Origin of the sequence: Pararhizobium sp. LjRoot238, from assembly GCF_964252955.1 — a bacterium.
Lineage (GTDB): Bacteria > Pseudomonadota > Alphaproteobacteria > Rhizobiales > Rhizobiaceae > Pararhizobium.
In genome coordinates this window covers 113,648-324,188 of record NZ_CAXUPP020000003.1, presented here as the reverse complement: position 1 = coordinate 324,188, position 210,541 = coordinate 113,648, and the positions used below count along the sequence as shown (strand labels likewise).

196 protein-coding genes and 11 pseudogenes (1 of these 207 only partly in view) are annotated in these 210,541 nt (G+C 58.7%); 91 read left to right on the top strand and 116 right to left on the bottom strand.

Annotated features, from left to right (window positions below; genetic code table 11):
* Window positions 1–40: 40 nt before the first annotated feature.
* From ACSQ3F_RS26240 to ACSQ3F_RS26205, 8 genes are all read right to left on the bottom strand, one after another.
* A complete protein-coding gene (locus tag ACSQ3F_RS26240; RefSeq protein WP_292582362.1) occupies window positions 41–214 on the bottom strand; it encodes a hypothetical protein in 174 nt (57 codons plus the stop codon).
* Window positions 215–484: 270 nt separating this feature from the next.
* Window positions 485–976 (bottom strand): hypothetical protein, encoded by a 492-nt coding sequence (locus tag ACSQ3F_RS26235; RefSeq protein WP_436102677.1) that lies wholly within the window; start codon window positions 974–976, stop codon window positions 485–487.
* Window positions 924–2,789 (bottom strand): integrase, encoded by a 1,866-nt coding sequence (locus ACSQ3F_RS26230; protein ID WP_436102676.1) that lies wholly within the window; start codon window positions 2,787–2,789, stop codon window positions 924–926. Before ACSQ3F_RS26230 ends, ACSQ3F_RS26235 begins: the two co-directional genes overlap by 53 nt.
* A gap of 5 nt (window positions 2,790–2,794) precedes the next feature.
* Window positions 2,795–4,642, bottom strand: a complete 1,848-nt coding sequence (locus ACSQ3F_RS26225) for a hypothetical protein (RefSeq protein ID WP_436102675.1) — start codon at window positions 4,640–4,642, stop codon at window positions 2,795–2,797.
* A complete protein-coding gene (locus ACSQ3F_RS26220; protein ID WP_436102674.1) occupies window positions 4,602–5,759 on the bottom strand; it encodes a tyrosine-type recombinase/integrase in 1,158 nt (385 codons plus the stop codon). Before ACSQ3F_RS26220 ends, ACSQ3F_RS26225 begins: the two co-directional genes overlap by 41 nt.
* 376 nt (window positions 5,760–6,135) lie before the next feature.
* On the bottom strand, window positions 6,136–6,447 hold the full coding sequence (locus ACSQ3F_RS26215) for a DUF736 domain-containing protein (RefSeq protein ID WP_436103115.1): 312 nt from the start codon (window positions 6,445–6,447) through the stop codon (window positions 6,136–6,138).
* 386 nt (window positions 6,448–6,833) lie between these two features.
* Complete coding sequence (locus ACSQ3F_RS26210) at window positions 6,834–7,889, bottom strand: Fic family protein (protein ID WP_436103114.1); 1,056 nt, start codon at window positions 7,887–7,889, stop codon at window positions 6,834–6,836.
* Window positions 7,890–8,027: 138 nt separating this feature from the next.
* Window positions 8,028–8,339: a DUF736 domain-containing protein gene (locus ACSQ3F_RS26205; RefSeq protein ID WP_436103113.1), complete on the bottom strand. Its 312-nt coding sequence runs from the start codon at window positions 8,337–8,339 to the stop codon at window positions 8,028–8,030.
* A gap of 456 nt (window positions 8,340–8,795) precedes the next feature.
* On the opposite strand from ACSQ3F_RS26205, the gene ACSQ3F_RS26200 reads away from it, so the two are divergent.
* The gene (locus ACSQ3F_RS26200; protein WP_436103112.1) at window positions 8,796–8,972 is read left to right on the top strand and encodes a hypothetical protein; all 177 of its coding nucleotides are present in this window, start codon (window positions 8,796–8,798) and stop codon (window positions 8,970–8,972) included.
* Window positions 8,973–8,978: 6 nt separating this feature from the next.
* On the opposite strand, the gene ACSQ3F_RS26195 is transcribed toward ACSQ3F_RS26200, so the two are convergent.
* The 13 genes from ACSQ3F_RS26195 to ACSQ3F_RS26135 all read right to left on the bottom strand — a co-directional run bounded on the left by ACSQ3F_RS26195 (window position 8,979) and on the right by ACSQ3F_RS26135 (window position 24,856).
* Window positions 8,979–9,905 carry an ArdC family protein gene (locus ACSQ3F_RS26195; protein ID WP_436103111.1) on the bottom strand — a complete coding sequence of 309 codons (927 nt, stop codon included), beginning with the start codon at window positions 9,903–9,905 and terminating at the stop codon, window positions 8,979–8,981.
* A 302-nt stretch (window positions 9,906–10,207) separates the two neighbouring features.
* Entirely contained in the window at window positions 10,208–10,792 is a 585-nt protein-coding gene (locus tag ACSQ3F_RS26190) for a hypothetical protein (protein ID WP_436103110.1), read from the bottom strand.
* A gap of 394 nt (window positions 10,793–11,186) precedes the next feature.
* Entirely contained in the window at window positions 11,187–11,459 is a 273-nt protein-coding gene (locus ACSQ3F_RS26185; protein ID WP_436103109.1) for a hypothetical protein, read from the bottom strand.
* A gap of 48 nt (window positions 11,460–11,507) precedes the next feature.
* Window positions 11,508–12,398: a DUF7007 domain-containing protein gene (locus tag ACSQ3F_RS26180; protein WP_436103108.1), complete on the bottom strand. Its 891-nt coding sequence runs from the start codon at window positions 12,396–12,398 to the stop codon at window positions 11,508–11,510.
* Entirely contained in the window at window positions 12,395–12,871 is a 477-nt protein-coding gene (locus ACSQ3F_RS26175) for a hypothetical protein (protein WP_436103107.1), read from the bottom strand. The genes ACSQ3F_RS26180 and ACSQ3F_RS26175 overlap by 4 nt, the downstream gene beginning before the upstream one ends.
* Before the next feature lie 93 nt (window positions 12,872–12,964).
* Window positions 12,965–14,788, bottom strand: a complete 1,824-nt coding sequence (locus ACSQ3F_RS26170) for a ParB N-terminal domain-containing protein (protein WP_436103106.1) — start codon at window positions 14,786–14,788, stop codon at window positions 12,965–12,967.
* Between the two features lie 503 nt (window positions 14,789–15,291).
* The gene (locus tag ACSQ3F_RS26165) at window positions 15,292–20,391 is read right to left on the bottom strand and encodes a DEAD/DEAH box helicase family protein (protein ID WP_436103105.1); all 5,100 of its coding nucleotides are present in this window, start codon (window positions 20,389–20,391) and stop codon (window positions 15,292–15,294) included.
* A gap of 120 nt (window positions 20,392–20,511) precedes the next feature.
* Window positions 20,512–20,913 (bottom strand): DUF3085 domain-containing protein, encoded by a 402-nt coding sequence (locus ACSQ3F_RS26160; RefSeq protein ID WP_436103031.1) that lies wholly within the window; start codon window positions 20,911–20,913, stop codon window positions 20,512–20,514.
* A gap of 10 nt (window positions 20,914–20,923) precedes the next feature.
* On the bottom strand, window positions 20,924–21,529 hold the full coding sequence (locus tag ACSQ3F_RS26155) for a DUF1419 domain-containing protein (RefSeq protein ID WP_436103030.1): 606 nt from the start codon (window positions 21,527–21,529) through the stop codon (window positions 20,924–20,926).
* 64 nt (window positions 21,530–21,593) lie between these two features.
* A complete protein-coding gene (locus ACSQ3F_RS26150) occupies window positions 21,594–22,622 on the bottom strand; it encodes a DUF3991 and toprim domain-containing protein (RefSeq protein WP_436103029.1) in 1,029 nt (342 codons plus the stop codon).
* A 199-nt stretch (window positions 22,623–22,821) separates the two neighbouring features.
* A complete protein-coding gene (locus tag ACSQ3F_RS26145; protein ID WP_436103104.1) occupies window positions 22,822–22,998 on the bottom strand; it encodes a hypothetical protein in 177 nt (58 codons plus the stop codon).
* 311 nt (window positions 22,999–23,309) lie between these two features.
* Window positions 23,310–23,510 carry a LuxR C-terminal-related transcriptional regulator gene (locus ACSQ3F_RS26140; RefSeq protein ID WP_436103103.1) on the bottom strand — a complete coding sequence of 67 codons (201 nt, stop codon included), beginning with the start codon at window positions 23,508–23,510 and terminating at the stop codon, window positions 23,310–23,312.
* A gap of 509 nt (window positions 23,511–24,019) precedes the next feature.
* Window positions 24,020–24,856, bottom strand: a complete 837-nt coding sequence (locus ACSQ3F_RS26135; RefSeq protein WP_436103102.1) for an enoyl-CoA hydratase/isomerase family protein — start codon at window positions 24,854–24,856, stop codon at window positions 24,020–24,022.
* 672 nt (window positions 24,857–25,528) lie between these two features.
* Here ACSQ3F_RS26135 and ACSQ3F_RS26130 point away from each other — a divergent pair.
* From ACSQ3F_RS26130 to ACSQ3F_RS26085, 10 genes are all read left to right on the top strand, one after another.
* Complete coding sequence (locus tag ACSQ3F_RS26130; RefSeq protein WP_436103101.1) at window positions 25,529–25,942, top strand: hypothetical protein; 414 nt, start codon at window positions 25,529–25,531, stop codon at window positions 25,940–25,942.
* Window positions 25,943–25,961: 19 nt separating this feature from the next.
* Window positions 25,962–26,402 (top strand): Lrp/AsnC family transcriptional regulator, encoded by a 441-nt coding sequence (locus ACSQ3F_RS26125; protein WP_436103100.1) that lies wholly within the window; start codon window positions 25,962–25,964, stop codon window positions 26,400–26,402.
* Between the two features lie 60 nt (window positions 26,403–26,462).
* Window positions 26,463–27,380, top strand: coding sequence for a LysR substrate-binding domain-containing protein (locus tag ACSQ3F_RS26120; RefSeq protein ID WP_436103099.1), 918 nt, complete (start codon window positions 26,463–26,465; stop codon window positions 27,378–27,380).
* Window positions 27,381–27,689: 309 nt separating this feature from the next.
* Complete coding sequence (locus ACSQ3F_RS26115; RefSeq protein WP_436103098.1) at window positions 27,690–28,457, top strand: ABC transporter ATP-binding protein; 768 nt, start codon at window positions 27,690–27,692, stop codon at window positions 28,455–28,457.
* A gap of 68 nt (window positions 28,458–28,525) precedes the next feature.
* Window positions 28,526–29,290: a transporter substrate-binding domain-containing protein gene (locus ACSQ3F_RS26110; protein ID WP_436103097.1), complete on the top strand. Its 765-nt coding sequence runs from the start codon at window positions 28,526–28,528 to the stop codon at window positions 29,288–29,290.
* Window positions 29,291–29,313: 23 nt separating this feature from the next.
* Complete coding sequence (locus ACSQ3F_RS26105; RefSeq protein WP_436103096.1) at window positions 29,314–29,985, top strand: ABC transporter permease; 672 nt, start codon at window positions 29,314–29,316, stop codon at window positions 29,983–29,985.
* The gene (locus ACSQ3F_RS26100) at window positions 29,982–30,674 is read left to right on the top strand and encodes an ABC transporter permease (protein ID WP_436103095.1); all 693 of its coding nucleotides are present in this window, start codon (window positions 29,982–29,984) and stop codon (window positions 30,672–30,674) included. Before ACSQ3F_RS26105 ends, ACSQ3F_RS26100 begins: the two co-directional genes overlap by 4 nt.
* A 55-nt stretch (window positions 30,675–30,729) precedes the next feature.
* Window positions 30,730–31,692, top strand: a complete 963-nt coding sequence (locus ACSQ3F_RS26095; protein ID WP_436103094.1) for an arginase family protein — start codon at window positions 30,730–30,732, stop codon at window positions 31,690–31,692.
* 27 nt (window positions 31,693–31,719) lie between these two features.
* Complete coding sequence (locus ACSQ3F_RS26090) at window positions 31,720–32,928, top strand: trans-sulfuration enzyme family protein (RefSeq protein WP_436103093.1); 1,209 nt, start codon at window positions 31,720–31,722, stop codon at window positions 32,926–32,928.
* 235 nt (window positions 32,929–33,163) lie between these two features.
* A complete protein-coding gene (locus ACSQ3F_RS26085) occupies window positions 33,164–33,844 on the top strand; it encodes an aquaporin (RefSeq protein ID WP_436103092.1) in 681 nt (226 codons plus the stop codon).
* A 49-nt stretch (window positions 33,845–33,893) separates the two neighbouring features.
* Here ACSQ3F_RS26085 and ACSQ3F_RS26080 read toward each other — a convergent pair whose 3' ends face one another.
* Window positions 33,894–34,829, bottom strand: a complete 936-nt coding sequence (locus tag ACSQ3F_RS26080; protein ID WP_436103091.1) for a LysR family transcriptional regulator — start codon at window positions 34,827–34,829, stop codon at window positions 33,894–33,896.
* Window positions 34,830–34,936: 107 nt separating this feature from the next.
* Between ACSQ3F_RS26080 and ACSQ3F_RS26075 the strand changes: the two genes are divergently transcribed.
* Window positions 34,937–35,353 carry a DoxX family protein gene (locus ACSQ3F_RS26075; RefSeq protein ID WP_436103090.1) on the top strand — a complete coding sequence of 139 codons (417 nt, stop codon included), beginning with the start codon at window positions 34,937–34,939 and terminating at the stop codon, window positions 35,351–35,353.
* Between the two features lie 534 nt (window positions 35,354–35,887).
* A pseudogene (locus ACSQ3F_RS26070) lies at window positions 35,888–36,482 on the top strand (IS630 family transposase); the annotation flags it as partial.
* Between the two features lie 112 nt (window positions 36,483–36,594).
* Here the strand turns inward: ACSQ3F_RS26070 and ACSQ3F_RS26065 are convergent.
* Window positions 36,595–37,071, bottom strand: a complete 477-nt coding sequence (locus ACSQ3F_RS26065) for an Lrp/AsnC family transcriptional regulator (protein ID WP_436103127.1) — start codon at window positions 37,069–37,071, stop codon at window positions 36,595–36,597.
* Between the two features lie 105 nt (window positions 37,072–37,176).
* Between ACSQ3F_RS26065 and ACSQ3F_RS26060 the strand changes: the two genes are divergently transcribed.
* The 5 genes from ACSQ3F_RS26060 to ACSQ3F_RS26040 all read left to right on the top strand — a co-directional run bounded on the left by ACSQ3F_RS26060 (window position 37,177) and on the right by ACSQ3F_RS26040 (window position 43,389).
* Window positions 37,177–38,370: a diaminopropionate ammonia-lyase gene (locus tag ACSQ3F_RS26060; protein ID WP_436103089.1), complete on the top strand. Its 1,194-nt coding sequence runs from the start codon at window positions 37,177–37,179 to the stop codon at window positions 38,368–38,370.
* A 46-nt stretch (window positions 38,371–38,416) separates the two neighbouring features.
* Window positions 38,417–39,589, top strand: coding sequence for a M24 family metallopeptidase (locus ACSQ3F_RS26055; protein WP_436103088.1), 1,173 nt, complete (start codon window positions 38,417–38,419; stop codon window positions 39,587–39,589).
* Between the two features lie 81 nt (window positions 39,590–39,670).
* Window positions 39,671–40,495, top strand: a complete 825-nt coding sequence (locus ACSQ3F_RS26050) for a transporter substrate-binding domain-containing protein (RefSeq protein ID WP_436103087.1) — start codon at window positions 39,671–39,673, stop codon at window positions 40,493–40,495.
* Window positions 40,496–40,555: 60 nt separating this feature from the next.
* Complete coding sequence (locus ACSQ3F_RS26045; protein ID WP_436103086.1) at window positions 40,556–42,064, top strand: amino acid ABC transporter permease/ATP-binding protein; 1,509 nt, start codon at window positions 40,556–40,558, stop codon at window positions 42,062–42,064.
* A 53-nt stretch (window positions 42,065–42,117) separates the two neighbouring features.
* Window positions 42,118–43,389 carry a Zn-dependent hydrolase gene (locus tag ACSQ3F_RS26040; RefSeq protein ID WP_436103085.1) on the top strand — a complete coding sequence of 424 codons (1,272 nt, stop codon included), beginning with the start codon at window positions 42,118–42,120 and terminating at the stop codon, window positions 43,387–43,389.
* 365 nt (window positions 43,390–43,754) lie between these two features.
* Here ACSQ3F_RS26040 and ACSQ3F_RS26035 read toward each other — a convergent pair.
* From ACSQ3F_RS26035 to ACSQ3F_RS25980, 12 genes and pseudogenes are all read right to left on the bottom strand, one after another.
* Window positions 43,755–43,922: pseudogene (locus tag ACSQ3F_RS26035) on the bottom strand (ATP-binding protein); the annotation flags it as partial.
* Between the two features lie 155 nt (window positions 43,923–44,077).
* On the bottom strand, window positions 44,078–45,154 hold the full coding sequence (locus tag ACSQ3F_RS26030; protein WP_436103084.1) for a GlxA family transcriptional regulator: 1,077 nt from the start codon (window positions 45,152–45,154) through the stop codon (window positions 44,078–44,080).
* A 5-nt stretch (window positions 45,155–45,159) separates the two neighbouring features.
* Entirely contained in the window at window positions 45,160–45,477 is a 318-nt protein-coding gene (locus tag ACSQ3F_RS26025) for a hypothetical protein (protein ID WP_436103083.1), read from the bottom strand.
* The gene (locus ACSQ3F_RS26020; RefSeq protein ID WP_436103126.1) at window positions 45,474–46,199 is read right to left on the bottom strand and encodes a CbtA family protein; all 726 of its coding nucleotides are present in this window, start codon (window positions 46,197–46,199) and stop codon (window positions 45,474–45,476) included. Before ACSQ3F_RS26020 ends, ACSQ3F_RS26025 begins: the two co-directional genes overlap by 4 nt.
* A gap of 10 nt (window positions 46,200–46,209) precedes the next feature.
* A complete protein-coding gene (locus ACSQ3F_RS26015) occupies window positions 46,210–46,398 on the bottom strand; it encodes a CbtB domain-containing protein (protein WP_018484460.1) in 189 nt (62 codons plus the stop codon).
* A 60-nt stretch (window positions 46,399–46,458) separates the two neighbouring features.
* Window positions 46,459–46,785: a nitrile hydratase accessory protein gene (locus ACSQ3F_RS26010; RefSeq protein WP_277704986.1), complete on the bottom strand. Its 327-nt coding sequence runs from the start codon at window positions 46,783–46,785 to the stop codon at window positions 46,459–46,461.
* Between the two features lie 11 nt (window positions 46,786–46,796).
* Complete coding sequence (gene nthA, locus ACSQ3F_RS26005; protein ID WP_018484462.1) at window positions 46,797–47,414, bottom strand: nitrile hydratase subunit alpha; 618 nt, start codon at window positions 47,412–47,414, stop codon at window positions 46,797–46,799.
* A gap of 28 nt (window positions 47,415–47,442) precedes the next feature.
* A complete protein-coding gene (nthB, locus tag ACSQ3F_RS26000) occupies window positions 47,443–48,186 on the bottom strand; it encodes a nitrile hydratase subunit beta (protein WP_436103082.1) in 744 nt (247 codons plus the stop codon).
* A 26-nt stretch (window positions 48,187–48,212) separates the two neighbouring features.
* The gene (locus tag ACSQ3F_RS25995; RefSeq protein WP_436103081.1) at window positions 48,213–48,713 is read right to left on the bottom strand and encodes a DUF1097 domain-containing protein; all 501 of its coding nucleotides are present in this window, start codon (window positions 48,711–48,713) and stop codon (window positions 48,213–48,215) included.
* Window positions 48,714–48,758: 45 nt separating this feature from the next.
* Window positions 48,759–49,733: a CobW family GTP-binding protein gene (locus ACSQ3F_RS25990; RefSeq protein ID WP_436103080.1), complete on the bottom strand. Its 975-nt coding sequence runs from the start codon at window positions 49,731–49,733 to the stop codon at window positions 48,759–48,761.
* A 644-nt stretch (window positions 49,734–50,377) separates the two neighbouring features.
* Entirely contained in the window at window positions 50,378–52,000 is a 1,623-nt protein-coding gene (locus tag ACSQ3F_RS25985) for an MFS transporter (protein WP_436103079.1), read from the bottom strand.
* Window positions 52,001–52,013: 13 nt separating this feature from the next.
* On the bottom strand, window positions 52,014–52,844 hold the full coding sequence (locus tag ACSQ3F_RS25980; RefSeq protein ID WP_436103078.1) for an alpha/beta fold hydrolase: 831 nt from the start codon (window positions 52,842–52,844) through the stop codon (window positions 52,014–52,016).
* A gap of 261 nt (window positions 52,845–53,105) precedes the next feature.
* Between ACSQ3F_RS25980 and ACSQ3F_RS25975 the strand changes: the two genes are divergently transcribed.
* A complete protein-coding gene (locus tag ACSQ3F_RS25975; protein WP_436103077.1) occupies window positions 53,106–54,458 on the top strand; it encodes a sigma-54 interaction domain-containing protein in 1,353 nt (450 codons plus the stop codon).
* A gap of 81 nt (window positions 54,459–54,539) precedes the next feature.
* On the opposite strand, the gene ACSQ3F_RS25970 is transcribed toward ACSQ3F_RS25975, so the two are convergent.
* Window positions 54,540–55,790, bottom strand: a complete 1,251-nt coding sequence (locus ACSQ3F_RS25970; RefSeq protein WP_436103076.1) for a trans-sulfuration enzyme family protein — start codon at window positions 55,788–55,790, stop codon at window positions 54,540–54,542.
* 149 nt (window positions 55,791–55,939) lie between these two features.
* Window positions 55,940–56,563 (bottom strand): helix-turn-helix domain-containing protein, encoded by a 624-nt coding sequence (locus ACSQ3F_RS25965; RefSeq protein WP_018484470.1) that lies wholly within the window; start codon window positions 56,561–56,563, stop codon window positions 55,940–55,942.
* Window positions 56,564–56,606: 43 nt separating this feature from the next.
* Here ACSQ3F_RS25965 and ACSQ3F_RS25960 point away from each other — a divergent pair, with 43 nt between their 5' ends.
* The 13 genes from ACSQ3F_RS25960 to ACSQ3F_RS25900 all read left to right on the top strand — a co-directional run bounded on the left by ACSQ3F_RS25960 (window position 56,607) and on the right by ACSQ3F_RS25900 (window position 68,428).
* A complete protein-coding gene (locus tag ACSQ3F_RS25960) occupies window positions 56,607–57,293 on the top strand; it encodes a B3/B4 domain-containing protein (protein ID WP_436103075.1) in 687 nt (228 codons plus the stop codon).
* 184 nt (window positions 57,294–57,477) lie between these two features.
* Window positions 57,478–58,260, top strand: a complete 783-nt coding sequence (locus ACSQ3F_RS25955) for an ABC transporter ATP-binding protein (protein ID WP_436103074.1) — start codon at window positions 57,478–57,480, stop codon at window positions 58,258–58,260.
* Between the two features lie 39 nt (window positions 58,261–58,299).
* Window positions 58,300–59,061 carry a transporter substrate-binding domain-containing protein gene (locus ACSQ3F_RS25950; protein WP_436103073.1) on the top strand — a complete coding sequence of 254 codons (762 nt, stop codon included), beginning with the start codon at window positions 58,300–58,302 and terminating at the stop codon, window positions 59,059–59,061.
* 72 nt (window positions 59,062–59,133) lie between these two features.
* Complete coding sequence (locus ACSQ3F_RS25945) at window positions 59,134–59,856, top strand: ABC transporter permease (RefSeq protein ID WP_018484474.1); 723 nt, start codon at window positions 59,134–59,136, stop codon at window positions 59,854–59,856.
* A 9-nt stretch (window positions 59,857–59,865) separates the two neighbouring features.
* Entirely contained in the window at window positions 59,866–60,555 is a 690-nt protein-coding gene (locus ACSQ3F_RS25940) for an ABC transporter permease (RefSeq protein ID WP_062942557.1), read from the top strand.
* A gap of 39 nt (window positions 60,556–60,594) precedes the next feature.
* Window positions 60,595–61,806, top strand: coding sequence for a trans-sulfuration enzyme family protein (locus tag ACSQ3F_RS25935; protein WP_436103072.1), 1,212 nt, complete (start codon window positions 60,595–60,597; stop codon window positions 61,804–61,806).
* Window positions 61,807–61,908: 102 nt separating this feature from the next.
* Window positions 61,909–62,226, top strand: a complete 318-nt coding sequence (locus ACSQ3F_RS25930) for a DMT family transporter (protein WP_436103071.1) — start codon at window positions 61,909–61,911, stop codon at window positions 62,224–62,226.
* Between the two features lie 115 nt (window positions 62,227–62,341).
* Window positions 62,342–63,403 carry a homoserine dehydrogenase gene (locus ACSQ3F_RS25925; RefSeq protein WP_436103070.1) on the top strand — a complete coding sequence of 354 codons (1,062 nt, stop codon included), beginning with the start codon at window positions 62,342–62,344 and terminating at the stop codon, window positions 63,401–63,403.
* Window positions 63,400–64,818 (top strand): aldehyde dehydrogenase family protein, encoded by a 1,419-nt coding sequence (locus ACSQ3F_RS25920; protein ID WP_436103069.1) that lies wholly within the window; start codon window positions 63,400–63,402, stop codon window positions 64,816–64,818. Before ACSQ3F_RS25925 ends, ACSQ3F_RS25920 begins: the two co-directional genes overlap by 4 nt.
* Before the next feature lie 42 nt (window positions 64,819–64,860).
* On the top strand, window positions 64,861–65,739 hold the full coding sequence (dapA, locus tag ACSQ3F_RS25915; protein ID WP_436103068.1) for a 4-hydroxy-tetrahydrodipicolinate synthase: 879 nt from the start codon (window positions 64,861–64,863) through the stop codon (window positions 65,737–65,739).
* A complete protein-coding gene (locus ACSQ3F_RS25910; RefSeq protein WP_436103067.1) occupies window positions 65,739–67,166 on the top strand; it encodes an aspartate ammonia-lyase in 1,428 nt (475 codons plus the stop codon). Before dapA ends, ACSQ3F_RS25910 begins: the two co-directional genes overlap by 1 nt.
* Before the next feature lie 12 nt (window positions 67,167–67,178).
* Window positions 67,179–67,988: a phosphotransferase gene (locus ACSQ3F_RS25905; RefSeq protein ID WP_436103066.1), complete on the top strand. Its 810-nt coding sequence runs from the start codon at window positions 67,179–67,181 to the stop codon at window positions 67,986–67,988.
* Window positions 67,985–68,428: an Lrp/AsnC family transcriptional regulator gene (locus tag ACSQ3F_RS25900; RefSeq protein WP_436103065.1), complete on the top strand. Its 444-nt coding sequence runs from the start codon at window positions 67,985–67,987 to the stop codon at window positions 68,426–68,428. The genes ACSQ3F_RS25905 and ACSQ3F_RS25900 overlap by 4 nt, the downstream gene beginning before the upstream one ends.
* A gap of 182 nt (window positions 68,429–68,610) precedes the next feature.
* Here the strand turns inward: ACSQ3F_RS25900 and ACSQ3F_RS25895 are convergent, their stop codons facing one another.
* From ACSQ3F_RS25895 to ACSQ3F_RS25885, 3 genes are all read right to left on the bottom strand, one after another.
* On the bottom strand, window positions 68,611–69,258 hold the full coding sequence (locus tag ACSQ3F_RS25895; protein ID WP_436103064.1) for an FMN-binding negative transcriptional regulator: 648 nt from the start codon (window positions 69,256–69,258) through the stop codon (window positions 68,611–68,613).
* 485 nt (window positions 69,259–69,743) lie between these two features.
* Entirely contained in the window at window positions 69,744–70,652 is a 909-nt protein-coding gene (locus ACSQ3F_RS25890) for a dihydrodipicolinate synthase family protein (RefSeq protein ID WP_436103063.1), read from the bottom strand.
* 61 nt (window positions 70,653–70,713) lie between these two features.
* Window positions 70,714–71,949: a trans-sulfuration enzyme family protein gene (locus tag ACSQ3F_RS25885; protein ID WP_436103062.1), complete on the bottom strand. Its 1,236-nt coding sequence runs from the start codon at window positions 71,947–71,949 to the stop codon at window positions 70,714–70,716.
* Between the two features lie 81 nt (window positions 71,950–72,030).
* Here ACSQ3F_RS25885 and ACSQ3F_RS25880 point away from each other — a divergent pair, with 81 nt between their 5' ends.
* The 6 genes from ACSQ3F_RS25880 to ACSQ3F_RS25855 all read left to right on the top strand — a co-directional run bounded on the left by ACSQ3F_RS25880 (window position 72,031) and on the right by ACSQ3F_RS25855 (window position 78,307).
* Complete coding sequence (locus ACSQ3F_RS25880; protein ID WP_436103061.1) at window positions 72,031–73,512, top strand: PLP-dependent aminotransferase family protein; 1,482 nt, start codon at window positions 72,031–72,033, stop codon at window positions 73,510–73,512.
* A 270-nt stretch (window positions 73,513–73,782) separates the two neighbouring features.
* The gene (locus ACSQ3F_RS25875; RefSeq protein ID WP_436103060.1) at window positions 73,783–74,274 is read left to right on the top strand and encodes an MOSC domain-containing protein; all 492 of its coding nucleotides are present in this window, start codon (window positions 73,783–73,785) and stop codon (window positions 74,272–74,274) included.
* A 5-nt stretch (window positions 74,275–74,279) separates the two neighbouring features.
* A complete protein-coding gene (locus tag ACSQ3F_RS25870) occupies window positions 74,280–75,230 on the top strand; it encodes a PDR/VanB family oxidoreductase (RefSeq protein WP_436103059.1) in 951 nt (316 codons plus the stop codon).
* Window positions 75,231–75,272: 42 nt separating this feature from the next.
* A complete protein-coding gene (locus ACSQ3F_RS25865) occupies window positions 75,273–77,669 on the top strand; it encodes a transketolase (RefSeq protein WP_436103058.1) in 2,397 nt (798 codons plus the stop codon).
* Between the two features lie 264 nt (window positions 77,670–77,933).
* Window positions 77,934–78,155 carry a hypothetical protein gene (locus ACSQ3F_RS25860; RefSeq protein WP_436103129.1) on the top strand — a complete coding sequence of 74 codons (222 nt, stop codon included), beginning with the start codon at window positions 77,934–77,936 and terminating at the stop codon, window positions 78,153–78,155.
* A complete protein-coding gene (locus tag ACSQ3F_RS25855; RefSeq protein WP_436103125.1) occupies window positions 78,083–78,307 on the top strand; it encodes a DoxX family protein in 225 nt (74 codons plus the stop codon). The genes ACSQ3F_RS25860 and ACSQ3F_RS25855 overlap by 73 nt, the downstream gene beginning before the upstream one ends.
* Before the next feature lie 56 nt (window positions 78,308–78,363).
* Here the strand turns inward: ACSQ3F_RS25855 and ACSQ3F_RS25850 are convergent, their stop codons facing one another.
* The 11 genes from ACSQ3F_RS25850 to ACSQ3F_RS25800 all read right to left on the bottom strand — a co-directional run bounded on the left by ACSQ3F_RS25850 (window position 78,364) and on the right by ACSQ3F_RS25800 (window position 89,087).
* A complete protein-coding gene (locus ACSQ3F_RS25850) occupies window positions 78,364–78,696 on the bottom strand; it encodes a hypothetical protein (protein WP_436103057.1) in 333 nt (110 codons plus the stop codon).
* 8 nt (window positions 78,697–78,704) lie between these two features.
* Window positions 78,705–79,544 (bottom strand): intradiol ring-cleavage dioxygenase, encoded by an 840-nt coding sequence (locus ACSQ3F_RS25845; protein ID WP_436103056.1) that lies wholly within the window; start codon window positions 79,542–79,544, stop codon window positions 78,705–78,707.
* Between the two features lie 87 nt (window positions 79,545–79,631).
* Window positions 79,632–80,693 carry a maleylacetate reductase gene (locus tag ACSQ3F_RS25840; protein WP_436103055.1) on the bottom strand — a complete coding sequence of 354 codons (1,062 nt, stop codon included), beginning with the start codon at window positions 80,691–80,693 and terminating at the stop codon, window positions 79,632–79,634.
* Between the two features lie 207 nt (window positions 80,694–80,900).
* The gene (purU, locus tag ACSQ3F_RS25835; RefSeq protein ID WP_436103054.1) at window positions 80,901–81,782 is read right to left on the bottom strand and encodes a formyltetrahydrofolate deformylase; all 882 of its coding nucleotides are present in this window, start codon (window positions 81,780–81,782) and stop codon (window positions 80,901–80,903) included.
* Window positions 81,783–81,874: 92 nt separating this feature from the next.
* Window positions 81,875–82,579 (bottom strand): ABC transporter ATP-binding protein, encoded by a 705-nt coding sequence (locus ACSQ3F_RS25830; RefSeq protein ID WP_436103053.1) that lies wholly within the window; start codon window positions 82,577–82,579, stop codon window positions 81,875–81,877.
* Window positions 82,572–83,321: an ABC transporter ATP-binding protein gene (locus tag ACSQ3F_RS25825; RefSeq protein ID WP_436103052.1), complete on the bottom strand. Its 750-nt coding sequence runs from the start codon at window positions 83,319–83,321 to the stop codon at window positions 82,572–82,574. The genes ACSQ3F_RS25830 and ACSQ3F_RS25825 overlap by 8 nt, the downstream gene beginning before the upstream one ends.
* Window positions 83,318–84,307 (bottom strand): branched-chain amino acid ABC transporter permease, encoded by a 990-nt coding sequence (locus ACSQ3F_RS25820; RefSeq protein ID WP_436103051.1) that lies wholly within the window; start codon window positions 84,305–84,307, stop codon window positions 83,318–83,320. The genes ACSQ3F_RS25825 and ACSQ3F_RS25820 overlap by 4 nt, the downstream gene beginning before the upstream one ends.
* The gene (locus tag ACSQ3F_RS25815) at window positions 84,304–85,167 is read right to left on the bottom strand and encodes a branched-chain amino acid ABC transporter permease (protein ID WP_436103050.1); all 864 of its coding nucleotides are present in this window, start codon (window positions 85,165–85,167) and stop codon (window positions 84,304–84,306) included. Before ACSQ3F_RS25815 ends, ACSQ3F_RS25820 begins: the two co-directional genes overlap by 4 nt.
* A 70-nt stretch (window positions 85,168–85,237) precedes the next feature.
* Entirely contained in the window at window positions 85,238–86,407 is a 1,170-nt protein-coding gene (locus ACSQ3F_RS25810) for an ABC transporter substrate-binding protein (RefSeq protein ID WP_436103049.1), read from the bottom strand.
* 238 nt (window positions 86,408–86,645) lie between these two features.
* Window positions 86,646–87,506 (bottom strand): methylenetetrahydrofolate reductase, encoded by an 861-nt coding sequence (locus ACSQ3F_RS25805; RefSeq protein WP_436103048.1) that lies wholly within the window; start codon window positions 87,504–87,506, stop codon window positions 86,646–86,648.
* Between the two features lie 165 nt (window positions 87,507–87,671).
* Window positions 87,672–89,087 carry an aminomethyl transferase family protein gene (locus ACSQ3F_RS25800; RefSeq protein ID WP_436103047.1) on the bottom strand — a complete coding sequence of 472 codons (1,416 nt, stop codon included), beginning with the start codon at window positions 89,085–89,087 and terminating at the stop codon, window positions 87,672–87,674.
* A 369-nt stretch (window positions 89,088–89,456) separates the two neighbouring features.
* Here ACSQ3F_RS25800 and ACSQ3F_RS25795 point away from each other — a divergent pair, with 369 nt between their 5' ends.
* Both ACSQ3F_RS25795 and ACSQ3F_RS25790 read left to right on the top strand, forming a co-directional pair.
* On the top strand, window positions 89,457–89,876 hold the full coding sequence (locus ACSQ3F_RS25795) for a MarR family winged helix-turn-helix transcriptional regulator (RefSeq protein WP_436103124.1): 420 nt from the start codon (window positions 89,457–89,459) through the stop codon (window positions 89,874–89,876).
* Between the two features lie 53 nt (window positions 89,877–89,929).
* Window positions 89,930–91,648, top strand: coding sequence for an FAD-dependent oxidoreductase (locus ACSQ3F_RS25790; RefSeq protein WP_436103046.1), 1,719 nt, complete (start codon window positions 89,930–89,932; stop codon window positions 91,646–91,648).
* 470 nt (window positions 91,649–92,118) lie between these two features.
* Here the strand turns inward: ACSQ3F_RS25790 and ACSQ3F_RS25785 are convergent, their stop codons facing one another.
* Together ACSQ3F_RS25785 and ACSQ3F_RS25780 are read right to left on the bottom strand one after the other, a co-directional pair.
* Window positions 92,119–93,324 carry an aminotransferase class V-fold PLP-dependent enzyme gene (locus ACSQ3F_RS25785; protein WP_436103045.1) on the bottom strand — a complete coding sequence of 402 codons (1,206 nt, stop codon included), beginning with the start codon at window positions 93,322–93,324 and terminating at the stop codon, window positions 92,119–92,121.
* A 161-nt stretch (window positions 93,325–93,485) separates the two neighbouring features.
* A complete protein-coding gene (locus ACSQ3F_RS25780; RefSeq protein WP_436103044.1) occupies window positions 93,486–94,406 on the bottom strand; it encodes a LysR family transcriptional regulator in 921 nt (306 codons plus the stop codon).
* A 105-nt stretch (window positions 94,407–94,511) separates the two neighbouring features.
* Between ACSQ3F_RS25780 and ACSQ3F_RS25775 the strand changes: the two genes are divergently transcribed.
* From ACSQ3F_RS25775 to ACSQ3F_RS25765, 3 genes and pseudogenes are all read left to right on the top strand, one after another.
* On the top strand, window positions 94,512–94,895 hold the full coding sequence (locus tag ACSQ3F_RS25775; RefSeq protein WP_436103043.1) for a RidA family protein: 384 nt from the start codon (window positions 94,512–94,514) through the stop codon (window positions 94,893–94,895).
* A 69-nt stretch (window positions 94,896–94,964) separates the two neighbouring features.
* Window positions 94,965–95,320, top strand: a pseudogene (locus ACSQ3F_RS25770) (carbon-nitrogen hydrolase family protein); the annotation flags it as partial.
* Entirely contained in the window at window positions 95,320–96,306 is a 987-nt protein-coding gene (locus tag ACSQ3F_RS25765; RefSeq protein ID WP_436103042.1) for a molybdopterin-dependent oxidoreductase, read from the top strand. The pseudogene ACSQ3F_RS25770 and the gene ACSQ3F_RS25765, both read left to right, overlap by 1 nt.
* A gap of 140 nt (window positions 96,307–96,446) precedes the next feature.
* Here ACSQ3F_RS25765 and ACSQ3F_RS25760 read toward each other — a convergent pair.
* The 6 genes and pseudogenes from ACSQ3F_RS25760 to ACSQ3F_RS25735 form a co-directional block, all read right to left on the bottom strand.
* Window positions 96,447–96,598: pseudogene (locus tag ACSQ3F_RS25760) on the bottom strand (SLC13 family permease); the annotation flags it as partial.
* Window positions 96,599–96,856: 258 nt separating this feature from the next.
* Window positions 96,857–97,639, bottom strand: a pseudogene (locus ACSQ3F_RS25755) (IS91 family transposase); the annotation flags it as partial.
* Window positions 97,640–97,846: 207 nt separating this feature from the next.
* Entirely contained in the window at window positions 97,847–98,512 is a 666-nt protein-coding gene (locus tag ACSQ3F_RS25750) for a GntR family transcriptional regulator (protein WP_436103041.1), read from the bottom strand.
* Between the two features lie 577 nt (window positions 98,513–99,089).
* Window positions 99,090–100,457, bottom strand: coding sequence for an NAD-dependent succinate-semialdehyde dehydrogenase (locus ACSQ3F_RS25745; protein ID WP_436103040.1), 1,368 nt, complete (start codon window positions 100,455–100,457; stop codon window positions 99,090–99,092).
* Between the two features lie 23 nt (window positions 100,458–100,480).
* The gene (locus ACSQ3F_RS25740; protein WP_436103039.1) at window positions 100,481–101,803 is read right to left on the bottom strand and encodes an aspartate aminotransferase family protein; all 1,323 of its coding nucleotides are present in this window, start codon (window positions 101,801–101,803) and stop codon (window positions 100,481–100,483) included.
* Window positions 101,804–101,807: 4 nt separating this feature from the next.
* Complete coding sequence (locus tag ACSQ3F_RS25735) at window positions 101,808–102,857, bottom strand: phosphotransferase (RefSeq protein ID WP_436103038.1); 1,050 nt, start codon at window positions 102,855–102,857, stop codon at window positions 101,808–101,810.
* Between the two features lie 1,267 nt (window positions 102,858–104,124).
* Between ACSQ3F_RS25735 and ACSQ3F_RS25730 the strand changes: the two genes are divergently transcribed.
* The 5 genes and pseudogenes from ACSQ3F_RS25730 to ACSQ3F_RS25710 form a co-directional block, all read left to right on the top strand.
* Window positions 104,125–105,186 (top strand): ABC transporter substrate-binding protein, encoded by a 1,062-nt coding sequence (locus ACSQ3F_RS25730; protein ID WP_436103037.1) that lies wholly within the window; start codon window positions 104,125–104,127, stop codon window positions 105,184–105,186.
* A gap of 155 nt (window positions 105,187–105,341) precedes the next feature.
* The gene (locus ACSQ3F_RS25725; RefSeq protein ID WP_436103123.1) at window positions 105,342–106,352 is read left to right on the top strand and encodes an ABC transporter ATP-binding protein; all 1,011 of its coding nucleotides are present in this window, start codon (window positions 105,342–105,344) and stop codon (window positions 106,350–106,352) included.
* Window positions 106,349–107,527: an ABC transporter permease gene (locus ACSQ3F_RS25720; protein WP_436103036.1), complete on the top strand. Its 1,179-nt coding sequence runs from the start codon at window positions 106,349–106,351 to the stop codon at window positions 107,525–107,527. The genes ACSQ3F_RS25725 and ACSQ3F_RS25720 overlap by 4 nt, the downstream gene beginning before the upstream one ends.
* A gap of 2 nt (window positions 107,528–107,529) precedes the next feature.
* The gene (locus tag ACSQ3F_RS25715) at window positions 107,530–108,318 is read left to right on the top strand and encodes an ABC transporter permease (protein WP_436103035.1); all 789 of its coding nucleotides are present in this window, start codon (window positions 107,530–107,532) and stop codon (window positions 108,316–108,318) included.
* 9 nt (window positions 108,319–108,327) lie between these two features.
* Window positions 108,328–108,458: pseudogene (locus ACSQ3F_RS25710) on the top strand (Lrp/AsnC ligand binding domain-containing protein); the annotation flags it as partial.
* Between the two features lie 368 nt (window positions 108,459–108,826).
* Here the strand turns inward: ACSQ3F_RS25710 and ACSQ3F_RS25705 are convergent.
* On the bottom strand, window positions 108,827–109,777 hold the full coding sequence (locus ACSQ3F_RS25705; RefSeq protein WP_436103034.1) for a PLP-dependent cysteine synthase family protein: 951 nt from the start codon (window positions 109,775–109,777) through the stop codon (window positions 108,827–108,829).
* 444 nt (window positions 109,778–110,221) lie between these two features.
* Window positions 110,222–110,440 (bottom strand): annotated as a pseudogene (locus ACSQ3F_RS25700) (4Fe-4S dicluster domain-containing protein); the annotation flags it as partial.
* 49 nt (window positions 110,441–110,489) lie between these two features.
* Between ACSQ3F_RS25700 and ACSQ3F_RS25695 the strand changes: the two are divergent.
* Together ACSQ3F_RS25695 and ACSQ3F_RS25690 are read left to right on the top strand one after the other, a co-directional pair.
* A complete protein-coding gene (locus ACSQ3F_RS25695) occupies window positions 110,490–110,735 on the top strand; it encodes a hypothetical protein (protein WP_436103033.1) in 246 nt (81 codons plus the stop codon).
* Window positions 110,736–110,774: 39 nt separating this feature from the next.
* A complete protein-coding gene (locus ACSQ3F_RS25690; protein ID WP_436103032.1) occupies window positions 110,775–111,389 on the top strand; it encodes a TetR/AcrR family transcriptional regulator in 615 nt (204 codons plus the stop codon).
* A 15-nt stretch (window positions 111,390–111,404) separates the two neighbouring features.
* On the opposite strand, the pseudogene ACSQ3F_RS25685 reads toward ACSQ3F_RS25690, so the two are convergent.
* From ACSQ3F_RS25685 to ACSQ3F_RS25655, 7 genes and pseudogenes are all read right to left on the bottom strand, one after another.
* A pseudogene (locus tag ACSQ3F_RS25685) lies at window positions 111,405–114,023 on the bottom strand (lactate dehydrogenase); the annotation flags it as partial.
* 120 nt (window positions 114,024–114,143) lie between these two features.
* Window positions 114,144–114,545: a DUF3085 domain-containing protein gene (locus ACSQ3F_RS25680; RefSeq protein WP_436103031.1), complete on the bottom strand. Its 402-nt coding sequence runs from the start codon at window positions 114,543–114,545 to the stop codon at window positions 114,144–114,146.
* Between the two features lie 10 nt (window positions 114,546–114,555).
* Window positions 114,556–115,161 carry a DUF1419 domain-containing protein gene (locus ACSQ3F_RS25675; protein WP_436103030.1) on the bottom strand — a complete coding sequence of 202 codons (606 nt, stop codon included), beginning with the start codon at window positions 115,159–115,161 and terminating at the stop codon, window positions 114,556–114,558.
* Window positions 115,162–115,225: 64 nt separating this feature from the next.
* Window positions 115,226–116,254, bottom strand: a complete 1,029-nt coding sequence (locus ACSQ3F_RS25670) for a DUF3991 and toprim domain-containing protein (protein WP_436103029.1) — start codon at window positions 116,252–116,254, stop codon at window positions 115,226–115,228.
* 202 nt (window positions 116,255–116,456) lie between these two features.
* Entirely contained in the window at window positions 116,457–116,633 is a 177-nt protein-coding gene (locus tag ACSQ3F_RS25665; protein WP_060501978.1) for a hypothetical protein, read from the bottom strand.
* Between the two features lie 541 nt (window positions 116,634–117,174).
* Window positions 117,175–118,566 (bottom strand): amidohydrolase, encoded by a 1,392-nt coding sequence (locus ACSQ3F_RS25660; protein WP_436103028.1) that lies wholly within the window; start codon window positions 118,564–118,566, stop codon window positions 117,175–117,177.
* Window positions 118,567–118,575: 9 nt separating this feature from the next.
* Entirely contained in the window at window positions 118,576–119,874 is a 1,299-nt protein-coding gene (locus tag ACSQ3F_RS25655) for an MFS transporter (protein ID WP_436103027.1), read from the bottom strand.
* Window positions 119,875–119,917: 43 nt separating this feature from the next.
* Here ACSQ3F_RS25655 and ACSQ3F_RS25650 point away from each other — a divergent pair, with 43 nt between their 5' ends.
* Complete coding sequence (locus tag ACSQ3F_RS25650; RefSeq protein ID WP_436103026.1) at window positions 119,918–121,837, top strand: GAF domain-containing protein; 1,920 nt, start codon at window positions 119,918–119,920, stop codon at window positions 121,835–121,837.
* 145 nt (window positions 121,838–121,982) lie between these two features.
* Here the strand turns inward: ACSQ3F_RS25650 and ACSQ3F_RS25645 are convergent, their stop codons facing one another.
* Window positions 121,983–122,171 carry a LuxR C-terminal-related transcriptional regulator gene (locus ACSQ3F_RS25645; RefSeq protein ID WP_436103025.1) on the bottom strand — a complete coding sequence of 63 codons (189 nt, stop codon included), beginning with the start codon at window positions 122,169–122,171 and terminating at the stop codon, window positions 121,983–121,985.
* A gap of 478 nt (window positions 122,172–122,649) precedes the next feature.
* Between ACSQ3F_RS25645 and ACSQ3F_RS25640 the strand changes: the two genes are divergently transcribed.
* The 4 genes from ACSQ3F_RS25640 to ACSQ3F_RS25625 all read left to right on the top strand — a co-directional run bounded on the left by ACSQ3F_RS25640 (window position 122,650) and on the right by ACSQ3F_RS25625 (window position 126,841).
* Complete coding sequence (locus tag ACSQ3F_RS25640) at window positions 122,650–123,918, top strand: SfnB family sulfur acquisition oxidoreductase (protein WP_436103024.1); 1,269 nt, start codon at window positions 122,650–122,652, stop codon at window positions 123,916–123,918.
* Between the two features lie 119 nt (window positions 123,919–124,037).
* On the top strand, window positions 124,038–125,081 hold the full coding sequence (gene mgrA, locus ACSQ3F_RS25635) for an L-glyceraldehyde 3-phosphate reductase (RefSeq protein WP_436103023.1): 1,044 nt from the start codon (window positions 124,038–124,040) through the stop codon (window positions 125,079–125,081).
* Window positions 125,082–125,083: 2 nt separating this feature from the next.
* A complete protein-coding gene (locus ACSQ3F_RS25630) occupies window positions 125,084–125,554 on the top strand; it encodes a RidA family protein (RefSeq protein WP_436103022.1) in 471 nt (156 codons plus the stop codon).
* Window positions 125,555–125,578: 24 nt separating this feature from the next.
* A complete protein-coding gene (locus tag ACSQ3F_RS25625) occupies window positions 125,579–126,841 on the top strand; it encodes an LVIVD repeat-containing protein (protein ID WP_436103021.1) in 1,263 nt (420 codons plus the stop codon).
* Window positions 126,842–126,884: 43 nt separating this feature from the next.
* Here the strand turns inward: ACSQ3F_RS25625 and ACSQ3F_RS25620 are convergent, their stop codons facing one another.
* The 7 genes from ACSQ3F_RS25620 to ACSQ3F_RS25590 form a co-directional block, all read right to left on the bottom strand.
* A complete protein-coding gene (locus ACSQ3F_RS25620) occupies window positions 126,885–127,928 on the bottom strand; it encodes an isopenicillin N synthase family dioxygenase (protein WP_436103020.1) in 1,044 nt (347 codons plus the stop codon).
* 113 nt (window positions 127,929–128,041) lie between these two features.
* Window positions 128,042–128,698: an RBBP9/YdeN family alpha/beta hydrolase gene (locus ACSQ3F_RS25615; RefSeq protein ID WP_436103019.1), complete on the bottom strand. Its 657-nt coding sequence runs from the start codon at window positions 128,696–128,698 to the stop codon at window positions 128,042–128,044.
* 75 nt (window positions 128,699–128,773) lie between these two features.
* Window positions 128,774–129,070: a hypothetical protein gene (locus tag ACSQ3F_RS25610; protein ID WP_436103018.1), complete on the bottom strand. Its 297-nt coding sequence runs from the start codon at window positions 129,068–129,070 to the stop codon at window positions 128,774–128,776.
* Window positions 129,060–129,851, bottom strand: coding sequence for an ABC transporter ATP-binding protein (locus ACSQ3F_RS25605; protein WP_436103017.1), 792 nt, complete (start codon window positions 129,849–129,851; stop codon window positions 129,060–129,062). The genes ACSQ3F_RS25610 and ACSQ3F_RS25605 overlap by 11 nt, the downstream gene beginning before the upstream one ends.
* Window positions 129,851–130,852, bottom strand: coding sequence for an ABC transporter permease (locus ACSQ3F_RS25600; RefSeq protein ID WP_436103016.1), 1,002 nt, complete (start codon window positions 130,850–130,852; stop codon window positions 129,851–129,853). The genes ACSQ3F_RS25605 and ACSQ3F_RS25600 overlap by 1 nt, the downstream gene beginning before the upstream one ends.
* Before the next feature lie 7 nt (window positions 130,853–130,859).
* Window positions 130,860–131,897 carry an ABC transporter substrate-binding protein gene (locus tag ACSQ3F_RS25595; RefSeq protein ID WP_436103015.1) on the bottom strand — a complete coding sequence of 346 codons (1,038 nt, stop codon included), beginning with the start codon at window positions 131,895–131,897 and terminating at the stop codon, window positions 130,860–130,862.
* Window positions 131,898–131,963: 66 nt separating this feature from the next.
* The gene (locus ACSQ3F_RS25590) at window positions 131,964–132,323 is read right to left on the bottom strand and encodes a hypothetical protein (RefSeq protein WP_436103014.1); all 360 of its coding nucleotides are present in this window, start codon (window positions 132,321–132,323) and stop codon (window positions 131,964–131,966) included.
* A gap of 213 nt (window positions 132,324–132,536) precedes the next feature.
* Between ACSQ3F_RS25590 and ACSQ3F_RS25585 the strand changes: the two genes are divergently transcribed.
* The 6 genes from ACSQ3F_RS25585 to ACSQ3F_RS25560 all read left to right on the top strand — a co-directional run bounded on the left by ACSQ3F_RS25585 (window position 132,537) and on the right by ACSQ3F_RS25560 (window position 138,302).
* Window positions 132,537–132,689: a hypothetical protein gene (locus tag ACSQ3F_RS25585; RefSeq protein WP_436103013.1), complete on the top strand. Its 153-nt coding sequence runs from the start codon at window positions 132,537–132,539 to the stop codon at window positions 132,687–132,689.
* Window positions 132,690–132,948: 259 nt separating this feature from the next.
* On the top strand, window positions 132,949–134,514 hold the full coding sequence (locus ACSQ3F_RS25580) for an ABC transporter substrate-binding protein (RefSeq protein WP_436103012.1): 1,566 nt from the start codon (window positions 132,949–132,951) through the stop codon (window positions 134,512–134,514).
* 38 nt (window positions 134,515–134,552) lie between these two features.
* Complete coding sequence (locus ACSQ3F_RS25575; protein WP_436103011.1) at window positions 134,553–135,533, top strand: ABC transporter permease; 981 nt, start codon at window positions 134,553–134,555, stop codon at window positions 135,531–135,533.
* Window positions 135,530–136,372, top strand: coding sequence for an ABC transporter permease (locus ACSQ3F_RS25570; RefSeq protein ID WP_436103010.1), 843 nt, complete (start codon window positions 135,530–135,532; stop codon window positions 136,370–136,372). The genes ACSQ3F_RS25575 and ACSQ3F_RS25570 overlap by 4 nt, the downstream gene beginning before the upstream one ends.
* Window positions 136,369–137,346 (top strand): ABC transporter ATP-binding protein, encoded by a 978-nt coding sequence (locus tag ACSQ3F_RS25565; protein ID WP_436103009.1) that lies wholly within the window; start codon window positions 136,369–136,371, stop codon window positions 137,344–137,346. The genes ACSQ3F_RS25570 and ACSQ3F_RS25565 overlap by 4 nt, the downstream gene beginning before the upstream one ends.
* The gene (locus tag ACSQ3F_RS25560) at window positions 137,343–138,302 is read left to right on the top strand and encodes an oligopeptide/dipeptide ABC transporter ATP-binding protein (RefSeq protein ID WP_436103008.1); all 960 of its coding nucleotides are present in this window, start codon (window positions 137,343–137,345) and stop codon (window positions 138,300–138,302) included. The genes ACSQ3F_RS25565 and ACSQ3F_RS25560 overlap by 4 nt, the downstream gene beginning before the upstream one ends.
* Here the strand turns inward: ACSQ3F_RS25560 and ACSQ3F_RS25555 are convergent.
* On the bottom strand, window positions 138,284–139,099 hold the full coding sequence (locus ACSQ3F_RS25555; protein ID WP_436103007.1) for a phosphate/phosphite/phosphonate ABC transporter substrate-binding protein: 816 nt from the start codon (window positions 139,097–139,099) through the stop codon (window positions 138,284–138,286). The two genes, ACSQ3F_RS25560 and ACSQ3F_RS25555, sit on opposite strands and share 19 nt — an antisense overlap.
* A gap of 102 nt (window positions 139,100–139,201) precedes the next feature.
* Between ACSQ3F_RS25555 and ACSQ3F_RS25550 the strand changes: the two genes are divergently transcribed.
* From ACSQ3F_RS25550 to ACSQ3F_RS25520, 7 genes are all read left to right on the top strand, one after another.
* Window positions 139,202–140,827, top strand: a complete 1,626-nt coding sequence (locus tag ACSQ3F_RS25550) for an FAD-dependent oxidoreductase (RefSeq protein WP_436103006.1) — start codon at window positions 139,202–139,204, stop codon at window positions 140,825–140,827.
* The gene (locus ACSQ3F_RS25545) at window positions 140,827–141,147 is read left to right on the top strand and encodes a 4Fe-4S binding protein (protein WP_436103005.1); all 321 of its coding nucleotides are present in this window, start codon (window positions 140,827–140,829) and stop codon (window positions 141,145–141,147) included. The genes ACSQ3F_RS25550 and ACSQ3F_RS25545 overlap by 1 nt, the downstream gene beginning before the upstream one ends.
* Before the next feature lie 436 nt (window positions 141,148–141,583).
* Window positions 141,584–142,627: an amino acid ABC transporter substrate-binding protein gene (locus ACSQ3F_RS25540; RefSeq protein WP_436103004.1), complete on the top strand. Its 1,044-nt coding sequence runs from the start codon at window positions 141,584–141,586 to the stop codon at window positions 142,625–142,627.
* Window positions 142,628–142,648: 21 nt separating this feature from the next.
* The gene (locus tag ACSQ3F_RS25535) at window positions 142,649–143,839 is read left to right on the top strand and encodes an amino acid ABC transporter permease (RefSeq protein WP_436103003.1); all 1,191 of its coding nucleotides are present in this window, start codon (window positions 142,649–142,651) and stop codon (window positions 143,837–143,839) included.
* Complete coding sequence (locus ACSQ3F_RS25530) at window positions 143,836–144,909, top strand: amino acid ABC transporter permease (protein ID WP_436103002.1); 1,074 nt, start codon at window positions 143,836–143,838, stop codon at window positions 144,907–144,909. Before ACSQ3F_RS25535 ends, ACSQ3F_RS25530 begins: the two co-directional genes overlap by 4 nt.
* A gap of 155 nt (window positions 144,910–145,064) precedes the next feature.
* Entirely contained in the window at window positions 145,065–145,250 is a 186-nt protein-coding gene (locus ACSQ3F_RS25525) for a hypothetical protein (protein ID WP_436103001.1), read from the top strand.
* Window positions 145,240–145,863: a helix-turn-helix domain-containing protein gene (locus ACSQ3F_RS25520; RefSeq protein WP_436103000.1), complete on the top strand. Its 624-nt coding sequence runs from the start codon at window positions 145,240–145,242 to the stop codon at window positions 145,861–145,863. The genes ACSQ3F_RS25525 and ACSQ3F_RS25520 overlap by 11 nt, the downstream gene beginning before the upstream one ends.
* A 73-nt stretch (window positions 145,864–145,936) precedes the next feature.
* Here ACSQ3F_RS25520 and ACSQ3F_RS25515 read toward each other — a convergent pair whose 3' ends face one another.
* The 18 genes from ACSQ3F_RS25515 to ACSQ3F_RS25430 all read right to left on the bottom strand — a co-directional run bounded on the left by ACSQ3F_RS25515 (window position 145,937) and on the right by ACSQ3F_RS25430 (window position 164,318).
* The gene (locus tag ACSQ3F_RS25515) at window positions 145,937–146,311 is read right to left on the bottom strand and encodes a hypothetical protein (RefSeq protein WP_436102999.1); all 375 of its coding nucleotides are present in this window, start codon (window positions 146,309–146,311) and stop codon (window positions 145,937–145,939) included.
* Window positions 146,312–146,670: 359 nt separating this feature from the next.
* The gene (locus ACSQ3F_RS25510; RefSeq protein ID WP_436102998.1) at window positions 146,671–147,612 is read right to left on the bottom strand and encodes a homocysteine S-methyltransferase family protein; all 942 of its coding nucleotides are present in this window, start codon (window positions 147,610–147,612) and stop codon (window positions 146,671–146,673) included.
* A gap of 10 nt (window positions 147,613–147,622) precedes the next feature.
* The gene (locus ACSQ3F_RS25505) at window positions 147,623–148,477 is read right to left on the bottom strand and encodes an amino acid ABC transporter permease (protein WP_436102997.1); all 855 of its coding nucleotides are present in this window, start codon (window positions 148,475–148,477) and stop codon (window positions 147,623–147,625) included.
* Window positions 148,467–149,294 (bottom strand): transporter substrate-binding domain-containing protein, encoded by an 828-nt coding sequence (locus ACSQ3F_RS25500; protein ID WP_436102996.1) that lies wholly within the window; start codon window positions 149,292–149,294, stop codon window positions 148,467–148,469. The genes ACSQ3F_RS25505 and ACSQ3F_RS25500 overlap by 11 nt, the downstream gene beginning before the upstream one ends.
* Before the next feature lie 194 nt (window positions 149,295–149,488).
* Complete coding sequence (locus ACSQ3F_RS25495) at window positions 149,489–150,754, bottom strand: SfnB family sulfur acquisition oxidoreductase (protein ID WP_436102995.1); 1,266 nt, start codon at window positions 150,752–150,754, stop codon at window positions 149,489–149,491.
* Window positions 150,755–150,842: 88 nt separating this feature from the next.
* A complete protein-coding gene (locus ACSQ3F_RS25490) occupies window positions 150,843–151,652 on the bottom strand; it encodes a MetQ/NlpA family ABC transporter substrate-binding protein (protein WP_436102994.1) in 810 nt (269 codons plus the stop codon).
* A gap of 18 nt (window positions 151,653–151,670) precedes the next feature.
* The gene (locus tag ACSQ3F_RS25485; RefSeq protein ID WP_436102993.1) at window positions 151,671–152,330 is read right to left on the bottom strand and encodes a methionine ABC transporter permease; all 660 of its coding nucleotides are present in this window, start codon (window positions 152,328–152,330) and stop codon (window positions 151,671–151,673) included.
* Entirely contained in the window at window positions 152,320–153,366 is a 1,047-nt protein-coding gene (locus ACSQ3F_RS25480; protein WP_436103122.1) for a methionine ABC transporter ATP-binding protein, read from the bottom strand. Before ACSQ3F_RS25480 ends, ACSQ3F_RS25485 begins: the two co-directional genes overlap by 11 nt.
* 33 nt (window positions 153,367–153,399) lie before the next feature.
* Entirely contained in the window at window positions 153,400–154,629 is a 1,230-nt protein-coding gene (locus tag ACSQ3F_RS25475; protein ID WP_436102992.1) for an acyl-CoA dehydrogenase family protein, read from the bottom strand.
* A gap of 62 nt (window positions 154,630–154,691) precedes the next feature.
* A complete protein-coding gene (locus ACSQ3F_RS25470) occupies window positions 154,692–155,459 on the bottom strand; it encodes an ABC transporter ATP-binding protein (RefSeq protein ID WP_436102991.1) in 768 nt (255 codons plus the stop codon).
* Between the two features lie 70 nt (window positions 155,460–155,529).
* Window positions 155,530–156,870 carry an ABC transporter substrate-binding protein gene (locus ACSQ3F_RS25465; protein ID WP_436102990.1) on the bottom strand — a complete coding sequence of 447 codons (1,341 nt, stop codon included), beginning with the start codon at window positions 156,868–156,870 and terminating at the stop codon, window positions 155,530–155,532.
* A 103-nt stretch (window positions 156,871–156,973) separates the two neighbouring features.
* Window positions 156,974–158,050: a branched-chain amino acid ABC transporter permease gene (locus ACSQ3F_RS25460; RefSeq protein WP_436102989.1), complete on the bottom strand. Its 1,077-nt coding sequence runs from the start codon at window positions 158,048–158,050 to the stop codon at window positions 156,974–156,976.
* Between the two features lie 3 nt (window positions 158,051–158,053).
* Window positions 158,054–158,935 carry a branched-chain amino acid ABC transporter permease gene (locus ACSQ3F_RS25455; RefSeq protein WP_436102988.1) on the bottom strand — a complete coding sequence of 294 codons (882 nt, stop codon included), beginning with the start codon at window positions 158,933–158,935 and terminating at the stop codon, window positions 158,054–158,056.
* A 10-nt stretch (window positions 158,936–158,945) separates the two neighbouring features.
* The gene (locus ACSQ3F_RS25450) at window positions 158,946–159,716 is read right to left on the bottom strand and encodes an ABC transporter ATP-binding protein (RefSeq protein ID WP_436102987.1); all 771 of its coding nucleotides are present in this window, start codon (window positions 159,714–159,716) and stop codon (window positions 158,946–158,948) included.
* The gene (locus ACSQ3F_RS25445; RefSeq protein ID WP_436102986.1) at window positions 159,713–161,137 is read right to left on the bottom strand and encodes an LLM class flavin-dependent oxidoreductase; all 1,425 of its coding nucleotides are present in this window, start codon (window positions 161,135–161,137) and stop codon (window positions 159,713–159,715) included. Before ACSQ3F_RS25445 ends, ACSQ3F_RS25450 begins: the two co-directional genes overlap by 4 nt.
* Before the next feature lie 186 nt (window positions 161,138–161,323).
* Complete coding sequence (locus ACSQ3F_RS25440; protein WP_436102985.1) at window positions 161,324–162,250, bottom strand: fatty acid desaturase; 927 nt, start codon at window positions 162,248–162,250, stop codon at window positions 161,324–161,326.
* Between the two features lie 61 nt (window positions 162,251–162,311).
* Window positions 162,312–163,634, bottom strand: coding sequence for an O-acetylhomoserine aminocarboxypropyltransferase/cysteine synthase family protein (locus ACSQ3F_RS25435; protein ID WP_436102984.1), 1,323 nt, complete (start codon window positions 163,632–163,634; stop codon window positions 162,312–162,314).
* Between the two features lie 33 nt (window positions 163,635–163,667).
* On the bottom strand, window positions 163,668–164,318 hold the full coding sequence (locus ACSQ3F_RS25430; RefSeq protein ID WP_436102983.1) for a peroxiredoxin-like family protein: 651 nt from the start codon (window positions 164,316–164,318) through the stop codon (window positions 163,668–163,670).
* A gap of 439 nt (window positions 164,319–164,757) precedes the next feature.
* On the opposite strand from ACSQ3F_RS25430, the gene ACSQ3F_RS25425 reads away from it, so the two are divergent.
* From ACSQ3F_RS25425 to cysE, 3 genes are all read left to right on the top strand, one after another.
* On the top strand, window positions 164,758–165,357 hold the full coding sequence (locus ACSQ3F_RS25425) for a beta-class carbonic anhydrase (protein ID WP_436102982.1): 600 nt from the start codon (window positions 164,758–164,760) through the stop codon (window positions 165,355–165,357).
* A 142-nt stretch (window positions 165,358–165,499) separates the two neighbouring features.
* Window positions 165,500–166,843, top strand: coding sequence for an LLM class flavin-dependent oxidoreductase (locus ACSQ3F_RS25420; protein ID WP_436102981.1), 1,344 nt, complete (start codon window positions 165,500–165,502; stop codon window positions 166,841–166,843).
* 173 nt (window positions 166,844–167,016) lie between these two features.
* Window positions 167,017–167,865 carry a serine O-acetyltransferase gene (gene cysE, locus ACSQ3F_RS25415; protein ID WP_436102980.1) on the top strand — a complete coding sequence of 283 codons (849 nt, stop codon included), beginning with the start codon at window positions 167,017–167,019 and terminating at the stop codon, window positions 167,863–167,865.
* Between the two features lie 44 nt (window positions 167,866–167,909).
* Here the strand turns inward: cysE and ACSQ3F_RS25410 are convergent, their stop codons facing one another.
* On the bottom strand, window positions 167,910–169,280 hold the full coding sequence (locus ACSQ3F_RS25410) for an FAD/NAD(P)-binding protein (RefSeq protein ID WP_436102979.1): 1,371 nt from the start codon (window positions 169,278–169,280) through the stop codon (window positions 167,910–167,912).
* A 102-nt stretch (window positions 169,281–169,382) separates the two neighbouring features.
* Window positions 169,383–170,714 carry an FAD/NAD(P)-binding protein gene (locus ACSQ3F_RS25405; protein WP_436102978.1) on the bottom strand — a complete coding sequence of 444 codons (1,332 nt, stop codon included), beginning with the start codon at window positions 170,712–170,714 and terminating at the stop codon, window positions 169,383–169,385.
* A gap of 260 nt (window positions 170,715–170,974) precedes the next feature.
* On the opposite strand from ACSQ3F_RS25405, the gene ACSQ3F_RS25400 reads away from it, so the two are divergent.
* Window positions 170,975–171,634 (top strand): peroxiredoxin, encoded by a 660-nt coding sequence (locus ACSQ3F_RS25400; RefSeq protein ID WP_436102977.1) that lies wholly within the window; start codon window positions 170,975–170,977, stop codon window positions 171,632–171,634.
* Between the two features lie 90 nt (window positions 171,635–171,724).
* Here ACSQ3F_RS25400 and ACSQ3F_RS25395 read toward each other — a convergent pair whose 3' ends face one another.
* The 12 genes from ACSQ3F_RS25395 to ACSQ3F_RS25340 form a co-directional block, all read right to left on the bottom strand.
* Complete coding sequence (locus tag ACSQ3F_RS25395) at window positions 171,725–172,432, bottom strand: esterase family protein (protein ID WP_436102976.1); 708 nt, start codon at window positions 172,430–172,432, stop codon at window positions 171,725–171,727.
* Window positions 172,433–172,483: 51 nt separating this feature from the next.
* Window positions 172,484–173,653: an ATP-grasp domain-containing protein gene (locus ACSQ3F_RS25390; protein ID WP_436102975.1), complete on the bottom strand. Its 1,170-nt coding sequence runs from the start codon at window positions 173,651–173,653 to the stop codon at window positions 172,484–172,486.
* Between the two features lie 290 nt (window positions 173,654–173,943).
* Window positions 173,944–175,134 (bottom strand): cystathionine beta-lyase, encoded by a 1,191-nt coding sequence (locus ACSQ3F_RS25385; RefSeq protein WP_436102974.1) that lies wholly within the window; start codon window positions 175,132–175,134, stop codon window positions 173,944–173,946.
* Window positions 175,135–175,201: 67 nt separating this feature from the next.
* Window positions 175,202–175,798: a 2-hydroxychromene-2-carboxylate isomerase gene (locus ACSQ3F_RS25380; RefSeq protein WP_436102973.1), complete on the bottom strand. Its 597-nt coding sequence runs from the start codon at window positions 175,796–175,798 to the stop codon at window positions 175,202–175,204.
* Between the two features lie 45 nt (window positions 175,799–175,843).
* On the bottom strand, window positions 175,844–176,878 hold the full coding sequence (locus tag ACSQ3F_RS25375) for an LLM class flavin-dependent oxidoreductase (protein WP_436102972.1): 1,035 nt from the start codon (window positions 176,876–176,878) through the stop codon (window positions 175,844–175,846).
* Between the two features lie 14 nt (window positions 176,879–176,892).
* Window positions 176,893–177,843: an ABC transporter substrate-binding protein gene (locus tag ACSQ3F_RS25370; protein ID WP_436102971.1), complete on the bottom strand. Its 951-nt coding sequence runs from the start codon at window positions 177,841–177,843 to the stop codon at window positions 176,893–176,895.
* Window positions 177,844–177,910: 67 nt separating this feature from the next.
* Window positions 177,911–178,855 (bottom strand): ABC transporter substrate-binding protein, encoded by a 945-nt coding sequence (locus ACSQ3F_RS25365; protein WP_436102970.1) that lies wholly within the window; start codon window positions 178,853–178,855, stop codon window positions 177,911–177,913.
* A gap of 78 nt (window positions 178,856–178,933) precedes the next feature.
* Window positions 178,934–180,718, bottom strand: a complete 1,785-nt coding sequence (locus ACSQ3F_RS25360) for an amino acid ABC transporter permease/ATP-binding protein (protein WP_436102969.1) — start codon at window positions 180,716–180,718, stop codon at window positions 178,934–178,936.
* A 30-nt stretch (window positions 180,719–180,748) separates the two neighbouring features.
* Window positions 180,749–181,303: a GNAT family N-acetyltransferase gene (locus ACSQ3F_RS25355; protein WP_436102968.1), complete on the bottom strand. Its 555-nt coding sequence runs from the start codon at window positions 181,301–181,303 to the stop codon at window positions 180,749–180,751.
* Window positions 181,304–181,326: 23 nt separating this feature from the next.
* Window positions 181,327–182,514, bottom strand: coding sequence for a M20 aminoacylase family protein (locus ACSQ3F_RS25350; RefSeq protein ID WP_436102967.1), 1,188 nt, complete (start codon window positions 182,512–182,514; stop codon window positions 181,327–181,329).
* A 16-nt stretch (window positions 182,515–182,530) separates the two neighbouring features.
* A complete protein-coding gene (locus ACSQ3F_RS25345) occupies window positions 182,531–183,880 on the bottom strand; it encodes an LLM class flavin-dependent oxidoreductase (protein ID WP_436102966.1) in 1,350 nt (449 codons plus the stop codon).
* Between the two features lie 22 nt (window positions 183,881–183,902).
* Window positions 183,903–184,895: an MsnO8 family LLM class oxidoreductase gene (locus ACSQ3F_RS25340; protein ID WP_436102965.1), complete on the bottom strand. Its 993-nt coding sequence runs from the start codon at window positions 184,893–184,895 to the stop codon at window positions 183,903–183,905.
* A 176-nt stretch (window positions 184,896–185,071) separates the two neighbouring features.
* On the opposite strand from ACSQ3F_RS25340, the gene ACSQ3F_RS25335 reads away from it, so the two are divergent.
* From ACSQ3F_RS25335 to ACSQ3F_RS25300, 8 genes are all read left to right on the top strand, one after another.
* Window positions 185,072–186,100 (top strand): NADP-dependent oxidoreductase, encoded by a 1,029-nt coding sequence (locus tag ACSQ3F_RS25335; RefSeq protein WP_436102964.1) that lies wholly within the window; start codon window positions 185,072–185,074, stop codon window positions 186,098–186,100.
* 358 nt (window positions 186,101–186,458) lie between these two features.
* Complete coding sequence (locus ACSQ3F_RS25330) at window positions 186,459–186,611, top strand: hypothetical protein (protein ID WP_436102963.1); 153 nt, start codon at window positions 186,459–186,461, stop codon at window positions 186,609–186,611.
* Window positions 186,612–186,875: 264 nt separating this feature from the next.
* The gene (locus tag ACSQ3F_RS25325) at window positions 186,876–187,712 is read left to right on the top strand and encodes a transporter substrate-binding domain-containing protein (protein WP_436102962.1); all 837 of its coding nucleotides are present in this window, start codon (window positions 186,876–186,878) and stop codon (window positions 187,710–187,712) included.
* A 22-nt stretch (window positions 187,713–187,734) separates the two neighbouring features.
* Window positions 187,735–188,481 carry an amino acid ABC transporter permease gene (locus ACSQ3F_RS25320; protein WP_436102961.1) on the top strand — a complete coding sequence of 249 codons (747 nt, stop codon included), beginning with the start codon at window positions 187,735–187,737 and terminating at the stop codon, window positions 188,479–188,481.
* Window positions 188,478–189,260 (top strand): amino acid ABC transporter permease, encoded by a 783-nt coding sequence (locus ACSQ3F_RS25315; RefSeq protein ID WP_436102960.1) that lies wholly within the window; start codon window positions 188,478–188,480, stop codon window positions 189,258–189,260. Before ACSQ3F_RS25320 ends, ACSQ3F_RS25315 begins: the two co-directional genes overlap by 4 nt.
* Window positions 189,261–189,273: 13 nt before the next feature.
* A complete protein-coding gene (locus tag ACSQ3F_RS25310; RefSeq protein WP_436102959.1) occupies window positions 189,274–190,062 on the top strand; it encodes an amino acid ABC transporter ATP-binding protein in 789 nt (262 codons plus the stop codon).
* 10 nt (window positions 190,063–190,072) lie between these two features.
* A complete protein-coding gene (locus ACSQ3F_RS25305) occupies window positions 190,073–191,419 on the top strand; it encodes an MmgE/PrpD family protein (RefSeq protein WP_436102958.1) in 1,347 nt (448 codons plus the stop codon).
* 25 nt (window positions 191,420–191,444) lie between these two features.
* On the top strand, window positions 191,445–192,782 hold the full coding sequence (locus tag ACSQ3F_RS25300) for an LLM class flavin-dependent oxidoreductase (protein WP_436102957.1): 1,338 nt from the start codon (window positions 191,445–191,447) through the stop codon (window positions 192,780–192,782).
* 170 nt (window positions 192,783–192,952) lie between these two features.
* On the opposite strand, the gene ACSQ3F_RS25295 is transcribed toward ACSQ3F_RS25300, so the two are convergent.
* From ACSQ3F_RS25295 to ACSQ3F_RS25265, 7 genes and pseudogenes are all read right to left on the bottom strand, one after another.
* A complete protein-coding gene (locus tag ACSQ3F_RS25295; protein ID WP_436102956.1) occupies window positions 192,953–193,336 on the bottom strand; it encodes a hypothetical protein in 384 nt (127 codons plus the stop codon).
* A 273-nt stretch (window positions 193,337–193,609) separates the two neighbouring features.
* Window positions 193,610–194,680 carry an IS110 family transposase gene (locus ACSQ3F_RS25290; protein WP_436102955.1) on the bottom strand — a complete coding sequence of 357 codons (1,071 nt, stop codon included), beginning with the start codon at window positions 194,678–194,680 and terminating at the stop codon, window positions 193,610–193,612.
* A gap of 1,074 nt (window positions 194,681–195,754) precedes the next feature.
* A pseudogene (locus tag ACSQ3F_RS25285) lies at window positions 195,755–196,457 on the bottom strand (gamma-glutamylcyclotransferase).
* A gap of 41 nt (window positions 196,458–196,498) precedes the next feature.
* Window positions 196,499–196,807, bottom strand: a complete 309-nt coding sequence (locus tag ACSQ3F_RS25280) for a hypothetical protein (RefSeq protein ID WP_436102954.1) — start codon at window positions 196,805–196,807, stop codon at window positions 196,499–196,501.
* Between the two features lie 87 nt (window positions 196,808–196,894).
* Window positions 196,895–197,038, bottom strand: a complete 144-nt coding sequence (locus ACSQ3F_RS25275) for a hypothetical protein (protein WP_436102953.1) — start codon at window positions 197,036–197,038, stop codon at window positions 196,895–196,897.
* A 457-nt stretch (window positions 197,039–197,495) separates the two neighbouring features.
* Window positions 197,496–198,056, bottom strand: coding sequence for an FMN reductase (gene msuE, locus ACSQ3F_RS25270; RefSeq protein ID WP_436102952.1), 561 nt, complete (start codon window positions 198,054–198,056; stop codon window positions 197,496–197,498).
* Between the two features lie 405 nt (window positions 198,057–198,461).
* A pseudogene (locus tag ACSQ3F_RS25265) lies at window positions 198,462–198,808 on the bottom strand (LLM class flavin-dependent oxidoreductase); the annotation flags it as partial.
* Window positions 198,809–199,105: 297 nt separating this feature from the next.
* Here ACSQ3F_RS25265 and ACSQ3F_RS25260 point away from each other — a divergent pair.
* The 11 genes and pseudogenes from ACSQ3F_RS25260 to ACSQ3F_RS25210 form a co-directional block, all read left to right on the top strand.
* Window positions 199,106–200,098: a sulfate ABC transporter substrate-binding protein gene (locus tag ACSQ3F_RS25260; RefSeq protein ID WP_436103121.1), complete on the top strand. Its 993-nt coding sequence runs from the start codon at window positions 199,106–199,108 to the stop codon at window positions 200,096–200,098.
* Between the two features lie 91 nt (window positions 200,099–200,189).
* Window positions 200,190–200,360: a hypothetical protein gene (locus ACSQ3F_RS25255; RefSeq protein WP_436103128.1), complete on the top strand. Its 171-nt coding sequence runs from the start codon at window positions 200,190–200,192 to the stop codon at window positions 200,358–200,360.
* Window positions 200,351–200,881: pseudogene (locus ACSQ3F_RS25250) on the top strand (ABC transporter permease subunit); the annotation flags it as partial. The gene ACSQ3F_RS25255 and the pseudogene ACSQ3F_RS25250, both read left to right, overlap by 10 nt.
* Window positions 200,882–201,445: 564 nt before the next feature.
* Window positions 201,446–202,024, top strand: coding sequence for a TetR/AcrR family transcriptional regulator (locus ACSQ3F_RS25245; protein ID WP_436102951.1), 579 nt, complete (start codon window positions 201,446–201,448; stop codon window positions 202,022–202,024).
* Between the two features lie 2 nt (window positions 202,025–202,026).
* Window positions 202,027–202,629 carry a 2-hydroxychromene-2-carboxylate isomerase gene (locus ACSQ3F_RS25240; protein ID WP_436102950.1) on the top strand — a complete coding sequence of 201 codons (603 nt, stop codon included), beginning with the start codon at window positions 202,027–202,029 and terminating at the stop codon, window positions 202,627–202,629.
* 79 nt (window positions 202,630–202,708) lie between these two features.
* Window positions 202,709–203,587, top strand: a complete 879-nt coding sequence (gene sseA / locus ACSQ3F_RS25235; protein WP_436102949.1) for a 3-mercaptopyruvate sulfurtransferase — start codon at window positions 202,709–202,711, stop codon at window positions 203,585–203,587.
* Window positions 203,584–204,960: an FAD-binding oxidoreductase gene (locus tag ACSQ3F_RS25230; RefSeq protein ID WP_436102948.1), complete on the top strand. Its 1,377-nt coding sequence runs from the start codon at window positions 203,584–203,586 to the stop codon at window positions 204,958–204,960. The genes sseA and ACSQ3F_RS25230 overlap by 4 nt, the downstream gene beginning before the upstream one ends.
* A gap of 49 nt (window positions 204,961–205,009) precedes the next feature.
* Entirely contained in the window at window positions 205,010–207,343 is a 2,334-nt protein-coding gene (locus ACSQ3F_RS25225) for a molybdopterin guanine dinucleotide-containing S/N-oxide reductase (protein ID WP_436102947.1), read from the top strand.
* Between the two features lie 306 nt (window positions 207,344–207,649).
* On the top strand, window positions 207,650–209,308 hold the full coding sequence (locus tag ACSQ3F_RS25220; protein WP_436102946.1) for an ABC transporter substrate-binding protein: 1,659 nt from the start codon (window positions 207,650–207,652) through the stop codon (window positions 209,306–209,308).
* 35 nt (window positions 209,309–209,343) lie between these two features.
* The gene (locus ACSQ3F_RS25215; RefSeq protein ID WP_436102945.1) at window positions 209,344–210,354 is read left to right on the top strand and encodes an ABC transporter permease; all 1,011 of its coding nucleotides are present in this window, start codon (window positions 209,344–209,346) and stop codon (window positions 210,352–210,354) included.
* Window positions 210,351–210,541, top strand: the start of a protein-coding gene (locus tag ACSQ3F_RS25210) for an ABC transporter permease (protein ID WP_436102944.1). It continues 658 nt past the right edge of the window; 191 of the gene's 849 nt are visible here — the first part of the coding sequence; the start codon lies at window positions 210,351–210,353; the stop codon falls past the right edge of the window. The genes ACSQ3F_RS25215 and ACSQ3F_RS25210 overlap by 4 nt, the downstream gene beginning before the upstream one ends.

Here is a 210,541-nt window from a genome sequence, read left to right as displayed (position 1 = left end):
CTTAGGTCTTAGTCAAGCGTCCTGTTTGGAGAAGGCGCCGTCATTCTGGCGGCTCCTCGTCTGCCATGATGGCGTCGAATGCGCTGTCGAGCGATGCCTGTTCAGCGAGGAGCTTTGCGAGTTCAGCCTCACTTGCCGCGCGCTCGGCAGGCGTAAGGATGCAGGCGGCAAGCTCGACGCGCAGCTGCTGGATTTCGTCGTAGATGGTAAGCATGTGTCTCTCCTCTGTTTGAAGACGAGAGACGTGCACGATGACGGAGCAGTTCGGGTCGAGGATCGCCGCAGGCGACCGGCGGAGCCGGCGAGTGGGGGAGCCAAAATGCGCAGCATTTTGGGGGTACCGCTCGTGCTCGAGGCGAGCTGATCCGGCATGGTAGGATGGGATATCTGAAGTAACGGACTTTGGGTTCCACGGACTCGGACCCAAAAAAATCAACCACTCGCTCATCGGATCATGGACGGGTGGATGCTTCAACGCGATCAGTCATGTCGAGCTAAGCCGCCGCACCCTGCTGATCTCCTGAACCAGCTTGGCGTTCTGCTTTTCCAATCGAGCAACGGCCTTCTCGGCATCCAGCACACGCTTCAGCAGGCTGGCATTCTCGGTCGCGAGCAGCCGCCTTTGCGCTTGGAGTTCATGCATCGAAGCTCGAAGTGCCGACATGTCAGATTTGGGAGGCGGTCGCTGAGTTCCGGGGCGCGGTGGATTTGCGGATGCCAATTCTTCGAGGAAACTGCTGTGTTCGGCATAGATCGTGTTTCGGCTGACCTGAGCTTCTCGCGCCAGTGCAGCCACTGTGACCCGGGTAGTCCGCCCTTCCAACGAAGCCTGTGCAACAAGCCGATCCATCGCCTGCCGAATGCGGCGCTCGGTATTTCGATGACGCGTTTCATGAGATTTCAGCTTCGCGGGCTGCTCTGCACTATTCGTCATCGTTTTCGCGACCTTGCTGAAGTTCGCCCAGAATGCGGTCACATTCATCGATCCTGGCCCTTGCCAACGCACGGCTGTCGTCGTCGAGCATCGGATGCGCCAGAAGCCGTGCATTTTGCTTGCGGCGCTCCTCCCATACCGGCCGATGCTTTTCCGTTACCGCAAAATTGCTGCAGGTGGCGCAGATGCTCTGTGTTCTGATGACCGGGTTCGGGCCTCGATCATCACCCAGGCACGATGCGCTTTCGCGGCGGTAGACGCAGTAGCCCCAATCGCAATGACCGAGGCGCATGTCGGTTTCTCTCAGGATGAAGTCTACATAGTCCGCAGCATCTCCGTCTCGTATACGTCCGCGGAAGCGACTGTGCGCAGAGATCACTCGTCCGGCACTGCCGGCCGCCGTTGCCGTAGTCAGCAAATCCTCAAGCGCCGTCCTTGTGTCGTTCGAGATCTCTCCATCGATCAGATCGGTCAGATCGAAGTCCGTCCCGACATAGCCTTTGTCGGTCATTGCTCTGGTCACGTGGCCGAAGTGCGAGGCAAGGGCGTCAAGGCCGGTACGGTCGCGTCGACCGACAAAGCGCGCAAAGGTCTTTCGTCCCTGATGGGTCGTCAGATGCCACGGCCGTTCGTTATAAAGAGGCAGATCTATAAAGGATGTAAACGGTCCGTTGAGCCGGTCAGCCAGCCCGGATGATCGCGGGATGGCCATCCCGCCGCGCCCAGCCATCGCCGACAACCATAATTCCTCCCGCCCCATCCGCTGGCGGATGGGAGCAGATAAGCGTTCCAAAACAGTCACGGCCCGCACAACAGGGTCCGGCGCCACCCATCGATGCGGCGTTCCGCCGATGCCAACGGCTGTTTTGTAGATCTGGCCACTCAGATAAGCGAAGGTTTCGGTGCCATCGGCAGCAGCATGCCGCTCGATGCATCCAGCCCGCAGGCCCAAGATTTCCGAGGCTCGCGCACCGACAAGATAGGCGATGACGACAAAGCAGGCGTCGTAAATCCGGGTGACCAGGAATTGCACCAACTTCATGGTCAGCACGGGCTCCGTCCTCCAAGGAGGAGCTTCCCCGGGCACCGTCGCGAAGCGGAAGCTATCAAGGCAAGCGCGCATGTGACTCTGTCGCGCCTTATATCCAAATCCGCTCGAAAGGGCTTGCCCGTGGGCGTCCTCGGCTTGTTCCCGCAGCGCGATTATGTCGTCGGCTGGCGTGCCGATGAGACGTAATGCTGCAGAGATAAGAGGAACGGCAATAGCATCCGGCGTATAGGGCATAGACTTGGACAGTTGCCCGGGTCTCAATGATCGGGAGCCGGTTATCGGGTCCACCAAAGGTTCAGCCGGCGCGTCAGGAAGCCAATCTCGCTGTAAATAGAGAAGGTCCAGAATCCGGATATAACCGACCGGGGTCACGGTCTCCGATAAAAAGCGCCCTCCGCGACCCGGTCGCTGGTAAACGACGCCGAGAAAGCGGTGAGCTGCATCACGGTCGAGGTCGGCAAAGCATCGATAGCCTTCGGCGACCATCCACCGGATGAGAACGCGCAGGGTCTGGAATCTTCTGACAAGAGTCGTTCCCCTTGCACGGCGACGACCCGGAGGCGGCGTCACGCGCAGCGACCAGAGAAAGCGCCGCGCAGCCTCGCGCCACGCTACCCATTCCTCATCGGTAAATCGGCTTCCATCCACAAAGGCTATGCCCCAATCGATCACGAGATCGGCGGGTGTCGTTCCCGGCACGTCGACATCCAGTTGCCAAATGCGATCCGACCACATCGATATCGTCGAGATACGGATTTCCTGATTTCGGATCCGCTGCTCCGCATTTGCAGGTTGAGCCACCATTGACGTCACTCCGGGTCCGGCAGGGGTGGAAGTGTCTCGATCAAGCACTCCGCCGCCTCATACAATCCGGAAGGAAAGTCCGGCAGGATCTCTTCACTGAGAATGCGATAGCTGGGGGCGTAAATTGATCGCCAACGCTCTGCATCGAGCCGATCGCGGGCGATTTCCAACTTGCGCATCACTTGCAGAATTCGGGCCAGGTGTCGGCTGTCTATCGGAATAACGAGGCCGGGACAGCTGAGACAGCTCATAAAACCTGGGCACAGGCGCCCCTGGGTGGATCCAGGAGCCTTGCCGGCCACCGGATTGATGCAGATGTGGCTGAAGGCTTCGGCTGAACCCTCATTGCTGTTCCCGATCTGACCATCGATATTTCGCTCAACACCATGGGCCTCTTGGCGCATTGCGATCCAGCCGATCATCCGATGCTGGAGGCTCGCGATTGTCTTCTCATACATGCGTTGTGTTTCGGGCCCGCGAACATAGAGGTCTGTCGTGCTGGCTCGAGAGTGATTGAGCAATGCTTGCGCAACGCGGATATCACCGCCGGCCGCATGGTAATGTTCGATGGCCACGCTGCCACGGAACAGGACAGGGGCGAAGGTTCGCATCGGGCAACGAAGTTGCTCAGGGTGAGCGGCATTCCAGATGGCAATTCCTTCATTGGAACGAGCAATAAACCTGCGGATACCGGCATCCAGCGTCTGAGCGCCAATTACGCCCACTCCCTTCGGGCGGTTACCTCTGATCAAAAAGAGGCGGTCGCGTTCACCAGGTGAAGCATGGGCAACGAGCGGCGCGCTCATCGCCAACACTTTTTCGACAAGATTAGGGACGGAATATCGCCGTCGCTTGTCAAAGGTCCGGCGCTGCGCACGGCGCACGGCGTTCCCCGCCCGCGGCTTGGCCCAATCAACGATGATCCGATGAGGGTCGAGGGGATGCGAAGCCAAGCAATCGCGTCCTATGTTTCGAAGGGAATCCGGATTGGCCGCCGTTTGAATGGCGATAGCCAAAAAGAATGGGACCAGAGTATCGACCGTCAGATGCAGGTGTTGCGCCAGCATCCGAGTGCCACCATGGCGCCTCGTCCGCCGATGTGACCGCCGCCCCGGGGCACGATCGTACCATGGCATTATTCCGCCACCCGCACGACCCGTTGCGACCAACAGCGTCTCCAGATCCCGACGATCATCCATTACGCCATCACGGTCTGTTTCGAGGATTGCGCGCCCTTCCTCGAAGCGAGCCCATGCGACGTCGATTTCGGCATAGCAGGCTCGTAGGATTGCCTTCAGCTCATGCGCTGGAAGTCGGCGCGGGACTGGTGTCCGGTGACGACCCGGGAAAGGATTGGCCGGGAACTGCAATTGTTCTGGCATGAGATGGGCGCGATTTCGCATCGCCCACTCAAGTATGATCTTTATAGGCAAATAGCGGCCGTGCCGGGTTGATACTCCCCAAGGTTGGCCCGTCCGCGATCTCTGGCGATCAAGCCATACGAGATAATGACCGACAGCCTCGGTCGTGAGATCCGCAACTTCAACGATCGTGCCTGCTTCCGCGACGAAGCGAGCAAACGTGCGAAGCGCTTTCCAGTATCCTTTCCGTGTCGCCGTGGCGGCACTGGCGAATGATGCGCGGAAAGCGTCAGCAAAGAGAATCGTAAGATCGACCGATAAGCCAAGCCTATTGAGGTCGAACATCTGTGCGACGACACCCCACTCGTCACGGAAAGTGATCACGATACCGCTTGAGATCGGCTTATCGAGAGCTGGAGCCACAGCAAGGCGCCGGTCGATATGTGGCCGCTCAGACCGCATCAGGAATGACCTCGCCATAAAGATATTCAATGCTCTCGGCGATTTCTCGATGATGCAGATCGACACAGCGCAGGTAGATGGACGTCGTCTGGATCGAGCTGTGACCGAGGAGGATCTGCAGCACTTTGAGTGGGTTGATCTCCGGCTTTTCAGCGGCGATCCGTTGAAGGCGGGCGAGCATTGTCGTGGCGAACGTATGGCGAAGCCAGTGCAAACTGCCATCAATTTTTGCGGCTTCGAAGCCGGCGGCAAAAACTGCGCTAAGGTGCGCTCGTGTCACGGTACCTCCATGCCTGTTCAGGAACAGGAACTCACGCGGATCATAAACCGGAGACTTGCGCTGGCGAGCTCGAACCAGAGCGGCTCTCTCCTCACCGACATACCAGTTCGTGCGATCGACAAGACGGATCGGTGGATAAATTGTCCGGGGTCGACCGCCCTTCGTTATCGCAAGGGGTACGCCGATCAGCGGATGATCAGCTGCATCGACCCCCCTGCTTTCGGGCAATTGCGCAACCGTCAAGGCGCACAGCTCCATCCGCCGCATGCCGGTACAGACTGCCCATTCAGCCATCAGCCTATAGGGCATGGAAAGGTGACCGAACAATCGCGCGAGCTGATCGGCTCGAAGCGCACGCGGCAACTTTTCGAATTCAGCTACAGTCAGAATATTCGCAGCGACCACCGCTGACCGGGTATTGGTATGGGCCAGGAGAGACTGCTTGCGCCCGGAAGTAATCCGTACATCGATCATACGGAATGGTAAGTGCGTCACCCAACCGCGTTGATGCGCCCAATTATAGAACCGGCAAATGGAGCGAATACGATCATTGATCGTGGAGCGCGCATAGGGCCTGCCAGTATGGGGACTGGGCTGTTCCAGCATACGATTGCGGTAGGCGGCAATCATTTCCTCATCGGCCAGCCTCCAATCCAGATCGGACTGTTCCAGACTGTCGAACCAATCGTATAAGTGTTCCGCGTAGGTCCGCACCGTGTCTGAAGAATGCGAACGGCCTGGAATGGTAGCCAACTCCAGAAGGTAGGCGAAGGCTGCCTCGATAATTTCCATGCGGCCGGACATCAGGATGGGAAACCCGGCAGGAATACCGGTCTGCCCCTTCGTCGCAGGAATAATCATCGCCATGGTCTTTATCCCTATGTGCGGCCGGCCTACCGTGCCCGCGTTGACCACAGGTACCTCCCGCGCATCGCTGCGTCGGACTCGTGTGGTCACTCCGCGATGCGCGGGGCCCTCCTGTGGACACCGTGCAAGCTCAGCAAACATGGCGGCATCCTGCATGACTATTGCTAAGGTAAAGAGACAATCAGGACAGTTCTGGAGATGCATTCTAACCACTCGTCCTTGACGCCGTCATTCCGTCCCGTCATCCTTGACCGATCTGAGCAGCTATCCCCCGTTCCCGTATGCCACCAAAAAGCCGAAGGCGGGCTCGACGCCCGTCTCCGGCTTCACAATCTGGAGGGAGAAGGCCCCGCCCGATGGGCGGAGCCTCGATGTCTCAGTCGCGGTTCTGGCGGGACCAGATCAGCTGGTAGCCATCCTCGCCTTCGACTTCCGTGAGGGTTGCGTAGATCGGAGCCGGGAAGCTCGGGTCGTCCAGCTTGACCGAGAGATAGTCGCGTTCGGTTTGCTCGGAGCGCTTCTGCCAAGCTGCGCCGAGCTCGACGGCGCCGGCATAGATGCGGAACTGCGGGCCCTTGTCGGAGGGGTTCTCGACGCGGGCGATGCGGGCCTTGACGTTGAGGGCGAGGGTGCGGATGGAGCCTGTGAAGCCGGTTTCGGTGGAGGTGAAAGTGCCGATGGTCGCCATGGTGATGTTCCTTTTGCTGTGTCTCGGGCTGCGCCATTGCGGCCTCGATGGCAGTCGCAAAGACCGGGGACGATCGGACCGCACCCGCCGGGGTCCACGTCGCGCCTTACGCGATGGGGTGGCATAGGGCCGCAATGCAATGAAGGGCGGCCGGGAGAAACTTTGTTGTGCGCGAGGAATGCGAATGCAGTTCGCAGGGGAAGAAAGTTGCGGACGGTCGTTGCGGGAAAACGATCGAGGCGCAGCCACTCTCCGGTCAGACATGCCCCATCGAGCCCGCACATGGAGCGCCGGAAACAGGGGATGAACGGATATCGCCATGGTGGTCTCGCACGGTTGAACGACCGCTTCGATACCGGTGCACCGGCCGTCCCTTAACTCCGGTTTTAGTTCAGGCCGTACCATGTTCCGCGGCCTGCTCCGTGCAGGGTGAGGTGTCCCTCATCGGTCAATGCGCGCAGATGATCCTTGACGGTATTCCGGCTTGCGCCCGTAGCCTTGGCCGCGTCCATCACGGTCACGCGCCCACGCTCGCGCGCCAGTTCGAGGATCGAGACCGACAACTCCGGCAGATCGCCGAGCAGGATGCGCTCACGCTCCATCTTCCGCTCGAGGCGCTGTTTTTGACGCTGCAGACTTCGCAGGAAAAACTCGACCCAGGGGTTCCAATCCTGCCGATCCGTGCGGATCGTGCCTTGTGTGCGACGAAGTGCCAGGTAATAGGCCTCCTTGTTCTGCTCGACGATGCTTTCGAGCGAACTGTAAGGCACATAGGCATAGCCGGCTCGAAGGAGCAGCAATGTGGTCAGCGCCCGCGACAGGCGGCCATTGCCATCCTGGAACGGATGGATTTCCAGAAAGACCACGACGAAGACGGCGACGATCAGCAGGGGGTGGAACGTCCCATCCTTCTCCTGGGCCTGCTGCCAGGCCACCAGCTCCGCCATGCGACCCGGCGTGTCGAACGGCGAGGCTGTCGCAAAGACGACGCCAAGGCTCACACCGTTCTCGTCGAACGCCTCGACATTGTTGGAAAGGGTCTTCCAGTCACCGCGGTGCCGCTCATCCTTGGTCGAGTGCGCCAGCAGATCCCGGTGAAGCTGGCGGATGTGATTTTCGTTGAGGGGGATCGCGTCGAAGGCCGAGAAGATCGTCTCCATCACTTCGGCATAGCCGGCGACTTCCTGTTCGTCGCGGCTGGAGAAAGAGCCGATGCGGAGGTTTACGAGCAGCCGCTCGACCTCGCGGTCACTCAGCTTGGCGCCCTCGATGCGGGTCGACGATCCGATGCTCTCGATCGTGGCGACCCGGCGCAGGCTGGACAGGCGATCGGGCGCGATGCGGCCGAGTGCGCGCCATGCGCCTTTGAACTCGTCGATCTCCGCGATCAGCGACAGGATCTCGGGCGTTATCCGCAAAGTCGAAAGATCGAGAGCAGGCATCCAATGTCCCATCCGTTTCCATCCGAAACGGTATGACACAGTGGCGTCCATTGTTCCATCCATTTTCATCCGATAGTGGGATGTGGATGAACCGAAGGCATGGAGAAGGCCCCGCCCGATGGGCGGAGCCTCGATGTCTCAGTCGCGGTTCTGGCGAGACCAGATCAGCTGGTAGCCGTCCTCGCCTTCGACCTCCGTGAGCGTTGCATAGATCGGGGCCGGGAAGCTCGGGTCGTCCAGCTTGACCGAGAGGTAGTCGCGGTCGCTCTCGTTGGAGCGCTTCTGCCAGGCCGCACCCAGCTCGACATTGCCGGCGTAGATGCGGAAGTGCGGACCCTTGTCGGAGGGGTTGTCGACGCGGGCGATGCGGGCCTTGACGTTGAGTGCGAGGGTGCGGATCGAGCCGGTGAAGCCGTTTTCGGTGGAGGTGAAGGTGCCGATGGTAGCCATGTCGAAGTTCCTTTCGGTTGTTTCGGGCCGCGCCCTTCGCGGCCTCGATGGCTGTCGCAAGGATCGGCGACGATCGGACCGCACCCCGAAGGGGCCGAAACGAAGTGGAGGGCGGCCGGGAGCGGCTTTCTTGTTTCGCGAGGAATGGGCGCGCAGCGCTCAGGGGAAGAAAGTCGCGGACGGCCGTTGCGGGAGAACGATCGAGGCGAAGCCGGTCTCCGATCAGACATGCCTCATCGAGCCCGCGGAGGACGTGGCCTATGACAGCGGTGGGAGGAACTTGGACATGCCGGCCCTAGTCAGCACGCTGCCGTGCCGGACCGTCGCAGCCGCGAACCCGCTGCTCTGTCTCCGCGTCAGGCGTCGGCTTCGGATGCGACAAACTCGGCTGCCGGGCAGCTGCCTCCTCTCATCAACGCGATATTGTCGGGCCGCGATTCGTCGCCTGGAGGATCTATGCGTCAGCAGACAAAACCGTTTACCGTCGAAATCAAGCACTCCCGGAAGCTGAAAGCCACCGATCGGAAACCATCGATCTGGGGCAAGCTGGACCTCAAGTCCGATCAGCACACGCCGGCGGAGAAAGAGCCGAGGGAGCTGTCGGCCGTTGCGGGTGACAACGACCGACCTTGACGCCTCCTACGCAGCCACTCTCTCGTCGGCCTGAATGGGCTGGAGACCGTGCAGGAAGCTGACAGCACGCTGGGCATGGGCTGCCGCCTGAAAGATCGCCCGCTTGTCATCGGAGATGACCTTCAGCCAGGAGGCAAGGTAAGACGCATGGTCCGGCCGTGGCTCCAACTCCGGCACGATCCCGAGATCGGCGCACAGGAAGCAGCTTCCAAGCTCGGCGACCAGCTCCTCGCGGGCGCGCTCGCTCTTGTCTTTGGCATATCGACTGAGGTCGCGACCGACACGATCGGGGCGCGCCGTCCAATGGCAACTTTCGTGACTCAGCGTTGCCACGTAAGACGCGGCGTCGCGGAACGTCTCGAACGGCGGCATCTGGATGTGATCCGTGACAGGCGAGTAGTAAGCCTGCGAGCCGCCATGCCGAATGACGGCGGCCGTGTTGCGGAAGAAGCGATCGGCGTGCTCGACCCGCTCGACCGGGTCGAGCACCGGACCTGGTCGGTGATGGTAGTATTCCGGCAGGCCGTCGATTTGCTCGATGTTGAAGACCGTGTATGCCTTCAGAAACGGGATCTCCCGGTCGACTTCTCCGCCATTGCCGTCCGCCTCGGACTTGGTGAAGCGGCTGGCGAAGACCACCGTCGAACCGGTCTCGCCCTTGCGCACCGCCGCTCCGAGCTCGAGCGCCTGCTTGAACGTCATCCACATGGGTGAGGTGAAGCCGCGCGCCATTCCCTCCGACCATAACAAGAGAATATTCATGCCCGAATAGGGCTGACCGTTGTGGCGCAGCGGCCGGGTAATCCGGCCATCCGTGTTGGCCGCGTGCCAGGGTTTCATCCAGGGCTTCACACCCTTTTCGAGATCGGCGACGATCCTGTCCGTGATCCGCGCATAGATGTCGGCGCGTTCGCCTTCGGCTTTCCTGCTCATGTCCATTCCCTCCATTTTGGAGGCCGCGCTCATCGCGGCCCCGTCGCGGAGGTCCGAAGGCAGGAGCGATCGAGCGGGCGGGCGCACCGGAACGGCCGCAACGGAGTGAAGGACGGCGAAGCCGTTGCGGCAGGCCGCCGGCTCCTGCAGGACCGCCGACCGGGACGGGGTCGCGTGGCGAGCGGGGTCCTTATTCTTCCCTCTCTCTTCCTTCTGATGACATGGAAAAAGGCCGGTCCCAAAGGAACCGGCCGAGGATTAAGAGTGGGGAAGGGCGGAGCAGAAGCTCCGCCCGAAACGCCTCAACCGAGAGCCGCCATCTGCGCCTCGGCCGCCTTGCGGTCGAGCGACTGGCCCGGGTTTTCGACCGGGCGGTCGAAAGGCTTCCAGGCTTCGCCGATGACGTGGCTGTAGGCTGCGACGGCACCTTCAGCCGCCATCCGCAGCGCGTGGGACTGTATGCCCATGTCGGCGGCGAATTCGCGTTTGCGCTGGGCGGCACTGTCGTAACCGACCGGGCCATCGAGGTCCTCGTCGCGGGCATCGTTTGCCGATTTGGCGGTGGCGTCACGCGCCTCCGATACCGCGCGGCTGTAGAACTGGCCGGCTCCGTGAGCCGAGCCGACATAGGCTCCGACGATACGCTGGAGATGGATCTGCATCGCCTTCTCGCCGAGACCCTCCGAGAGGCTGTCGGCGGTTTCGATGATCAGGCGCTCGTGGAGTTGACGGATGCCGTCGCTGTCGACCACCGCGGTTCCAAAGCTCTCGGCGATCAGCATTGCCTGTGCGGTGTCCGGGCATGTGAGCCTGACCATTTCGAGGGTGGCGCCCTTGCGGAGCGACACGACGCGGGGGGAGGGTCGATTGGTTGCGGGCTTGGCCATGGGATCGTCCTTTCGTGGTTTGCTTGCGAAGCGGCTCCGGCCCCTGCCGGGTCTGCCCTTCGATGCGGTCGACAGGAACCGGCTGAGGACGGGCGCTTTCACAGGTCCGGAGCGGCAGAGCGAGCGAAACGGGTTTGCAGTCAAGCGGGGTAAAGCCCTGCGAAGGACGCGAACCCGTTTTGCGAGGGAGGCTGCGCCGGCCGCTCCGCGGCGCGCCAGCGGCCTTGAAACGATCGGCCGCCGGTTCAGACCGCAGCGAAAACGAAGGGCAGACCGGCGGGGGCCGGGCGATGACCCGGGAACCCCGGAGGAGAGAACCCCTTACGACCGACAGCCCGCATCCTTTCCTCCAGCGTATCAGCCCGGCACGAAAAGCGCCGCCTCCCGGTCGAGCTCACGCCGCCGCATTACCCGCATCGTCGCCGAGTGTCCGACGCATGCCGGTGATCACCCACTCCTGACGCTGGAGCTTGCGAGCCAGGACAGCGATTTCCGTTCGTCGCTCGAAGGCTAGCCGCTCGACGTGATCCTGAAATAGCTGTTCGTCGGAGCGCGTCCACCGCGACCCGCCCCGGCGGTGCGAACGGGCCTTGGCCTTCTCGGTGACCGCTAGGCGTTCGGCCCGTGATCTGCCGGTGAATGCGATCGAGATGGTGGCGCGTCTCACGACGCGCCGCCTCCATGCGGGACAGAAGAACGCGGGGACTGACCGGATTCATGGATTGATCACCCGCGCCTGCCAGTTGATGAAAGACGACGGTCCGTTATAGGCAGCGTGGCGCGCCGGATCGATGACGAAGCCAAATCGGCCAACCGCGTACTCGTCGCTTGGTACGAGAAAGCGGCGCTCTTCCGCACGGCTGGCCCGCACGCCGCCAATCGTGGCGATGACTTCGGTCATACCGGCATGCTGCTCCGAGCGTAGCGCGGAGATGACGATCCAGTCGCCGGCATGCTCCAGCTCGAAGGTGCGGCGATCCTTTTCATGGGATTCACCGGGCGCAAGCAGACGGCCGAAGATCGATTCCCAGGCATTGGGCCACGAATCCCGGATCGTCCGATCGGCACACTTACGCTCGTATGCGGTAAAGAGGTTCGGATAGGCGAGGGCCACTGCAGCCCACGCGGCATCTTCTTCGTACCAGCCGCCGGCGCAACGAAGCATCGGATGAATTTTGACATTGCGCTCCTTGGACAGCTTGAATCCGCCATGCCCGGCAGTGGTGTGAGCGACGATACCCGCCGCGTAGACGGTGGCGCCCTGCGACGGTCCCCATGGTGTCGAGCAGTTTATCCGAACCGTTGGCCGGGCGAGCGCCCGGAGCTCGCCGCTGTGCTCGGCCTGTTCGAATATCCGCGCCCCAAATTCCGCCTCATCCGCAACGGAGCCATGATGCGAGTAGAAATCGTCACGTTTGAGCTCGGAAAGCGGCCGTGACACGCGCCAGGCGCTGGCGAGAAAATGCTGGCCATCGCGTCCCGGCACCATGGCGAAGACGAGATCGCCGACACGGGCGACGGGCAGGTCATCGGCGCTGCGACCGAACTCCACCCCTGAACAGTCAGGGGTGGCAGCTTCTGGAGCTTGGAGAGCGGGCGGGTTCATGCCGCAGCCCTCCCTTCGACGTGATCGGCTGCCACTTCATCGGCAGTGACCTCTTCCAGCACGGCATTGGGATAGCCATGTCGGGTCAACCATTCCTCCGCCGCTTGGCGATTGGCGGCGAGGTGGACGAGCTCGGCGTTGTCGCCGGCGCGGTCGAAGACCCTGATGTGGCCGAGCTGCGGGCGCTCGATCACCTTGAATATGAGGTTGCTGTCGAGCGAGAACGTCCGGTGGATGCGGATCGTGATGACGCCATTGGCGCCGAAATCGCCCTCATGCAGGGTAAATTCGGGCGACAGGCAGACATTGCCGATGCCAGCCTTGCCCTGCTTGTGGATCAGGCGACCCTTGCTGTTGCGGTTTTCCCAGGCGGCGAGCTTCTTCCTGTGGCGCTCGGGCGGGCGGGGCGTGCCGTCGGCCCAGGCGACAATCGAGCCGATGGGGGCGCGTTCGTAAATCAGAAACGCAAACATGCGCTTTCTCCTGTTGGATTGTGGATGCTGGAAAAAGCCGCCGCCGGTGATGGCCGGCGGCGGTATCGATCAGTATGACGTTGTGGGGCAGGGTTACTCGGCCGCAATTCCGTAAGCGGTATCGGGACCCTCAGTGCCGGTGTCAGCGTCGGCTTCATCCAGCTCTTCGAGCTCGGCGTCGGCTGCGTTGCCGCCGTCCTCGGCTTCCGAAACATGCGGTTTGTCCACCGCATCGTCCTCGACCGACGGCTCAGCCTCATCACCGGCGCCGTCCTCAATGCCGCCGATCGGCCCGTCGGCGGGGGCATCGTCGTCCTCGCCGCCCTGCTCCATGTTCTTGGCCAGCCACTCGGTCAGCTTCGCGTCATCGGGCGCGAAGAAGGCTGCCGGATGCACGAAGCGTTCTTCCTTGAAGTGCTCGACAAGGGCAGCGCGGGTGTCCCTGACGCGCGGGCGGGGGGCGACACTCGTGCCGCCGCAGGACGCTTCCAGCGCCGGGCGGGAGAGGCACGCGAGGAACTCCTCCGTGCCCATGTTCGGAAGATAGGCGTCGGCGCCGATGGCATCACCGGCAATCCGGACAACGATGCCGCTGTCCGAGCGATTGGTCCGCGCCGACAGGGCGTCGATCAGGGTCAACCTGGCCACGACACGAAGCGTATCCATGTCGAACTCCAGCTTGCCGCTTTCACCAATCAGCCGGACGGCCTGCCGGGCGAAACGTCTGGAGCCGTAGAGATGGCCGGAGACTTCGGAGCCGGAGTCGACCGAGACGTTCTGCCCGGCAAACGCAAGCACCAGCATTGCCATGAGGGTATCGTCCTCGATCGGAGCTCGAGCCAGCGCCTCATGCAGCGCGTTGGTGCGGAAATCGCCGATCATGTCGAGGCCGATTCGCGTGACGTCCGGCCGGGTCTTCGCTGCAACGTCGATACCTTCGTTTTCGTCCTCGCCGCCGGGGGCGGTCGGATCGCCCTTGCCTTTCGTTTTCCTGATCTCCGGCAACCGGAAATAGGCGGACTGCACCTTGCCCTCACGATCGAGATACATGGCGGTGCAATCGCCTTTGCCGGGCTTGCCGTAGACACGCTCCGCCTTCGGCGGCAAGTGCGGTTGGCCCCAATTGTTGAGCTCGACGATGGAACCCTTCTTGGGAAGATTGCTGCTCATCCATTCCTGCTGCGCACCGAGGAATGCTTCGACGTTCGTCGTGAAGCGATTGTCCTCGTCAGCAGGTCCGAACAGGTCTTCCGCCCATTCGATGCCATAGGCCTGGCGGAGATCGTCGCCAAAACTCGCATCGCGCGCAAACATGCGGGTCTTGGTGAGGCCGTTGGCGATCGCCCACCAGGATGCCGTGTCACCCTTCTTCGGCTTGTGAGCCTTCCAGACTTCCTTCTGCTCATCGAGCGACGCTGCGGAAATCGTGCGAAGCTGCTGCTCGTTCGGCATGTCGCCCTTGGCCATGTGGTCGAGCATCGTGGGCAACACATTGGCGAGCAGTCGAAGCTTGCGGATCTGTCTGACCGGCAGGGCCAGCGCAATCGCAATCGCTTCCTCGGTCCAACCGAGTGCAACGAGGCGCTCGATGCCACGCCATTGGTCGACCGGATTGAGCGGCTCGCGCGCGATGTTTTCGATCATCGAACGCATCGCGCCATTATCGTGGGCCGCCTCGACGACGATAACATCGATTTCCTCGATGCCGGCGGCGATGGCCATGCGGGTGCGCCGGTGACCGGCTTCGATGACATAACCGTTGCCGCCGGCTTCGGCGAAAATGACGGGCGGCTGGATGACGCCGACGGCCTTGATGGTCGCAAGCAGCAACGCGTCGGCCTGGGGCGTCGACTTCGACTGGCGCGTATTGTCGGGATTGTCCTTCAGCGCACGCGGATCGACCTTCATGAGTTGCATGGGAGTGTTCCTTTCCGGGGATGCGGACGCGGCCTTCTGCCGGTCCTTCCTGTCTTCATTTCCTGAAGACATCTTCCGGACCGCAAAGCGGCCCGACCGGCGCAACTGCGGGCGAGCGGCCCTGCCGCGAAGGACAAGCGGGGCTAACAGCCTTGCGAAGGACGAGTGGCCGGGATGCGTAGGCTGCGGTTGAGCGCCAGCGGCGATGGGAGGACCGATCTGCGACCGGTTTTCTTTCACCCTCTTTTCCTGTTTTTTCAGACGGGCGATCCCATGCGAAGGTCAGAATTCGGGTTGAGCGGGAACAAAAAAATGGGCCTTCGGAAGAACCGAGGCCCATGAAGTGTGAAGGTTATTTAACCTCCAGAGGGGAACAGCTGTTGCGGCGGCACTGGGAGGAGACCGCCATGTGCATCAGCTGTGTGCACTATGATGATATTTTGATCATATGGAAAACATTTATTGTGCAATGCACCCATGCGCATGCTGCACTGCTTCCAAAATCAGGCTGCCTCCCTGGTAGAGGCCCCTGTCTCGCGCGTTTCGGCCGCGAGCTCCGCCTCAACCTCCCGGAGCTGGCGACGCTTTTCGGCCAATTCCCCCGCAAAGGCAAATTCGCCACCGTGACGTGACTGGTAGGAGGCGAGGCGGCGACGCGCCTCTTCCAGCCACTGGCGATAGCGTTTCCGCTCGCCGTCGAAATCGCCCAGCGCGTGCTCGAGGCGGGAGACGGCGCCGAGCGGCGTCACAGTGACGGCGAGATCGATCTCGTAGTCCGCGCCCGTGCGCTGAAGCATGGTGGTGTAGCGATAACCCTCAGACTTGCCGAAGCGCTCGCCATTGTAGACGAGATCGAAGCCACCAATGGAGGCGATGACGATCTCACCCTCCTGTTGAAGCTGGACGAGGGTGAGGATTTCCTTCATCAGCGCGCGGCCGGCGTCCTTTCGCTCGTCATAAGAAATGCCCGTGACGGTCATCGTGAAGGCATCTCCCGCAGTCGGAACCAGCCGTTGGATATCCTTCCCGATGTCGCCGATGCGCCGGGTCGATACCTCGATGTCGCGTTCGGCGTCCCGGACCTGCCGTCGCACCGCGAACAGGTCGTCATCATGGGCGGCGCGCAACCGCTCGAGACGCGCGATATCGGCTTCGAGACCGGCCTTTTGCATCAGGCGCTCGTCGCCCGAGGCAATCGCCTTGGCCATGGCAAACTGGTTGGCCGGGCCTTCGCCGAGATCGTCCAGCCTGCGGATCGATGTATCGCCGGAAAGAGCCGCGGCGATGAAGCGGGCCTTGCGCTCATTGTTCTGCCACATGGAGGCATCAAGTGACCCTTGCGTGGCGTAGGCGAAGATGTCGACGACATCGTGCTGATTGCCCTGCCGGACGATGCGGCCCTCGCGCTGCTCGATCTGTGACGGCAGCCACGGCACATCAAGGTGATGCAGCGCCTTCAATCTGAGCTGGGCGTTGACGCCGGTGCCCATCATTTCCGAGGAGCCGATCAGGAAGCGAACCTTGCCCGAACGGACGTCACCGAACAGTCGCTGCTTTGCCTCGGTCTTCTTGAAGTCTTGTATATAGGCGATTTGCGACGCGGGTACGCCCAGTCGGATCAATTCGTCACGGATCCAGCGGTAAGCAGAGAAACCGCGTGTCTTCTCGACATTGATGGTGCCGAGATCGGAGAAGATCATCTGCGCGGCACCAGGAAGGTCATAAGTCTTGCCGTCCCGACGGACATAGGTGTTTTCGCTCGTTTCCGTCCAGATGCGAAAGGCGTTCTCGATGAGGAGATTGAGCTTGTTGTCTGGCTCATTATCGTTTGCCGGAATGACCAGGCGCAGATCGATCGCCGCGTGTCGGCCGTCGGTGATGACGGACAGCAAAATATCGTCGCCCGGTTGGGCCGGCCCCTCGCGCATCTCGATCGCCTTGATGCGGCTGTCGAGGATCTGCTGATAGAGTTTGAAGGCCGGCGTCGGCTGCGCCGTGAGGATCTGCCTCCGGCCGGTCGAGAGTGCCGGAACCTTCACATATTGCTTCAGGTCCTCCGGCATCACCACATCGGCGAAACTGCGGAACATCGCGATCAGCTCCGGCACGTTGACGAAACTGGCGAACCGGCTCACCGGCTTGTATTTGCCGGACGGCTGGATCTCGAGTTCGGTCGTCGTGTCGCCGAAGGTCGAGGCCCAGGCGTCGAATTCGTGAAGGCCGCGTTCGCGGAGCGCCTCGTGGCCGAGCAAGCGCTGAATCGAGAACATTTCGCCAAGCGTGTTGGTGATCGGCGTGCCGGAGGCCAAGACCAGTGCGCGGCTGGGGTTCTTCGTTTCGATGTAGCGGGATTTGACGTACAGGTCCCACGCCCGCTGCGACCCGTTCGGATCGATGCCCTTCAGCGTGCTCATGTTGGTTGCGAAGGACAGCTTGCGGAATTCCTGCGCCTCGTCGACGATGATCTGATCGACGCCGATTTCCGAGATCGTGAGAAGGTCGTCCTTGCGGGTCGAAAGGCTCTCCAACCGCTCCTGCAAACCCTCCTTCAGACGCTCAAGCCGCTTGCGCGACACGCGGTCGTCGCTGTCGACCTTGGTCAGCAGTTCCTCGTAGAGCTCCAGCTCGTCATGGATCATTTGGCTCTCGAATGCCGACGGCACGGCGATGAACCTGAAGGCAGAATGGGTGATGATGATCGCATCCCAGGTTGCCGTGGCGGCGCGGGACAGGAAACGCGCCCGCTTGTCCTTGGTGAAGTTTGTCTCGTCGGCGACGAGGATGCGGGCATTCGGATAGAGCGCCAGGAACTCGCGCGCCGCCTGTGCGAGGCAATGGGCTGGTACGACCAGCATCGCCTTGGCGATCAGGCCGAGCCGGCGTTGTTCCATGATGGCGGCGGCCATTGTCATCGTCTTACCGGCGCCGACGGCGTGCGCAAGATAGGTCGAGCCTGAAGAAATGATCCGCCAGATGCCGCGTTTCTGGTGCCCATAAAGAACAAAGGCGCAGCAAGCGCCTGGCAGTTTCAGGTGGGAGCCGTCGAATTTTCGCGGCGCGATGTTGTTGAACCGGTCATTATAGACGCGAGCCAATCTGTCGGTGCGGTCCGGGTCGGTCCAGACCCAATTCTGGAAAGCTTGCTTGATCTTCTGCAGCTTGTCGCGGGCGGCTTCGGTATCGACGACGTTCATGACACGGCGTTCACCCCCAATGTCCTTGAACACGTCGAATATCTGCGGAACCCGACTGTTCAGCGCATCGGCCAGCAGCTCGCCCGCATGGCGGCGGCTTGTGCCCCATTCGGAGGTTCCAGCGGCGTTGTAGCCAAACTGGCGTGCCTCGACGGTCCATGACCCGAGCTCCGGCATGTGGTGGATTCGGATGTCAGCATCCATCGTCTCCTTGACGAAGGCGACGACATCGGCAGCCGGGATCCATGGCGCGCCGAGACGGGCGGTGATGTCTGAGGGACGGAGGTCTGCGGGCTGGACATCCTGCAGCGCGCGGACATTGCGCTCATAGACTGGATCAAGCGACGCGGCTGCTTCGGCGACCATGAGCTTGGTGCGGACCGAACCGGAGAGATAGGCGTCGGACGTCAGCCATGACCCGTCGGCGGGATCGCGGAAGATGGCGTCACCGAGTTCGTCGATGACAGCGTCGGGGTCGCGATGCAGCAACTCGGCAATATGCTCGGGATCGACGCGGCCGCGTTCGTTGAGGACGACAGCCAGCGCATCGGCAGCACTGGTGATGACGGGTGGTGCCGGAGGAGAGATGACCCTTTCGGAGAAAATCGGACCGGGCTTCGCCGTATCGGTTTCGAGGTCGTAGTCCTCGATCGAGGCCACCAGCCAGCAATCGGGATCGTCCAGGAACGGCTGGAGATTGGACCGGCGATGGGTTTCGCGTACCTCGCCGCTTTCCTCATCCTCCGAGATCGAAACTGTCGTATGGTTGATCGGCCCGAAGTCGCGCACAAAACTCGACCAGGCGATACGCAGCCGAACCTGCAGATCCCGCCACGGCTGGTCGCGTTCCTGCGCTTTCAGCACCTCGCGCACGGCGTCGCGGATCGGAATCAGCTTCTTGATGATCCGGACGTGCTTTTCGGACAGGCCCTCGCCTGACCTGCCTTTCCGCACCGAAACCGCCAGCGGTGCACCGTCGATCATTTGCATGAGGCCGTGGCGGTTATTGAGAAAGAAGCTGCCCTCGCGGACCTTGTCGTTGGCGGGGCGGAGGTCGACGATCTCGCCCAGCTCCTCTTCCAGATCGATGTCGATCTGCGACGGCTCGCCGTCATACCGATCCTCAGGAAGAAGAGCGATCACGGCCTTCAGTGCCGTTTCGAGACCTTCACCGGCGCGTGGCCGGCACGTATAGGTCTCGCCGAACGGGCCAGACGTTAGGGCGTGCTCGCCGAGCACGAAATCCGGGTGCCGCGCGAACCAGCGGTTCACGCGGATCGCCCCGTCGTCGGATGTCGCAGGACGAACCTCTTCCAGATCGAGCCACGACAGATCACCCTCCGGCCCGCCGGCCTTGCGCTTGCGAAAGAACAGAATGTCCACGACCACATCCGTGCCGGCGTCGCGGCGGAAGCTTCCCTCGGGCAGACGCACTGCTGCCATCAGATCGGCGGACCTGGCGATATGCTCGCGAGCTGTGCTGTCCGCCTTGTCCATCGTGCCGCTGCTTGTCACGAACGCGGCGAGTGCTCCGGGTTTTAGGAGATCGATTGACCGGGCGATGAAGTAGTCGTGCAGCCGCAGACCGAGCGGACGGTACTGCCGGTCCGACCGAACCGTGCGATCGGAAAAGGGAGGATTGCCGATCGCGAGATCATAGATCGCGTTGAGCTCGGTGCGCGCGAAGTCGGCATTGATGATCCGCGCCTTCGGCTGAAGAAGCCGGACAATCCGCGCCGTCACCGGATCGAGTTCGATCCCGGTGACGTGGCTTGTATCCCTGAGCACCTTTGGCATCAGCGCCGGAAACAGGCCCGTGCCGATTCCCGGCTCCAGCACGCGGCCCCCGCGCCATCCGAGCCGCCGCAAGCCCGCCCAGATCGCGCGGACGATGAACTCGGGGGTGAAGTGAGCATATTGGGTGCAGCGCGCGAGCGAAGCATAGTCGGCATCGGTGACGGCGCTTTCCAGCGAACTGCCGAGGTCGTCCCAGCCTTCCCGGAAATCGACTTCGCCTGGACGCCGGAACATGCCGTTTGCGAGTTCCGATGCGCCAAAACCGGTGAAGCGGATCAGCCTCGCCTGCTCGTCACGGGTGGCGGGTCGATCCTGCTTTTCGATTTCGGTGGCAGTCAGGATGGCCACAAGATTTGCCTTCGCCCTTTGCTTCCAGTCGATCGCAAGTCCACGATCGCCATCGTCGAGATAGAAGTTGGCTCGCCCGGCTTGTCTCCGCGGCGCCGGCTGCTTCGCAACTGGTGGAGGCAATGCCGGCGTAGGGGAGGTCGGTGTCGGATCGGGATCGTCGTCGTTGGCGGCGAAACCGCCAAACGCGGTGACGCCCAGGCCAAGGCCGGACGACAATGCGCTGCTTCCGAACATATCGAGAGTGAAGGGATCGTGGGACATGGAAGCTCCTTTTCGAGGATGTGCGCCATCGCCCGCGGGACAGGTCCCGTGGCTGCGAAGGCGGATGAAAATGAGGTGTGGGAATTTGGACCTGGTTCGTCCGGCGGCAGCGATCGCGAGCTACGAGCGCGTGATTACGGAGAGCTGCATTGTTTCCGTCGCAAACTCCGCCCGCAGATGCGTGGCTTCCGGGTTTGTGGAAAGCATGGCTTCCAGGCTCGCAGCGTCGATGAAGACGATGCCGTCGTCTCCCCCGAAATACCGGCGCTTGTAGTGCCAGTAGTCCGGATTGGTCTTCGGATCGCACTCCTCGGCATAGACCGCGAGCGCTCTTTGACCCTCCGCCAATTTTCCGTTGGAAAGCACATAGACGCCTTCATCACCGACGATCCACAGGCCGGGCCGTTCGTCCTTACCCGGGAGAAGTCCATAGTGAGGATTGCGGAAACCGCCATTGGCTGCCGCGTCACTGCGTCCGCGCGCGATCACCGCACGGACGTCGACCACGCTAAATGTGAACATGGCTTCCTCCTCACGCGGCGATCGGGGAGGGAAGGTGGCGAAGATGCACCGGCAGCTTCGCAGCGATCTCCCCGTCGGTGAGTTCGTCGAGCAGCTTCAGGAAAGTGCCCTCGTTGCCGCCATAGAGCACGACGGTGCGCTTGCCGCGAGCGGACTGCGGCCACTTGTCTCCGGCATAGCCGCGGTAATCGTCGGCAGTCGTGCTCCAGATATGATCGAGCCGCTCTTGCCGCGTCATGGCCCGGACCGGACGGCTTTCGCGTTCGATGATGGCGACGCGCATCGTTTCGACGGATGCCTTGTCGGAAAGATCGCAATAGCCATGGAAATACCGGATGGCCGCGTCGATCCTGAGCGCAAAGAACACTGATGTCACCGAGCCGGTCATGAACTCCCGCATCGCAAACATGGACCCTCGGATCCACAACGGCGGCAGGATCTCGAACATGTCGTCATGTTCGGTCTCACCGATTTCGAACCATTCACCTGCGTAGAGTGGCGCGGCATCGCCATCCCGACGGTTCGGGCGCTGCGCATGGCGATCGAACATGCGGAACATCTGCTGGCGGCTTGCGACGCCCTGAAAAACCTTGGCTGTTGCGGGAGAGGGGATCATCTGTGGCTCCTTCGGAGGTTTTGGACCGAAGTGCGGCGCCGTCCTCTCGACCTCGCCATTTCATTCAGTCCTTCATGACCCCTCCCGAGCTGCCGGCATCGCGACCGGCCGGGTCAAGGGCCGGCTCAGCCGGGCGAAGCCTCCCTTGACGCGGGCGGCCCGAATGCGGCACGCCTCCTTCTCTTCGTTCCCTCATTTCCTTCTCCCTGATTTTCAGGGTCTCGTTCCAGTCCTCCTCGGGTGGGCGGAGCCGCGCCCAGTCGCAGCCGACGTCTTCAGCAAGCGCCCGCAACCGCTCGGCAAACAGATCGCCTTGAGAATTGGCGTCCGTCGCCGCGACCAGCCGGGCGTCAGGTCGGGAGGCCAATTCCCGCAGCGCGGCTTGCGTGGCCGGCGACCATCCACCGCCGGTGCTGAGATAGAGCGTGCCGTCGCGCAACCCCTCGATCGCCGCAAGGCTCATGGCGTCGATCGCAGCTTCCGTGACGGCCAGGCGCAACGCAGTATCCAACCCGATACGGAAGAGAACCTTCGTTCCGCCAGAGGCGAACCCCCGGTATTGTGGCCCCCGTGCCTCCCAGCCGGTCACCACGCCGGCATTGTCCGTATGAGCTGCCCACATGCTGCCATAGGGGCCTTCCCGAAGCAGGTCGGCGTTGATCGCTGCGCGGAGCAAAGGCGCCGGCAGCAAGCGCTCACTATTTAGGTAGCGCCATGTCGATGATCCGGGCCATGGGCTGCGGCGCGCCTGCCAACGCTTAGGTAGAGAGAGGTTGAATCCTCCACTACGCCTCGCAGGCTGCCACTCCGGTTCCGTGATCTCGAAACCGACGAGGTCCGCGACCCTTGCGGCGCCTTCGGGAAAACCGACATGATCGAGATGCTCGGCAAGCCCGAAGACATCGCCTTTCGCATCGCTGAGCGGATCGAACCATCCGCGCCCCTCATGCGTGACGATGATGATTTCACCGCCGCGGCGAAACTTGACCGCCCGCCGGGTGCTTTCCTTGATGTCGATGGCGAACCTCGCCCGTTCAAGAACGGCCGCGCAGCTCACCTGCTCACGCAGCGCCTCTATCTCTCTTCTCTTCATTTTGCTTCCGATCGCCGAGCGATCGGCCTCCATCGCCTTTCCTTGCCCGTCGTTTCGCGGGTTCCCTTCGTCCAGCCGCGAAGAGCAAAGGCTGCAAGGGCGCGGCTGGCAATTGTCGGATCATGCAATACTTGGCCGCGGCGAAGCCTCCCTTGCGGCCTGCAGCTCGCAAGCGGCACGCCAAAGGCAAAAGGCCGGCTCAATGCGTCGGCCAGGGGAAAAATTCATGCACGATCGCGAGATCGTCATCGGCGTCGATCTCGTCAGAGGGAAGGACGCCGTATTCGCCGTCGACCTTAAAGACGGTGACCGGGACCATCAGGTCACGGGAGAGCTGAAAGGCGTGGGACTGTGCAAGGGAAAGATCGTGCGACATTTGAGATGCTCCATCCGGAGCGGGCCAATTCCCGCTCGATGGCTCCTCAAAGGCCCGGCGACGGGCGCGATCACCGCGAGGCGAAGCCGAAGCGGCCGCAGCTTGCTAGCGGACCCTTTACGGGTTGATCGTGGAAGATCCGGCGCTGGGCCAGGACGCCATCACAGACAAGCGGGATTGGCATGCTTCGGCGTGTGACGCAGGTCTGCGCGCGGCTTCCGCGTTTGTGTCAGTTGCTCCCCTCGCACTCGGCAGCAAGGTCCGTTCCGTTTTCACGCCGGCGGCAAGAGCGCCTGTAGAAATCTGCCAAGTCAATCGGACTCACTGAGCTCCGCTTTCTGAAGCGCCTCCTTTATCGATTTTGCCTTCAATGCGACCAACGCACTTTGCAGGCGGCTCTCGATATCGGCAACGCTTTTGCCCTGAATCAAAGCGATTTCGGCAACGGTCCTGCCTCGAGCTATCCACCGAAGGCAGGTCTTTTCACGTGGCGCAAGCATCCGTTCCTTCATGACAAAAATCGCGTTCAGTTGGGCCGTGATCGGTGGCGGCTGTAGTGCCGAAGTCTCGTTTTGAAACCGAGGCAGCGATGCCCCCGAGAAAAGTGGCTGCCGCCGAGACCTGTGCGACGGCAGCCGAGGTGCCCCGGGAGGAGGCTGGGAGTTCGAAATCTCGTCTTCAGTATTCGCATGTTATGGTATAACATATCGCATAACCTAATTTGTGGAACTGAGTCGACTTTGCCTGTATCCAACTCGCCGGCGATGCTGAAATTGACGTCCTCTTGGGTTCAACTTCCTCAAGACTTCCAACACGTACCGAGTCTTATATTGCTACCGGTCGCAGCGATGTCGACGATTCGATCGTGGCTTGCCGCCTTGTCCAGCTTTCGAACTACCCATGAATTAACCTCCGGCCCCGATGCCGCGGCCGGTTATATCCTAGCGGGTTTGCTAGCGATCCAAGTTCAGGCGAACGTACGCCAAGTCTGCGGCCCTGCTCCAGGGGACCGCTGTTGGCGTCATCGGGCGTCGGCGCTGAGATTTCCGAGGTGATGACCAAGGCGCGCCTCGAAGTCAGGACCCACTTCGCCACGCCTTTGCGCGATTCGGGCTCCCCGCGCTTGGACAGTCGGCCAAGAGAACGCGTTGAGGAAAACGTCCTGCGTCTCCATCAGGTCCTCAGCGGAGGGCAGGGTTTTACGGTTGATCAGCCGCTTGGCCTCGGTGAGCGCAGGCTTGTCGAACGAGGCGATGCGCCGAGCGAAGTTGTCGACGAAGGCGTCGAGCTCATCATCGGGGAGTGCGCGGTTCACCCACCCGTATTTCGCTGCCGTTGCTGCGTCGAAATCGTCACTGCCGAGGACGATTTCGAGCGCCCTGGCCCGCCCGACGAGGAGTGGTAGGCGCTCGGTTGCGCCACCACCTGGGAAGACGCCTGCCCCGACTTCGATCTGAGCGAAGATCGCTCGCTCCAGGCTGGCAAAACGCATATCACACGCCAGAGCAATCTCAGAACCCCCGCCGCGAGTGCGACCCCGAATCGACGCGATGGTCACGACCGGGGAGGTGGTCAACCGTGTCGTGGCATCGATGAATGTCGGCAGACCACTCGGCCCCGGCGTAAGGGGAAAATCGCTAACCCGCGAGACGTCGTAGTGATTGACGAAGAAGTCCGGGTCAGCGCTATCGAACACAACCACCCGCAAGGTGTCATCGGACTCGATAAGACCGACGATCTGCTGCAGCTCCATTAGGGTCTCCGGATCGCACAAGTTAATCGGCGGGTTGTTGAAGGTCACCCGCCAGTATCCGGGCGCTGCCTCGGTGATCGTGAATTGGGTCAGTGGAGCACTCATTCAAAAGGTTCCTTCGTTTTAGGGCGTTGGGCACTGGAAGCGCCGGGCGCGCAGACCATCGGGTCGACATCAAAGAGGATGTCAGGCATCATCCTGAATGTCAACGACGCGATGGCATCGAGGCCCCCGGGCAACCGCTACGGCTGGTTGGAGAAGCGGAGCCGCTCAAACCAACTCGGCGTCTCGTTGACGTCGATAGAACCGTCGGTGGGAGGTGGGGGGGCGTTATGTTATAACATATCGCATAAGATAGCTTATGGAACTGGACGGTCATCTGGGAAGTGTTGCTTTTCTGAATGAGCCGAGCGCCTTCGAAGCCCGATTGTTCTTGCGCCTGTAGGGATCGGGCCGGAGCTAAAAAGCAACAAACAGCCTATTTTGACGCGTGCAACAGCCAATCTTACGAGCGAAGTCGCCATAGCATTGTCTTCCAAAGCAAATCTTTCACTCACTCACCCAGCTTCACTGCCGAAACGGCACTCTTTGGAACTGTCCGTTCCTTGATTAGCGAATCGACGCGGAAACTTTGGCGGATGCCCCAAGCCACACAGGACACTTGAAGGCTATGCAACCACCCGTGCAGCAGATCGGCTGGTCGCCGCCGTTAGTTTCCTGGCAGGATCGCCGGCAAAGGATATCAGTCCTGAACGGTCTGAGAGCCTTGGCAGGGTCATGGGCCAGATTCACACCACCCTTGCTCGCAAATCGAAGCGAAAAGCCGCATTATTACCCGCCGGTTCGATTCACGGCGCTCTCGATCACGACAATATCTTCTTTCTGGGGGATACGGTGTCCGCAGTTATCAATTTCAGGCTGCGTCACAACGACGTGCTTGTCTCGGAAATCGCTGATGTTCTGGTCGGGTGGGCACTGAATGCACAAGGCGAGATTGATCGCCAGCGCGCTCATGCGATTCTCAAGGGGTACCAGTCCGTCAGGGCATTGACCGGCGCTGAGAAAGCAGCTCTACCAGGCTTTGTACTTGCATCGGCTGCGCGGCATTATGCGGGGACCGGCCATAGGGAGCAACTGCCCGAGTTGGCCTCGTCAGCCTATAGGTCTATGACAGCGGATATAATCAATTAGACCCCGGTCCGTTTGCATCATGAAGTCCCTTGATCGTATCGATGAGCAATTATTAGCGGAGTTGAAGGCCAACTCTAAGATCTCACATGCGGATCTGTCGGCGAAGATCAATCTTTCGCGTAACGCCGTGCGGGTCCGGATCGAGCGGCTCGAACGGGACGGCTTCATCAAGGGTTATACGATTATCACAGGTGACGGCGACGCCAAGGACAACCTCACGACAGCATTGATGTTTGTCTACCGTCAAGACCGAATGCGTGGTGGGGACGTCATCAATTCACTTCGCAAGATACCTGAGGTTGTCGCCTGTGATGTCATGACAGGGGATTTTGACCTCCTCGTCCGTGTCGAGGCGGAAAAAGCCGATCGCATCAGGCAGATTTGGCAGCAGATTGCCGAAATGCCCGGCGTTCGCGATACATTGACTGCATTCGCCCTCTCTTCCATCATTCGAAAATAAGGCGTCTTGAGTCAGTCCCCTGTCGTGCTGACTTGCGATCGACGTCTGGCACGGTGACCCATGAAAAGCCCAAGACACCTTCCTCTTCCGACACTGCGGACTTTCGAAGCGTCCGCGCGCCACGGGAGCCTGACCAAAGCTGCCGATGAGCTTAGTTTGACGGACAGCGCCGTCAGCCATCAAATACGCCGGCTCGAAGACGCGCTTGGCTACGCGCTCTTCGTCAAGGCGGGACGTGGCCTTGTCCTGACCGATGCCGGTCGGGTTCTTGCGAGAACCGTCAACGAAGCACTTCAGGAAATATCCGACACTGCCTTGCGTCTTGCAGACTTGAAAGACGGTGGCGGCAAGTTGGAGATTGCATGTCCGCCAATGTTTGCAAACACGTGGCTGGCCAAAAATCTAGGGGACTTCTGCCGGGACTTTCCGTCCATCGAGTGCCACATCACGTTCATCGACAATAATCGCGTCCATGAAATCAAGGATACGGATGTCGGGATCGCATTCGGAAATGGAGGATGGCCAGATCGGTGGTCGGCGCCGTTGGACCAGGTCACTGTCGCACCTGTTTGTACGCCGCAACTGCTTGATGGAATTGGCGGACAGGGGGCCAAGCCGATCGACCTTTGCAAAACACTTCTATTGCATTGGGACGACGGCTCGGAATGGAGACGGTGGTTTGCAGAAGTCGACCTCCCCGGTTCAGACCAGAAAGCTCGCCACCTGTTCTGTAACGATCTCGGCATGGCGATTGGCCTGGCGGTGCACGGCGCCGGCGTGGCGCTGGTCAGCGACATGCTTGCCTCCCACGACCTTAAGCGAAATTCGCTCGTCAAACCCTTTCCCTTTGCCATCGACATATTCGGGGCCTGGCATGTCCTCTCCACTGACAGAAACCTCGCTCGACCAGCCGTGAGGTTATTTCTGCGCTGGCTTCTTCCACGCTTTGGCCGTGAGATTCTGCCTGAGACCGCGTAGTGCTGCGCCGACATTGACCTTAACCTTCAGCCGGAAAGACAGCTCTCGCCAGATACTTTTCCAAATTAGTCCGTTGTGTAATCCCTCGTGCAAGCTCGCGCGGCATCTCCACATGTCATTGATGACTTTGGATCACAGGTTTGCTTTCCAATAGCGTCATTCTTTGGAGAACTGACGGATGATTCATGACGTCATTTCATGTGACGGGTGAGGAATGGTCATTTGCGCGTTACAAAACTTTCAAACACTATGATCCCAATACAATAAAAAAAGTCCACGGAACATGAATACGCAAGGGAGGCGCAAGTCATGACACTTGCCGTCAAAGATATTCACAAATCATACGGGAAATTTGAAGTCCTGAAGGGCATTTCCCTCAAAGCAAACTCCGGCGACGTCATCAGTATCATTGGCGCCAGTGGATCGGGAAAGAGCACCTTCCTTCGCTGTATCAACTTTCTTGAGCGCCCGAATTCCGGCGAGATCACGGTTAGCGGGACGGCGCTCGAGACAAAGCTCGACCGTGACGGATATCTGCGGCCGACCAATCGCCGTCAGCTTCAGGCCATGCGCGCCAAGCTGGCCATGGTCTTCCAGAACTTCTGTCTCTGGTCGCACATGTCTGTGCTGTCGAATGTGATCGAAGCGCCAATGAGCGCGCTCGGTGTTTCGAGGTCCGAAGCCTGCGACCGCGCCAAGGAAAACCTCGCGAAGGTCGGTCTTGGCTTCGACGTTCTCGACAAATATCCAGCTCACCTCTCGGGTGGACAGCAGCAGCGCGTCGCAATCGCGAGGGCGCTCAGCGTTAACCCCGACGTCATGCTTTTCGACGAACCGACATCGGCCCTGGATCCCGAACTTGTTGGCGAGGTCCTGCGCGTCATGCAAGCTCTGGCGGAAGAGGGCCGTACGATGGTCGTCGTGACACATGAGATGGGCTTCGCGCGGCATGCCTCCAGCCGCGTCATGTATCTTCACCAGGGCCTCGTTGAAGAAGAAGGCACTCCGGAGGCGATCTTCAATTGCCCATCGAGCCCTCGGCTCCAACAGTTTCTGGCAGGTCGCCTGAAACACTGATCCATCTCTTGGGAGAGAGATGCGTCAGCGAAGTCCACAAAAACCCAACATCACCAGAGGTAAGAACAATGAGGATTCTCATCAATTCCGCATGCGCGCTCGTATTGGCCACGACCTTGCTCACGCCGGCGTTTGGCGCAGAGAAGGTTACGATTGCGACAGACGCAACCTTCCCGCCATTCGAATCCATTGACGCCGACGGCAAGCTGGTTGGCTTTGACATCGAATTGATGGAAGCGATCTGCAAAGAGGCTGAGCTCGACTGCAATATTATTGGAGCGGCCTGGGACGGAATGTTCCCTTCGCTCATCGAGGGCAAGTACGACGCGCTGATCTCACAGTTGACCGTCACCGAGAAGCGTCGGCAAGTTGTTGCCTTCAGCGAAATCTATGACCATCCGATCTTCCGCTTCGCTGCCCAAAAGGGAGCCGATATTACGATCACTCCCGAAGGTGTTTCTGGCAAGATCATTGCTGTCCAGACGGGAACGCCGATGGACGCCTATGTTACCGCCCACATGCCGGGCGCGACAATCAAGCGTTACGACTCCGGCAGCGCTCCGTTCCTCGATCTTGCGAACGGCCGAGCGGACCTGGTGCTCGGATACCAGGCACAGATCGTTCACAGCTTCCTTCAAAAACAAGATGGCAAGGATTTTGAACTGACTGGCCCGGAAATGACCGGCAAGGACGCCAAGGAGTTCGGCGAAGGCGTCGCGATCGCAATCGGCAAGAAAAACACCAAGCTTGTCGAAGGCGTCAACAAGGGGTTGGCAAAGGTCCGTGAAAACGGCACCCTGAAGACCTTGATGACCAAGTATTTCGGCGAGTAACAGCGATGATTACGGATTTTTCCGTGAGCATTCTGGTAGCAGGGTCGACGACCCTGCTGCTGGCGCTGTCCTCACTGGTGCTCGCGACGATCATTGGATTGGCTGCGGCCTTCGCCAAACTGTCCGACAACAGACTGCTCCGCCGGTCGGCAAACGTCTACACATTCGTCATCCGGGGTATCCCTGACCTCGTCTGGATGCTGCTTATATTTTACAGCCTCCCGTCTCTCCTCAATCAGGCCATGGCTTCACTTGGATGGGATGTTCATATTGAGTTTCCTCCGCTCGGTGCTGCGATCGGGACGCTTGGCCTCATCTTCGGCGCCTATATGACGGAGACTTTCCGCACCGCGCTCCTCAACATCCCAAAGGGGCAAATCGAGGCTGCAATGGCCTATGGTCTGCCAAGATCTCGCGTGTTCCTGGCCATCATACTTCCGCAGCTTACCCGTCTGGCCCTGCCCGGATTTACCAATAACTGGCTGGTTTTAGCCAAAGCCACCGCGCTCGCGTCCCTCATTGGACTGCATGACGTTATGTTCCGTGCCAAGGGCGCGGCAGAAGCGACGAGCATGCCGTTCACGTTCTTTCTCGTGGCGGCCGGGTTTTATCTGTCCCTGACCGTGTGCTCCATGCTCGTCCTGTCCGTCGTTGCGCGGCGGACCTCCGCTGGCGTGAAGGAGCTGACGTCATGAACTGGAACGTCATTGTCGAAAATGCCCCCCTCTATTTCGCCGGGATGAAGCTGACCCTGTTCCTTGCCTTCACGTCACTGGCGGTGTCCTTCCTCCTCGCCGTGCCAATGGCTTTCCTCGGGAACAGCAGTCGACGAGAAATTCGGTATGTGGTGAGCGCGTACACCCTGCTGTTTCGCGGCACGCCACTGCTTGTGCAGCTCTTTTTGATTTATTTCGGGTTGGCACAGTTCGGCGCGGTTCGACAGAGCTTCATCTGGCCCTGGCTCTCCAGTCCTCTTGTTTGCGTGCTTCTGGCTTTCATCATGAACACGACGGCCTATAGCACCGAGATTTTTGCTGGTGCCTTGAGAAGCATCCCGATCGGCGAGCTTGAGGCGGCGCGGGCCTTCGGATTGTCCAAGCGCAAACAAGCGATCCGTATTCTAGTCCCTGCCATGCTCACTCGATCGTTGCCCATATATGGCAATGAAATGATCATGATGCTGCACGCAACATCGCTGGCGAGCACAGTGACGCTGCTTGAAACCACCGGAGTAGCACGCCGGATTACACTCGACAACTACATCCAGTTCGAACCGTATGTCACCGCAGCCGGCATATACCTGACCATCACGTTCGTCATCATATCGGCGTTCCAAATCGTGCAACGGCGTTTCGCGGGCTACCTCGAACCCCGCAGCACCTAATTCCCAAGCCACGGATCAATCCCGCCGCCATAGCGGTCTAAGCAAGGAGATGAAAATGACTGAAAAGCCGAACCTCGGCGCTCTTTATGGCGCTGCATCCGAGGCCAAGACCTTCCTGGGCTTGGAAACGTGCACCTCGCTCAGCGAACTCAGTGCGCCGGTTGCAATTATCGGTGCGGCCGGCGCGACACCCTATGCATCGGTCGGCCCCTATTGCCGCAACGGACCGGACGCCCTGCGGCGCGCCACAAGTTCGCTGACTGCAAATGTTGATCGCCACGACTTCGATCATGGAGGAGCCGTCTTCCCTGCCAAGACAAACCGGCCAGTCGACTGTGGCAATCTTCCTTATGTCGATAATGACTCGGCCCAGAACAGAAAAGCGATTGGCGAGGCTATCGACACGATCCTCAGCCGTGGCGCGGTGCCCGTTCTTCTTGGTGGCGACGACTCCGTGCCAATCCCGATGTTGGAGGCACTCGGCCGCGATGGAAGCGGACGGAAATTCACCATCCTTCAGATCGATGCCCACATCGACTGGCGCGACGTCCATATGGGCGAAAGCTATGGTCTATCGTCGACCATGCGTCGCGCGTCGGAGATGTCTCACATTGAGCAAATTATTCAGGTCGGCGCACGTGGCATAGGCTCCGCCGCTACAACTGACTACGAAGACGCAGTGAAAAGCGGTGTGACCTTCGTAACGGCCTACGACTTTCACGAAAAGGGGGTTGGCGTTGTCACCGATCTCATTTCCGAGGGAAGTCATGTCGTGATCTGCATTGATGCCGACGCCTTCGACCCCTCCGTCGTCCCCGGCGTCATCGGACGATCGCCAGGCGGTCTCAGCTATTACCAGATGGTGGACCTCGTCAAAGGCGCAGCATCGAAGGGCAAGATCGCGGCCATGGATTTCGTCGAATACATGCCAGAGCGCGATGTCGACGACATCGGAGCTTTGAACGTTGCCCGCCTGATCACTACGGCACTTGGTGTCATCGTTCGCCAGACTGCCTGACCGGCTATCTCTTCTGAAGGAACCCAAATGTCCAGACCAGACAAGCACAAACTGTCATCGCTCGGATTCAACTCGCTCTCGGTCCATGCCGGCAATGAAGTCGACCAGACTTCAGGCGCGATACGAACCCCGATTGTCATGGCGAATTCATATGCTCTGCCCTACGATCCGTCGATGAAGGACTGGTCCGATACCACGAACCCTTCGTACACTCGAAATTCAGGCCATAACCAAATCTGCCTGCAGCGCAAGTTGGCCGCGATGGAGGGCGGCGAGGATGCAGCCGTATTTTCCACCGGCGTCGCTGCGTTACACGGGATTTTCTTCACGTTTCTCAAATCGGGCGATCATGTGATAGTCGGTGACGTGACCTACGAGGCCGTTTGGCGGCTGTTCGCAGAGCTTTTGCCCGAGCGGTACAATATCGAAGCCACGTTCGTAGACATGGGGGACATGGAGGCGGTCCGCGCCGCCGTTCGGTCCAACACCAAGCTGATCCACACGGAAACCATCGCAAACCCCACCACCAAGGTGGCGGATATCGCAACATTGGCCACAATCGCTAAGTCTGCCGGGGCGATGCTATCTGTCGACTCGACCTTCACTCCCCCACCCTTCTTCCGTCCGCTCGAACTGGGTGCAGACCTAGTCGTTCACTCCCTGACCAAATATATCAACGGTCACGGCGACGCGATGGGCGGCGTTGTGATCGGGGCGAAGGAGCTCGTGCATCACATCAAAGCGGATGCGCTCGTCGATCTCGGTGCAACGATTTCACCGTTCAACGCATGGCTGATCACTCGCGGTTCAGTAACGCTGCCGCTGCGACTGAAACAGCAGTTTTCGACAGCGGAGACTGTCGCGCATTACCTCAGCAAAGAGGATCGCCTCGCGTTCGTAACGTATCCAGGCCTTGAATCCCACAACCAGCACGAGCTTGCCAAAAGACAGTTTGGTGACAAAGGATACGGTGCGATGATGGCATTAGCCGTTCAAGGCGATCCCGAGACGCAAAATCGGTTCGTTGCCAATCTCACGCTTATCACTTCGGCAGTGTCACTCGGACATGATGAAACGCTGATAGTTCATGTCGGAGGGGGCGGTCGCGGTGGTTCGGAGAAATATCCAGAGAATTTCCGAAAATACGGCCATCTCCGGCTGTCGATCGGATTGGAAGATCCGGAAGACCTCATCGCGGACATCAAGAATGCTCTCGACCTCACGTTTCCGAGGTGAGGCCATGACGCGTCCACCTCTCCTTGTCCCTTTTTACTTTCCCGGCAGCCATAAAATTGAGACGGTTGCCGTGGAGTATACGCAGGTGCCGACTGCGCTCGAATGGGTGATCAGCGCCGTCAAGAAAATCTTTCATAGGTAGTTGAAAACGGGGCGCGACCGGTGGCTCTCAACTGGTCGTGACCCTCTGCACATTATTTAGATTTACTCAGTTTGCCATCGAGTGACCGTGCCAATGTCGTACAGAATCACCCATCGCCTGTTTGCCGAGGCCTTCGGGACTGCAACCCTCACTGCGGCGATCGTTGGCAGTGCTGTTATGGCTAGTCGGCTAACTGATAACCCTGCCGCGGCTCAGCTCTGCGTCGCCGTATCCTGCAGCGCGGTCCTATTCGTCATGCTTGAACTTCTGGCTCCCATCTCCGGGGGGCATTTCAATCCGGCAGTTAGTTTAGCGATGCTGATGCAAGGTGCCGTCCGGCGGCGCGAAGCGCTTGCCTACGTTTGTGCGCAGCTAGCTGGTGGCATATTGGGTATCGTTCTGGTCCATCTGATGTTCGAATTTCCGCCGATATCCATCGGCACACATGTCAGAAACGGCTACGCGCAGTGGCTTGCCGAGGCGGTTTCGACATTCGGCCTGGTATTTGCCATCCTGCAGGGCCTGAAGCTGCGCCCGCAGTCCGTGCCGGCCATTGTCGGTATATACGTTTTGTCTGTGACGTTGTTTGCTTCAACATCGTTTGCAAACCCCGCCACAACTGTCGCCAGAGCAATGACCGGCACACTTTCGGGCATACGCCCGGCCGACGTCCCGGCTTTCGTTGTTGCGCAACTTGGCGGGTGTCTTCTTGCTGTGGTTTTGATCCGATGGCTTACTTCGGAAACCCCCTCGGCCTCGCCTAACCGCGATTGATATCACAGGTCGATTGCGGCAGCCTGCCCTGCCACAACGTCAATCTCTGTTAGCCCGCGCTGGCGGCCGGAACGCTATGCGCTACGTTGTTTGAGGCACCACGAAATAATGGTTCGAGCCGTCGAAATTCCTGGGACACATAAGATGTGAACGCGCTGACACGCGCCGTCTTGCGGAGATCCTGATGAGTGACGACCCATAACCCGGTGGTCATACTGGCAAGTTCTGGGTGGTCCATCTTCAAGAGATTGCGAGCCGATGAACCGAGATAACAAGGAAGAACTGCGAAACCCTGTCCGCACTCTGCTGCCCTCTGCAATGATACGAGAGAATCAGCACGCAAAGAAATTGAGTTCTCCGGAATATTTTTATTCAACCAGCGTGAAATCCCCATGCCTGCAAGACTCATGTCAGGCACGATCCACCGATCGTACTCTGCCGGAGACTTTCCCGCGTTACGTTCGCTCAGTTCGCTTGTTCCGTAAATGGCAAAGTGCACATCCACCGCGCGTCGTCCGACCAGAGCATCGGGCGGGCTATCTCCGGTCCGCAAGGCAACGTCCGCGTCGCGCTGAGCGAGATCGGTCACGAAGCTGCCTGTGGTAAGAGCGACCTTTACGCCCGGATATAATTTACTGAACCCGGACAGAACCTGAGGTAGAACTGACCCCATCAAGGTGTCACATGTCGTTACCCGCAGCGTCCCTTCGAGTCGGTGATCCTTTCCTTTAAGCTTTCCCTCAAGTTGAGTGACGATATCCTGGATCTGCCGAGCAGATTGAAGGAGATCCTCGCCAGCTTCTGTGAGCGAGTGCCCATTCGCTATCCGCTCGAAGGCGCGAAAGCCGTTGGTTGATTCGAAAGACCCGATGCGGCGGAGCACTGTTGAGTGATTGACGCCCAGCGCCCGCGCTGCTCCCGCAATGGTGCGGTGTTCGGCGACTGCCAGAACATATTTCAGGTCATCCCAATTCCAATTGTGCATTTTTGCATTCCAAGAATGAATTTTTCAGGAGTTTTATCGCAAATACGCACGCCGTAAACAAACGTTTCCAGCTACGCACGGTGTGTAGCGTCTGAAATGGAGTTGACATGATTGACACCAAGCTTGCCCCATACGGCATTCTCTTGCTTCGCATACTCACGGGTGTGGCCTTGCTGGCGCACTCCCTTTATCTCAAGGTCTTCGTGCTTACGATGCCGGCGACCGTCGGGTTCTTTCAGTCGCTTGGCCTGCCCGGACCTCTGGCTTGGGCTATCCTGTTCATCGAGATCATCGCCGGAACGATGCTGATATTTGGCATCAAGCCCCGATTTGCCGCATTGGCTGGTGCGGTTGTCCTTCTCGGAGCCACCTGGGCCCACTCTGGCAACGGTTGGGAGTTCAGCAGCGCAGGCGGCGGATGGGAATATCCTTTCTTCTGGTGCCTCGCCCTTATCGCGATAGCTCTCATCGGAGACGGTGCGCACACGTTAGTACCTTCCTTCCGTCAGTCCTTGCCAAAGTAGTTCACATACGGCGCCCCTGACGGCGTGAGTATGATGCGACCATAGAGGAGCAGCGCCACCCGAGACGGGTCGTAGCGGCAATCCTAACAGGGCCGTAACCCCGTTGGCATTCACCAACCCCTGTAATAAACGACGGGCGCCGGGATCTCCTCGCCCGTCGGATCAAACCAGCGACTTCCACAACTTCCTGTGAAGCTCGTCGCAGTGTATGCGCTACGAATTCTCGATGAAATCTTCTAGGTCAAAAGTCCTTCCAAGCCGTTGGTGAGCTGCGAGATTAAAGCCTAGCGGGTATGGCACGGGCAGCCGATCGACCTGTCCGCCGCGTGAATTTGCGGATGAGGAGGACGGATTGGCACCGATCTTGAACTATCCGACGAGCCTGAAGATTGCGTCTGCCTCCGCGGCAAGGCCGTGGGCGCGACAGCGCCAAAAGCTAGTAGGTATCGTCAGCCGCTTTGCGCCTGAGCCAGGAGACATCGGTCGCGATCTTCATGGACCTTCTACGTCCGCCCACCTACAATCAGACGCGCAAAAAAGACTGGCCACGCGATAGAGCAAGCACGCCCAGACGTCTTGGAGCTCCGTCAGCGGTGGTTCTACGAGCAACTCGAGCTTGATCCGTCGCGGCTCGTGTTCATCGACAAAACATGGACCGCGACCAAGATGGCCCGCACTCATGGAAGATGCCCCAGGGGTGAACCGCTACGGATGGGTTTCCCGCATGTTCATCGCAAGACGACGACGCTTGTCGCCGGTCTGCGAAATACCGGAATGGTCGCGCCTTTGGTCATCGACGGCCCAATCAATGGCGAGTGGTTAGATGCCTATGTCGCTCAGGTCCTGGTCCCGACATTGAAACCCGGCGACGTCGTGATCCTCGACAATCTTTCCAGCCACAAACGGCCAGCAGCAAGAGCGTTGGTCGAAGCGGCGGGCGCAACGATGGTGTTCCTGCCGCCCTACAGTCCCGACTTCAACCCCATCGACCAAGCTCAAGACACATCTGAGGAAGGCGGCCGAGCTGACCGTGTCTGGTCTGTGGGACATGATTGGGAAGCTTGTCGATCTCGTCGCGCCAAACGAATGCAGAAACTACTTCAATTCATGCGGATACGATCCAACATGAAAGGGAAATGCTCTAATGACAAGGCTTTTGGCCGGATGGGGACCGACCGACCCACGCGCATCCCTTTCGTCTAGGCCCGACTGCTTGATCGCACACACCTTCAAAACAGAATTTAAAGCGGGATTGGTCCGTATGTTTTGACGTTTTCCATTGACACGCACGTCTGGAAGCTTCTGACGTTTCCACCATCGAAAAACAGCGTACGGGTCAGTTCGTTATATTCTGCCATGTCCTTCACATTGAGGAGCAGGATAAAATCCATTTCCCCTGTGACGTAGTAGCATTGCTGGACCTGGGGACAGCGCATGAAGCGATCCTTCATCGCATCGAGAAGGTCAAGCCGCTCGTTCTCGGTGGTTACGTGAACGATAATAGTTAAAGGCCGTCCAACCGCAGTCTCGTCCAGAACGGCAATTTCGCTCTTGATGACCCCGGTTTCACGCAACTGCTGTAGCCGTCGAGCCACCGCAGGCGGCGAAAGCCCTATCGCCTCGCCAATGACCCGCTGCGACACCTGATTGTCAGCTTGGACCATTCGCAGAATTTTCACGTCGAATTCATCGAGGTCGGCTGCAAGAGATCTAGCCATATCGACACCCTTTTGCGCAAGTTTCTTGCAACGAATACCCAAAATGAGAGCACAATGAAAGTTCATTCTGCAATATTCTGTCGGCTATCAATTAGTGAGGCCGTGATGATCCATTTTCATATTCCAACGCACGCGCAAATCCGGGATAACGACAAAGCACTACTTGGCGTTGCCGCTCCCAGCCGTGTGCGACCATACCTGACGTTGTGGAAAGATGAGCGCAGTACCCCGCTCTTGCCTTTGCCGGAGATTGCTATTGATACGCAGGTTGCGAGCATTGTCATAAAGGACGAAGGGCAGCGGTTGGGCCTCGGAAGCTTCAAGGCTCTCGGGGGCGCCTATGCGGTTATGACGCTTTTCAAAGGATTGCTCGAAACCCACCTCGGTGACGAAGTTTCCCCAGCTCAACTCTTATCCCCGACAGCGCGCGATTTTGCTGCGGGCATGACGTTTTGCTGTGCCACGGATGGAAACCACGGGAAGTCCGTCGCGGCCGGTGCACGTATCCTGGGCTGCCGCTCGGTCATCTTTGTCCACGAAGGCGTGACCGAGGCCCGATCCGACACCATCGGGGCTGACGAAGTGATCCGTGTCAAAGGAAACTACGACGTCTCAGTTGATGAAGCCGAGCGCGTGAGCAAAGAGCGCGGATGGCTTCTCGTTTCCGACACGTCCTGGGAAGGTTATGAGGAGATCCCGTCGCTGGTGGCACAGGGCTACACCATTCTAGCACAAGAGGCGCTCGAACAGATCAGCAAACTCAAAATCGACCCACCAACCCATGTCTTTCTCCAAGCTGGTGTGGGGGGCTTTGCAAGCAGTATTTCGCTTCACCTCAGCGAAACGCTCGGGCACGAAAACATCCGGACGATCATCGTTGAACCGGACCGCGCGGCCTGCCTGTTTGCGTCTGCGCAGGCCGGAACACTAACTTCCTTTAAGCCCACCGAGCCGACAATCATGGCTATGCTCGAATGCTACACGCCGTCGCTGGTCGCATGGCGAATACTGAACGCAAGCGCGAGCGCGTTTGTGACGGTAACTGAAGATCAGGCCAAGGACGCGATGCGAATGCTGGCATTTCGCGACCAACCTGTCGTCAGCGGAGAGAGCGGCGCTGCCGGACTTGCCGGCTACCTCGCAGTCGCCCGCGACCCTGACGCCCGTCAAAAGCTTGGCCTCGATCGTAACAGCCGAATTCTCGTCATCAACACCGAGGGGGCAACCGACCCCGCGACCTATGAGGCTATTGTCGGCCTGGCCCCGACTGCGGTTGTTCAACAAGCCGCCATCAACTGACGCGCCGTCGCGCGCAAAACGCAATGTGAAAAGAAGGGAACACAACATGAGCGCCATCAAGATCCCGCAGCGAGGCTTCACGTCAACCGAATTCGAGGCCCGTGTCGAACGCGCAAGGCAGATTATGCATCGCCACAAATTCGATGCCCTCCTCGTCTCCTCGCCGCCGAATGTTCGCTACTTCACCGGCTTCGATTCACAGTTCTGGGAAAGCCCGACCCGGCCGTGGTTCGTGGTTGTGCCGCTCGAGGGCAAGCCGGTGGCCGTCATTCCCGAAATCGGCGCGCCGGAAATGGCCCTGACCTGGATGACTGACATCCGGACGTGGCAAGCGCCGAATCCAAGCGACGACGGCATTTCACTTCTGAAATCGACGATCGAAAGCTTTCCGCGTCGTTATGGTCGTGTTGGCGCAGAACTCGGGCGCGAGATGGCTCTTCGCATGCCTGTCTCCGATTTTCTGCGGCTGCGCGATACGCTCGCACTCGAGATCGCTGATGGTGCTCCTTGTATTTGGGACATCCGCATGGTCAAGACAGCTGCGGAAATCGAGCACATCCATTACATTTGCCAGATCGCCAGCGATGCCTACGAAGCCTTGCCGGCAAGCATTTCGATCGGAGAGAGCGAACGCGAGGTTGCGCGCAAGCTAAGGATCGACATCGCGCGGCGCGGCGCGGATTCAACCCCGTTCATGCCGGCCATTTCCGGGCCTGGCGGCGTCGCGCAGATCGTTTGCGGCCCGCATGATCGCCTCATTCAAAACGGCGACGTACTCTTCATCGATACCGGCTCGACGTTCGATGGCTATTTCTGCGATTTCGACCGCAACTATGCGATCGGTACCATCTCCGATGACGCCAAGCGCGTTCATGATGCTCTGTGGCTGGCAACAGAGGCGGGTATTGCAGCTGCGGTTCCTGGCGCAAAGACCGACGATGTCTTCAGGGCAATGGCAAAGATCATCGAAGAGGCTGGCGCCATCGGCAACAACGTCGGGCGCCTCGGCCACGGTCTGGGCATGCAACTGACGGAGCCGCCATCCCATAGGCTCGGCGACGACACAATGATCCTCGAAAACATGGTGCTGACGATCGAACCCGGCATGGAATATGCACCGGGCAAGATGATTGTCCATGAAGAAAACATCGCCATCACCAGAGACGGTCCGCGTCTTTTGACCAAACGTGCGCCGCGGGAGATGCCGACAATTCGATAAGGGCTTGGGAGGAAAGCGGAGGAGACAACTCCAAATGCCGGATGGATGGTCTGCCCGGTCTTACAAAAAAGGGGAATAAAAATGCTAAAGAAAATCGTAACCGCCCTCGCCTTCACCGTCCTAACCATTCCAATGGTTGGTGTAACGACGGCCGCCGAACTCAAGACGATCAACGAAGGCACTTTGCTGGTCGGCTCGGACCAAGTCTACCCGCCATACGACTTCGTCGAGGGCGGTGTGACGAAAGGCTTTGATGCCGACGTGATGGCCGCAATCGGTCCCAAACTAGGGGTGGACGTTAAGTTCGTGGATACGCGCTTTGCAAGCCTCATTCCGGGATTGCAGGCCAACCGCTTCGACATGATCGCGTCGGCGCTTTATGTCACGCCAGCCAGGGCGCAGGTGGTCGATTACGTCGCCTATGCCAAGACTGGCGGCTCACTCATGGTGCGTGCAGACGACAGCTTCGCACCCAAAAAGCCTGAGGAGCTTTGCGGAAAACGGGTTGCCAACTTAAAAGGTGCAGCTTGGGTCCCAGAACTTCAAAAAGTGTCGCAGCAGACGTGCGGGGCCAATCCAATTGATGTGAAGGAGTTCGCGACATCCGCCGAGGCGGCACAGGCGCTGCTCTCGCGGGGCGCCGATGTCGTCTTTGATGATGCTGGCGTATCGAAAGCCGGTGTGGTCGCCTCCGGCGACCGCCTGAAGATCACGTCCACCGAGATCCTCTTTCCGGTCGTTATGGGCCTGGCAGTCAAAAAGGGCAACGACGCCCTCCTGACACAGCTAAAGCAGGCCTTCGAGCCATTGAAATCGAGCGAGGAGTACAAGGCGATCCTTGCCAGATACAACCTTGACCTCCCGTCCGATGCCGAAGTCGCCGCCGCGCTGACCCAAGCTCAGTAAACCCGCAATCCGTCCCGGGCCGCCGACACGGCTCGGGCGTTTTTTCACGGAACTGGATACATGGTTTTCGATTGGCCTTATATGATCGGGCTCCTATGGAGCCGCGACTTCTGGAACGCGACGCTTGTGGTCGTCGAGCTTAGTATAGCAACTTGGGTCCTGGCCGTTGTCCTCGGCTTCTTCGTCGCGCTTGCGCATGGCTCTGACCTGTGGGTTGTACGCCGTTCAGCAGCAATTTACGTCTGGTTCTTCAGGAGCCTGCCGCTCCTGGTTTTGCTGATTTTCGTCTATAATCTGCCCCAGGCTTTCCCTTCGACATCGGATCTCCTGTCGGTGCCATTCGTGGCAGGTCTCATAGCAATGGTGTTGAGCGAGACAGCCTATATTGCAGAAATCCATCGTGGCGCGCTCGTGGCTGTCGGCAAGGGGCAGTACGAGGCAGGCCGCGTGCTCGGTTTGTCGCGAGCAGGTATCCAGCGATTGATCGTCATTCCCCAGGCTTTGCGGATCGCCCTCCCCTCGCTTGGAAACGAGTTCGTTTCGATCGTCAAATTGACATCTCTGGTGTCCGCGATCTCTCTCGCCGAAATCCTGCTAGTCGGCCAGCGGTACTATACGCAGAATTTCAAAGTGATCGAGACAATGGTTGCGGTCGCATTTTACTATGTCTTGATCGTGACCGTCTTCGACACAGGCTTGAAAGCGCTGGAGCGTCGTCTGGACTTTTCGCGGCGCCTAGCGGAGCTGACCACCGAGGACGCGGAACCAAGTGGCGCAATCGCCAGAGCGATTGGAGATGATACGCCGGCGGCGTCCACCGAACCGGCAATTCGCCTCGACCGCGGTGGCAAGTCGTATGGCATTCACTCGGTGTTCGAGAACCTCAACTTTTCGGTCAAGCCAGGTGAGGTCGTTTCCATCATCGGGCCTTCCGGGTCCGGGAAGACTACACTTATCCGTTCGCTTAACGGGCTCGAAACGCTCGATAATGGCGTGGTCTATCTTGAGGAGCGGCCATTCCTCGCCGGCTCGAAGGAAAAACTTGCAAAGTCGCTTCGACATGACCGACGGGACGCCTTGCGGATCGGTATGGTGTTCCAGAACTTCAATCTATTTCCGCATCGCACGGCGCTCGAAAACGTCATGATGGGCCCCCTTTATCATGGCCGTGCTGATCTATCCCAGCTCCGCAAGGAAGCCCGTACGCTGCTCGACCAGGTCGGAATGCTGGTTCACGAAAACAAGTATCCGCACCAGCTGTCGGGTGGTCAGCAACAACGCATCGCCATCGCACGTGCTCTTGCGATGCATCCCTCGATCCTGCTGTTCGATGAACCGACCTCGGCTCTCGATCCTGAGACAGTCGGCGAAGTGCTGCGAATCATTGCTGCCTTGGCGCGGTCCGGAAGGACGATGGTTATTGTCACGCATGAAATGAAATTCGCCATGGACGTCTCAGATCGGGTCATCTTCATGGAAAAGGGCAGTATCGTGTTCGATGGCTCTCCCGCACAACTGAGAGAGCGGCGCAAGAATGACGTCCGTTTGGAAGAGTTTGTTCGCCTTTGACATGCGCAGTGGCGTCAAATCGTATCACGGACAGACAGCCTAAAGGAGGTGACATGACCGACAAATCGATCGACGGCGCTCGCTTGATTGCGCGCCTCGGCGAACTGGGGGGCATAGGACGAGACGGCAGGGGACAACTCAGCCGCCTTGCCGCCACGGATACCGATAAACTCGGGCGAGACTTGTTCGTCTCATGGCTTCACCAAGCCGGGCTCGAGGTCGCAATAGACCGTATCGGCAATATCTTTGGGATTTGGAAGCCGGTGGGATCGATCGATGACCGGCCACTGTTGCTCGGTTCCCACATCGATACTGTGATCAATGCGGGACAGCTGGACGGCTGCTACGGGGTCCTCGCGGCGCTTGAAGTGATCGAAATTTTGAAAGAGGATGGTTTCCAGCCGAACCGACCCATTGCGGTCGCAGCCTTTACCAATGAAGAAGGCGTGCGGTTTGCGCCGGATATGTTGGGATCTCTCGTCTTTGCCGGGGGATTTCGGTTGGACAACGCCCTCTTGATTGTTGGCGCCGACGGATCCGTTCTTGGTGAAGAGCTTGCCCGAATTGGATATGCTGGAAGCGAGGTCCCCGGCTTCATCGAGCCTGCGGCTTACGTGGAACTCCATATTGAACAGGGACCTGTTCTGGACCGGTCCGGAGTGAGCATCGGCGCGGTTGAAAACCTTCAAGGCATTTCCTGGCAAAGGATCGAGATTGAGGGTGTGGCTAATCACGCCGGGACGACACCGATGGATATGCGATCGGACGCAGGATATGGCGCAGCCAGAATCACGACCTATCTCAGGGATTTGGCACGAAATTGCGAAGGCTCAACCGTTGCGACCGTCGGCTGTTTAGAGCTGGTGCCAAACGCCATAAACGTCATCCCGTCGCGCGCTTCCCTGACCGTCGACCTGAGAAGCACCACGGAAGACCGCCTTTTGAGACATGAAGCCGCCCTTGGAGCCTTCCTTGAAACGCTGGCAGAGGACGAGCAACTGCAGATTTCCGTCGAGCGACTTGCCCGCACCACGCCGGTGAAATTCGATGAAGTCATCGTTAAAAAGATTGAAAATGCCGCTGAGAAACGCGGGCTTTCGGTTCGCCGCATGACGTCTGGCGCTGGGCATGACGCACAGATGATCGCGTCCATTGCACCGGCAGCGATGATCTTCGTTCCAAGCATCGGGGGTATCAGTCATAACCCCGCCGAACAGACAGCCGAAGTCGATTTGATCAGGGGTGCAAACGTTTTGCTGGATGTCGTTCAAAGCATTTCTCAACGCCATTCTACGAATGAGTACCCCGCGTCTTGTTCCCCCTGAGCCTGTGTTTCTAGAGTAATGCAATGGAGGATCTACCGAGAGGCCGCGACGGCCTAAGCCGCGTCACGACGATCCGGGTCGTCAATCCGGACCTGCACCTTCTTTCGGAGTCATCTGAAACGCCCCTTCGTCGGCGGTTCCGACTAGTCTCCTGAACAGTCAAAAGCTCGTGACATGTTCAGGTTGTTGGGATGCCAGACCCTTACCTGCGTCACCCCAGCGTGTAGGCCGCCACATACTTGCCCTGCTCGCGCGAACCGAAGGACGACGCCTTGCGGCCACTGTCATAGGCGGAGCAAAACCAGGCCGCACGCCGGAGTAATTGTCGGCCATTTGTGGCACACGCGGCGATTTTTGAGGGAGTTTCAGCCGGGCTTTCGGGCGCGCCTTTGGGCGAGCCCTTTAGCTTTCGCCGTTCATCTCGAGGATGTTAACATGGTGAGTGATGCGATCGAGCAGCACGCCGGTCAGACGCTCGGACCCCAAGGTTCCGTCCATTCGTCAAACGGAAGACTGCTGGTGCTCAGGGTGGCACAGCAATGCGCGATCACATCGAGCGCTCGGGAGAGCGTTTCATGCTGTTTTTCAATGGCGGGCAAGGCTAGGCGTTTCACGCCGACCGTGGATGGGACAGCTTTTTGTATCTGCGTTTCAAGCGCCTCAGGCATATGTTGGGAGAGGTTCAACCTCAGACCGATCGCGCCGCATCCCCGGCGAACCCTCCCGGATGGGCCGTAGCGAGCGCTATCTCCATCGCGAGGGTTTTTCGGGCGTGACCCTTCGCTTGGTTGGTCGGCACGGCATGCGTTGACTTCGACGATGTCTGGAAACGGCTCCTGTAGTCGTTCGGACTGACGCCTATAGTCTTGGTGAAGACCCTGCGCATGGCATTTACGTCCGCGAAGCCGCAAGTTGTAGCGATTTTCAACAGTGGCTGCGTCGTGTCTTGCAGCAGCCGTCTGGCGGCATCCGTGCGGGCGGCCGCAACGAATTCCGCCGGCGTGAAGCCGAGCTCCTTACGAAAGAGGCGAGCGAAGTTCCGGGTGCTCATGCCGACTTCATGGGCAAGGCTCTCGACGTTGAGGCCGCGGTTCAAATTCGACAAGATGTACTCCTGCGCCTTCTGGATGAGGGTCGTTTCCGACATCTGCCCGACAAGATACGCACTGAACTGCGACTGCCCTCCAGGTCTTTTTATGAACATGACCATGTAACGCGCGACGATCATCGCTGTGTCCTTACCGTGGTCTTCCTCAACGAGCGACAACGCAAGGTCGATACCTGCCGTGACGCCGGCCGCTGTTATCAAAGATCCGTCGCGCACGTAGATGGCGTCGGCATCCAGATCGATATCGGGATATTCGGCGCTGAACTTGGCGGCACATTCCCAATGCGTGGTAACTCTTTTTCCATTGAGAAGACCGGCAGCTGCGAGCAGGAACACTCCGGTACAAATAGACCCGAACCGCCTGGCCGTCGGTACGCGACGCTGGAGCCAGGCGATGACGGCGGGGTCGATTTCAAAGAAGGCCGGGTCCCCTGCTACGAGCAGGGTGTCGATATCCTCATCGTCATCGAAGATTGTCCGATCGGCCATGAACCGCAACTGGCCCGTTCCGGCTACGGAAGGCGCGCCAGTCGACATGATCTGGATATCGTAAGCGCCCATGTCTCCCAATCGCCGTGCCGCCTCCCAGAAGACCTCCGCAGGACCAACGATGTCGAGTGACTGTACGCCGGGTGGCGCGAGGATGACGATTCGCATGGGCTTTAGTCTCCTTGTTTGTCATTCACCAAATTGGTCATGCAAGATCGCTGCCAGTCCCCTCGTGTCAGGCTGCGTCGTATCTGCCTGCTGTTGAGGTGGAAATTGCATCCCTCATGGACATCTCCGTTGTCGACCTTCGCCTTGGCTGCCGCCTCAAACGCGACGCTGTTCTGTTCGTAGAACTCGATGCAGTCGTGCCGCTTTGGGGGTTTGAGCAACATTACGCGGAATGCTCGGCGATGCACGATGCAATTGCCACCATTTCCGGCGGCAAACTGCAGTGCATCGAGGTCGTCCCTCCAGATCATATCGTTGCTCACGTAGAGCGTTCGAAGCGGTTGAAGAGTGTCCCGCTCAACGAGCCCAGGAGCGCCCAGAACACGAGGCTGGTCATGACTGCCGCGGCAACGAATTGATGCTCGAGAGCTTCCGGTGCCAGCGCGGGCATTCCTTCCGGGGCCGCAGGCGCGCCGATCAGATGAGGCGCGCCGATCAGCGCGATAGCAACCAGGGCCGCCCACGGCTTACGCTGGAATGCAATCAGTCCGATACCTGCAGCAGTTGCCAGGGCGGTTCCGATCCACCAGAGTTGCCGGTCACCAAGCGGAGCGGAGGGTGTCCCTGGCAGCTCCGGCGGCAGACCCAGCATGGGAGCGATCATGACACATGCGAACCCTGCCAATCCCCAAAGCAGGCCTCCGCGCCACGTCACCGGTTTTCCGCGCATCGCGATAAGGCCACAAAGCACCAGCGCATATCCAATCGCGGTCAGCATATTGGCAGCCACCGTGAACGCCATTCGTTCAAACCCGTCTGCGGGTTCCCAGGCGCCTTCTTCGTGATCGCGACCAGCTTCATGGACGTGGGCATCCGCACGGGGAGAGACTGTGAACGCCTCTGACTCGGCTTCGCCCGCTTTTTCGTAGACCTCCGCCTTAGCGATCAACTGGCTTGTGCCGGCAAATTGAACCGCGCTTACGGACACACCAACGATGACGCCGGTAAGGGTAGCGGTAAAAACGATGGAGCGAAACAACGACATTTCAGAGACCTCAGTGGCAAGGAAACGCATTGGCATGACGGGTGTCATGTGCTGCGTTGTGAACGATCTCGATATGGGAAAACCCTACAAAGCCGACGATGATCGCGCCAAAGCACAAGGCCATCGCCGCCTGAAGAATTCTGGCTGCGGAGTTCGCTATGATGGGCGTCGAGATGGTTGATGTCGCGGATACTGACATTTTTCGTACCTTTCGAGACGGGCGGCGTGCCCTTTGCGAAGTATCTGTTGCTGTTTTTGATCAGGCCGCGAGCACGGCCCGGATCTCTTCGGGATCGATGATGCCAGCCTTTACGACTGCCTTCTCGAGCGCCGCCAGGAACTGGTCGTAGTAGTTCCATGTCGAGCGATCGACAGGATGGGCATCCTCCCAGGCCTTGATCGTCGAGATCAGTTCGTCGCGAAAATCATCCCATTCAAAAATGCCGTTCTTGGCGAGCGCCAGGGCTATTCCGAACGAGGACCGCTCCCACTGCGAACCGAAGCAGAGAGACCCGTTGGCGCGAGGAGGATTATCGGTCTTCCCCATCATCTCAGTGATTGCGAAGTGTTCGAACTGGGTTAGCATCGTCGACGGCCTCACGCGGCCTTGGCGATGGCGACGCCCATCATTGCCTCGGGAGTGACGAGCGCCTCGAGTTCCGCTTCCGTCATTCCTTCTGTGCCAACCGGACGTTCAGGAACGACGAACCAGCGGATCTGCGCACTGGAATCCCACACTTTGATTTCGATGGCTTCGGGGACCGGGAGTCCGAACTCGCCCAGAACAGCGCGTGGTTCTCGGGCGGCGCGGCTGCGAAAGGTGGGATCCTTGTACCAGTAGGGAGGCAGCCCCAGGACCGGCCAGGGATAGCAGGAGCAAAGTGTGCATATGATAAGGTTGTGCACATCCGGCGAGTTCGCGACGGCACGCATATGCTCGCCCTCGGCGCCTGCCATGCCCTCGGGCAGATTGAGTTCGGCGATCGCCGCCGGCGTGTCTGTCACGAGCCGATCTTTGAAGGACGGGTCAACCCAGGCTCGGGCGACGATCTTTGCACCGTTGAAGGGTCCCATCTTCGTTTCGAAGAAGTCGAGGACCGTATCGACGGTCTTGTCCGTTATAATGCCCTTTTTGATCAGCAGGGCTTCGAGAGCCTTGACCCGCGCGGCGCTGTAGGCTTCGCGATCCTCGCGATATTGAAAGCGGTCGATCATGTGATGTGTGCTCCTATTGGATGGCGGGTCAAGCCGCCTGTTTGGCAGATGCTGCCGCAGGCGCTTCGACGTAGTGCGAATACAGATCGGCGTAGAGACTGAAGTTTTTCTCAGTGTTGCCGGGCCAGAGGTCTTCCGGTTCGAACCGAATGCAGTAGACGGGCATTGCAGCGCCGATTCCGTCTGTCCCCGTATCGCAAAGGTAGACGTAGGCTCCGTCATAGACCGTCTCGACGGTACCGCTCTTGTCGCGAAGAAAGCCTGGAAGTCTGGTGTGCTCGATGGAGGGGACGTTCTTGATTGAAACCAAGTCGCCGACTGCGAAATCAAAAGACACATTGGAGTCGCGCTTCGGGCTGTCGCCTTCGACGAGATATTGCACGACCCGGTTGTCGATGGCCGCGTCGCCGGCGGCCGGGAACGGCTTCGACGGATCGCTATAATATTCTTCCGTCAACGCGTCGAGTTCTTCCGCGGTGATATATCCGTTGTCGATGAAGTAGCCGGAAATGCCGCCGAGCCATTTTTCGTAATAGCGGAATTTGAAATAATCGAACGGGTTCAGGGATTCGGCACCCTTTCGAAGGTCCGCCCACGTCCAAACAGTCGTGAATTTGGACGGTGTCGGGGGAAGTGGCAGTTGCGAGGAAAGCGCCATCATCGCCGTATGGATGCCGAAGATGCGGGTTTCCCAGGTCTCGACGAAAACGCGAGTTTCGGTGCTCACCGGGCCTAGACCCTCAAGCCCGCCTAGATAGTGTTGCAGTTTCATGACGTTGTCCTTTCTGCGTTACGGAATTAGGCGGTGATCGGCTTCTTGGCCGCCAGGAGATTGGTGCCCATTTCGGAGAGCAACCCGAAGACACCCCCAAGCAGCATGGCGGCCATCGCGACGAGTGTTGGATGATTGATGCCGGAGGTCACAACGGTCGTGTTGGTGGCGGCCGTCGTGCCAACGAAGGAGGCGAAGCCAAAGACGATCGCTGGTGTGAAGCTCAGGATCGGAATGGAGGAAGCAAGTACCATTGCCGACGTGCCGAGACCGACCAGGACGGCAGCGAAGATTGGATAGGCTGGTCCGAACTGGATGATTAGGAGCGTGATCGTAGCGATGATGATGCCCGTCCAGTTCGAAACAATGCTTTTGATCAGTCCGCGCTGGCCACCGCCACAAGCGAAGAAGGAAGCCCAGGCGATGAAGGTCACCCAGACGGGAACGGGAAATAGGCTCGCGGTAATGTAGGTATCGATCGCGCCCAGGACGCCAAGGCTGATCATTGCGGCAACGAGAGGGGGCATGTTCTGTCTCCTTGATGGACAAGTGGCATTTCCGGAATGAAGGGGTCAGGAAGCGAGCGCATGCGGATTGGCAAGGCAGCTTCTGAAACCCTCGCGTAAGCCGCGTTCGTCGAGATTGCGACCGATAAAGACCAAGTCGCTCAGGCGAGCCTCGGAGGGCTGCCAGATCTTGCCGGGGCGTCCTTCCAGGGTCATATGGACGCCATGGAAGACGTATCGCCGCGCCTCGCCTGCGAAGTTCAACACACCCTTCATGCGGAAAAGATCGTTGCCGATCTCCTGGACAAGTCGGGTGAGCCAACGATTGAGGGCGGCCGGGTCGAGAGCCTCGTAGTCGCGGATTGCGACGCAGCCGATCGTTTGGTCGTGCTCGTGGGCATGTTCGTCGAGAATGTTCGGATCGATCGCCAGAATGTTCTTGAGGTCGAAGGCGCCGATCCCCAGCACGTCCGCCAGTTCCACGTTGCAGGAACTTGTGCGGATGATCCGGGCCAGCGGGTTGCGCCTCGTCAGGTCCTGTTCGATTTCGATCAAACGATATTCGTCTTCAAGATCGATCTTGTTGAGCAAGAGGACGTCGGCGAAACTGATCTGCTCGACCGCCTCCTCCTGCGAGAGCTGGCGCGATATGTGACGCGCGTCGACGACGGTGACGATCGCATCGAGCTCAAGCCTTGCCGATAGAACCTCGTCGAGAATGAACGACTGTATGACCGGGGCGGGGTCGGCGAGCCCAGACGTCTCGATTATGAAACGGTCGATTGGTCGTCCAGATGCGAGCAGGCTGCGGATGGCGGCGATAAGATCGTCACGTACCGTGCAGCAAATGCAACCATTGTTGAGCTCGACGATTTCATCCTTGGTCTGAACGACGAGCTGTCCATCTATCCCGACCTCCCCATACTCGTTGACGATGACTGCGACACGCTCGGCGCTTCCCAAGCTCAAGATCCGGTTCAGCAGGGTTGTCTTTCCCGCGCCCAAAAACCCCGTCAGGATTGTCGTTTTCAACTTCGACATTGCCGCTTGCTCCGTGTTTGCATAGCTTCGCCGTCTCGCTTAAAGCGGGTTCGATCTCAGCCAATTCTCGATTTTCAGGTACTGTTACTGGCGAGCCGCTAGGCTTGCTTAAGCCGCATTACAGGTAAAACCGGCTAATTGCGCAATAGGGCCAAGGCATGCATTTCCGGCCAAAATAGCAGCAGAAACCGCCAAAATTCCGCACTTTACCGCGGCTGCTGCTTAAATAAACCGCATGCTCAAAACATAGGCAGCGCATGATTTTATTGTAGTCAATTTCAATGAGCTCCCGTTTTATCCAGGAATGGTCCCCAGATTTGCAAAATTCCATTTACCCGCTTTGGCAGACCGTTGGCGCAACAGGCGGGGGGCCTGGTGTGGCGCGTGCGGCCAAGCCTAAACGTGTGGCCCGATCATCGGCCCGTAGATCTCGGGCGCACTTGCGATGCACGGGGTCGATCCCAGCGGTTGAGCATGGCCTGGAGATGATAATCTGCAAGCTACAATTTCTTCGGGCTGTCATGCCCGTCCCGTGACAGAAAAGTCCGGACAAGTGCCCGGACTTTCGATGCGGTTTTCAAGGCAGTGGGGCGGGAGCCATATTCACCGAAGTCCCCTGCGCGGGGCGCCCCTAGTTGTAAAGATTATGTGTTCAGATCGCGCCCCCGCGTTTCCGGAAGGAGAAGTGCACCAATCACTGCCGTCAAACCGGCAAAGGCGACTGTGTACCAGAGACCGCCGAAGATGTTTCCTGTCGTGAGCACAACTGCCGTTGCCACGAAAGGCGCAAATCCACCGATCCATCCATTGCCGAGTTGCAGGGCAACCGAAACACCGCTGTACCGTATCCGAACGGGAAAGAGTTCGACCAGAAGCGCCCCGAGCGGTCCGTAGACCATTGTCGCCAGGAAAACCAAGGCAAAGAGGACCAAGACAACCATGGGACCATTCGGCTGGACCGGGACATTTGCCGCCGGCATCCCCACTTCCGTCAGGGCGGCAACGAGCTCGCCCTCATTCAGGGATTTCGCCTCACCCCCATTGATCTGGATTCGGAGAGGCTCGCCGTCAACCTTCACGGTGTAAGGAACGGCACGCCCAGTCAGCAACGCCTTCGTTTTTTGGCATTCCGTCGTTGCCTGCGGCCGGAACAATTGCCCGATAAAGGATTGATCGTGGTCGCAATCATTGCCCACCAGCACCAAGGAGGTTTTGGCGCGGAACTCCGTCAGCGCCGGATTGCCGTAGGTCGCCAGCGCTTGGAAAAGTGGCATGATCAGCAGAGCTGACAAGGCACATCCCGTCACGACAATCCACTTGCGTCCGATCCTGTCGGAAAGCCAACCGAAGAACAGGAAGAACGGCGTGCCGAGTGTGAGCGCCACGAGAAGATAGAAGTTCGCCTGATCATGAGTCATTTTGAGGATGGTCGTCATAAAATACAGGCTGTAGAAATGGCCCGTGTACCAAACGACCGCCTGGCCCGCGACGACGCCGAAGATCGCCACCAGCACGAGGCGCAGGTTCTTGCGGTCACCCAAGGTCTCGGCAATTGGGTTTTTAGAGCCTTTCCCTTGAGCTTTCATCTCCTGGAAGACAGGCGACTCATGCAACTTCAGGCGTATATAGAGCGACAGGATCAGAAGCAGGATTGAGCCGATAAAGGGGATACGCCATCCCCAGCTTGCAAAGTCTTCCGGCGACAACAGCGACCGGCAAAGAACGATCACGATCAGCGACAGGAATAGGCCAAGCGTTGCGGTGATCTGAATCCAGCTTGTCGTGAGGCCTCGCCGGTCCGGGTCGGAATGTTCTGCAACGTAGGTGACGGCACCACCGAACTCGCCGCCGACCGCCAGACCCTGTAGCAGGCGCAATCCCACAAGCAGGGCGGGAGCTGCCCATCCGATTGACTCGTAGGTGGGCAGCAGGCCAATTGCGGCGGTGGCGAGGCCCATGACCAGCATGGTCACGAGGAAGGTTTTCTTCCGGCCGACAAGATCACCGAGCCTGCCAAAGACGATTGCACCAAAGGGTCGAAGGACGAAGCCCGCGCCGAAGGTCGCAAGCGCGGCGAGCAAAGCCGCGGTTTCATTGCCCTTTGGGAAAAACAACGTGCTGAAGAAGGCGGCAAGGGATCCGTAGATAAAGAAGTCATACCATTCGAAAACGGTTCCGAGCGCGGCCGCAAAAACGGTCCGTTTCGTGTTGCGGTCGAGATCGTGCGCTTGTGACGTGACCTGTGAAGTCATCTCTTGAACAGACATGTGAACCTCCCACTCAAACGGTTTGGCGCGAGAGGCTTTCGCCACTCGACCGAGAAAAACGACTATCGCAGTCCTTAAGAAAGCTCTCGAGGACATGGTTGAAGACCTGAGGCTGCTCGAGCATCGGGAAATGACCCGCGTCCGCTATAACCTCTAGGCGGCTTTCGGGAATCCCTTCTGCGAGGATAACGGATTCGCCGGGCGGCGTGATGATGTCCTCACTCCCGACCACGACCAGCGTCGGCGCGCTGATATCATGAAGGCGGGCCCGGCTGTCCGAGGCATTGAGGGAGACAATTGCCTCCCGCGCCACGAAAGCCGGCGTCTGGGCAACCTGGACCTTGGCGAATTCGACGAGCGCGCGGCTTGCCATGCTGCCAAATGATCGCTCGATAACATTTTGGCTCGCCTGGACGACACCGAGTTCGTCGATTGCCTTGAGCACATTGTCCACGTTGACGTCCACTCCAAGTCCGTGGGGGGTGGCCCCGACAAGGACGAGCGCACGGACACGCTCGGGATGGGAAAGGGTGAAGCTTTGCGCCACCGTCCCCCCCATCGAGAGACCGACGAGAATGGCCTCGTCTATCTCGAATGCGTGATAAACCGCCAGGATGTCATTCGCAAACGCCGGGATCGTGTAGCTGCGTCCGTCTGGCCGTGGCGACACACCGTGTCCTGGAAGATTAATGCGGATGACCCTGTAACGGGACGAAAACGCCTCAACTTGCTCCCGCCAGAATTCGGAGGTGGTCGTGAACCCGTGCACGAACACGAGCGGTGAACCAGCGCCCGACATCTGGACAACCGTATCGCCGATTATCATGGTTTCAATATGCGTCATTTCTGCTCCCCTTTTAGGTTTTTACGCAGGGAACATCGCAAGGGCCGGGCCAGTTGGCGGTTTTCGAGGTATCCATTGCTCAACACCTTGGAGATATGTGCAAAATTCCAAGACCTCTTACCTCTCGGAAGGTGTTTGCATGTCAACCTCATTCGCGCACTGTCACTAAAGAGAGACACATATTGTCTCGCTTTAGAGACGATTAGTCGGTAGAGTGACAGTGACGCAATTTCATCGGGGTTCCAACCAGGTCAGGCTGAGATGACGCTTCCGGAGTGGTTCGCAGGTTCATCGGAAGAAGCCGGGTTTCTCCGTCTCGTGCTCGATCATGTCTCAGACTGCCTGGTCGCCGTCGATACAGCCGGGACAATCGTCCTGATCAATGAGCCCTACTGCCGGCTGCTCGGCGGTGAGGCCCATGACTTCCTCGGGCGCCACATAACCGATGTGGTAGGGCCACAGACCAAGCTTCATTTCGTTGCACGCGGGATCGGCACCCATGTCGGTTATCCGCTCGAGGTTCGTGGCCATAAACTGGTAACGAAGCAAGTTCCAGTGCACCGGGACGGCAAGATCATCGGTGCGGTCGGCCTTGCCCTCTTCTCTGACTATGATGCCTTAAAGAAGACCTACAGCCGGATATCGAAAGCGGAACTCGCCATTCCGCAACGTCCCAGAGCGTGGCAATCGAAGTTCAGCCTGAATGACATCATCGGCACGGGTGAGTTGATGGATTCCTATCGGGACGCCATTAAGGTGGCAGCTGCGTATGAGTTGCCTGTGATGATTTGTGGCGAGACCGGCGCGGGAAAGGAACTGGCCGCGCATGCCCTTCATGCACTGTCGGACAGGCGTACTGGACCCTTTGTGTGGGTCAACTGCGCGTCCATTCCCAGCGAGCTGATTGAAGCCGAGCTCTTTGGATACGAAGGCGGTGCTTTCACGGGCGCTCGCAGCCAGGGCAAACCGGGCAAGTTTGAGCTTGCCACAGGCGGCGTGCTTTTCCTGGACGAGATCGGCGACATGCCGCTCGCCCTTCAGGGCAGTTTGCTGCGCGTTCTGCAGATGAACGAAATCGTTCGTGTCGGCGGTACCAATCCGGTCAGTATCGACTCGAGTATCGTATGCGCGACCAATAAAGCTCTTCTTGACCTGGTGAAGGTGGGCCGCTTTCGCGAGGACCTGTATCACCGGCTGAATGTTTTGCCGATCAACGTCCCTCCCCTGCGGCATAGGAACGATATCCCACACCTTGCCGAGTGCTTGCTTGCGCGCATCGCAGGTCGGCTTGGTAAGCCCACACCAAACCTGACCGATCACGATCGCAATCTGTTGATCGGATACGCGTGGCCAGGAAACGTGCGCGAGCTCGAAAACGCGCTGACGCGAATGATCATTACCGGGACACTCGCTATTTCTGTCCAGGAGGTTTCCTCAACCCCGGCTAAGCCAGACGCGACGCCGCCACTCAAAGACAGGATCCGATCCCAAACGGACGCGGAGATCCGTGCCGCTCTCAAACAAACGCGCGGTAACAGGAGCCGCGCGGCTGAATTGCTCGGTATCAGCCGGGCCCACCTCTATCGCCTTCTCAAGGAGCCGGGCGCAAAATAGCTTGCCTTCAAGCAAGTCGCCCTGTTTCAGCCGCAAACATCTCCTCCCGCTTTGGCTCGCGTGGTCGGGCAAGACAAACGCTCAGCCGAAATCTAGAGCCTCCAGGATGTCTTCGATAAGATCCTCGGCATCCTCCAGGCCGACGGAGCAGCGGATGACGTCATCTCCAAGCGCGTCGCAAAGGCCGCTTCCTACAAGAGACAGGTGGCGGGCGCTGGTGAGGCAGGCTGAATGGCATATGAGGCTGCCGACCTCTGCCAGATTGACGCCCGACTGTATAAGCCGCAGTCTGCTGATCATCGCAGTGGCACCATCCCTGCCCGCACGAAGGCCGAAAGCCAACATTCCCGAGCCACCTGACATCTGCCTGCGAGCGGTGGAATGGTTCGGGTGAGATGGAAGAAAGGGATATCTCACCCACGCCACCGCCGGATGGGTTTCCAAGGTCAGTGCGATCGCTTGGGCGGCGGAACTGTGCCGGTCCATCCTGAGGGCAAGTGTTTTCACGCCACGAAGGATGAGGAACGAAGCCTGCGGTGAAATCACGGTCGCCTCAGGAAAACGAAGGCTGGTTTCCCGCAGCTTTTGAATGATTGCGGTGTCTCCCAGCAGGGCACCGCCGAGTGTGTCGCCATGACCGTTGATGTATTTGGTAAGCGATTGCAGGACAATATCGGCGCCGTGCTCAATCGGGCGCTGCAAGGCTGGCGAAGCGAATGTGCTGTCAACAACGATCTTGAGGCCGCGGGAGCGACCGCATTCTGCGATTGCAGCGATGTCGAGAATGTCGCCGAGAGGATTTGTCGGCGTATCAAAATAAATGAGACGCGTTCGAGGCGTCACCGCACGGCAGATGTTTGCCGGAAGCGACAGATCAACCGGGACCATCGTGATGCCGGCCCGCGTTAGCGTCTTCTCCATCAGAGCGGCCGTATCGGTACAGACTTGCCTGTGGACGATCATCTCGTCGCCTTCGGAAAGAAGCGCCAGTGCGAGCATATTGAAGGCGGCCAATCCTGATGAAAGCACCAAGCCGGCCTCGGCTCCTTCGAGGCGAGCCAACGTCTTCTCGAGCATGTCCGTCGCAGAGTGGGCGTGGTTGTCCGCACCGCTTCTTTTTCTGACCAATTGAGCGGGATGGTTCAATGACAGGTCGACTGGTTGGTGGATAGCACGCGTCGAGAATCCGAGTTCGTGGAACTCCGGATCGGCCGCATCTAACTCATCGCGATCTCGCATGAACTTGTACCTCATCGGTGGACTAGACCAATCGATCTCTGTTCCAAACGGTATTCGAATATCGGCTGCTGCGGCCATCCGGTCGGCGCGCATTGGGGTGCGCCAGTGGAGATGAGCGTAACCATCCGTGTGGCGTTAGGCACGGTGCTCGATTTCAGGAGACGGCCGGTGCATGCTGCAACGTTCTGTGCTCCGCCAACCAAAAAGTGCTTCGGTCCGACTGCAAGCAGCAGCGCCTGTGGCTACAGGCCCGTTCTCACGCGCGGACGCTGCAGCTCCGCGACAGTCATTACAAAGCGGAGCTCCTCCTTGCCACAATTCATGTAGGCATGTTTGTCTTCCGTCCGTGCCAAAACCGAAGAGCCCGCTTTAACGAGGTGCTCGCTGTCAGCCAGTTTCAAGGTAAGCGCACCGGTTTCCACATTCAGCAGTTCGAGTGTTCCGGCCGAATGGCCGGGCGATTCGAAAACCTCACCGGGAAACAGCGTCCAGCGCCAAAGCTCGATTTCATCCGGCCCGTGGGTTCCAACCAGAAGAGTGGCACTCCCGCCCTTCGGACCGCGCCAGAGGATCGAGGCATCCTCGGGTGGAACAATGCGCACAGGCACGTTGACTGCGACCCCGACGAAATCGGCGACAGAAACGCCCAATGCGGTCGCTGCCCGGCAGAGCGTCGCAATGCTCGGGTTTGCGCTGCCCTTTTCGATTTCGACCAGCATGCCTTTGCTGACGCCGGATTTGCGCGACAACTCATCGAGTGTCAGGCCATTCTGTTTCCTGAACAATTTGAGGTTCTGGGACACGGTTGCACTGACGCGTTCGACATCGGTGACCGCTTCGGTCGATATATTGACTTTCTTTTCCATGGTCAGTATTATAGACTAAATTGGTCAATGGGAGCTAGAGGGCATGTTGGAATTTCCGGTCATCGACAAAGAAATCGCAAACATCGCACCAGACTTTCGCGCGATCAGCGTCTTCGTTGATATCAAGGATGACACGCGCGGCACCATAGCCAGAAATGTGCTGGAAGAGGCTTGTGATTTTGTCCGAGCTGGAGGGCCAGCCTGGAGTGAAGCACATCTGGCAAGTTGGGCCGAGGCATATAGCCGGTTTGGAGCAAAACCGAATCGCACGCCCTGTTCTGCACAGGCGCTGAAGAAGCGGGTGAAGAAGGACGGCCGTATCCCTTCGATCAACCCGATCGTCGATCTCTACAACGCAGTCAGCTTGCGTTTTGCCATACCGGTCGGTGGAGAAAACTTAGACGCCTATGTCGGCAAGCCACGGTTGTCTGTTGCAGACGGAACCGAAGTGTTCGACACGGTGATGAACGGAGAGGCGGTCATCGAAAACCCTACCAAGGGTGAAGTCATCTGGCGCGACGATATCGGTGTCACGTGCCGGCGCTGGAACTGGCGGCAAGGTACCCGGACCCGACTGGAGACGCTGGGCGGACGGATGTGGTTCATCTTGGAAAGTTTGGCGACAATGCCTGAGGAGGCGCTAGAGGAGGCGGCCAACATGCTGGTGAACGGTTTAAGGCAACTGGCACCAGGCTGTGAGGTCTACAGACACAAGATTATAGCCGGCTAACGCGCCGGCGGTAAATCCGAGACAATGGCAGGGTGGGGAACGTGCGCCGTTTAGGCGGCGCGTGCGGACGTTCGCGTCCATTTTTTACACTCGCAACCACGAATGATGCCGCTGTCAGATACGGCGATGGCGAAGCTTTGCCCGCGGAGGAGTGGGCCAACGCTCGCAAGTCAATGGAGGTGAAATGTACATCGAAACAGTCAAGCCAGCTTTGCTGGTGAGCGACGTTCACAAGAGCTACGGCGCCCACAAGGTGCTGAAGGGGATCTCCCTTTCAGCGGAGAAGGGCGACGTGGTCTCGATCATCGGATCTTCGGGCTCAGGAAAGAGCACGTTCCTGCGCTGCATCAACTTCCTCGAAATTCCTGACCAAGGAACCTTCCAGATCAACGGCGAAGACGTGATCTTCCGCAAGGGCCGTGACGGCAAATGCCACCCCGCCAACTGGCGGCAGATCGAGAGGCTGAGAAGTGGCCTCGGCATGGTCTTCCAGAGCTTCAATCTCTGGCCGCACATGACCATTCTCCAGAACGTCATCGAGGCCCCGATCCACGTCCTGCGTATCGAGCGCAAAGCGGCGATCGAAAAGGCCGAGGCACTACTGGCCAAAGTCGGTCTCTACGACAAGAAGGACACCTACCCCGCCTTCCTTTCCGGCGGCCAGCAGCAACGTGCGTCGATTGCCCGCGCGCTCTGCGTCGATCCGGCAGTGATGCTGTTTGATGAACCGACCTCGGCACTCGATCCGGAACTCGTCGGCGAAGTGCTCAAGGTCATCCGTGGGCTGGCCGAGGAAGGCCGCACCATGGTGATGGTCACCCACGAGATGAAGTTCGCACGCGACGTTTCCACCCGCGTCATGTTTTTGCACCAGGGCCAGGTCGAGGAACTCGGCCCTCCGGCCCAGGTCTTTGGTGCACCCACCAGCGCACGCTGCAAGGAGTTTGTTGCAGCCGGTTCGCACTAACCACCACCACCATCCCAACAGAAAAAGGGGAACCCTAAGATGAAGCATTTGGGAAAAGCTCTAGCTGTCGCAGCATTCATGCTGGCGACGAGCGCCCAAGCGGAAATCCGCTTCGGCGTCGTCAATGAGGCCTATGCGCCCTACACTACGAAGGACGCTTCGGGAAAAGCAATTGGCTGGGAGATCGATCTGATGGATGCGATCTGCAAAGAGCTGAAGGAACAATGCACGATCGTCGACGTCTCCTGGGACGGCCTCATTCCGGCTCTGGAGAGCAAGAAGATCGACGTGATCTGGTCTTCGATGTCGATCACCGACGAGCGCAAGAAGCGCATCGATTTCACGGACAAATATTACTCGGCTCTCGCCGGCATGATTGGCGCCAGGGATGGCGTCATCGGCGCGACCGCCGAGCAGTTGAAAGGAAAGACCGTCGGCATCGCCGTCTCAACAACTCAGTCTGCCTACTTTAAAAAGCACTTCTCCGACATTGCGACGGAAAAAAGCTATGCGACCGTCGACGAATCCTTCCAGGACCTAGCATCCGGGCGCGTCGACTACATCTTTGCCGACACGGGACCGCTCAAGGAACTCCTGAAAACCGATCTCGGCAAGGAGTGCTGCGAATATAAAGGCAGTGTCGAAGCAGATGATGCAGTTCTTGGCGCTGGCGTCGGCGGTGGTGTCCGCAAAGGCGACGACGAGCTTCGCGAAAAGCTGAATGGCGCGATCAAAGCTGTCAGGGCGAACGGCACCTATGCCGAGTTCAGCAAGAAGTACTTCGACTACGACCCCTATTGAGTCCACGGGCGAGGCGGATTTGTCACCAGCCGTTGGTGGCAAATCTGCCGGTCCTGTTCTGGAAGGCTTCCCATGAGTTCCTCAAGTTCCATTCTGGACATGCTGTCGATTTCCCCTCCCGGCTGGGGCGGCGTATTGATCACCGGCGCGTTCGCGACCCTGTTTATCTCGTTTGGTGCCTATCTGTTTGGAATGGTGCTGGGCTTGTTCGGCGCACTCGGCAAGTTGAGTGGGTTTGCCCCACTGCAATATGCTCTCAATGTCTATACGACGATCGTCCGTGCCGTGCCGGAGCTCATCCTGATCGTCTCGCTCTACTATGCGGGAACGGATGGGCTGAATCGGATTCTTGCCATGGCGGACCTTGGCCCAGTCGAGGTCAATGGCCTGGTCGCGGCAATCGCGGTGCTGGGCTTTGTTCAGGGGGCCTACATGACCGAGGTTTTACGGGGCGCGATCCTCGCCATTCCTGTTGGACAGCTTGAAGCCGCCAAGGCCTTTGGGATGCGGCCAGGCTTACGCTTCCGCCGCATCGTCTTACCGGCTCTCATCCCCAATGCATTGCCCGGCTTTGCCAATCTGTGGATGTCCGTGATCAAGGACAGCGCCCTGATTGCCGTCGTTGGTTATCAGGAACTGGCTCTTGCTGCCCGCGTCGCCGCGAGCAACACCAAGCAGTACATGGTCTTCTTCCTGGCTGCGGCGGCACTTTATCTCGTCATCACGATTCTATCGAACCTGCTGTTCTCTGCGCTCGAAGCCTACTTTCGTCGCGGCCAACGACCAGTAGCGTAGGAGGCGGACATGGATTTCGGTTGGATATTCGAGTACCAGGACTTGCTGCTCTATGGCGCCTTCCTGACATGCCTGCTGCTGACGATTTCGGTCACGCTGGGATTTGCGCTCGCCATTCTCCTGGCGATTGCCCAGGTCGGCCGTGGTTCCATCGCCCGTTGGCTCTCCAAGTCGTACTGCACATTCTTTCGCGGAACGCCTTTGCTCATCCAGCTTTGGCTCATCTACTATGGTCTTGGCTCGTATCTGCCGCATATCCCTGGATTGCGGAGCAGCTTTCTTTGGCCGGTCTTGCGAGAGGGATTGTTCTTTGCGGCGTTGGCCCTGACGCTCAACTTCGCCGCTTACCAAGGGGAGATTCTTCGGGGAGCCATGCTGGCGGTCCCGAAAGGCGAACTTGAGGCTGCACGCGCCGTTGGCATGTCACCCTGGATGATCCTGCGCCGGATCTGGTTGCCGAGAGCGATCCGGATCGGACTTCCGACCTTCGCCGGCGAGGTCGTCCTGCAACTCAAGGCGACACCGATCGTATTTTCGGTGACCGTGATGGATCTCTACGGTGCTGCCTACAAAATCCGCCAGGATACGCTCCTCGTCTACGAGCCACTCCTCCTCGTCACCGTCTTCTACGTCAGCCTGACTTTCCTGATCACGCAAGGGTTCCAGAAACTGGAAAACGCCATCCCGGTCAGGCGCTGAGGCACTCCCCAACCACTCACTTCAACAAAGAGGTTAATTATGTCGAGACCAGACAAACACGATCTATCGACGCTCTCCTTCAATACGCTGTCGGTGCACGGCGGCAACGAAATCGACAAGACATCGGGCGCTATTCGCACACCGATCGTGATGGCGAATTCGTACGAACTTCCTTACGACCCTTCTACAATGGACTGGTCGGACACCGAGAGCCCCTCCTATACGCGCAATTCCGGCCACAATCAGATCGGCCTGCAGCGCAAGCTCGCGGCCATAGAGGGCGGCGAGGATGCAGCCGTCTTCGCAACGGGCGTTGCGGCGCTTCATGCCGTGTTCTTTACGTTTTTGAAGAGCGGCGACCACGTGATTGTCGGTGACGTCACCTATGAGGCCGTGTGGCGACTGTTTTCAGAGCTTTTGCCGCAGCGCTACAATATTGAAGCCACCTTCGTCGACATGGGCGACATGGATGCCGTCCGAGCCGCCGTGCGCCCGAATACCAAGCTGATCCATACAGAGACAATCGCCAATCCAACGACCAAGGTTGCCGATATCGCGACGCTGGCCTCAATCGCAAAACAAGCGGGCGCGCTCCTGTCGGTGGACTCGACCTTCACCCCTCCCCCGTTCTTCCGCCCGCTCGCAGTTGGTGCAGATCTCGTCATCCACTCGCTGACGAAATACATCAACGGTCATGGCGACGCGATGGGCGGGGTCGTCATCGGCTCGAAGACGCTCATCCATCACATCAAGGCAGACGCGCTCGTCGATCTCGGCGGCACGATTTCCCCGTTCAACGCCTGGCTGATCATGCGAGGCTCAGTGACTTTGCCGCTGCGCCTGAAGCAGCAGTTTTCATCCGCAGAGATCGTCGCCCGGTCCCTCGCAGCCGACAAGCGCGTCGCCTATGTCACCTATCCCGGTCTCGACAGCCATGACCAGCACGCGCTTGCCAGAACGCAGTTTGCTGGCAAGGGCTACGGCGCGGTCATGGCTTTTGCCGTCGATGGCGATCCCGATGCGCAGAACCGGTTCGTCGCACATCTCAGGGTCATCACGTCCGCCGTCTCGCTTGGTCACGACGAGAGCCTGATCGTCCATGTCGGTGGCAGTGGCCGCGGCGGCTCCGATCGTTACCCGCCGAACTTCCAGAAATACGGGCATCTGCGGCTTTCGATCGGTCTGGAAGACACCGAGGATCTGATTGCTGACATCAGTAACGCCCTCGACGAGACGTTCGGGCGAAGCTGAACACGAAGTCGAGTTGGACATGAATTGCCCCTCGCCGGGCAATTCATGTCGCCGTCAAAGCCTGATGCGCGGTAGACCCGGAGGTCCGCCAGGAAGGATATTATGTACTGGATAATCCTGTTCGTCGCCGGCCTGCTTGAGGTCGTCTGGGCGTTCTACATGAAGAGATCCGACGGTTTCACGCTGCTCATCCCGTCGGCAATCACCGTCATTGCGATGATTGCCAGCGGCGTGCTGCTGTCCCTTTCGATGAAGGTGCTGCCGCTCGGTACCGCCTACACGGTTTGGACAGGGATCGGTGCAGTTGGCTCCTTTCTGCTCGGAATGGCGATCCTTGGAGAGCCCGCGTCGCCCATGCGTTTGGCAGCGGGCGCCTTGATCGTGTCGGGGATTCTCATGATGAAGCTCGCCAGCACCTGACCTACGTCCGGCAGCAGATTGAGCAAAGTGCGCTGCTCTTTGGTCCGTTTGCCTGGTTCCTGCAGAGCAATCCGCATCCCATGCTTACCCTCATAGACTTCACTGGAGGATCGTTATGACAGTTTACAATATCGCACTTATTGGATTTGGCGGCGTCAATCGCGCCCTGGCCGAACTCATTGCCGCCAAGAACCAGCTCTGGGAGCGCGATCTTGGATTCCGCCTGAATATCGTCGCCGTGAGCGATCTCTATCTTGGTTCGGTGATTTCGCCGAACGGTCTTGATGCGAGGACCCTGGTCGAGGCGAAGTTCGAAAAGGGCGGCTTTGGACAGCTTTCCGGGGGAAGTGCCGAAGCCGACAACGAGACTATTATCAAGACCGCACCCGCAGATATTGTCGTCGAGGCCACGTTCACCAATCCGAAGGACGGCGAACCTGCTGTCTCGCATTGCCGCTGGGCGCTTGAGACCGGCAAACACGTGGTTACCACCAACAAGGGGCCGGTCGCCATTGAGGCCCAGGCGCTCAAGGCGCTGGCAAAGGTCAACGGTGTACGCTTTGAGTACGAGGGCGCCGTGATGAGCGGCACGCCGGTCATTCGCATGGCTGAGAAAACGCTTGCCGGCGCCGAACTGAAGGGCTTTGAAGGAATTTTGAACGGCACATCCAACTTCGTCCTCGGTCGCATGGAAGCGGGTTTGGATTTCGCATCCGCTGTGAAAGAAGCCCAAGAGCTCGGCTATGCCGAGGCCGATCCCACCGCCGATGTCGAAGGTTTCGACGTTCGTCTGAAAGTCGTCATCCTGGCAAACGAGCTGCTTGGCGCAAATCTCAAGCCTGAGGACGTAAGCTGCAAGGGTATCTCCGGTCTTTCACCTTCAGACATCGAGGATGCAGCAAAGGCAAACAGCCGCTGGAAGCTGATCGGAGCTGCGGTTCGCAATGACGATGGCAGCGTGACAGGCAGTGTTTCCCCCAAACGGCTTGACCTCGGCCATCCGCTGGCAGGCGTCAACGGTGCCACCAATGCAGTGTCGCTCGACACCGAACTGCTGGGCGCCGTGACGATCACCGGACCTGGCGCCGGCCGCATCGAAACCGCCTATGCGCTTCTTTCCGATATCGTCGCCATTCATTCCGCCGGCGCTTCGGCCATCGCTAAGGAGGCTGCATGATGCTCAACCTTGCACTCACACAAACGACCGCGTCTGAAGAAATTGCCGTCACCAGCCCATTCGACGGTACGCTGGTCGGAACGGTCGTGGAAACCTGTGCCGCAAGCGTGAACGTGGCTCTGGAGCGGGCAAGGCGCGGTGCGCAGATTGCCAGAACCCTGCCCCGTCACAAGCGGTCCGCGATCCTTGAAAAGGCCGCTGCGGCCATCGAAGCCGCGCGCGAGGACTTCGCGCTTCTCATCGTCAAGGAGGCGGGCAAGACGATTACGCAGGCTCGCAAAGAGACAACCCGGTGCGTCAATACGCTCAAGCTGTCTGCCGACGAGGCCAAACGCAATGCGGGCGAAGTCATCCCGTTCGATGCTTACGCAGGCTCGGAGTCTCGCCAAGGATGGTACACGAGAGAACCACTGGGCATCATTGCCGCCATCACGCCCTATAATGATCCGCTCAATCTCGTCGCCCACAAACTTGGCCCGGCAATTGCCGGCGGCAATGCCGTACTTTTGAAGCCGTCCGAACTTACCCCTCTCTCCGCCATCAAACTCGTTGAAGTCCTGGTCGAAAGCGGTCTGCCCGAGGAAATCATAACGGTGGCGATTGGCGGCGCTGAGCTTGGAAAAGCCCTTGTTGCGGCGAGAGACGTTCGCATGATCTCCTTCACCGGTGGCTTTGCCACTGGTGAAGCGATTGCCAAAACAGCAGGCCTCAAAAAGCTTGCCATGGACCTTGGCGGCAATGCTCCTGTCATCGTAATGGAGAATTGCAACTTCGATGCTGCCGTCGAGGCCTGCGTATCTGGAGCCTACTGGGCGGCCGGTCAAAACTGTATTGGCACGCAGCGAATTTTGATCCAGCGGCCGATCTATGAGCAATTCAAGGCGAAGTTCGTCGCAGAAACCAGGAAGCTCAAGACCGGCAATCCTTTGGAAGCCGACACTGATGTCGGCCCGATGATCTCACAAAAGGCGGTCGAAAGAGCGGCCGCAATGGTCGAACGGGCGCTCGCTGCCGGTGCGACATTGCTTTGGGGCCATAAGCCGACTGGCAACCTCTATCCGCCGACGGTCCTGGAGAATGTTCCAGCCTCCTGTGACGCCTGGGGCGAGGAAGTGTTCGCGCCAATCGTCATTCTTCAGCCCTTCGATGGGCTGGCGGATGCGATCGATCTGGCAAACAGCCCCGAATACAGCCTTCACGCCGGCATTTTTACAAACGACCTGGAAGGGGCGCTTGAGGCTGCAAGCAAGCTCGAGGCTGGAGGCGTCATGATCAACGACTCGTCCGACTACCGATTCGATGCAATGCCGTTTGGCGGCTTCAAATATGGAAGCATGGGCCGCGAGGGCGTCCGGTTTGCCTATGAGGACATGACCCAGCCGAAAGTCGTGTGCATCAACCGCCTGAAGACGTAACGCCAGGCCTGCTCAAATCCATCGGCAACTCAGGGAGTAAAAATGTTCAAGGGTTCTATTACCGCGCTTGTCACGCCTTTTGCTGATGGTCGCGTCGACGAGGCCGCCTTGCGCGACCTCGTCGAGTGGCAGATCGAAGAAGGATCCTTCGGTCTCGTTCCATGCGGGACAACGGGGGAAAGTCCGACGCTCAGCCATGCCGAGCATAAGCAGGTGGTCGAGATCACCATCGCGGCCGCCAAGGGCCGTGTGCCCGTCATCGCGGGCGCCGGATCAAACAGCACGGCGGAAGCAATCGACTTCGTCCGCCATGCGCAGGACGCCGGCGCCGACGGGGTTCTTATTGTCGCGCCCTATTACAACAAGCCGACCCAGGAGGGGATCTATCAGCACTTCAAGGCGATCGATGCCGCGGCCACTGTTCCGATCATCGTCTACAATATCCCCGGCCGCAGCGTCATCGATATCCAGGTCGAAACGCTGGCCCGCATTTTTGAGGACTGCGCGAATGTGAAAGGCGTCAAGGATGCAACCGGCAACCTGTTGCGCCCGTCCCTCGAGCGTATGGCCTGCGGGGAAAAGTTCAATCTTTTGACGGGTGAAGATGGCACGGCACTCGGCTACATGGCCCATGGTGGACATGGCTGCATTTCGGTGACGGCGAATGTCGCGCCGGGTCTCTGCGCTGACTTCCAGCAGGCTTGCCTAAACGGTGACTTTGCCTCGGCTTTGAAGCTGCAGGACCGCCTGATGCCACTACACCGGGCGCTTTTTCTTGAAACGAACCCTGCTGGACCGAAATATGCCTTGCAGCGTCTTGGTCGCATTCGCGGCGATCTGCGGCTGCCGCTCGTTTCGGTCAGCTCTTCCGTCCAGGAAGAGATTGACAGCGCCATGCGTCACGCGGGGATCCTGGTTTGATGGACAAGACAACGCTTGCTGAACGCATCGAATCAGATCTTATCGGGCCGCTGACCATTCCGCGACATGTACTCTACGGCGTCCATACACGGCGCGCTGAACAGAATTTTGACGTCTCCGGGCTGCGTTTGAGGGATTTTCCCGAGCTCATCCAGTCGATGGCGATGGTGAAAAAGGCATCTGCTCTCGCAAACATGGAGCTCGGGCTTCTTTCCCCCGAAAAGGCCGAAGCGATCTCTCAAGCGTCCGACGAAATCATCGCGCTCAATGATATCGATGAGAACTTTCCCGTCGACATGATGCAGGGAGGTGCCGGCACCTCGACGAACATGAACGTGAACGAGGTTCTTGCAAACCTCGCCCTTTTGAAAATGGGCGCTGACGTTGGCGATTATTCCAAGTTGCATCCCAACGACGACGTCAATCTGTCTCAATCGACAAACGACGTCTACCCCACGGCTATCCGGCTGACGATCTTACGGGCATGCGAAGGGCTTATCGCGGCTGAGGTCGCGCTTCGCGATGCATTTCGAGCCAAGGCCGTGCAATACTCGAGTGCTGTGAAAGTCGGCCGGACACAGTTGCAAGACGCTGTGCCGATGACCGCGGGGCAGGAATTCGAAGCCTTCGCTGAACTCATTGACGAGGATATCATTCAGGTCCAGTACGCCTCTAAGCTTCTTAAAGAGATAAACCTCGGCGGCTCGGCGATCGGCACGGCAATCAACGTACCCTCAGGCTTCGCGCAGTTGGCCTGCGGTCACCTGTCCCGAGTATCTGGCTATCCGTTAATCCCTGCCCGCAACTTCATCGAAGCGACATCGGACACAGGCGGGTTCGTGTCCTTTTCAGGCGTGCTCAAGCGAATTGCGGTTAAACTGAGCAAGATCTGCAATGACCTCCGGCTCCTGAGCAGTGGACCCCGCGGCGGTCTGGGTGAGATTCGCTTGCCGCCTGTTCAAGCCGGCTCGTCCATCATGCCTGGCAAGGTCAATCCCGTCATCCCGGAGATGATGAACCAGATCAGCTTTCAGGTCATCGGCAATGATCTGACGGTGACGCTCGCTGCAAGTGCCGGCCAGCTACAGCTGAATGCCATGGAACCCGTCATCGTTTTGAACATCCTTCAATCGATGCGCATGCTGACCAGAGGCATGGTGGTCTTGAAGGAACGCTGCATCGATGGCATCGAAGTCGACGTCGATCGTTGCAAGGCGTTGCTCGACCAATCTCTCGTTCTTGCCACGCCATTGGCGACGCTGATTGGATACAGCAAAGCGGCGTACCTCTCCAAGAAGGCGCTGGTCGAGAAGAGAAACTTGCGAGATGTCGTCGAAGAAGAAAGCGTTCTGACCGAAAGTCAGGCTCATCAGATTTTTGGAGACGCCGCGGAATTTGCCAATGTTTCGAAGATTATGCGCGGTTGAACGGAGGAAAGAATGGCCGTTTTCACGGAAATATCCGACGAGGACCGAAACTCGATCGCGGCGGCCTATGGCATGACCTCCCTGTCATCGGTGATCGGTATTGCCGACGGCGACAGGGAAACAACCTATCTTTTCCGGACGGCGGAGGGTGAGTTCATCGTCACACTGTTCGAAAACGGCGCCGAGCCGCTGGATCTCGAGCGGGCGTTCGCAACGATGGAGACGCTGAACAACAGCGGTATTCCCTGCCCGAAACCAACGCGCACGATTGATGGCGATGCGACCTTCCGGGCGGCCGGCCGTCTCGTTGCCGTCGTGAGTTTCGTATCAGGTTCGTCGACAAACGATCCAACGCCAGGAAAGTGTAAAAGCCTTGGCAGCCTCATGGCGCGGATCCACATGACCCTGCAAGGAGGCAAAAAGCGTTCTCTAAATCAGCTGCCGGCCGGTCCTCTGCATGGAGCCTTGATACCTTCCAACGTCTTCTTCCTTGGAGAAGACGTCAGTGGGGTTATCAACTTTCGGCTTCGGCACGATGATGTGCTGATTTCAGAGATTGCCGAGGTTCTCGTCGGCTGGGCGAGCCTGCTGACTGGAGAGCTGGACGAAGAGAAAGCCAGTGCCATTCGGGCCGGATATGAGAGTGTAAGGCTCCTGACTGAGGCAGAAGCAACGGCACTTCCCGCGTTTGTCCTCGCATCCGCCGCCAGACGTTACGCCGGTGAGAAGGACAAGACTCGCCTGCTTCAGGCTGCAGTTCGCGCCTTTGAATCGACAGGATTTGGAGCAGCAGCGCGGCAAGCGGAGTGCCGTCCTGCATGAAATATCTTCTCGACCGCATTGACGAACAGATCCTTGCCGCCTTGAAGTTGAACGCGCGCGCATCTCACGCTGAGCTGTCAGCTAAGGTGAACTTGTCGCGCAATGCTGTTCGGGTTCGCATCGAACGGCTAGAGCGCGAAGGCTTCATCAAGGGCTATACGATTGTCACCGGCGATGGCGGAAACGACAGTCACATCACTACTGCATTGATGTTCGTCTACCGCCAGGATCGCATGAGGGGCGGCGAGGTCATCCACGCTTTGCGAAAAATCCCGGAGGTCGTCGCCTGTGATGTGATGACAGGCGATTTTGACCTGCTGGTGAGGGTCGAGTCTCCTGAGGCGGATCGCATTCGCCAAATCTGGCAACTGATATCGGAGCTTCCCGGCGTGCGGGATACCCTCACGGCATTCGCTCTATCCTCGGTCATTCGGAAATAGGTGTCAGGACCCGAAACTGGACATTCGGATCCGCTGTTGACAGAATAATTGAACAGCCTTCGAAAGGGCGACGTTTTACCTGCTCGACCCGATGCCAATCTCCCTTGTCCCGGAAGCCCGTGGACGAGAATGCTGACTCTGTCGATGGTAGGACGCGGCCCGTATACACCTCTAGAGACGACTTACTCAGATCGAAGACTCAAGTTGGTGGCCGCAATCGCTATTGCGTCTGCCAGTTCGACTTCGCCCTTGGTCCGTAACCCCTCAGCCGCACCGCGCATGTCTGAAACACCGTCATCCTGACCGAGTTTTGCCTTTCCTTCGAACGAATGAATTTCGATCTCGATGCCGACTATCTGCTTCAAGAGTTCGTCTATATATTCTCTCGGGCCATCACTCATTTTCCAAGGCTGCGCGCTATTGGCCTCATGGGTCTTCGTAAGCTTCGCCACAACGGTCCGAACATATCGATCATCGTCTCGAATAATTGCTCGACCATGGGCATGCACCGTCCGGTAATTCCATGTTGGAACCTGTCGACCCGTTTCCTGTTTGCTTGGATACCAATTGGGGGAAACATACCCGCTGGGGCCACGAAAGATAACGAGGACTTCATCGTTCGTCGAAACATCCCTGAGCACTGGATTAGCGCGCGAAACGTGGCAATGGAGCCGGCCAGGACTTTCCTCAGCCACGTCAAGCAAGAAGGGGAGATGATTCGCATCTAGACCATTCTGACCATACGTGATGACGGTACCTAAGGGGTTGTTTCGGATGAGCTCGTGATGGCTGACTGCGGAGTTGTCGGCGAAATGAGCAGGCACATACATGTCGCTCTCCTCAATGAGATGGATATCTCAAAACCATGCCGGTGAATTGGCTCCCGGACGTCAATCCGGTCCCAGGATGGCTCGTTAAACTTATCCAACGGAATAAGGAATCAATCCGGGATGTGAAAGAGCCAGTTGCAAACGATACGACTAGGCCACTTTCGACGACCACGCCAGCGCGCGCTCGAACGACGCAGCCAGTGCCGGTGGAGATGAGAGCGGGTTCCTAACGCCTCGGCGACCTGAGTCCGACAAGAGCTCGGGAGAGCGATCGCGGTATCGCTCAGTTGGAAAGCGTTTGGCGCGGCGATTAAGGCAACCGCCAACGACACGATCAGTCTGATGAAACAGCGTTGAGTGTACTGATTCGCCCGTACGCCAGTTTGGCGATGACCACAAATGGGGGCAGCGCCCAAACAATAGTTGGCAATCTCTACAGGGGCAGCCCCCGGCTTCTCTCCCCCCAGGTGCTGGGTCGACCTGCTCTACCTCACCTCAGCTGGATCGTACCTGAGGAGCGAAAGGCAGTCGGCAACCTTGCGTTTGGCCGGCTCCAAGAGGGGCAAAATCGGCAGCGGCGGCTCCGCTTGGCAGAGCCCGAGCAAGTCAGCAAGCACATAGACCGACCGAAGGCTGGAGAACTGCTTGAAGAGGTTCCAGATCGGGGTCAGGGCGGCATCGAGCCGGCGAGCCTCTGCAATATCGCCGGTTTGAGCAGCCCTTACGATGCGCAGACATACGTCGGGCATGATCCCGGCAAGCACACTATACCAAGTGTCAGCGCCACAAATCATGGCTTCTGCGCAGTTCCAGTCGCCGCTATATCCGATTGAGAAATTGTTGGGCGTGGTTCCTCTCTGATCAACGAGATGTCCCCTGATCTCGTCACTATTTTCCGTCGGGTTCTTGATGGCCACGATGCCGGATACCTTGGCCAACCGCGAGACAAGTGCCGGCGTGAAGCGGAAATGTGTTGTACCGGGGTTGTCATAAATAACGATTGACAAGTTGCTCTCGCGGGCAACGGTGGAGAAATGCTGGAAGACTTCATCCTCTGTGAGGGGCGCGTAGGAGACGGCGGAAAGCAGGCCTGCGGTAGCACCCAGAGCTTTGGCATCCTGAGCCAGTCTGACCGCGTCGTCGGTTCGCAACGCCCCGACCCCAGCGACAACCGGTATGCGGCCGCCCGTTTCCTCGAGCGCTAGAGCAAGAGCTCGGCGGCGTTCCTCGCGAGAGAGGTACATGTAGGCGCCGGTACTGCCGAGGACACCGATGGAATCGACCTTGGCCGCGGCAAGACGGGCAATCAGCTTGCTGAACGCTTTGGCGTCAATCTTGCCGTCGCGGTCCATGGGCGTGATAGGAAATGCGGATAACCCACTCAAGAAGGTCATTTCATGCTCCGATGGTCGTTCTGTTCGCTGAGATAGTTGAAATGGCGATGCTATAGTTCCGTTATAGCACCTGAAGGGCTTGACGCAGATCGGCGATCAGATCGCCGACATCTTCAAGGCCGACGGAGAGACGGAGGAGGTCTTCCCCGACGCCTTCGATCAAGTGCGCATCTTTCCGGATCGACTGGCGTGCCCGTGTTATACTGGCTGGATGATAGATGAGACTGTCGGTGTCACCCAGGCTTACGGCACGCGTCAACAACTGCAGCCGGTCAAGCATTGTCCGAGCACCGTAGAACCCAGCATGAAGGCCGAAAGCAAGCATGCCCGACCCCTCAGACATTTGCTTGCGGGCGATCATCTGATCGGGATGGGAGTCCAGGAACGGATAGCTGACCCAAGCGACGGCGGGGTGCGCCTCGAGCATGTGCGCGATCGAAAGCGCCGAGGCACTGTGTCTCTCCATCCGCAGCGACAGCGTCTTCAGGCCACGCATGATGAGGAAAGCGGAGTGCGGCGACAATGTTGCCCCGGTGATATAGCGCAGGCCGGTTTCGTGCAATGTATTCAGCGTTTCAGCATCGCCGAGCAGCGCGCCACCGAGTGTGTCGCCATGACCGTTGATGTATTTTGTCAGAGAATGCAGCACGATGTCGGCGCCGTGCTCGATCGGGCGTTGCAGGGCTGGCGAGGCGAATGTGCTATCGACCGCAACTTTGACATTCCGTTTGTGAGCCCGCTCTGCGATCGCCGAGATGTCGAGAATAGCGCTCAGCGGATTGACCGGGGTCTCGAAATAGACCAGGCGGGTATTCTGCGTGATTGCCGCGTCGAGGTTGCGCGGATCCGAAAGGTCAACGGGGACGACCTTGATGCCGAAGCGAGGCAGACCTTGCTCGACCATGGCAACCGTATTGGCGTAAAGCGTCTTATGCACCACAAGCTCATCGCCTTGCGACAACAGTGACAGGACCAGGGTGCCGAAGGCGGCCATTCCGGTCGATACCACGAGACCCGCCTCGGCTCCTTCAAGGTTCGCAAGCCTTCGCTCGAGAATTTCGGTCGTTGGGTTATATTCACGGGCATAGAGCCTGCCGCCCAGCGCTGCCGCCGCGTCATTTGCTGCTACACTCTCAAAGCCGTAGGTCGATGTCATAAAGACCGGAGGCTGAACCGCTCGCGAGAACCCAGCCGGATCGAACGCGTGATGGATTGCACGGGTATCAAACCCAAGCCGCCCGCCGTGCGATGGATCGGAGTGGTCCTGAAAATCGCCGTGTTCGCTGCTGCCAGTCATTGCTTTGCGCTATCCTCTTTGCTTTCGACCACATTGGCAGCATACTGGTCCGCAAGAAATAGCCAGTTATGCGGAAAGAAAATGGTCCAGTTGGCAAGTCAGGCAACAGCTGATCGCGCAAGCAAGATGGGCGCGCGCCAGATCTACGAGGCGCTCAAGGATCAGATCGCGAACCGCGTTTATAACACCGGTGGTCAGCTGCCGTCATCTCGAAATCTGGCGAATGAGCTTGGCGTTTCGCGAACGACGGTGTCGGTCGCCTATGAGCAGCTTTCGGCGGAGGGTTTCGTGGAACTGCGCCAGGGCGCCAGACCGCGGGTCACTGCCTTGCCATTGGAACAGCGCCTGAAAGCCGCCACGCGGCAGCAACAGAGTGCTCAGCGCCTGTCAGCCTATGGCGAGAGACTTAAGGCGACACCACCATGGCTCGATTATCTGCCAAGCTCTGTCGTGATTGATTTCCGTTACGGCGATCTCGCCCCGGCTGATTTCCCCGCGCTTGCATGGAAGAAAGCCGTCAATGCGGTCATGGCTCAGCGACCGGGCCGATTGGCCTACGACGACCCGCGGGGATCGTTGCGGTTGCGGCAGGCATTGCAGGGGTATCTGTGGCGCGCCCGCACATTGCGATGCGAGCTGGAGCAAATCATCATCGTGAATGGCTCTCAGCAAGGGTTAGATCTTTGCGCACGTCTCCTGCTCGACCCTGACAGCGACTTCGTTATGGAAAACCCCGGCTATCGCATGGCGCGCCAGATCTTCGCCAGCACCGGCGCCTCTCCTGTCTCGATAGCTGTCGATGGCGAGGGTTTGCAGACCGAACTCCTGGAGGCTGTGCGAGCCCGGCTGGCCTACGTCACACCTTCCCATCAGTTTCCGCTCGGCGGCGTCATGCCGATTTCTCGCCGTCATCAGCTTCTCGAATGGGCGCGGGAAAACGACGCCTATGTGATCGAGGACGACTACGACAGCGAGTACCGCTACGATATCAGTCCGGTGCCCCCTCTCCACAGTCTGGAGGCTGGAAGCAACGTCATTTATCTCGGGACGATTTCCAAAACACTGTCGCCGATGATGCGCATCGGATATCTCGTTGTCCCGCCGGAACTGCAAGACGTATACGCAACCGCCAAGCAACTGTTCGACAGGCATTCACCGGTAACCGAGCAGGAAGCCCTGGCATCCTTGATCGAAAGCGGCGGGTATGAAAGCCATGTGCGGCGCGTACGGCGGCTAAACAGAGATCGCCGGGAGACGTTGCTGAGTGCGCTGCAGCGCGCGTTCGGCGAACGGATCACCGTGGAAGGGGCCGACGCCGGATTGCATGTCGTGGTCTGGTTCAACGAATTGCCGAGGTCGTCCGAGACACATTTGCTGCAAATCGCGCAACGCGCCGGCATTGGCGTGTATTGCATCTCACCTCTTTATGAGCCGCAAACAGGCACGGCGACGGCCGACAGGCTCGGACTTGTCATGGGCTATTCAGCCTTGAGCCCGAGGCAGATTGAACGGGGGGTCCAACTGCTTCTGGCAGCGATCGAGACAGTGACAGAAGAATTCTGAAGTCGCGTTCCGCATGCCGAACCCCGGACAATCACGACAGGCCTTTACCCGACGGCAGCCAGTCGCATGAAAATTGAAACTGGACCAGAAACAAGTAATCAAACTGGCTCTGTCGAGAAGGCCAGTTCTCCGCCAAAGTTTATCAAGAGCGGCGACGGGTGCAATGACTGTTGGGATTTGTCGTTCCACAGCCAAGCACCAGTATGCGGTAAACAAAGTTGAGATGGTCTTCGCTTGAAGGTCCGGACCGAGGCTTGATAGGGCTGATGCATGACTTGGCAGGGTAAACTGCTCCATATCCATATTGCACCGGCAGCTTCCTACGAAATGGAAGAACTGGCTGAAGCGCAACTCATTGCGAGGCGTGGAATTGTTGGCGACCGCTACTATCTCGGCACCGGAACCTATTCGCCGAAACCCGATGTTCGCGACGTCACGCTGATCGAGGTCGAGGTTCTCGAGGCGATAGCCAAGGGTGAGCCACAGATCCCGGGCTTTAAAGCCGCACTTGCGCCTGATGATCATAGACGCAATCTGACCACCCGCGGCGTCCCGCTCAGTCATCTTCTCGGCAAACGCTTTCGGGTCGGCGAAACAATTCTTCGGGCAGCGCGGATGAACTTTCCCTGCAAATATATCGAGGAGTTGCTCGGCATTCCCGGCCTCTACGACGGTCTTCTGAACCGCTCCGGCCTGAATTGTGCGATCGAGGTTGGTGGCGTCATCCGCCCCGGCGATCCCATTCTTCCGATGGACGAGTGAACGACATGGCATCACCACGTATCATCATGAAGCTGAAGGTTGTCGCCACCCGCAAAGAACCGGGGGACGTATTCGTCGTCGAACTCGAGCATCCCCGCAAACCCCTACTGCCAGCCTTCGAACCGGGCTCTCACGTCGATGTCCACCTGCCCGACGGGCGGGTTCGCCAATATTCATTGTGCGGGGACGCAGCAGAACTCAACCGGTATACGATCGCCGTGAAGCGAGAGGCAGACGGTCGCGGCGGCTCGGCGTGGCTGCATGATGCCGTTTGCGTTGGCACCGTTTTGCCGGTTTCTGCGCCGCGCAACCATTTTGCGCTGAAGGAAGGTGATGGGCCGATCGTGCTGTTGGCAGGAGGGATCGGCATCACGCCTCTCCTGGCGATGGCGGGCGTTTTGAACCGGCTGGGCAAACCGTTCGAGTTGCACTACTTCACCCGAAGTCGTTCGGTTGCGCCCCTCTTGGCAGTGATCGAGCAGGCTATTGACGGTAGCAAACTGCGACTTCATTTCGACGACCAGCCTGAGACAAGACAGGATATTGAAGCCTTGCTATCGGCCCGTCAGAGCGATGCACAGGTTTATTATTGCGGTCCACCGGGCTTCATGGCGGTAATCGCGCGAGCCACCGAAAATTGGCCGGAGGGTTCGGTACATTTCGAGGCGTTCCAGCCCGCCGCAAGCGACGACACTCCACCGGAGCCTTTTACCATCATCCTGCGCAATGGGACCGAGGTTCCAGTTCCGGCCGACAGGTCGGCGCTGTCGGCAATTCGCGCGGCTGGTATCCTGTTAATGGCGTCTTGCGAAAACGGTGTGTGCGGCACCTGCGAGTGCGGCTTCCTGGAGGGCCAGCCGATCCATAGGGATGCGGTCCTGTCGAAGGATGCCCGCAGCCACCGGTTCATCCCCTGTGTATCGCGCGCAACGGGCGTGCTGCGGCTCGATGTGTGAAATCCGGCGCTGGCGGACATGGTGACAGGCAGGAGAAACAGAATGAAACCAGAATTAGCCTACTTGAACGAGATCGAACGATGCGTCTCGTGGCTCGCTGCGTGGACCATCCACCATGCCAACCATATTCGCCAAGGCGGCGAGGTGAAGGTCGGCGGCCATCAGGCGTCTTCTGCCTCCCTGAGCACGATCATGACCACGCTCTACTATTCAGTGCTCAGGCCTCAGGACCGGGTGGCGGTCAAGCCGCATGCCTCTCCGATCTTTCACGCTATCCAGTATCTGGCAGGCAATCAGACCCGCGAAAAACTGGAAAACTTCCGCGGGTTCAAAGGCGCCCAGAGCTATCCGTCGCGGACCAAAGACGTCGACGATGTCGACTTCTCCACCGGTTCGGTGGGCCTTGGTGTCGCCCAGACCCTCTTTTCATCGTTGGTGCAAGATTACGTATCAACCCATGGCTGGATGAAGGACCGGTCTGAAGGGCGCATGGTCAGCCTGATCGGCGACGCCGAGATGGATGAGGGCAATATCTATGAGGCTTTGATCGAAGGCTGGAAGCATGGGCTGCGGAACTGCTGGTGGGTTGTCGATTATAACAGGCATTCGCTGGATGCGGTCGTCCGGGAAGGGCTGTGGCAAAAATTTGAGCAGATGTTCAAGAACTTCGGCTGGGACGTGGTGATCCTGCGCCACGGGTCCCTTCAGGAGGCAGCCTTCGCCGAGCCCGGAGGGGACAAGCTGCGGAACTGGATTGAACAGTGCCCCAACCAGCTTTATTCCGCCTTGACGTTCCAGGGCGGCACAGCTTGGCGAAAGCGGCTGCTGGATGAAATCGGCGACCAAGGGGCCGTCACGGCATTGATCGAGCGCCGTTCTGACGACGAGCTCCAGGCCCTGATGGTCAATCTCGGCGGACACGACTTACCGAACCTGCTTGAGGCTTTCGAGGCGGCGTCGCGCCACGACCGTCCGGTCTGCTTCATCTGCTACACCATCAAGGGATACGGCTTGCCGCTCGCCGGCCACAAGGATAACCACGCAGGGCAGATGACGCCCTCCCAGATCGATGGTTTCCGGCAGCGAATGGGTGTTCAACCCGGCCACGAATGGGAGAAATGGGCGGCTACGACAATGCCGGCAACTGAACTTGAGGCCTTTGTTGCCAAGGCTTCGTTCTTCAGTAAAGGGCGGCGGCGGTTTTCCGCTCCGGCCATACCGGTTCCGGTCTCCTTACCCTCACCCGCCCAGGGGGGCAAAACTCTTTCGACCCAAATGGGCTTCGGGCAGATCCTGAACGAGATCGCGCGCCACGATACGCCGCTTGCCGAGCGTATCGTGACAACCTCGCCGGACGTGACCGTATCGACAAATCTGGGACCGTGGATCAATCGGCGTGGGCTGTTTGCTCGCGACAGCATGGCCGACATCTTCAAAGCCGAGCGTATCCCCTCAACCTATACGTGGGAGTTCGGTCAAAAGGGCCAGCATCTCGAACTGGGCATTGCAGAGTCCAATCTCATGATCATGCTCGGTGCGCTCGGACTGTCGCATTCGATCAACGGCGTACGTCTCCTGCCGATTGGGACGGTCTACGATCCGTTCATCTACCGGGCAGCAGATCAACTCAATTATGCTTGCTACCAGGATGCGCGTTTCCTGCTAGTCGCGACGCCGTCAGGGGTCAGCCTTGCGCCCGAAGGTGGCGCCCATCAGTCCATCGGCACTCCGCTGATCGGTATGGCTCAGGACGGGCTGTGCGCCTTCGAACCGGCTTTTGTCGATGAATTGTCGGTCATCATGCGGTTCGCATTCGACTACATGCAGCGCGACGGCGAAGGCGACCGTGACGAGATGACCTGGCTGCGCGACGAGACCGGGGGATCTGTTTATCTGCGTCTATCCACCCGACCGCTGGAGCAACCGACCCGTGACATGAGCGCTGACCTGGCGCAAGATATCGTCAATGGTGCCTATTGGTTACGCCCCCCTGGACCGAACGCCGCTGTGATCGTCGCCTACCAAGGTGTGGTCGCCCCGGAAGCCATTGCCGCAACCGGTCTTCTGGCTGAAGACCGGCGGGATATCGGGCTGCTTGCGATCACATCTGCTGACCGGCTGAATGCCGGCTGGCAGGCAGCCGAGCGCGCCCGTCAGCGAGGACAAACCGACGCGATGAGCCATATTGAGCGTCTGTTGGCGCCGCTGTCGCGAGATTGCGGGGTCGTCACGGTGATCGATGGTCACCCTGCCACGCTGGCCTGGATCGGTGGCGTCCATGGGCACCGCGTCAAAGCTTTGGGTGTCGAGCATTTTGGCCAGACAGGGACGATCGCGGACCTATATCGTCATCATGGACTTGATGCCAATGCCATCATTCATGCGGCTCAGGCTGTCAGCGTCGGGCGTGACATTCGCTATTTGAGAGCGCTGCCTTAGAGCTGGGGCAGGCGCTTAAACAACCATCTGGCCGTCTACCGCCAGTTCGCGCACACATGGCAATCCGGGGTTCACGTCCTGTCTCCGTTGCTCAATGTTTACGGCCCGCCTCCCATTGAGCGACGCATTCCTTTACCAACCACTGTCCGGCTGGACCGAGCGCCTTTTCCCTCACATAATCAATGCGGCTTCCACGGGTCTGTGAACAACTCCTGGATGTGCGTGCCACTGGTGTTCATTCACGATCATTTCCGGAGACACCGGATGTCACGCAACGCGACTTCTTCCTCGGCAACACCGGCGGCAAAATCAATGCAGGTCGGGCTTTGGATCGCTCGAGCATTTTTCTTTATCGCCTTTACAGTATTTGGTTACATGAAGCTTTTCATGCAGATCGATCAGTCGGCTTCAATGTGGGTCTCGTCGAAATTTCAGGCGGCATCGGCATTCTCCTGCCTGCCCTCACGCGCATCCTACCTCGGTTGACGGTTCTGGCCGCCCTGGGATACGTGCTGCTGCAGATCTCTGCGATCATTTTTCATACCTCACGCGGCGAGCTGTCGGCTCTGCCGCGGAATGCCGTCCTGCTCCCATATGCCTGTTCATTCTCTGGGGACGCGGGAAAAAAGCTCCTATAGCGCCGCAGGCATAACAAAGAAGCCAAGCTGGCCTTGCAGTCCCGGCGGACAAGCATTCATTTCAAAGAAATGTACGTCGCCGGGTCGAGAATCGATAGCCGCACGGCAACTCTGCCTTCAATGACATTCGCCATCAAAAGTTGGATTTCCTCAGCTAGGGCGGAAAGCATGGGACGTGTGCGTTCTGGTTTGGGCAGGATGGCTATTTCAATATTCACAGCGGACTGATCAGCCATGACATAGGCCGGTACGATAGCAAATTGGCAGGCCGAATTTTCGACCTTTAACATACGGCAGACTATTTCTCTCAGTGGTGTCAGGTTCTCGCGAACACAGAGTTGCGTGTCTTCAGGAAGCCCCTGATCCAGATAAATCTTGATATTTGGCATGGTGATACTCACGCTGGATTGAGGACAAAATCGAACGGGGAACGCCATTGCGTACTTCCATCCAAAACCCGTTGATACGGCGCTATCAACGTTGCCTTAACGCCGAATACCGCGTCGGAGGCGAGGTAATCGTCGTCACCGACGAATGTGTGTGTAATAAGTTTTTGGTATCCTGCGGCGCTGACGATATAGTGCATATGGGCAGGGCGATAAGGATGCCTACCAAGCCGGTCAAGCATTTTTCCGACCGGTCCATCGTCAGGAATGGGATATGAAACCGGTTTGATACTGATGAAGCAGTAGTGACCATCGGGCCCGGTTATGAAAAGTCCCCGGTTGTTCCATCGAGGTTGAACTTGGGGCTGCTGCACATCATAAAAGCCATCGGCGTTGTCCGACCATACGTCGATACAGGCCCCTTCGATGGGATTACCGTCAAGGTCAGTAACCAAACCCTCGAATAGACAGCTTTCACCCTTGCCGTCGAGAGTTATGCAATCCCCCATTTCCCGGCGGGGCGCTCCGTGCACGTGGAAAGGCCCGAGTACGGTGTTTTCCGTAGCGCCTGGTTGCCTGCGATTGTTTATGGCGTCGACGAGCATGGATACGCCTAAGGTGTCAGACAGTAGGATGAATTCCTGCCGCTCCTCGGAGCTGATTTGCCCGGCTTCCGTCAGAAAATTGATCGCGATCTCCCATTCTTCCTGCGTTAGCCTAGCCTCTTTGATGAAAGCGTGGAGATGCTTCACAAGACAGCTCATGACACTTCTCAAACGGGGGTCGATATTGGGTGCCATTCGCGCGTTTACCGCATCTACCGAGGCGTCTTCCGAGAAGTAACCAGACATTGCTGCTCCTTAGGGTGCTGAATGAGAGTATCGGGTCGATGTTCGAGAAGCGGCCTACTGGCGACCCATCGGGTCCCGTTGCCTGCCTCATGAAGGCCTTACGCCTTCCCATGCATCCTGGAGCAAAGCCCGTATTCCACCGGCCTCCAGAGGACGCGGAGTCCAGTAGGGGTTGCTGACAACCAGCGCCGTCGCCCTATCAAGATCGTCAGCGGTCACACCTAGATCACGAAGTCTCATTGGTGCGCCGATGCTAAACGCAAAATCATGCAGACCCGTACCAGCGCGGGGCGAGCCGAACAGCTGCGCGACGGGCGCGAGCAGTTCCGGAACAGCCTGTTCGATATAGGAGACCGTGTGCGGCAGAAGAATCGCGTGCGTATCCGCATGTGGCAGATCGAAGGTTCCCCCAAGTGTGTGACAAAGCTTGTGGTGTAACGACATTCCTACCGCTCCAAGAACAACACCGCAGAGCCAAGACCCGTAAAGCGCGTCTGCGCGCGCCGGCGGGTCCCGGGGCAACTTGACTATGGCAGGGAGCGCTTTGCGCAAGGCGGCAAGCCCCTCCATAGCCATAAGCGAAGCGACGGGATTGCGGTCTTGGGCATATAGCCCCTCCACGGCGTGAGCCATGGCATTGAGGCCACTTGTGACGCTCATCGGAACGGGCAGGCCGAAGGTCAGTTCGGGATCATAAATGACCGTCTTCGGAAGAATCGATGACGTGCGGATTGTAGTCTTGATCCCGTTTTCCGTCTGCCCGAGAATTGGCGTCACCTCGGAACCGGCATAGGTCGTGGCAACCACAAGCTGGGGAGCGTTGTTTCTTAGGGCGATGGCCTTCCCCAATCCAATTGTTGATCCTCCACCGAGCGACACGACACAATCCGCTCCGGACCCATTGAACATGGAAAGCGCCTCGGTCGTGACATCGACCGGCGTGTGCATGACTGCGCCGCTGAACACCCCCACTGCAAGTTCGCCCAGCGCGCTCGCCAGCGCTTGCGCATCATTTTTCTGATGAGGAGTCGACAAGACAAGCGCCCTGCCACGCCCAAGGCGGCCCAATTCCTCGGAGACTTTTGAGAGGGACCCAACGCCGAACACGATGCGGGGTACAGTGCTATCAAACGTGAACAGGTCAATCATTGGGATCTCCTTGAGATCGATCGCGGCTAACAGTGGATGTGCCACCACACTTGGTCCGGGTCCTTCCAGACTTCGCATCACGGTTCTGCTTGGCCGCCGGTGATCGGGATGCAAAATCAGACTGCCGGCGTAGCGGATCCGCCTCCTCAATCGTCATGTCAGATGCTTCGAGCGCACTTCGACCAGCATTGATAATCAGGCGCGCTATCAACCCATGCGTTCCGAAGCGTAAGAGCCGGGACTTGGCTGAAAAACGACCGTGCGATTGCCGTTGATGAAAGAGCGGTGGTGGATGTGAGCATGGACCGCGCGTGCCAGTACCTGGCTTTCGACGTCGCGGCCGAGCGAGATATAGTCTTCCGCCGACTGCGCATGGGAGACGCGTACGGTGTCCTGGTCGATGATGGGTCCCTCGTCAAGGTCGGCGGTAACGTAATGGGCTGTGGCGCCGATCAACTTCACGCCCCGCTGATAGGCTTGCTTGTAGGGGTTTGCGCCCTTGAAACTTGGCAAAAATGAATGGTGAATATTGATGATGCGGCCGGACATCGTGCCGCACATCTCATCCGAGAGGATCTGCATATATCGGGCCAGCACGACGAGATCCGTTCCGGTACTGTCGACCAGTTCCATGATACGCGCCTCCGCCGCCGACTTATTAGCCTTTGTCACCGGGATGTGGTGAAACGGGATATCGTGATTGACGACCAGCTTCTGGTAATCGAAGTGATTGGAAATGACGCCCACGATGTCGATCGGCAGCGCGCCGATCTTCCAGCGGTACAAGAGATCGTTGAGGCAGTGACCGAAGCGCGAGACCATAAGCAGAACCTTCATGCGGTCCTGCACATCGTGGAGTTTCCATTCCATGCCGAACTTTGCCGCGACTGGCTTAAACCCCTCCATCAGTGCATCTCGCGACGCACCTTCGGAAAAGAGACTGATACGCATGAAGAACTTGCCGGTGCCCAGATCGTCGAACTGCGAGCTATCGACGATGTTGCACCTCTGCTCGAACAGAAATCCGGAGACCGCTGCCACGATGCCGCGGGTTGTGTCGCATGAAACCGTCAGGACATAATTCTTCATTCTTCACCGCGTTCGTTCTAGTCTAGAGCCAGTTGGCCCGATGGGTGGCCTCTCAGCAGCAATGCTGAGCCGTGCCGATGCGCCGGCCCCGCTTAGGTAGCGGAAAGCCCGATGTGCCGATCGAGCTCGGCACGATTGCTGGCAAGTTTTGCCGCGGTTTCCTCGAAGACAATCTTTCCCTGGTCAAGAGCGACAACCCGATCAGCAAAGCGCAGAGCAAGGCCGATCTGTTGCTCCACCAGAACGACCGTGTGGCCCCGGTCGGCAAGATCGCCGAAAACACTGACGAGCCTCTCGCAAATTACCGGCGCCAGTCCCTCCAGCGGTTCGTCCAGCAAAATGATCTCCGGTCTCCCAAGCAATGCCCGGGCGATCGACAACATCTGTTGTTCTCCTCCGGAAAGCTGGCGACCTCCATTGAACCGGCGTTCCTTCAATCTCGGAAAAAGATCATAGGCTTCATTCAGATCTGATCCATTCCGCATGCCCGCGATCAGGTTCTCTTCGACAGAGAGCGAGGGGAAAATATCGCGCGTCTGCGGGACGATACCAATCCCCAGTCGCGCGCGCTCGTGGGCTTGAACGCCATCGACGGGAATCCCCCTCAATCTGATGCTTCCGGCGTGCTGGCGGGTTTGCCCCATGATGGTGGCAAGCAGAGTTGTTTTGCCCACTCCGTTCCGTCCAACGATTGCCAGGCGCTCGCCCTTCACGACCTTGAGCGACACATTGCGAAGGATATGCGTATCACCATAGCCGGCCACCACGCCGTCCAGTTCCAGCAGCGCATCAGTCATGATCGGCCCCCAGATAGAGCTCCCGGACCTCGCGATTGGAGATCACTTCCTGTGGAGTGCCGTCCAATAGGATCGCGCCGTTGACCAGGACGATGATCCTATCGGCAACCTCAAAAACGAGTTGCATGTCATGCTCGATGATGAGAACCGACAAATCTACCGGAAGTCTCTTTATTGCCTGGACGATCAGGTGGCTTTCAGTGGAAGGCACCCCCGCCGCTGGCTCATCAAGGATCAAGACCTTAGGCTTCAAAGCCAATGTCAGCGCCAGTTCGACGAGCCTTTGCTGGCCATAAGCAAGTCCACGTACGGGCTTGTCCGCCAGAGGCGTCAGCGCAAGATCCTCCAGTAACTGAAAGATTTCGCATTCTACATCAGGTATCCCATCAGAGCGGCAAAAGACCTTGTTCGTGCGGCGCTCCCTTTCCAGTATCGGCAGGCGAATATTCTCGCGAACGGTGAGATCACGGAAGAGATTGGTAATCTGGAACGTTTTCGCAATTCCAGCTCGAACCCGCTCGGATTCTGACATTTTCCCAACGCCTTTGCCGTTGAGCAGGATGGTTCCCGAGGTTGGTTTGAGAACACCCGTCAACAAGTTCGCAAATGTCGTCTTTCCCGCACCGTTCGGTCCGATCAAGGCGGTCCTCGCTCCATTTGGGAGGGAAAGCGTCAGGTTTCGTGCGACTTGTAAGCCGCCGAAATTCTTCGAAAGTCCATGGACTTCAAGACCGGAGGTCATGGTTTCCTCCTCAACAGCGCAACCAGGCGATCCGGCAGCGAGACCAGCCCTTTGGGCAGGGCGAACACGATGATCAGAAGCATGAAGCCGATCACGAACAGCCAGTTGAAAGGATCGATGCCTGCTGCAATGTGATGGACGACCATGAACACGAGGGTGCCGATGAGCGCGCCATAGAGGCGCCCGGCTCCGCCCACGATCAACATCACCATGACATCGGCGGAAAGAGAGAAGTTAAAGACTTCGATCCCCACCAGGCCGGTAACCTGCGCGGCCAGCGCGCCAGCGATACCGGCAATTGCTCCGGCGATGACGTAAATCGTCACTTTGCGGCGGTAGACGGGCGTCCCAATCGCTCGCATCCGGCTCGCACTTCCTTCGATGCCGCGAAGTGCCAACCCAAACGGAGAGGAAGCGAGAATACAGCAAAAAATCAAGACTGCTATCAGAATGCAGACGGAATAGATGAACGCGACCTGGCCAACGAAGTCGAATTCATACATGCCGAGAAGTGGGGAGACAGTAATCCCCGCGAGGCCATCGGCCCCGCCGGTAAACCACCGCGCTTGTGAAGCTGTCTCCTGAAGGACCATGGTGACCGCGATCGAAATCATCAAGAGCGCTACGCCCTGCGCTCGCAAAAGCACGCACCCGGAGATCCAGGCAATCAACGCCCCGGCAATTGCACCAGCCAGAAGTCCAATCAGTGGGTCTGAAGCGAGGTGCAGAGACACGAGGCCGGCCGCGTAAGCGCCACACCCGTACATCGCCGCATGGCCAAGCGTTGCGATCCCCGCATATCCGAGGATCAGGTCAAAGGAGAGCACAAAGATCATCATGATGACGATGCGCGTCAGAAAGGCCAGATCGTAAGGAAACAAGATAAACGCGATGGCGGCTGCAACCGAAACGATCAACGCTGGTAGGATGGGCGCCAGCCGGCCCATTTTTCTTCTGATGGAAACTTGATCAGTGGCGTTCGTCATTGAGCTTTCCCCAACAAGCCCTGCGGACGAAGTGCAAGCAAAGCCGTAATAGCAAGAAAAAAGAAGATCGTACCGATCCCTGGCAGCAGATAGCGACCGGCAGTGTCCAGAATCCCGAGCCCAAGCGAAGCAACGAATGACCCTGGGATACTGCCCAGGCCACCAACCGATACGACGATCAGGAAAAGAACCATGTACCGGAGCGGATAATAGGCTTCTATGGGAAGAAGCTCTGCGCCAAGGATACCTCCGAAAGCGGCGAGCCCTGCCCCGATCGCAAAGGCAGCGAGAAAAACGCGAGGGGTGTTGATCCCGAGCGAGGCGGCAGCAACCTTGTTGTCGACAGAGGCTCGCAGATAGATCCCGAAGCGGGTCTTCTCCATCAGAAGCCAGAGCAAAGCCAGAATCATAAAGCCGGCAAGGATAACGATCACCCGATGAAGCGGGAGTGTCTTAAACCCGAGATCGACGGCTGCAGTCAGCGACTGGGGCGCCCCCAGAGACAAGATCGTTGAGCCTAAGAACAGGTTCACAGTGGCAATCATCAGGAAAACGATGCCGATGGTCGCCAGTACCTGGCCGAGTTCCCCGAAGCCGTAGATGTGACGATAGAGCAACCGCTCCAGGACAAGCGCGAGCACGATCACTAAAATCACAGCAGTGAACGATGCGATCAAGAATGGGACCCCCAAGCGCACGCTAAGGACGTGTACCGCCGCGCCGCCGAGCAGAGCGAAGCCGCCGTGGGCAAGGTTGATGATCCGCATGAGTCCCATCGTGATCGATAGTCCAACGGAGATCATGAAGAGGATCATCCCGTAGGCGATGCCATCGACAACAATGCTGAAAATGATCGACATTCGATACCTATCGAGGAAAATGGGACGAGAGGAAGAGTGGCAGGAATATTCCCCGCCACGTGCAACCAAATTACGGGTTGAAGCCCAGGTCCGGAACGTTTGGTATCGTCGCGATTTCCTTGTTGATCAAGGTCCCGTCCGCGGCTCGCTCGACCTGCCGGATATAGACGTTTTGTATCACATGGCGCGAAACGGGATCGATCTTCACGGGGCCGCGCGGGCTCTCCCATTCCAATCCCTTCGCTGCCTCGACCGCCTTTTGCCCGTCGGTTCCAGCAATTTTGATCATTTTATAGATGAGATCGACACCGTCGTAGGCGCCCACCGACGCCATGTTCGCGTGTGAACCCGGGTGGAGCTCCTTCAGCTTGGCAATGAAGCTTCTGTTCAGTTCTGAGTCATGTGCCGCAGAATAGTGGTACGCCGTGACCAACCCGATCGCCTGGTCACCCAGTGCGTCAAGCGTCGTTTCATCGGTCTCACCGGTGCCGTAAAAAGAAATGCCGGCCGCTTTGAGCCCGTTTTCGTTGTACGCCTTGGTGAAGGCGAACGTTGCTGGACCCACGGGCAGGAACGCAAATACCGCATCCGCTCCGGAAGCCTTGATCCGTTGCATGAACGGCGCGAAATCCGTCGTCTGAAGAGGCATACGAATCGTCTCGACGATGGCGCCACCGTTCTTCTCGAACGAACTGGAGAACGCCGCTTCTGCGTCTATTCCTGGATTGTAGTCAGATACGGCTGTCACGACCTTTTTTGCACCGCTTTTTGCGGCCCACTGCGCAGCCGGCTGCGCGAGTTGCGACAAGGTAAAGCTTGTCCGGAGAAAGAATTCCGACTGTTTGTTGATCGACGATGTTCCTGCGTTGAAGATGACCGCCGGTACTTTGGCCTGCTTTGTGAGGGGCGCGACAGCGATAGCGTTTGGCGTGAAATCAAAACCCGCCAGATATTTCACGCCCTCGCGCACCAGGAGTTCTTGAGCTGCGGCTTTACTCGCGTCGGCGTTTGGGCCTCCGACGTCCTTGTAGATAAATTCAACCTTGTTGCCGGCGACCTCGTCTCCGTGCAAGGCAACATAGACATCGATTGCCTCACGAAATTGTTTGCCCCAGATGGCATTCGGTCCCGAAAATGTCGCGATAACACCTACCTTGATCGTTTCGGCCAAGGCCATGGTGCTCGCCGTTGACAGCACCGCGGTTGCCACGGCGCATAGCGCAAGTTTCTTGAATTTCATAAAATCCTCCCTCCCGGAAATGCGTCCGGACGCAACTCGGCGAAAGCCGCTCTCCCAGCGAATATTAGTACGGATACCGTACTATAACTGTCAAGCCGAAGCTGGTTGTCACAAGTCCGCCAACTCCTCCAGTACCGGACTCGACATGCAGGTATATTTCGGCTCCTTGTCGTTTTGGTTCAGGTCAACGTCGTCAATCTGCCGAACCAAATCGTCGCCAGATACTATGACGGTGCCGTCATCTCTGGTAGCTTCTTATCCACTCGACAGATTTGCGAACGCCACCAAAAGGGTAGAAATGCAGGCGGATATCGCCGTACACTCCGTCGACCATTGCGTCGGCGTAGTCGTCGACGAGAACGTCTGGTCCGGCGCTCGACAGTAGCTGGGTGATCGAAAGCCCATATTTTTTAAGGACCGCTGTCGAGGCGGAGACGCCGCAAACCGCCGCAAACCGCATCAGCGTTCTGATACTTGCTGGCCCGGGAATACCGACATGGATGGGCACCGTTATTCCTCTGCTGCGGATTCCAATGATCCATTCAAGCACTGGAACCGCACTGAATGTGAACTGGGTAAAAATCGACCATTCAAGATCGAGCGCTTCGAGAATGCGGCGTTTCTCCGAGATCGCTTCGGTAAGCACGCCGGCGCTTTGCGAGGGATGGCCCTCTGGATGCCCGGCTATTGAGACGTGTCTGATCGCGTGCTGTTGCAGGACACCGCTCCGCAAGATCGCTGCGGTATCGGGAAATGCACCCTTGGGAGGATCAAGATCGCCGGCAAGAATGAGCAGACGTGTGACCTGTGCTTCACGAACAAAGCCAGACATGGCGTCTGATAACTCGGCCTCGGTGCCAATGCGCCTCGCTGCAATGTGCGGCATAGGCTCAAAGCCGAACTGGCGTATTGTCTTTGCCGCCGAGATGCGCTCATTCCCGCTGTCCGACGGGAGATACGGTACCGATATCAGCGTGCCCTTTGGAATGTCAGGAGCTAAGTCCGACAACTGCGAAGCATCTTTCACGGTGACTTCTAACGAAAATTGCTCGCGGACATCGCGATACCGGTGCTTACTCTTCAAGGCTGATATGTCCATGATAACCCCGCCCCGCTTGCATCCATGCAAGGGGATCCTCGACTGGTTTACCGACAGGCGGGCGCAGATCGCGCGACCGGCACATGTGGCGTGACTGGTTTTCGCAAGAGCATCGGCTTCCGGTTCCACCTGCCCCAAAGCAGATGGAACCGACGCCCGCCGCATTCAGCTGATTGTTGCGCGCTTCATTTTCTGGACCGAACTTGCGTAAGGAACGGGCGCCACAATGGCCCGGACTTTGAATTGTTCATGCTTTTCGACATGCGGCTTACGCGATCCACCCCCAGGTTCACCCCAGGTCAGTGTAATCTCGGTTCCCGGTGTCGCACTTCGCGCATCAAGCATCGCAAGCGACAACATCTCACCTTCGTTGTTGCTATAGCCGCAATGGCATGAGTGCCCCACAAGGACACCATCCAGACTGCGGACCTCGTCGAACTGGGGCCAGCCGTAATATGCAACGGGCAGATCTACTGCCTTGTAGCGGGGGCCTTGTCCAAGTGCGGACGCGAAGATCGCAGTGACGTCGTCGCGGTTCCACACCAGCGTGACTTTCTGGCGCCGCTGCTCGGGCGGTTGGGATTCCAGCGCCTCACGGCCGATGAAGTCATGGTCGAATTTGAGGATATGGCCATAGCCGAGATCCCAAGGCGTCACATAGTAGTCTTCGATATTCTCCGAAACGAAGCTTCCACCGAGTTGGGCGTTCGCCTCCCACCCATTGCCCGACAACCATTCACGGAAATCTCGAAGTTCATCACCGGTGTAGATCCCCGGCAGCGGATAGGGCATCCAGCCGAATTCAAAAATCGTGCTGAAGTATGTCTTAGTGCCACCCTGCTTCAGGGCATACTGTTCACCCGCTTCCAGAAGGGCAGCCCTCACCCGTTCCATATCGTCGTAGGGGCCGGAAAGTTCGGCGCCGAGATGCCCCGCCATCCCATGGCGCAGCACCATTACCTCGCATCCGCCAATCCGCACTTTCGCGGTCCTGAAAAACGCGATCTCGGGGGCTCCACCCTCGACAGCAGCATTGAAGATATGACCAGCGTTCGGCCCCTCCAGCTGGAACCGATAAAACCATCGCCTGCCGGTCGGGTTGTAAGGCGTTGGATCATCGCGCTCGATGGTAACGTCGTAACCACCTTTTTCGGCGTTGTATTGGACCCAATTCAAGACGGGCATGCCGCTAATGAGTTCGAAAGTTTCGTCGCCAAGTCTGTAGATGACACAATCGCCGATGACATGCCCACGGGGGGTGCATGCGACGAACTGCTTGGCCCGGTCGTTGGTGAAGTTTGCCAAGCTGTTGATGCCGAGACGCTGCAACAGCTTGAAAGCGTCCGGGCCCTTCAACAGGAGCTCGGGCATGTGATGAGACTGATCGAAAAGGATTGCAGTTTCCCGCCAAGCTCTTTGTTCATCCCGCCAATTGGTGAATTCCGGGGGGATGAACGCAGCGGTCAAACCGGTTCGAGCCCGATAATGAGGTGCCAAGGTGTCGTTGTAGAAATAGTCGACAAGATTGCTTTTCTCGTCCACCAGATTTTGCAGCGACCTTCCGCCGTTCGACTTAACCATTGTGAAAGTATCCTCCTCATTTTCGTTTCATTCCACGGCGCCAGCTTTTCAAGCGAGTTCACGCCTATACCTGCATGCGAAGATGCCCTCCGCATCACGTCGCATAGACCCCTCAACAATCATTTTGGAGCATTCAGACGGTATCAGAGCAAAATTGCCTCCCAAGCACGCTCCCCGCCCAAGCTCAACGCAAGCCCGATTTAGTTCGGATGCCTGACCATATGATTTTATTTCAGCCTGTGTCAATCATTTTGAAATTCGGGCTGGAAAAATAGCTGCATGAACTCTACTCGTTGAAGAAGATGACTTTAAAGGTGATAAAAAATGATTTTACGCAACGCCTGGCGCAGGAACAACATCGGTCGCCGCATGAACGAGGCTGTCAGAATTTTTGAAAACAGGATTGTTGAACATCTCAAGGATCACGGGCATGCGGAACTCACCTCGGCTCATATCAACCTGACCCGAAACCTTGATGAGGACGGAACGAGGCTAACCGAGCTCGCCAAGCGCGCTTCGTTGACGAAACAGTCGATGAGCGAACTGGTTGATCAAGTGGAACGCACGGGCCTTATAGAAAAGCGGCCCGATCCCGCCGATGGTCGAGCAAAGCTGGTTTGCTTCACGGAGAAGGGATTCGAGTGGCTTGAAGCATTTCATCAGAGCCTCGACGTCGCGGAGAATGAGATGCGTGAGGAACTCGGCGTCGCAATGGTCGACCTGCTCGTCGAGGCATTGGGGAAATATGTTGAAGCTCGTCAGGGAAAACAGGCCGATTTAGCCGATTGACTTTAGTCTGGTTTCCTTACTAAATCCGTAGGCAGGATTTGGGAGGGTAACAAGTGACCGGTGAAGCTTTCGATGTCGTCATTGCGGGGGGCGGACCGTTTGGACTGATGCTTGCAAACGAGCTTGGTCGCCGGGGAATTTCCGCCGTGCTCTTTGATGAGAAGGCGTCAACCGCCTTCAATCCGCAGGCGAACGCCACTCAGGCCAGAACGATGGAGCATTTTCGACGCCTTGGGTTTGCAGACGAAATCCGTGCGCTTGGCATGCCGGAAGATTTCCCGACGGATATCGCCTATTTCACGCGCTTTGCTTGTCACGAGTTGGCCCGTTTTCGCCTTCCCTCTGCCAAAGAGGCGCGAGAACGGGTCCTCACAATGACAGGATCTTGGAGCGCTGCCGAACTGCCCCACCGGGTTTCTCAGAAATTTGTCGAGCGCGTCCTTCGCAAGCACGCAGAGGCGCTGTCGACGATTTCGATAAACTACGGTTGGCGTCTTTCTGAATTCAAGGATACCGGTGACGCCGTGACGGTTACCGCCCGCGAAGTCGAGGGATCAGCGACGCGCGTGATCCGGTGTCAATATCTCGTCGGCGGGGACGGCGCTCGAAGCATCGTTCGCAAGGCGCTTGGCATCCGCTACCAAGGCGACGGCGGTGCTGTCCGAGACTTCTTCGGGGGTAAAATGTTTGCCCTCTACCTACGATGCCCGCAGTTCTACGAGGTCGTGCCGTTCCCGCCCGCCTGGATGAATGTTGCCTTCAACCAAGATCGCCGCGCGTTCATGGCAGCAGTCGATGGCAAGGGCGAATTCGCTTTTCACACCCAATTGAGGGAAGGCGAGCGTGAAGACGACATTACCGACGACCAAGCGATCGAGATGTTTCGAGCGGCGGTGGGATGTCCGATTGAGGCAGAAATTCTGTCTCGTGGTACCTGGACAGCCGGCTATGCGCTGGTTGCGGAGAAGTTTCAACACGGCCGGGTCTTTCTCGGCGGCGACGCAGTTCATCTTTTCACGCCCGCAGGCGGCTTGGGCTACAACACGGCCATTGACGATGCCGTCAACTTAGGTTGGAAGCTTGCCGCGGTGATCAAACAAAGCGCATCTTCGCGACTTCTCGACACATATGAACAGGAGCGGCGACCCGTTGCGATCAGGAATACCGGGTTTGCCAAGAACTTCGCCGAGTCGATCGGGAACTACGCGCCAAAAGTCGGACTAGAAACGCAGTCTGACCTCGGTTTGAAATTACGCAAAGAAGCTGGCGACTATCTGGAAGCTCACGGACGGGCCGAATTCAACATTCCTGGTGTGACGTTCGGGGCGCGTTACAATTCCCCCGTTATTTTCTCTGAAGCCGCCGAAGAGATCCCTGACCTTCCCGACGTTTACACGCCCACGGCGTCGCCAGGCGGAAGAGCTCCCCATCTGTGGCTCGATCCTCACACATCCTTATTCGACAGGTTCGGGTTTGAATGGACACTTCTCAGGCTACGTCCGTCTACCTGCAGTGGCGACGAGTTTGTCGCTGCGGCCTCGATGATGTCGATGGATCTTGCCGTCGTCGACATCGAGTCTGACCAACTTCTCGAACTTTATCGTGAACCCCTCGTGTTAATCAGGCCTGATCAAGTCGTCGCCTGGCGCGGCGACGACCGCGCTCGCGGCGCAACAGTCATCAAGACGGTCTTGGGCTACGCAGATCCCTTGAGCTTGCTGCCAAATGACGCGGCTTCAGACGCCGAAATTGAGCGCCATCGTCTATCCTGAAGTACAATTCTTGCCGTTATCGCGGCGCTCGGCTTCCGAGTAGTCATGGGAGCAACACGACAAATGGGCCTGACCCGTAAGCCCTCACCCGCCCGCATCCCTGAGCGGAGGGGCTGTTTTGGCGGCGCGAAGAATCATGCCAAAGAGATCGCGCGGCTCGTCTGTATCAGCAAGCAGATCAAGCTCTGCTTTGTCTCTTGCGCCACCTGCGAGACGAGGCGATTAACCGCAACGTCGGCATCATCGATCTTTCCATGGGCATAACTGGTGATTTTGAGGAAGCGATTAAGAGGGAGCAACAGTTGTACGCGTCGGGTAGGCAATATTCGGACAACGCCCGACCCCCAATGGCTTCTACTGGCCCGGTGCACAAGTCAGTTGATTTGCCGGGGTCCGATCTAAGTCAGGTTGCCGCATAACATCGGAGCCACCCGGCGGTTTGATTTAGCTCAAATCCATTGCGCAAACCACTACGCGCCCATACCAGCAATTGCTTCTAGGAACGCGTCAACTTCCTCCTCCGTATTGTAATAATGTGGTGACGCCCGCACCACTGGAGGAAGGTTTCGCGCAAAGGCATCAAGGGGAGTACTAGCGGGAGGGGACACTGAGACATTGATCCCTTTATTGGTCAGATCGGCCATCACGTCTTGCGAGTCCCAGTCACTAACGGTGAACGAAATGATTGAGGCAAGCGGCGCCCCAAGATCATGTACGGATACTGCGCGCATCCCCCTTAGCCCCTCGCGAAGCTGAGAGGAGAGGTGGTTGCAACGCTCTTCAATCCTGTCCAACCCAACAGCGAGCGCGTAATCAACTGCGGCGCGCAGGCCGAGACGCACCGAGTAGTTTTTTTCCCACGTTTCAAAACGTCTGGCATCAGGTCTTAACGTGTATCGTTCCGGTGCAGTCAAAGGCGCACCGTAGAGATCGATCATGGCTGGCTCAAGGTTCTCCACGACGGATTTGCGCATGTACATGAAACCAGTGCCCCGCGGCGCCCGGAGAAACTTCCTGCCCGTAGCGGTAAGGATGTCGCAGCCAAGCGCGTTAACATCAATCGGGATTTGCCCCACAGCTTGGCATGCGTCGAGCAGATAGAGAATGCCATTTTCTTGCGCTATTCGACCGATCGCTGCTGCTGGATTGATAAGCCCGCCGTTCGTCGGGATCCAGGTAACCGCTATCAGCCGGACGCGATCGTCGATCATTCTCGCAAGTGCGTCTGGATCAAGGACGCCAGAGGCGTCGTTCGGAATGACTTCGATCGATACACCAGTGCGGTTGGCGACCTGCAGAAAAGCGACATAGTTGGCGGCAAATTCGGCACTTGCCGTCAGGATCCGGTCTCCCGGTCCAAACGAAAAGGAATAGAAGGCGCGCTGCCAGGCGATCGTTGCGTTTTCAGCTATCGCTATCTCATCGCGGGCGCAGTTTACGAGCGTGGCCAAGCTGTCATAGGCTCCCTCCAACAGCGGGCCGGCCTCCGCTGCCGCCTCGTAACCTCCGATTTCGCCTTCCCGGTTCAGGTACCCTGTCACTGCATCGATCACCGCGCTCGGCATCAGCGCAGCCCCGGCATTGTTTAGGTGGTTTCTATTCTTTGTGCCGGGGGTATCGGCACGCAGATCAAAGAGGTCCAAAGCCTTGCCAGCGCCGCGGCTGATTTGTGACATGAGGGATTCCTTCCTTGATCGAACAACAATCTTGTTGACGCAATCGGCATTGTCACGGAAGCCGATACTTTCGCAACCCGCTGTGCAGAATTGGTCGGCATTGTATGATTACCCACCAACTCAACACGCCAAAGCGCTCCGCGCACTCCGCCTTAGAAACGTCACGAAGACCAGGATGCGTTTCTCAGGAGGCGTTGTTCGTCTCGGCGAACCAGTTCTTTCACGAATTGCTTTACGGCTCTCACTCTGGGAAGATAGGCTAGGTCCTGATGTGCCGACATCCAGATCTCGCGTTCACCGCTCAACTCGTCGAGCACTGGAACGAGACCGAGATTCAGACTACGCGCGAATTCGGGAAGGGCTACTATTCCTGCGCCCGCAGACGCCGCGAACATCTGCGACATCATGCTGTTAGAGCTGAACGCGATTTTTGGGGCGGGTACCAATTCCTCTAGCCAGAGAACACTTTCAAGCTGGACCAGCTCCTCGATATAGCCGACGAAGCGGTGCTCACTAAGATCCGCCGTGTGAGAGGGAACGCCATTGCGCTCCAGATAGGCCTGCGAAGCGAATAAGCCAGTCTTGAAACGTCCGATCAGTTGACTGTCGAGAGAAGCCCCGTTGGGCTTGAAGAAGCTTAGGAACAGATCGGCTTCCCGGCGAGCGACTCGAACCATTTGCGGCGATGTTACAAGCTCAAGAGCAAGATCAGGGTACCGGCTACTGAGTTCAACGAGGCGCTCCGAGAGATAAAGCGTTGCGATGCCTTCCATGGTGGCTAATCTGACTGTGCCACGAATTTCGTCGCGATTGCTCACGTCGCTTCGAAGAGCATTCACGCCGTTCTCAATTTCCTCCGCTCGCCGCAGGGTAACCAGCCCGGCCGGTGTCAGTAAAAGTCCGTCCTTGGTCCGTTCCACGAGTGCGCCGCCAACAGTATATTCCAGACGAGCAAGCCGACGCGATACGGTGGAGTGGCTGACTTTTAGTTCCCGGGCTGCTCCGGTCACGCTCTTGCACCGGACGACAATGAGGAAGAGTTTGAGATCGTCCCAGTCAAGATGATCGATTGCAGTCGCCATAGTGTCCCCGTCTATTTTTGCACAGCGTAGTCCATCCTATTGGGATTGGCGCGCAAAGTCGTTCTGATAGTTTCCAAAGGGCCGTAACCTGCCTTTGGAGGAACCATGTCAAGACGAACTGTGAATGCTTCGAACGCTGCGGCAGTGGGACCGTATTCGCACGCGGCATGGGCCGGCGACCTGTTGTTCTGCTCGGGGCAAACGCCGCTTGATCCGAGCACCGGCAAACTTGTTGACGGAAATGTTGCTGATCAGACCCGCCAGTGTTTCGATAATCTGTTTCACGTCCTGGAGGCAGCAGGCCTCGGGCCTGATGATGTCGTATCAGTCAACGTCTATCTCACCAGCATGGACGACTTCGCTCAGATGAACGAGATTTACGCGACGCGGTTTTCATCGCCCTACCCTGCCCGCACCACTATTGGCTGCGCCAGCCTCCCGCTTGGTGCACGAATTGAAATCGGTCTAACGGCAAAACGGGGCTCGTGATCTGGTCTTTGGCGACTTTGTCGAAATGGCTAATCACCAAAGCTTAATGAGTAGAGGAATGTCGAACACGGCATCGTTGTAGCCGGGCGCCTAGATGACGGCGCGCGCACATCCATTGCTTTGGACGATCCTGCAATCGAGGCGATCATCGATGCCAGTCCGCGGGCCAACAGCTTTTTCCTTGGACCAACTGGGGTGCCAATGGGGGATGAAATGATCGATGAGGGTATAGGCTATGCCCATATAGATCTGGATGAGTGCGTAAACCGAAACGATTTCATGACGTCGTTGCCGGTTACAACCACTTCGATATATTCGACGTCACTGTCAACCGGCAACGACGTCATGAAATCGTTTCGGTTCCAAGAAGGCCGGGAGGAATATGGAACCCGCTTCGATGCACAGGCGCTGTAGGAGGAAGGTGATGACGCGGACGGGTTTGCACATGACCAAGAAGGGTTTCTCCTTCCAAGGTCCGGCGGAAGGAGTTCATGCTCTCAACTCCTGGATCACCCCGGAGGACGATCTTTTTCTGGTCACGCATATGGGGTTCCTGAACATCGACCCCGACGCGTGGCATCTCGATGTCGATGGCCTCGTGGGCAACCCGACGAGGTTGCGCCTCTCGGATCTTCAAGCCATGCCTCAGCGCGAGTACATGTCTTTTCACGAATGCGCTGGAAGCCCTCTTGCCCCGACAGTCGCCAAGCGCAGGATTGGAAATGTGGTTTGGAAAGGCGTGCCGCTGTCGCTTGTTCTGGAACGTGCAAAGATCAGCACCGATGCGTCATATGTATGGACTTCCGGCCTAGAGTGGGGCGAATACGCGGAAGTTGAAGAAGCCTATCAAAAAGACCTGCCTATCGAGAAAGCACTCGCAGAAGAGGTTCTTCTCGCACTTGAGCTCAACGGCCGGGCGCTCGCGGCGGAGCGCGGAGGTCCGGTTCGACTGGTTGTACCGGGTTGGTACGGAACGAACTCCGTAAAGTGGGTTGGTTCGATCACGGCCGCGAACCAGCGGGCGAGCGGCGCCTATACGACGCGCTTCTATAACGATCCCACCCCATCAGGGGTGAAGCCAGTTTGGAGCGTCGCACCGGAGTCCGTTATCGTGGCGCCATCCCCTGAACATCTACTGTTGGCTGACGTGCCAACGAAAATATGGGGCTGGGCGTGGGGAGATCGTGAGATATCAACCGTGGAAGTCAGCGTGGATGGAGGAGGCTCGTGGCACAAGGCCACTGTAGGTCCGCGGGAAGATAGAAGTTGGCAGCGGTTCGAGTTGCCATGGGCCCCAGCATCGGGCCAGCATGTCTTGCTGTGTCGCTGCACCAACGAGTTGGGCGAAGGACAGCCGCCATCGGCCGCAAGAAACGCAGTGCATTCAGTCCAAGTTCAAGTTTGTGTCTAGGCCCTTCTCTAGTGCGAACGGTTGAGAGGGCGTAACCAGCGCGTAGAAAATCCGGTGCCCCTCAAAACAATGCAGTCGTTCTCAACCGGCGCAACCATGCCGACGAGCATTCGGCATGCTTTCGGGATGTACGCTCGGTTTCAGACCCGTTCAGGCACAGCGAACACCAGCCAGGCAGCGGTCGGTCCGATGATGGCAATACGCGCCGAGATCAGCAACTGCCGCAGGACCGCTTCCACCAGTCATTCGGCGCATTGGCGACGACAAGCGCGCCATTGGTGGAGACCGGGCTAGGCCGCGGGCGCGAGTGGCGTTCTGTGGGTATTGAATGGTGCCCGTCCAAGGAAAGGGGCATCGCGAGTTGGTGTTGACGCTGCAGCTGCGGGGGGACGCAGGGACGAAAGCAGCGCGGATTCCGGTTTCGAAAGAGATGACGATCGACTCCGTGACCTGCCGGAAGGCGCTGGTGGGCAGGATGGCACGCACCTTCGCGGGACCGGCGGAGTTTGCCAGTCGAGCGGTGCGTGACGATGAAAGCGGCGCGCTTCGTTCACGACGTATCCCAGTATCGCAGTGGTCCGGTGACGCCGTCGAAGGTTTCGATGATGATCATGTGCCCTTGATGACAGACCGGGCATTGCCTGAGCTCCTCGTAGCGGTCGTGATAGTCCTTCGGAGCTCGGCAGTCCGATGGCTCGGGAACCGGCATGCCGAGCAGGTCGCGACAGCAGGCGAGCTTTTGTGCGCGGTAGCGATTGCCGAGGAAGCCGTAATAACGGATTCGATGGAAGCCTTCGGGTAGGACGTGCAGTAGAAAGCGGCAGATGAACTCGTCGGCTGACACGGTCATGACCTTTTGCCGATCGCCGTGCCGATAATCCTTCCAGCGGAAACGCACCGTGCCATCCTCGACATCGACGAGGCGATTGTTGGAGATGGCGACGCGGTGCGTATATCGGCCGACGTAGTCGAGCACCTGCTCGGGCCTGGCGAAGGGTGGCTTGGCAAAGACGACCCACTCGCCCTTTCGCAGCGGCGCCAAATAGCGCCGGAAGGCGTTGCGTTCGCTCAGCGCTCGCAAGTCGGAGAAGAACTGCAGCTTGCCAGCGTCGAAGGCTTTCTCCAAGTGCTCCAGGAACAATCGCCGGAACAGGCGTGAGAGCATTCGGACCGGCAGGAAGAAGCCCGGCTTGCAGGCGATCCATCGCGTGCCGTCTGGCGAGAACCCGCCACCCGGGACGACGCAGTGCAGATGGGGATGGTGCAGCAAATTTTGCCCCCAGGTGTGCAAAACGGCGAAGAAACCGATCTCGGCGCCGAGATGCCGGGGGTCTGGTGTTTTCGTTACCGCCTCGGTGATCGAAAGAAGTAGATGAGGTACGATCGCTCATCGGGATAGGGGTGCTCGGAGCATAAAATGGTGACAGGCCGCCGTGACCGTGAGTTGGGAACTCGAGTTGTTTATTTGGCCGCCCATGTACCCCGCGCAGAAGCGGGCTGTTTATGTCGAATGATGCATCATCGGAACGCATAACGGAACTCAGTCCGGTGCCAAAAGGCCCGAATTACGAATAACTTGGGCGGCGGAGTTGATGTCGTTATGCATGGCTGTCTCTGCATCAATCGCGTTCCGTTTTGCGATAGCGTCCAGCAATTCGTAAAAATGGACGATCATCGCTCGGCCACCGCTGGCATAAATGGAAGCAATCACGGGGCCCATGCGAAGCCACATTCTTTGAATCATGTCCTCGAGTATTGGTAGGCCGGCTATACTCGCTATCTTCCCATGAAACATCCGGTTAAGATGGATCGCTGCTATATGGTCATCCATATTCCTGGCGCTTTCGATCTCGACCAAGATGCTCCTCAGTTCCTCAACTTGTGCACGGCTTGCCTTGCCGGCGGCAAGCGAAGCGGCCAGTCCTTCTATTCGAAGTCGAATGGTGCGGATCTCCTCGAATTGCGAAGCCCTCATACGAGGGACACGAATGTCCTTCGGACCACGCCATTCCAGCGCTCCCTCTTGCACGAGTTTCAATATAGCGTCGCGAACCGGCGTGACACTCGTGCCAAGTTGCTCGGCCAAGGCGCGGATGCGCAGCTTCTCGTCGGGTTTCAAGACGCCATCGATTAGAGCAAGTGATATCTTCGAATATACGGATTCATAGAGACTGCTGCGGTCCAATGGCTCGAACACGTCCTTCATATTCATCCTTCGTCATCACTTAAGTCGCATCGACTCGAATCGCATCCTGATGCAAAAGCGAGTGGTGTCAAATATCGTAGCATTGGACGAAAGCTTCTACACAAACACCCGTTGAGCATTAAGTCTCACGAAAAGACCACAAGAGCCCTCGCATGAGACCAACCTAAGCCGCAGTTGCACCAGCCGCAAATGCTCCGCCGATATGTAATCCGGCAATCCGCTTCCTCCCCAGTGAAAAACAGCAGATATCGCTTAAGGCCGATTCCACCCAGTTACAACGCTGATTTGCTGGCGTCGCTTTTGAGAAACGGCCCTTGCTCGATATGTAAATGATACCGGTGGATCGGAATGGGTCCGATCCTCTATCTCATCGCGTGGGCAAACATGTTGCCATACTCGTCAAACTGAAGAATTAGGCCTTCGCCCAAACACCAAGATTTGAAAGGCTCGCGGTTGTCGTCTTCCGGCGAGAATGCGATCCGCTTGTAACCTCCCTTCTTCGTCGCGTCGTTCTTTGTCATCTCCATGAGGGTTCAAAGACGCGCGCTATCGATTGAAAGTTCATGGTTCTTCACATCTACAACCCGTTGACGACGATGGTCTTGGCGTTGGTGAATTCCTTGATCCCATGCTCGCCGAGTTCACGCCCATAGCCAGATCGCTTCACCCCCCCGAAAGGCAATCGAGGATCTGATCCAACGACAGAGTTGACGAACACCGCACCCGCGTCGATGCGCAACGCAAGTCGCCTGGCAAGAGCTAAGTCCGTGCTCCATAGCGAAGCCCCGAGACCGTATACTGTTGCATTGGCCAACTCGATCGCCTCTTCTGCATCCGAGACTCGGATAACGGCTGCAACTGGACCAAAAGTCTCCTCCCCAAAGACGGTCATGTGCGGTTTGACGTCATCCAGCACCGTCGGCTCATAATAATAACCGGGACGTGCGGCATAGGCTCCACCGATCTTCAGTACAGCGCCCTCACTAATCGACTGTAGAACCTGCCCATGCAGCGTCTGTCTTAAGTCAAAACGGGCCATAGGCCCGATGGTTGTCTCTGGATCGTTGGGATCCCCGAGCACCAGCTTGCCTACTTCGTCGACAAATACCTCGACAAATTCATTTGCTACGTCCTCCTCCACGATGAAACGCTTGGCGTTAATGCACGCTTGGCCTGCGTTTGAAAACCTTGCTCGTATGGCTGCTTTGGCCGCCTTTTGGACATCGGCAGTGCCTAGGACAATAAACGGGTCCGAGCCGCCCAGTTCAAGGACCTGCTTTTTGAGCGCTCCTGCAGCCTGTGCTCCTACGATGCTGCCCACGTTGGTAGAGCCGGTTAGAGTGATCGCGGCGATCCGAGGATCTTCAATGAGTTCCCGCACCTTCGACGTATCAATCAACAGCGTCGAGAACAGACCCGACATCCCGCCCGCCATCTCAAAGACCTCCTGCGCTGCCAAAGCGCAACGCGAAGTGTTCGGAGCGTGCTTGAGGACGACCCCGTTTCCGGCAGCAAGTGCTGGAGCGAGAAACCGGAAAACCTGCCAGAATGGATAGTTCCATGGCATTATTGCCAGAACGATCCCGATCGGCTCGTATGCGACATAGCTTTCGCGGTGCCCAGCCTCGATGTAATCCGGCTGAAGATATTTCTCGGCATTTTCGGCGTAGTGCTCGCAATTCCAGGCACATTTCACGATCTCCGCTGTAGCCTCGGAAATCGGCTTACCCATTTCGACTGTAATTAACGCGGCAAGTCTTGCGGCATCCGACCTTAGAATTTCAGCGATTCTGACGAGCAGCCTCGCCCGCTCTGCTAGAGAATTCTTGCGCCAAAGGGATTGAGCCTTGACACCCAACGTCAATCGCTCGTCAACATAGGCGTCCGTGTGAAAGTTCAGCTGTTCGATTTCACGACCCGTCGATGGGTCAACTGTAATGATCATCGTCGAATTCCTCCAGGGCAGGTTCAGGTTCGCAGCGCGAGAAGTGTTTCGCGCAACTCTCCCAAAAGCAGTTCGGCGTTCGCCTGGGAGAACACCAGAGGGGGTCTGATCTTGAGGACGTTAGCACTCGGTCCAGACGCGCTTATAAGCACTCGGCGCTCACGCAAACCATTGACAATGCGGGTCGTCGCAGCGGCGTCGGCTTTCTTGTCACTCCGGTCGGAAACGATCTCGACCCCGATGAACAGCCCGGTCCCTCGAACATCACCAATCTGCTTGAACTCCTGTGATAAATCCTGAAGGGCGTCGAGCATGAAACGGCCGACTTCCAACGCACTTTGCTGCAGACCTTCACCTTGAATGACATCAAGCACAGCCGCGCCAGCGGCCGCGGCCACTGGATTGCCACCGAAGGTATTGAAATACCTGGCTTGCGCCCCAAACTCCGCCACGATCTCAGGTTTGACCACGAGGCCGGCCATCGGGAAACCGTTCCCCATCGGCTTGCCCAAGGTAACCATGTCCGGAAGGACGCCATGACGCTCAAAGCCCCACATTGTATCCCCGGTGCGGCCAAAGCCCGGCTGGACCTCGTCAGCGACAAACAGGCCACCCGCCGCATGAATTGCATCGACGGCTGGTTTCAAGAAGCCCTTTGGATCGGAGACGATGCCATCGCTGGAAAAAATTGAGTCAGCGATGAGCATGGCTGGCTTGATACCGTGCCGCTTCATGTCGGCTATTGCAGCTTCGACATCCCTGCCGAACTTGAGCATCTGATCTTCGCGGGAGTAGCGGTAGGAGTCTGGTGCGGCGACCGTTCGCACATGTTCTCCAAGATTAACAAACTCACCGAGCGACGGAGAGAATTCGGCAACCGCACTCGTCAAGCCATGATAAGCGAGACTTGTTGCGATGATCCCCGTACCGCCGGTAACATAGCGTGCGATCCTGACCGCGAGATCGTTTGCTTCGCTGCCTGTGCACGTAAACATCACCTGGCTGAGTTCCGCTGGAAACGTCGCTGTCAACCGTTCAGCATACTCGATGATGCTTTCATGAAGGTAGCGCGTATGCGTGTTCAGGATTGCTGTCTGTTTGGTAACTGCGTCCACCACCTTGGGATGACAATGACCCATCGAGGCCACGTTATTGTAGGCGTCCAGATATCGGTTGCCTTGTGCATCAAAGAGCCATATGCCCTCGCCTTTGACTATATGCAGCGGACGTTCGTAGAATAGCCTATAGGCCGGACCGAGTACTTTGTCCCTGCGCTTGATCAGAGCTTGCTCCGCGGCGCTGAGACGTGCGAAATTCTCGGCTGTGAACGCGTTTACCATTGCCATTGGGTCATGCCTCGCAATTGGGTGAAAGAATACGACGAAGTTCAGGGTCGGTTAGTTTCGACAGGCGCTGCAAACCTTCCAAGGCGGATGGGTGATTGCGCAAAATATAATCGCGATTGTCGGGCCGACTCGCTGCCCGCCACTCGGTAATAATGATCGTCATGGCGAGACGTGCTTTGACGAGGATGGGCAGGACATCGACTTCCAGCGGCGTAAGCGGCGCGACCGAGTGATATCCGCAGACAAGCGCCCTCGAAAGAGCAGGCCAATCATCTGTCGCAACATGGTAAGAGAGGGCTACAGCCAGATCGTTGATAAGAGGCGCATGCACCATATCCCCAAAATCGATGATGCCGACGATCTCTGCTGACCTGTCAGGATGGACCAAAATGTTGTGCGGATTGAAGTCGTTGTGGATGATCTGCGTTCGCAGTTGTTCGGTGACTGGAGGCACCTTCCTTGCGAACTCAGCCAGGACGTTCTTGACCAATAGCTGTCTGCTGTGACCCACGCAACCAACCAAGTCCGACAGATCGAGCGCATGCGAGATGTCCCACAATAGCTTGCCGTTTGGACGCCCTTCAAAGCTGCGCAATCCGTGACCAAGCGCTGCGAGTGCGCAGCCGAGGTTCCAGTTTTGCTGGAGCGATGGGAGGGTGCGGTATTGCTGCTCGCCTTCCAGGAACGTCAGCAGGCGGACGATGCGTCGCCCCCCGCTTTCGTCTGTGAACGAAGAATTGGAACCTCCGGTCAATGGCGAAACCATCCTGGGCACAGGCACCTCACTGGCAACAGCAGCTAGGTGAAGCAGTGCGTTGCTCTGGAATTTCAGGGCTTCTGGGTCCTCGGCTGGGTTTGCGATCTTGAGCGTATAGTTGCGGCCATCCAACGCAGCGAACCGGAAGGTTTCATCTCGCTCACTCGACAAGCGCTTCACGGTGCCTGTCAAACCATAGATATTCCTGACCAGCTTCTCGACTGCAGCTTCGGGAAGCGGCACCCAGTGCGAAGACAGCGCATCGCTTCTCTGTGAATCATTTGATTGTTCAATCATAGACGGACCCGGTTCGCGGTGACGCAGAGGTGGCGGCAGTTGGTGAGGGTAGCTCTTGGATGTTGATCCAGCGCCCCAAACAGCCGAGCGACGAAGCCAACGCCAAATGTGGCCAGAGCCGCCAGAGTTCCCCTGAAAAGACCCTCAGTTGGGGAGAACACATTCCCGTAAACAAGTGCGGCGGCCGTCGCGTAGAGGCGATCGTCATACCATTCGGTTACGAACGAAGGCGGCAAACGCCGCCCTGATTGGCTGGGCTTAACCATTCTCTCTCCATCGCGGTGGGTGCTCCGGTTAAGCAATACATCTTGATGCATCATGCGTCAAGCGTTGTTGACATCTGATGCATCGCGGTTTTTGAAGACGATGCTTTGCCCGAATGTGCTTTTCGTGTGCCAAATATAACCTTCGCGCGCCAGGACCTTTGGATCCTATAGTGTTTCGTGGCGGTATCTCCTAGTTTGTGTAGCAAAAGAATCTGGTAATTCTTTCTGTTGCTGGCTCTTGCACCCGTCGGCTTACGCACGTCACTCTCCGTCAACGGTCTTCATTGAAAGTTCATAATGCATAAATCTGTTAACGTCCCGATATAGTCGTCTTAAACATGTTCTCCCGGCGTGATGTGCCACTCGATTCTGGCCGGGATCGCATTCGGGAGGCACTCGGCGCCCTTTTCTGAAACGATCAAGGCTTGCTTCCACGTTCGTTAATAGCCGTCGACTTTTTTGCATGCGGTCGTCGTAGATCGAAGTGGCCGGCATCGCCGCCAAGAATTTCGCTCGGCACATCACCGACGACATGTGCAAACGGAAAGTGTTTGTTGCGGTAAAGCAGAAGAACCCACCATGAAAAGCGGCCATGGATAAAATCCTGCGATCACCATGCATGGGCCTTTGTTTCAACTAGAAACGGCGCACGTGAGCTCACGGCACTCCGAAAGGCTTTGCTTTGTGAAGGCAAGCCGTCCTGACGACAGAGGCGGTACTTGCGATAGCGATACATGATGAACAGCCTACAATACTTAAAAATCGTCGCCATGCACTGGCCTGTCGGGGGCTCGTTTGCCCCGCTCAGACCGTGAGCGCGGCAATTTGCAAACCTAAAAGGACCTTGACACGGAATTGATGCATGATGTATCAGAAATTCCAGCTCACTTCGACTTGAGCTTACCCGCTGGGAAAGAGGAGAACGCGAACTCGCGAGAGGCTCGTTTCCACGCTCAGCCGGTGTAATTCGCGTCACTCAAAATAGAAAAGGGGAATTGACCATGAGGAATTTGTATTCGATCGCGCGATTGGGCGTGACCTTTGCCTCCGCCATAAGCCTGTCGGTCGCCTTCGGCGGGATGGCGGCTGCGCGCGATCTGACCGTGACGTCGTGGGGCGGGACCTACCAGGAGGCTCAACGGAATATCTACTTCAAGCCTTTTGCGACAATGACGGGGAAGCCTTTGCTGGATGAATCGTGGGATGGCGGCATTGGTGTCCTTCAATCCAAGGTCAAAACTGGAACACCTAATTGGGACGTGGTTCAGGTCGAATCTGACGAGCTTGCTCTTGGCTGCGCAGACGGCCTATTTGAAAAGATCGATTGGGAAAAGATGGGTGGGAAGGACAAGTTTCTGCCATCCGCTGTAAGCGACTGCGGAGTGGGCGCAATTGTTTGGTCAACCGCGATCGCATATGACGGAGACAAGTTTAAAGATGGCCCGCAATCTTGGGCTGATTTCTGGGACGTGAAGAAATTTCCCGGAAAACGGTCGCTCCGCAAGGGGCCGAAATACACCCTTGAATTCGCTCTGCTGGCCGATGGCGTTCCGGCGGACAAGGTCTATGACGCGCTCGCTACTGACGAGGGTATTGATCGAGCATTCAAGAAACTCGATGAGTTGAAATCCGCCATCGTTTGGTGGGAGTCGGGCGCTCAGCCGCTGCAGTTTCTCGCTTCCGGCGAAGTCGCCATGGCGGCAGCGTACAATGGCCGGATCACTGGAATCAACCGCGCTGAGAAGAAGAACTTCAAAGTGGTCTGGCCGGGCAGCATCTATGCCGTTGACAGTTGGGTAGTGCTGAAAGGCACCGAGAACCAAGGGGCTGCCCAGGACTTCATAGCGTTTGCGAGCCTTCCGGAAAACCAGTCGAAACTGCCTGAGTTCATTGCTTACGGCTTGCCGAACAAGGACGCTGCGGCGAAGGTTCCCGCGGAGTATGCCAAGGACCTGCCAACGCAACCTGCCAACATGACCGAATCGATCGCGCTCGATACCGACTTCTGGATCGACAACTCCGAAACGCTGACCAAGCGCTTTAATGCGTGGCTAGCACAGTAAGGAAAACCGATGGGCGACGCTGGCTGAAATGCTTTTGGCCCGCGTCGCTGCCCAGCTTTTGGTGGCCATACTGCCGGCGTCGACAGGGGAGAAGACTTTTGACAGCGTTCATCAAGTTCGATTCGATCTCTAAATCCTATGGCACGCTTCGTGTCATGGAGGACCTCAATCTTGCTGTTGCCAGAGGCGAATTTGTAAGCCTTTTAGGGCCATCGGGTTCAGGCAAAACAACTTTGCTCATGATGCTCGCAGGCTTTGAACAACCTACCTCCGGTGTAATATTTCTGGACGGCAAGGCAATCAACGAGGTGCCGACCCATAAAAGGGATATGGGTGTCGTGTTTCAGAATTATGCTCTGTTTCCTCACATGTCGGTCGGTGAAAACGTCGCCTTCCCGCTGCAAATGCGTGGAGTTAATAAAGCGGATGTTGCCAAGCGCGTGATGCGGGCACTCGAGATGGTTCAGCTTGCGCCACTGGCAAATCGCCGGCCGTCGCAGCTTTCCGGTGGCCAACAGCAGCGTGTGGCGCTCGCCCGTGCGCTGGTCTTTGAACCGCGCGTGGTCCTGATGGATGAGCCGCTCGGTGCGTTGGACAAGAACCTACGAGAACAAATGCAGCTCGACATCCGTGATTTGCATCGCCGCCTTGGCTTGACCATAGTGTTCGTTACGCACGATCAATCCGAGGCTCTTACAATGTCGGATCGGATCGCAGTATTTAACAAAGGCAAAATCGAACAGATAGGGACACCGCGCCAGGTATACGACGCGCCTACCTCCCGTTTTGTTGCAGAATTCATCGGTGAGACCAACCTCGTCGATGCCGTTGTGGAAAGTGTGATCGCCGGGCAAGCCTTGGTAAGACTACACTCCGGTGAAAAAATCACTTCTGCAGTCACGGGCACCGTGTCATCTGGGCAAGAAGTTTACCTCTCCATCAGACCTGAGCGCCTCGAATTGACTGCGGACAAAGTTGCGTCTGAAAACCATTTGGAGCTGCAGGTTACCGATTCGGTCTATCAGGGAAATCATATGCGCGTGCAGTTGTCTGGCGCTGGTAACTCAATGATCGCTAGCTTAAATCGGCGCTCTGAAGAATTTGGCCAGGGAACAAAGGTTTACGCGGGCTTTTCCTCTGGTGACTGCAAGGTCATTGCTAAATGAACAGGCAACAGATCAAAACCGCGCGATCAATTCTCCTTATCACGCCACTGGCCGCTTTCCTCGTGGCGTTCTTTGTCTGGCCACTTATTGGCATGTTTTCTCAGTCTGTGTCCGACACGGCCGTGCTACACCTTTTGCCGCGGAGCGTCGTCGTCCTGAGCAAGTGGGACCGCAAATCACCGCCGACAACCTTGATGCAGACAGAACTTATCGCCGATTTGAAGAACGTTCGGGATCCTCAGGATCTCGGCGATATGGTTCGTAGATTGAATAGCGCCCGCTCCGGGTTCCGGACCCTAATTCCCAAAACAATAGCTGCGCTCAATGATGCTCAAAATCCGCCAGTCGATCTTGTGTCAATTGACGCCCGTTGGGAAAATCCGCAATTTTGGTTTGCAATCGCAGACGCTTTGTCACCGTTGACTGACAGAAATCTTCTCGCAGCCATCGATCTGGGGCGCAATGCAAGCGGCGAACTCGAGCGGCTCCCGGCAGAACAATCTGTAAACGTCGTGATCATGGCGCGGACATTTTGGATCGCAACGCTTGTCACCTTTTCATGCGTTGTAATCGGCCTTCCCTATGCACTGATTGTGGCATCGGTCAACGGATGGAGACGCAATCTGATGCTCGCTGCCGTCCTGCTTCCTCTTTGGACTTCTCTTCTGGTTAGAACCGCAGCTTGGTTCATCCTGCTGCAGGAGAAAGGGCTTATCAATGACCTGCTGCTTTGGACCGGCTTGACTGCCACTCCCCTGCCTCTGATCTTCAACCGAACCGGTGTTGTCATCGCGATGACCCATGTCCTTCTTCCCTTCATGGTGCTTCCCATTTACAGCACGCTTATTGCCGTTCCGAGAAATCTGATGCCGGCCGCTGCCTCTCTCGGCGCCAATCCTCTCCGCGCCTTCTTACGCGTACTATTGCCCTTGAGCCTGCGAGGCGTGGCGTCGGGGAGCCTTCTCGTATTCATCTCGGCTATTGGCTACTACATCACTCCCGCACTAATTGGGGGCCCCAGTGACCAAATGATTAGTTCCATCATAGCCTTCTATGCCACAGGTTCCGCAAACTGGGGCATGGCCGGTGCGCTGGGTATGGTGCTTCTCGTTGCGACGTTGCTGCTTTACACGGCATACGCCCGAATTTCTAAGGAAGAGGGAACAGGACATTGACCATGTGGATTAAGGCCGCAAAACTGGTTTTCTCGCCGCTGGCGATACTATTCCTCGTCGCTCCACTCATTGCTATTTTGCCGCTCGCCTTCACGTCAAGCGTAATTCTGACCTACCCCGTCCCGTCCTATTCCCTTCGTTGGTTTGAGGAACTGCTTTCGGCGGACACGTGGCGGCGATCCATAATCAACAGCCTGATGATTGGCGGCGGGACTACCTTGTTAGCTACCTTACTTGGAATGGCGGCTTCTTTGGGCCTTCGAGATCGTGCCCTTTTGTTGCGCGGAACCTTCCGCACACTTTTCCTTCTGCCAATGGTGGTGCCCGCAGTGGTGCTTGGTGTTGGAATGCAGGTGCTTCTTGCTCGGCTCGGCCTGACGAATAGCTACGTAGGTGTCATCATCGCTCATACAGTTGTTGCCGTTCCATTCGTTGTTATCAGTATCAGCGGAGCACTTGCCGGAATCGACGGGCGGACCGAGCTTGCCGCTCAAAGCCTTGGTGCCTCGCCATGGATTGTATTTCGCCGGATAACGTTGCCACTTGCAATGCCGGGAATTCTCTCCGGTGCTGTGCTAGCGTTCGCAACATCTTTGGACGAAGTCGTACTGACTCTGTTCGTCGCTGGACCCAATCAACGCACGCTGGCGCGAGAAATGTTTTCGAGCCTTCGAGAGAACGTCAGCCCCACGATCGCTGCCGCTGCATTTCTATTTATCGCCGCGACCGTAGCAGTCGGCTTATCCCTTGCACTGCTGCATTCACTCCGAACGGATGCAACGCAAGGGTAAGGCGGGGCCGCCGGGATCCGCGTCGAGCGACACTCCCACGACAATGCTGGCTCTTTCTTGAAAACCGTGCCCCCATGCCCGAAGTAATAGCATGTCATCTCGTTTCGGGAGACCATGATTTCCTGCTCGAGGTAATGGTTTGCCGCGCGGGCAGCTCGTAGTGTCGCGAAACACCCAGGATGGCTCCCTGCCTCGGAGGTCGGAGTAAAACACACACATGGGACGATGTTAGTCCAATAGCCTTCGGTGAGGGCCGCAAACTACTTCCCTGGAATTCCGTCGTTTACCAATTCGACCGAAGCAACTGATCAGTTTTCTGACGGACACCTCGGCAATGCCGGCAATGCCGGCAAGGATGTGGGCAGGCTAGGCTTGGGCGAACGGGTGATCGTCGTGGCAGTGTCCAGACGGAATAACGAAATTCGCCCGTAGTGACGATTATGAACCTTCCCTACCGCGCTGACAGGATGCTCCAAAAACTGCGCTAAGGAACATCGGGCGCGCGTTGTCAGGCATCTGCAAAAAGCTTCCCGTTCATGTACTTTAGACCGGTATCGCTCGCGACCGTGACGACCGTCCTACCCTGCCCCAACTCCTTGGCCAAACGAATCGCCGCAGTGACGTTGAGGCCCGTGGACGTGCCGACCAACAATCCTTCTTCCCGTGCTAGCCGGTGGCACATAGCGCGTGCTTCTTCTTCCGGAATGCTGCGCGCTTCGTCATATAGATCCCGACTGAGCAAAGGCGGAACGAAGCCTACCCCTATGCCTTCGACATGGTGGGTTCCCGCCCAACCCTCCGATATGACGGGTGAAGAGGCCGGCTCCAGAACCACGATCCGAACCGACGCTGAGCGCGATTTAAGAATCCTCGCCACGCCCATGGTCATTCCGGCCACGCCAACCGCGCCACAGAAGGCGTCGATACCGTCTGGAAATTGTGTGACCAACTCGTGGCCGATATCTTCGTAGCCTATCAAGGCGTCGCGGTTGTTAAACTGGTCCGAATAATAGCAGTCCGACCGCTTGGAGACATCCTGGGCGTGACGGATCATTGACGGAATTAGATCGGCCGAAATTTCGCCTGACGGGCTATGGATCAGATCAACGGTTGCGCCAAAGCTGCGCATTGTACGCAATTTCTCCATGGCAAAGGCGTTGGAAGAAGCCACAATGAGATGATAGCCTTTCACTGCGCAGACGAAGGCGAGCGAGGACCCGGTGCTTCCGCCACTCGCCTCGACCACTGTCATTCCCGGTTTCAAATCCCCGCGCCGCTCAGCTTCTTCGATGATGGATTTTGCCATGCGGTCCTTATAGGAACCTGTCGGATTGAAATACTCGAGCTTCACAAAGACTTGAGCACTCCCTTCCGGTACGACGCGACGCAGGCGTATCACCGGTGTATTGCCAATAGCATTGAGCGCGGACTCGAAGGGTGGCGGGGGGCTTGGTCGCATGTTTTATTGGTCCTTCCGGTTGATCGTCTAGCGCCCATATGCGTTGTGGGAGGGTTTTCGGGGAGAATCCGTTGGACAGCCGCCGCGGTTTTAGTTGTAGCCTTCCACGCTACCAGTAAAACGGTCACTTTACGTATCCGATTAGTCGCAGGCTTAGCTCGAACTCGGGAAAACCGGTGGATTGATCGATCCCTGATAATCTAAGATATCGTGGCCTTAAGGGATCTCACCACCGGGCAAAAATCTTGGCAAAACTGGCGGGATCAACACTTTGGGCTCCTTTCCGGGATGATCATAATTAGAATTACGCGGACAATCTTGCTAAAGCCAGGAGAAATATTGCCACATTTTTTGCAGGTCAGCGAAGCGAAGCTCTGGTGCATCAGAGCAAACTCTCACCGGCCCTAGCGTGTGTCCAGCTTCGCGAGAGCAAAACTTGATCACTCACATATTCGGATAGACCGGCCCCTCGCCGCCCTGCGGCGGTACCCAGTTGATGTTCTGGTTGGGGTCCTTGATGTCGCAGGTCTTGCAGTGGACGCAGTTCTGGGCGTTGATGACGAAGACATCCTCGCCGTCCTTTTCCACCCATTCGTAGACGCCGGCTGGACAGTAGCGGGTCGACGGGCCGGCGTAGATGTCGTGCTCGGACGACTTCTGCAGGTCCGTCGGCAAGTTTCTCGGCCGCAAGGATGATGGACAGCACGGCGGTATGGCTGAGCGAACGGCTTTCGTGCGTTTTCGAAAAGCCCTTGTGGCCCATTGCCCGGACAAGCCCCTGTTCGAGGGAATCACCAGCCAACTCAAGGCCAAAGCGATCTGGGTCAAGACCGGCATACTTGTCGATGCGACGATCATCGCCTCTGCCAGTGAGGACGACGATGAGGGCCGTTGGGTCAAGCATAAGGGCAAACCAGGAGGTTGCAAGGCAATCATCTGTGCGGGTGAGCGGCAATGATGGAGAAGACATCGTTGCAACAATGTGGACTTTACTACTATGTTGACCACGGATCGTCAGATTGAAGGAGGCCTTGTCTTGGGGCATTCACAGGCCGAAAAAGTACAAAATCGGGAGAGGATCCTGACTGAGGCAGCTGACCAGATCCGGGACGGCGGGCTTGAGTCGGTGAGCGTCGGAAAGCTCATGAAAAGCGTGAATCTAACCCATGGCGGCTTCTACCGCCATTTCGCATCACGTTCGGACTTGCTCGCCCAGGCTCTGAAGCGCGCTCTGCTTGACGGCGCGCGTCGGTCAATAAAGGGATCAACGGGTGCGCGCGCCTTCGCCAACGGGGTAAAAGACTATTTAAGTCGCAAACATCGCGACTCGCGCAGCACTGGGTGCGCAATTTCGGCGCTGGTTTCCGATGTAGGGCGTGCCGATGCCCATGCCAAGACGGTTATGGCCACGTATGTTGAGGATTATATTGCTACCACTCGGCAGCAACTTGGCGACGACGACGATGCCAGGGCGATGTTGGCCGTAAGCGCCATGGTTGGGGCTCTGGCGCTGTCGCGGGCAATGACGGATCTGAGCCGTTCGGACGCCCTTCTCCAAACCGTCCGCGATTACTTGGTGACATTCGACGACGCCAATGAGTTGGCGCGCTGAGGTCATCAGGACAAAGCGTTGCCCATACAAAACAAAGGCGCCAGAGGCGCCGGGAAGCTTCAGATGGGAGCCGTCGAACTTTCGCGGCGCGATGTTGTTGAACCGATCATTGTAAACGCGAGCCAGTCTGTCGGTGCGGTCCGGGTCAGTCCAGACCCAGTTCTGAAAAGCTTGCCTGATCTTCTGAAGCTTGTCGCGGGCTGCTTCCGTGTCGACGACATTCAGAACGCGGCGCTCGCCGCCAACATCCCTATACACGTCAAAGAGCTGCGGAACCCGACTGTTCAGCGCATCGGCCAGCAATTCGCCGGCGTGACGGCGGCCTGTGCCCCACTCAGAGGTGCCGGCTGCGCTGTAGCCAAGCTGCCGTGCCTCGACGGTCCATGACCCGAGTTCCGGCATATGATGGATCCTGATGTCCACATCCATCGTTTCCTTGACGAAGGCGACGACATCGGCAGCCGGAATCCAGGGTGCGCCGAGACGGGCAGTGATATCCGACGGCCGGAGATCGGCCGGCTGGACATCCTCCAGCGCTCGGACATTGCGCTCGTAGACTGGATCAAGCGACGCGGCTGCTTCGGCGACCATGAGCTTGGTGCGGACCGAACCGGAGAGATAGGCGTCGGACGTCAGCCATGACCCGTCGGCGGGATCGCGGAAGATGGCGTCACCGAGTTCGTCGATGACAGCGTCGGGGTCGCGATGCAGCAACTCGGCAATATGCTCGGGATCGACGCGGCCGCGTTCGTTGAGGACGACAGCCAGCGCATCGGCAGCACTGGTGATGACGGGTGGTGCCGGAGGAGAGATGACCCTTTCGGAGAAAATCGGACCGGGCTTCGCCGTATCGGTTTCGAGGTCGTAGTCCTCGATCGAGGCCACCAGCCAGCAATCGGGATCGTCCAGGAACGGCTGGAGATTGGACCGGCGATGGGTTTCGCGTACCTCGCCGCTTTCCTCATCCTCCGAGATCGAAACTGTCGTATGGTTGATCGGCCCGAAGTCGCGCACAAAACTCGACCAGGCGATACGCAGCCGAACCTGCAGATCCCGCCACGGCTGGTCGCGTTCCTGCGCTTTCAGCACCTCGCGCACGGCGTCGCGGATCGGAATCAGCTTCTTGATGATCCGGACGTGCTTTTCGGACAGGCCCTCGCCTGACCTGCCTTTCCGCACCGAAACCGCCAGCGGTGCACCGTCGATCATTTGCATGAGGCCGTGGCGGTTATTGAGAAAGAAGCTGCCCTCGCGGACCTTGTCGTTGGCGGGGCGGAGGTCGACGATCTCGCCCAGCTCCTCTTCCAGATCGATGTCGATCTGCGACGGCTCGCCGTCATACCGATCCTCAGGAAGAAGAGCGATCACGGCCTTCAGTGCCGTTTCGAGACCTTCACCGGCGCGTGGCCGGCACGTATAGGTCTCGCCGAACGGGCCAGACGTTAGGGCGTGCTCGCCGAGCACGAAATCCGGGTGCCGCGCGAACCAGCGGTTCACGCGGATCGCCCCGTCGTCGGATGTCGCAGGACGAACCTCTTCCAGATCGAGCCACGACAGATCACCCTCCGGCCCGCCGGCCTTGCGCTTGCGAAAGAACAGAATGTCCACGACCACATCCGTGCCGGCGTCGCGGCGGAAGCTTCCCTCGGGCAGACGCACTGCTGCCATCAGATCGGCGGACCTGGCGATATGCTCGCGAGCTGTGCTGTCCGCCTTGTCCATCGTGCCGCTGCTTGTCACGAACGCGGCGAGTGCTCCGGGTTTTAGGAGATCGATTGACCGGGCGATGAAGTAGTCGTGCAGCCGCAGACCGAGCGGACGGTACTGCCGGTCCGACCGAACCGTGCGATCGGAAAAGGGAGGATTGCCGATCGCGAGATCATAGATCGCGTTGAGCTCGGTGCGCGCGAAGTCGGCATTGATGATCCGCGCCTTCGGCTGAAGAAGCCGGACAATCCGCGCCGTCACCGGATCGAGTTCGATCCCGGTGACGTGGCTTGTATCCCTGAGCACCTTTGGCATCAGCGCCGGAAACAGGCCCGTGCCGATTCCCGGCTCCAGCACGCGGCCCCCGCGCCATCCGAGCCGCCGCAAGCCCGCCCAGATCGCGCGGACGATGAACTCGGGGGTGAAGTGAGCATATTGGGTGCAGCGCGCGAGCGAAGCATAGTCGGCATCGGTGACGGCGCTTTCCAGCGAACTGCCGAGGTCGTCCCAGCCTTCCCGGAAATCGACTTCGCCTGGACGCCGGAACATGCCGTTTGCGAGTTCCGATGCGCCAAAACCGGTGAAGCGGATCAGCCTCGCCTGCTCGTCACGGGTGGCGGGTCGATCCTGCTTTTCGATTTCGGTGGCAGTCAGGATGGCCACAAGATTTGCCTTCGCCCTTTGCTTCCAGTCGATCGCAAGTCCACGATCGCCATCGTCGAGATAGAAGTTGGCTCGCCCGGCTTGTCTCCGCGGCGCCGGCTGCTTCGCAACTGGTGGAGGCAATGCCGGCGTAGGGGAGGTCGGTGTCGGATCGGGATCGTCGTCGTTGGCGGCGAAACCGCCAAACGCGGTGACGCCCAGGCCAAGGCCGGACGACAATGCGCTGCTTCCGAACATATCGAGAGTGAAGGGATCGTGGGACATGGAAGCTCCTTTTCGAGGATGTGCGCCATCGCCCGCGGGACAGGTCCCGTGGCTGCGAAGGCGGATGAAAATGAGGTGTGGGAATTTGGACCTGGTTCGTCCGGCGGCAGCGATCGCGAGCTACGAGCGCGTGATTACGGAGAGCTGCATTGTTTCCGTCGCAAACTCCGCCCGCAGATGCGTGGCTTCCGGGTTTGTGGAAAGCATGGCTTCCAGGCTCGCAGCGTCGATGAAGACGATGCCGTCGTCTCCCCCGAAATACCGGCGCTTGTAGTGCCAGTAGTCCGGATTGGTCTTCGGATCGCACTCCTCGGCATAGACCGCGAGCGCTCTTTGACCCTCCGCCAATTTTCCGTTGGAAAGCACATAGACGCCTTCATCACCGACGATCCACAGGCCGGGCCGTTCGTCCTTACCCGGGAGAAGTCCATAGTGAGGATTGCGGAAACCGCCATTGGCTGCCGCGTCACTGCGTCCGCGCGCGATCACCGCACGGACGTCGACCACGCTAAATGTGAACATGGCTTCCTCCTCACGCGGCGATCGGGGAGGGAAGGTGGCGAAGATGCACCGGCAGCTTCGCAGCGATCTCCCCGTCGGTGAGTTCGTCGAGCAGCTTCAGGAAAGTGCCCTCGTTGCCGCCATAGAGCACGACGGTGCGCTTGCCGCGAGCGGACTGCGGCCACTTGTCTCCGGCATAGCCGCGGTAATCGTCGGCAGTCGTGCTCCAGATATGATCGAGCCGCTCTTGCCGCGTCATGGCCCGGACCGGACGGCTTTCGCGTTCGATGATGGCGACGCGCATCGTTTCGACGGATGCCTTGTCGGAAAGATCGCAATAGCCATGGAAATACCGGATGGCCGCGTCGATCCTGAGCGCAAAGAACACTGATGTCACCGAGCCGGTCATGAACTCCCGCATCGCAAACATGGACCCTCGGATCCACAACGGCGGCAGGATCTCGAACATGTCGTCATGTTCGGTCTCACCGATTTCGAACCATTCACCTGCGTAGAGTGGCGCGGCATCGCCATCCCGACGGTTCGGGCGCTGCGCATGGCGATCGAACATGCGGAACATCTGCTGGCGGCTTGCGACGCCCTGAAAAACCTTGGCTGTTGCGGGAGAGGGGATCATCTGTGGCTCCTTCGGAGGTTTTGGACCGAAGTGCGGCGCCGTCCTCTCGACCTCGCCATTTCATTCAGTCCTTCATGACCCCTCCCGAGCTGCCGGCATCGCGACCGGCCGGGTCAAGGGCCGGCTCAGCCGGGCGAAGCCTCCCTTGACGCGGGCGGCCCGAATGCGGCACGCCTCCTTCTCTTCGTTCCCTCATTTCCTTCTCCCTGATTTTCAGGGTCTCGTTCCAGTCCTCCTCGGGTGGGCGGAGCCGCGCCCAGTCGCAGCCGACGTCTTCAGCAAGCGCCCGCAACCGCTCGGCAAACAGATCGCCTTGAGAATTGGCGTCCGTCGCCGCGACCAGCCGGGCGTCAGGTCGGGAGGCCAATTCCCGCAGCGCGGCTTGCGTGGCCGGCGACCATCCACCGCCGGTGCTGAGATAGAGCGTGCCGTCGCGCAACCCCTCGATCGCCGCAAGGCTCATGGCGTCGATCGCAGCTTCCGTGACGGCCAGGCGCAACGCAGTATCCAACCCGATACGGAAGAGAACCTTCGTTCCGCCAGAGGCGAACCCCCGGTATTGTGGCCCCCGTGCCTCCCAGCCGGTCACCACGCCGGCATTGTCCGTATGAGCTGCCCACATGCTGCCATAGGGGCCTTCCCGAAGCAGGTCGGCGTTGATCGCTGCGCGGAGCAAAGGCGCCGGCAGCAAGCGCTCACTATTTAGGTAGCGCCATGTCGATGATCCGGGCCATGGGCTGCGGCGCGCCTGCCAACGCTTAGGTAGAGAGAGGTTGAATCCTCCACTACGCCTCGCAGGCTGCCACTCCGGTTCCGTGATCTCGAAACCGACGAGGTCCGCGACCCTTGCGGCGCCTTCGGGAAAACCGACATGATCGAGATGCTCGGCAAGCCCGAAGACATCGCCTTTCGCATCGCTGAGCGGATCGAACCATCCGCGCCCCTCATGCGTGACGATGATGATTTCACCGCCGCGGCGAAACTTGACCGCCCGCCGGGTGCTTTCCTTGATGTCGATGGCGAACCTCGCCCGTTCAAGAACGGCCGCGCAGCTCACCTGCTCACGCAGCGCCTCTATCTCTCTTCTCTTCATTTTGCTTCCGATCGCCGAGCGATCGGCCTCCATCGCCTTTCCTTGCCCGTCGTTTCACGGGCACCTTTCGGCCAGCCGCGAAGAGCAAAGGCGGCAAGGGCGCGGCTGGCAATTGTCGGATCATGCAATGCCAGCTCAGCCGCGGCGAAGCCTCCCTTGCGGCCTGCAGCTCGCGAGTGGCACGCCAAAGGCAGTGGCCGGCTCAATGAGCCGGCCAGGGAAAAAACTCATGCACGATCGCAAGATCGTCGTCGGCGTCGATCTCGTCAGAGGGAAGGACGCCGTACTCGCCATCGACCTTGAAGACGGTCACCGGGACCATCAGGTCGCGGGAAAGCTGAAAGGCATGGGACTGTGCGAGTGAAAGATCGTGCGACATTTGAGAGGCTCCACCGGGAGCGGGCCAATTCCCGCTCGATGGCTCCTCAAAAGGCTCGGGTCCGGGCGCGATCACCGCGACGGCAAAGCCATAGCGGCCGCAGCTTGCTAGCGGACCCCTTGCGGGTTGATCGTGGAAGATCCGGAACCGGGCTAGGACGCCATCAAAAGAGAGCGGGATTGGTTTGCTTCCGCTGTGGACTCAGATTTTCCGCACTGCATTCACGCTTGTGTCGGCTCCTCACCGTCGCCCGCAGCAGAACGATTGCTTCCGTTTTCCAAACCGACGGCAAGGTCCGCACCATCGGCTGCCACGCCGATATCGCGGCAAAAGTTGCGTAAAAGAAGAGTCCTAGCCAGCAGCTGGGCGTGTCAGAAATACGCTATCCCGAGATCTGAAAGTTTTCTACAGCGGGCTACGTGTGCACGCCGCAATAGGCCTCGACCGGAATAGGGCGATCGCCAATCAGGTCGTGTTCGGTGGGCAAGGTCATCGGTTCGACCCTTGAAGAAGAGCAGGGCCGTGAAGCCCAGCCGAAGATTCAGCGCAAACGTTGCGGCATCGCATCCGCAGGGATCAATGACAGATAGCTCTCGCCGCCCAGTTGGTCGCGATGCTCGTTTTTCGCGGCGACGACCAACGCTGGATCAGTCATTGCCTGCACTGCCGAGGCGGCCATAACCTTGCCGGCCTGCAGCATCCCCTTGTGGGCATAGCCAGAGGTCCCTTGCGCGACCATCTGCCAAGTATGGGGTGGCGTGCCGTAGGCCTCGGTCGCGACATAAACCTGCCCGGTCGGGATTAGCCAGCTCACGTCACCTACATCGGTCGAGCCATGCAGGAACGTCGGTTCTTCCTGGAACGTGTTAAGGTCTTCGGACAGAATCGTGCCGCGTTTGGCTATCCGCCTCTGCACCTCAGCCGAGAAGGTTCTCTGGATGCTCCCTGCGAAATCCTTTTCACTGTTGGAGAAGCCGGCGACACCGAGCTTTTCGAACTCCTGGTGCATCATCCGTGCAAGTGTCACGTTTGGCACCAGGTCGGCGGAGGCAGCGTCGAACGTGATCTCCAGCTCCGTCCCGGTCATCAGCGCCGCGCCGCGTGCAACATCTTTCACCCTCTCGGTGATGTCGCGGACTTGGTCCATTCGAGGTGCACGCACTTTATAGAGCACCTGTGCCTGAGACTGCACTACATTCGGCGCCCGTCCACCCGTGTCGGTGATCGCGTAGTGGATGCGGCCGTCCTGAAGGATGTGCTCACGCAGATAGTTGGAGCCGACATTGGTCAGCTCGACCGCGTCCAGCGCGGAACGGCCTAGATGCGGCTCGAACCCGGCATGGGCGCTGGTGCCGCGGAAGGTGAAGTACAGCTGATTCGTTGCAAGCATCCGCGCATTGTAGGCAAGGTTTTCGTCCCACGGGTGCCATGTGAAGGCCACGTCAACATCGGCGAACAGCCCCGCGCGCGCCATATATGCTTTGCCTCCGCCGCCTTCTTCGGCCGGGCAGCCGTAGTAGCGAATGGTGCCTTCGAGGTTCAACTCGTCCTTGCAGGCTTTCAGCGCAAGAATTGCCGCCAGCGCGCCGGTGCCCAGCAGGTTGTGACCGCAGCCATGGCCATTTCCGCCCTCGACGATGGGGTCGTGGCTTGCGACGCCGCCTTGTTGGCTTAGACCGGTCAATGCGTCGAACTCGCCGAGGATGGCGACGACTGGATGGCCCTCGCCATAGCGGGCGACGAAGGCGGTTTCGATATTGCCCGCGTTGCGCGTGACCGCGAAGCCCGCCTTTTCCAGCTCGTCCGCCAGAAGGGCCGCGGATTTCGTCTCCTCATAGCGAATCTCGGCGAAGGACCAGATGGCGTCCGAGACGGATTTCAGATTTTCCGCATGCGCCGCGACGGTGCGCTCGATGATGTTGATATAGGTCATGGTCTTCCTTCAGGCGGCCTGTTCGACGATTTTTTTGCTATGGATGGCGGGGAGGGTTGTGGCGATGCCGCAGACGATGACGGCGCAGCCGACGATGACCGAGAAGGCAATGCCGTAGTTCTGGTCCGTTGCAGATAGGACTGCCCCAATCAGCATGGGTGACGCAAACGAGCCAAGCTGTGCCAGCGAGTTGATGAGGCCCGTGGCCGTCCCGACCGAATTCTGCGGGAAATGCTTCATGATGCTCACGAAGACACTGATCGAGATAGCGTTCAGGAAGACGTTCGATACTGACAGGTAGGCGAAGGCCAGCGGGATCGATTCCGCGTTTGCCATCAGGTAGATGAACACTGCCGACACAGCTGAGCCGATGCAGATGAGGTATTTCTCCTTCTGGTGGAAGAAGCGGTCAAGCAACCAGCCACAGGTGAGAAAGGAGATAAACCCCAGCGTCGGCGGGATCATCGAATAGGCGCCCATCTCCATCATGCTCATGCCCTTGACCTTCACCCAGTAGGATGGCAGCCAGGATTGCAGGCCCCAGAAGACGATGTTGGTGAAGAAATAGACCGACGCGATCTTCCAGGTCAGAGTGTTCTTCAGCAACCCTGCGATGCGCTGCTTCTCCGAGATCTTCGCGCCGACGTCTTTGGCGACCAGCGTCTCGGAGCGCGGCGGCATGATGCAGTACAGCATTATCGCCAGGACAAGGCCGACAGCACCCAGCGCGATGAACATCAGCCGCCAGCTGTAAAATGCGATCAACGAGGTGATGACGATTGAGCCGAGAGCGAAGCCGACAGACGCACCTGATTGCAGAACAGACTTGGCGCGGGCCATTTGGGTTTTTTCGAAATTTTCGGTGATGGCGACAGAGCCGCCTGCGGGGAAGATTGCTTCCCCTGCACCAGTGACGGCACGTGCTGCGGCCAATCCCACCGCGCTGGTGACTGCACCCGAGACCACCGTACCCAACGACCAGACGGCCACAGCTGAGCTCAGTACCCGGCGTGAGCCCAGACGGTCTACGAGATAACCCCCAATCAGCTGCGTCATCGAATATGCAAGGAAGAAGGCACTTATGATCATGCCCTGATGATCCAGCGTCAGACCAAATTCCTCGCTAATCGGAATGATCGCGATGTTGATGGCAGTCTTGTCCAAAAAGCCAACGACCCAGCAGACAAACAGCATGCCGATAATGACGTGGCGGCGCTTTATTCTAGAAGTCATTTTCGCGGTTCCCTTTTTATTTTGATTTTTAATGTTTGTGTCATCGCGATGAAATTCATATGTTGAAGGCTCCATACGAATTCAGAATTTAGTGTGTGTTGTCACATGGAATGTTCGAGTGAAGATTGACTTGCTGTCACACCCGGTCCTGCGCGAACTGGCACAGTCTCGAGCGTTGCGCCTGAAGGACACCGATACCGAACCGGAAGGCGGCCCTGCCTCGATCCGCCATTCCATTGAACGCAAAGGAGAAACCCTCTACCTCGTCGTCGATCACTCTCATTTCACAGCCAAACGGACCGAGTTTGCGATCTGCGATAAGGAAGGCGACAAAACGACTGCCCAAATTCTTCAGGCCGTTCAGGACGCCGTCATCGAGATTCTGACCCGAACCTTTGAAATGCTTGCATCGGTAAATGCCGCAGTCATCAATTCATTGGACGAACACGAGATCGTCCATAACGTCCTGCGCGAGGTGATGAATGTGCTTCCGCATTGCGATGCCGGTGTTTTTCGCTTGTTTGACGAGGAAAGCGGCTTTCTCATCCCCGTTTCGCATGAAGGATTGCCCGAGGATTATACCCATTATCGTGTCCAGCCGAACGAATCGGTCTCGGGCGAAGTATTCGCGACCGGCCGACCGGCCATTCACAATGGTAGGCAGAATATCATCGCGGCCCATCGGGTCATGCGTCCCGAAAGTCAGTCCTTTATGGAACGGTCCGAGATAGCGAACGCGCTACTTTGCGTTCCCGTCATGGCCGAGGGGAAACGCCTGGGCACGCTGACGACGCTTTGCTTTTCCAGCGATGGAGCCTTTTCGGTTTTTGACCGTACCGTCCTTGAATCGCTGGCCGCTCAGATCGCGGTCGCCTATCAGCGGTCGCTGACCTATCAGAATGCCGTAGCCACCTCACGCCGGCTTGAACAAATGCGCAACGATCTTGCGCGCAAGAACGCCGAGCTGGACCGCGCCGTCGCGCTGCATGAGGCGCTGCTGCGCATCTTCTCCACCGGTGACGGCCTGACAGAACAGCTCCACGCAGTGGCTCAGCTGTTTGGCGTCGACTTCAGGTTCGAGAACGTGCTGGGGCTCGACTACCGATCGACAGGGTGGAGCGACGACGGCGAAGCCTTACGCCAGACAGTCGAGGTTGCTGAAGCGCCTGTCGGCCGGTTCCAGTTCCGGACCTCGGAGGATGCGGGTTTTCATCAAGTCCTGTTCGGCACGCTGGCGACATTCGTCGCGCTCGACTTTGTGCGCGACATGTCGCGGATGGACGTTCTGAATGCACGCAAGAAAGCGCATTTCGAAGCATTGGCCGCTGGCTTACCCTCCGATGGTCGTCGCAGCGGCCACGGATTTCGGCTCGATCGCTACAATCAGGTGTTTGTGGCGCGCGCCCCTCTAGGCGAGGTTTCCGGCAACCCGCGCCTTTCCCTTCACAAGTCCCTATCGGACCTGCAAGAGGGCATGACCTCCCCAAACTCCTTGCTCTTTCACCATGATGCCCAGATCGTCATACTGGTCTCCGCTTCGACCACGGCGGCGCTGGAACGAAATCTTCGAGCTATCTCCGACGCCGCGACGAAGCAGACCATCTCCGTCGGAGTAAGCGAGATTTATGAGACGAACGAACATCATTTGATGTCACGCGACTTGGCTACGCAAGCGGCGGAGGCGCTTTCGCGTCGTGGACGCTCGGGGCTTCTGCGGCATCGCGATATGGGGGTGGAACTGCTTCTGGAGGGGCGGGCGCGGCAGGATATCCTTGAATTCACTCGTCAAATATTGGCGCCTCTGCTTCAGGATCCGAGGCATCGCGTTCTGCACGACACTCTCTCACGCTACATTCACGAGGGAAAGTCGGCGACCCGCACCGCGCAGGCCCTAAAAATTCACCCAAACACGCTTTACCAGCGCCTGCAACGGGTGGAGACCCTGACGGGTCGCAAGATTGCCGACGCGGCTGATTTTACGCTGCTTAGCCTCGCCTGCCAGCTTCACGCGGAGTATTTCGGGCGTGTCACATCCTAGGACGGCGACGCGTCGTTGCAATCGGGGGCCTCTCAAGCACAACGCCTGCAATTTGGCGAGCTCGTGAGAGCTGACCGCGATGAGCGATGCCTTCCGCAAGTCCCATCTGAAAGATGCGCGAGCGCCAGGTAGCGATCCTCTCAAGTCAATCGGATTGAGACAGGTTCGCTTTCTCAATCGCCTCCTTGATCGATTTTGCCTCAAGCGCAACAAGCGCACGCTCTAAGTAATGCTCGATCTCGGAGACGCTTTTTCCCTCAAGCAAGGCGATCTCGGCAATGGTCCGGCCTCGAGAAATCCACCGCAGGCAGGACTTTTCAAACGGAGACAACATCCACGACTCCATGACAAAATCTAATTCATAGTGTTATGATATAACATATCACATAACCTAATTTATGGAACTGGACGGTCATCTGGGAAGTGTTGCTTTTCTGAATGAGCCGAGCGCCTTCGAAGCCCGATTGTTCTTGCGCCTGTAGGGATCGGGCCGGAGCTAAAAAGCAACAAACAGCCTATTTTGACGCGTGCAACAGCCAATCTTACGAGCGAAGTCGCCATAGCATTGTCTTCCAAAGCAAATCTTTCACTCACTCACCCAGCTTCACTGCCGAAACGGCACTCTTTGGAACATAAACTGATGCACCGACAAAGGCGGATCTGGAGCTTTAAATGCTCGAATGAAATCACCGGTTATCCTCCAAAACACCGAATTCTATTCCGCATAATATTTTATATAAACTATAGATTTCCTATTTTTCTTCAGTCGATCTGCGATGATGGGAATAGATCGATTCATCAAGGAGGATATCATGGGATCTATCGAGCCAACATCGCTGGACCACTCGCTGCATCCGCGCGTGAACTCGGCGGATCCTGTCCCGCCCCGGCCCCGGCCGAGTGCGCCGGCCCATATCATCAAGACAGATGAAGAAGCCATCGCCGTGGCGCATGAACTCGCTGCGGAATTTTCGCAAGGGGCTGCCCTTCGCGATCGCGAGGGGCTGCTGCCACTGGCGGAAATCGACAGATATTCGCAAAGCGGCCTTTGGGGTATCAATGTACCGAAGAGCCACGGCGGCGCCGCCGTGTCTTATCGGACGTTGGCGCGCGTGATCTCCATCATTGCCGCCGCAGACCCATCGATAGCCCAGATCACGCAAAACCATCTGGCAATCAACGGCCACATCGATCTTGACGGAACGGACGAACAGAAGAAGGAATTCTTTGGCTGGGTGCTTTCAGGCATCCGGTTCGGCAACGCCTTCTCCGAACTGAACAGCAAGACTGTCGCTGCCTTTGAAACAAGAATTGCCTATGAAGGCGACCATGCCATTGTGAACGGCGAGAAGTTCTACACGACCGGCGCGCTTCTCTCGCACATCATCCCGATTGTCGCCGTGGATGAAAACGGACAGGGATTCCTGGTATTTACCGAGCGGGACGCAGCCGGAATAACGGTCACCAACAACTGGTCGAGCTTCGGCCAGCGCACGACCGCGTCAGGATCGGTGCATATTGACGGGGTACACGTTCCCAAAAACCGCCTTCTGCCGGTCGCAGCGTTCGATCGCCCGACGATCGCCGGCCCAGTCTCGCAGATCATCCAGTCAGCGATCGACGCCGGCATCGCGCAAGGCGCCATCGAGGATGCGATCGCCTTCATCCGCACGCAAAGCCGTCCGTGGCTCGACAGCGGCAAGGAAACGGCGGCGGAAGACCCCTTCACGATTGCTGCGATCGGCGACCTGAAGATCAGGCTGAATGCTGCCCTCGCCCTTCTCGATATTGCTGGCGAAGCAATTGACGCCGCTCTTGAGAACCCGACTGAGGAACTGGTCGCCGAAGCAACTGTCAAGACGGCGGAATCGAAGGTCCTTACCACCGAGATCGCCATTCTTGCCACGAACAAGCTGTTCGAACTGGCGGGGACGCGATCGACCTTGGCACAGCACAATCTCGATCGGCATTGGCGCAATGCGCGCGCGCACACGCTGCACGATCCGGTTCGTTGGAAGTTTTTCCACGTCGGAAACTACTATCTCAATGCCGTAAACCCGCCACGCCATCCCTGGAGCTAGACGTTCTTCACAATCGCACAAAAACCCGGCTTATGCGCAACCGCAAGCCGGGTTTTCTGCTGGCATGGTCAGCAATGCCGGCACTTCATGAATTTCAGTCTTAGGAACGGTTCCCTTCTATGAGCTATAGCGCCTCGCCCAATCGTTATGACACCGCAACCTTCAGCCGCGTCGGCAAAAGCGGCCTCGTCCTGCCGCCGATTTCCTTTGGCCTGTGGCACAATTTCGGGGATACGACGACGATCGACAGGCAAAGGGCGATCCTGCTAACTGCCTTCGATCATGGTATCACCCATTTCGACCTGGCCAATAATTACGGCCCGCCGGCGGGCAGCGCTGAGATCAATTTCGGCCATATTCTGAAACAGGACCTATCATCCTATCGTGACGAGCTGATCATCTCGACGAAGGCCGGTTGGGACATGTGGCCCGGGCCCTATGGACGTGGCGGCGGATCGCGCAAGGCCTTGCTGTCCAGCCTCGACCAGAGCCTCAAGCGTCTGCAGCTCGATTATGTCGACATCTTCTATTCTCACCGTTTCGACGCGAACACGCCGCTTGAAGAGACCGCCGACGCGCTGGCAAGTGCTGTGCATCAGGGCAAGGCGCTTTACGTCGGGATCTCGTCCTATTCGGGGACGAAGACGCGCGAGATCGCTGCCCTGCTTGCCGAGCGCGATGTGCCTCTGCTGATCAATCAGCCTTCCTACAACCTCTTCAATCGCTGGATCGAGCAGGATCTGCTTGCAGCGAGCGACGAAGTCGGCGCCGGCGTGATCGCGTTCACGCCGCTGGCACAAGGCTTGCTTACGGCAAAATATCTGAATGGCGTGCCGAGCGATGCGCGCGTCAACAGGCCGGGCGGCGATTTCCTACGGCCAAGCCATCTAAGCGACGAGAACATCGTTCGCGCCCGCGCGTTGAACGAGATTGCGGCACGGCGCGGACAAAGCCTCGCGCAGCTTGCGATTGCCTGGGTTCTGCGTGACCGTCGCGTCACTTCGGCGCTGATCGGCGCGAGTTCGCCGGAACAGATCGTCGAAAACCTCGGTGCTCTGAATAACCTGACCTTCACCGCGGAAGAACTTGCCGAGATCGATCGTTATGCCGTCGAGGGAGGCGTTAATCTGTGGGAAAAGCCATCGACAGACGAGGCCGTCTAGCGATGGCGACACGTTACGTGCGGATTGACGATGCGCCACCGCCGCCCGCAACGGCGCGCTACTCTCATGCGGTCGAAGCCGGCGGGGCTCTCTACGTCACCGGCCAGTTGCCGATCGATCCGTTAGACACAAACGCTCCGCTCCCGGACTCCATCGAAAAACAGGCGGAGCGGGTTTTCAGCAATCTGCGTCTCATCGTTGAAGCTGCAGGCTACAGCCTCAACGACACGGTGTTTGTGCGGATCTATCTCAGCAATTTCGATCGGGACTACGCCGGATTGAACGCCGTGTATGACAGACAGTTTCCTGACCATGAGACGTTGCCTGCTCGCACGACAATCGGTGTGTCGCGTCTTGGAGGCGGCGCACTGGTCGAAATCGACCTGACGCTTACTCGCACGGACGCCGAAGCGGCTCAATCCAAGCAATGGGCGGACACCGGTTTTGAGCAGGCAGCCAACCAGCCCGGATAAAACACGAAACTTGGCTTTGTGCACATGACAGATATCAGCATTCCCACACCGGATTTTGCCCGAAACATGCGCCTGATCGGCCATTCCCCGATCGGCGGTCGCGGCGATGGCCTTCAGCTCATGGTACATCGCGGCTATGCCTATGTGGCGCATCCCTGGTCGAGCGGCTTTTCGATCATCGATGTCCGCGATCCGAAACGGCCCGGCCCCGTCACCTATGTTCAGGCCCCGGCCAACACATGGAACATCCATCTTCAGACGCATGACGATCTGTTGCTGGTGATCGATGCCCTGGATCTTTTCGCGGACGTACAATCATTCGCAGGAGAAAAAACTTACTACACGCAGTCCGTCGGTGAAACCTTGGGAGAGTCCGGCGGGCGGGCGCGCGAGCGCTCGTGGGACGCCGGAATGACAGTCTATGACATTTCGATCCCCGACCGGCCCCGCAGGATCGGCACGCTGCGCATCGACGGGATCGGCTTTCACAGGATCTGGTATGTCGGCGGGCGCTGGGCTTACGCCTCTGCGCTGTTTACCGGCTTTTCCGATTATATCTTCGTGACGATCGATCTTGCCAACCCTGCTCGACCTGAGATCGCAGGACGCTGGTGGCTGCCCGGCATGCACACCGCTGGCGGCGAAACATCGACGGCGCTACCGGGCCAGCGCTTCGGGATGCACCACGCCGTTGTCTCCGGCAACACGGCCTACGCCGCATGGCGCGATGGGGGATTGACACTCCTCGACGTCTCGAACCACGCCGAACCGAAACTGGTCGCGCACCGCAACTGGTCACCGCCTTATGGCGGCGGCACCCATTCGCCCCTGCCGCTGCCAGAACGTGACCTTCTGGTCGTTGCCGATGAAGCGGTTCTCGATCATGAGGCGGATGGGCGCAAGCATGTCTGGGTCTTCGACATACGCCAGCCTACGAACCCGATAAGCATCTCTACGTTCCCGATCCCAGACGATGCCGACTACACACGAAAGGGCGGTCATTTCGGGCCGCACAATCTTCACGAAAACCGCCCGGGGTCTTTCATCTCGGAAACCCTGATCTTTGCCACATGGCAAAATGCCGGCGTGCGCGCCTTCGATATTTCCGATGCCTATCATCCCAGGGAAACTGGTGCCCTCGTCCCGCCGGCACCGACCGTCATGACCGATCGCCGCAAGGATCGTCCGCCCGTCATCCAGTCGGCCGATGTTTTTGTGGATCGAGCCGGCCTGATTTTCGCAACGGACTACAATGCCGGTCTCTCAATAATTGAATACGGAGGATGATCCGAAGCATCCTCCACTTCAATTGTACTGAAAGCATCCCGGCCTAACTTTCGCGCTGTTCAGGCGCGAGCAAATCCGCATGATGCGCGCGAGCGACGTCGGGATGGGAGCGAAGGCGGCTTTTCAGGTGGTTCTGGCCGACTTCGCGAAAGATCGGATTGAGCGGATCGACGGTGATGCCGCGCTCTGAGCCGCGCAGCGCTTCCGGGAGTTCGATGACCGGGATCGACGCGTCATATCGGGCCCCGAGAAAGAATGCCACCGAGAAGCGCTCGGCACCGGCCGGCGGTGCGACCACGTCGTGGACGTCCGCACGCACGAAGCCGTTTGTCGCCAGTTCCAGCAGTTCGCCGGTATTGATGATGAAGGTGCCGGGAACTGGCGGTGCCTCGATCCATACGCCCTCTTCCGTGCGTACCCTAAGACCCGGCGTCACATCCTGGAGCAGCACGGTAACGAAGCCGCCGTCCTTGTGCGCGCCGACGCCCTGGTCGGTCTCGGCCACGTCGCGGCCCGGATAACGGATGATCTTCAGCAACTGCGATGGCTGAGGCTCGTAGATCGGCGCAAAGACGTCCTCATTCTGGCCGAGTGCCACGGCAATCGCCTTCAGCACATCAATGCCGATCCGGGTCACTTCCGCCTGATAGGCGAGCAGAAGCGGCTTCAACTCAGGCAACGCCGACGGCCACTGGTTCGGGCCGAGCAGGCGGTGCCAGGCCGGTGTATCGGGGCTGATCGCAACAGCCGTGCCCTCGGTATTGACGTCGAGCTGTTCGCGCCAGTCCTGTTCGCCGCGCGTCCGCTCCAGTCCCGCCCGGTTGTAGCCGCGAAAATGCGGCGACTTCACCATCTCGATCTCAATCTTCTGTTCGAGCGGCAGAGCGAAGAAGCGCTTGGCGGTTGCAACAACGTCGGCGATCAATTTCGGATCGACGCCATGCCCGGTGAGGTAGAAAAAGCCATGGTCGTGGAGCGTACGGCGCAGCTCGGCGACGAAAGCATCCCGCTCGGACTGTGTGCCGTGAAAGCGGGAAAAATCGAGCGTTGGCAGGTGGGTCTGGACGGGATGCGAATGAAGGGTCATCTGTCTGTCTCATCTGTTGGAAGAACTGAATTTCAGCCCACTGCGACGCGGCCGTCTGTCGCTCGGTCACGGGCGGCTGTGGCTACCGGTTAGTGCCGGCATGCGGTAGTCGCTCATTGGGAAGCCTTTTGCTTTTGGCTCTGGACCATTTCGGATCGTTCGACACGATACGCGATCGAATCCAGCCTACTCGTTCCTATGCCGCTCCTGCGAAATACTGCGTTTTCAAGGACGTTAAGCAGGGCATAACCGGCTGTCCATCTACCAAAGCCACTCGCCACGTTGATGTGGCCAGCCTCGCCGATATCGATCAGATCGCTGCCCCAGTGACCGGCAACACGCTGTAGATTGCCGAACGGCATGTAGGGATCGTTGAGGCTGCCGACGATCAGACTTGGAAACGGCAGTGATTGCTTTGGCATCCTGCCAAAATTGAGAACGCAAGGGTGCAGCCTTTCTGTCGTCTCAAGGTCGCAGGGAGCTACCAGAAGCGCACCGCGCACCTTGTCTGCCAATGGGCTCGATGCAAGGTTGGCCGCCAGGATGCAACCAAGGCTGTGCGCGACCAGCCAGACACCGTTCGACGCCCTAAGCGCCTGCTCCAGACCCGATCGCCAGTCGTTGAGATCAGGGCACGACCAATTGGCTTGCTCCAGCACCACAGCTTTCGGATCGTCGAACGCCCAATATCGCTGCCAGTGACCTTCTCCAGACCCGTTGAGCCCCGGCAGAATGAGCGTTTCGAACGGTAAGGTGGATCGATCTGACATAATTGCACTCCTTGCTTCCCAGGACAGGGCTCACAAACCATCGCGAAAGACGTACGCCCGGCGCATCGGTCGCGGCTACGCCGTCGACGGCCGAAGGGACAGAAAGAGCCCGAGGGCAAGCACCGTGGCACTCATCCAAAACCCCTCCGGCGCATACCAGCGGATGCCGTATAAATGCTCGTCCGTGCAAAGCAGCTGTGCCAGAGTGCAAAGGTCGGTTGCGCCGGCGAGACAAACGGTCGCTTGCTTCAACGTGAGGTATTCGTTGATGACGACCTTGCTGAAGATGAGCCACCACCAGCCGACAGCAGAGAGCGTGAACACCGCGCCGGCAACCAAGATCGGCGCACCCAGTTTCCGGTTAGACGTCATAGCTCACTCCAAGCGTATCCAGCAAAGTCTGCCGGAGCTGGATCAGGTCCGCGTCGTCGCGCCTCCGTGGGTGCGGCTTGTCCACCGCCACTTCGGCGACGATACACGCCGGACGATCGGAAAAGACGACAACGCGGTCGGCAAGCAACAAAGCCTCTTCGACATCATGCGTGACCAGAAGTGCCGTGAACCCCACCTGTTTCCAGAACTGAAGCAATTCTTTCTGCATCTTCAGCCGCGTCAGCGAATCCAGCTTGCCGAAGGGCTCGTCCAGCAGCAGAAGCTTTGGATCATTCACCAAAGCCCGCGCGATCGCCGCGCGTTGCGCCATGCCACCGGAAAGCTGGTGCGGATAGGCATCGGCAAAAGCTTCGAGCCTGACCAGCTTGAGAATGTCACCGATTCGGTATTCCTGCTCGCGCAGCACGCCGCGTGCGTCGAGCCCGCTTGCGACATTTCCGTGAACCGTCAGCCAAGGAAAGAGCGTCGCCTCCTGGAACACGAGAATGCGGTCCGGATGCGGTTTGAGGATCGCACGGCCGTCTTCGAGCAGTTCTCCTGCGCTCGGCGCCTCCAGACCTGCGGCCAGCCGCAGCAGCGTGGACTTGCCGCAGCCCGACGGTCCCAGAAGGGCGACGAACTCGCCAGCCTCGACGCTGATCGTCACATTGTCGAGGACGTGCAGTTGCTGATTTCCGAGATCGTAGCTGTGCGATACCCGATTAACCTGCAACGACAGGCTTTGCCGCGGGGCGGTTGTTTGATCGAAAACAACGGCCATCACAGGATCCCCTTCTGCCAGCCGAGAAGACGATCGCGCGCCACAAACAACAGACCGACGAGCCCGGCACAGATGAGGGCCATGACGATCAGCGCGGCATAGACATTGGCATAGGCCGAATAGGCCGTATTGAACTGCAGATACCAGCCGAGCCCGAACTTGGCCCCCAGCATTTCCGCAACGACGAGCACCGCGAAGGAATAATAGAGGCCCATGAAGATACCGACGAACACGTTGGGCAACGAGGCCGGGATCGCCACCTTGAAGATCAGATAGCGATTGCTCGCACCCAGCGTGCGGGCCACGTCGTAATAGGCGCGGTTGACCTGACCGACACCCGCCGCCGTCAGGATTGCGACGGGAATGCCCGAGGCCAGCGCGACCAGAAAGATCGAGGCGTGGAAGGTGCTCGGGAAGATAAAGAAGGCGCAGGGAATCCAGGCGCTTGCCGGCACCGGGCCGATCAGCTTCAGGAGCGGCATGCCCCAGTAGGCAAAGCGCTTCGACCACCCAAGAGCCACGCCACCGACAAAGCCCGCTGCCACGCCGGAAAAGAACCCGAAGGCCCAGAGCCGTGCCGTATAGGCAATACAGATCAGGATCCGGTCCCAGTCGGTCATATAGACATTTAGCAGGCCCTGCGGCGGCGAAAAGAACGGCTTCGGCAACCAGCCCAGCTTTGCCGTCAGCACCTCCCAGGCGGTGAGCCACAGACCGATCACCACGAACCATGGCCCATAGTGAACGATGGTTTCTCCAACACCGCCGAGCCGTCGGACGGCGAAGGCGAGAACCAGGAAGATGGCCGCTCCGATCAACGTGAGAATGGAAAAAAGACCAGTTGCCCCCCACGTGATGACATCGGGGAGAAACCAGGTCACGGCGGCGGCGAGCACCCAGCTGGACGCGGCCCAAAGACCGTGTGTCCAGACGGGCGCACCGAGAAACGCGAAAGCACATCCGGCGCTGCTTGTCAGCCTATCGTGAACCACATCGCTCATCACAGGTTCACGCGAAGATGTCGATGGTGATGCGATTGGAGATCTCTTCCGGATCCGTGGACGGATCTGCAACGCCGGTGAGCTTCAGGTCCTCGTAGCCGATCCTGACTTCCTTCACGAGCTCCTTGCCGAACCAGTGCTCGTGATAGGTCAGGGCCGACAGAACCTCCGTCAAGTCTTCAAGAGAGAGGCCGGGCTTCAAGGTGTCGAAGTACCACTTGGCCACCTCGTCAGGGTGCTTTGCAGTATACTGGTGGATCTCCAGATTGGCGGCCGCCACACGGCGGATCGCATCCTTGTTGGCCTCGTAATAATCGCCATTGACGCCGAGCACGCAGCAGACGCGATCCTTGAACGTGCCTGTCTGCGTGTCGGCGACGCGCGTCAGGCCAAACTTCTTCTCATAGGAATAAGCCCAGGGATCCATATGCGCGACCGCATCTGCCTCGCCGCGCAGCATGCCCTCGGCGACGAGATCGAAGGGGAACACTTTCCACGTCACATCGGTTTCGGGGTTCAGGCCAGCCTTTGCAAGAGCGACCGAGAACGCGACGCGCGACGGCGACATCACGTCGAACGTGCCGATCGTCTTGCCTTTGAGATCGGTCAGCGTCTTGATGCCGGAATCAGGCTTCACCAGAATGCTCTGGCAACCGCCATGCGAACCGGCGAAAAGCTTGACGTCGAAACCCTGCTCGATCGGCTTCAGCCAATCATAGAGAAGGCCGGGGCCGGCCTCGGCCTTGCGGGTCGCCAGCGCCTGGATCAGCGTCTGGCCGCTGGCTCCCTGATAGAACAGTTCCACGTCGAGACCGTGCTTGGCATAAATGCCCTTCGAAAGACCAAACCCAACCGGCGAATGACAGGCGGCTACTTCGGTCCATTCCAGCTTGATCGGGGTCAAATTGCCCGCCATGGCGTAGCGCGTGGACTTTGCTCCAATTAGGCCAAAGGCAGCGGCGGCACCCGCGACGCCTGTAGCCTGGAGAAGAGCTCGACGTGAGAGGCCCTTGGATTGCGAGGTGCTTTGCGCTTCTTTGCTCATGAATGTTCCCCAGTGTTCGATATGATCCCCGAGGATGCTATCAAGTAATATTAAAATACATAGAATTTATAGGCTATTTGACTCGATCGCTGGGAAATTTCTTTCTAAGGATCCGGGCGTCACCGGGTTTTGGCAAATCCAATGTTCCCCCGACACGTGCCTCAATCGCCGTTTGTCTGTGGCCCAACGATCAACGACCATGCCGAACGCCTCGAAACGATCATTGCCGAAGAGCGTGAGGCGGGAAAAGCCATCGTGCTCATCTGCCACGACATGGATTTTGTCGATCGAAATGCGCAATCCGTTCTGGCGCTTGGGACGGACAAGCAGCCAAGGGATCGGCTGACTGCGGATTTTTTCGGCGACCGCGATCACATTGTCCGGGCGTGCGTCGATCGGCTTGAGCAGACAGAGAAGCCCGAACAAGCGAAACTCCTGCGATAATAATAATCTACTGTTTTAATAGATTATTATTTCACTTTCGTGTCGTGAAGTAAAATCATGCGCCTGTCGCACATCGATCCACACAGTTAGACTCCTGAAGAAGTTAGATATTGGGCGGTCGCACTGCGCGCAATCCGATTTAGAATGTGTAGGATGGACATGAGCTTCATAAGACATTTCAGCAGACTCTGCGCCATGCGCGATGGCCTCGAAGCGAAACTGGACATGCAAGACTGTTTTTCTGACGACGACTTGTTCGACAAGTCCGGCGAAATGCGTGAAAAAATCGCGGAGCTTTCGCAGGAAATCGAGGCCTTGGAACAAAGGCGCTCGCTTGCTGAATGGTAACCTGGACGGTTGGACGGAGACCCGTTGACAGGTAGCTCAGATTGAATTTGTGCAATTCCCGCGCAACAGCCTGCCAAAACCGCGTCAGTCGATGGAAAATTCTCCATTCTCGACAAACTAAAGAACCGATTTTTAAAATCACGGGCACGCGCGAACGAATAAAGTCTATAAAATATATGCTTTAAATGGTGTACTCCGTTGAGTTTGGGGAGCTGGTTCAGCTGGCTGAAGACAAACAATTTCATCGATGGAGGCATTCATGACATTCAACATCACCCGTCGTCAGGCACTGCTCGGAGGCGCGTCGATTGCGGCCGCAGTGGCGCTCGGCGGTGTTCACCCGGCGTTCGCTGACGCCGACCGCACGAAGATCGTCGTGCGCGTCGACAAGGATCTGGTGAATCTGGATCCGGCAAACCGGTCCGGACCGGTCGATCTGAATGTGATCTGGTCGGTCCAGCAAGGCCTGATCTCTTTCAAGCCGAACTCCACCGAGTGGGAACTGGATGCGGCCGAAGAACTCGTTCAGGTCAACGACAAGGAAATCCGCTTTAAGCTTCGCCCGGGCCTGACTTTTACCGGCGGATATGGCGAACTGACGGCCGAAGACGTAAAGTTTTCCTTCGAGAGGTTCATCAAACCGGATGCCGAAGGCAAGGCGGTGACCTATGCAAAGGACTGGGCGGCACTTGATCAGGTTGAAGTGACGGGACCTCTTGAAGGCCGCATTCTTCTGAAGAGCCCGGCACCGGCTCTCTATTCCATCGCGCTTGCCGATGGCTCCGGACGGATCGTCTCGAAAAAGGCTTTCGACAAGCTCGGGGAAAAAGCCATCGCGACCCAACTAATCGGCAGCGGACCCTACATTCTCAGGGAATGGACACCGCGCGAGCAATTCGTCCTCGAAATCAATCCGGAGTACAAGGGGCCGATCAAGCCGCATTTCCAGCAGATCGTCGGCAAGCCGATCGGCGAGCAGAAGACGGCGGAGATCGCCTTCCAGTCCGGTGAAATCGACTTTACCGCCGTTGATCCGGAAAATGCGAAAGCTCTGGCGGCACTGCCCGACAGCATCGTCACCGAGATACCCGCCATCGACTATGTCTGGTTCGGCCCCAATATCGAGAAAGCTCCTTTCGACAACATCAAGGTGCGTCAGGCGCTGCGGCTTGCCGTCGACATCGAAGGCATTCTGCAGGGCGCCTATTCCGGCCTCTATCCTCGCGCCAATTCGCTGCTTGCCGAAAGCCTGCTCGGTTACTGGAAGGATGCGCCAGTCTATCAGCGCGATATCGAGGGAGCCAAGAAGCTGCTGGCGGAAGCCGGCCTTGAAAGTGGGTTCAAGACCAGACTGACCATTGAATCGACGGCACGCTACCAGGCCATCGCACAGATCATCCAAGCTAACCTTGCCGATGTCGGCATCGAAGTCGAAATTGAATCACTTGAGTCTGCTGCCTACTGGGCACTGGGCGAAAACGATGCCAGCAAGGACCTCGAACTGTCACTGATCAAATATAACGGCAAGTTCGACCCCAGCTTCCAGACGCAGTGGTTCACCTCGGAGCAGGTCGGCCAGTGGAACTGGCAGCGCTACAAGAACGCCGATTTCGACGCGCTGCACGCCAAGGGCGCCACAACGGTCGATCCGGCCGAGCGGGCCAAGATCTATGTGGATGCCCAAAAACTGCTCGATGAATCCGCAGCCTTCATATGGATCACCCACAACCTCAATGCCTTTGCGTCGCGCAACTGGCTGAAGCCGGGTGTCCTGCCGAACGGCAACAATTGGCTTTACACAGCCTTCAGCGAAACCTCGGCCTGATCTGTTTTGCCCTGCCCGCAAACAGATAGCCGCGAATCGTGCTGAAGAGTTCGTCCTTCTACGCCCATCTAGGCTTCAAACTGGCGACAGCAATTCTTGCTGTCGCCGGTGCAGTCGTGCTTTTGCTGGCGCTCACGCGTTTCATTCCCGGCAACCCGGCAACGGTCATTCTGGGGTCCCGGGCGACGCCCGAAGCTGTAGCGGCGCTGAACGCGCGGATGGGTCTGGACAAGCCTCTGCCAGAACAGGTCGTCGCCTTTTTTGCGCGGTTGATGCGCGGCGATCTCGGCGAGGACGTATTCAACGGCAGGCCGGTGCTCGACATGGTCATGGCCGCTTTGCCCAACACGGCGGCACTGGCCGTTTCCGCCATTGTTCTCGCAATCCTGATCGGCGTGCCGCTGGCCGTTGTAGCGGCAAGGCGTCCCGGAGCCGCCGCCGACAGGCTGATCGCCTTTCTGAGCGTCGGCTTCATCTCGACCCCCAGTTTCGTCGTCTCGGTCTTTCTGCTGCTGTTCTTTGCCATCTCGCTGCGGCTGTTTCCGGTGCTGGGCGCCGGCGAACGCGGCGATATCGCTGACCAGGTCTGGCATCTGATCCTGCCGTCCGCAGCACTTGCCGTCGGCTGGATCGGCTATATTGCGCGCCTGCTCCGGTCATCGCTTCTGGAAGTACTGGGCGAAAGCCACATACGAACAGTGCGCGCCTATGGTGTCAAGGAAAGCAAGATCCTGATGAAGTATGCCCTGAAGCCAGCCATCATTCCGCTGATCGCCGTGCTGGGCATGGGGTTTGGCGAGTTGCTTGGTGGGGCCGTGTTCGCGGAAGTCATCTTCAACCGGCCGGGCCTCGGCTCGCTCATCGTCGATGCCATCCGGACCCGCAACTATCCGTTGGTGCAGGGCAGCGTGTTCGTGATCGTTCTGCTCTATGTGCTGACGAATTTCGCCACAGATCTGATACAGACCTTCATCGATCCGCGCGAACGTTCGCGGCTGGCGGCGGGAGCTTCATCGTGAGCGGTCTCTCGATCGTGCGGGACATCATGCGGCGCCCTGGCGGGACTTTCAGTCTCGTTGCCGTAGTAGCCATCGTCATCGTGGCAATAGCCGCGCCGGTGATCGTGCCTTACGGGCCGAATGCGATTGCACCAGCCGACCGTCTGCTGGGTCCGAGCCTGTCGCATTGGTTTGGAACAGACCATCTCGGCCGCGACCTCTTGAGCCGGTTGATTTTCGGCACGCGCGTGGCGATGGGCGTTGCATCGTCGGTTATGGCGATATCCTTTACGGCGGGGATTCTCCTCGGCATTGTCGCCGCACTCTCGCCGCGTGCCATCGATCTGATGATTGTCGGCATTTTCGATGTGGTTACGGCTTTTCCCAGCGTGGTCCTGGCTCTTGCCCTGGTCGCCGTATTCGGGCCTGGCCTGAACAATGTTGTCTTGCTGGTCAGCGTCGTGCTGATCCCCCGCTTTGGACGCGTGGCGCGTGCGCAAACCATTTCGATCCGCAACAGCCCGTTCATCGAAGCGGAGAAAGTGCTGGGCGCGCAGCGCTGGCGAATTATCTTCACCCATGTCGTACCCAACATTATCGGGCCAATCTTCGTGCTGGCTTGCATGAATATCCCGGTGGTGATCACCATAGAGGCGGGCCTGAGTTTCCTTGGCCTCGGCGTACGTCCGCCGCTGGCGAGCTGGGGCAACCTGCTCAATGATGGTTATACCTATCTCGACCAGTCGACCTGGCCGACGGTGTTTTCCGGACTGGCGCTGATCGTCGCGACGCTGGGCTTCTCACTGCTCGGCGAATCCTTGCGCGACACTCTGGATCCGAAGCTCAGGAGCGGGCTATGACCGAACCGCTGCTTTCCATTCGCGGTCTCGATGTATCCTATCCCACCAGCAAGGGCCCTGCGCACATCTTGACGAAGGTCGACCTGACCGTCGAGCCTGGCGCGGCTGTGGGGTTGGTCGGCGAGAGCGGTAGCGGAAAATCGACACTGGCGCTCGCCTTGCTGGGCTTGCTTCCCGAGAATGCCGAGATATCGGCCAGCCATGCAGTCTTCGATGGCAGGACAGGTGTTCTGTCTGCAGCGAATTCGTCTGCACTGCGCGGCCGCGATATCGCCATGGTCTTCCAGGACCCGATGACCGCGCTGAATCCCCTGTTCACGATCGGCACGCATCTCGTCGATATCCAGCGCCGGAAGTTTCCGGGCGCGAAAACGGCCGAATTGTGGGCGCGTGGCGAGCGTGTGCTTGCGCGCGTCGGTGTTTCGGATGCCGGAAATCGAATGCGGCGCTATCCACACGAGTTTTCCGGCGGCATGCGGCAGAGGGTGGTTATCGCGATGGCCCTTTTGGTCGAACCGAAGATGTTGATTGCAGACGAGCCGACGACGGCGCTCGACGCGACGATCGAGGCGCAGGTCGTGGACATTCTGCGAGAACTGCGCTCGGAGCTTTCAGCGGCCCTGCTGGTCGTCAGCCACAGCTTTGGCCTGATCGCGGAACTTTGCGAAACGGTGATCGTGATGTATGCGGGAACGATCGTCGAGACCGGGCCAGTCGGCGAGGTGTTGCGCGATCCCCGCCACCCCTACGCGCAAGCCCTGCTGGCATGCGAGATCGAGCCGCTTTCTTCGATCGAAAAAAACGAACCCTTGGTAACCATTCCGGGCACGGTGCCCGATCCGGTGAACCGGCCAATTGGCTGTGTCTTTGCCGCCCGATGTCCCGCCCGCCATGAGCGCTGCACCGAGCCGCCGCCGTTCATTTCACAAGGACAGGGCAGAGGATTTTCCTGCTGGCTTGGAGTTTCGCCATGACCACACCGGTGCTCTCCCTCAAGGGCGCCTCCGTGCGCTATGGCGATCTGACGGCAGTGGATGGCGTATCGATCGACCTTCATGTTGGCGAAACGCTCGGTCTTGTTGGAGAAAGCGGCTGCGGCAAGTCGTCGATCGCACGGGCCATTTCCGGATTGGCGCCGTTGTCTGCCGGATCCTATTTGGTCGAGAGTGAGGATGTTGCGGTGAAGCGTCGGAGTAACCGCAGGTTCTTGTCCGATCGCGTGCAGCTTCTATTCCAGGATCCAGTGGCGTCGCTGTCGCCACGGCTCACGGTCGGTGCGCTTCTCGCCGAACCGCTTAAGATCCGCAAGACCTTCGATTCTGAGAGTTGGGCCGCAACTATCGCACTCCTGCAGGACATGGGGCTGGGAGAACAATTCCTCTCACGCTACCCGCATCAATTGAGCGGTGGGCAGGCGCGACGGGTGGCGCTGGCTCGCGTCTTGACGGCCCGGCCGAAGATCATCGTTGCCGACGAGCCGACAGCAGGGCTCGACGTTTCCATCCAGGGCGACATGCTCAACCTGCTTCGCGCTTTGCGTGACAAGCTCGGATTGAGCTATCTTTTCATTTCGCACAACCTGAACGTCGTGGGCCGCGTTACCGAGCGGGTGGCAATCATGTATCTCGGCCAGATCGTGGAAACAGGCAAGACCGGACTGCTCTTCCAGAGCCCGGCGCACCCTTACACGCAGGCGCTTCTATCGTCCAATCTGACAATCGATCCGCAGCGGCGGCGCGAGCGCATCATACTAAAGGGCGAATTGCCGAGCCCGCGGCGTCCACCGTCTGGGTGCCGTTTCCACCAGCGCTGCCCCGTCGCCCGGGACATCTGCGCCACGCTGCAGCCGCGGCTCGAGACGCGAGAGGATGGCCGTGCGGTCGCCTGCCATTTTCCCTTGACCGGCGGCACTCAGGCGATGACAGGATAACCCAGACGGTGCGCCGCCCGCTCAAGTTCAGCCAAGGGTTCATAGGCCGCGTCATCCAGAGGCACGAAGCCCTTCAACGAAAGAGTGTCGCGCACGGGTGCAAGGGAGGGCTCCGCGATTGCGTCCTGAAGCACGCGTCGCAGCGTGGCAACTTCCGCCTCGGACGCCTCAGCCCGGGTGATGAAAGGAAGCCCGGGGCCTTTCACCGTCTCGGCCAGAATCCGGATGCCCGCCAGCCGTTCCGGGTCGAACCGCAGCGTGTTTCCGTACGTGATGCAGTCGATCGCGGCGACGTCGGCTATGCCGTCCGTCACCGCATCGATGCTCGCCCGATGGCCGCCCGTCTCGACGACGGAGGAAAAGAACCTGCCATCGCGGGCGAACGGCGCGACGCTGGCGCGGAACAGGTTGACGCCCGAATTGCTGCCGGGTTCGTTGATCGCCGCGCACGCCCCGCGCAGGTCGGCAATGGTTTCGACCGCGGATGTTCTGGGCACGATGATAAAACTGCACTTGGCCGTCCCCTCGCAGCCGGGAAGACCGTAGATAGGCGTGGCCACCAAACGTACCCGGCCGCGCAGCTGTTTCACATAGGGGTAGCCACAGGTTTGCCCCAGGAGAAGATCCGGATGCACCCAGGCCGCATCATAGCGCACCGATTCATCCAGCGTATCCGGGACACCCGTCATGCCCATGCGCTTCAGGGCAGCGGACAAGAATCGCCAGAGCGCCTGCGTGGCGTCTGCAATGGGTGGCGGACTGACATACATGGCAAGGCTGGCGCGACGGTCAAGCATTCAATCTCCATGAAAAATAATCGTTTTTGGATATCATAGTAGTCTATAGATTTTATGTATTTCTAATGCCATAGTTGAATCACATGTTCGAGGAACGTTGTAATGATACCAGCAGCATCTCTGCAATCCGACCGGGGAGCTGAATCCCAGCTCGAACTCGAAACGGACGTGTTGATCGTCGGCGGCGGCCCGGCCGGATGCTGGGCGGCACTGAACGCCGTATCCGCCGGAGCGAGAGTCGTCCTCGCCGACAAGGGCTACTGCGGCAGTTCGGGCGCAACGGCGTCTGCCGGCACGCAGATCTGGTATGTGCCACCGGTTCCTGAGGAGCGGGAAGCCGCCATGGCGAGCCGCGAGGCCATGGGCGGATATCTATCCGACCGGCGCTGGATGGGGCCGGTGCTCGACAAGACCTATGAGAGTGTCAACAAGCTCGCGGAATGGGGCTATCCCTTTCCCAAGGACGAGAATGGAGTTCAGCAACGCATCTCGGTGCAGGGTCCGGAATATATGCGACTGATGCGCCGCAAGGTGAAGAATGCCGGTGTCACCATTCTCGACCATTCGCCGGCTCTCGAACTGATCACGAACGACGCTGGAACGATCGCCGGTGCAACGGGCATCCGGCGGCAGGAGGGCGGCAATTGGATGGTACACGCCGGCGCCGTGGTACTCGCCACAGGCGGGTGCGCCTTCATGAGCAAAGCGCTCGGCTGCGACGTTCTGACGGGAGACGGTTACCTGATGGCGGCAGAGGCCGGCGCAGAACTGTCCGGCATGGAGTTCTCCTCCGCCTATGCCATTTCCCCGACCTTCGCATCCATCACCAAGACGGCGCTCTATCGCTTCGCCAGCTTCTACCGCGAGGACGGCTCGCTCATCGAAGGTGCCGGATCCGCGCGTGGACGCTCGATCATCGCCCGTGCACTCCTGACGGAACCGGTCCATGCGCAGCTCGATCTCGCCGAAACCGACGAGGTTCGCGCAATCATGCGCCGCTCGCAGCCGAATTTCTTCCTGCCGTTCGATCGCCGCGGTATCGATCCTTTCAACGAGCGATTTCCGGTGACACTGCGGCTGGAAGGCACAGTCCGTGGCACCGGCGGCCTCCGCCTGACCGGGCTCGATTGCGCGACGAACGTGCCGGGCCTGTATGCCGCTGGCGATAACGCAACACGGGAACCGATCTGCGGCGGCTTCACCGGAGGTGGCAGCCATAACGCCGCCTGGGCGATTTCCACAGGCAGTTTTGCCGGTAGCGCAGCTGCTGGTTTTGCAGCCGTGCACGCAACAGAGCTGCCGTCGCATGTTCAGCATCTGGGCAAGGCCGGTTTTTCGGCGGGCGGCACTTTCGTTGACAGCGACGCGGCGCTGAAGGCCGTGCAAGCTGAGGTGTTCCCTCTGGACATCAACTATTTCAGAACGACGCCAGCGTTGACCGCATCCCTCGAACGACTCGATATGCTTTGGCGGCAGCTGGAAGGCACCCGTGGTGTGTCCGAAGGCGCTTTGCTCGCTTTGCGCCAGACCGCTGCGATGACGGCGACAGCCCGCTGGATGTATACTGCCGCCCTCACCCGTACGGAAACCCGCGGCATGCACCGGCGGGACGACTTTCCGAAGCAGGATGCGGGCCAGCATCACCGCCTGGTCGTCAGCGGACTGTCGAAGATCACCGTGAGACGGGAGTCTGTCGAAGCGCAGTCCTTCCGGGAGGCGGCCGAATAATGATCGAGGTTCTCGACGCCGATACCTGCACCGACTGCAATCTTTGTGTGTCGGTCTGTCCAACGAATGTTTTTCAGGCCGTCCCAGACGGTCCGCCCGTCATCGCGCGCCAGCACTCTTGCCAGACCTGCTTCATGTGCGAGGTATACTGTCCCGTCGACGCACTCTATGTCGACCCGGATCCTGCCCATGTCTACGGTCTCACAGTGGAAGCGGTGAAGAAGGATCGTCTTTTCGGTACCTATCGGCAGGCGATCGGCTGGGCCAAGGAGACCCGGCACCTGCGCACCGTCGACGACCATTTCCGCCTGCCGCAATGAGCCGCAGCCCGTGTTTTACAAATGATCGCGCGGTATGGTTTCATCATAGGCATGCTCCAGTAACAACGCCGCCTGTTCGTACGCCTTCAGCCGGCCGTACACACGGAAATGGTGTGCGTCGCACGTTACGATGATTACGCTGTCCAGCCGGACATCTCAATCATCGCGGCCGAAACCCTCATGTCAGATAACTGTGGATGTGCAGGAAGCCGGATACCGACATGAATAGGATACGACGATGACTTTTGCCACGCCATCCTCTGGCGTCGTGATGGAAAACTGCCTTTAAACGAGCAATATGTTCTAAATTATAGCAAACATTCAAATTAGTATATCTAGTTTATGTATTTTATAGATTTATGTTGACTGTGATCTCAGCAGTGGCGGGGGACAGTCATTGCCGGAGATGGGAACATCATCAGTTAGGAGCCAATTCATGAAAGCAACGTCCAAGGGCGGCAGCTATTTTCGAAGAGCGGTCGCAATCTCAATCATCCTTGCGACGGGCCTGCTTGCCTCGTCCGCACTGGCAGGCGAAACGCTGGACAAGATCAAGCAACGCGGCCTTATCAAGGTCGGCGTGGGAACGACGCCCGGCTTCTTTACGCCGGACAGCAACGGGCGCTGGCAAGGATTTTTTGTCGATTTCGGACGCGCACTCGCAGTGACGGTGTTCAATGACCCTGAAAAGGTGGAGTTCACCAACTCCTCGCCGCAACAGCGCCTTCCAGCTCTTCAATCCGGCGAATTCGACATTCTGCTGTCCGGCGTGACACAGACGGTCACCCGCGCCTTCAAGCTCGGCTTCCACTTCGGACCGGTGGTCTTCTATGACGGTCAGGGGCTGCTCGTTCGCAAGGACCTTGGCGTCACGAAGGGTGAGGATCTAGATGGTGCCACGATCGGCGTCCAGAGCGGAACGACCGGCGAACTCAATATTGCAGACTTCTTCCGCAAAACCGGCAAGACGTTCACCCCGGTGACGATCGAAGAAACCGGCGAATTCACCAAAGCTCTTGATACTGGCCGCGTCGATGCGCTGACGCAGGATTCAACGGATCTGGCCGCGAAGCGCACGCAACTCTCGAAGCCGGATGACTACATCCTGCTGCCCGAACGCCTGTCGAAAGAACCTCTGGCTCCCGCCATCCGCGGTGGTGACGACCAGTGGCTCGAGATCCTGAACTGGACTGTCTATGCAACCATTCAGGCCGAAGAGTTCGGCATCACGCAGGCCAATGTCGATGAGTTCCTGGAGAGCGAAGATCCGGGCATCCAGCGGTTCCTCGGCGTCGATCCGTCGCTCGGAGAGGCCATCGGCCTCGATCCGAAGTTTGCCTACAACATCATCAAGGCAGTCGGAAACTACGGTGAAATTTTCGATCGCAACGTCGGCAAGGGTACGCCCCTGAATCTGGAGCGTGGCTACAACCAGCTCTGGGCCAAGGGCGGCCTTCTCTACTCTCCGCCGTTCCGCTAAGCCGGAGCCCGGTTTCACCCGATGAAAACGATTACGCTGCCGGGTCCAATGGGACCCGGCTTCTTCTCCGGGCTCCGATCCTGGATCGGGCCGCTGCCGCTTCAGCAGACGCTGCTTCTTGCCGGCGTCTTATCGCTATTCTTTTTTTTCGGTTCGAATATGGTGGGCAGCATGGAGCGGCTCGGCATCACACCGGGGTTTTCCTTCCTTTCGCAACAGGCCAATTTCGAAATCGGTGAAAGCGATATCGCCTACGCGTCCGGCGATACCTATGCCCGTGCCCTTGCGGCCGGACTGGCCAATACGATCAAGGTAGCTTTCTTCGGATGCTGCCTTGCAACGATGCTGGGCGTTCTATTGGGCATCGCCCGCATGTCCGGCAATCTTTTGATTTCGAGCTTCGTTTATGCGTATGTGGAAATCCTGCGGAGCACCCCGCTGTTGCTGCAGCTTTTTCTATGGAGCGCGATCGCGCATAGCCTGCCGTCCCCTCGCAACGCCTTTTCCCCCTTCGATGGTTTCTTCCTGACCAATCGCGGGGTGTTCATCCCCGGCCTGCGTTTCGAGGGTCTTCACCTTGCCCAGTGGCTGCCAGGACTGGTCATCGCGGTCGCAATCGTGATCCTTGCACTCCGGCGGTATCTGCGTGGCAGAGCTTACTACCTGCTGAAATTCATAGCTTTCCTCCTCTTCACCGTGTTGCTCTATTTCGCATGCATGTGGTCGCTTGGTCTGTCCGTGACGGCCGAATTCCCTGCAAAGGGTGGTTTCAACATTCGTGGCGGATTGTCGATGACGCCGGAATTCTCGGCGCTGCTGATCGGCCTCGTCGTCAACGCCTCCGCGTCCATTTCTGAAATCGTGCGAAGCGGCATTCAATCGGTGAAGTCGGGGCAATGGGAGGCCGCACGCGCGCTCGGCCTGAAGAGCGGGCACATCATGCGGCTCATCGTATTGCCGCAAGCCCTGCGGGTCATCACGCCGCTGATGACGTCGAGCTATCTCGATCTCACCAAGAATTCCAGTTTAGCGGTGGCTATCGGATTTCCTGATTTCGTCAGCGTGGCGAACACAACGGCAAATACGACTGGCCAGGTCTTCGAAGCGATTACCATCATTGTCGCCGTCTATCTGACGCTCAATATCGGGGTCTCTATCCTGATGAACCTCTACAACCGGCGCGTGGCATTGAAGGGCGGACAGAGGCGATGAGCAAAGCTGGCGGATTGCCCGGAAAGGCCCCGGAATGGCGGCGATGGCAACAGGGTCTCTTCGGAAGCCTCGGCAACACAGTCCTGACAGTGCTGACGCTCGCCCTGTTTCTGTGGCTGCTCAAACCAGCCGTGGACTGGCTTTTTCTGGATGCGGTCTGGAGTGGTGGAGCGGACAAGTGCATGGCCGAAACAGCCGGTGCGTGCTGGACCTTCATCCGGACAAAGGCGCGGTTCATCCTGTTCGGCTTCTTCCCACCGGTCGTGCAATGGCGTCCGGCCCTCGTGCTGGTTCTATTCGCAGTGCTCCTCACCGCCTCCGCCATGCCGCGCTTCTGGAGTGCAAAGCTCATCCCGTTCTGGGTGGCTACACTTGCTCTCTCATGGTTCCTGATGGCGGGCGTGTTGACCCCGCCGCTGGTATCGACCAATCAATGGGGCGGATTGCCCATCACGCTTGGAGTGTCCATCGCCGGATTGGCTTTTGCCTTTCCCGTCGCCCTCGTCCTTGCCCTCGCCCGCCAGTCAAAAATGGGCCTGGTGCGCATTCTGGCGGTCGGCTTCATTGAAGTCCTGCGTGGCATTCCGATGATTGCGGTGCTCTACATCGCCATGCTGATCGTCCCCATGGCGGTTCCCGGCGGGGTTCTGCTCGACAAGCTGTTGCGCGCCCAGATCGGCGTGACACTGTTTTTCTCAGCGTATCTGGCCGAGGTGATCCGGGCAGGTCTGCAGATCGTGCCGCCCGGCCAGACAGAAGCGGCGGCAGCGCTTGGGCTCGGCTACTGGCACGCGAACAGGTTGATCGTTCTACCGCAGGCGTTGCGTGCCGTTATCCCCGCTATTGTCAACCTTTCGATCGGCATCCTGCTCAACACGTCCTTGCTGGCGGTCATCGGCATTTTCGATCTGCTCAACACGGCAAAGACGGCGGCAACCGACCCTGCATGGCTCGGCTTTTACACCGAGTCCTACATTTCCGTCGCCTTGATCTATTTTGCCATCGGGTTCGGCGGATCCCGCTACAGCCTCTGGTTAGAGCGGCGGCTTGCCGCGTCCCGGCTTCATTGAAAAAGGGCCTTGATCGCGTGGAAGATAGACTTTCCCCGATCGGGCAGCCGTCGTGGCATAAGATTTTACTCGGCGCGCCAGGTTTGGTCTGCGCAACCTGTGCCTTTGCTAATTAAAATCATAGATTTGATTTAGAGGCGTTTCAGGAGAGTTTCATGGCAGTGCAGGCAGCGAACGTCATTGATTTGCAGACCTATCGTCAGGCGCGCGCCAATCAGAACAAACCGCGTGGAGAAGAAGCAAAAGCCGTTTCTTTTGCCATGCAGCCCGTGATGATGTGGATGCCATATTGGGGGTTCGTACCGATGATGGTCATGGGTAGAGCGAGCCATGGCGCCTGAACCGGTTCTTCAGTTTTCTGGAGATTACAAGCCTGACACCACTGACGAATTGTCGGCCTCGACCGGCCGCAACCTGCGCCGCCTGAGAACCCGGCGTGGTTATTCGCTGGACCGCCTGGCGAAAATATCGGGGGTCAGCCGGGCGATGCTTGGCCAGATTGAAACGGGAAAAAGCAGCCCGACGATCAGCATCCTGTCGAAAATCGCTGCGGCCCTCGATGTCCCATGTGGTTCGTTGATTACAGAGCGGGCAGACGCTGCAATTACGCCCCTGCCACGGGCAAAATCGAAGATCCTGTCCTCCTCCGAAGGCAAATTCCAGACGCGGGCACTGTTTCCGTTCGAGAGCGAGCGCAAAGTCGAGTTCTATGAGCTACGCATCGCGCCGCACCATGCGGAAGCCGCGGAAGCCCACCCGCACGGCACGGTGGAAAATCTCGTGGTCACGCAGGGAACGGTGGAAATTATCGCCGGAAAGCTGCCGCCGCATATCCTGGGCGAAGGCGACGCCATTATTTTCGATGCGGATGTGAACCACACCTACAGGAACATGACCGGCACCGAGGCAATCCTCTACCTCGTGACGACATATATAGAAGAAGTCAGGGTCTGAGCAAAAGCGAGGCGCAAAAAAGCCCCCGTCTCCGGAGGCTCTTGTAGCGCAGCGAAATGCGTGAGCGGAGAGATCAGGCCGCCATCGTGCAGCACATCATCATGCCGCCGCACATCATCATCATCGGCATGCCGCCCGACATCATGGACATCATGCGCTTGCAGCAATCCATGAACATGTCCTTGTCCATGCCTTCCATCGGCATCATTTCGCAAACCATGCCATTGGCGGTCATCTTGCAGGTCATCGTGCCCATCATCATCGGCATCATCATGCCGCCCATCATCGGGTTCATCATCATGCCGTTCATCATGGGCATGCCACCCATCATTGGCATCATACCACCCATCATTGGGTTCATGCCGTTCATCATCATCGGGTTCATCATGCCGCCCATCATCGGCATCATGTTGTTCATCATCGGCATCATGTTCATTGCGGGGTTCATGGCTCTCTCCAAATCTCTGATCTAAGGCATTTCCTGCCTCGGTGATTTTGGAGATAGATCGCCTATTTTTGGCATTCAATAGAAAATATCATTCCAATTTTCTTTCCTCCAATAGAATGGAAAGCATGTCGGCCATCGCGATCGGAAGGCCAATATATTGGAGGTTTCGTTGTTAAATTGGAGGAGGCGCGATTGGATGGCCCCCCGCTTCGGGTCGCAGATACAATGGACGGCGCCTTCTGATTCCCGCGCCGCCGCTTGGATGTTCGGATTCGAACGACACCGCCGCTGGTGCCGTCCTGACAGGATCACTACGCGGAGACAGAACCGGGCATCGCCGGATGCGCTAGGTAGTGCCCTTACAGCGCAGTTTTGCCATTGGCGAGCCAGCGACTGCGTCCGGCGCTGATCGCAGCAATGTGCTCCGGCCCGATACCGCAGCAACCGCCGACAATGGTGGCGCCCTGGTCCACCCAGCGGCGAATCCACTTCAGATAGCTGGCTGGATCAAGATCGGACCGGATTTCCGAGATGCCGGCATAGGGTTCGTCGGAAGGAGGCTCGGGAACGAAGGCGTTCGCATAGACCCCAAGCCCGGCGGCCGGATTCAACGATCGGTCGATCGCCTCCCGGGCAGCGATAATCGCGGAGCTCATGACTTCCGGCTGGCTGCAATTGAAAAGAACAGCGCTTGCGCCAGCGTCCAGTGTAGCCACCACGGCGTCCGCAACGGATTCTCCCGATCGAAGCTCCGGCGGATCCGTGCGCCCGTCCTCGTCCTTTAGGGTGTAGGAGACATAGACCGGCAAGCCTGTTGCCTTGGCCGCCACAAGCGCCGACAGGGATTCGGCCGTCGAGCTTTGCGTTTCGATCAGCCAGAAATCCACATGCGGCTTGAGCCCATCAATCAAAATCTCAAGGATAGCGGGGGCTTTGTCCGCTTTGAAATTGCCAGGCCGATAGCTTTCGAAGAGCGGCGGCAGCGAGCCAGCGACTTTGACGGCCCGGCCGGCCTTTGACGCAACCTCGCGAGCGAGACGACCAGCCCGGTCTGCTAGCGCCCTGCCTTCGGCGGTAAATCGCGCCTCGCCGATCATATGCGGCACGAGCCCGTAGGAATTGGTGGTGATAATCTCCGCGCCGTTCTCCACATAGGCCTGATGGGCCTGGGCGACATAATGTGGCGCTTCGATGAGCGACAAGGCCGACCATTCCGGCAGCCGGAACGGCGCTCCCAACCGTTCGAGCAGGCGTCCCATGCCACCATCGAGAATGGCGAAATTCGTATTTTGCAGGCTCATGTCGTCTCCGTTACGCGCGGCCCAGCGCTTCGGCGCGGCCAAATCTGATTTCAAGTCTGTGCTGGATCAGTTCGAGTGCAACGGACAGTATCCAATAGATCACCGCTGCCGTGAGCAGCATTTCCATATAGTGATAGGTGGCGCGGCCATAGGACTGCGCGAGAAAATTCAGCTCCCAAAGCCCCATCACCGACACCAGCGAGGAATCCTTCAGCATCGAGATGAACTGCGCGCCGGCCGGCGGAATGATGATCCTCATCGCCTGGGGCGCAATGATCTTCCAGGCAATGATCGGTCGCGACAGGCCAAGGGCCATAGCCGCCTCGTGCTGACCTTTCGGAACGGACGAAATGCCGGCCCTGATGGTTTCCGCGAGGTAGGCCGCATAGTTTAGCGATAGGGCCAGGATGCCGGAGAAAAAGCCCGATAAGATGACCCCGAACTGCGGCAGTGCCAGATAGATCAATAGAACCTGTACCAAAAGAGGGGTGCCGCGAAAAAACGAGGCGTAGAAGGTTGCAATCCCGAACGCGAAGGGATTGGGCGACAGGCGACCGAGCGCCGTCAGCACACCAAGGATCATGGCGCATGCCATTGATATGAGCGTCACCAGTAGCGTCAGAACAACGCCCTGCACAAAACCGTCCGGCGACAGCCGAAGGCCCAGCATGAAGGGCAATTTCTGCGCGATCAGCGGAAAATCGAGACCGAGGCTGAGCAGGGCAACCAACAGCAGTGCAAGAAGCCCGATCCAGGTCAACCAGACCTTCTCACGGAAGCCGAAACCCGCCGGCTTCAAGCCGGCGGGTGGCGCCTGTGGTTCTGTCCTGTCCGCCAGCACCACGGGCAAGGCCTCATTCTGCATATTTTGTAATGTCCACGCCGAACCATTTTTCGGAGATCTTGGCCAACGTGCCGTTCGCCTTCAGTTCAGTGATGACGCGTTTGACCTCTGCGTCCCACTCCGGATCGCCCTTGTCCGTGACGACGGCATTGGGTTCGGCAAAAAGCGGCTCGCCGACAACCTTCAGCTTCTGCGTGGCATTGATCTGGCCTTGCGCTGTCGCCAGCGAGGCGACGATTGCATCAAGACGAACGCCCGCGCCCAGAGACAGATTCTGGAAGTTGACGGTCTCGTCTCCCGGAACAGCCTGAACCTCGGTGAACGGGAACTCGATCTTCGCCTTACCGGGGATAGCAAAGTTACGGTTGATATACGCTTCGTAGGACGAACCAGTGCCGACACCGACACGCTTGCCCGAAATATCGGCAATCGACTTGATCGCCTCCTCATCCGTGTTGACGACCAGCACCGCGGGGACGCTGTAGTAATTGACGGGGAAATTCACGACCTTCGCCCGCTCCTCGGTCGGCGTGGCGGATGAAATCGCCAGATCCCAACGTCCGGCCCATTTGCCGCTGATGATGGTTTCCCAGCCCGGCGTTTCCAGCTTCAGCTTGACACCAAGCTTTTCCGCAAACGCCTTGCCTACATCCACGTCGAACCCATCAAGCTGATTTTCCGCATTGATGAAGCCGAAAGGCGGGTAGTCGTTGACGAGTACATCGACAACGACGCCGTTTGCGCGGACACGATCAAGGGTTTCGCCCGCCTGTGCCGATCCCGTCATCAGAGCAGCAAACACGACGCCTGATTTTACAGTAGAACTAAGAATGCTCATTTCGTACCGATCTCCGATTGTGAAAGATCCGGCGCCCTTTCATCCAGGATCCGGAACTGTCCTCAACGGGTATCGAGATAGATAGTCCATTAAAAGAATAGAATTTCTATATAAAATGCCAAACTGAAAAAACACCGTTGTTTCTCATCGCTTGGAAGCGCTCTGCCGCCTCATCCGGCAAGCGCTCCCTGACATCAGATCCAGGAGTGCAAGGGCGGCTGCACGCCGTTCAGATAATACTGGCCGACGGCGTGGAATTTCCAGCGTACCGGATCATGAAGCGTATGGGTGCGCGCGTCTCTCCAGAAACGGTCGAGATTGTGAGCGCCGAGCGTGGATCGCGTGCCTGCAAGCTCGAACAGCTTTGATGATGCCAACAGAGCAATATCTGTGGTCAGAACCTTTGCCTCGGCAACGGCGATTTTAGCCAAACCGATCGTCTCCTCGTTGACATCGGCAATAGTCGCATCGAGCTGGCGTCCCGCCCGCTCCAGCAACGCTTCGGACGCATGCAGCCGGATTTTTAGGTCGCCTATGGTCGAGATCGTATAGGGATCGTCGGATGCCCGCTCCTGCCCGCTGTCAATCCAGGGACGAGCGTAGTTGCGAACGAGATCGATCGTCGCCTCGATTGCCCCACGCGCAATTCCGGCATCGATCGCAGGGTGAATGAGCTGGCTCTGCGGCCCCACCGCACTCTGGTTTTCATAGACGATGTGGGCAGGCAAAACGCGCTCAACGGGAACTTTGACGTTGTCGAGAATAACCGTGCCACTGGCCGTCGTGCGCTGCCCAAAAGCCGACCAGTCGTTGACAACCGTCAGGCCTGCAGAATCGCGATCCGCCACGGCGACGACGACATGGCCGTCCTCATCGAGAGCGACGATCGGAACCAGATGCGCAAACAGCGCACCTGTCGCGTAAAACTTCTGCCCATTCACGACAAAATTGCTACCGCGACGGACAAGACCCGTTTCGAACGCCTCGACGTTCTTGCCTTTGAACTCGGAAAACGCGTTGCCCAGCCGCTTGCCCGACAACACCGCGGAGAACAACGCGCGTTTCTGTTCTTCGCTTCCGGTCAGCCGAATGACGTCGATGATCTCGAAACTGTTCTGGGCGATCTGCGTCAGGGAGGGGTCGCCGGAAGCAAGGGTCGCAAAGACCTTTGCGAGCGTTACCTGGGACACGCCGGCACCTCTGTAGGCCCTGGGGATCGTGATACCCCAAAGTCCGCTCTGGGAGAAAACATCGACTTCCTCAAAAGGCAGCCTGCGTTCGCGGTCGCGTTCACGCGCGTCGGAGGCAAACAATGGCTTCAGGCGCTTGGCAACAACCAGCGCCTCCGCATCATCGCGAATGATATGGGCCGGGGCAATTGGCAGCGCCGGAACCCAGCCAGGCTCACCGGGCAGTACGATCGGGGTGGAGTTGCTTGCAGCGGCGAAATTCGTGCTCATTGGCTTTACTTTCAACATCGTATCCGGAGGGATTGCGAAAGACATGGCGGGCCTCGAAGCCCGCCCTGTTCGTCTGTGTTCACAGCACTCAAAAAGCAGCGATGATCTGGCCTTTGTAGTGATCCTCGATGAACTTGCGCGTCTCCTCGCTGTTCAGTGCCTTGGCAAGCTTGGCGACGCGGGCATCGTCCTTGGTTTCCGGCCTTGTCACCAGATACTCGCTCCAGACATTGTAGCCGTCCTGCCCGCGATCGATCAGCAACGCCTTCGATAGGTCGAGTTTTGCCTCGAAGACATAGTTTCCGTTGAGCGCTCCGAGATCGACCTCGCTCAGAGCGCGCGGCAGAAGCGCCGATTCCAGCTCGACGATCTTGAGGTTCTTCGGGTTTTCCACGACATCCTTCAGCGTTGGCAACTTGTCCTCCGGCGATATCAGCTCTGGCTTTCCATTGACCTTGATGAGTCCAAGTTTCTGCAGCAGCAGCAAACCGCGCCCGCCATTGACCGGATCGTTCGGGATGGCGACGGTCGCGCCATCGGCCAGTTGATCAGTAGAGGTGATCTTGGTCGAATAGGCGACGAAAGGCTCGATATGCACGGGCACGATCGGGATCAGATTGGTACCGCGCTCCTTGTTGTAGTCGTTGAGAAACGGCCTGTACTGATAGTAGTTGGCGTCGAGTTCGCCCGAGACCAGCTGTGCATTCGGCTGGATGTAATCGGTGAAGACACGGATATCGAGTTCGACGCCTTCCTTGGCGACGATCGGTTTGACGAATTCCAGGATCTCCGCGTGCGGGATCGCCGTGGCGCCGACGACCAGCGTCTCTGCAGCTGCCGCATTCGACAGTCCGAACGTTACGGCTGCGATGAGCGTCAGTGATTTCAGGATGTTCATAATGGTCCTCCTAAGGGTTCATTTGCGGGAAAAGTGGGTGACGAGACGATTGCCGCTGGCTTGAAGCAGTTGGACGAAAACAATGAGGATGGCGACGCAGACCAGCATGATTTCGGTCTGGAACCGGTGGTAGTCGTAGCGGATGGCAAGATCACCGAGCCCACCGCCGCCGATCGCACCAGCCATGGCCGTGTAGTCGACCAGAACGATAGACGTGACTGTGACGGCGGCGAGAAGGCTCGGAAGTGCTTCGGGCAGAATGGCCCGAAAGATCGTCTGAGCCGTCGAGGCTCCCATCGCCTGACTGGCCTCGATGATGCCGCGATCGACCTCGCGAAGGGCCGTCTCCACGAGACGGGCAAAGAAGGGCGCTGTTCCGATCACGAGCGGAAAGACGACGCCCCGGATGCCAAGGGATGTCCCCGTGACGATCACCGTCACCGGCATCAGCACGATCAGCAGAATGATGAACGGCACGGAGCGGATGATGTTGAGAACGAAGGACAGGCCGGCATAGGCCGCCGGCTGCTCGAAGGGTTGCTGCCGGCCGGTCAGGAACAGCAGGGTTCCCAGCGGCAGGCCCAGAATAACCGTCAGCACCAGGGCCCCGCTCACCATGGCCAGCGTTTGTGCAAGCGCTGTTAAGATGTCGCTCCAGTAAAGGTTTTCAAACGACATGCCGCACCTCTTCCACGAGATGGGGAACATTCCTGGCGGGCACGACGTCAGCCTCTTCGCCATGCACCTCCACCGAAACACCACCGGCCCGCAGCCCCGCAACCGCGCCTGCGACGTCGCGGCCCGACAGGGAAACCGTAAACTGCGCATAGGGCACATTGCGAATATGCCCGATCCGGCCGGCAAGGATCTGGTAATCGACGATGTTTTCGCGCGCGACACGGCTCAGAATTGGCGTGCGCGCTGTTTCGCCCGTCAGGGTCAGTCGCAGAACCCGACCTCCCAGCTCCGCGACGGAAATGCCGTCCAAACGCCCGCCATCGGGCTCGGCCTCGCGCACCAGTCTCAGCGTGGCAGGATGACGGGGATGCAGGAAGACGTCGCTGACGGTGCCCGTTTCCACGACATGACCATGATCGAGAACCGAGACCCGGTCGCATGTGCGGCGGATGATATCCATCTCGTGGGTGATCAGGACGATTGTAACGCCAAGCTCGCGATTGATCTGTTGCAGGAGTTCGAGGACCGAGCCGGTCGTTTGCGGATCCAGCGCACTGGTGGCTTCGTCGCACAGAAGAATCTTTGGCTCGCTGGCAAGGGCCCGCGCAATCCCGACACGCTGCTTCTGTCCGCCTGAGAGCTGGCTTGGATATTTGTGGGCATGGTCCGACAAACCGACACGGCCAAGAAGCGTGACAACACGCGCCTCGATCTCGGCACGGTTAAGGTTGCCTGCGAGTTTGAGGGGATAGGCGACGTTGGCCGCAGCCGTCCGCGCGCTGAGCAAATTGAAATGCTGGAACACCATCCCGATCCTGCGGCGCAACGCCCGCAATTGCTCCCCCTTGAAATCCGTTACGCGCTGGCCTTCCACGAAGACGTCGCCCCGTGTGGGGCGCTCCAGCAAGTTGATTAAACGGACCAGCGTCGACTTGCCGGCACCGGACGACCCGATGATGCCGAAAATCTCCCCCTGCCCGATTGACAGGTCGATATTCTCAAGTGCGGCTACGGGCGCCCGTTCTTTCCGGGAAATGCCTTGGCGATTTTTTCCAGACGGATCATCGGTTCAACCTACGTTGAGCCCGATGCGCCATTGGTAGGGCGGTGGCGTTCCGTTAACGGCGAAGTCGCCGATGATCCTGTCCTTATAGATGCGCGGATTATGCGACGACAGGGTGCGGGCATTGCGCCAGTGCCGGTCAAGCGCCGAGGGCTTCTTGGTCGCCGATGCGCCCAGTGCATCGAACACGATGGTTGAAGCTTCAAGAATGAGGCTCGAAACCACCACCAGCGCCTGCGACGTTTCCAGTTCGGCCACGGCATTTGCCGCCTCCTCGGCCTCGGCATCACCTGCTAAATGAGCCTGAAAGGCACGTTCGAGGGATTGCGCCGCCTGCAGCACGATCGCACTTGAAGCGTAGGCGGCGCTGCGGATCCGGCCGACGACCTGCAGAACCTGCGGATCCTGGCTGGAGCGCGGACCCGCGGCGTTGGTGTATATGCGGCGCCGTTCGGACACGGCCTTCGCGACATCGTTGGTGAGCGCCCGTCCGATACCAGCAAGAGTTGCAAGGTGAACGAGTTGATAGAAGGCCGCGGAATAGCGGAACTTGTCCTCGTCGAAGACGACATCCTCAGGATCGACCGATACGTCCTTGAAGGTCGTCGTGCCGCTGGCCGTCAGGGTCTGGCCAAATCCGTCCCAGTCATCGACGATCACGACCCCACCGGCATGGCGCCGGACGGCAAGGCCAACCCCCTGCCCGTCGATGCCCGTAGCGCCGACATCGATCCAGTCAGCGAACAGCGATCCTGTTGTATAATATTTGGCGCCGTTCAGCACCAGACCGCCGTCCTTTTCGGAAACACGGGTCGAAAAACCTTCGATCTTCGCATCTCCAATCTCGGTCCACGCATTGCCGGCGATTTCGCCGCGCGACAGCCGCTCCGTCCAGCGCTTGCGCCAGGCACCCTGCGGCTTGTTGACGATGTCTTCGGCAAAGCCGAAATGACCGCGCAGGGCCTGGGTGATGTTCGAATCCGCTTCCGAAAGCTCGATCATTAGGTTGAAAAGCTCCGGCAGCGTGGCGCCGTGACCACCTTCCTCGCGCGGGATCCGCAGGGCACCGAATCCGGATTCCTTCAGCCAGGCAATGGCCGCATGGGGAAGGTCCCGGTCTATTTCGCGCTGGATTGCCCCCTCGGCGATACGCTGAAAGACGGGGCGGAAGCGTGCCGCCAGTGTCTCGTACTGTGTGCCTGGACCTGCACCCCAGGCCAAATCGATCTGACTCATTCCAAACTACCTTCATTGTTAGCAACTTGTGGTCGACCGGGCGATGCGCCAGGCAAGCCGCATCAGTGCGCGGCCGGACCGGATCCGCCCAGATAGAATTCGTGCACGTCATCGCGGGCGAGAAGCTCTGCCGAGGTTCCGGACGCAACGACACGGCCGGTTTCGAGGATGTAGCCGTAGTCGGCATAGCGCAGAGCCAGATTGGCGTTCTGCTCGGCGATGAGGAAGCTTACGCCGGCCGATTGGTTGAGCGATCGGATGATCTCGAAGATCTCCTGCACAATGATCGGTGCCAGGCCCATCGATGGCTCGTCCAGCAGGACAAGACGCGGCTTGGTCATCAGGGCACGGCCGATCGCCACCATCTGTTGCTCGCCACCGGAAGTCAGTCCGGCTTTTGTCTTGCGTTTTTCGCGAAGACGCGGAAACCATTCGTAGATCTGCTCAAGGCTCCGCGCGAGGTCGCGGCCGCTCGGCCGTTGGACGAAACCTCCAGACAGGATATTTTCCTCGACCGTCAACTGGGAAAAGCATCTGCGTCCTTCGAGGACCTGCACGATACCCTTGGCAACCAGTTTCGACGCGGAAACCTTGCCGATGGATTCGGCCTGCCAGGTCACGCCGCCACGAACGATCTTTCCGCGCTCCGGCCCCAGAATATTGGAAATCGCCTTGAGTGTAGTGGTCTTTCCCGCCCCGTTCGCGCCCAGAAGGGCGACGATCTGGCCAGCGCCAACGGAAAGAGTGACATCGCGCACCGCAAGGATGGCCTGCCCGTAAATCGCCTCGATGTTGGAAACTTCGAGGAAGCTTTTCGTTTGCGCGTTCATGTCGTGCCCATCCGCTTTTTGAGAACGTCCCGCTCGCATCCCGTCAGTCACTGGATGCGAGCGGTCCAAATCAATTGGTTTGATCGCGCGGTGTGATGCCTTTTTCCGTGGCATAGGCTGCGGCCTTCGCCTTGATCACGTCGGCAAACAGCGCTGTATCGGCCTTGATCCAATCGGTGCGTGTATCCCAGCCTTCGCCGTTCCACTGGATAATCTTTGCCGCGATCGTTTCACCCTTGTGGTTGTCGATCGACGTCTTCAGCGGGCTAATCAGACCCTCAGCGCCCAGCTCGGCGATGCGCTTCTCATCGATATTGAGATTTTCGAGCGCCCATTGCCCCTCTTCCGCCGTCAGCGGCCGGTTGCCAAACTTCTTCTGCCCGGTGCGTAACGCTTCCACGAAAGTGATCGCTTCGATGACGCCGTAGTTGTAGTAGACGGTCCCGAACTTCGAATTGTCCTTGAGATCGCTCTTGCCTGTATCGAGGATCTTTTCCTTCATGGTCTTGATGATCCCGTAGTCGGCTCCCGGCGGAAACACCGAAACGGCAAGATAGCCCTTGGCAGCAGTGCCAGCCGGACGTGCATCGTCTTCCGACCCACTCCAGATGTCGCCGATGATCTTGTCGGCCGGGAAGCCCACACGCGCGGCTGTCTTGATCGCAACCGGCGTCATGACACCCCAGCCGCGCAGGAACACCCAGTCGGCACCGGCACGGCGGATCTGCTGCCATTGCGTCTGCTGTTGCTCGCCCGGATGCGGAACCGGAATCTGGATGTCTTCGAAACCGTATTTCTTGGCAAGGATGCCCAGCGGCTCGATCGTGTCGCGGCCGTAGCCGGAATCGTGATAAAGCGTGGCGATCTTGACGCCTTTCAGCTTGTCGTGACCTCCGACCTGCGAGGCGATGTAGTCGACGATGATCTGCGCTTCGCTCCAGTAGTCGAAGATAAGCGGAAACTGGTAGGGAAACACCCGGCCGTCGGTCGCGATGTTCTGGCCGCCGCCCGGGCTGACGATCGGGATCTTGTCAATCCGCGCCTTGTCCGTCAGTGCGACGTCAAGGCCGCTCGAATGCGGATAGATCGCGGCGGTCAGAGCGCCGTTATAGCCGTTCTTGTAGCGCTCGTAGCATTCGATGCCGCGCTCGATAGCATAGGCGGTTTCGCACTCCTGAACGAGAATCTTGACACCGTTGATGCCGCCCTCGACTTCGTTGATGTAGCGCAGATAGTCGATGTTGCCCGCACCGAACGGGATAAAGGACGGCGCGTAAGGCCCGGTGCGATAGGTAAAGAGCGGGTAGAGCTGCTGGCCCGTGGCATCCTGTGCAATGACAGGAGAATTGGCAAGGGCGATCGAGATGCCTGCGGCACCGACCACTTTTAGTATGGTTTCGAAAAAGGACATGGTTACCCCCGGTAACGTTGTTGCTCAGTGGATGCGTCTTTAGTGCGGACTGGTGGACATGACGCTGGCGCTCACCGGCCCATGGTATCGATGCCCGTCCGGATCAGGTGCCGGCATCCTTTCGGCGACCGAGCGCAGCGAACGCCCGTTGTAAAAGTGCAGTCAGTCCGTCCGGCTCCTTGATAAGAAGCAGGATGATGATCACGCCGAAGATGATGCGCTGGATGTTTGCGAGCGCGCCCTGATCGGCGAGAAACGAGAGGTTGCTGTAGAGCGTCAGCCGGTCCAGCAGGATCGGGGTGAGCACGATGAAGGCAGCGCCCAGGAAGTTTCCGTAAATGGTCGCCGTTCCGCCTATCAGCACGATGAACAAAACCTGGAAGGACTTATCGAGATTGAACGCATGGGCATCGGCGGTACCGAGATACGCAAAGGCCCAGAGTGCGCCTGCTATGCCCAGTACGAACGAACTGATGCCATAGGCCAGGAGCTTGCGTTGCGACACGGCGATGCCGATCACACGGGCGGCCGTATCCATGTCGCGGATCGCCATCCACTCTCGGCCGACGCGGCTCCTCACGACGGCGAAGGCCAATAGGATAATCAGCGCAGTCACCGCGGCGACGAGCAGATACCGGCCTGTGGCCGATTGAAGGTCGAGGCCCAGAAACTGAAGACGGGGCGCCGATATGGTCAGCGACTGGCTGTTGTTGGAGAACCACTGAAAGTTGGTGAAGAGCCACTCGAAGAAGAACTGCGCGCCGAGCGTCGATGCCGCGAGATAAAAACCTTTGATTCTCAAGCTGGGCAGGCCGAAAAAGACGCCGAACACGGCGGAGATGAAGCCGGCAAGCAAAAGGACTGTGGGAAGCGGCAGGAAAGGCGCCCGCAACAACAAGTTATAGGTTGCGAATGCACCGATCGACATGAAGGCCGCCGATCCGAGCGAAACGAGACCGGTGTAACCCATCAGGAGATTGAGACCGATTCCGGCTACTCCTAGAACGATCGTCGGAATGATGATCGAGCTCAGCCAGTAGTCCGTTGCCACAAGCGGCACGCCGACGAAGGCGACCAGCAAGCCGGCTGCCAGGGCGAGTAGGGCAAAGACCGAGGTCCGCGACAGCCGTCGCGTTTGTGCCGGATAGACTGCGAGACCGGATTCGTTCAGCGTGGTCATGAATTATACCCTTTCGATCTCGCGGTCGCCCATGAGCCCGGCAGGCCGCACGAGAAGAAAGCCAACGGCAAGGATGTAGGCGAACCAGGTCGAGACGCTGCCATTGACCAAAGGTCCGAGATACATGTCGGCCAAGGCTTCGCTGGCGCCCACCAGAAGGCCACCGATGATGGCGCCGGGAATGGAGGAAAAACCGCCGATGATCAGGACCGGCAGCGCCTTCAACGTGATCAGGGACAGGGAATACTGGACGCCCTGCCGCGCGCCCCAGAGCAGGCCGGCGATCAGCGCAACGATACCGGCGACGCTCCACACGATGCGCCAGATCTCCGGCAGCCGAATGCCGATCGACTGCGCGGCCAGCGTATCGTCTGCAACGGCGCGCAATGATACGCCCATTCGCGTCTTGCTGAAGACGATGGAAAGGACAGCCACCAGCGCAACCCCGATGAGCGTGGCAACGATATCGAACTGGCTGATGTAGATCCCGCCGAACTCGATCGCCACGTCCGGAATGCCGAGATCCAGCATATGCACGTCGGTGCCCATCAGCAACTGCGCGAAGCCTTCGACGACGTAGCTCAAGCCGAGCGTCGCCATGAACAGGGTCAGCGCATCCCGGTCGCGCAGCGGCCTGAGCACCAGCCATTCGATCGCGAAGGCCAGGCCAACCATGGCAAGCGAGGTGATAGCAAACGCAAGCGCGAAGGGGGCGCCGCGCTCGACAAGGGTGACGAACAGGAGCGCGGAAAACAGCAGCATGGCGCCCTGGGCAAAGTTGAAGACACCAGACGCCTTGTAGATGAGGACGAAACCGATTGCGACGAGGGCATACATCACCCCGGCGAACAGCCCGCTGATCAGCGTTTCGAGGAAAAAGCTCATGGTCCGGATCCTAGTGCACGGTGCCGAGATAGGCGGCGATGACGTCTGGATTGCTGCGCACCTCGGCGGGTGCCCCGTCTGCGACCTTGCGGCCATAGTCCAGGACGACGACGTGATCGGCCAGATCCATGACGATCCCGACATCATGCTCGATGAGAACAATGGTCGTCCCGAACTTGCCGTTCACCGCTCGGATGAACCGGCTCATGGTCTGCTTTTCTTCCTGGTTCATCCCCGCCATCGGCTCGTCGAGCAACAGCAAATTTGGCTCGGAAACCAGTGCCCGGCCTAGATCCACCCTCTTCTGCAAACCGTAAGGCAGCGTCGACACGATGGTGTCGGCGTGACGATCAAGGTTGAGGAACGAGAGGATCAGATCAGCGCGCTCCCGGAAGGATCTGCGCTCCTGGCGGTCCCGACCGATGCGGAGTATATTTTCTAGGAAGCTGGCAGCGCCATGCCGGGACAGGCCGGCAAGGATGTTTTCGCGCACACTGAGGCGCCGGAACAGCGCGTTATGCTGAAACGTCCGCCCGATACCAAGGCGCGCGGCCCAGCGCGGCTGGATGGCTTCGAACTTTGCGCCATCGAAGATCACCGCTCCGGAATCGGCCCGGTAGACGCCGTTGATGACATTCAGAAGGGAGCTTTTCCCAGCACCGTTCGGACCGATCAGTGCACAGATTTCGCCGGCGGCAACGCTGAAATTCAGGCCGTTCAGCGCACTGATCCCCTTGAAACTCAGCGAGACGTCTTTCAGTTCGAGAAGCGTTGCGGTCATGACGGCACCACCGCTTTCAGCTTCTGACCCGGACTAGCGGCAGCGGTGCGCGCCTTGACAGCCTCGATATCGCGATATGCATCCGCCGGATGCGATTTCGGAAGGTATGGCCCGTCGCCGAACAGCTTTTCGCGCAATGTGCCCGGTTTGTATGCAGTGGGGTAAACGCCACGCTTCTGAAGTTCAGGCACCAGCAGATCAACGACCGTCTCGAACGATTCCGGCGTCACCGCATAGGCAAGATTGAACCCGTCGACATCCGTCTCCTCGACCCAATCCTGAAGGATATCAGCCAGCGTTTCAGGCGAGCCTGTAAAGACCGGGCCAAGACCGCCTATACCACCCCATTTCGCAAGCTCCTTGACAGTCCACTGCTTGTCCTTGCCGGCAAAATGCTCGACGACCGAGACGATGGCATTGGTCTCGACCTTCTTGAGAAGATCGGTAGGTGCATACTGGCCGAAATCGATACCGCTCCAGCCGGAAAGGAACACCAGGGACCCGTCGTAGGAAGAGTAGTTCAGGTAGTCCTTGAACCGGGCATCTGCCTTGGCATCCGTCTCGTCAACGATCAGGGTTGTCAGATTGTAGATGAGGACCTTGCGAGGGTCGCGCCCGGCTGCAGCCGCCTGCGCCCGGATATCTGCGACATAGGATTTCAGCAGCGCCTTTGTAGGAGCCGCCACGAACACACACTCGGCATGGCCGGCGGCGAACGCCTTTCCAGGCCCGGACGCGCCGGCCTGGTACAGGACTGGGGTTCGCTGCGGAGACGGCTCGCAGAGGTGATAGCCGGGCACATCGAAATATTTACCGCTGTGGGCGATTTCGTGAACCTTGGAGGGATCGGTGAAAATACCGCGTTCACGGTCGCGCACGACCGCCCCCTCCTCCCAGCTGCCTTCGAACAGCTTGTAGAGAACCTCGACATACTCTGCGGCGACTTCGTAGCGATTGTCATGGCGGCGCAAACCGCCCTGCCCGATATTCTTGGCGCCGCTCTCGAGATAGGACGTGACGATGTTCCAGCCGACGCGACCCTTGGTATGATGGTCCGCAGTCGAGAGCCGGCGCGCAAACGTGTAGGGATGCTCGAACGACGTGGAGGCCGTGATGCCGATGCCGAGATGCTCGGTAGCCAGCGCAATAGGCGCTGCCAACTGCAACGGATCGTTGACCGGAATCTGGGCAGCCTGATGGATGGCGTGAAAGTTTGAGCCCTTGTAAACGTCATAATACCCGATGACGTCAGCAATGAAGATGCCGTCGAAAATGCCACGCTCGAGTGTGCGTGCCACATCCTGCCAATAGTCCAGATCCTTGTATTTCCAGGATCGGTCACGTGGATGCGACCAGAGCCCTGGTGATTGGTGGCCCACGCAATTCATGTCGAAAGCGTTGAAGCGAATTTGCCGGCTCATCAGGAGGCTCCCCAGGAGGTTGGCGCAACCGGTCGGGACCGGCGCGAACGAATGTGGGGGCACAATAAAGAAGGATGGCTAATAATACAGCTAATCTATCTTTTTAATATACTATTACGAGGAATGAATTTCCTTCCGCCGGCCGAATAGGAGAACCGCGCCGGCGGACGATTTGTGGTGCGTGGTTCACGAACGATGGGGGTGTCTTGGATCATCATGGCGGGTGAGGAAAAACCGGCGCGCAACATCCCAATAACCGCGATAGACGAGACCACCGTTGTGGCTCACGAGCTTATCACGGTTGTCGCTATAAACCGACGGTAGGCGGTACCACGAGATTCCGGGCCGCAGGTGATGAAGGACGTGAAGGTTGTTGTAGAGGTAAAGTAGGCCCAGAATGGCGCTGCCCTCGACGATCGCCGTTCGCTCCTCGTGGTCATCGGCATACCGGTGTTCTGCAAAAGATCTCAGCCGCGTCAACGCGGCACCGATATAGACGAACCCGAAAAGATAGAGCCAGAGCGGCATCGCGCAGACAACGGTCACCCATGCCAGTACAGGCAAGATGGCGCCCAGATGCCAGGCCCAGATCCGAGCGCGTCCTTTTACTCCGGAGCGAACATGGCGCCATTCACTGATCAGGAAACTGAAGATCATGACGGCCGGCCCAAGCGTCAGGCGACCGAGCAATGTCATGTTGAAATCAGCCAGCCAACGACCCGGCCGGCCCATCTTCTGCCAAGCCAGTTTGGTGACATAGGCGGATTCGGGATCGTCGATAGGGTCGGTCAGAAACTCGTCCCGGTGATGAACGAGATGAGTATCGCGATAGATAGAATAAGGAAGCCAAAGAGACAGCGGCACGGAACCGATGGCATCGTTGATGGCCTGATTGCGCGTGGGGTGACCGTGAATGACCTCATGCTGGAGAGACCCTTGCCACGCAATCAGCCAGCCGCCCGCAAGCATGACCACAACAAGCGGCAATTGCTGCCACCAGAATGTCAGGGCCAGAAACGAGCCGTAGATAAGGCCCGCGAGAATGACTGTCGGCCATTCCAGCTTGCTTGTCCCAACATGAAACCGGAAGCTCCGATTGGGCTCGATTGACATTGTCAGCTCCGCAGATGGAGGCCGCCGGATCCATCGCGCGGCGGCCCGGCATGGTTCAGTGTCAGGCGACCTTGCGGTCGCTGCCGAGACCCGAGGCCGCATCGAGACCCCGCTCGATATCTTCGAGAATATCGTCAATGTGTTCGATGCCGATCGACAGGCGGACGTAGCCCTGCGACACGCCGCTGGCCAGTTGCTCCTCGCCCGAAAGCTGGGAATGGGTGGTGGTCGCCGGGTGAATCGCCAGGCTGCGCGCATCGCCGATATTGGCGACATGGTAGAGCAGTTCCAGGCTGTCGATGAAGCGGCGGCCGGCTTCGAGACCGCCTTTCAGCTCGAAGCCGACGAGCCCGCCGTAGCCCCCCTTCAGATACTTGTCAGCACGCTCGCGCCACAGACCGGTCTGCTTGGAAGGATGGATGACCTTCGCCACTTCCGCCCGGGTCGACAGATAATCGGCGACTGCATCGGCGTTCTTGACGTGGCGCTCGATCCGCAACGGCAGCGTCTCGATGCCCTGAATGATCTGGAAGGCGTTGAAAGGCGAAAGCGGTGCGCCGAGGTCGCGCAACAGCGTCACGCGCGCCTTGATGATATAGGCAATCGGGCCAAGAGGCTTGACGGCCTCCGTCCAGACGGCGCCGTGGTAACTCTTGTCGGGCGCGTTCAGCGCCGGCTGCCGTTCGGGATGTGCCGCCCAGTCGAAATTTCCCCCATCGACGATCAGTCCTCCGATCGACGTGCCATGGCCGCCGAGATACTTGGTCGTTGAATAAACGACGATTGCCGCACCATGATCGAGCGGACGGGCGAGCAGCGGAGCCGCCGTGTTGTCGATGATCAGCGGGATGCCGGCCTCGCGGCCGATGGCCGCAACCTCTGCGATTGGAAACACCGTCAGTTTCGGATTGGGAAGGGTCTCCGCATAATAGGCCCGCGTCCGATCGTCGGTCGCCCGGCGGAAATTCTCAGGATCGGTCGGATCAACGAAGCGCACCTCGATCCCCTGATCCTTCAGCGTGTTGGCAAACAGGTTCCACGTTCCGCCGTAGAGATCGGTCGAACTGACAATGTTGTCGCCCGCCTTTGCCAGGTTCTGGACTGCAAAGGCAGACGCCGCCTGCCCGGAGGCAAGCGCCAGAGCTGCCACGCCGCCTTCGATGGCGGCCACGCGCTGCTCGAGCACATCGACCGTCGGATTGCCGATGCGGCTGTAGATATTGCCCAGTTCCTTGAGGGCAAAGAGATTGGCCGCGTGCTCGGTATCGCGGAACTGGAAGGAGGTCGTCTGATAGATCGGAACGGCAACGGCTCCGGTGGCCGGATCGGCGCGCCAGCCGGCATGAAGAACCAGGGTTTCCGGGCGGATGGATTTCAGGGTCATGATATCTCTCTTAAGGAATGGAGTTGAACAGGATCAGGCCGCAACGCGGCGAAGGGCGGCAGCGAGGTTGGCAGGCTCGGCACGCACAGTGAAATCGGCATCGACGAACGCCCAGACGACCGTGCCGTTCGAATCGACGATGTATGTCGCCGCGAGCGGCAGTTCATGGCTTTCATCGCCATTCCAGTCCGCGAGATCGATGCCGATCTCGCGATAGATCGGCCGCAGTTTCTCCGGCAGGGAGAAGACGATCCCGAGTTCGCGGGCATAGCGATTGCCCTTGTCCACCAGAACGGGAAAGCCCAGCGTATTCTTGCCGGCGGTCTCGCGTGCATTGCCGGGCTGCTCCGGCGTGATCGCAACGACGGTTGCACCCGAAGCCTCGATATCTCCGAGCGAATGTGACAGGGCGCGCAGTTCGACGTTGCAATAGGGGCACCAGCCGCCGCGATAAAAGCTGATGGCAAGCGGACCGTCGGCAGCAAGCGTCCCCAGATCGACCTCATTGCCGTCGAAGTCCTTGATGACCGGCAGCGGAATGATCGATCCGACCGACGCCGCTCTTTTCGTGATACCGCTTGCTTTCAGGTCGGTGATCGACTGGGCGATCGCAGAAAAAATCGGCTCCGGAAGCGCGCTTTTCAGCGCTTCGGCAGTCTTCTTGAGCTCAACGGCAAGTGACATGGACGCCTCCTTCGGAATGAAGCAGCGGGATGGCTGCTGCATTGTAGTCAACATCATTTATTTCTATGGTTTTTGTAGAGTAATGAATTTCCAATTTTTGCAACTTCGTTGAAAATTGCATTCATCTCCGTTTCTCAGAGCCGTCGGCCAAGAAAGCCCTCTGGCCAAGGGTAAAATTGTTTCCAGAACCGCCTGTTTATGAAACCAAATTACTCTACAATTTTTATAGATAAATTCACATTGGAGATGCGCAGACACAGCGCCGAGACAATTCGTTCGCGCCTTTCTCCCAAGCAGCGCGATTGTGCCTGCCCCGGCGGCCTCGCGGTCGGCCGGGGCGGGACGACACTGGCTGGCCTGTGAATGACCTCTGAATAGATCCTGGCGGATGGTCTTTGCAGGATGGACGAGAAACTAGCCTCTGAGGTTGGAGAACAACATGTCTGAACCGTCACGCACACACGTCCACACAGAGGTTCTGAACGCAAACAGGGATTACGTCGCGGTCTTCGGTGATAAAAAAGACCTCGCTTTGCCGCCAGCGCGCGGCTTCGCCATCCTGACCTGTATGGATGCCCGTCTCGACCCTGCCAAGTATGCCGGCCTTTCGGAAGGCGACGCGCATGTCATCAGAAACGCAGGCGGACGCGCAACCGATGATGCCATCCGCTCGCTGGTGATTTCCCACAAGCTGCTTGGCACGAAGGAATGGTTCGTCATCCACCACACGAATTGCGGGATGGAACTCTTCTCCGACGAGATCATCGGCGATCTTCTCGAGGACAATCTGGAGACGGCAGCCTTCGACGGCGCGACCTGGAGCAATCCGAAACATGGAAATGGCTGCGCCCATGGTCATTTCATCAAGTGGCAAACGATTTCCGACAACGAACGCAGCGTCGTGCAGGATGTACGCCGTATCCGCGAACACCCGCTCGTTGCCGGGCATATTCCCATCTACGGTTATATTTACGACGTGAAAACGGGACGGATCAATGAGGTGAAGACCGCGACCGAGGCCGGCAAGGCAACAGTCTGACAGTCGGCTAAAACTACATGAAGGGTAGGCGCTCCAAGGAACGTCTTTGCCCATATATGGCTCGGTGGCATTGAGGCCTTGTTCAACGAACCCAAAATCATCACATCAGGAAGCACGAACGTACATTCGAAAGACAAAGTCCATGCTACCCCGCCAGCTTCATCTCGGTGCCTTCATGCGCCCCGTCAGCCTCCACACGGCGGCTTGGCGCTACCCCGGCGCCTATGCGGATGCCAACTTCAATTTCCGCCACCTCAAGGACTTCGCGCAAGCGTTGGAACGGGCCAAATTCGACGCCTTCTTCATGGCCGATCACCTGGCCGTACTCAACATGCCGATCGAGGCGCTGCGACGCAGCCATACGGTCACATCCTTCGAGCCGTTCACGCTGCTGTCAGCCTTGGCGACGGCCACCAGCCGGATCGGGCTGGTGGCAACGGCGTCCACCACCTTCGACGAACCCTACCACATTGCCCGCCGGTTCGCCTCGCTCGATCATATCAGCGAGGGGCGCGCAGGCTGGAACATCGTGACGACGTCAAATCCAGATGCGGCGTTGAACTTCGGGCTGGAGGATCATGTCGAGCACGCGGAAAGATACCGCCGCGCCCGTGAATTCTACGATGTCGTTACCGGGCTGTGGGACAGCTTTGCCGATGATGCCTTCATCCGCGATGCAGCGTCCGGCTTCTATTTCGACCCGGAAAAACTGCATGTGCTGGACCATAAGGGCGACCATCTCTCGGTACGCGGCCCGCTCAACATCGCACGTCCCCCGCAGGGTTGGCCCGTGATCGTTCAGGCCGGCGCCTCCGAACCGGGGCGCCAGCTTGCCGCCGAAACAGCAGAGGTGATCTTCGGTTCCTCGCCGGACCTCGAAGCGGGTAAAAGTTTCTATGCCGACGTCAAAGGCCGCATGGAAAGGATCGGCCGAAACCGCGACCATCTAAAAGTGCTGCCTGGTGCCTTCGTCGTTGTTGGTGATACCGTGGAGGAGGCGAGAGCCAAACGAGCCCATCTCGACAGCCTGGTGCATTACGAGAGCGCCATCGCCTCGTTGTCGATTGCGCTTGGACACGACGCTTCCGGATTCGATCCCGACGCACCCTTGCCGCGCGACATTCCCGACACAAATGCCAGCAAGACGGGGCGTGCGCATGTTCTGCGGCTGGCGGAGCGGGAATGTCTGACAGTGCGCCAGCTCGCGCAGCGCTACGGCGGCTATTCGGGTCTCGCCTTCGTCGGCACACCGGCCACGATTGCCGACCAAATGGAGACATGGCTTTTCGAGAACGGCAGCGACGGGTTCAACATCGTATTCCCCTATCTTCCACAGGGACTGATCGACGTTGCTGAGAAACTGGTCCCCGAACTGCAAAGGCGCGGGCTGTTCAGGCGCGACTATGACGGAACGACCCTGCGCGAACATCTGGGACTGCCCCGGCCCGACAATCGGTTCTTCAAAACCGGAGGAGATGAACGTTGACAGGCGAGATTTGGGCAAGCGGTGCAGCCACCGAGGAAGCGGTTTGCAACAGTCGCCAAAAGATCAAGTGAGACCAACGCAACACCCGCCTATCTTCCTCACACGATCGGCATCGTGAATATCGACCAGACAATCGACACGGCGTGAGCGCCAACGCGGAGGAACCAGACGCCATGGCTGCGCAGCCAACCAATTTGACCGTGCTGACCACGGAAACAGCCCAATGGCCAGCCGTGCGTCGCCTCTGGGATACCCTGTGCGAAGAGGCGACAGCGGCTGCGAAAAACGATACGGCGCTCGTGCGACCGATGAACTCGGCCGTTCTCTACCATGCAAGCTTCGCGCATGCCCTGGCACACCGGCTGGCGCTCAAGCTCGCCAACCACGACATCGACCAGGAAGAACTCCTGTCACTAATTCACCGCGCCATTTTGAGCGATGCGGAACTTCTCGTCGCGGCAGCGGCGGATTTGGAAGCCGTGAAGGACCGCGACCCGAGCAACACCGAAATCCTCACACCTTTCCTCTATTTCAAGGGATTTCTAGCCCTGCAGGCCCACCGCGTGGCGCATTGGCTTTGGGTCGGCGACCGGTCGCATCTTGCCCGACACATCCAGAGCAGGATTTCGGAAGTTTTCGGGATCGATATCCATCCTGCAGCCAAGATGGGGAAAGGCATCATGCTCGACCATGGAAGTGGCCTCGTGATCGGCGAAACAGCCGTGGTCGAGGACGATGTCTCCATTCTCCAGAACGTGACGCTCGGCGGCACGGGCAAGGAAACCGGAGATCGCCATCCGAAGATCCGGCGCGGAGCGCTGATCGGCGCAGGCGCCAATATCCTCGGCAATATCGAGATCGGGATCGGCGCCAAGGTCGGAGCTGGCAGTGTCGTGATAGCCCCTGTCGCGGCCTATACGTCCGTCGTGGGGGTGCCGGCCCGCCCAATCGGACAGCGCCACTCGGTACTGCCCGGCGTCACGATGGATCAGGCCATGCCGGAGCCGGACTACGTGATCTGACGCACCGGCATTCGGCAGAAAAGCGAACGCCACTCATGGCGTGGTTAGATATCCGCGACGCCCGGAAGATATTCCGATATCGCCACCGCTACATTTCTGGCCTGCACGCGAATATCCGGCACGGCGGTTATTTCCCAGAATTGCCCCGCGGTCAGTGCGCCGACGGCAAACAGGCCGGGCTGCGTGCTGCCGTCCCGATCGAGAACCTGCGCATTCCGGCTGACGCAAATACCAAGGCCGAGCTTATCCGCCGAGATCAAGCCGTCTTCCAGCATCTGCCGAAGTAGCGGGGAGTGGGCGATCCCTGCCCGTTCCATGCCCGTGCAATTGATGATCCAGTCAGCCCGCATCCTGATGCCGCCCACGCCGCCGCGCGGCCGAAATGCAAATGCCAGCTGCCGTTCGTCTTCTTCGATCGTCTGCAGAAAACCCTTACGGACAGTCACAGTGCCGTCGCCAAGCAGCGCCTCAAGGCGCTTGAAGACATCCGGCGCCAGTCGGTGGCGATGGATGTTCCACCAGGCAAGGGCGTGGCGCAGGAAGCGGCTTTTCTGCGCATGTGACAGTTCCTGCCAGAGGCCCTGGGTCAACGGACGAAGACCATCCATCACACCCCGCCAGTCCGCGCCTGTACGCACCTGACGGCGAAGGGCGGCAAGAATCATACTGATTTCCCGCGATGATGGTAGTTCCGGCACAACCGGCACCACTTTTCGGGTCAGGTGCGGATGGGAGGCCAGACCACGCCGGGAAAGCACATGGATCCGGCCGCGATGCCCATGTGCCCGCAGCGCCAGAACCTGATCGACCATGGTCAGGCCAGATCCGAGAATGCAGACAGTTTGGGATGGTTCCACATGCGACAGCCAGCCGAGCCGCCAGGGGTTGGAGACGATACGCTCCCGCAATATTCCCTTCACGCCGGCCGGATCGACCGGCAACTCCGCATTTCCGACGCCGAGGCACAATACAACGTTGGCGGCTTCGAGGTTCGTGCCGTTGTCGAGCTGGAAGGCGACCCGTCCCACCGTACACTGATCGCATGCCGTTGCCTTCGCCTTGATGAAATGCAGCGTCGGCCGGGTGTCGCGATTACGCAAAAGCAATGCCAGCCTGTCACGAAGATAGCGTCCGAAGTCGTCGCGAGACGCAAAACCATCCGGCGGGACCCCGCGTTTCTGGTCACGCAGCCAGACCACGAAATCATCGGGCTGATCCGCAAATATGCTCATACGCGCGGCTGGCACATTGAGGCGATGAACGTGGAGTTCAGTCCGGTAGGCGGTACCGCGCCCGAACCCTGGATCGTCGCCGACGACAGCAATCGACGCCGATGGCGGCAACAGTCGCAACAGATTGACGGTTTCGGCAATCGCGGAAAAGCCTGAGCCTACGACCGCGACATCATAGACCATGTCATTCCCTCACCTGCCAGCCGTGGGGCGGATTTCAACACCGAAACGACGCTCATCTCTCAGGATGAAGATGAGCAATGAATGACTGTATCCGCGCGAGCCTCATCCAGAGTCCCGGGCATCCCGCGTTTCGACCAATTCGTCGATCCAAGCACCAAGGACCGATGCCGCTGCATGGCTCTGCACGACGATCTCCGGCACGAGATCAATATCGGGAAGACTACCCAGGCCAAGCGGCCCCATGGCAAACAGCCCCTGAAACCGGTCCGGCGAAGCCATCGCCCGTCCACAGCGGTCGACGAGGATGCCAATGTTCACCTCGTCGCGGCGTGCAAGATCCGCACGAAATACCGAACGGAACAGGGGAACATCGATGTCGGTCGGTCGAAAGCGGCAGTCTATCGTGCGGTCTGCCGGAAGGACCTCAAGACCAGCTGGAACTGAAAGCAGGACGCCGTTCGTTGCGATGCGCTCGACTTTTGCCTTCCGCACGGTGATCGCGCCACTTTCGATCGCCGCATGCAGGCGCTGGTAGTGTTCCGGCGGCAAGCGGTTTCGATGGCTGTCGTAGATCGCCTTCACGTGACGTTTAAACCGGCTGCGCTCTTCAGGCGTCAAGCCTTGCCACAGGTCGCCGGCGCGCAGACGGAAGCCGTTCATGATGCCCTGCCAGCCGGAACCCTCGGCATTTGCCGTGTTTGCGGCTTCGCGCAGAAAGCGGAACGCGCCGCGAAGCGTGCGCGGCAGCGGTTGATCCGAAAGGACCGGCCCAACACCAGAACGCGCGTGCGATTGCGGCAGGAAACCCGAGGCAGAGATCAGCGTGACGTGAGAAGCCTCTCCTGCAGTCAGCAGCCTCAGTGCCTTGTCGACAGCGTGAACTCCACCGCCGACAACCACGGTATTTCGAACGGCACTGAGCGAAGACGGTTCGTCTGCCCTGTCGCGCTGGCCATAACCGGTCGCAAGAAAGACGGCATCGAAGTGCGTGCGCTGCTGCTCGCCGAAGAAGACCGAAAGTCCGTTGCGGGGATGCCGATCGATCGCCGTCACGCTTTCCGGGCAGACCTGAACAACGACATCGGTTCGGCCTCTCAGGGCCTCGGAAAATCGCTGATAGACATAGGCACTGAAAGTCTCTCCCGGAACGAACGCATGTTCGACGCTCACGGCACTAGGGTTTACGCGATCGCGCCATGCATCACCTGTTTCGAGCCACTGCCGAAAGTCATCCGGGACGTTTGGATCGACGGAAAGGTCGCGCACGCGGCTATTGAGCACTGTCGATGCGGTTTGGCTCACGACCTCGCCGCCTTCGATCTTCGGCTGCGGGTCGAACATCACCAGATGGAAAGGCCGGTCGAATCCCTTAAGCAGAGCAATCGCCGTCATAAGGCCAGTGAAACCGCGGCCAACGATGCCGACCTTTGCCATGCGACCGGCGGTAGCGGGCCGTTGCGACGAATCTGAAAAAAGGGGTGGGACAAGCGTCATGCGTCGGTTCCTTTCTTGCGTCGGACCAGGCGGTGTTGCATCAGCCGAACGAGTCGGATCGGCCATGACGGCATAAATGTCTACTAAAATAATAGAATTTGACATCCCGAAAGCAAGAGCTATTTTTTGCTCGGATTTTACGATGCGCCTGCGGGAGCCCGTCTTTCGGGTGGCATAGGCAACAAAAAATGGATGAGACAATGAGCCTGCGTATCAATGACATTGCCCCGGACTTCACGGCCGACACCACGATCGGGCCGATCAGCTTTCACGAATGGATCGGCGCTGGCTGGGCCGTCTTGTTTTCGCATCCGAAAAACTTCACGCCGGTCTGCACGACAGAATTGGGCGGCATGGCAGGGTTGGAGCAGGAATTCCTGAAGCGGGGCGCAAAGGTCATCGGCATTTCCGTCGATCCCGTGGAAAGCCACGGAAAATGGAAGCAGGACATCAAGGTCGCAACCGGGTTCGATGTCGATTACCCACTGATCGGCGACAAGGAACTGAAGGTCGCCAAGCTTTATGACATGCTGCCTGCCGGCGCCGGCGAAAGCTCCGAAGGACGCACGCCTGCCGACAATGCGACTGTCCGCTCCGTTTTCGTCATCGGGCCTGACAAGAAGATCAAGCTGATCCTCACCTGTCCGATGACGACCGGCCGCAACTTCCATGAAATCCTGCGCGCCATCGATTCCATTCAACTCACCAGTAAACACCAGGTAGCAACGCCTGCCAATTGGCAGCAGGACGACGACGTCATCATCACCGCCGCGGTGTCAAATGAGGATGCCGTCACGCGCTTCGGAAGCTATGAAACGGTCCTGCCCTACCTCCGCAAGACCAAGCAACCGTCCGCCTGAACCACCTCGGGTTTGCTTGCGGAAATGTATCACGGCGGCTCCGCAGCGGAGCCGCCTGACCAATTCGCCGTTCGCCCGACACAGGGTTCGTCAGCCAGCCAGCCATTTTGCCAGGAAATAGGACATCTGCGGGCGCCACCACTGCCAATCGTGGTTCACATCCTCGCCCCAATAATCGACCCATGCCGGGATGGCCTTCTCGTGAAGCACGGCTTCCAAAGCCCTGGTTTCCTCCAGCATCTCGTCTTCCCAGGCGCCCTGTCCACAGCATACCGTCAGACGGAGGCTGCGGATCTGCCGGAGAACATTTTCATCCTGGAGGTTCGCGAGATAGTGCAATGGTGAATTGAAATAGATCGAACCATCGAGATTGGAGCCAAAGAAGTGTTTGGTCGAATAAATGCCGCTGAGTGCGATGACACCATCGCCCAACCAAGGAAAGCGGAACAGGAAATTTGCGGCGTGAAACGCTCCCATTGAGCATCCCGTCAGCAGTGGCCGGACTTCCGCGCCCCCATTCACCTCACGGCTGACCCTGGCTATTTCGGGGAAAATTTCGTCACTGATATAGCGGAAATAGGCTTGGTGCCGTTCAATGCGGTGACTGAAATTGTCGTCCGGGCTGAAAAACGTTTCGCCATCGATGCCATCCACCGTCCATATCTGGATTTTTCCGGCATCGATGAAGCCCTGCAATTCGGCGACCATGCCGGAATCTTCATACTGGTAGAATCGCCCATTGGACGTCGGGAACACCACCACCGGACGGCCGCTGTGACCATAGATCTTGTATTCCATCGGGCGGGCTAGATGCCTGCTATGTTGGCTATGATACGAAACGAGCATGTTTCAGACTTTGACTTCCTGAATGAACGCCACGATGTCCCGCACCTCATCGAGGCTCTCCGAGCGGAACTGATAGGCAAAATCACCCATAGCACGTCGGAATACCGTTTCAACCTCTTGATACTTCGCCAGCTTCATATGCCATTTTCCGACGATCTCGTGATGGGTGTATTTGTAGTCCAATCGGTGTTTGCGGCTGGCATAGCCGGTGAAGTATTTGCCGGGGAATGGCCCGCCAACCCGATTGTGCGCGACCATCATCGCCCACTCGCCATAAACATCCATATCGTGGGTGAAATTGATGGCGTCGGTCATCCAGGCTCCCGGCGGACGCATGTTGACTTCCAGGGCGATGATCTTCTTGTCGCGCTTGCGTTGGAAAAGTTCGATGTGGAAGAACCGCTCGCGAATATCCATGGCCTTGAGGATGTTTCGCCCAGCCTCCTCGATCTCCGGGTCAATCGCCGGCAGGCAGAAATAGTAGAGATGGGAGTCGCTGTTCACCACCTCCATGATGCTCTGCTCGAAGCGGTGGCTTGTGGCAAAAACCACATGCCCGTAGCGATCGATCAGACCGTCATAGGTCAGGATGATGCCATCGACATATTCCTCCAGAATGAAGGATATGTCCGACGGCTTGTTGCTGAAGAAACTATCAAACTCCCGAGCCGAGGAAATCTTGTAAGTCATGCTGGCGCCCGATCCGAGATCCGGCTTGGCGACGATCGGAAATCCGACCTTGTCGATGAAATCAAGAGCACTCGGCTTGTCGGAGGTTTTCAGGTGCGCGACCGTGCTCACGCCGCTTCGCTCGAAATAATCCTTCATCTTCGATTTCTGTTTCAAATTGTCGATGAAATCCAGCTTGGTTCCATAGATATTGAAATCGGTGCGAATACGCGCCTCCAGCTCCAGCCAGTGCTCGTTCAGGCTCTCGAAGCGGTCGATCTTACCGTAGCGGTGAATGAAGTAGCCGACCGCCCGGATGACTTCATCATCGTTCTCCATGTCAGTGACACGATAATACTCGGTGAGTGATGCCCGCAGCTTATCGGTCAGGTCGTCATGGGGCGTATCTCCGATACCGAGCACACGCACACCGTTGCGGCTGAGATGCTGACAAAATTCCGCGTTGTAGGCGGGGAAGTGCGGCGAGAAGAAAATGAAATTCAAGGGTTTTCCCTTTATTGCATAGACTTAGTGGATAATTCTTCACTCATTTCCACCCGAAAGTCTATATTGCGGCCAACGAACTTTCGGCACGTATCAACTCTGCTCAGCAGGCGTATCAGGCCGCCGCCCCATTGCATCCAGGAGCCTTCCGTAGCGATCCGACCGGACAAGTCTGGCAAGACCAAACCAGAGCGTCAGCATGGCAACGGAAACGCTGCCGCCATAACTGTTAATGACGGCGTATATCCCGGTTGTATCTCCGATATCGTCTTGCACTCGCTTGCGAAGGATCAAGACGCTTTTGCTGCGGTGAAGCCTCTTTCCAGATCCGTCTTCAGGTCGTTGACATCTTCAAGGCCGATATGAAGGCGCAGGACCGGGCCTTTTTCGGGAGCTTGCAAAATTCGCCGATCACCCAAGTCGACGTGAAGGGCCAAGCTCGGAAAACCGCCCCAGGAATAGCCAAGTCCGAACAGCGCGAGACCATTCAGAAAGGCCTGCGCTTTCGCTTTGAATTCCTCCCTCCTGGCAACAGCAAGCACAAAGGAGAATACGCCGCTGGCGCCTTTGAAGTCGCGCTTCCAGATCTCATGACCGGGAAAACTCGGCAGGGCCGGATACAGCACGCGCGAAACGTCGCCTCTCGCTTCCAGCCAGCGCGCGATCTCAAGCGCACTGGACTGGTGGCGCTCCAGGCGCACCCCCATGGTGCGCAGGCCACGCAAGACCTGATAGGCATCGTCAGGCGCGCCGCATATGCCGAGCGCGCCATTCGCTTGCCTGAGACGTTTCCAGTGTTCGGCGTTGGCTGAAACGGTACCCAGGAGAATGTCGGAGTGACCCGCCGGATACTTGGTCGCAGCCTGGATGGAGACGTCCACGCCAAAATCAAGCGGTCTGAAATAGAGTGGCGTCGCCCAGGTGTTGTCCATCGTCACCACCGCTCCCTGCCGGTGTGCGGCGGCGGCGATCGCAGGAACGTCCTGCATCTCGAATGTATTGGAGCCCGGCGCCTCGAGATGAACCAGTTTCGTGTTCTGCTTCAGCAGGGATTCGATCGCTGCGCCGATGGAGGGATCGTAATATTCGACCTCGACACCGAAGCGAGCCAGCATCGTATCGCAGAAATGGCGGACATTGCCGTAGACGGAATCGACGATCAGCGCATGGTCGCCCGGCGAGAGATAGGCCAGAAACGCAAGTGTCACCGCAGCAAGCCCCGACGGCACGATGATGGTTCCCGCAGCCCCTTCCAGTTCATTGACGGCCTGACACAGTGCGTCTGTCGTCGGCGTGCCGCGTGTTGCGTAGGTGTATTTCTGGTTATGGGTTTCCATCACTCCGGCATCCGGGAACAGCACTGTTGATGCTCGAACCGTCGGGGGATTGATGAAGCCGTGATAATCGAACGGATCATATCCCGCCCTGACCAACTGCGTGTTGGGTCCAATGTTTTTTGGCGTACGGTCTTTTTCGCTCATGATGTCCTGCATTCGTTGACGGCTACCAGCGGATTTGTGCTGCGGCCGGTTGTGCATCCAGTCGCGGTTAGGGTCTGTCGCCCCCGAAGTGACGCTCCAGGAAAGGCAGATTGTCCTGCCCCCAGTAAATCTCGTCGTCGTAGAGGAAGGTCGGGAAGCCGAAGACGCCGCTTTTCACGGCATGCTCCCGGTCGGCAACCCATTTACCCCTCACGTCTTCGTCTGCCTGCCGTAGCAGGAGGCCCGCACCATCAAATCCCGCCGCGTCAGCAATCGCTGCGCGGACGTGCGGCTGGCCGATGTCTTTTGCTTCGCTCCAGAAAGCATACTGCAGCGCCCGGGTCAGTCCAATCCAGTCCTTACCATCGAGATAAGCGGCAATGATGATGAGCGATGCCGGTGCTGGATCGCTGAGGTCCGGGCGGTTTTCGAGGATCAGTTCCTTGCCGCGCACGTGCGCCCAGCGCTTCAGGTCCCGTGTCCAATACCCTCGCCGGATCTCTGGGCGATTGCGCGAAAAGATGCCGCCATTCTCCTCAACGACCGTTGTCAGATAGGGCTTGATTTCGACGTTGTTCTTCGCTGCCAAGTCGATGAAAGAGTCAAAGCCGATGTAGGACCACGGCGAGCCGATGGAGAAGAAGTAGTCAACGATTTTGGTCAATGCTTGTCATTCCTGTGCATATGCGCGCCTTGCGGCGGTCCTGGTTCACGCCGTTCGTTTTTCTCTGCCCGGTTCGTTGAACCAGCCGAGCTGTGGGGCGATGATTGTGGAAAAGTCGTGGATGATCTGGCGGTATTCCTCATCCTCGAACTCGTAGGGAAGCTCAAGCCTCAGTTCGCTGACCTGCGGCAGGATCGGGTCGGCAAACAGGCGTTCGAGAATCTGCTCCGATGTGCCGGCGAGGTCCCGAGCATAGAGCGTACGGCGTTCGCCCTGCGGCGTCAGCGTGCGCTCGTAGCGTCCTGCGGCATAGTCGAGATATCGCTTGCGGGTGATGCTATCGGCACTGTCGAGAGGAACGATGACACGGCCGAGCGCAACACGCCTGCCCGATCCGCCAGCCTCCCGATACGCCGTCAACTGGCGCGACTGGGCGACGAAGAAGTCATCCGTCTCCTCGCCGGTCGTGACATTGCCGATCAAAAGGTTGAAGCCGTTGCGCCCTGCCCAGCTTGCCGACCGCAGCGACCCGCCGCCGTACCAGATGCGGTCCGTCAGCCCCTTGGCATGGGGCTGCAGCCGGGGCCGTTGCGGTCCGAAGGGGGTCTTGACGAAAGTTGTTTCGTCACCGACAGGCTTGCTCTTCAGATTGTCGACGAAGCGCAGGACACGTTCGTGGGAGAAATCATAATTTTCCCAATCACCATCGAAGACCAGCGGCGCGATCAGATCGGCATGTAGCGGCCGGCCAGCGCTCAAGCCGACGTTCAACCGCCCACGTGAAAGAACATCGACCGTCGAAAGGTCCTCGGCGAGCCGGTAGGGGCTTTCATAGCCAATCGGGATAACCGCGGTGCCGAGCTGGATGCGGCTGGTACGCTGGGTTGCCGCCGCCAGAAAAGCCGTCGCCGAGGAGATTCCCGGCTCCAGATGCCGCTGGCGTGCCCAGACACTTTGAAAGCCGATCTCCTCGCCATATTCGAGAAGTTTCAGCGTTTTTTCCAACCCGGACAACGGATCGTCAGCGGGATAATTACCCGGAGTGAGAAAGCCGATATGATTGATGGCGATGCTGCTCATCGTGCGTTCTTCCTTCAGGATTTCGGCAGGCCGGGCGGATTGGTTTCCGATTTTGGCAGGGCTTCCTCGCTCAGATGCCAATGGTCGAGAATCTTGGCGTAAACACCCTTCTCGATCAGCCCGTTGGTGGCGACGGTCAAAGCGTCTGCGAGACCACTACCCTTTTTCGTGGTGATGGCCACGTCGGAGCGATCGGGCCAGCCGGCGCTCAAGGTGCCAACGCGTTTGATGTTGTGATCACGCGCGGCGATATAGACGAGCTGTGCATGCGGCTGAACGATGACCTCGGCCCTGCCCGAAGAGACAGCCAGGAGGCTCGCCGCCTCGTCGTCGTAATATTGCAGTTCCAGCGGCTTCAGCCCGGCAGCGACGTTTTCGTCATTCCATCGAAGGAGGATGCGCTCCTGGTTGGTGCCGGCACCGACGATGATGCGCAGCCCCGCAGCATCCTTCGGTTCCCTGATCGACGTGATCGCGCTGTCGGACTTGACGAAGAAGCCGTGCAGGCCCTGGCGGTACGTGGAGAAATCGAATTTCTCCTTGCGCTGTTCGGTCACGCCGACGTTGGAGATCACCGCGTCGTATTTGCCGGATGTCAGGCCGAGCGGCCAGTCGATCCAGGCGACCGGCACGAGTTCCAGTTCAAGGCCGAGGCTGTCGGCAATGGCGGACGCATAATCCGGGTCGGCCCCGACGACAGTCTTTGCATCCGTCGCATAGGTGGCGAGCGGCGGTCCGCCCGGGCTGACCGCGACCGTGAACTTGCCTGGCGAGATGAATGCGAAATCCTTGGAGATCGCGGCGATGGCCGCGTCGTTTTTATCCACCCGGATTCGCGCCGCTTGCTCCGGGCTCAGGTCGAAGACGTCATCGCCAGCGCGTGCAACGGTCCCGAACAGAGCGAGGGTCGATGCAAGTGCTGTAATCAGGAAAGGGCGAAAAACCGATTGGTCGGTCATTGTCATGATCTCCATAAGAAGAAACGTGTTCGACCCGGCGTCGGAGTCCGACGCCGGGTCGCCTCGTGTCGCGTCAGGAACCGCTCTTCGGTAGACCGGCGGGATTGGTCTGGGACTGGTCGATGCCTTCGGCATCAAGGCTCCAGCGCTTCAGCACTTCGCCATATTTGCCGCTCTTGATCAGATCGTTGATCGCTACAGTGACGGCATCGGCGAGACCTGCTCCCTTGCGGGTCGTCACGGCGATCTCGGCCGTCAGCGGCCAGCCGCCGCTGACGATGCCGACGAGCTTGGTGTCGTGCTTGATCGATGCGCCATAAGCCCGGGTCGCGTTCGGATTGAATTCGACGTCGGCGCGACCGGACTGCAGAGCAAGGTCGCTTGCGGCGCGGTCGTCATAATACTGCACCTCGATCGGCGCCAGGCCGGCGGCGACGTTCTGTCGGTCCCATTCCAGAATGATCTTTTCCTGGTTGGTGCCCGCACCGGTGATGACCTTCAGGCCGGCGACGTCCTTCGGTTCCTTGATCTCGGTGATCTTGCTGTCCGATTTGACGTAGAAACCGAGCACATCCTTGCGATAGGTGGAGAAATCGAACTTCTCCTTGCGTTCTTCGGTTACGGTCACGTTGCTGATGACGGCATCGTACTTGCCGGATGCAACGCCCAGCGGCCAGTCGGCCCAGGCGACGGAAACGATTTCGAGCTCGAGGCCGAGCGAACCCGCCAGCAGCGAGGCAAGATCGGGATCGGCGCCGACAATCGTCTTCGCGTCATTGGCGAACGTTGCGATCGGCGGATCCCAGGCGTTGATGGCCACCGTGAACTTGCCCGGCGTGACGAATTTGAAGTCGGGCGAAATCGCCTTGATGGCCGCTTCGCTCTTTTCGGCGCGAACCCGGTTGGAAGTGTCCGGGCTGAGGTCGAATGTCTCGGCCGCCTGTGCAGTTCCCAATCCGAGGGCCGCGATGGTCACGACGCCTGCCATCAGAAGTTTAGCATTGTGCAAAAAAGTCATGCTTCCCGTCTCCTTTTTCATCTTAAAGTTGTGATTACCGATAGTCCCATCCCGTCCGCCCAGGCGACCGGGAATTTGCTAGAGAACTTTTGCGAGGAATTCGCGCGTGCGTGGATGCTCCGGCCGGCTGAAGATGCGCGCCGGCGCGCCGACCTCCAGAATGTGGCCGCCTTCCATGAACACGACGGTATCGGCCACCTCACGGGCAAATCCGACTTCATGGGTGACGATGACGAGTGTCGTGCCGGTGCGGGCCAGTTCCTTGATGACGTCGAGCACTTCGCCGACGAGTTCGGGATCGAGGGCCGAGGTGGGCTCGTCGAACAAAAGCACCTTCGGCTTCAAGGCAAGCGCCCGGGCGATGGCGACACGCTGTTGCTGGCCGCCCGAAAGCTGGCGCGGATAGGCGTCGATCTTGTCCGTGAGGCCGACGCGGGCGAGAAGTTCCCGCGCCAGTTCCACGGCCTCGCCGCGGTCTGCCCCCCGAACCTGTATCGGCGCTTCGATAAGGTTTTCCAGCACCGTCAGATGCGGGAAGAGATTGAAATTCTGGAAGACCATGCCAATATCGGCGCGGCGCTTCAGGATGTCCTTTTCCTTCAGTTCATAGAGGGTCTCGCCACTCTGGCGATAACCGACGAGATGGCCGTCGACGGAGATGAAACCGCTGTCGACCCGTTCCAGATGATTGATCGCCCGCAGCAGCGTCGACTTGCCCGACCCCGATGGACCGAGGATCGCCGTGACGCTTCCGGCCGGCAGGGTCAGGTCGACCGCATCCAGCACTTTCAGGGCGCCGAAGCTTTTCGAAATGCCGTGAATGCGAACCGGGGCGCCCGCTCTCAGCAGCGGAGCGTCGCTGAAGCCGATCTTCCGTGCGGTCTGCGTGTTGTGTTTGCCGACGCTCTGCACTGGCAACGGCCGGCGCAAGCGCGAGAAGAATGCCTGAAACGGCAGCGGAACCGGATTGCGTACCGCACCCCGGGAGAAATACCGCTCGATATAATGCTGCACAATCGACAGCACGGTCATGATGACGAGATACCAGGCGGTCGCCACCATCAGCAGCGGAATGACTTCGAGGTTGCGGCGATAGATGACCTGGACCGTGTAGAAGAGTTCCGGCAAAGCGAGCACGTAGACCATCGAGGTGCTTTTCGCCAGGCCGATGATCTCGTTGAAACCGGTCGGAAGGATCGAGCGCATGGCCTGCGGCAATACGATGCGGAACACCTGGCGGCGGCGCGGCAGACCGAGCGCTGCGGCGGCTTCAAGCTGCCCCTGATCGACCGACAGGATGCCGCCGCGGACGATTTCCGAGAAGAAGGCGGACTGGTTGAGCGTCAGGCCGAGGAATGCGGCGGCGAAGGGCGTCAGCAACTGCACGGTGGGATAATCGAGCAGCACGGCACCGGTGAACGGCACCGCGATCCGGATCGTCTCGTAGAGATAGCCGAGGTTGTTCAGCACCAGAAGAAGAACGATCAGCGGGATCGAGCGCAGCAGCCAGACATAACCCCATGAAAGACCGGAGAGCAGTGGCGATTTCGATACTCGCGCCAGCGCCAGCGCTGTTCCGAGCACAGATCCCGACACCGTGGCCAGCGCCGTCAGCAATAGCGTCCGGCCCAGACCGGCCAGAACCGGTTCGGCGATAAACCACTCGGCAAAAACATTCCACCCCCAGCGCGGGTTGGTGAATGTGGAATAAAGAACCGCGACGATGATGCCGGCGGCGAAAACCGTACCGATCAACCGGCCGGGGTGGCGCGCCGGCACGATCCGGTGGAGTGAATAGTCCTGGCTGTGATCCGCCGTCCTGCGGCCGGGTTCGATGCCCGCAAAATCTGTCGTTAGTGCCATGACGTTCCCCTTGTGGATTCTGCCGAAAGGTCAGCGGTAGCTGGCGGCGTGCTGAAGCGGTTGTTCTGAAAGAGCGATCACCGCTGCATCCGCGACCGCCAGATGGCCGATCTGCTTTTCGAACGGCAGCGTCTTGTAGATTTCCGGGTCGGCCTCGATGTCGAAGAGAGCGGTGTAGCCGTATTTCAGGTAGAGCCCGACGGCCTCCGGCTGGCGAAAACCGGTGGTCAGGTAGACCCGGGAATACCCTTGGCGGGCGGCCTGAACTTCGAGTTCGAGCAGGACTTTCACTGCCAGTCCTTGCCGGCGCAGGTCGGAGCGTGTCCAGATTCGTTTGAATTCCGCGGTCCGGTCGTCGTAATGCTTGAAGGCCCCGCCGCCGATCGTTTCGCCGTTGCGCTGAAGAAGCAGGAAATTGCCGTGCGGCGGCGCGAACGCCTCGACCGGGTAACGATTCATCTCTTCGGCCGCACCCGCCTCGCTGAAATAGGACCCATAGCGCTTGTCGTATTCATACGTCAGTTCGTCGATCAGCGGCTTTGCGCGGGGATCGAGGGGCGTGGTGTAGAAAAACGTATCGCTCATTTCGCCTAATCCTGTGGATGTCTTCAGTTGAGGAAGGTTTCCGCCAGCCGCACCCAGTAGCGGGCGGCGGGCGCGATGATCGCGTCATTGAAATCGTAGTGGGCGCTGTGCAGGGGCGCCGTGTCGCCATTGCCGACGAACAGGTAGCTGCCCGGTTTTGCCTGCAGCATGAAGGCGAAATCCTCGCTCGCCGTGCGCGGCTTGAACCCCTCCTCCACCCTTGCCGGGCCGAAGGTATCGAGCGCTACCGTTCGCGCGAACTCCGTCTCATCGCGATGGTTCATCAGCGCCGGGAAACCCAACCGGTAATCCACATCAGCGAAAGCGCCGAAACTTTCGGCCTGCGCCCGCGCCAGCGCCGGAATGCGCTCCTGCAATTGCTGGCGAACGCTCTCGGTAAAGGCCCGCATGGTGAGCTTCAGCTCGACGCTCTCCGGGATCACGTTTGACGCCGATCCGGCATGGATCGATCCGACCGTTGCCACCGCCATTTCCTGCGGATCGACATTGCGCGAGACTACGCTCTGCAGCGCGGTGATGAAGGCTGCAGAGGCGAGCACCGGATCGACTGCACGGTGCGGTTCGGCCCCATGGCCACCCTTACCGACGATCCGGATCTTCGCCTGATCGACCGAAGCCATCGCAGGTCCGGCGACGAAACCGAATTGCCCAGAAGGAACGCCCGGCCAGTTGTGCAGGCCGAAGACCGCATCGACCGGAAAGCGTTCGAACAGTCCTTCCGAAATCATCTTGCGGGCGCCGGCACCGATTTCCTCGGCTGGCTGGAAGATCAGATGAAGCGTGCCGTTGAAAATGCCGTTCTCTGCGAGATAGCGCGCCGCAGCCAGAAGGATCGACGTGTGTCCGTCATGGCCGCAGGCATGCATGACACCCGGATTGCCGCTGGCATAGGCAAGCCCGGTCGCCTCCTCGATCGGCAGCGCATCCATGTCAGCGCGTATGCCGACGCGGCGCTCGCCGGTCCCGCGCTTCAGCGTCGCGACAAGACCTGTTCCGGCAATGCCGGCGGCAACGTCATAGCCCCAGGACAAGAGGTGTGAGGCGATGAGCTTGCTGGTGCGGCGCTCCTGGAAGGCGAGCTCCGGATATTGGTGCAGATCGTGGCGCAGCGCGACGAACTCGTCGAGAGTGGCAGCAATACCTCGCTCCACGGGATCGTTGAGGCGCGGTGTCTGGGCGATAATGTTCATGGCCGTGCCCGGCGCCTCAGGCGCCGACCGCCTTTCCGCGTTCGACCTCGGTGGGCGGGGCGGCATACCGGCTCTCCCGATAGGTCAATCCCAGATGGTCGCGCAGCGTCTCGCCCTCAAGCACGGGATTGAAGTAGCCGCGCTTTTCCAGGATCGGCAGGACGTTTGTCGCAAAGTCATCGAGCCCTTCGGCGATCACCGGGAAACCGAGGATGAAGCCGTCTGCCGCGCCCTCCTCCACCCAGCGGATCAGTTCGCCCGCGATATGCTCCGCGGTGCCGATGAAAGCCGTTCGGGGCGTTGCGGCATCAAGGGCAATTTCACGCAGCGTGAGGTTCTGCTCGCGTGCCGTCTTCTTGATGCGATCGGTCGTCGCGCGAAAACTGTTCTTGCCGATATCGCCAATATCCGGAAAGGTCTCGTCCAGCGGATAGACGCTGAAATCATGGTGATCGAAGAAGCGGCCGAGATAGAGCAGCGCTTCGTCGATCGTCACGAGGCTGCGGATCGCTTGGTATTTCTGCTCCGCCTCCTCTGCCGTCTTGCCAACGATCGGCCCGATACCGGGATAGATGCCGACATCTGCGGCACGGCGTCCTTGCGCGATCGCGCTCTGCTTCACCTGCTTGTAGAAGACTTTTCCGTCCTCGATCGGGCCACCGTTGGTGAAGACCGCGTCCGCATGTTTGCCCGCGAGCTTCACCCCGGAATCGGAGGCACCTGCCTGGAAGACGACAGGCTGTCCCTGCTTCGAGCGGCCTATGTTCAACGGTCCCTCGACGCGGAAGAATCGGCCCCTGTGGTCAAGCTTGTGCAGCTTCGACTTGTCGGCATAAACGCCGGTCTCTCTGTTACGGACAAAGGCGTCGTCATCCCAGGAATCCCAGAGGCCCTTGATGACATCGAGGTACTCGTCGGCGATCTCGTAGCGCATTTCGTGTTCGGGGTGCTCGCGGCTGTAGTTGCGCCCCGAACCTTCGAGCGGGGTCGTCACCGCATTCCATCCTGCCCTGCCACGACTGATCAGGTCGATCGTGGCGAACTGGCGCGCAACCGTGAACGGATCGCTGTAGGAGGTGGAGACCGTGCCGACGAGACCGATCTTCGAGGTCGACGCCGCAAGGGCCGAAAGGATCGAGATCGGTTCGAAGCGGTTGAGGAAATGCGGGATCGACTGGGCGTTGATGTAAAGGCCGTCCGCGACGAAGGCAAAGGCGATGCCGGCCGCTTCGGCCCTGCGCGCGGTGTTGACGAAGAACTCGAAATTGACGCTTGCATCGGCCGGGCCGCTCGGATGCTTCCAGGCGTTCATATGGCCACCGGGGCCCTGCAGCATGATGCCGAACGGAATATGTTTCTGAACCATCGGGGAATCCTTTTGCGGGAGATCAGGCGGCGAGCGAAAGCCGCTCCTTGGCAAGACGCTCGATAGAGGCAAAGCGCTCGGCAGCGCCGAGCGCCGGCGTTTCAATGATGAATTCGCTGATGCCGTAGCTGCTGTGCAGGTCGTCGAGCTGCCGGCGAACCTCAGACGCCGTGCCATGAAGCACGCTCGGCGCCTTGGTTTCGAGGCGGTCAATGCCGACGCTCGCCTGGCGCGCATATTCGACCGCCTGCTCCTCGGTGCCAACATTGACGCTTCTGCCGTCGGTGAGGAAAACCTTGACAATGCGAAGATCCGCAACAGCCTTTCGAGCCACACTCGCGTCTTCGGCGGCATAGGCCGCAAGCGCCAGGATCGGGGTCTTACCACCGCTTGCCCGCGCATAGGCGTCGAAGGTCTTGCTCAGATTTTCCGGATCGCCGTTCAACTGACCGGCAAAAACAAGCCGCCAGCCCTTCGCTGCAGCAAGCTCTGCACTTTCAACGCTGGCGCCCAGAAGGAAACGCTCCGGCGCTGCCGGCGGAAACGGGGTCGCATGCGGTCCCTCGCGACCTGGATCAGCAGCAAGGAACGTATTGATGTCGGACAATTGCTGCGCAAAGTCCGGCTTTCTGGCTGGATCGGCACTCGCCTGCAACGCGCGGGTCGCCAGCGGAAAACCGCCGGGCGCCTTGCCGACGCCGAGATCGACACGGTCGGGGGCGAGCGATGCCAGGAGGTTGAAGGTCTCGGCAACCTTATAGGCACTGTAGTGCTGGAGCATGACGCCGCCGGAACCGACGCGGATTCTTGCCGTCTTGGCGAGCAGATAGGCAATCAGCGCCTCCGGCGCCGAGCTCGCAAGATTGAGCATGTTGTGATGTTCCGCGACCCAAAACCGGTGATAGCCGAGCTCCTCGGCCTTTTGAGCAAGCCTGACCGTAGCGCGCAAGGCATCCGCAGCGGTCGTACCCTCGTCGATGGGGCTTTTGTCGAGAAGACTGAGGAGGTAGGCCATAAGCCACTGATCCATTCGCTAAGTTGCAAAACTTAGTCTATAAAATCAGTAGACAAAATCATTTATAAGGAACGGCATTCTCTTTCGGGAGAGGGATGGAGAAAAAGTCACCTCGCTCGCGCAACCAGACCCGCTAGGATGAAACCACCGGATTTACAAACCGAACGAGGATCTCCATGCCAGCCCTTCCAACCTCAAACCGTATCGTCCTTGCCTCGCGCCCAACAGGTAAGCCGGTATCAGAAAATTTTCGGCGTGAGCAAGAGGCGGTTCGCGACCTCGCCGAGGGGGAAGTTCTTCTCCAGATTCTTTATCTTTCCCTTGACCCCTATATGCGCGGCCGCATGGACGATGCCAAATCCTATGCAAAACCGGTTGAAATTAATGGCGTCATGGAAGGAGGAACGGTGGCAAGGGTCCTGCGCACACGGAACGCCTTTTTCGCTCCGGGCGATATCGTCCTGTCCCATTCCGGCTGGCAGAGCCATGCAATATCGAACGGAAGCGACCTCAGAAAACTCGATCCGAACCAGGCGCCGCTAACGACCGCGCTTGGTGTTCTCGGAATGACCGGTTTTACTGCCTATGCCGGATTGCGCAACATTGGAAAACCGAAAGTGGGAGAAACCGTCGTAGTCGCGGCAGCAAGTGGTGCTGTTGGCTCGGCAGTTGGCCAGATCGCCAGGATTTTCGGCGCCCGCGCTGTCGGCATCGCGGGTGGACGCGAAAAATGCGACTATGTGCGAGACGAGCTCGGTTTTGACGCAGCGATCGACCATCGTTCGCGCGACTTTGCCACCGATCTCGCTGCGGCCTGTTCGAATGGCATCGACGTTTACTTTGAAAACGTCGGCGGCGACGTCTGGAGCGCGGTGTATCCCTTGCTCAATGACTTCGCGCGCGTGCCGGTTTGTGGACTCATCGCGCATTACAACGAAAATCGTCCCGCTGCGGACGGATATGATCAGCTTCCAGCCGTCATGCGGTCGATACTCCGCAAGAGCCTTACAATCAGAGGCTTCATACAACGTGAATTTGCAGATCAGCGTCCCGATTTTTACCGCGAGGCTGGAGCCTGGATTTCCGAAGGCCGGCTGAAATACAGAGAGGATATCGTTGAAGGACTGGAAAACGCGCCAGACGCATTCATCGGCCTTCTGGAAGGAAGAAACTTCGGCAAGCTGATTGTTCATGTCGCATCCTGAGCCGCGCTGGGAAACAGCAACAATGATCGCGGCGACGGGACATGGATATCGGGCTGATCAGCAAAAATGCTCATGCGTCCGTTTGGCAGCGTCACCCGGGACAGGTCATCCCTCATATGCCAAGCGCAAACGGCGGCGACCAACACGAATCCCGTTCTAGGTCACAAAAGCTTGGAATTACACAGTTTCTCGAAAAACTATTTTCCTGTGCCCGTCTCATCATCTGCCTTTAGTGTTTGCAGCAAGAACCGCTCGGCTCCGGACGCACCTGAACGCAAAGACGGCGAACGACATTGCCGGCTCTGGAGGGCGATGCCTAGGGGTAGAGCCCGACGCAAAGACAGATGCATTCGAGAGCGTGTATACTCTCTTCCTGGCGAATGTCGCCAAGGGCCTCTTGCCCGTCCTCGAAATCCTGCCGATCCAATTGATGATGGTCCCGATGGCAATTGCCCGCGGCTTCGAACCGGCAAAATTCCTCAATGGGTCCAAGGGAACCGTTATTGAGTAATGTCGACCCCGTTGAGTTATCGAGCCGCGGGAGCACCCGCTCGGTCATGGTTTGCTAACGGCAACAGAAATAGCGGTCGCCCTGATGGGATTTAAATCAGAGCGCTAGCTGTTCTCAACACAGTTAGGCCGCAACAATACAGATTTTCTATTGATTTGGATATTTCGGGACAGCTGTTTCTCTCTCAGCTCCAAGAGAGGATGCGATTGCTCGTGGGAACTGAAGGGGTCCTCTAGGTTCTTGCCGGAACAAGGAGCCTGATGAATGTTTTCCAGTACCATTGCCAAGACGGTCTTCGGACTCGCCCTTTCGATCTCAGCGCTCGCTGCGACCCAGGCGACTGCCGATGCGACACTCGACCGCATCAAGGGGCGCGGCACGCTGACGGTCGGCGTAATCCTGTCCGGTGCGCCGTTCGGCTATATCGACCCTAAGACCCAGGCGCAGAAAGGTTTCAACCTCGACATCGCGCAGGCGCTGGCCGATGACCTAGGCGTCAAGCTGGAAACGGTTACCGTGACGCCACCGAACCGCGTGCAGTTCCTGCAGCAAGGCAAGGTCGACATCCTGATCGCCAACATGCAGTACACCGAGGAACGCGCCAAGGTCCTCGATTACGTGCCGACGGCCTATGACCGCGCAGGCGGTGCCGCGGTCGTGCGCAAGGACAGCGGCCTGAAGGACTGGGCGGACCTGAAGGGCAAGCCGGTCTGCGTTTCACAGGGCTCCAACTACACGCAGCCTCTGATGGAAGAATACGGTGCGGTGGTGAAGGCTTTGCCGAGCCAACCGGAATCGCTGCTCGCACTGCAGGGCGGAAATTGCATCGCGGCTGTGCATGTCGGCGCAACCGTCGGCCTCCTGCTGCAGGACCGTGCGGAAGAGTGGAAGGACTATGCCATCCCCTTCCCCACCGAACTGATCCCGTCGGATTCGGTGATTTGGTTGCGCAAGGGCGAGAAGGACACGCAGGCCGCCCTGGACGCCGGTGTCAAGAAGCTGCACACGTCGGGCAAGCTCCTGGAATTCGCCAAAGCCAACCGGCTTCTGAATACCGACTACCTACAGCAGGCAAACAAGACGCTTTCCGCCAGCAAGTAAGCGGGGGCCATCGGTAGACCACATGCAGGACATCAACCTCACCGACCTGTTCGTCAGCCTGACGGGCAGGCTCGGCCTGAATTACGAGTTCCTGGCGACGGGATACGAGGCGCAGATCTGGCGCGATGGCTTCATCACCACGCTCCATCTGATCGCTCTGCTCATCCCGGTCAGCCTGGTCGCCGGCCTGCTCTTCGCTGCCTGCCTGACATCGGGCAGGCTCTGGCTTTCGGCACCGGTCAGGGCCTTCGTGGAGCTGACGCGAAATACGCCGACACTGGTGCAGTTGATGTTCAGTTTCCTTGTCCTCAACACCTTCGTGTCGAACCTGGTCGGCGGTGCGCAGAACAATCCGCTGTCGCCGTTCTTCTGGGTGGTGGCGGTGGTCGGACTGCATATCGCCGCCCTGCATGCCGAGGCGATCCGCGCCGGCATCGAGGCTGTGCCGGCTTCGACCGTCGAGGCGGCCCGCGGAATCGGATTCAGCCAGTTGCAGATCCTGCGTTATGTCGAGGTGCCGCTGGCGTTCCGAGCCTCGCTGCCGGCGATCGTCAACAACCTCATCAACCTCGTGAAGCTGACGACGGTGGGAAATGCCATCGCGGTGAGCGAGATCACCTATGCCTCGATCATGGTCTGGACGCAGCGCGACAACGTCGTCTCGCTGATGATCGTCATCCTGTTATTCTTCAGCCTCATAAACATGGTCGTCGCCCGTGTCGGCCTGTGGGTGGAGCGCCGAATCGCCGTTCCGGGATACGGCCTATGACGACCGCCGTGTTCTCCCCACCGCGCAAGATCAGCAAGGTCTTGCGCAACGTCGGCTTCGCGGCGCTGCCGTTCCTCATCCTCGTCTGGTCGCTCGCCGACCTGACGCTAGGCCGCGAACTGGTGGAGTGGATTCCTTATCTCGCCTCCGGCTTCGCCATGAACATCCTCATCGCAGTATGCGCGATGGTCCTCGGCACGCTGGTCGGCACCATATTCGGCATTCTCGAACTGGTCCCCTTCCGCGTGATCCGCTATTCGGTCATCGCCTATGTCCAGGTCTTCCGCAATGCCCCGCATCTCGTGCTGATCTTTGCGACGACCTATATCTTTCCCTTCGAGGTCGTCGTGTTCGGCAACTACCTGCCTTTCCCCGATTGGGTGAAGGCGGTGATCGGGCTTGCCATCCCGGCCAGCGCCTATGTCGCGGAAATCACCCGCGGCGCCATCCTTTCCATTCCGACGACCCAATGGGAAGCGGCCAAGGGCCTCGGTTTTTCGCGCAACCAGGCGCTGCGCTGGATCATCCTGCCGCAATGCCTGCGTCGTTCGCTGCCGCCCTGGATGAACGTGGCCGCCTCGATCACCATGGGCACGGCGCTCGCCTCGCTGGTCGGCGTGCACGAATTGCTGCATGCGGCGACCGATGCCAGCACCGCCGTGCGCCGGCTCGATTTCACGGTCATCGCCTATATTGTTGTGATGGCCGCCTTCTTCACACTTTGCTACCCGATCGCCCGCCTGACCCGACGCCTGGAACGTCGCTTCAACGCGGCCTGAGGAATTTGAAACGATGAATACATCCGCCGACACCGCGATCGTCCAACTGGAAGGCGTGCATCTGTCCTTCGGCCAGACGCAGGTGCTGAAGGGCATCGACCTCACGGTCAACAAGGGCGATGCGGTCTCCATCATTGGCCCCTCTGGCTCAGGCAAGTCGACCATCCTGCGCTGCATCAACGCACTCGTGCAGCCGCAGAGCGGCAGCATCACCGTCGATGGCACCCGTGTCGACCAGTTGACCAGGGAGAGGGAGCGCATCGCGTTACGCAAGCGCGTCGGCATCGTTTTCCAGCAATACAATCTGTTTCCGCACCTCACCGTCCTCGACAACATCGTGCTGGCGCCGACCCGCATTCTCGGTACCGGCCGGCGCGAGGCGGAAAAGCTCGCACGCGAACTGCTTGACAAGGTCCGGCTTGCGGAAAAGGCCGGCGCCTATCCTGGCCAGCTCTCCGGCGGCCAGCAGCAGCGCGTAGCGATTGCGCGTGCGCTGGCGATGAAGCCGGAACTCGTCCTGTTCGATGAAGTAACCTCTGCTCTCGACCCGGAGACCGTCGGCGAAGTACTGTGGGTGATCCGCGACCTCATCCGAGAGGGTATGACCAGCATTCTTGTGACCCATGAAATGCGCTTTGCCGAGGAGATCAGCGATACCGTCGTGTTCACCGAGAACGGTCGCATCGTCGATCAGGGCTCACCCGCGCAAATCTTTCACACCTCCGATAATCTCCGCATCCGCCAGTTCGTCGGCGGTCTTACCGGCAGCCGCGGCGCGGTGCTCGACGGCGAAGGCATCTAGGATACCTGCCATGACGAGCACAGCCGCGCCGCTGACCACCGCATTCGCAGAGGCGATCATCGTCTCTGACCCGACGAAGGATGCCGCCGCGATGGAAGCGGCACGCTCGGCCATCGTCGATTTCCTCGCCTGCACAATCGCCGGCGCCGCCGATCGCACCACCGCTGTTCTCGCCGATGCCGTCGGCGGCGACGTGCCAGGCAAGGCGATCTTGATCGGCAGCACCCACCGCACCGATCCACTCGTCGCGGCTGTCCTCAACGGCTATGCCGGTCACGTGCTCGATTATGACGACGTGCATGCCAGTGTGCGCGGCCACCCCACGACTGTAATCATCCCGGCCCTGCTGGCGCTCACCGCCGAGCGTGAATTTTCCGCAGAACAACTGGTTGCCTCCTATATGGTCGGCCTCGAGGCGATGGCGCGGCTCGGCCTGTCGGTCGGCTCTAAGCATTACGAGAATGGCTTTCATGCGACTGCGACACTCGGCACGGTCGGTGCGGCTGCGGCGATCGCGCATCTGACGCAGGCCTCGACGCAAGAGACCGCCATCGCGCTCGGCCTTGCGGCGACGCAGTCGTCCGGCCTGCGGCTGCAATTCGGTTATGATGCAAAACCCTACCATGCCGGCATGGCGGCCCGATCCGGCCTGCTGTCGGCACGACTGGCGGCGGCCGGGTTCGGGGGCGCGGCGGATTTCCTCGACAACCCGATCGGTTTCCACTCGGCCTACGCCTTCGGCGCCGAGCGTCCAGCCGCCGTCACCGAGAACTGGGGCGCCCCTTGGCAGATTGTCGCACCGGGACTGACACTGAAGGCCTATCCCTGCTGCACCGCCAGCCACCCCGTCGCCTCGCTCGGCGTAGACCTGCATAGGGAAGGCCTCGCTGCAGAGGCCATCGAAAGCATCACCTTCACCTATCCGGCCGGTGCCGATGCTGCGCTGGTAGTGAGCAAGCCGACGAACGGAATCGAGGCCCGCTTCAGCCCGGAATACGTGTTCTCCGCGGCGCTGATCGACGGTGGCCTGCGGCTCGACCATTTCGACGACCGGCCGGTGCAGCCGCGCCTGATGGCGCTGACCGAACGCGGCGGCCGCCGCCATGATGAGCGCGCACCGCGCATGTCGAGCGATCCGAAGACCCGCTTCGTCATTCTCGACATTACGCTCAAAGACGGCAATACCATTACCCGTCGTTTCGACGGCCTGCCCGGCCTCACCGATCCGACGGCAAAGTTCCGTGACGCGACCGCCGATAACCCGGCCTTCGCCGACATTCCATCACTTGTCCGATCCATGAGCAGTGCCGCCGACCTCAACCGACTTTTGGCGCTGCTCAACCAGGACCCCGTCTGAAGCCGACTTGAAGAAAGACTTAGCCATGAGCGCCAAGAGAGAAATTCATCTGGGCCTGTTCCTGCAGGGAGCGGGCCACCACGTATCCGGCTGGCGGCATCCTCATGCCGAGGCCGGCAGCGAGAATTTCGACCTCCTACGGCGCGTTTCGCAGATCGCCGAGGCGGCCAAGTTCGACATGGTCTTTCTCGCCGACGGCCTGACCAGCAGCCTCGACGCGCATCCCTCGACGATCGCCCGTTTCGAGCCGCTGACCCTGCTTGCCGCGCTGGCTTTGGTGACCGACAAGATCGGGCTGGCGGCGACATCATCGACGACCTATGGCGAACCTTACCACACGGCGCGCGCCTTCTCCTCGATCGACCACCTGAGCCATGGCCGCGCCGCCTGGAATATCGTCACCACCTCCTATGCCCGCACGGCCAACAATTTTTCCAAGTCGCATCCAGAGCATGACGAGCGTTACGCCGTGGCGGAAGAATTCGTCGACGTGGTGCGCGGCCTGTGGGACAGCTGGGACGACGACGCCTTCGTCAAAAACAAGGAAAGCGGCGTCTATGCCGACCCGGCGAAACTCCATGTGCTGGATCACAAGGGCAAGTATTATTCGGTCAAGGGGCCGCTCAATATCCCGCGGTCGCCGCAGGGTCACCCGATCCTGATCCAGGCAGGGTCCTCCGGCCCCGGCCAGGACCTTGCCGCTCGCACCGCCGACGTCGTGTTCACCGCCCAGCAGAGCCTGGAAGAGGCCAAAGCCTTCTACAGCAGCCTGAAGGAACGCGTCCTGCGCTTCGGACGCCAGGCCGACGACGTCGCGGTGATGCCCGGCTTCCTGCCGGTGATCGGCCGCACGGCCAGGGAAGCGGCCGATAAACTAGCCGAACTCGACCAGTGGACGGACCTGAAGAGCGCCATGCCGTTGCTCGAAGAACGCATCGGCCACAGCCTTGCCGATTACGATCCTGACGGCCCGCTGCCGGACCTGCCGATCTCGGACCAGCTACGCAGCCGCGCCGAGCTTTTGACCGCGCTGGCGCGGCGCGAGAACCTGACGATCCGCCAGCTGGCGTTGCGCGTTGCCGCCGGTCGCGGTCACCATATCGTGCTCGGCACGCCGGTGGAGATTGCCGATCGCATGCAGCAATGGTTCGAAGGCCGCGCCGCCGATGGTTTCAACGTCATGCCACCGTTCTTCCCGGAAGGCCTGGAGGATTTCACGCAGCTGGTTGTGCCGATCCTACAGGAACGCGGGCTGTTCCGCACCGAATACGGCGGCTTGACGCTGCGTGATCACCTCGGACTTTCCAGGACGCGAGCAAGTGGGCATCAGGCAGAGCCAAACAGAGCCGGACAAGGTGACTGATCTACAGACGGTCGCCGCGTCGATCGCGTCAGCTCCTGACGTGATTGTAGGTCATGCATTGCTTGAGGCGGCCGACATGATCCGGACCCTGAAGATCGTTCTGGATGGTAATGAATAACGGGGCCGAAGCCCCGCACTTTCATACCAGCTTCTTGCTGGCGGTTTTTCGCTCATTCGGGCGGTTTGCGCTCGGCCGTGCGGCTGGAGACAGCCACGATATCGGCACCACCATTGGCGAGGAGGCGTTTGCGCACCAGCACCCGCATGACGCGGGCGGCCGTCGAGAAGCTCATCTGATCGAGCGGTCCTTCGCCTTCCCAGGGCTTGGTCAGTCTTTCGGTGATGGCACGGACAATGTTCATCGGCACGATATCGTCGCATTCGCACATCGCTTCGAAGACAAGGCTGATCGGGATGACCCGCCCTTCGAAAGTGACGATCGGTTCCGTAAGTTCGGTATCCCATTCTTCGAAGGCGTTGAGCGCTTCGCGGAACAATTCCTGAAGGGTGATCGGCGCGTGTCCGTTGTAAAGTGGCGGCAAGGCATTCGTCATGTCTGTCTCCAATGAAAGAACACAAGGGGTAAAACACCTCCGTTTGGCGGCTTTTCCTTGGGTTCGGTTGGTCTTTGACCGGCATTGGCGCCGATCGGGTAAACCTCTCTCTTCCGCGGGACAGGTTGATTTGCTGTCCTTCGGTCGTGAACCATTCTCCAATGCGTGACCCTGATGCCGTCCTGGCTTCGGTCACAGAGTGGCGTTCGGCTCCCGGTTTCCCATTCTCCTTCAAGAGCGCAGCCCAGTCCTGCCGGGCTCGCTAGACAGATATCAGGACAACCGGGATGTCGTCGACGCGCCTTCCGTGATGGTGCTTTCGCCGCGCGGCTCGTAAGCGCGCTGGTTACGCAGGATCTGGAAGGCGATCGTCAAAAGCTTACGCGCAATCGCCACGCGCGCCTTGTTCACTCCTCTGATCTTCAGGTGTTCGTATTGGGCGCGAAGCTGCGCATCGCTGGCGATGGCGGGGGTGACGGCTTCGACGAAAGCCCAGCGCAGCCACTTGTTGCCCTGCCTGATGATCTTGCCATGAAAGGTCTTGCCGCCGCTCGAATAGGTCGAGGGCACAAGCCCGGCATAGGCGGCAAGCTTCTTCGGGTTGCGAAAGCGGGATATGTCGTCAATCTCCGCGTCGATCAGCCGGGCGAAGAACTCGCCGATGCCGGGGATCGTCTTCAACAGCTTGACGTTGGCATTGGCCTTGGTCATCGCCCGGATCGTTGCTTCCGACTGCTTGATCCGCACGTCAATGTCGCCGATGAAGTCGAGGCCACGGTCGATCTGGACGCGGTCGATCTCTGAGACGTTGACCTGCGCCAGCTGAATGCGGCCGGCCCTGCCGAACAGATCGCCGAGCTTCTTCAGCTGTGCCGTCTGCTCGGGATAGCGATCAAACACCGTGACAATGCGGTTCTTCGTCATCGTGCGCAGCCGCACGTAGAACATCCGCTCGCGCAGCGCGACGCGCAGTTCTCGCGCCCGTTCGCCCGGTGCCCAGGCCTCCGGCACCAGATCGGCCCTGAGCAGATGCGCCAGCACCGTCGCATCGATCTTGTCGGTCTTGATCTTGGCGTCGGCGATCGCCTTGACCTTCAGCGGATGGGCGAGAACGACATCATCACAAATGTCGTCGAGCCAGTCGTACATCACCATCCAGTTGCGTGTCGCCTCGACAACCGCATGCGAGTTCTCGCGGTATCGTTCCAGAAAGCCGCCAAGCGACTGGCGGTCGTTCTTCACCCGGCCGGATCTGAGCGTTTTGCCGCTGCTGTCCTGCACCACCAGATGACTGTAGGATTTGTGGTAGTCGACGCCGATATGGTAATCATAAGAGGCAGTCATGCTTCCAACTCCCTTGTTGAGATCTTGCGAACCCCAATAAGGTAAGCCGAAAGGCTGGAAGTGTGACTGTCCCTCGATCATCACCTGCATTTCAGTGATCCGTTCTATCGGTGGAGGCGGACTCTTTCATGCCACCTCCTCTTGTGGATTAAGCCAGTTCCTCCTCATCGGCCGGGATCGAAGCAGAACACGCAGAACTCAGCGTTTCCTCCGGACCGAATAACACCATAAATTTTATAGTGTAACACTCCCGTGATAAAGCGATTTATGCCTGCCAAGCGGCTGCCCCCTTGACTGCAGGCGATAAGTCATTGATATCCCTTACGCGCAAGCCCCGTATTTTCTCGGTGGGCCGACTGACGGGGTGGCCTTGACTCTCCTCCAATGGAGAACCTAATAAGAACATTTACGGCGATGCGGCCGCCAATCTGAAAACCCGATTGATGAAATCCAGTTGCCGCTCATGATATATGAAGGGCACCGCGGTCCTGCGTCAGACGACGCCTCCCCCTTTCGGGACCTGGATTGTGGTCGAGCAGCGAGCTCGTGACGGAAGAACTCCGGTAGCGACCGAGAAGCCCATAAAGACGTGCCCGGTCTACTTCCAGTTGGCGGCAGACCAAGCCGACATCGGCAGGTGACAGTCGACCCTTCGATGCCAGGGGACGGATGACTGCCTCGCGCGATACAGCCTTCTGCCAGACCGCATCGTCCCCCCGTGCTTGTCGGGTTTTCGGCTCATCGACGGTCGCCCTCGCGTTCAACCACGCGGGCCTATCGCCTTCCGCTGCTGTTCAAGGGCAACGACTTTGTACACACCGACATTGCCGTTGCTTGATCAAATGACGTTGGAGCGGACAACGAAAAACGTTTCCGGACGCGCCCTCTGTTTTGGGCGATACCTATGGATGGGTGAGTTCGCGCTGCGCCGAGGGCGTGGCACAAGTACATTTCGGGCGCTTACCTCCGATGTCTGGCTGGCATATTTATCTCGTTGCACCACCGGCGAAGGCCACATCAAGGACCCAAGAGGTAATGCCCTTTTACCATCTCCTTTGCCGCACAACGCGCTTTTCACGATGGCGAGCGATGCATGGACTTGATCTCGCTTGCGACAAGCACCTGCCATTGCCACAGATTGCGATCACGGATACCGTGTTGTTCCAGGTGCAGAACCGTCAGGTACAGATATTCCGCGCATGAGCCCATATGGCCGCAGGCGCGCGCCAACACGCGCGCAACAGCTGACAAGGGCAATTTTAAAGAGACGTGCTCACCGTTTGGGCCACCCAGAAACCAGCGCGCGCAGATAACCTTGATCTGTCTCGACCGTGATCCAACGGATTGCCTTGACGTCTTCGAGAGATCCTATCTCCCGCCGCAACAACCTCCGGATCTGGGCAAGCCGATCATCATCCGGCAAGCGATACGCCATCCCCGCGCAGCGCCCGCCCCGGTCAAGCGCCATCATCAATCCCGGCTGCTCCCGCGTGCCTCTCCAGCGGTTGAGCAGCAGACAAAACGAGCGATGCCACCCTCGAGCAATCGCCCGGCGGCTTTCGACGGCGTCGAAGTCGGGTTTCCAGATCAAGGACCCGTAAGCAAAAATCCACAGGGGCTGTCGTTGGCTTTCGAAAAATATCCGCTCAGCGACAGCCTCCAATTCGACGTCACTCAGCGATGGACGTCGCGGATCTGGGCCGAGGTCCTCTTCCTGCCGGAAGCAAAGCGCGACAAGCTCGGCGGTCAGGACATTCGGCTGTCGCCCGTCATAAATCGTCTCCCGTGATGGAGCTCACACCAACGCGAATGCCGAGCTCAATGGACGGTAAATATCGCCATCTCTTGCCGGCGCTGTTCAAGCGTGCGCAAAAGCGAGGCCGTTTCTTCGACGATCGCCGAAAACGTTGCATCGTCGGCGTCTGCGATCCTGCCAGCCATCTCTTCGATCACAGCAATTAACTGCACGATTGGGATAAGATGCTGGGCGTCGCCATGGGACTCGAAGGCGGTCACCATTTGCATCATTGCGTGAACAAGCCGCTCAATAACCTGGCGCCGATCTTCCCTTGAACCCATCGCTGGAGCGTCCGACAAGTGCAGCGGGTCATTGATTAGATCGGACATTCGCGTCTTCCTTTCGTTCAAATGGCCGAAGCTGCGCGCCGGCACCGAGCCGACCAACAGGGTGGCGTCTCTGATACGACCTGGCCATCAGATGGCCCCGATGACCAGTGCCAAAATAAAGGCGAACGACGAGACGATGGAACCGACCGCCATGCAATGCGTGGGTTTGGACTCGATGTTCCTGATATCCGACTTCGGGATCTGTCGACGAAGGTCAAACACAAGCGCCATTGCCGGTCCCTCAATACCAAGGTCCTGGGGCCGAGCGCCAATAGTAGAGTTCCTATTCACGTAACGACAGGTTGCCTTCGTCGCGCCTCTCGCCCCTTGACGCCTCGCCGCTATTTTGGTCGCGTTGCGCGGCGTTCGGCCTGCGAAGAAAAATGCTATCGAAACGCGCTATGAGGTAGTTGACGAAAGTTTGCAGCATACGATCCTCCGTTTTTTCACGATTGAGACTGCAAGGATCTGGCTCATGGAGTGAGCGGATACCGGCGCGCATTCGTCAGCAATTCGTGTACCGAAGCGATAGGGCCGAAGAGCAGGAGAAGGCGGTTTTCTTCCGTTTTCTCCAGACGATATCGCCGTGCGAAGTCGAGAACCCTCCAGAGCTCCTCGGATGGGAGTGTCGTATTGGCCTTGTCCATCATTGCATCCTAATCGAGTGGAACAGGGTACGCGCAGCTCGTTACTCAGCCGCGGCAAGAACAGCATTTACGCCAGGAAAGAATGCGGCGAGCTCGCTGACGACATCGCCAATTCGATTTGAGAGCGACTCGGAGGACACACGATAGTCTGTGAAGTCGCGGTCCGACGCGTAAACGGCCGTCGGTAGTGTATGCGACATGAAAAACCCGAACAGAGGACGCAATTGATGCTCCACCATCAAAGCGTGACGATCGCCGCCCCCCGTCGCTGCTATGATGATTGGTTTACCCCGCAGCTCGTGCGGATCGATCAGATCAATCAAGTGTTTGAAGAGGCCCGGATAGGAGCCCTTGTAGGTCGGCGCGCCGACAACAAGAGCGTCCGATCCGACGATGGCATCAACGACTTCTTTCGCCTGATCATCAAGATCCTTGCGCCAGAGAGCACTGCCAAGCGAAGCACCAACATCGTAGAGGTCATAAATCTTACTTGCAAAGCCGTACCGTTCGGCAGCGCGATCAGCGACATCCTGAACAAGGGCGTATGTCTTCGAAGGCCGATTGAAGCTGCCGACGATACCGACGAGTTTGGGAGCCGCCATGTGGTTTCCTTCCTTTGCCATTCTCGCACGCCAAGCCGCGCCAATCGTGCTGATAAATATTATCCATAAAAATACTAGATTAAAGCAACGACGAACCTTCATCACGCCGGAGAGGGGAAAATCTATCCTCGCTGGCTGTCTGCGCTATCGGACCGTTCCCCGTGTCCGCATCCACCGATTTCGATACCGGCAAGATATATTGGGTGCCCTAGCAGTTTGAGCTGGGTGGCCTCGATGCGACATCGAAATAAGAATTTGCGGGCCGCCTCAATCCAAGATTTTCTCGCAAGGTTGCGCTCTGGTAATCCTGCCTCGCAAGATCGCGCTTTTTAAGTTCTGGAAGACAAGGATCACAAAATCTTCGAGATCCCTTGGTAGGATCCGATCTCGCTCATTTGTGTTGACCCAGCCCAGTTTCGGCGCAATGAAGCTGACAAAGTCATGGATGATCTGCCGCCGATACTCCTAGTCCGCGAATTCGTCAGGAAGTTCCAACCTGAGTTCGCTAACACGCGGCAGTATGGGATCGGCAAGGACTAGCTCCAGAATCTGCCTCTCCCTGTCGCGTCAGCGTTCGCTCGTAGCGCCCCGCCTCGCAATCGCGATAACGTCTGCGGGTCAGTATCGGCTCTGTCGAGAGGAACGATGACACGAACGAGCGCGACCCGCTTTTCGTGGATGCCGGCAGCCCGATAGGTTTCAAGTTAGCGCGACTACGCGACGAAGAAATCATCCGTCTCCTTACCGGCAAGGCCGGCGCGACGGTGTGGAAATCACTGGCAATAAACGCTTGCACCGCATGGCTCGTCGCTGAGCATGTTTCAGCATCTGCGCGGCGGCGCGTCCACCGTGTTCGCTAGCAATCAGTCGGGAGATGATCCAGGGGGGCAAATGATTTCTACATCTGGGCTATCAGAGGCAGGACTTTCTCTCTCCACGAGGGCCGAAGGTAAAGTTCTGCGTTAAAATATTCCACTTAATGAATAGAGTAAGCCTGCTTAACAACGGAGATAGCCATGCGAGCGAAACGACTCACGAATTTTTTTACGATGGCGCTTCTCGCCAGCAGCATCCAGATCGGCGGACTGGGTTTTGCATTTGCCGACACGACGATTCTGAATGTCTCCTACGACCCGACGCGTGAACTCTACAAGGATTTCAACGCGGCCTTCGCTGAAAAATGGAAGGCGGATACCGGGGAAACGGTGACGATCCAGGCATCGCACGGCGGCTCCGGCAAACAGGCGCGTGCCGTCATCGACGGGCTGGAAGCCGACGTCGTGACATTGGCGCTCGAAGCCGATATCGACGCCATCGCCAAAGGAACCGGCAAGATTCCGGCTGACTGGAAGACCAAGTTCGAAAACAACAGCGCGCCCTACACCTCGACGATCGTCTTCCTGGTGCGCAAGGGCAATCCGAAGGGCATCAAGGACTGGGGCGATCTCGTGAAGGATGACATCCAGGTCATCACGCCGAACCCGAAGACCTCGGGCGGCGCCCGCTGGAACTTCCTGGCCGCCTGGGCATGGGCGCGCGCGGCCAATGGCGGCGACGATGCCAAGGCGCAGGAATATGTCAGCCAGCTCTTCAAGCATGTTCCCGTGCTCGACACCGGCGCGCGCGGCTCGACGACCACCTTCGTCCAGCGCGGCCTCGGAGACGTTCTGCTCGCCTGGGAAAACGAAGCCTATCTCTCGCTCGAGGAACTCGGCCCGGACAATTTCGACATCGTCACTCCGTCCATCTCGATCAAGGCTGAGCCGCCGGTCGCGCTGGTCGACGGCAATGTCGATGCCAAGGACACCCGCAAGGTGGCCGAAGCCTATCTGCAATATCTCTATTCGGATGTCGGCCAGAAGCTTGCGGCAAAACACTACTATCGCCCCTTCAAACCGGAAGCCGCCGACCCGGAGGACATCAAGCGTTTTGCCGATGTTAAGCTCGTCACTATTGACGAATTCGGCGGATGGAAGGAAGCTCAGCCAAAATATTTTGGAGATGGTGGGCTCTTTGACCAGATCTACAAGCCAGGACAATAAGACTTTATGACCGCACGCGCAGCTTCGCTGTGCAAATCAGGCAGCCGAGCGTCATTCCGGGATTCGGATTGGCGCTCGGCGTTACTTTGTCATGGCTCACTCTCGTCATCTCATTCCTCTCTCCGGCCTCGTTTGGCGCTCCAGCGTCCTGGGCTGGGCAACCTTCTGGGAACTGGCCAACGACCAGCGCACGGTCAACACCCTGCGTATCAACTTCGGCACGGCCTTTCTCGCCGCGCTGATCAATGTCGTCTTCCGGTAGGTCTTGCGATGGGGCTCAATCGCTGGGCAAAGGGCGTTCTGGATACACCCATCGAATTTTATTGGCCGCTCCCGCCGCTCGCCTATCTGCCGCTCATGATCATCTGGCTGGGTATCGGTGAGACCTCCAAGGTGACATTGCTGGTTCTGGCAATGTTCACCCCGATCTGCCTGTCGGCCCAAGCTGGCGTTCGATCCCTGCCACTCGAGCGTGTCAATGTGGCGCTGACGCTGGGTGCCAGCCGATGGAACCTGTTCTTCGATATCGTCCTGCCGTCGGCCCTGCCGGAAATCCTAACGGGGATCCGCATTGCCCTGGGCGTGGGCTGGGGCACCTTGGTTGCGGCCGAGCTGATCGCCTCGACAAGAGGCATCGGTTACATGATCATGTCCGCATCGCATTTCCTGGCAACCGATGTGGTTTTCGTGGGTATAGGCATTATTGCATTGTGTGCATTCGCGTTTACGCTTGGGATGCGATCACTGGAAGTATGGCTGGTTCCGTGGAAGGGAAAGAGCTGAATTCTGGAGCACGCGCAGATCACTGCCTGGACGACCCGGTCGGCCCCTCGGCGGTGCCCAGCGGCGAACCATCGACAAGTTCAAGAGATCACCCATGCGGCGTCGGGACAACACTCCAAGTGCACAGAGTGTCACTTCCCGCATGAGGTTGCTGCGTATGGCTACGAAAAAGTCAGCTGTCTGAGCGAGACGCGCACGAAACATTTTCTACAAAGCCAGCAGAAAAAGAACAACCTGTCTTTCTCGTTATCGGTTTGTGCCCTAGCCTTTCTGCATGGCGAGTCAAACGGGATCATCTTCAACATTGGATAGTCAGTACGTCTGGAAGGGGGAGACGATGATTAAATGTGGCTTGCTACAAAAGTACCCTATTGGCGGGAGGTAGCGCAGCAAGCCTTTGACCTTTTTCCACATGAGGATGACTTCTAGGTTGTTCGTCCGCTCGACGCCATCCGATCGCCAAACAATGCACTGAACCCTGGCAGGAACCAACCTTGACGGTAACAGCCTGATGATATGGCTTGCTGATTCATCAATGAAGCATCCCCAAACCGAAGCAGTCCAATGAAAGAGCCTATATCAGACCAGATCCTTACCGCCGCCGGTGCGCTTTTTTATCGCGAAGGTATCCGCGCCGTTGGCATAGATCGAATCATCGAAGAAGCGAAGGTTGCCAAGGCAACCCTCTATCGACACTTCCCGTCCAAGGACCATCTCGTTGCAGCCTATCTCCAGGATCGCCACGACCGTGTTATCCGTTCGTTGCAGGAGGTTTTGGATGCCGCGGGTGCTCCGAGGGATCAGATCAAGCTGATTTTCGAGCGTTTGTACGAAAAGGCCGATAGCCCGGAGTTTCGGGGCTGCGCGTTCGCTCTTGCAGTCGCCGAGCACGGCGATTCTCAACGCGTCGTGTCGATAGCGCGAACGCACAAGAAAACTGTGAGGGACATATTTCGCGCCATCATGTCGAGAGCTGATGTCAGACCTGACCAAGCCTCTGCCCATCTTTCCCTCCTCTATGAAGGAGCCCTTGCCACGGTGGCAGTCGAACGCGATCCGCAGGCCGTTCTTGTTGCCCGCGACTGCGCACTTTCCGTCTTCGACGCGGCGATCTCCTCGACCCGAACTCTTGAGAAGAACTGACAATGACAAAAACCATCGATTACTTCTTCGGCATTGGCTCCCCCTGGGCTTTCATCGGCCTGGAGCCGTTTGCCGCCCTTGCCTCGCGGCATGGGGCATCGATACGCCCATATGTCATCCCGCTGATCGAGGACAACGGTGCGATCTATTCCCGTAACCGGCCGGAAGCACGCCGCGCCTATTGGACGAAAGATCTAAAGCGGTGGGCGTCGCTGCGGGGCAAGACGCTGAATTTCGAAAACCGCGCCGCCCTCTCCGACCCGACGCCTGCCGGGTTTATGATTATCGCCGCCATCGAGAACGGTGCAGACTGGTTGACGCTGACAGGCGTGCTTCAAGACGCCTTTTGGGCACGCCGAGAGGACATCGGCCAAACCGAGGTCCGTCAAGCAATTGCGGATGCAGCGGGGTTCGATGGTGCAAGGCTTGAAGAACTTGCCCAAGCGGATGCGGTGCAGTCGATCTGGAAATCGAATGTCGAGACCGCCAAGGCCGCCGGCGTTTTTGGCCTTCCCACCTTCCGATACGAGGACGAACTCTATTGGGGACAGGATAGCCTGCCTTTCCTCGATCGCCATCTGAAGGGCGAAAAGCTCGTCGCCTGATCTCATCGCATGGCGCGGCATTGTCGTGCCATGCGCCGGACACGCGTTGCGTTTCTCCCGACCATACTCGGAGCGTCTCATGTCTGTTTCCCTACCGGGCTCGCTCGTCTCCACCGAATGGCTGGCGGCGCATCTCGATCATCAGAACCTCGTCATTCTCGACGGATCCTTCAAGCTGCCCGGCGCGACGCCGATCGCTTCAGAGGATTTTGCCAGTCGTCACATTCCCGGCGCGCGCTTCTTCGACATCGACACGATCGCCGATCACGAGACGTTGCTGCCGCACATGCTGCCGTCCGCCGACGCGTTCGAGCGCTACGCTGGCGATCTCGGCATTTCGAACGACAGTGTCGTCGTGGTTTACGACACGCCCGGCCTGATGTCGGCCGGACGGGTCTGGTGGACCTTGCGCACCTTCGGCCATGACACGGTCGCGATCCTCGATGGCGGGCTCAAGAAGTGGCTGGCCGAGGAACGCGCTGTGACCCATGAGGTCGTAGCGCCAGCCAGCGCACGGTTCCACGCAACATTCGACCCGACCGCTGTCCGCTCAAAGGCACAGGTTCTCGACAATCTGGGAAGCCGGGCGGAGCAGGTCATCGATGCGCGCTCGGCCGGTCGGTTTACCGCTGAGGAAAAAGAGGCACGGCCGGGCCTGCGCTCCGGGCATATTCCCGGCAGCCTCAATCTTCCCTTCAACGCCCTGACCGATCCGCAATCCGGCGAACTTCTCCCGGTGGAGGACATCCGCAAGGCATTCGAGACTGCCGGTCTTGATCTCTCCAAGCCGGTCATTGCGAGCTGCGGCTCGGGCGTGACCGCCGCCGCACTTGTTTTTGGACTGCATCTCCTCGGCAAGGAAGACGTCGCCGTCTATGACGGCGCCTGGACCGAATGGGGCCAGCCGGGTGAGGCACCTGTCGACATCGGTCCGGACAAGCGCGGAGACGGCAGATGAGCGTGCTCTCTTCCGGTCTCTCCGAAACGCTTAACGCTGTCTTCGGGGATCGTTTTTCCACCGCGCGCGCCTTGCGCGAACAGCACGGCCGCGGCGAATCCCATCACACGCCTGCCATCCCGGATGCCGTCGTATTTGTGGAAAGCACCGAGGAAGTGGCCGAGACCGTCCGGCTCTGCGCAGCTGAAGGCGTGCCGGTGATCGCGTTTGGCGCGGGTACTTCGCTCGAGGGTCATCTGACGGCGGTCCGTGGCGGCGTTTCCATCGATCTTTCGCGGATGTCGCAGGTCATCCGCGTCAGTGCCGAGGACCTTGATTGCACTGTGCAGGCCGGGGTGACGCGGGAACAACTGAACATGCACCTGCGCGACATGGGCCTGTTCTTCCCGATAGATCCCGGCGCCAACGCCTCGATCGGCGGCATGGCCGCGACGCGCGCCTCCGGAACGAACGCGGTTCTGTACGGAACCATGCGCGAGAACGTCCTGTCGCTGACCGTCGTCCTGCCGACCGGACAGGTCATCCGCACCGGCGGCCGGGCACGCAAGTCTTCTGCTGGTTATGACCTCACCCGGCTGTTTGTGGGCTCCGAAGGCACGCTCGGCATCATCACCGAAGTCACGCTCAGGCTCTACGGCATCCCGGAAACGATTTCCGCGGCGCTCTGCTCGTTCGAAAGCGTCGACCAGGCGGTCAATGCTGCGATTGCGGTCGTGCAGCTCGGCATTCCGGTTGCCCGGATGGAGTTGATGGACCGCGGGCTGATCCAGGCGGTCAACGCCTATTCCAATCTATCGCTGAAAATCGAGGACACACTCGCCTTCGAATTCCATGGCTTTCCGGAGGGGGTTCGCGAGCAGGTCGAGATGGTCAGGGCGATCGTCGAGGACAATGGCGGCAAGAATTTCGAATGGGCCAACGCGCCGGAGGAACGCAATCGGCTTTGGAAGGCGCGCCATAACGCATTCTATGCGGTCGTCTCCCAGCGGCAGAACGCAAAGGGCTGGTCATCCGACGTCTGTGTGCCTGTCTCGCAGCTGAGCGGCTGCATCGTCAAGACGCGCGAGTTTTTGCAGGGCTGTAGCGTTCCGGCCGCTATCCTCGGCCACGTCGGCGACGGCAACTACCATGTCGTCTTCGCTGTCGATCCAACGAACCAGACAGAGATCGATGAGGTCGCGATCATCAACAAGAAGATGGTCGAATACGCGATTTCGGTCGGCGGTACCTCGACCGGCGAACACGGCGTGGGCACTGGCAAAATCGCTTATCTGCGCCAGGAACACGGCGACGCCGTCGAGCTCATGGCCGTCATCAAGCAGGCGATCGACCCCAGAGGCATTATGAATCCGGGCAAGATCCTGCCTTCTTAGACGTCATCGGCCTGTCAGCAATCACTTTGATCGCCGGGGTATTCCGCACATGAACGAGTTCAAGACACATAGCTCTCATTGGGGCGCATTTTCCGGACGTTACGAAAACGGAAAGCTTGAAATCCGTCCCCATTCCGATGACCCACATCCGTCGCCCTTGCTGGGCAACCTGCCGGCGATCGCCGATAGCCCCATGCGCATCAGGCGTCCAGCAGTCAGGCGCGGTTGGCTCGAGGGCACCCCCGGCAACGCGCAGTCTCGCGGGGCAGACGATTACGTGGAAGTCAGCTGGCCGCAAGCGCTGGATCTTGTCGCGAAAGAGCTTCGGCGCGTTTACGGAGATTTCGGACCGCAGGCCGTGTTCGGCGGTTCCTACGGATGGGCCAGTGCCGGACGGTTCCATCATGCTCAGAGCCAAGTCCACCGCTTTTTGAATCTGCTGGGCGGATATGTGCGATCCGTCAACACCTATAGTTCCGGCGCTGCGATGGTCATTATCCCGCATGTCCTGGGACCATACGACCACGTCGAACGCAAGAGCGTCACCTGGGATGCCATCGAGCGGAGCAGCGAACTGATCGTAGCCTTTGGCGGAATGGCGATCAAGAACGCGGATGTGCATGGCGGCGGCAACAGCCAGCATATTGTCCGCGACAAACTGAAGGGAGCCAGCGCGCGCGGTGCCAGCTTTGTCCTCATCAGCCCGTTAAACGATGATTTCCCCTCTGAGGCGAATGCCGAATGGCTGCCGATCGTGCCGGGAACCGATGTCGCGCTGATGCTCGGCCTTGCCCATGTGCTGGTCAGGGAAGGATTGCATGACCGCGGATTTCTCGACCGCTATACGGTCGGCTACGAGCGTTTCGAGGATTATCTGCTCGGCCGGACCGATGGCGTCGAAAAAAGCCCGGAATGGGCTTCCGGCATCTGCGGCATCGGCGTCGAGGCCATCAGGGATCTGGCGCGGACAATGGCGGGAGCAAGGACACTGATTACCGTCAGCCATTCGCTTCAACGTGCCGACCATGGCGAGCAGCCGGTCTGGATGGGCATCGTGCTGGCCGCAATGCTCGGACAGATAGGACTGGACGGCGGCGGGTTCTCTTATTCTCTTGGGGCGTTGGGCAACACAGGCAAACGCCAGCTCTCCGTTCCATTGCCCACACTAAGTCAATTCCATAACCCGGTCTCGGATTTCATTCCCGTTGCGCGCATCGCCGACATGCTCCTCAATCCGGGCGAGGCGTTCAACTATAACGGTTATGCATTACGCTATCCCGATATCCGGCTCGTCTATTGGGCGGGGGGCAATCCGTTTCATCACCATCAGGATATCAACAGACTGCGGGCAGCATTCAAGAGACCCGATACCATCATCGTGCATGAAACGGCCTGGACGTCTTCCGCGCGTCACGCCGACATTGTCCTGCCGGCCACGACGACGCTCGAGCGAGACGATATCGGCGCATCGAGCGGCGATCCCTTGATGATCGCGATGAAGAAGCTCATCGAGCCGGTCGGCGAAGCGCGGGACGATTATGAAATCTTCTCGCAAATAGCACGCCGTCTCGGAACGTTCGAAGCGTTCACCGAAAACCGAACCAGCAAGGAATGGCTCGTTTTCCTGTTCGAGACGACGCGCAAGGCGCTTGCCGCGGGCGGACACGAGGCTCCCGACTTTGAAATCTTCTGGAAACGCGGCGAGCTGTTGCTGCCGCTTCAGCCTGATGACGGCGGGCCTGCACGCGCTTTCCGCCAAGACCCGGCGGGGGCAGCGCTACAAACACCATCCGGGAAAATCGAAATCTTTTCCAAGACCATCGAGAGCTTCGGTTACGACGATTGCCGTGGTCATCCGCAATGGTATCCACTCAGACCGGAAGCAGAGGCGGATGAGCGCCGCTATCCGCTCCATTTGATCTGCAACCAGCCGCATTCGCGTCTGCATAGCCAGCTGGACTATGGCGATTTCAGCCGATCCACCAAGATCAAGGGCCGGGAACCGGTGCGAATCAATCCGGCCGATGCGGCCGAGCGCGGCATCTTGGATGGCGACATCGTCAGGCTGTTCAATGCCCTTGGCAGCTGCCTTGCGGCAGCGGTATTGAGCGAAGACCTGCGAAAGGGCGTCATGCAGCTTGCGACAGGCGCGTGGTTCGAGCCCGACGATCGAGCCGCCGACAAGACCATGTGTATCCACGGCAATCCGAACATCCTCACACGCGATGTCGGAACCTCCCAGCTAGCCCAGGCCTCAACCGGGCAGCTGACCCGGGTGGAGGTCGAACGGTTCGACGGTGAACCGCCTGCGGTGCGGATATTCGAGGGGTTGAGTTTCATAGACGACGCTGACAGGTCCAGCACGAAGGCCAGTAACCGGTAAATTTGCTTTCGCCGGTCAGGGACAGGCGCCTCCTCAATCCCGGCGCCGATAGTCGAACGGACCGGTCGAGCAGCGGAATGAATGGCGCCGCCCGAGGTCCATTTTGCACCCATCACCGCCATGGTCGAAAAAGCTCCACAATCAAAGATCCCGCCAAGCCCGGAAAAGCTGATCCTCACACGCCCGGAAACGGAACAAAATAATCCATAAATTTAGTAGAAAAAGAACAACTGGTCTTTCTCCTTCTCCATACCGTGCTTAGGCTATGCGTCATGATCTGCTTGGCAAACAACACAGGACCGCATCATGACCGAACGCTCTTTTCTGCTCTCCCTTTCCCGGCGTCGTCTGCTGATCGCCACCTCCGCGCTAGCAACCGCCGCGTTGGTGGCAACGGCGGGGTTCTCGCCGGCTCTGAGTGCGGACAGCCCAAGCAACGGCGGTGACATCACCTTCCTGATCGATTCGCTGGGCGACACCTGGATCCCGAACAACAGCGCGATCTCCAGCTTCCAGGGCCACATCTGGGGACATGTGACCGATAAACTCCTTTACGTCGACGCCGACGGCAAGGTCAGCCCCTGGCTCGCCGAGCGCTGGGAGCAGAACGACAAGGCGACCGAATTCACCCTGCACCTGAAGAACGGCGTGACATTCTCCGACGGGTCCCCGCTCGACGCATCGGCCGTCGTCGCCAACCTCGACATCTGGTACGCCGGCCGCAAGAACGAGGGTATCAACCCGATTGGACTCTTTCCGAAGACCTACGACCATGCCGAGGCGATTGACGCGACTACAGTGAAGGTCTTCTTCAAGAAGCCGACGCTCGGCTTCATCCCGACGCTTGGCTACCACGGTTCGATCCTCATCTCACCGAAGACCATTGCTCAGCCCGCCACGGATCAGGCGGACCTGAGCAAGACCTCCGGCAGCGGCCCGTACGTGGTCGATAGCTGGAAGGAAGGCGACTTCGTCAAGCTGGTCAAGCGCAAGGACTACAACTGGGGTCCCGCGGCAGTCGGCCACACCGGCCCGGCCTTCCTCGACTCCATCACCTACAAGCTAGTCTCCGAGCCATCGCTGCGGGTCGCCTCGGTTCAGTCCGGCCAGGCCGACGTCGCCTACAACGCCTCCCCACAGGAGCTGCTGTCCCTCAAGGCGGAAGGCTTCACCATTGCGACGCCGCGCTATCTCGGCTTCGTCAACGGCTTGGCGATCAACACCAAGCTGGCTCCGTACGATGACGTGAAGGTCCGCCAGGCCCTCCAGGCCGGCATCAACCGCCAGGAAATCATCGACACCGTCTACACGCCCGACTGGAAGCTGGCGACGTCCTTCATCCAGAGCAACGTGCCGGGGGCGACCGACCACAGCGATCTGCTGGCCTACAGCCCGGAGAAGGCCGAAAAGCTCCTCGACGAGGCGGGCTGGACCAAGGGCGCAGACGGCATCCGCGCCAAGGACGGCAAGCCGCTGTCGCTGACACTCCACTCCAATCCCTACCTCGCAACCTCGAAGGCAGTCGACGAACTCATCGCCCAACAACTCGGCAAGATTGGCTGGAAGGTCGGCATTCAGGCTTACGACGTCGTAACATATGGCCAGAAGGTCAAGTACGGCGGCGCGGCTGTGCCAGCCTACGAGGTGACGCGCAGCTTCATCGACGCGGGCATCGTCGCCAGTATCCTGACCAACGCCAACAACGGCGAGAACTGGTTCGCCCTCGACGAGAGCGACAAGACGCTCAACGAACTGCGCGACAAGATCGCCAGCGCTGGCTCGACCGAAATCCGCGAACCGCTCCTGGACGAACTGCAGAAGTATGTCCTCGAACAGGGCTACTTCATCCCGCGCACGCAGATCGTCCAGCGCATCTACGTGCAGTCGCCGACGCTCAAGGGCGAGACATACAACGGCGTCGCCTATGCCAGCTACTACACGGCAAGCAAGACCGAAAGCGAGTAAGTCGCGATGCAACCGATGAATGTGAGGCGACAGGCATGAACAACGCCTACCTGACCTATGCCATGAAGCGTCTCGCTCAGGCCGTCGTCGTCATCGTGCTGACTTACATCTTCACGTTCGTCGTCGTCAGCATTCTGCCGGGCGACCCGATCACCAATGTCCTGAACAATCCTCAGAACGGATTTACCGAGCAGGAGATCAAGGAGATTGTCGCCGCCCAGGGCCTGGACAGGCCGGTCCTGGTTCAGCTGTGGGCATCCTTTTCCGGCTTCGTCACCGGTGACCTCGGCCTTTCGATGCGATCCAACCGGCCCGTCACGACCCTGATCGCCGAGGTGCTGCCATCGACGCTGATCCTCGCAACCACGGGTCTTGTCGTCGCGTTGCTGCTGGCGGTCGTGATCGCCTATGGCACCCAGTTTCTTCCGAAACGGTATGGCCAGGGCTTGCTGCGGGGCTTTCCGTCCTTGTTCCTGTCGGTGCCCAATTTCGTGATCGGCCTCGTATTGATCCACATCTTCGGCTTCCAGATCGGTCTTTTCCGGGTCATTGAGCCCGACAGCTTCTGGGCGACCCTTTTCGCAGCAATCGCGCTCGGCATCCCCATATCCGCACAAATCGCCGAAGTGCTCATCGCCAACCTCGACCACGAGTCCGAGCAGGAATACGCCGCCGTCGCGCGCGGCCGAGGGCTCGGGCAGATGCGCCTCTTCACCAAACACCTGCTGAAGCCGTCATCCTTGCCGGTCATTACCGTCATCGCGCTGACGATCGGCGAACTGCTCGGCGGCTCGCTGATAACCGAGACGGTGTTCGGACGCACCGGTATCGGCAGCCTTGTGCAGCGTTCGGTGAGCACCCAGGATCTCCCTGTCCTGCAGGCGGTGGTCTCGCTGGCAGCCGTGGTCTTCGTACTCGTCAACCTGATCGCCGACCTTGCCTACCCGCTGCTCGACCCGCGCGTAAAGCTCCTCGGCGCTCCCGAACGTCGTCCAGCCACAGCTGACGAAGGCTCCGCCGGCATTTCAAAGGCGGTGACATCATGACCCTCCTCTCCGCCTACTCCATCTCGCGCGTGACCCTGGACAGCCGGCTGACAGCCCTCCGGATACCGCCGACCGTCGCGCTTTCGTTCGCGATCATCGCGCTCGCGATCGGCTGGTCGCTCGCCCCCGGCCTGTTCACGAGCCATGACCCGGTCAACGGCGTTCCCGCTCACAAGCTGCTCGGCCC

What these genes read in the sequence shown, in the direction of transcription:
- ACSQ3F_RS25680 (WP_436103031.1), bottom strand. Translation starts at nt 114,545, where the DNA reads ATGTTCACATTTAGCGTGGTCGACGTCCGTGCGGTGATCGCGCGCGGA.
- ACSQ3F_RS25320 (WP_436102961.1), top strand. Translation starts at nt 187,735, where the DNA reads ATGCAGGACATCAACCTCACCGACCTGTTCGTCAGCCTGACGGGCAGG.
- ACSQ3F_RS26200 (WP_436103112.1), top strand. Translation starts at nt 8,796, where the DNA reads ATGCGTCAGCAGACAAAACCGTTTACCGTCGAAATCAAGCACTCCCGG.
- ACSQ3F_RS26230 (WP_436102676.1), bottom strand. Translation starts at nt 2,789, where the DNA reads ATGGTGGCTCAACCTGCAAATGCGGAGCAGCGGATCCGAAATCAGGAA.
- ACSQ3F_RS25560 (WP_436103008.1), top strand. Translation starts at nt 137,343, where the DNA reads ATGACCACACCGGTGCTCTCCCTCAAGGGCGCCTCCGTGCGCTATGGC.
- ACSQ3F_RS25315 (WP_436102960.1), top strand. Translation starts at nt 188,478, where the DNA reads ATGACGACCGCCGTGTTCTCCCCACCGCGCAAGATCAGCAAGGTCTTG.
- ACSQ3F_RS25350 (WP_436102967.1), bottom strand. Translation starts at nt 182,514, where the DNA reads ATGAACATTATCGCCCAGACACCGCGCCTCAACGATCCCGTGGAGCGA.
- cysE (WP_436102980.1), top strand. Translation starts at nt 167,017, where the DNA reads ATGGCTGCGCAGCCAACCAATTTGACCGTGCTGACCACGGAAACAGCC.
- ACSQ3F_RS26040 (WP_436103085.1), top strand. Translation starts at nt 42,118, where the DNA reads ATGACCGACAAATCGATCGACGGCGCTCGCTTGATTGCGCGCCTCGGC.
- ACSQ3F_RS25640 (WP_436103024.1), top strand. Translation starts at nt 122,650, where the DNA reads ATGGGATCTATCGAGCCAACATCGCTGGACCACTCGCTGCATCCGCGC.
- ACSQ3F_RS25435 (WP_436102984.1), bottom strand. Translation starts at nt 163,634, where the DNA reads ATGACCCTGAAATCCATCCGCCCGGAAACCCTGGTTCTTCATGCCGGC.
- ACSQ3F_RS25540 (WP_436103004.1), top strand. Translation starts at nt 141,584, where the DNA reads ATGAAAGCAACGTCCAAGGGCGGCAGCTATTTTCGAAGAGCGGTCGCA.
- ACSQ3F_RS25630 (WP_436103022.1), top strand. Translation starts at nt 125,084, where the DNA reads ATGGCGACACGTTACGTGCGGATTGACGATGCGCCACCGCCGCCCGCA.
- ACSQ3F_RS25490 (WP_436102994.1), bottom strand. Translation starts at nt 151,652, where the DNA reads ATGAACATCCTGAAATCACTGACGCTCATCGCAGCCGTAACGTTCGGA.
- ACSQ3F_RS25360 (WP_436102969.1), bottom strand. Translation starts at nt 180,718, where the DNA reads ATGGCACTAACGACAGATTTTGCGGGCATCGAACCCGGCCGCAGGACG.
- ACSQ3F_RS25645 (WP_436103025.1), bottom strand. Translation starts at nt 122,171, where the DNA reads ATGTTGTCTCCGTTTGAAAAGTCCTGCCTGCGGTGGATTTCTCGAGGC.
- ACSQ3F_RS25660 (WP_436103028.1), bottom strand. Translation starts at nt 118,566, where the DNA reads ATGACCTATATCAACATCATCGAGCGCACCGTCGCGGCGCATGCGGAA.
- ACSQ3F_RS26175 (WP_436103107.1), bottom strand. Translation starts at nt 12,871, where the DNA reads ATGTTTGCGTTTCTGATTTACGAACGCGCCCCCATCGGCTCGATTGTC.
- ACSQ3F_RS25290 (WP_436102955.1), bottom strand. Translation starts at nt 194,680, where the DNA reads ATGACTGCCTCTTATGATTACCATATCGGCGTCGACTACCACAAATCC.
- ACSQ3F_RS25925 (WP_436103070.1), top strand. Translation starts at nt 62,342, where the DNA reads ATGACAGTTTACAATATCGCACTTATTGGATTTGGCGGCGTCAATCGC.
- ACSQ3F_RS25940 (WP_062942557.1), top strand. Translation starts at nt 59,866, where the DNA reads ATGGATTTCGGTTGGATATTCGAGTACCAGGACTTGCTGCTCTATGGC.
- ACSQ3F_RS26135 (WP_436103102.1), bottom strand. Translation starts at nt 24,856, where the DNA reads ATGAGTGCTCCACTGACCCAATTCACGATCACCGAGGCAGCGCCCGGA.
- ACSQ3F_RS25485 (WP_436102993.1), bottom strand. Translation starts at nt 152,330, where the DNA reads ATGTCGTTTGAAAACCTTTACTGGAGCGACATCTTAACAGCGCTTGCA.
- ACSQ3F_RS25275 (WP_436102953.1), bottom strand. Translation starts at nt 197,038, where the DNA reads ATGGCGCTTGTGTTTGACCTTCGTCGACAGATCCCGAAGTCGGATATC.
- ACSQ3F_RS25465 (WP_436102990.1), bottom strand. Translation starts at nt 156,870, where the DNA reads ATGTCCTTTTTCGAAACCATACTAAAAGTGGTCGGTGCCGCAGGCATC.
- ACSQ3F_RS25400 (WP_436102977.1), top strand. Translation starts at nt 170,975, where the DNA reads ATGAGCCTGCGTATCAATGACATTGCCCCGGACTTCACGGCCGACACC.
- ACSQ3F_RS25595 (WP_436103015.1), bottom strand. Translation starts at nt 131,897, where the DNA reads ATGAGCAAAGAAGCGCAAAGCACCTCGCAATCCAAGGGCCTCTCACGT.
- ACSQ3F_RS25895 (WP_436103064.1), bottom strand. Translation starts at nt 69,258, where the DNA reads ATGTATGTGCCTGCTCATTTCGCCGACAACTCCGCAGTCAGCCATCAC.
- ACSQ3F_RS25240 (WP_436102950.1), top strand. Translation starts at nt 202,027, where the DNA reads ATGACAAAAACCATCGATTACTTCTTCGGCATTGGCTCCCCCTGGGCT.
- ACSQ3F_RS25520 (WP_436103000.1), top strand. Translation starts at nt 145,240, where the DNA reads ATGGCGCCTGAACCGGTTCTTCAGTTTTCTGGAGATTACAAGCCTGAC.
- ACSQ3F_RS26195 (WP_436103111.1), bottom strand. Translation starts at nt 9,905, where the DNA reads ATGAGCAGGAAAGCCGAAGGCGAACGCGCCGACATCTATGCGCGGATC.
- ACSQ3F_RS26080 (WP_436103091.1), bottom strand. Translation starts at nt 34,829, where the DNA reads ATGCACAATTGGAATTGGGATGACCTGAAATATGTTCTGGCAGTCGCC.
- ACSQ3F_RS25695 (WP_436103033.1), top strand. Translation starts at nt 110,490, where the DNA reads ATGGCTGAGCGAACGGCTTTCGTGCGTTTTCGAAAAGCCCTTGTGGCC.
- ACSQ3F_RS25845 (WP_436103056.1), bottom strand. Translation starts at nt 79,544, where the DNA reads ATGTCTGGTTACTTCTCGGAAGACGCCTCGGTAGATGCGGTAAACGCG.
- ACSQ3F_RS25460 (WP_436102989.1), bottom strand. Translation starts at nt 158,050, where the DNA reads ATGACCACGCTGAACGAATCCGGTCTCGCAGTCTATCCGGCACAAACG.
- ACSQ3F_RS26050 (WP_436103087.1), top strand. Translation starts at nt 39,671, where the DNA reads ATGCTAAAGAAAATCGTAACCGCCCTCGCCTTCACCGTCCTAACCATT.
- ACSQ3F_RS25815 (WP_436103050.1), bottom strand. Translation starts at nt 85,167, where the DNA reads ATGTCGATCATTTTCAGCATTGTTGTCGATGGCATCGCCTACGGGATG.
- ACSQ3F_RS25905 (WP_436103066.1), top strand. Translation starts at nt 67,179, where the DNA reads ATGGCCGTTTTCACGGAAATATCCGACGAGGACCGAAACTCGATCGCG.
- ACSQ3F_RS25775 (WP_436103043.1), top strand. Translation starts at nt 94,512, where the DNA reads ATGTCAAGACGAACTGTGAATGCTTCGAACGCTGCGGCAGTGGGACCG.
- mgrA (WP_436103023.1), top strand. Translation starts at nt 124,038, where the DNA reads ATGAGCTATAGCGCCTCGCCCAATCGTTATGACACCGCAACCTTCAGC.
- ACSQ3F_RS25370 (WP_436102971.1), bottom strand. Translation starts at nt 177,843, where the DNA reads ATGACAATGACCGACCAATCGGTTTTTCGCCCTTTCCTGATTACAGCA.
- msuE (WP_436102952.1), bottom strand. Translation starts at nt 198,056, where the DNA reads ATGGCGGCTCCCAAACTCGTCGGTATCGTCGGCAGCTTCAATCGGCCT.
- ACSQ3F_RS26075 (WP_436103090.1), top strand. Translation starts at nt 34,937, where the DNA reads ATGATTGACACCAAGCTTGCCCCATACGGCATTCTCTTGCTTCGCATA.
- ACSQ3F_RS25690 (WP_436103032.1), top strand. Translation starts at nt 110,775, where the DNA reads ATGTTGACCACGGATCGTCAGATTGAAGGAGGCCTTGTCTTGGGGCAT.
- ACSQ3F_RS25375 (WP_436102972.1), bottom strand. Translation starts at nt 176,878, where the DNA reads ATGAGCAGCATCGCCATCAATCATATCGGCTTTCTCACTCCGGGTAAT.
- ACSQ3F_RS26125 (WP_436103100.1), top strand. Translation starts at nt 25,962, where the DNA reads ATGAAGTCCCTTGATCGTATCGATGAGCAATTATTAGCGGAGTTGAAG.
- ACSQ3F_RS26095 (WP_436103094.1), top strand. Translation starts at nt 30,730, where the DNA reads ATGACTGAAAAGCCGAACCTCGGCGCTCTTTATGGCGCTGCATCCGAG.
- ACSQ3F_RS25935 (WP_436103072.1), top strand. Translation starts at nt 60,595, where the DNA reads ATGTCGAGACCAGACAAACACGATCTATCGACGCTCTCCTTCAATACG.
- ACSQ3F_RS25765 (WP_436103042.1), top strand. Translation starts at nt 95,320, where the DNA reads ATGACGCGGACGGGTTTGCACATGACCAAGAAGGGTTTCTCCTTCCAA.
- dapA (WP_436103068.1), top strand. Translation starts at nt 64,861, where the DNA reads ATGTTCAAGGGTTCTATTACCGCGCTTGTCACGCCTTTTGCTGATGGT.
- ACSQ3F_RS26140 (WP_436103103.1), bottom strand. Translation starts at nt 23,510, where the DNA reads ATGAAGGAACGGATGCTTGCGCCACGTGAAAAGACCTGCCTTCGGTGG.
- ACSQ3F_RS26215 (WP_436103115.1), bottom strand. Translation starts at nt 6,447, where the DNA reads ATGGCGACCATCGGCACTTTCACCTCCACCGAAACCGGCTTCACAGGC.
- ACSQ3F_RS25610 (WP_436103018.1), bottom strand. Translation starts at nt 129,070, where the DNA reads ATGACGTCTAACCGGAAACTGGGTGCGCCGATCTTGGTTGCCGGCGCG.
- ACSQ3F_RS25580 (WP_436103012.1), top strand. Translation starts at nt 132,949, where the DNA reads ATGACATTCAACATCACCCGTCGTCAGGCACTGCTCGGAGGCGCGTCG.
- ACSQ3F_RS26155 (WP_436103030.1), bottom strand. Translation starts at nt 21,529, where the DNA reads ATGATCCCCTCTCCCGCAACAGCCAAGGTTTTTCAGGGCGTCGCAAGC.
- ACSQ3F_RS25970 (WP_436103076.1), bottom strand. Translation starts at nt 55,790, where the DNA reads ATGCGCGCCGACCGGATGGCCGCAGCAGCCGATATTCGAATACCGTTT.
- ACSQ3F_RS25565 (WP_436103009.1), top strand. Translation starts at nt 136,369, where the DNA reads ATGACCGAACCGCTGCTTTCCATTCGCGGTCTCGATGTATCCTATCCC.
- ACSQ3F_RS25345 (WP_436102966.1), bottom strand. Translation starts at nt 183,880, where the DNA reads ATGGTTCAGAAACATATTCCGTTCGGCATCATGCTGCAGGGCCCCGGT.
- ACSQ3F_RS25430 (WP_436102983.1), bottom strand. Translation starts at nt 164,318, where the DNA reads ATGTCACTTGCCGTTGAGCTCAAGAAGACTGCCGAAGCGCTGAAAAGC.
- ACSQ3F_RS25665 (WP_060501978.1), bottom strand. Translation starts at nt 116,633, where the DNA reads ATGTCGCACGATCTTTCACTCGCACAGTCCCATGCCTTTCAGCTTTCC.
- ACSQ3F_RS25825 (WP_436103052.1), bottom strand. Translation starts at nt 83,321, where the DNA reads ATGACCTCCGGTCTTGAAGTCCATGGACTTTCGAAGAATTTCGGCGGC.
- ACSQ3F_RS25545 (WP_436103005.1), top strand. Translation starts at nt 140,827, where the DNA reads ATGATCGAGGTTCTCGACGCCGATACCTGCACCGACTGCAATCTTTGT.
- ACSQ3F_RS25455 (WP_436102988.1), bottom strand. Translation starts at nt 158,935, where the DNA reads ATGAGCTTTTTCCTCGAAACGCTGATCAGCGGGCTGTTCGCCGGGGTG.
- ACSQ3F_RS26100 (WP_436103095.1), top strand. Translation starts at nt 29,982, where the DNA reads ATGAACTGGAACGTCATTGTCGAAAATGCCCCCCTCTATTTCGCCGGG.
- ACSQ3F_RS25450 (WP_436102987.1), bottom strand. Translation starts at nt 159,716, where the DNA reads ATGACCGCAACGCTTCTCGAACTGAAAGACGTCTCGCTGAGTTTCAAG.
- ACSQ3F_RS25870 (WP_436103059.1), top strand. Translation starts at nt 74,280, where the DNA reads ATGGCATCACCACGTATCATCATGAAGCTGAAGGTTGTCGCCACCCGC.
- ACSQ3F_RS25820 (WP_436103051.1), bottom strand. Translation starts at nt 84,307, where the DNA reads ATGACGAACGCCACTGATCAAGTTTCCATCAGAAGAAAAATGGGCCGG.
- ACSQ3F_RS25475 (WP_436102992.1), bottom strand. Translation starts at nt 154,629, where the DNA reads ATGAGTCAGATCGATTTGGCCTGGGGTGCAGGTCCAGGCACACAGTAC.
- ACSQ3F_RS25365 (WP_436102970.1), bottom strand. Translation starts at nt 178,855, where the DNA reads ATGACTTTTTTGCACAATGCTAAACTTCTGATGGCAGGCGTCGTGACC.
- ACSQ3F_RS25385 (WP_436102974.1), bottom strand. Translation starts at nt 175,134, where the DNA reads ATGAGCGAAAAAGACCGTACGCCAAAAAACATTGGACCCAACACGCAG.
- ACSQ3F_RS25510 (WP_436102998.1), bottom strand. Translation starts at nt 147,612, where the DNA reads ATGAGCCTGCAAAATACGAATTTCGCCATTCTCGATGGTGGCATGGGA.
- nthA (WP_018484462.1), bottom strand. Translation starts at nt 47,414, where the DNA reads ATGATCGACCGCTTTCAATATCGCGAGGATCGCGAAGCCTACAGCGCC.
- ACSQ3F_RS26170 (WP_436103106.1), bottom strand. Translation starts at nt 14,788, where the DNA reads ATGCAACTCATGAAGGTCGATCCGCGTGCGCTGAAGGACAATCCCGAC.
- ACSQ3F_RS26145 (WP_436103104.1), bottom strand. Translation starts at nt 22,998, where the DNA reads ATGTCGCACGATCTTTCCCTTGCACAGTCCCACGCCTTTCAGCTCTCC.
- purU (WP_436103054.1), bottom strand. Translation starts at nt 81,782, where the DNA reads ATGAAGAATTATGTCCTGACGGTTTCATGCGACACAACCCGCGGCATC.
- ACSQ3F_RS26030 (WP_436103084.1), bottom strand. Translation starts at nt 45,154, where the DNA reads ATGCGAATCGTCATCCTCGCGCCACCCGGCGTACAGTCACTCGACATC.
- ACSQ3F_RS26055 (WP_436103088.1), top strand. Translation starts at nt 38,417, where the DNA reads ATGAGCGCCATCAAGATCCCGCAGCGAGGCTTCACGTCAACCGAATTC.
- ACSQ3F_RS25620 (WP_436103020.1), bottom strand. Translation starts at nt 127,928, where the DNA reads ATGACCCTTCATTCGCATCCCGTCCAGACCCACCTGCCAACGCTCGAT.
- ACSQ3F_RS25975 (WP_436103077.1), top strand. Translation starts at nt 53,106, where the DNA reads ATGACGCTTCCGGAGTGGTTCGCAGGTTCATCGGAAGAAGCCGGGTTT.
- ACSQ3F_RS26165 (WP_436103105.1), bottom strand. Translation starts at nt 20,391, where the DNA reads ATGTCCCACGATCCCTTCACTCTCGATATGTTCGGAAGCAGCGCATTG.
- ACSQ3F_RS25880 (WP_436103061.1), top strand. Translation starts at nt 72,031, where the DNA reads ATGGTCCAGTTGGCAAGTCAGGCAACAGCTGATCGCGCAAGCAAGATG.
- ACSQ3F_RS25245 (WP_436102951.1), top strand. Translation starts at nt 201,446, where the DNA reads ATGAAAGAGCCTATATCAGACCAGATCCTTACCGCCGCCGGTGCGCTT.
- ACSQ3F_RS26180 (WP_436103108.1), bottom strand. Translation starts at nt 12,398, where the DNA reads ATGAACCCGCCCGCTCTCCAAGCTCCAGAAGCTGCCACCCCTGACTGT.
- ACSQ3F_RS25500 (WP_436102996.1), bottom strand. Translation starts at nt 149,294, where the DNA reads ATGAGCATTCTTAGTTCTACTGTAAAATCAGGCGTCGTGTTTGCTGCT.
- ACSQ3F_RS25655 (WP_436103027.1), bottom strand. Translation starts at nt 119,874, where the DNA reads ATGGAGCCTTCAACATATGAATTTCATCGCGATGACACAAACATTAAA.
- sseA (WP_436102949.1), top strand. Translation starts at nt 202,709, where the DNA reads ATGTCTGTTTCCCTACCGGGCTCGCTCGTCTCCACCGAATGGCTGGCG.
- ACSQ3F_RS25675 (WP_436103030.1), bottom strand. Translation starts at nt 115,161, where the DNA reads ATGATCCCCTCTCCCGCAACAGCCAAGGTTTTTCAGGGCGTCGCAAGC.
- ACSQ3F_RS26010 (WP_277704986.1), bottom strand. Translation starts at nt 46,785, where the DNA reads ATGCTAACCCAGTTCGAACACTTCGCAATCACTGAGATGATGGGGAAG.
- ACSQ3F_RS25965 (WP_018484470.1), bottom strand. Translation starts at nt 56,563, where the DNA reads ATGGAAAAGAAAGTCAATATATCGACCGAAGCGGTCACCGATGTCGAA.
- ACSQ3F_RS26090 (WP_436103093.1), top strand. Translation starts at nt 31,720, where the DNA reads ATGTCCAGACCAGACAAGCACAAACTGTCATCGCTCGGATTCAACTCG.
- ACSQ3F_RS25735 (WP_436103038.1), bottom strand. Translation starts at nt 102,857, where the DNA reads ATGATTGAACAATCAAATGATTCACAGAGAAGCGATGCGCTGTCTTCG.
- ACSQ3F_RS25625 (WP_436103021.1), top strand. Translation starts at nt 125,579, where the DNA reads ATGACAGATATCAGCATTCCCACACCGGATTTTGCCCGAAACATGCGC.
- ACSQ3F_RS25340 (WP_436102965.1), bottom strand. Translation starts at nt 184,895, where the DNA reads ATGGCCTACCTCCTCAGTCTTCTCGACAAAAGCCCCATCGACGAGGGT.
- ACSQ3F_RS25420 (WP_436102981.1), top strand. Translation starts at nt 165,500, where the DNA reads ATGCTACCCCGCCAGCTTCATCTCGGTGCCTTCATGCGCCCCGTCAGC.
- ACSQ3F_RS26045 (WP_436103086.1), top strand. Translation starts at nt 40,556, where the DNA reads ATGGTTTTCGATTGGCCTTATATGATCGGGCTCCTATGGAGCCGCGAC.
- nthB (WP_436103082.1), bottom strand. Translation starts at nt 48,186, where the DNA reads ATGAAACTGCAACACTATCTAGGCGGGCTTGAGGGTCTAGGCCCGGTG.
- ACSQ3F_RS25670 (WP_436103029.1), bottom strand. Translation starts at nt 116,254, where the DNA reads ATGAAGAGAAGAGAGATAGAGGCGCTGCGTGAGCAGGTGAGCTGCGCG.
- ACSQ3F_RS25805 (WP_436103048.1), bottom strand. Translation starts at nt 87,506, where the DNA reads ATGGACATATCAGCCTTGAAGAGTAAGCACCGGTATCGCGATGTCCGC.
- ACSQ3F_RS26020 (WP_436103126.1), bottom strand. Translation starts at nt 46,199, where the DNA reads ATGTCGTTGTTTCGCTCCATCGTTTTTACCGCTACCCTTACCGGCGTC.
- ACSQ3F_RS25600 (WP_436103016.1), bottom strand. Translation starts at nt 130,852, where the DNA reads ATGAGCGATGTGGTTCACGATAGGCTGACAAGCAGCGCCGGATGTGCT.
- ACSQ3F_RS26220 (WP_436102674.1), bottom strand. Translation starts at nt 5,759, where the DNA reads ATGGCGATGATTATTCCTGCGACGAAGGGGCAGACCGGTATTCCTGCC.
- ACSQ3F_RS25780 (WP_436103044.1), bottom strand. Translation starts at nt 94,406, where the DNA reads ATGGCGACTGCAATCGATCATCTTGACTGGGACGATCTCAAACTCTTC.
- ACSQ3F_RS26210 (WP_436103114.1), bottom strand. Translation starts at nt 7,889, where the DNA reads ATGCCTGCTCTCGATCTTTCGACTTTGCGGATAACGCCCGAGATCCTG.
- ACSQ3F_RS25215 (WP_436102945.1), top strand. Translation starts at nt 209,344, where the DNA reads ATGAACAACGCCTACCTGACCTATGCCATGAAGCGTCTCGCTCAGGCC.
- ACSQ3F_RS25950 (WP_436103073.1), top strand. Translation starts at nt 58,300, where the DNA reads ATGAAGCATTTGGGAAAAGCTCTAGCTGTCGCAGCATTCATGCTGGCG.
- ACSQ3F_RS25900 (WP_436103065.1), top strand. Translation starts at nt 67,985, where the DNA reads ATGAAATATCTTCTCGACCGCATTGACGAACAGATCCTTGCCGCCTTG.
- ACSQ3F_RS26240 (WP_292582362.1), bottom strand. Translation starts at nt 214, where the DNA reads ATGCTTACCATCTACGACGAAATCCAGCAGCTGCGCGTCGAGCTTGCC.
- ACSQ3F_RS25705 (WP_436103034.1), bottom strand. Translation starts at nt 109,777, where the DNA reads ATGCGACCAAGCCCCCCGCCACCCTTCGAGTCCGCGCTCAATGCTATT.
- ACSQ3F_RS25980 (WP_436103078.1), bottom strand. Translation starts at nt 52,844, where the DNA reads ATGACGCATATTGAAACCATGATAATCGGCGATACGGTTGTCCAGATG.
- ACSQ3F_RS25860 (WP_436103129.1), top strand. Translation starts at nt 77,934, where the DNA reads ATGTCACGCAACGCGACTTCTTCCTCGGCAACACCGGCGGCAAAATCA.
- ACSQ3F_RS25810 (WP_436103049.1), bottom strand. Translation starts at nt 86,407, where the DNA reads ATGAAATTCAAGAAACTTGCGCTATGCGCCGTGGCAACCGCGGTGCTG.
- ACSQ3F_RS25720 (WP_436103036.1), top strand. Translation starts at nt 106,349, where the DNA reads ATGAACAGGCAACAGATCAAAACCGCGCGATCAATTCTCCTTATCACG.
- ACSQ3F_RS25715 (WP_436103035.1), top strand. Translation starts at nt 107,530, where the DNA reads ATGTGGATTAAGGCCGCAAAACTGGTTTTCTCGCCGCTGGCGATACTA.
- ACSQ3F_RS25530 (WP_436103002.1), top strand. Translation starts at nt 143,836, where the DNA reads ATGAGCAAAGCTGGCGGATTGCCCGGAAAGGCCCCGGAATGGCGGCGA.
- ACSQ3F_RS25785 (WP_436103045.1), bottom strand. Translation starts at nt 93,324, where the DNA reads ATGTCACAAATCAGCCGCGGCGCTGGCAAGGCTTTGGACCTCTTTGAT.
- ACSQ3F_RS25955 (WP_436103074.1), top strand. Translation starts at nt 57,478, where the DNA reads ATGTACATCGAAACAGTCAAGCCAGCTTTGCTGGTGAGCGACGTTCAC.
- ACSQ3F_RS25535 (WP_436103003.1), top strand. Translation starts at nt 142,649, where the DNA reads ATGAAAACGATTACGCTGCCGGGTCCAATGGGACCCGGCTTCTTCTCC.
- ACSQ3F_RS26120 (WP_436103099.1), top strand. Translation starts at nt 26,463, where the DNA reads ATGAAAAGCCCAAGACACCTTCCTCTTCCGACACTGCGGACTTTCGAA.
- ACSQ3F_RS25305 (WP_436102958.1), top strand. Translation starts at nt 190,073, where the DNA reads ATGACGAGCACAGCCGCGCCGCTGACCACCGCATTCGCAGAGGCGATC.
- ACSQ3F_RS25920 (WP_436103069.1), top strand. Translation starts at nt 63,400, where the DNA reads ATGATGCTCAACCTTGCACTCACACAAACGACCGCGTCTGAAGAAATT.
- ACSQ3F_RS25495 (WP_436102995.1), bottom strand. Translation starts at nt 150,754, where the DNA reads ATGAGCACGAATTTCGCCGCTGCAAGCAACTCCACCCCGATCGTACTG.
- ACSQ3F_RS25445 (WP_436102986.1), bottom strand. Translation starts at nt 161,137, where the DNA reads ATGAGCCGGCAAATTCGCTTCAACGCTTTCGACATGAATTGCGTGGGC.
- ACSQ3F_RS25425 (WP_436102982.1), top strand. Translation starts at nt 164,758, where the DNA reads ATGTCTGAACCGTCACGCACACACGTCCACACAGAGGTTCTGAACGCA.
- ACSQ3F_RS25525 (WP_436103001.1), top strand. Translation starts at nt 145,065, where the DNA reads ATGGCAGTGCAGGCAGCGAACGTCATTGATTTGCAGACCTATCGTCAG.
- ACSQ3F_RS25515 (WP_436102999.1), bottom strand. Translation starts at nt 146,311, where the DNA reads ATGAACCCCGCAATGAACATGATGCCGATGATGAACAACATGATGCCG.
- ACSQ3F_RS25550 (WP_436103006.1), top strand. Translation starts at nt 139,202, where the DNA reads ATGATACCAGCAGCATCTCTGCAATCCGACCGGGGAGCTGAATCCCAG.
- ACSQ3F_RS26205 (WP_436103113.1), bottom strand. Translation starts at nt 8,339, where the DNA reads ATGGCTACCATCGGCACCTTCACCTCCACCGAAAACGGCTTCACCGGC.
- ACSQ3F_RS25335 (WP_436102964.1), top strand. Translation starts at nt 185,072, where the DNA reads ATGCCAGCCCTTCCAACCTCAAACCGTATCGTCCTTGCCTCGCGCCCA.
- ACSQ3F_RS25555 (WP_436103007.1), bottom strand. Translation starts at nt 139,099, where the DNA reads ATGCTTGACCGTCGCGCCAGCCTTGCCATGTATGTCAGTCCGCCACCC.
- ACSQ3F_RS26190 (WP_436103110.1), bottom strand. Translation starts at nt 10,792, where the DNA reads ATGGCCAAGCCCGCAACCAATCGACCCTCCCCCCGCGTCGTGTCGCTC.
- ACSQ3F_RS25470 (WP_436102991.1), bottom strand. Translation starts at nt 155,459, where the DNA reads ATGAACGCGCAAACGAAAAGCTTCCTCGAAGTTTCCAACATCGAGGCG.
- ACSQ3F_RS25875 (WP_436103060.1), top strand. Translation starts at nt 73,783, where the DNA reads ATGACTTGGCAGGGTAAACTGCTCCATATCCATATTGCACCGGCAGCT.
- ACSQ3F_RS25850 (WP_436103057.1), bottom strand. Translation starts at nt 78,696, where the DNA reads ATGCCAAATATCAAGATTTATCTGGATCAGGGGCTTCCTGAAGACACG.
- ACSQ3F_RS25910 (WP_436103067.1), top strand. Translation starts at nt 65,739, where the DNA reads ATGGACAAGACAACGCTTGCTGAACGCATCGAATCAGATCTTATCGGG.
- ACSQ3F_RS26150 (WP_436103029.1), bottom strand. Translation starts at nt 22,622, where the DNA reads ATGAAGAGAAGAGAGATAGAGGCGCTGCGTGAGCAGGTGAGCTGCGCG.
- ACSQ3F_RS25260 (WP_436103121.1), top strand. Translation starts at nt 199,106, where the DNA reads ATGGCGCTTCTCGCCAGCAGCATCCAGATCGGCGGACTGGGTTTTGCA.
- ACSQ3F_RS25745 (WP_436103040.1), bottom strand. Translation starts at nt 100,457, where the DNA reads ATGATCATTACAGTTGACCCATCGACGGGTCGTGAAATCGAACAGCTG.
- ACSQ3F_RS25295 (WP_436102956.1), bottom strand. Translation starts at nt 193,336, where the DNA reads ATGACGAATGCCTTGCCGCCACTTTACAACGGACACGCGCCGATCACC.
- ACSQ3F_RS25405 (WP_436102978.1), bottom strand. Translation starts at nt 170,714, where the DNA reads ATGGCAAAGGTCGGCATCGTTGGCCGCGGTTTCACTGGCCTTATGACG.
- ACSQ3F_RS25995 (WP_436103081.1), bottom strand. Translation starts at nt 48,713, where the DNA reads ATGCCCCCTCTCGTTGCCGCAATGATCAGCCTTGGCGTCCTGGGCGCG.
- ACSQ3F_RS26130 (WP_436103101.1), top strand. Translation starts at nt 25,529, where the DNA reads ATGGGCCAGATTCACACCACCCTTGCTCGCAAATCGAAGCGAAAAGCC.
- ACSQ3F_RS26015 (WP_018484460.1), bottom strand. Translation starts at nt 46,398, where the DNA reads ATGTCAGTATCCGCGACATCAACCATCTCGACGCCCATCATAGCGAAC.
- ACSQ3F_RS26060 (WP_436103089.1), top strand. Translation starts at nt 37,177, where the DNA reads ATGATCCATTTTCATATTCCAACGCACGCGCAAATCCGGGATAACGAC.
- ACSQ3F_RS25220 (WP_436102946.1), top strand. Translation starts at nt 207,650, where the DNA reads ATGACCGAACGCTCTTTTCTGCTCTCCCTTTCCCGGCGTCGTCTGCTG.
- ACSQ3F_RS25225 (WP_436102947.1), top strand. Translation starts at nt 205,010, where the DNA reads ATGAACGAGTTCAAGACACATAGCTCTCATTGGGGCGCATTTTCCGGA.
- ACSQ3F_RS25605 (WP_436103017.1), bottom strand. Translation starts at nt 129,851, where the DNA reads ATGGCCGTTGTTTTCGATCAAACAACCGCCCCGCGGCAAAGCCTGTCG.
- ACSQ3F_RS25985 (WP_436103079.1), bottom strand. Translation starts at nt 52,000, where the DNA reads ATGTCTGTTCAAGAGATGACTTCACAGGTCACGTCACAAGCGCACGAT.
- ACSQ3F_RS25890 (WP_436103063.1), bottom strand. Translation starts at nt 70,652, where the DNA reads ATGACCTTCTTGAGTGGGTTATCCGCATTTCCTATCACGCCCATGGAC.
- ACSQ3F_RS25255 (WP_436103128.1), top strand. Translation starts at nt 200,190, where the DNA reads ATGGCTCACTCTCGTCATCTCATTCCTCTCTCCGGCCTCGTTTGGCGC.
- ACSQ3F_RS25585 (WP_436103013.1), top strand. Translation starts at nt 132,537, where the DNA reads ATGCGCGATGGCCTCGAAGCGAAACTGGACATGCAAGACTGTTTTTCT.
- ACSQ3F_RS25740 (WP_436103039.1), bottom strand. Translation starts at nt 101,803, where the DNA reads ATGGCAATGGTAAACGCGTTCACAGCCGAGAATTTCGCACGTCTCAGC.
- ACSQ3F_RS25395 (WP_436102976.1), bottom strand. Translation starts at nt 172,432, where the DNA reads ATGGAATACAAGATCTATGGTCACAGCGGCCGTCCGGTGGTGGTGTTC.
- ACSQ3F_RS25800 (WP_436103047.1), bottom strand. Translation starts at nt 89,087, where the DNA reads ATGGTTAAGTCGAACGGCGGAAGGTCGCTGCAAAATCTGGTGGACGAG.
- ACSQ3F_RS25830 (WP_436103053.1), bottom strand. Translation starts at nt 82,579, where the DNA reads ATGACTGATGCGCTGCTGGAACTGGACGGCGTGGTGGCCGGCTATGGT.
- ACSQ3F_RS25885 (WP_436103062.1), bottom strand. Translation starts at nt 71,949, where the DNA reads ATGACTGGCAGCAGCGAACACGGCGATTTTCAGGACCACTCCGATCCA.
- ACSQ3F_RS25310 (WP_436102959.1), top strand. Translation starts at nt 189,274, where the DNA reads ATGAATACATCCGCCGACACCGCGATCGTCCAACTGGAAGGCGTGCAT.
- ACSQ3F_RS25930 (WP_436103071.1), top strand. Translation starts at nt 61,909, where the DNA reads ATGTACTGGATAATCCTGTTCGTCGCCGGCCTGCTTGAGGTCGTCTGG.
- ACSQ3F_RS25960 (WP_436103075.1), top strand. Translation starts at nt 56,607, where the DNA reads ATGTTGGAATTTCCGGTCATCGACAAAGAAATCGCAAACATCGCACCA.
- ACSQ3F_RS25795 (WP_436103124.1), top strand. Translation starts at nt 89,457, where the DNA reads ATGAACGAGGCTGTCAGAATTTTTGAAAACAGGATTGTTGAACATCTC.
- ACSQ3F_RS25865 (WP_436103058.1), top strand. Translation starts at nt 75,273, where the DNA reads ATGAAACCAGAATTAGCCTACTTGAACGAGATCGAACGATGCGTCTCG.
- ACSQ3F_RS26115 (WP_436103098.1), top strand. Translation starts at nt 27,690, where the DNA reads ATGACACTTGCCGTCAAAGATATTCACAAATCATACGGGAAATTTGAA.
- ACSQ3F_RS25355 (WP_436102968.1), bottom strand. Translation starts at nt 181,303, where the DNA reads ATGAGCGATACGTTTTTCTACACCACGCCCCTCGATCCCCGCGCAAAG.
- ACSQ3F_RS25280 (WP_436102954.1), bottom strand. Translation starts at nt 196,807, where the DNA reads ATGTCCGATCTAATCAATGACCCGCTGCACTTGTCGGACGCTCCAGCG.
- ACSQ3F_RS25440 (WP_436102985.1), bottom strand. Translation starts at nt 162,250, where the DNA reads ATGTCAATCGAGCCCAATCGGAGCTTCCGGTTTCATGTTGGGACAAGC.
- ACSQ3F_RS25230 (WP_436102948.1), top strand. Translation starts at nt 203,584, where the DNA reads ATGAGCGTGCTCTCTTCCGGTCTCTCCGAAACGCTTAACGCTGTCTTC.
- ACSQ3F_RS25615 (WP_436103019.1), bottom strand. Translation starts at nt 128,698, where the DNA reads ATGTCAGATCGATCCACCTTACCGTTCGAAACGCTCATTCTGCCGGGG.
- ACSQ3F_RS26160 (WP_436103031.1), bottom strand. Translation starts at nt 20,913, where the DNA reads ATGTTCACATTTAGCGTGGTCGACGTCCGTGCGGTGATCGCGCGCGGA.
- ACSQ3F_RS26065 (WP_436103127.1), bottom strand. Translation starts at nt 37,071, where the DNA reads ATGGCTAGATCTCTTGCAGCCGACCTCGATGAATTCGACGTGAAAATT.
- ACSQ3F_RS26085 (WP_436103092.1), top strand. Translation starts at nt 33,164, where the DNA reads ATGTCGTACAGAATCACCCATCGCCTGTTTGCCGAGGCCTTCGGGACT.
- ACSQ3F_RS25325 (WP_436102962.1), top strand. Translation starts at nt 186,876, where the DNA reads ATGTTTTCCAGTACCATTGCCAAGACGGTCTTCGGACTCGCCCTTTCG.
- ACSQ3F_RS25840 (WP_436103055.1), bottom strand. Translation starts at nt 80,693, where the DNA reads ATGATTGACCTGTTCACGTTTGATAGCACTGTACCCCGCATCGTGTTC.
- ACSQ3F_RS25750 (WP_436103041.1), bottom strand. Translation starts at nt 98,512, where the DNA reads ATGAAGGACGTGTTCGAGCCATTGGACCGCAGCAGTCTCTATGAATCC.
- ACSQ3F_RS25505 (WP_436102997.1), bottom strand. Translation starts at nt 148,477, where the DNA reads ATGCAGAATGAGGCCTTGCCCGTGGTGCTGGCGGACAGGACAGAACCA.
- ACSQ3F_RS25300 (WP_436102957.1), top strand. Translation starts at nt 191,445, where the DNA reads ATGAGCGCCAAGAGAGAAATTCATCTGGGCCTGTTCCTGCAGGGAGCG.
- ACSQ3F_RS25990 (WP_436103080.1), bottom strand. Translation starts at nt 49,733, where the DNA reads ATGTCGAAGTTGAAAACGACAATCCTGACGGGGTTTTTGGGCGCGGGA.
- ACSQ3F_RS25945 (WP_018484474.1), top strand. Translation starts at nt 59,134, where the DNA reads ATGAGTTCCTCAAGTTCCATTCTGGACATGCTGTCGATTTCCCCTCCC.
- ACSQ3F_RS25410 (WP_436102979.1), bottom strand. Translation starts at nt 169,280, where the DNA reads ATGGTCTATGATGTCGCGGTCGTAGGCTCAGGCTTTTCCGCGATTGCC.
- ACSQ3F_RS25725 (WP_436103123.1), top strand. Translation starts at nt 105,342, where the DNA reads ATGGAGGACCTCAATCTTGCTGTTGCCAGAGGCGAATTTGTAAGCCTT.
- ACSQ3F_RS26110 (WP_436103097.1), top strand. Translation starts at nt 28,526, where the DNA reads ATGAGGATTCTCATCAATTCCGCATGCGCGCTCGTATTGGCCACGACC.
- ACSQ3F_RS25730 (WP_436103037.1), top strand. Translation starts at nt 104,125, where the DNA reads ATGAGGAATTTGTATTCGATCGCGCGATTGGGCGTGACCTTTGCCTCC.